This is a genomic window from Streptomyces sp. MMG1533, from assembly GCF_001279775.1.
Lineage (GTDB): Bacteria > Actinomycetota > Actinomycetes > Streptomycetales > Streptomycetaceae > Streptomyces.
In genome coordinates, this window is record NZ_LGDG01000237.1 from 1 (window position 1) to 173416 (window position 173416).

The 173416-nt window shown below is 69.8% G+C and carries 155 protein-coding genes, 1 tRNA gene, 3 pseudogenes and 1 riboswitch; of the genes and pseudogenes, 61 read left to right on the plus strand and 98 right to left on the minus strand.

Translation table 11 applies throughout. The features are described 5' to 3' along the window. Positions 1 to 327: 327 nt before the first annotated feature. Complete coding sequence (locus tag ADK57_RS30335; protein ID WP_053752812.1) at positions 328 to 1146, plus strand: YceI family protein; 819 nt, start codon at positions 328 to 330, stop codon at positions 1144 to 1146. Between the two features lie 147 nt (positions 1147 to 1293). On the opposite strand, the gene fxsT (ADK57_RS30340) is transcribed toward ADK57_RS30335, so the two are convergent. From fxsT (ADK57_RS30340) to ADK57_RS30350, 3 genes are all read right to left on the minus strand, one after another. Beyond that, the gene (gene fxsT / locus ADK57_RS30340) at positions 1294 to 4185 is read right to left on the minus strand and encodes an FxSxx-COOH system tetratricopeptide repeat protein (protein ID WP_053752813.1); all 2892 of its coding nucleotides are present in this window, start codon (positions 4183 to 4185) and stop codon (positions 1294 to 1296) included. 812 nt (positions 4186 to 4997) lie between these two features. Continuing rightward, complete coding sequence (gene fxsT / locus ADK57_RS30345; protein ID WP_159050175.1) at positions 4998 to 7787, minus strand: FxSxx-COOH system tetratricopeptide repeat protein; 2790 nt, start codon at positions 7785 to 7787, stop codon at positions 4998 to 5000. A 1124-nt stretch (positions 7788 to 8911) separates the two neighbouring features. Then, positions 8912 to 8993, minus strand: a tRNA-Tyr gene (locus tag ADK57_RS30350). A gap of 234 nt (positions 8994 to 9227) precedes the next feature. Between ADK57_RS30350 and ADK57_RS30355 the strand changes: the two genes are divergently transcribed. Further along, positions 9228 to 9716: a YajQ family cyclic di-GMP-binding protein gene (locus ADK57_RS30355; RefSeq protein WP_053752814.1), complete on the plus strand. Its 489-nt coding sequence runs from the start codon at positions 9228 to 9230 to the stop codon at positions 9714 to 9716. 103 nt (positions 9717 to 9819) lie between these two features. Here the strand turns inward: ADK57_RS30355 and ADK57_RS30360 are convergent, their stop codons facing one another. Continuing rightward, positions 9820 to 10086, minus strand: a complete 267-nt coding sequence (locus tag ADK57_RS30360; protein WP_053752815.1) for a GlsB/YeaQ/YmgE family stress response membrane protein — start codon at positions 10084 to 10086, stop codon at positions 9820 to 9822. A 177-nt stretch (positions 10087 to 10263) separates the two neighbouring features. Here ADK57_RS30360 and ADK57_RS30365 point away from each other — a divergent pair, with 177 nt between their 5' ends. Further along, positions 10264 to 11514, plus strand: a complete 1251-nt coding sequence (locus tag ADK57_RS30365) for an APC family permease (protein WP_053752816.1) — start codon at positions 10264 to 10266, stop codon at positions 11512 to 11514. Positions 11515 to 11680: 166 nt separating this feature from the next. Here ADK57_RS30365 and ADK57_RS30370 read toward each other — a convergent pair whose 3' ends face one another. From ADK57_RS30370 to ADK57_RS30430, 13 genes are all read right to left on the minus strand, one after another. Further along, positions 11681 to 12838: a barstar family protein gene (locus ADK57_RS30370; protein WP_053752817.1), complete on the minus strand. Its 1158-nt coding sequence runs from the start codon at positions 12836 to 12838 to the stop codon at positions 11681 to 11683. A 15-nt stretch (positions 12839 to 12853) separates the two neighbouring features. After that, positions 12854 to 13246, minus strand: coding sequence for a YccF domain-containing protein (locus ADK57_RS30375; RefSeq protein ID WP_053752818.1), 393 nt, complete (start codon positions 13244 to 13246; stop codon positions 12854 to 12856). Beyond that, complete coding sequence (gene htpX, locus ADK57_RS30380) at positions 13243 to 14106, minus strand: zinc metalloprotease HtpX (RefSeq protein ID WP_053752819.1); 864 nt, start codon at positions 14104 to 14106, stop codon at positions 13243 to 13245. The genes ADK57_RS30375 and htpX overlap by 4 nt, the downstream gene beginning before the upstream one ends. A 207-nt stretch (positions 14107 to 14313) precedes the next feature. Beyond that, a complete protein-coding gene (locus ADK57_RS30385) occupies positions 14314 to 15837 on the minus strand; it encodes an NADH-quinone oxidoreductase subunit N (RefSeq protein ID WP_053752820.1) in 1524 nt (507 codons plus the stop codon). Further along, positions 15834 to 17408: an NADH-quinone oxidoreductase subunit M gene (locus tag ADK57_RS30390; RefSeq protein WP_053752821.1), complete on the minus strand. Its 1575-nt coding sequence runs from the start codon at positions 17406 to 17408 to the stop codon at positions 15834 to 15836. Before ADK57_RS30390 ends, ADK57_RS30385 begins: the two co-directional genes overlap by 4 nt. Before the next feature lie 6 nt (positions 17409 to 17414). Next, entirely contained in the window at positions 17415 to 19409 is a 1995-nt protein-coding gene (locus tag ADK57_RS30395; protein ID WP_053752822.1) for an NADH-quinone oxidoreductase subunit L, read from the minus strand. Further along, positions 19406 to 19822 (minus strand): NADH-quinone oxidoreductase subunit NuoK, encoded by a 417-nt coding sequence (gene nuoK, locus ADK57_RS30400; RefSeq protein WP_053752823.1) that lies wholly within the window; start codon positions 19820 to 19822, stop codon positions 19406 to 19408. Before nuoK (ADK57_RS30400) ends, ADK57_RS30395 begins: the two co-directional genes overlap by 4 nt. Further along, positions 19822 to 20454, minus strand: a complete 633-nt coding sequence (locus tag ADK57_RS30405) for an NADH-quinone oxidoreductase subunit J (RefSeq protein WP_053752824.1) — start codon at positions 20452 to 20454, stop codon at positions 19822 to 19824. Before ADK57_RS30405 ends, nuoK (ADK57_RS30400) begins: the two co-directional genes overlap by 1 nt. Continuing rightward, positions 20451 to 21026, minus strand: coding sequence for a NuoI/complex I 23 kDa subunit family protein (locus tag ADK57_RS30410; protein WP_053752825.1), 576 nt, complete (start codon positions 21024 to 21026; stop codon positions 20451 to 20453). The genes ADK57_RS30405 and ADK57_RS30410 overlap by 4 nt, the downstream gene beginning before the upstream one ends. 2 nt (positions 21027 to 21028) lie before the next feature. After that, positions 21029 to 21997: a complex I subunit 1/NuoH family protein gene (locus tag ADK57_RS30415; protein ID WP_053752826.1), complete on the minus strand. Its 969-nt coding sequence runs from the start codon at positions 21995 to 21997 to the stop codon at positions 21029 to 21031. Continuing rightward, positions 21994 to 23595, minus strand: a complete 1602-nt coding sequence (locus ADK57_RS30420; RefSeq protein ID WP_053752827.1) for an NADH-quinone oxidoreductase subunit C — start codon at positions 23593 to 23595, stop codon at positions 21994 to 21996. Before ADK57_RS30420 ends, ADK57_RS30415 begins: the two co-directional genes overlap by 4 nt. Next, a complete protein-coding gene (locus ADK57_RS30425) occupies positions 23592 to 24218 on the minus strand; it encodes an NADH-quinone oxidoreductase subunit B (protein WP_053752828.1) in 627 nt (208 codons plus the stop codon). The genes ADK57_RS30420 and ADK57_RS30425 overlap by 4 nt, the downstream gene beginning before the upstream one ends. Then, a complete protein-coding gene (locus ADK57_RS30430) occupies positions 24209 to 24604 on the minus strand; it encodes an NADH-quinone oxidoreductase subunit A (protein ID WP_053752829.1) in 396 nt (131 codons plus the stop codon). The genes ADK57_RS30425 and ADK57_RS30430 overlap by 10 nt, the downstream gene beginning before the upstream one ends. Positions 24605 to 24800: 196 nt before the next feature. Here ADK57_RS30430 and ADK57_RS30435 point away from each other — a divergent pair, with 196 nt between their 5' ends. The 5 genes from ADK57_RS30435 (at position 24801) to ADK57_RS30455 (ending at position 31856) form a co-directional block, all read left to right on the plus strand. Continuing rightward, a complete protein-coding gene (locus ADK57_RS30435) occupies positions 24801 to 26039 on the plus strand; it encodes a sensor histidine kinase (RefSeq protein ID WP_053752830.1) in 1239 nt (412 codons plus the stop codon). Positions 26040 to 26177: 138 nt separating this feature from the next. After that, on the plus strand, positions 26178 to 27539 hold the full coding sequence (locus ADK57_RS30440) for a sensor histidine kinase (RefSeq protein ID WP_053752831.1): 1362 nt from the start codon (positions 26178 to 26180) through the stop codon (positions 27537 to 27539). 390 nt (positions 27540 to 27929) lie between these two features. Next, a complete protein-coding gene (locus ADK57_RS30445) occupies positions 27930 to 28589 on the plus strand; it encodes a response regulator transcription factor (protein ID WP_324612219.1) in 660 nt (219 codons plus the stop codon). Positions 28590 to 28858: 269 nt separating this feature from the next. Continuing rightward, a complete protein-coding gene (locus ADK57_RS30450) occupies positions 28859 to 30784 on the plus strand; it encodes a 2-oxoacid:acceptor oxidoreductase subunit alpha (protein WP_053752833.1) in 1926 nt (641 codons plus the stop codon). Next, complete coding sequence (locus ADK57_RS30455) at positions 30777 to 31856, plus strand: 2-oxoacid:ferredoxin oxidoreductase subunit beta (RefSeq protein WP_053752834.1); 1080 nt, start codon at positions 30777 to 30779, stop codon at positions 31854 to 31856. Before ADK57_RS30450 ends, ADK57_RS30455 begins: the two co-directional genes overlap by 8 nt. Positions 31857 to 31969: 113 nt before the next feature. On the opposite strand, the gene ADK57_RS30460 is transcribed toward ADK57_RS30455, so the two are convergent. The 4 genes from ADK57_RS30460 to ADK57_RS30475 form a co-directional block, all read right to left on the minus strand. After that, entirely contained in the window at positions 31970 to 32467 is a 498-nt protein-coding gene (locus tag ADK57_RS30460) for a DUF6082 family protein (RefSeq protein ID WP_053752835.1), read from the minus strand. A 185-nt stretch (positions 32468 to 32652) separates the two neighbouring features. Continuing rightward, the gene (locus tag ADK57_RS30465) at positions 32653 to 32910 is read right to left on the minus strand and encodes a hypothetical protein (protein WP_199830720.1); all 258 of its coding nucleotides are present in this window, start codon (positions 32908 to 32910) and stop codon (positions 32653 to 32655) included. Positions 32911 to 33059: 149 nt separating this feature from the next. Then, complete coding sequence (locus ADK57_RS30470) at positions 33060 to 33659, minus strand: DUF6082 family protein (RefSeq protein ID WP_053752836.1); 600 nt, start codon at positions 33657 to 33659, stop codon at positions 33060 to 33062. A 227-nt stretch (positions 33660 to 33886) separates the two neighbouring features. Further along, on the minus strand, positions 33887 to 34288 hold the full coding sequence (locus ADK57_RS30475; RefSeq protein ID WP_053752837.1) for a winged helix-turn-helix transcriptional regulator: 402 nt from the start codon (positions 34286 to 34288) through the stop codon (positions 33887 to 33889). Positions 34289 to 34382: 94 nt separating this feature from the next. Here ADK57_RS30475 and ADK57_RS30480 point away from each other — a divergent pair, with 94 nt between their 5' ends. Further along, positions 34383 to 35237: an SDR family oxidoreductase gene (locus ADK57_RS30480; RefSeq protein ID WP_053752838.1), complete on the plus strand. Its 855-nt coding sequence runs from the start codon at positions 34383 to 34385 to the stop codon at positions 35235 to 35237. A gap of 224 nt (positions 35238 to 35461) precedes the next feature. Further along, positions 35462 to 36412, plus strand: coding sequence for an EamA family transporter RarD (gene rarD, locus ADK57_RS47980; protein ID WP_420711922.1), 951 nt, complete (start codon positions 35462 to 35464; stop codon positions 36410 to 36412). 32 nt (positions 36413 to 36444) lie between these two features. Here rarD and ADK57_RS30485 read toward each other — a convergent pair. Next, positions 36445 to 37647 (minus strand): annotated as a pseudogene (locus ADK57_RS30485) (MFS transporter); the annotation flags it as partial. Between the two features lie 89 nt (positions 37648 to 37736). Here ADK57_RS30485 and ADK57_RS30490 point away from each other — a divergent pair. From ADK57_RS30490 to ADK57_RS30500, 3 genes are all read left to right on the plus strand, one after another. Next, positions 37737 to 38180: a winged helix-turn-helix transcriptional regulator gene (locus ADK57_RS30490; protein WP_053752840.1), complete on the plus strand. Its 444-nt coding sequence runs from the start codon at positions 37737 to 37739 to the stop codon at positions 38178 to 38180. Positions 38181 to 38218: 38 nt separating this feature from the next. Further along, on the plus strand, positions 38219 to 38683 hold the full coding sequence (locus ADK57_RS30495; protein WP_053752841.1) for a VOC family protein: 465 nt from the start codon (positions 38219 to 38221) through the stop codon (positions 38681 to 38683). A 150-nt stretch (positions 38684 to 38833) separates the two neighbouring features. Beyond that, entirely contained in the window at positions 38834 to 39784 is a 951-nt protein-coding gene (locus ADK57_RS30500; RefSeq protein ID WP_053752842.1) for a M28 family metallopeptidase, read from the plus strand. 18 nt (positions 39785 to 39802) lie between these two features. On the opposite strand, the gene ADK57_RS47985 is transcribed toward ADK57_RS30500, so the two are convergent. Continuing rightward, positions 39803 to 41692: a tetratricopeptide repeat protein gene (locus ADK57_RS47985; protein ID WP_078973428.1), complete on the minus strand. Its 1890-nt coding sequence runs from the start codon at positions 41690 to 41692 to the stop codon at positions 39803 to 39805. Between the two features lie 268 nt (positions 41693 to 41960). Here ADK57_RS47985 and ADK57_RS30520 point away from each other — a divergent pair, with 268 nt between their 5' ends. From ADK57_RS30520 to ADK57_RS30530, 3 genes are all read left to right on the plus strand, one after another. Continuing rightward, positions 41961 to 42503: a DUF6668 family protein gene (locus ADK57_RS30520; RefSeq protein WP_053752846.1), complete on the plus strand. Its 543-nt coding sequence runs from the start codon at positions 41961 to 41963 to the stop codon at positions 42501 to 42503. 50 nt (positions 42504 to 42553) lie between these two features. Beyond that, positions 42554 to 43969 carry an amidase gene (locus ADK57_RS30525; RefSeq protein ID WP_063786038.1) on the plus strand — a complete coding sequence of 472 codons (1416 nt, stop codon included), beginning with the start codon at positions 42554 to 42556 and terminating at the stop codon, positions 43967 to 43969. A gap of 97 nt (positions 43970 to 44066) precedes the next feature. Then, positions 44067 to 44651: a flavodoxin family protein gene (locus tag ADK57_RS30530; protein WP_053752956.1), complete on the plus strand. Its 585-nt coding sequence runs from the start codon at positions 44067 to 44069 to the stop codon at positions 44649 to 44651. 15 nt (positions 44652 to 44666) lie between these two features. On the opposite strand, the gene ADK57_RS30535 is transcribed toward ADK57_RS30530, so the two are convergent. The 5 genes from ADK57_RS30535 to ADK57_RS30555 form a co-directional block, all read right to left on the minus strand. Continuing rightward, a complete protein-coding gene (locus tag ADK57_RS30535; protein WP_053752847.1) occupies positions 44667 to 45539 on the minus strand; it encodes an ABC transporter permease in 873 nt (290 codons plus the stop codon). Next, positions 45526 to 46515: an ABC transporter ATP-binding protein gene (locus tag ADK57_RS30540; protein WP_053752848.1), complete on the minus strand. Its 990-nt coding sequence runs from the start codon at positions 46513 to 46515 to the stop codon at positions 45526 to 45528. Before ADK57_RS30540 ends, ADK57_RS30535 begins: the two co-directional genes overlap by 14 nt. A gap of 33 nt (positions 46516 to 46548) precedes the next feature. After that, positions 46549 to 47772, minus strand: coding sequence for a LolA family protein (locus ADK57_RS30545; RefSeq protein ID WP_053752849.1), 1224 nt, complete (start codon positions 47770 to 47772; stop codon positions 46549 to 46551). A gap of 247 nt (positions 47773 to 48019) precedes the next feature. Continuing rightward, on the minus strand, positions 48020 to 49024 hold the full coding sequence (locus tag ADK57_RS30550; RefSeq protein WP_053752850.1) for a CHRD domain-containing protein: 1005 nt from the start codon (positions 49022 to 49024) through the stop codon (positions 48020 to 48022). A 184-nt stretch (positions 49025 to 49208) separates the two neighbouring features. After that, positions 49209 to 50219, minus strand: coding sequence for a polyprenyl synthetase family protein (locus ADK57_RS30555; RefSeq protein WP_053752851.1), 1011 nt, complete (start codon positions 50217 to 50219; stop codon positions 49209 to 49211). Positions 50220 to 50425: 206 nt separating this feature from the next. On the opposite strand from ADK57_RS30555, the gene ADK57_RS30560 reads away from it, so the two are divergent. The 3 genes from ADK57_RS30560 (at position 50426) to ADK57_RS30570 (ending at position 55215) form a co-directional block, all read left to right on the plus strand. Then, the gene (locus ADK57_RS30560; protein WP_053752852.1) at positions 50426 to 51949 is read left to right on the plus strand and encodes a peptide MFS transporter; all 1524 of its coding nucleotides are present in this window, start codon (positions 50426 to 50428) and stop codon (positions 51947 to 51949) included. A gap of 18 nt (positions 51950 to 51967) precedes the next feature. Beyond that, positions 51968 to 54010, plus strand: coding sequence for a CocE/NonD family hydrolase (locus ADK57_RS30565; protein WP_053752853.1), 2043 nt, complete (start codon positions 51968 to 51970; stop codon positions 54008 to 54010). 280 nt (positions 54011 to 54290) lie between these two features. After that, positions 54291 to 54454, plus strand: a riboswitch (cyclic di-AMP (ydaO/yuaA leader). Between the two features lie 5 nt (positions 54455 to 54459). Then, positions 54460 to 55215 (plus strand): LysM peptidoglycan-binding domain-containing protein, encoded by a 756-nt coding sequence (locus tag ADK57_RS30570; RefSeq protein WP_053752854.1) that lies wholly within the window; start codon positions 54460 to 54462, stop codon positions 55213 to 55215. Here ADK57_RS30570 and ADK57_RS30575 read toward each other — a convergent pair. The 5 genes from ADK57_RS30575 to ADK57_RS30595 all read right to left on the minus strand — a co-directional run bounded on the left by ADK57_RS30575 (position 55179) and on the right by ADK57_RS30595 (position 60402). Continuing rightward, a complete protein-coding gene (locus tag ADK57_RS30575; RefSeq protein ID WP_053752855.1) occupies positions 55179 to 56027 on the minus strand; it encodes a Cof-type HAD-IIB family hydrolase in 849 nt (282 codons plus the stop codon). The two genes, ADK57_RS30570 and ADK57_RS30575, sit on opposite strands and share 37 nt — an antisense overlap. A 103-nt stretch (positions 56028 to 56130) precedes the next feature. After that, positions 56131 to 57159, minus strand: a complete 1029-nt coding sequence (locus ADK57_RS30580; RefSeq protein ID WP_053752856.1) for a LacI family DNA-binding transcriptional regulator — start codon at positions 57157 to 57159, stop codon at positions 56131 to 56133. A 32-nt stretch (positions 57160 to 57191) separates the two neighbouring features. After that, entirely contained in the window at positions 57192 to 58070 is an 879-nt protein-coding gene (locus ADK57_RS30585) for a carbohydrate ABC transporter permease (protein WP_053752857.1), read from the minus strand. Next, on the minus strand, positions 58067 to 59068 hold the full coding sequence (locus ADK57_RS30590) for a carbohydrate ABC transporter permease (protein WP_199830722.1): 1002 nt from the start codon (positions 59066 to 59068) through the stop codon (positions 58067 to 58069). Before ADK57_RS30590 ends, ADK57_RS30585 begins: the two co-directional genes overlap by 4 nt. Then, positions 59065 to 60402 carry an ABC transporter substrate-binding protein gene (locus tag ADK57_RS30595; protein ID WP_053752858.1) on the minus strand — a complete coding sequence of 446 codons (1338 nt, stop codon included), beginning with the start codon at positions 60400 to 60402 and terminating at the stop codon, positions 59065 to 59067. Before ADK57_RS30595 ends, ADK57_RS30590 begins: the two co-directional genes overlap by 4 nt. A 268-nt stretch (positions 60403 to 60670) precedes the next feature. Here ADK57_RS30595 and ADK57_RS30600 point away from each other — a divergent pair, with 268 nt between their 5' ends. The 3 genes from ADK57_RS30600 (at position 60671) to ADK57_RS30610 (ending at position 64510) form a co-directional block, all read left to right on the plus strand. Next, positions 60671 to 62671: a beta-galactosidase gene (locus ADK57_RS30600; protein WP_053752859.1), complete on the plus strand. Its 2001-nt coding sequence runs from the start codon at positions 60671 to 60673 to the stop codon at positions 62669 to 62671. Positions 62672 to 62736: 65 nt separating this feature from the next. After that, positions 62737 to 63873: a glycoside hydrolase family 53 protein gene (locus tag ADK57_RS30605; protein WP_053752860.1), complete on the plus strand. Its 1137-nt coding sequence runs from the start codon at positions 62737 to 62739 to the stop codon at positions 63871 to 63873. Between the two features lie 226 nt (positions 63874 to 64099). Continuing rightward, entirely contained in the window at positions 64100 to 64510 is a 411-nt protein-coding gene (locus tag ADK57_RS30610; protein WP_053752861.1) for a hypothetical protein, read from the plus strand. Positions 64511 to 64548: 38 nt separating this feature from the next. On the opposite strand, the gene ADK57_RS30615 is transcribed toward ADK57_RS30610, so the two are convergent. Next, a complete protein-coding gene (locus tag ADK57_RS30615) occupies positions 64549 to 65010 on the minus strand; it encodes a carboxymuconolactone decarboxylase family protein (RefSeq protein WP_053752862.1) in 462 nt (153 codons plus the stop codon). 126 nt (positions 65011 to 65136) lie between these two features. Here ADK57_RS30615 and ADK57_RS30620 point away from each other — a divergent pair, with 126 nt between their 5' ends. The 3 genes from ADK57_RS30620 to ADK57_RS30630 all read left to right on the plus strand — a co-directional run bounded on the left by ADK57_RS30620 (position 65137) and on the right by ADK57_RS30630 (position 68370). Beyond that, positions 65137 to 65754, plus strand: a complete 618-nt coding sequence (locus tag ADK57_RS30620; protein ID WP_199830723.1) for a hypothetical protein — start codon at positions 65137 to 65139, stop codon at positions 65752 to 65754. Positions 65755 to 65870: 116 nt separating this feature from the next. After that, positions 65871 to 67199 carry a fumarylacetoacetase gene (gene fahA, locus ADK57_RS30625; RefSeq protein ID WP_053752863.1) on the plus strand — a complete coding sequence of 443 codons (1329 nt, stop codon included), beginning with the start codon at positions 65871 to 65873 and terminating at the stop codon, positions 67197 to 67199. A 232-nt stretch (positions 67200 to 67431) separates the two neighbouring features. Next, the gene (locus ADK57_RS30630) at positions 67432 to 68370 is read left to right on the plus strand and encodes a M56 family metallopeptidase (protein WP_053752864.1); all 939 of its coding nucleotides are present in this window, start codon (positions 67432 to 67434) and stop codon (positions 68368 to 68370) included. Positions 68371 to 68749: 379 nt separating this feature from the next. On the opposite strand, the gene recQ is transcribed toward ADK57_RS30630, so the two are convergent. From recQ to ADK57_RS30705, 15 genes are all read right to left on the minus strand, one after another. Then, a complete protein-coding gene (gene recQ, locus ADK57_RS30635) occupies positions 68750 to 70741 on the minus strand; it encodes a DNA helicase RecQ (protein WP_053752865.1) in 1992 nt (663 codons plus the stop codon). A 302-nt stretch (positions 70742 to 71043) separates the two neighbouring features. Beyond that, on the minus strand, positions 71044 to 72693 hold the full coding sequence (nuoN, locus tag ADK57_RS30640) for an NADH-quinone oxidoreductase subunit NuoN (protein ID WP_053752866.1): 1650 nt from the start codon (positions 72691 to 72693) through the stop codon (positions 71044 to 71046). After that, positions 72690 to 74261: an NADH-quinone oxidoreductase subunit M gene (locus ADK57_RS30645; RefSeq protein WP_053752867.1), complete on the minus strand. Its 1572-nt coding sequence runs from the start codon at positions 74259 to 74261 to the stop codon at positions 72690 to 72692. The genes nuoN and ADK57_RS30645 overlap by 4 nt, the downstream gene beginning before the upstream one ends. Before the next feature lie 5 nt (positions 74262 to 74266). Continuing rightward, complete coding sequence (nuoL, locus tag ADK57_RS30650) at positions 74267 to 76240, minus strand: NADH-quinone oxidoreductase subunit L (RefSeq protein WP_053752868.1); 1974 nt, start codon at positions 76238 to 76240, stop codon at positions 74267 to 74269. Between the two features lie 14 nt (positions 76241 to 76254). After that, complete coding sequence (gene nuoK, locus ADK57_RS30655) at positions 76255 to 76554, minus strand: NADH-quinone oxidoreductase subunit NuoK (protein WP_003974374.1); 300 nt, start codon at positions 76552 to 76554, stop codon at positions 76255 to 76257. Continuing rightward, on the minus strand, positions 76551 to 77393 hold the full coding sequence (locus ADK57_RS30660; protein WP_053752869.1) for an NADH-quinone oxidoreductase subunit J: 843 nt from the start codon (positions 77391 to 77393) through the stop codon (positions 76551 to 76553). Before ADK57_RS30660 ends, nuoK (ADK57_RS30655) begins: the two co-directional genes overlap by 4 nt. Continuing rightward, positions 77390 to 77992 carry an NADH-quinone oxidoreductase subunit NuoI gene (gene nuoI / locus ADK57_RS30665; RefSeq protein ID WP_053752870.1) on the minus strand — a complete coding sequence of 201 codons (603 nt, stop codon included), beginning with the start codon at positions 77990 to 77992 and terminating at the stop codon, positions 77390 to 77392. Before nuoI ends, ADK57_RS30660 begins: the two co-directional genes overlap by 4 nt. After that, positions 77985 to 79349 carry an NADH-quinone oxidoreductase subunit NuoH gene (nuoH, locus tag ADK57_RS30670; RefSeq protein ID WP_053752871.1) on the minus strand — a complete coding sequence of 455 codons (1365 nt, stop codon included), beginning with the start codon at positions 79347 to 79349 and terminating at the stop codon, positions 77985 to 77987. Before nuoH ends, nuoI begins: the two co-directional genes overlap by 8 nt. Continuing rightward, complete coding sequence (locus tag ADK57_RS30675) at positions 79346 to 81850, minus strand: NADH-quinone oxidoreductase subunit G (RefSeq protein ID WP_053752872.1); 2505 nt, start codon at positions 81848 to 81850, stop codon at positions 79346 to 79348. The genes nuoH and ADK57_RS30675 overlap by 4 nt, the downstream gene beginning before the upstream one ends. Further along, the gene (gene nuoF / locus ADK57_RS30680) at positions 81847 to 83196 is read right to left on the minus strand and encodes an NADH-quinone oxidoreductase subunit NuoF (RefSeq protein WP_199830724.1); all 1350 of its coding nucleotides are present in this window, start codon (positions 83194 to 83196) and stop codon (positions 81847 to 81849) included. The genes ADK57_RS30675 and nuoF overlap by 4 nt, the downstream gene beginning before the upstream one ends. After that, positions 83193 to 84065, minus strand: coding sequence for an NADH-quinone oxidoreductase subunit NuoE (nuoE, locus tag ADK57_RS30685; RefSeq protein ID WP_053752874.1), 873 nt, complete (start codon positions 84063 to 84065; stop codon positions 83193 to 83195). Before nuoE ends, nuoF begins: the two co-directional genes overlap by 4 nt. After that, positions 84062 to 85384 (minus strand): NADH-quinone oxidoreductase subunit D, encoded by a 1323-nt coding sequence (locus ADK57_RS30690; RefSeq protein WP_053752875.1) that lies wholly within the window; start codon positions 85382 to 85384, stop codon positions 84062 to 84064. Before ADK57_RS30690 ends, nuoE begins: the two co-directional genes overlap by 4 nt. Next, the gene (locus ADK57_RS30695) at positions 85381 to 86136 is read right to left on the minus strand and encodes an NADH-quinone oxidoreductase subunit C (RefSeq protein WP_053752876.1); all 756 of its coding nucleotides are present in this window, start codon (positions 86134 to 86136) and stop codon (positions 85381 to 85383) included. Before ADK57_RS30695 ends, ADK57_RS30690 begins: the two co-directional genes overlap by 4 nt. Further along, entirely contained in the window at positions 86133 to 86687 is a 555-nt protein-coding gene (locus ADK57_RS30700) for a NuoB/complex I 20 kDa subunit family protein (protein WP_010041554.1), read from the minus strand. The genes ADK57_RS30695 and ADK57_RS30700 overlap by 4 nt, the downstream gene beginning before the upstream one ends. A 13-nt stretch (positions 86688 to 86700) precedes the next feature. Next, on the minus strand, positions 86701 to 87060 hold the full coding sequence (locus tag ADK57_RS30705; protein ID WP_007383963.1) for an NADH-quinone oxidoreductase subunit A: 360 nt from the start codon (positions 87058 to 87060) through the stop codon (positions 86701 to 86703). A 746-nt stretch (positions 87061 to 87806) separates the two neighbouring features. On the opposite strand from ADK57_RS30705, the gene ADK57_RS30710 reads away from it, so the two are divergent. Then, positions 87807 to 88616, plus strand: coding sequence for a C40 family peptidase (locus ADK57_RS30710; protein WP_053752877.1), 810 nt, complete (start codon positions 87807 to 87809; stop codon positions 88614 to 88616). Positions 88617 to 88692: 76 nt separating this feature from the next. Here ADK57_RS30710 and ADK57_RS30715 read toward each other — a convergent pair whose 3' ends face one another. Then, positions 88693 to 90504 (minus strand): hydroxysqualene dehydroxylase, encoded by a 1812-nt coding sequence (locus ADK57_RS30715; RefSeq protein ID WP_053752878.1) that lies wholly within the window; start codon positions 90502 to 90504, stop codon positions 88693 to 88695. A 133-nt stretch (positions 90505 to 90637) separates the two neighbouring features. On the opposite strand from ADK57_RS30715, the gene def reads away from it, so the two are divergent. Continuing rightward, a complete protein-coding gene (def, locus tag ADK57_RS30720; RefSeq protein ID WP_053752879.1) occupies positions 90638 to 91264 on the plus strand; it encodes a peptide deformylase in 627 nt (208 codons plus the stop codon). Between the two features lie 222 nt (positions 91265 to 91486). Here def and ADK57_RS30725 read toward each other — a convergent pair whose 3' ends face one another. Continuing rightward, a complete protein-coding gene (locus ADK57_RS30725; protein WP_053752880.1) occupies positions 91487 to 92827 on the minus strand; it encodes a geranylgeranyl reductase family protein in 1341 nt (446 codons plus the stop codon). Positions 92828 to 92874: 47 nt separating this feature from the next. Here ADK57_RS30725 and ADK57_RS30730 point away from each other — a divergent pair, with 47 nt between their 5' ends. Both ADK57_RS30730 and ADK57_RS30735 read left to right on the plus strand, forming a co-directional pair. Then, on the plus strand, positions 92875 to 93396 hold the full coding sequence (locus ADK57_RS30730) for a GNAT family N-acetyltransferase (RefSeq protein ID WP_053752881.1): 522 nt from the start codon (positions 92875 to 92877) through the stop codon (positions 93394 to 93396). A 144-nt stretch (positions 93397 to 93540) separates the two neighbouring features. Continuing rightward, positions 93541 to 93867 carry a PASTA domain-containing protein gene (locus ADK57_RS30735; RefSeq protein ID WP_078973430.1) on the plus strand — a complete coding sequence of 109 codons (327 nt, stop codon included), beginning with the start codon at positions 93541 to 93543 and terminating at the stop codon, positions 93865 to 93867. Positions 93868 to 94020: 153 nt separating this feature from the next. Here the strand turns inward: ADK57_RS30735 and ADK57_RS30740 are convergent, their stop codons facing one another. The 4 genes from ADK57_RS30740 to ADK57_RS30755 are packed head-to-tail and all read right to left on the minus strand — an operon-like array spanning position 94021 to position 99003. Beyond that, positions 94021 to 94722, minus strand: a complete 702-nt coding sequence (locus ADK57_RS30740; protein ID WP_053752882.1) for a demethylmenaquinone methyltransferase — start codon at positions 94720 to 94722, stop codon at positions 94021 to 94023. A gap of 44 nt (positions 94723 to 94766) precedes the next feature. Next, positions 94767 to 96218 (minus strand): acyltransferase family protein, encoded by a 1452-nt coding sequence (locus ADK57_RS30745; protein ID WP_053752883.1) that lies wholly within the window; start codon positions 96216 to 96218, stop codon positions 94767 to 94769. After that, positions 96218 to 98575, minus strand: coding sequence for a bifunctional polysaccharide deacetylase/glycosyltransferase family 2 protein (locus tag ADK57_RS30750; RefSeq protein WP_053752884.1), 2358 nt, complete (start codon positions 98573 to 98575; stop codon positions 96218 to 96220). The genes ADK57_RS30745 and ADK57_RS30750 overlap by 1 nt, the downstream gene beginning before the upstream one ends. Before the next feature lie 17 nt (positions 98576 to 98592). After that, a complete protein-coding gene (locus ADK57_RS30755) occupies positions 98593 to 99003 on the minus strand; it encodes a hypothetical protein (RefSeq protein WP_078973431.1) in 411 nt (136 codons plus the stop codon). 307 nt (positions 99004 to 99310) lie between these two features. On the opposite strand from ADK57_RS30755, the gene ADK57_RS30760 reads away from it, so the two are divergent. After that, a complete protein-coding gene (locus tag ADK57_RS30760) occupies positions 99311 to 100339 on the plus strand; it encodes a chitinase (protein WP_053752886.1) in 1029 nt (342 codons plus the stop codon). A 31-nt stretch (positions 100340 to 100370) separates the two neighbouring features. On the opposite strand, the gene ADK57_RS30765 is transcribed toward ADK57_RS30760, so the two are convergent. From ADK57_RS30765 to ADK57_RS30785, 5 genes are all read right to left on the minus strand, one after another. Next, positions 100371 to 101039: a hypothetical protein gene (locus tag ADK57_RS30765; RefSeq protein WP_053752887.1), complete on the minus strand. Its 669-nt coding sequence runs from the start codon at positions 101037 to 101039 to the stop codon at positions 100371 to 100373. Between the two features lie 7 nt (positions 101040 to 101046). After that, positions 101047 to 102246 (minus strand): cyclic dehypoxanthinyl futalosine synthase, encoded by a 1200-nt coding sequence (mqnC, locus tag ADK57_RS30770; protein ID WP_053752888.1) that lies wholly within the window; start codon positions 102244 to 102246, stop codon positions 101047 to 101049. Between the two features lie 73 nt (positions 102247 to 102319). Next, the gene (locus ADK57_RS30775; RefSeq protein ID WP_053752889.1) at positions 102320 to 103108 is read right to left on the minus strand and encodes a prepilin peptidase; all 789 of its coding nucleotides are present in this window, start codon (positions 103106 to 103108) and stop codon (positions 102320 to 102322) included. Then, positions 103105 to 104802, minus strand: coding sequence for a serine/threonine-protein kinase (locus tag ADK57_RS30780; protein WP_053752890.1), 1698 nt, complete (start codon positions 104800 to 104802; stop codon positions 103105 to 103107). Before ADK57_RS30780 ends, ADK57_RS30775 begins: the two co-directional genes overlap by 4 nt. A gap of 65 nt (positions 104803 to 104867) precedes the next feature. After that, positions 104868 to 105716 carry a menaquinone biosynthetic enzyme MqnA/MqnD family protein gene (locus ADK57_RS30785; RefSeq protein ID WP_053752891.1) on the minus strand — a complete coding sequence of 283 codons (849 nt, stop codon included), beginning with the start codon at positions 105714 to 105716 and terminating at the stop codon, positions 104868 to 104870. Between the two features lie 343 nt (positions 105717 to 106059). On the opposite strand from ADK57_RS30785, the gene ADK57_RS30790 reads away from it, so the two are divergent. Next, positions 106060 to 106263, plus strand: a complete 204-nt coding sequence (locus tag ADK57_RS30790) for a cold-shock protein (protein WP_003992177.1) — start codon at positions 106060 to 106062, stop codon at positions 106261 to 106263. A gap of 96 nt (positions 106264 to 106359) precedes the next feature. On the opposite strand, the gene ADK57_RS30795 is transcribed toward ADK57_RS30790, so the two are convergent. Continuing rightward, the gene (locus ADK57_RS30795; protein WP_053752892.1) at positions 106360 to 106971 is read right to left on the minus strand and encodes a helix-turn-helix domain-containing protein; all 612 of its coding nucleotides are present in this window, start codon (positions 106969 to 106971) and stop codon (positions 106360 to 106362) included. Positions 106972 to 106997: 26 nt separating this feature from the next. Between ADK57_RS30795 and ADK57_RS30800 the strand changes: the two genes are divergently transcribed. Genes ADK57_RS30800 through ADK57_RS30810 form a run of 3 tightly spaced genes read left to right on the plus strand, consistent with a single transcriptional unit; the run spans position 106998 to position 108732 of the window. Beyond that, positions 106998 to 107690: an AzlC family ABC transporter permease gene (locus tag ADK57_RS30800; protein ID WP_053752893.1), complete on the plus strand. Its 693-nt coding sequence runs from the start codon at positions 106998 to 107000 to the stop codon at positions 107688 to 107690. After that, the gene (locus tag ADK57_RS30805; protein WP_053752894.1) at positions 107687 to 108001 is read left to right on the plus strand and encodes an AzlD domain-containing protein; all 315 of its coding nucleotides are present in this window, start codon (positions 107687 to 107689) and stop codon (positions 107999 to 108001) included. The genes ADK57_RS30800 and ADK57_RS30805 overlap by 4 nt, the downstream gene beginning before the upstream one ends. A 53-nt stretch (positions 108002 to 108054) precedes the next feature. Then, positions 108055 to 108732 carry a class I SAM-dependent DNA methyltransferase gene (locus tag ADK57_RS30810; protein ID WP_053752895.1) on the plus strand — a complete coding sequence of 226 codons (678 nt, stop codon included), beginning with the start codon at positions 108055 to 108057 and terminating at the stop codon, positions 108730 to 108732. Here ADK57_RS30810 and kstD read toward each other — a convergent pair. After that, positions 108729 to 110519, minus strand: coding sequence for a 3-oxosteroid 1-dehydrogenase (gene kstD, locus ADK57_RS30815; protein WP_053752896.1), 1791 nt, complete (start codon positions 110517 to 110519; stop codon positions 108729 to 108731). The two genes, ADK57_RS30810 and kstD, sit on opposite strands and share 4 nt — an antisense overlap. A 139-nt stretch (positions 110520 to 110658) precedes the next feature. Between kstD and ADK57_RS30820 the strand changes: the two genes are divergently transcribed. Next, positions 110659 to 111075 carry an SgcJ/EcaC family oxidoreductase gene (locus tag ADK57_RS30820; RefSeq protein WP_053752897.1) on the plus strand — a complete coding sequence of 139 codons (417 nt, stop codon included), beginning with the start codon at positions 110659 to 110661 and terminating at the stop codon, positions 111073 to 111075. Between the two features lie 87 nt (positions 111076 to 111162). Here ADK57_RS30820 and ADK57_RS30825 read toward each other — a convergent pair whose 3' ends face one another. Then, the gene (locus ADK57_RS30825; RefSeq protein WP_053752898.1) at positions 111163 to 113079 is read right to left on the minus strand and encodes an AMP-dependent synthetase/ligase; all 1917 of its coding nucleotides are present in this window, start codon (positions 113077 to 113079) and stop codon (positions 111163 to 111165) included. 231 nt (positions 113080 to 113310) lie between these two features. Next, positions 113311 to 114606: an acetyl-CoA C-acetyltransferase gene (locus tag ADK57_RS30830; protein ID WP_053752899.1), complete on the minus strand. Its 1296-nt coding sequence runs from the start codon at positions 114604 to 114606 to the stop codon at positions 113311 to 113313. Between the two features lie 85 nt (positions 114607 to 114691). Between ADK57_RS30830 and ADK57_RS30835 the strand changes: the two genes are divergently transcribed. Both ADK57_RS30835 and ADK57_RS30840 read left to right on the plus strand, forming a co-directional pair. Further along, complete coding sequence (locus ADK57_RS30835; RefSeq protein ID WP_053752900.1) at positions 114692 to 115987, plus strand: 3-oxoacyl-ACP reductase; 1296 nt, start codon at positions 114692 to 114694, stop codon at positions 115985 to 115987. Continuing rightward, complete coding sequence (locus tag ADK57_RS30840) at positions 115987 to 116826, plus strand: MaoC family dehydratase (RefSeq protein ID WP_053752901.1); 840 nt, start codon at positions 115987 to 115989, stop codon at positions 116824 to 116826. Before ADK57_RS30835 ends, ADK57_RS30840 begins: the two co-directional genes overlap by 1 nt. Here ADK57_RS30840 and ADK57_RS30845 read toward each other — a convergent pair. The 7 genes from ADK57_RS30845 to ADK57_RS30875 form a co-directional block, all read right to left on the minus strand. Further along, positions 116808 to 117470, minus strand: a complete 663-nt coding sequence (locus tag ADK57_RS30845; RefSeq protein WP_053752902.1) for a TetR/AcrR family transcriptional regulator — start codon at positions 117468 to 117470, stop codon at positions 116808 to 116810. The genes ADK57_RS30840 and ADK57_RS30845 overlap by 19 nt on opposite strands. Positions 117471 to 117509: 39 nt before the next feature. Next, a complete protein-coding gene (locus ADK57_RS30850) occupies positions 117510 to 117818 on the minus strand; it encodes a DUF4229 domain-containing protein (protein ID WP_053752903.1) in 309 nt (102 codons plus the stop codon). Positions 117819 to 118009: 191 nt separating this feature from the next. Further along, positions 118010 to 118531, minus strand: a complete 522-nt coding sequence (locus ADK57_RS30855) for a GNAT family N-acetyltransferase (RefSeq protein ID WP_053752904.1) — start codon at positions 118529 to 118531, stop codon at positions 118010 to 118012. A gap of 54 nt (positions 118532 to 118585) precedes the next feature. Continuing rightward, positions 118586 to 119239 (minus strand): UdgX family uracil-DNA binding protein, encoded by a 654-nt coding sequence (locus tag ADK57_RS30860; protein ID WP_053752905.1) that lies wholly within the window; start codon positions 119237 to 119239, stop codon positions 118586 to 118588. Between the two features lie 28 nt (positions 119240 to 119267). Beyond that, complete coding sequence (mqnE, locus tag ADK57_RS30865; RefSeq protein ID WP_053752906.1) at positions 119268 to 120431, minus strand: aminofutalosine synthase MqnE; 1164 nt, start codon at positions 120429 to 120431, stop codon at positions 119268 to 119270. Between the two features lie 94 nt (positions 120432 to 120525). Beyond that, positions 120526 to 120981 carry an Lrp/AsnC family transcriptional regulator gene (locus ADK57_RS30870; RefSeq protein ID WP_053752907.1) on the minus strand — a complete coding sequence of 152 codons (456 nt, stop codon included), beginning with the start codon at positions 120979 to 120981 and terminating at the stop codon, positions 120526 to 120528. A 77-nt stretch (positions 120982 to 121058) separates the two neighbouring features. Beyond that, positions 121059 to 121745: a UbiX family flavin prenyltransferase gene (locus ADK57_RS30875; protein WP_078973432.1), complete on the minus strand. Its 687-nt coding sequence runs from the start codon at positions 121743 to 121745 to the stop codon at positions 121059 to 121061. Between the two features lie 91 nt (positions 121746 to 121836). Between ADK57_RS30875 and ADK57_RS30880 the strand changes: the two genes are divergently transcribed. Next, positions 121837 to 122439: a rhomboid family intramembrane serine protease gene (locus ADK57_RS30880; RefSeq protein WP_053752909.1), complete on the plus strand. Its 603-nt coding sequence runs from the start codon at positions 121837 to 121839 to the stop codon at positions 122437 to 122439. Positions 122440 to 122451: 12 nt separating this feature from the next. Here the strand turns inward: ADK57_RS30880 and mqnP are convergent, their stop codons facing one another. Then, entirely contained in the window at positions 122452 to 123354 is a 903-nt protein-coding gene (gene mqnP, locus ADK57_RS30885; RefSeq protein ID WP_053752910.1) for a menaquinone biosynthesis prenyltransferase MqnP, read from the minus strand. Beyond that, on the minus strand, positions 123351 to 124802 hold the full coding sequence (locus ADK57_RS30890) for a menaquinone biosynthesis decarboxylase (protein ID WP_053752911.1): 1452 nt from the start codon (positions 124800 to 124802) through the stop codon (positions 123351 to 123353). Before ADK57_RS30890 ends, mqnP begins: the two co-directional genes overlap by 4 nt. A gap of 89 nt (positions 124803 to 124891) precedes the next feature. Between ADK57_RS30890 and ADK57_RS30895 the strand changes: the two genes are divergently transcribed. After that, on the plus strand, positions 124892 to 125239 hold the full coding sequence (locus ADK57_RS30895) for a PLD nuclease N-terminal domain-containing protein (protein WP_053752912.1): 348 nt from the start codon (positions 124892 to 124894) through the stop codon (positions 125237 to 125239). After that, entirely contained in the window at positions 125239 to 126147 is a 909-nt protein-coding gene (locus ADK57_RS30900; protein WP_053752913.1) for a LysR family transcriptional regulator, read from the plus strand. Before ADK57_RS30895 ends, ADK57_RS30900 begins: the two co-directional genes overlap by 1 nt. On the opposite strand, the gene ADK57_RS30905 is transcribed toward ADK57_RS30900, so the two are convergent. Continuing rightward, positions 126092 to 127033, minus strand: a complete 942-nt coding sequence (locus tag ADK57_RS30905) for a DMT family transporter (RefSeq protein ID WP_053752914.1) — start codon at positions 127031 to 127033, stop codon at positions 126092 to 126094. The two genes, ADK57_RS30900 and ADK57_RS30905, sit on opposite strands and share 56 nt — an antisense overlap. A gap of 169 nt (positions 127034 to 127202) precedes the next feature. On the opposite strand from ADK57_RS30905, the gene ADK57_RS30910 reads away from it, so the two are divergent. Beyond that, entirely contained in the window at positions 127203 to 128600 is a 1398-nt protein-coding gene (locus tag ADK57_RS30910) for a purine-cytosine permease family protein (RefSeq protein ID WP_053752915.1), read from the plus strand. Positions 128601 to 128656: 56 nt separating this feature from the next. Here the strand turns inward: ADK57_RS30910 and ADK57_RS30915 are convergent, their stop codons facing one another. Next, positions 128657 to 128977, minus strand: coding sequence for an ArsR/SmtB family transcription factor (locus tag ADK57_RS30915; RefSeq protein ID WP_053752916.1), 321 nt, complete (start codon positions 128975 to 128977; stop codon positions 128657 to 128659). A gap of 120 nt (positions 128978 to 129097) precedes the next feature. Here ADK57_RS30915 and ADK57_RS30920 point away from each other — a divergent pair, with 120 nt between their 5' ends. Beyond that, positions 129098 to 130072: a quinone oxidoreductase family protein gene (locus ADK57_RS30920; RefSeq protein WP_053752917.1), complete on the plus strand. Its 975-nt coding sequence runs from the start codon at positions 129098 to 129100 to the stop codon at positions 130070 to 130072. A 304-nt stretch (positions 130073 to 130376) separates the two neighbouring features. On the opposite strand, the gene ADK57_RS30925 is transcribed toward ADK57_RS30920, so the two are convergent. From ADK57_RS30925 to ADK57_RS30950, 7 genes are all read right to left on the minus strand, one after another. Beyond that, the gene (locus ADK57_RS30925; protein WP_053752918.1) at positions 130377 to 131741 is read right to left on the minus strand and encodes a DUF6177 family protein; all 1365 of its coding nucleotides are present in this window, start codon (positions 131739 to 131741) and stop codon (positions 130377 to 130379) included. A gap of 57 nt (positions 131742 to 131798) precedes the next feature. Then, positions 131799 to 132308: a pentapeptide repeat-containing protein gene (locus ADK57_RS30930; RefSeq protein WP_234390465.1), complete on the minus strand. Its 510-nt coding sequence runs from the start codon at positions 132306 to 132308 to the stop codon at positions 131799 to 131801. 97 nt (positions 132309 to 132405) lie between these two features. Further along, positions 132406 to 134472, minus strand: coding sequence for a hypothetical protein (locus ADK57_RS30935; RefSeq protein ID WP_053752920.1), 2067 nt, complete (start codon positions 134470 to 134472; stop codon positions 132406 to 132408). 5 nt (positions 134473 to 134477) lie between these two features. Then, complete coding sequence (locus tag ADK57_RS30940) at positions 134478 to 134867, minus strand: DUF6507 family protein (protein WP_053752921.1); 390 nt, start codon at positions 134865 to 134867, stop codon at positions 134478 to 134480. Between the two features lie 188 nt (positions 134868 to 135055). Further along, complete coding sequence (locus ADK57_RS50125) at positions 135056 to 135193, minus strand: hypothetical protein (RefSeq protein WP_159050176.1); 138 nt, start codon at positions 135191 to 135193, stop codon at positions 135056 to 135058. 154 nt (positions 135194 to 135347) lie between these two features. Continuing rightward, positions 135348 to 135461 carry a DUF397 domain-containing protein gene (locus tag ADK57_RS51520; RefSeq protein WP_234390466.1) on the minus strand — a complete coding sequence of 38 codons (114 nt, stop codon included), beginning with the start codon at positions 135459 to 135461 and terminating at the stop codon, positions 135348 to 135350. Continuing rightward, on the minus strand, positions 135409 to 136374 hold the full coding sequence (locus ADK57_RS30950) for a helix-turn-helix domain-containing protein (protein ID WP_053752923.1): 966 nt from the start codon (positions 136372 to 136374) through the stop codon (positions 135409 to 135411). The genes ADK57_RS51520 and ADK57_RS30950 overlap by 53 nt, the downstream gene beginning before the upstream one ends. 117 nt (positions 136375 to 136491) lie before the next feature. On the opposite strand from ADK57_RS30950, the gene ADK57_RS52615 reads away from it, so the two are divergent. The 3 genes from ADK57_RS52615 to ADK57_RS30965 all read left to right on the plus strand — a co-directional run bounded on the left by ADK57_RS52615 (position 136492) and on the right by ADK57_RS30965 (position 137855). Next, positions 136492 to 137124, plus strand: a complete 633-nt coding sequence (locus ADK57_RS52615) for a hypothetical protein (RefSeq protein WP_063786039.1) — start codon at positions 136492 to 136494, stop codon at positions 137122 to 137124. Positions 137125 to 137229: 105 nt separating this feature from the next. Beyond that, positions 137230 to 137448, plus strand: a complete 219-nt coding sequence (locus tag ADK57_RS30960) for a type II toxin-antitoxin system VapB family antitoxin (protein WP_053752925.1) — start codon at positions 137230 to 137232, stop codon at positions 137446 to 137448. Beyond that, complete coding sequence (locus tag ADK57_RS30965; protein ID WP_053752926.1) at positions 137445 to 137855, plus strand: PIN domain nuclease; 411 nt, start codon at positions 137445 to 137447, stop codon at positions 137853 to 137855. The genes ADK57_RS30960 and ADK57_RS30965 overlap by 4 nt, the downstream gene beginning before the upstream one ends. Positions 137856 to 137861: 6 nt before the next feature. Here the strand turns inward: ADK57_RS30965 and ADK57_RS30970 are convergent, their stop codons facing one another. After that, the gene (locus tag ADK57_RS30970; protein ID WP_053752927.1) at positions 137862 to 138629 is read right to left on the minus strand and encodes a CDP-alcohol phosphatidyltransferase family protein; all 768 of its coding nucleotides are present in this window, start codon (positions 138627 to 138629) and stop codon (positions 137862 to 137864) included. Positions 138630 to 138796: 167 nt separating this feature from the next. Here ADK57_RS30970 and ADK57_RS30975 point away from each other — a divergent pair, with 167 nt between their 5' ends. Continuing rightward, a complete protein-coding gene (locus ADK57_RS30975) occupies positions 138797 to 139696 on the plus strand; it encodes a transglutaminase-like domain-containing protein (protein WP_053752928.1) in 900 nt (299 codons plus the stop codon). A gap of 8 nt (positions 139697 to 139704) precedes the next feature. On the opposite strand, the gene ADK57_RS30980 is transcribed toward ADK57_RS30975, so the two are convergent. Then, complete coding sequence (locus ADK57_RS30980) at positions 139705 to 140964, minus strand: PucR family transcriptional regulator (RefSeq protein ID WP_053752929.1); 1260 nt, start codon at positions 140962 to 140964, stop codon at positions 139705 to 139707. Positions 140965 to 141063: 99 nt separating this feature from the next. Between ADK57_RS30980 and ADK57_RS30985 the strand changes: the two genes are divergently transcribed. The 4 genes from ADK57_RS30985 (at position 141064) to ADK57_RS31000 (ending at position 146338) form a co-directional block, all read left to right on the plus strand. Continuing rightward, positions 141064 to 141522, plus strand: a complete 459-nt coding sequence (locus tag ADK57_RS30985) for a nucleoside deaminase (RefSeq protein ID WP_053752930.1) — start codon at positions 141064 to 141066, stop codon at positions 141520 to 141522. Next, positions 141515 to 142501, plus strand: coding sequence for an isopenicillin N synthase family dioxygenase (locus ADK57_RS30990; RefSeq protein WP_053752931.1), 987 nt, complete (start codon positions 141515 to 141517; stop codon positions 142499 to 142501). Before ADK57_RS30985 ends, ADK57_RS30990 begins: the two co-directional genes overlap by 8 nt. Before the next feature lie 122 nt (positions 142502 to 142623). Beyond that, positions 142624 to 144729: a hypothetical protein gene (locus ADK57_RS30995; RefSeq protein ID WP_053752932.1), complete on the plus strand. Its 2106-nt coding sequence runs from the start codon at positions 142624 to 142626 to the stop codon at positions 144727 to 144729. 37 nt (positions 144730 to 144766) lie between these two features. After that, a complete protein-coding gene (locus ADK57_RS31000; protein ID WP_053752933.1) occupies positions 144767 to 146338 on the plus strand; it encodes a hypothetical protein in 1572 nt (523 codons plus the stop codon). Positions 146339 to 146440: 102 nt separating this feature from the next. Here the strand turns inward: ADK57_RS31000 and ADK57_RS31005 are convergent, their stop codons facing one another. The 9 genes and pseudogenes from ADK57_RS31005 to hemL all read right to left on the minus strand — a co-directional run bounded on the left by ADK57_RS31005 (position 146441) and on the right by hemL (position 155043). Further along, the gene (locus ADK57_RS31005; RefSeq protein ID WP_053752934.1) at positions 146441 to 146839 is read right to left on the minus strand and encodes an SRPBCC domain-containing protein; all 399 of its coding nucleotides are present in this window, start codon (positions 146837 to 146839) and stop codon (positions 146441 to 146443) included. An 82-nt stretch (positions 146840 to 146921) separates the two neighbouring features. Further along, positions 146922 to 147266 (minus strand): annotated as a pseudogene (locus ADK57_RS47995) (RNA polymerase sigma factor); the annotation flags it as partial. A 93-nt stretch (positions 147267 to 147359) separates the two neighbouring features. Further along, positions 147360 to 148472: a c-type cytochrome biogenesis protein CcsB gene (gene ccsB, locus ADK57_RS31015; protein ID WP_199830725.1), complete on the minus strand. Its 1113-nt coding sequence runs from the start codon at positions 148470 to 148472 to the stop codon at positions 147360 to 147362. Then, on the minus strand, positions 148469 to 150193 hold the full coding sequence (gene resB / locus ADK57_RS31020) for a cytochrome c biogenesis protein ResB (protein ID WP_053752936.1): 1725 nt from the start codon (positions 150191 to 150193) through the stop codon (positions 148469 to 148471). The genes ccsB and resB overlap by 4 nt, the downstream gene beginning before the upstream one ends. Positions 150194 to 150196: 3 nt before the next feature. Continuing rightward, positions 150197 to 150970 (minus strand): cytochrome c biogenesis CcdA family protein, encoded by a 774-nt coding sequence (locus ADK57_RS31025; protein ID WP_053752937.1) that lies wholly within the window; start codon positions 150968 to 150970, stop codon positions 150197 to 150199. 1 nt (position 150971) lies between these two features. Next, on the minus strand, positions 150972 to 151580 hold the full coding sequence (locus tag ADK57_RS31030) for a TlpA family protein disulfide reductase (protein WP_053752938.1): 609 nt from the start codon (positions 151578 to 151580) through the stop codon (positions 150972 to 150974). Between the two features lie 66 nt (positions 151581 to 151646). Beyond that, positions 151647 to 152933, minus strand: a complete 1287-nt coding sequence (locus ADK57_RS31035) for a hypothetical protein (protein ID WP_053752939.1) — start codon at positions 152931 to 152933, stop codon at positions 151647 to 151649. Between the two features lie 110 nt (positions 152934 to 153043). Continuing rightward, complete coding sequence (locus tag ADK57_RS31040) at positions 153044 to 153727, minus strand: histidine phosphatase family protein (protein ID WP_053752940.1); 684 nt, start codon at positions 153725 to 153727, stop codon at positions 153044 to 153046. Then, positions 153724 to 155043, minus strand: a complete 1320-nt coding sequence (hemL, locus tag ADK57_RS31045) for a glutamate-1-semialdehyde 2,1-aminomutase (protein ID WP_053752941.1) — start codon at positions 155041 to 155043, stop codon at positions 153724 to 153726. Before hemL ends, ADK57_RS31040 begins: the two co-directional genes overlap by 4 nt. Before the next feature lie 551 nt (positions 155044 to 155594). Between hemL and ADK57_RS31050 the strand changes: the two genes are divergently transcribed. Then, positions 155595 to 156032 carry a hypothetical protein gene (locus ADK57_RS31050; RefSeq protein WP_003974483.1) on the plus strand — a complete coding sequence of 146 codons (438 nt, stop codon included), beginning with the start codon at positions 155595 to 155597 and terminating at the stop codon, positions 156030 to 156032. Positions 156033 to 156174: 142 nt separating this feature from the next. On the opposite strand, the gene ADK57_RS51530 is transcribed toward ADK57_RS31050, so the two are convergent. From ADK57_RS51530 to ADK57_RS31065, 3 genes are all read right to left on the minus strand, one after another. Further along, on the minus strand, positions 156175 to 156411 hold the full coding sequence (locus ADK57_RS51530) for a hypothetical protein (protein ID WP_053752942.1): 237 nt from the start codon (positions 156409 to 156411) through the stop codon (positions 156175 to 156177). A 170-nt stretch (positions 156412 to 156581) separates the two neighbouring features. Then, positions 156582 to 160370, minus strand: coding sequence for a hypothetical protein (locus tag ADK57_RS31060; RefSeq protein ID WP_053752943.1), 3789 nt, complete (start codon positions 160368 to 160370; stop codon positions 156582 to 156584). A gap of 234 nt (positions 160371 to 160604) precedes the next feature. Further along, positions 160605 to 161918 (minus strand): tyrosine-type recombinase/integrase, encoded by a 1314-nt coding sequence (locus ADK57_RS31065; protein ID WP_053752944.1) that lies wholly within the window; start codon positions 161916 to 161918, stop codon positions 160605 to 160607. Positions 161919 to 162599: 681 nt separating this feature from the next. On the opposite strand from ADK57_RS31065, the gene ADK57_RS31070 reads away from it, so the two are divergent. The 4 genes from ADK57_RS31070 (at position 162600) to ADK57_RS31085 (ending at position 167163) form a co-directional block, all read left to right on the plus strand. After that, positions 162600 to 162821 carry a helix-turn-helix transcriptional regulator gene (locus ADK57_RS31070; protein WP_420711920.1) on the plus strand — a complete coding sequence of 74 codons (222 nt, stop codon included), beginning with the start codon at positions 162600 to 162602 and terminating at the stop codon, positions 162819 to 162821. 535 nt (positions 162822 to 163356) lie between these two features. Next, positions 163357 to 164664: a DUF3631 domain-containing protein gene (locus tag ADK57_RS31075; RefSeq protein ID WP_053752945.1), complete on the plus strand. Its 1308-nt coding sequence runs from the start codon at positions 163357 to 163359 to the stop codon at positions 164662 to 164664. Positions 164665 to 164879: 215 nt separating this feature from the next. Beyond that, positions 164880 to 165461, plus strand: coding sequence for a plasmid mobilization protein (locus ADK57_RS52620; RefSeq protein ID WP_420711921.1), 582 nt, complete (start codon positions 164880 to 164882; stop codon positions 165459 to 165461). Positions 165462 to 165465: 4 nt separating this feature from the next. Further along, entirely contained in the window at positions 165466 to 167163 is a 1698-nt protein-coding gene (locus ADK57_RS31085; RefSeq protein WP_053752947.1) for a relaxase/mobilization nuclease domain-containing protein, read from the plus strand. Here ADK57_RS31085 and ADK57_RS31090 read toward each other — a convergent pair whose 3' ends face one another. Then, positions 167164 to 167709 carry a flavoprotein gene (locus tag ADK57_RS31090; protein WP_053752948.1) on the minus strand — a complete coding sequence of 182 codons (546 nt, stop codon included), beginning with the start codon at positions 167707 to 167709 and terminating at the stop codon, positions 167164 to 167166. Beyond that, positions 167706 to 168977, minus strand: coding sequence for a helix-turn-helix domain-containing protein (locus ADK57_RS31095; RefSeq protein WP_199830726.1), 1272 nt, complete (start codon positions 168975 to 168977; stop codon positions 167706 to 167708). Before ADK57_RS31095 ends, ADK57_RS31090 begins: the two co-directional genes overlap by 4 nt. A gap of 175 nt (positions 168978 to 169152) precedes the next feature. Between ADK57_RS31095 and ADK57_RS31100 the strand changes: the two genes are divergently transcribed. The 6 genes and pseudogenes from ADK57_RS31100 to ADK57_RS31125 form a co-directional block, all read left to right on the plus strand. Beyond that, complete coding sequence (locus ADK57_RS31100) at positions 169153 to 169584, plus strand: ATP-binding protein (RefSeq protein WP_053752949.1); 432 nt, start codon at positions 169153 to 169155, stop codon at positions 169582 to 169584. A gap of 39 nt (positions 169585 to 169623) precedes the next feature. Next, positions 169624 to 170907 carry a hypothetical protein gene (locus tag ADK57_RS31105; RefSeq protein ID WP_053752950.1) on the plus strand — a complete coding sequence of 428 codons (1284 nt, stop codon included), beginning with the start codon at positions 169624 to 169626 and terminating at the stop codon, positions 170905 to 170907. Then, positions 170904 to 172139, plus strand: coding sequence for a metallophosphoesterase (locus tag ADK57_RS31110; RefSeq protein ID WP_053752951.1), 1236 nt, complete (start codon positions 170904 to 170906; stop codon positions 172137 to 172139). The genes ADK57_RS31105 and ADK57_RS31110 overlap by 4 nt, the downstream gene beginning before the upstream one ends. Next, positions 172136 to 172675, plus strand: a complete 540-nt coding sequence (gene dcd / locus ADK57_RS31115) for a dCTP deaminase (protein WP_053752952.1) — start codon at positions 172136 to 172138, stop codon at positions 172673 to 172675. Before ADK57_RS31110 ends, dcd begins: the two co-directional genes overlap by 4 nt. Further along, positions 172672 to 173208, plus strand: a complete 537-nt coding sequence (locus tag ADK57_RS31120) for a dCTP deaminase (protein ID WP_053752953.1) — start codon at positions 172672 to 172674, stop codon at positions 173206 to 173208. Before dcd ends, ADK57_RS31120 begins: the two co-directional genes overlap by 4 nt. Then, positions 173205 to 173416: pseudogene (locus tag ADK57_RS31125) on the plus strand (glycosyltransferase); the annotation flags it as partial. The gene ADK57_RS31120 and the pseudogene ADK57_RS31125, both read left to right, overlap by 4 nt.

The following is a 173416-nucleotide window of genomic DNA, read 5'->3' on the forward strand; positions in this document are numbered from 1 at the left end:
ACGCGACGCGGAGTTCACGCGACGCGGAGTTCACGCGACGCGGAGTTCACGCGACGCGGAGTTCACGCGACGCGGAGTTCACGCGACGCGGAGTTCACGACCGCCCACCTGAACCCGGCCCGCCTGGGCAGGCGCCTTGAGCGGAGGCACCTGCCCGGGCCGACGGAGAAACAGCGCCAGGGCGGCCGTACGCCATCGCATGGGGCCGAGGAAAGCAACCACCCCGCCCTCGACGAACACCTCACCCGGAACCCCCGCGCCCGAGGGCCGACCACCGGCCGAACGACCACCGGCCGAACGAGCCGCCCCGCATGGAAGAGAGACGCCATGGCACTCACCGCCCGTATCCGCACCCGTGACGGCTGGGCCGTCCCCCATGCGGTGGTCACGGTGACCGACATGACCGGTACACAGATCGCGCGCGCCGAGACCGACCCCGACGGCAACGTCACGGAGGACACGCACCTCACCCCGGGCCCGTACACCGTGATCGTCACCGCGGTCGGCTACGCCCCCACAGCATCCACCGCACTCGTCACGGCGAGCGGCCGCGCCGACGTCGGCCAGGTCGTCCTCGGCCGGCAGGCGGGCGTCGAGCTGCCGCCGCCGGGCCCCTGGACCATCGACCCGGCCCACTCCTCCGTCGCGGCGGTCGCCCAGCACCTGGGCATCTCCAGCGTGCACGGCCGTTTCACCGACTTCGGCGGACGCATCGAGATCGCCGCGGACGTGGAGAAGTCCCGTGTCAAGGCGGTGATCCGCGCGGCCTCGATCGACACGGGCAACGGCACGCGCGACGACCACCTCAGGTCTCCCGACTTCCTGGACGCCGAGCGTCACCCGGAGATCACCTACCGCTCCACCGGCCTCACCCCCGCCGGCACCGACCGCTGGACGGTTCACGGCGACCTGTCCCTGCACGGAGTCGTACGACCCGTCGACCTGACCCTCATCCACCTCGGCACCGGCCCCGACCCCTGGGGCGGGACCCGCGCGGCCTACCGCGCCACGGCCCAACTACGGCGCGAGGACTTCGCGATGAACTACAACCAGGTCCTGCAGGCCGGCATCGCGGCCATCGGCACCACGCTCAAGGTGGAGCTGGACATCCAGGCGGTGCAGGGCGAAAGCCTGCCTCTACCTTGACCCGAACAGGCTGTGCGGCCCGCCCTGTACGCGCCCGAAGGGGCCGTATGGTGTGGCGGCGCCAGGATTCAAACCTGGGAAGGCCGAGCAGGCAGATTTACAGCGAGGTGGGGATCACGGCTCTGATGCTTTGGGCACTTGCCGGATTCAGCTCTTCCTTCGCCGCTTGCGGACTTGCCGCGTTTTAAGAGAATTCAGCAGCCTTTGAGCTTCATGCGGCTTTCCCGAAGCAGTCAATTCCCGCGCAAGGTCACGAGTGACCTGCTCAGTAAGCGGGTGGTCGTTCCCGAGGCTGCGGCGGCTTCGCATACGGGTGTCTTTCAGCAGCTGCACTGCGGTCGGACGCTGGCGAAGACTGCCAAGAGTAATGGCGAGACTGTAGGCGGAGCGAAGCGTGTCGGGGTGATCCTCGCCGAGAACACGGCGCCGCCGATCGAGAGCTTCCTCATCCAACCGGCGGGCCTCACCCAACTCCCCAAGACCACGCAAGGTAACGGCAAGACTATGGGCGGAGTCCAGGGCGTCGGGGTGATCCGCTCCGAGAACACGGCGGCGCCGATCGAGAGTGTCCTCATCCAGCCGGCGAGCCTCACCCAACTCCCCAAGACTGTGCAAGGTGATGGCGAGACTGTGGGCGGAGTCGAGGGCGTCAGGGTGGTCTGCCCCACGTACACGGCGAGCACGCTCGAGCGTATCCTCGCCCATCCGGCGAGCCTCACCCAACTCCCCGACACTTCGCAAGGTATTGGCCAGGCTGTTGGCGGAGCGGAGGGTCTCCGGGTGGTCCTCGCCGAGAACACGGCGCCGCCGACCGAGAGTGTCTTCTTTCATCTTGCGTGCCTCGTCGTACTTCCCAAGGCCGTGCAAGGTAATGGCGAGACCGTAGGCACAGTGGAGGGTGTCAGGGTGGTCCGACCCACGGGCACGGCGAGCACGCTCCAGAGCGTCCTCGCCCATCCGGAGGGCCTCATCGAACTCTTCGAGGCTGTCCAAAGTCGCGGCAAGGTTGTGGGCGGAGCGGAGGGTCTCCGGGTGGTCCTCGCCGAGAACACCGCGCCGCCGATGGAATGTGTCCTCATCCATCTGGCGGGCCTCGTCGTACTTCCCAAGGCCGTGCAAGACGATGGCGAGGTCGTTGGCGGAGCGGAGGGTCTCCGGGTGGTCCTCGCCGAGAACACGGCGCCGCCGACCGAGAGTGTCCTCGATTATTCGGCGACCCTCGTCGTAATTCCCGAGCTCGATTGTGGCCTGCCCAAGATACTGGGCTGCGGTGAGGGTGTCTTGGTCATCGTCGCCAAGGCTGCTTCGCCAGGTTTGAAACAGAGCCGTGGCGAGTTCAATAGCCGCACGCAGCTGGCCACTCCTGATGAGATAATAGGCGGCCTGTATGAGCGTCTTACGCAATCTAGGGTGCCGGGCAGCGCTGTATTGGCGTGCCGTGAGGTGTGAGGTGAGAGCTGCCCATTGGGACCAGGTGGCCGGGATGTCAGGATCGGGTGGTGTGGCCATCGAAAGGATCACGGTAACGTCGTCTTCCGCAGCCGCAGCGTCAGCTTCGTTCGACCGGTCGCGGAGGATGGCCTGGGTAAGCCGGTGGATTTGAAGTGTTTCGTGGTCGACGCGAGCAAGCCCGTACCGCGCCAATGGCTGGAGAGCCGCCTGAGGCCACATGAAATCATCCGAGTCGACTGCAACAGTGGCCAGCTGGTCGCGGGCGACTTCCAGCCATGCAATGGGGATGAGGTCCGGGCCGAGAAAGGCGCCGAGACGCAGCAAGTCGGCAGCGGCCGGCCAGTCGGCGGCCATGCGGGTGGTGGCAATATCAACGGCAGCGGCCAGTGGCGCAGGATAGCCGTGCGGGCCGCCGTTGGCCATGAGGGTGGCGGTCTTTTCTGTGAGCAGTAGGCGATAACGGTCCACGGTCATGCCGTTGCTGATTACCCCAGCCGCTTGAGCCATGGCCAGGGGAAGGTCGCCGAGGTCGTCCGCGAGGCCGTCGGCCTGTTCCGGGGCGACGCCGGCAATACGTGCGGTGAGATAGGCCAGCGAGTCGCTTCGGGCGAATACCCCCAGGTTCAGGTCGTGGACGCGATCGCTCCAGCCCGGGTTGCGCGAGGTGATCAGAACGTGGCCGGGGCCGGAGGGGATCAACCCCTCAAAGGATTGCGGGTCATCGGCATTGTCCAGAACGATCAGCCAACGGTCCTGGGTGCGCAAATGTTCCAACAGCGTGCGGGCATTGTGTTCGGCGCCGCCGTCCGGCTTTGCGACGCCCAGCCGACCGGCCAGCTCGCTATACCGGACGAGAATCTGGTCGGCTTGCTCAGCATCGATCCACCAGACGGTGTCGTACTGGCTGGCAAAGCGGTGGGCGTACTCCAGGGCGATTTGTGTCTTCCCGATACCGCCCAGACCGTGAAGGGCCACCGTCCGTCGACCACCCAGCAGACCGTCACGCACCAGGGCGATCTGATTCTCACGTCCAGTGAAATGCGGATTGCGGTCTCGAACATTCCACACCTGCGGTATGAGGCCCGCACCGCTGGGCAGCCGAGGACGCTGACCTCCGAAGCCGTCGGGGGAGGTCCGTACGGGTGCGGATGGACCCGGAAAGCCCGGCTTCACCAGCGGGCCGGTGGGCCCGTCAACAGCATTGAGCAGCGCGGAAATGGCTGCCTGCTCATCCAGACCGTGCAGGTCTTTTCGGATTACAGCACTGAGTATGTCGGGGATATCGGCGACCGTGAGGGGTTCGATCGCCAAAGGGATGAGGCGCTCGCGACGCGCGACGATAGAGGTCCATTCTTCATGGGTCCACCGAGTGCGGTCGAAGTATTGATTGGAGAACAGCGCCACCACCGCGGTGGCGCGCCGCATGGCATCGCTCATGCGTTCGATGAAGTTGTCACCGGTCCGCCAATCCCAGACATCGATTTCTACACGATGACCGGCCTCTCGCAGGTGCCAGGCCACCCATTCCGCCCAGGCCCGGTCCGGCCCGGCGTAGCTGACGAAGACCGACTCTTCTGCTGGAATCACTACGCCCCCTCCGCTGGACGTCGCCCCTGCCGCGACGCCACATCCATGATCCCCCGTAAACGGTGACTACAGGGTGCGAATCATTGAGATCGCAGTGGTCCAGGCCGGCGAGTCTTGAGATGGCGCAGGACCGACAAGAGAATTGGCCGGTACAACTTCGGCTACCTCGCCGTCACCATGCCTCAACCACGGCCCTCGCCCGTCAGTTGGCACCCTGCCCTGGAGGACTGGGAAGCCCGCGGTCCCCGCGACTGCTCCCGCCACGATCACGAACGGGCCTGGAGCCGTGCCGCCGAGCTGCGACCGCGCTGAGCAACACCCGCAGCCTCCTCACCGGATGATCCCTCCGCCGGAGTTGGCGAAAGCTGTCACGATCTTGGCGACATTTTCCGGCCTCGTGCCCGGAACGCGGGCGCTGAGTGGCCTCGCGCTCGTCGGCCACCGCGGTCTCTGCCGCCGTGGACGTCGCCCTACCGGTCGCTGTCGCAATCGCCGGGGTGTCTGTCGAGTCACCAACTGCGGCGTAGCCGACCAGGATGCCGGCCCCGAGTCCAGCCACGGCAGCAATCACGTGCGTCAACACCCCTCTGCCCAGCCTCAACCGCCGTATCGGTTCTGGAAGAGACCCCCTCCATTCCGCGTTTCCACAGATCGGAGGGGGTCTTCCCCGATGTGGCGGCGCCAGGATTCGAACCTGGGAAGGCTGAGCCGGCAGTCTTACAACGGGCCGGATTCAGGCCGTCCGACCGGCAAATCGATTGTTGACGCGTGTCTCGGGGACGTCTGGGGAATTCCTCCGGCTTTTGAGAGTGTCAACCACCTTGCAGCTGCGTAAGGCCGTCGAGCAGCGCTTTGGTGCTCATGGTGCCGGGGTGGTCCTCACCCAGCACCCGCCGTCGTCGGTCCACGGTGTCCCCGCCCAGCTCCAGCGCCTCCTCCACCCGCCCCGACTCCACCAGACAGATCACCAGGTTGTTCGCGCTGAGCAGGGTGCCGGGGTGGTCCTCACCCAGCACCCGCCGTCGTCGGTTCAGGGTGTCCTCGGCCAGCTCCAGCGCCTCCTCCACCCGACCCAACTCCCCCAGATCAGTCGCCAGGTTGTTCGCGGTGCCGAGTGTGTCGGGGTGGTCCTCACCCAGCACCCGCCGCTGCCGGTCCAGGGTCTCCTCGCCCAGCTCCAGGCCCTCCTCCACCCGACCCGACTCCCCCAGCCGGACCGCCAGGTTGGAAGCGGTGCGCAGGGTGTCGGGGTGGTCCTCACCCAGTACCCGCCGTCGTCGGTCCAGGGTGTCCTCGGCCAGCTCCAGGCCCTCCTCCACCCGACCCGACTCCGCCAGTCGGATCGCCAGGTTGTTCGCGCTGAGCAGGGTGTCGGGGTGGTCCGCACCCAGCACCCGCCGCTGCCGGTCCAGGGTGTCCTCGCCCAGCTCCAACGCCTCCTCCACCCGGCCCACGCCACCAAGATCAGCCCCCAGGTTGTTGGCGGTGCTCAGGGTGGCCGGGTGGTCCTCACCCAGCACCCGCCGCTGACGGTCCAGGACGTCCTCGGCCAGCTCCAACGCCTCCTCCACCCGACCCAACTCCCCCAGTCGGACCGCCAGGTTGGCCGCGATGCGCAGGGTCTCGGGGTGGTCCTCACCCAGCACCCCCCGCAGCCGACCCAACGTGTCCTCCTCCAGCTCCAACGCCTCCTCCACCCGACCCAACTCCCCCAGCGCGATGCACAGATTGGACGCGGTCACCAAGGTGAATTCGGCGTCCGCCCCCAATACCCGCCGCTGCCGATCGAACAAGTCGCGGTGTAGTGCATAGGCGCGACCGTGATCACCGACGGCAGCGGAAGCCAGGGCCAGGTAGTTGGCACCCCACCAGGTGTGCATGTGGTCGGGGCCCAGCAGGTCGGTCCAGGCCCGGTGGAGGTCTTCAAGACGGGCGAGGACCGCGGGCGCGCTGCCGCGATCTTTGAGGTAGATGCACGCTTCGCATGCCGCATAGCGGGCTTGGGCGGTGACCAGATCGGTCGGATCGATCGCCAGCAGATGGGACAGCAAGTCGGGCCACCGAGGCCAGAAAGCAGGATCCCCCGCCCGACCAGGAAACGCCGCCGCCAGCAGGATGCTGGCGTTGCGCGCCGCGGCGGCGCGGTCCTCGGTGGAGAGCTGGTCTTTGAGGACGGTCTGGGTGAGGCGGTGCAGGTGCAGGCTGCCGCCCGCGACCCGGGCCAGCCCGTGCTGGTGAAGTGCCGACAGGACACGGCTTCTCGTGCGCCGGTCAGCCACCACCCGGCCCACGGATGAGGCCTCGTCAACCTCCTGCTCGGCACAGGCGTGCATGGCGAACGGTTCCGGGGCCAGCAGCGCGCAGGCGTTCATCACATCGGCCGCCTCCGGATCCTGGGCCCGCAGCCGCTGCATGCTCAGCCGGATCTGCGCGGCCAGCGACCACGGATAGTCCCGAGGCCGGCCCTCATCGGTCACCTCGCTGGCATTGCTGGCCATCAACTCCAGGTACTCGTCCACGGTCGTCGTCGTCAGCACCGCAGCCGCCTGGACCAGGGCCAGCGGCAGATCGTCCAGCGCCTCCGCCACCCTCCCTGCCTCTGCCTCCGACAGCCACGAATTCCGAGCCCTCAGCAGGTGTACCGACTCGCGCCGTGCCAGCACGTCGACATCCAACGGCGAGGCCACTCCGTGCCAGTCCGGGTTGCGGGACGTGATCAGCACATGCCCCGCCCCCGACGGCACCAACTCCGCCAGCGCAGCGGGATCCTCTGCGTTGTCGAAGACCACCAGCCAGCGCGACCGCGACCGCAACTCACGTCCCAGCGCCTGCACCGCCTCCTCGGGCGCCGTATCCGGCTGCGCAGCCCCGGTCTCGACCGCCAGCAAAGCCAGTTGGCCGGGAATCAGCGCCGGGTCTTCCGCCCGCACCCACCACGCCAGCTCGTACTCCCCGCAGAAACGGTGCGCGTACTCGGCAGCCAGCTGCGTCTTGCCCACCCCACCACGGCCGTCCAGCGCCACCACCGCCACCGCGCGCCCGCCCGCCAACCGGGAACGAACCTCCACCAGCAACTCATCCCGACCCACGAACCCGGCATTGCGGCTCGGCACGCTCCACACCCGCGGCAACGTCCCCGGCAACCGCGGCCCGGTCGCCCCCATGCTCCGCAACCGCCCCGCCGCGCCCCCGCCCGGAAATCCCGGCTGTCCCCTCGGAGGCCCCGCAGGTCCCTTCACAGCGGCCAGCAGCGCCTCCCGCGCCTCCTCCTCCCCCAGCCCGAAGAGCGCCGGTGCAATCAACGCCCGCAGCATCGGCGGCGCCACACAGTCCTCGACCCGCACCGGGATCACCTTCTCCCGGCCGGCCAGCTTCGCGGTCCACTCCTCAGTGGTCCACCGCTCAGAATCGAAATACGCGGCCGAGAACAACGCCACCATCGGCCCCGCAGCCAGCGCCCGGTCCATGTTGCGGACGAAGTTCTCCCCCGCCCCCCAGTGCCAGGCATCAAGCTCCACCTCATACCCGGCATCCTGCAGCTGCCAGGCCACCCACTCCGCCCACGCAAGATCCGCCCCCGCATGGCTGACGAACACCCGCACCCCGCCCGCCATATCCCGGCCACCCGCCACTCTGACCCCCGTACCAGCGCCGCGCCGTTCCACCCGTCGAGACTAGAACCCACCCACCGGACCGCACCCCCAATTGCCGCACATCCCCACGCAGAGAAAGAGATGAGGCGGCGACGGGACTCGCAAGACGGGGCTGGGCGCGTCGCCGCACCACGGCCCAGGCTCTGGCACGGCGGTCACGGATCGTGCTGGAGGGCACCGAAGGTGCACCACCGGTGCACCCGACGCCAGACTCGTCCGCCGCGCGCTCTACAACTGGGCCTTCAATAAGAACCGTTGGGATCAGGAGATTCCCAACGACGTGGCCAAGGTTCTGGACTGGTTCGACCGCAAGTCGCTCCCCACGTCTGCGCTCTCTGAACGCCTGCTCGTTCGGGGCGCCCTCAGCGCCCTCTCCAAGAACTGGACGGCATGACCACAGCACCCGGAACGATCAACCGATAGCGCGCGATCTTCTACAACTCCCTTAACTCCCTTGAGTTCGCGGTAGAAGCGGACCTGCTCGCCGAGGGTCGGGGTCGGGCCTCCTCCAACTCTGAAGCACCGCCCCCGGAAGGCGGTCCGGCACGTGCCGATCCCGCCCGAACTGGTCTCCCTGCTCCTGGCACTCCACCTCGTACGGCGCGGCCCCCGACGGTCGGCTGTTCCAGACCATGCGGGGCGGTCTGATCCAGGACACCGGCTATGGCGAGGTCTGGGCTGCGTCTCGCACGCGTGCTCCAACACCGGCGGAGTTCGACACGACGTTGTCCAAGCGTCCTTATGATCTTCGTCATGCTGCGGTGTCCACGTGGCTCAGCTCCGGTGTGGAGCCTCAGCTCGTGGCAGAGTGCGCCGGCCACAGCGTGGCAGTGCCGTTCCGCGTGTGCGCGGAGTTCCTGAAGGACGGGGATGAGGCCGCGAACGCCAAGATCTCCGCTCGTCTGGAACGGCACGCCTAACGGGACTGGAGTCCTGTCCACGTCTCGTCCACGGACTCCGAGACAGGGCGTTCGAACGCGAGACAGAGTGAGACAGTGCGTCGATCGCGAGGCACATGACCAAGGGCCCGTGACCTGCTTAAACAGCAGGTCACGGGCCCTTGGTTTCCCGTGTGGCGGCGCCAGGATTCGAACCTGGGAAGGCTGAGCCGGCAGATTTACAGTCTGCTCCCTTTGGCCGCTCGGGCACACCGCCGGGGTTTGCCGCCCTTCGAACCGCTTTTCGGCGGTGCTCCGTGGCAACGACGTAAACAATACCCGATACGGAGGGGTGCTTCGCCACCCGATTGATCTGCGCTCGGAGGTCGGTGGGTGGCTAGGCTTGTCCGGATGCGGCCCGGGACCACACCGGGCTCGGCGCCCGCCCCCACGTACGCCGATACGCACGTACGCACCCATATACGCACCCCGATACAAGGAGCCACAGGACATGGCCGACTCCAGTTTCGACATCGTCTCGAAGGTCGAGCGGCAGGAGGTCGACAACGCCCTCAACCAGGCCGCCAAGGAGATCTCGCAGCGCTACGACTTCAAGGGCGTGGGTGCCTCGATCTCGTGGTCCGGTGACAAGATCCTGATGGAGGCGAACTCCGAGGACCGGGTGAAGGCTGTCCTCGACGTCTTCCAGTCCAAGCTGATCAAGCGCGGGATCTCGCTGAAGGCGCTGGACGCGGGCGAGCCCCAGCTCTCCGGCAAGGAGTACAAGATCTTCGCGTCGATCGAGGAGGGCATCTCCCAGGAGAACGCGAAGAAGGTCGCAAAGATCATCCGCGACGAGGGCCCGAAGGGCGTGAAGGCCCAGGTGCAGGGCGACGAGCTGCGGGTCAGCTCGAAGAGCCGCGACGACCTGCAGGCCATCATCGCCCTCCTGAAGGGCAAGGACTTCGACTTCGCGCTGCAGTTCGTGAACTACCGGTAGCCACTGCCGACAGCGGCCACCGGTGGTACGAGAAAGGGTGGGCACCCGGCGGGTGCCCACCCTTCTCGCCTGCTGGCTGCGGTCCGAGGGGTGTTCGTCGCGCTCAGTCGCGCGAGTTGCCGAACAGGAGGCGGTAGGCGATCAGGAGGACGAGCGAGCCGCCGATCGCCGCCGCCCAGGTCGTACCGTCGTAGAACTCCTTGGTGATCGGGTGGTCCAGCCAGCGGGCCGATATCCAGCCGCCGATGAACGCGCCCGCGATGCCGATGAGTGTCGTGCCGATGAAGCCGCCCGGGTCGCGGCCAGGCAGCAGGAACTTGGCGATGGCTCCGGCCAACAGACCGAGGATGATCCAACTGATGATGCCCATGGCCTGAACCTGCCCTTCCGTTCTGTGCCCGCACTGTCTTCGGCCTGTGACTTCCGTCGCGCAGGCTGTGCTTGCGGGCCGTGCGCGTAACGCTCCGCGCGGGGTGTTCGTGCTGTGTTGATGAAGAGGACGTCACGGCTGCACCCGGCGGTTGCAGCGATCAGTAGGGTGCGGCACATGACGCATTCCGGAGCCGAACTACGGCGCACCCTGGGAGTGGGAGACGCGGTGGTCATCGGGCTGGGCTCGATGATCGGCGCCGGGATCTTCGCCGCCCTGGGGCCGGCGGCGCACGCTGCCGGGTCCGGGCTGCTGCTCGGGCTGGCGGTCGCCGCCGTGGTCGCCTACTGCAATGCCACCTCCTCGGCTCGGTTGGCGGCTCTGTATCCGGCCTCCGGCGGCACGTACGTGTACGGGCGCGAGCGGCTCGGGCCGTTCTGGGGTTATCTCGCGGGCTGGTCGTTCGTGGTCGGGAAGACGGCCTCCTGTGCGGCGATGGCGCTCACCGTCGGGACGTATGTCTGGCCGGGGCAGGCGCATGCCGTGGCGGTCGCCTCGGTGGTGGCGCTGACCGCGGTGAACTACGGCGGGGTCCAGAAGTCGGCCTGGCTGACCCGGGCGATCGTGGCGGTGGTCCTGGCTGTCCTCGCTTGCGTGGTGGTCGTGTGCCTGGGGTCCGGGTCGTCCGACGCCGGTCGCCTGGACATCGGGGCGTCGGGCGGGATGGACGGGGTGCTCCAGGCGGCCGGTCTGCTGTTCTTCGCGTTCGCGGGGTACGCGCGGATCGCGACCCTCGGCGAGGAGGTGCGGGATCCGGCGCGCACGATCCCCCGCGCGATCCCGTTGGCCCTGGGCATCACGCTGGTGGTGTACGCGTGTGTGGCGGTGGCTGTCCTCTCCGTGCTGGGGGCGGGCGGTCTCGGGCACGCGACCGCGCCTCTCGCCGACGCGGTGCGGGCGGCCGGGGCGCCGGGGCTGGTGCCGGTGGTACGGGCGGGTGCCGCCGTGGCCGCGCTGGGCTCGCTGCTCGCCTTGATCCTGGGCGTCTCACGGACCACCCTGGCCATGGCGCGGGACCGGCATCTGCCCGGTGCACTGGCGGTCGTGCATCCGCGATTCCAAGTGCCGCACCGGGCCGAACTGGCCGTGGGCGCCGTGGTTGCCGTCCTGGCCGCCACGGTGGACGTACGAGGCGCGATCGGGTTCTCCTCCTTCGGTGTGCTGGCGTACTACGCGGTGGCCAACGCGTCGGCCTGGACGCTGGGTTCGGCTCCGGCGGGCCGGGTGGTGCCTGCGGTGGGGCTGCTCGGATGCGTGGTGCTGGCGTTCGCGCTGCCAGGGGTCTCGGTGGTGGTGGGGGCGGGTGTCCTGGCGGCTGGTGCGGTCGCGTACGGGGTACGACGACGGGTGTCAGATGGCGGGCGGTAGCGGCCGAGGCGGGGTCGGGAGCGTGTGACGGCGCACCCGGTCGGCCGACCGTGTGGCAACCGGGCGCCGTCGGCCATGGATTCATCATGCAAGACCCCACCGGCAACCGGGCGGGCCTGTGGACAACTGCCGAGCTGTGGAAAACCTGGCTGTGGAAAACCCGCTGTCAGGCGAGGCGGACTTCAACGCCTCTCTCGGCCAGGAATATGAGCAACTCGTCGAAGGTCGGCGGACGGTGGCCGGCAAGCGGGGTGACACCGAGGCAGGCGCGGGCGACCTCGGCGTCGTGCCAGACAAGGGTGAGGGGCGGGGCGGCGCCCCAGCGGCCTCGTAGGCAGTCGTTCAGGGCGTCGAGGCCCCAGCCGAAGTAACCACCGGGTCCGTTCACCGCCTCGCCCATCGCGCAGAAGAAACCGGGGGCGTCGGTGATGTGGCTGCCGTCGAGGTGATGGACAGTGCCGGAGGGCTGGTCCGGGCGGCCGTGCACGTGGTTCTCCCTGGCCGTGTCGAGCCAGAACCGGCGCCCGTCGGCATCGCATCGTGCCCAGCGATTGGGCTCCGCAGGCCGCCCGTCTCCCCACAGCTCCCACACCTCACGGGCCGCGAGTGGAGGCCGCTCCGACCAAAGGTCGAGGGTGAGATCGACGAGTCCCGCACCGCGGGCGGAGGGGATCCAGGCCCGCAGTTCGCCCTCTGCGGCGGCCTGCACGGGTCGGCCGGAGGAGTCGATGCGCAGGACCTTCACCTGACCGAGGTCCTCCTCGCCGGCGTCGAGCGCGGTGCGGAGGGCTCCTCGTGGCGAACAGCCCAGCAGTCGCAGCGGGGGCTCCAGGGGTTCGTCCTCGGCCGGTCGCACCCGGGCCAGGTCACGGCAGCTGCCCCGTGGCTCGTGCTCCGCGTCGAGCAGGCGGTAGCCCGGGGACAGCGGCGGGCACTGCGGGTAGTCGTACGGGTTGTCGTCGGGTTCTCGCGCTTCGACCGTGACGTCCCGCAGGGTCAGGTCCCGGGCGCAGGGGCGGACGTCGAGAACGCGTACGTCTTCGAGAGACCACTCCCCGACCGCCGTGCCGGACTTGTCGAGAATCTCCAGGGTGAGGGTGCCGAGCGGTGCCGTTCCCTCGGCACGCGCGCGTACGAGGGCTGCGGAGAGCTCGCCCTCGGGGGCGCAGCCCAGCAGTTCGTATCTGTCCCGCGTGGGAGGAGGCGGGTCGGCGAAGAGATCGTCGACGTCCTGGCACAGGGCCCACGTCTCCTCGTAGGCCCCCTCGTCCTCGAAGTCGGCCTGGCCGTCGTACGACAACAGGAGGTACTTCGGCTCCCCCACCCCCGGGTCCGCCTGTCAGCGGGTCGCGAACGGCTGGTCGGTCGGCACGATTTCGCGGCCCAGCGGGAACAGCGAGACCGGGATCAGCTTGAAGTTGGCGATGCCGAAGGGGATGCCGATGATCGTGACGCACAGGGCGATGCCGGTGACGATGTGACCGATGGCCAGCCACCAGCCGGCGAGGACCAGCCAGAGCACGTTGCCGAGGCACGAGGGGGCGCCCGCGTCGCGGCGTTCGATCGTGGTGTAGCCGAAGGGCCACAGGGCGTAGACACCGATGCGGAAGGCCGCTACGCCGAACGGGATGCCGATGATCGTGATGCACAGGAGCAGGCCCGCGGCCAGGTAGGCGAGGAACAGCCAGAAGCCGCTCAGGACGAGCCAAATGACGTTCAGGATGGTTTTCACTGGGGGTGACCTGCCATCTTCTCGAGCCGGGCGATGCGCTCCGCCATCGGCGGGTGTGTCGAGAACATCTTGGAGAGTCCCTGGCCAGGACGGAAGGGGTTAGCGATCATCATGTGACTCGCGGTCTCGATGCGGGGCTCGGGCGGCAACGGGAGCTGCTTGGTGCCCAGTTCGAGCTTGCGCAGGGCGCCGGCGAGGGCGAGGGGGTCGCCGGTGAGCTGGGCACCGGACGCGTCGGCCTCGTACTCCCTGGAGCGGCTGATGGCCAGTTGGATGAGGGAGGCCGCGAGCGGGCCCAGGATCATGATCAGCAGCATGCCGAGGAGGCCGGGGCCGTCGTCGTCGTCGGACCGGCCGATCGGGATCAGCCAGGCGAAGTTGACCAGGAACATGATCACGGAGGCGAGGGCGCCGGCGACCGAGGAGATCAGGATGTCCCGGTTGTAGACATGACTGAGTTCGTGGCCGATGACGCCGCGCAGTTCGCGCTCGTCCAGGATGCGCAGGATGCCCTCCGTGCAGCAAACGGCGGCGTTGCGCGGGTTGCGGCCCGTCGCGAAGGCGTTCGGCGCCTCCGTCGGGGAGATGTACAGGCGGGGCATGGGTTGGCGGGCCTGGGTGGAGAGTTCACGGACCATGCGGTAGAGGCCGGGTGCCTCGAACTCGCTGACGGGGCGGGCGCGCATCGCGCGTAGAGCGAGATTGTCGCTGTTCCAGTACGCGTATGCGTTGGTCCCCAGGGCGATCACGACCGCTACGACGAGCCCCATGCGGCCGAAGAAGCTGCCGATGACGATGATGAGCGCGGACAGTCCCCCAAGGAGTACTGCGGTCCTTAGCCCGTTGTGCCGGCGGTGCACGGTACGCCCTCCAAGTCGCGCAGCAGGGGAACCCTTTGCTTGCTGATCTCGCTCAATGATCTTGCTTACTGACTCCGATGCCACTGGTGCCGTGGTGTCACGTCCAGTGGACCCTCCCGCTCTGGTCAACGCCAGGCGAGGGCCTCTAGTTCCCTTGTGCGTACGGCGGCGTGCGTGGGCCGTCCGGGTGAGGGCGGGGGGACGCGGTCAGAAGAGCCCGGTGTCGGTGAAGCGCAGGACCAGCTGGGGTGCTCCGGAGAGGGCGATGCCGAGGACGCCGGTCAGGGCGATCGCGGCGGTGAGGGGGGCCGGGACACGGTGCTCGGCGGGCTCGCCCTCGGGGGCGCGGAACAGGAGGGTCGTCCACCGGAGGTAGTAGAACAGCGCGATCACGACGTTGACGGCCATCACCACGGCGAGCCAGCCGAGGCCCGCGTCCACGGCTGCGGAGAACACGGTGACCTTCGCGAAGAGCCCGATGATGCCCGGCGGCAGTCCGGCCAGGCAGAGCAGGAAGAAGGCCAGGAGGAGCGCGGCGAGGGGGTTCGACGCGTAGAGGCCTCGGTAGTCGGAGACGCGGTTGAGGGACTTCGTACGGCCGACCAGTGCGGCCACCGCGAAGGCGCCCAGGTTCACGGCGGCGTACATGAGGGCGTACGCGACCGTGGAGCCGATCGACCGCTCGGCGTTCTCGGAGTACGCGGCGGCGGCGATCGGGACGAGGAGATAGCCGGCCTGGCCGACGGACGACCAGGCGAGCAGGCGTACCGCGCTGTACGCGCGCGTGGCCTGTTGGCGGAGGGCGCCGACGTTGCCGACGGTCATGGTGAGGGCGGCCAGCGCGGCGAGCGCCGGGCCCCAGACGTCGGCGTACGACGGGAGGGCGACGACCGTGATGAGGATGAGGCCGGAGAAGCCGACCGCCTTGCCGACGACCGACAGATAGGCGGCGATCGGGAGGGGCGCGCCCACGTAGGTGTCCGGCACCCAGAAGTGGAACGGGACGGCGGCTGTCTTGAAGGCGAAACCGATGAGGGTGAGGACGACGCCGGTCTGGGTGAGGGTGTGGAGCTGCCCGTCGACGTTCTGGATGCGGTCGGCGATCTGGGTGAGGTAGAGGGTGCCGGTGGAGGCGTACACGAAGCTGATGCCCATGAGGCTGACCGCGGTCGCGGTGACCGAGGACAGGAAGAACTTCAGGGCCGCTTCGGAGGACTTCTTGTCGCCGTGCCTGAGGCCGACGAGCGCGAAGGCGGGCAGGGAGGCGACCTCCAGGGCGACGATCAGGGTCGCGAGGTCGCGGGAGGCGGGCAGGAGGGCGGCGCCGGCGGCGGAGGACAGCAGCAGGAACCAGTACTCCCCTTCGGGGAGTCCCTTGTCGGCGTCCTTGAGGGCGGTGACCGACAGGAGGGCGGAGAGGAGGGCGCCGCCGAGGACCAGGAGCTGGAGGACGAGGGTGAAGCGGTCGGCCGTGTAGCTGCATGCGTCGGGGGCGCCGGTCAGGCAGAAGGTGCTGCGGTCGCCGTCCAGGAGGGGCAACAGCATGAGCGTCGAGGCGGCGAGTCCCGCGACCGACAGCCGGCCGAGCAGCGCCTTCTTCTTTTCGCCGACGAACAGGTCGGCGACCAGGACGACGAGTCCGACGACCGCCGCGATGGTGGGCGGTGCGATGGCGAGCCAGTCGACGGACTGGACGAGATTCGCCGCCAGCGGCTGGGCGAGGGCGCTCATCGGGTGCCTCCTGCGAGGAGCTGCTGCACGGCCGGGTCGGTCAGGCCGAGGAGGGCCTTCGGCCAGAGGCCGGCGACGACGGTGAGGACGACGAGCGGGGTCCAGGCCGCGAACTCGTAGATCTGGACGTCGGCGAGCTTCGGAGCTTCCTGCCGTACCGCGCCCATGCAGACGCGGCGGACCAGGATCAGCATGTACGCGGCCGTCAGCAGCGTGCCGAACGCGCCGATCGCCATGAAGGTGAGGAAGGCGGGGCGGCTGAGGTCGTCGGCGGGGTTGAACGCGCCGAACAGCGCCAGCATCTCCCCCCAGAATCCGGCGAGGCCGGGCAGGCCGAGCGAGGCGACGGCGGCGAAGGCGAGCAGGCCGCCGAGGCGGGGGGCCTTGCCGTAGAGCGCCGCGCCGGTTTCCTCCGCGAGGGTGTCGAGGTCGGTGGTGCCGGTGCGGTCCTTCAGGGCCCCGACCAGGAAGAAGAGGAGGCCGGTGATGAGGCCGTGGGCGATGTTGGCGAACAGCGCGCCGTTCACGCCGGTCGGGGTCATGGTCGAGATGCCGAGCAGGACGAAGCCCATGTGACCGACGGAGGAGTAGGCGATCAGCCGCTTGAGGTCGCCCTTGGCTCCCTGCTTGGCCAGGGCCAGGCAGGCCAGGGATCCGTAGATGATCCCGACGACGGCGAAGGCGGCGAGGTAGGGCGCGAAGGTGCGGAAGCCGTCCGGCGTGATCGGCAGCAGAATCCGGACGAATCCGTACGTACCCATTTTCAGCAGCACGCCGGCCAGCAGGACCGATCCGACGGTCGGCGCGGCGGTGTGGGCATCGGGCAGCCAGCTGTGCAGCGGCCACATCGGCGTCTTGACCGCGAGCCCGATCCCGATCGCCAAAACGGCGATGACCTGCACGGATGTGGTCATCGACCGGCCGTTGTCAGTGGCGAGTGCCACCATGTCGAATGTGCCCGCCTTGATTCCGATCAGGAGCAGGCCGAGCAGCATGACGACGGAGCCGAGCAGCGTGAAGAGGATGAACTTCCAAGCCGCCTGGGTCCGTTGCTCACCGCCCCAGCGGGCGATGAGGAAGTACATCGGGATGAGGACCATCTCGAAGGCGAGGAAGAAGAGGAGCAGGTCGAGGACGGCGAAGGTCGCGAGGGTGCCGGACTCCAGGACGAGCAGCAGTGCGACGAAGGCCTTCGGGGTCGGACCCGCGGGCATCTTGAAATAGGAGTAGAGCGCGCAGAGGAAGGTCAGCAGCGCGGTCAGGACCAGAAGGGGGAGGGAGATGCCGTCGATGCCGAGGTGGATCCGCACATCGAGTGCGGGGATCCAGCTGATGTCGGTCGTGGCCTGCATCTTCGAGGGGTGGTCGTGGTCGAAGCCGAGCGTGAGGACGACCGCGGCGAGGAGGATCGCGCCGGTGACCGTCACGCCGTGCCGCAGCACGGCCTGCTCGGGTGACTTCCCCTTCAGTCCGGGCGGGGCCGGCAGCAGAGCCATGGCGGCGCCGAGAAGCGGGCCGACCACGATGAACGCCAGAAGGACCTGCATCACGGACTCGTTGATATCGATCACGCCTGCTCACGCTCCCGTGGCGACGAGGACGGCGGCGACCACCAGGACGACGGTGCCGGCGAGCAGCGCGCTCACATAGGTCTGCAGATTGCCGGTCTGGGCCCGCCGTACGGCGGCTCCCAGCAGACGGGGCAGCGCACCCGCGCCGCGTACGTAGGTCTCGACGACCTCGCGGTCGAGGAACCGGACGAGGGTGGCTCCGGCCTGGACCGGTCGGACGAAGAGGGCCGTGTACACGGCGTCGAGGTGGAAGCCGACGGCCGCGTGGCGGTGCAGCGGGCCGAGCAGGAGACGGCCCGGGTCCGCCGGGTCGGGCGCATAGGCCACGTCTCCGTAGGCGGGCTTGTGGCTGGCAATGGCCTCGGCCTCCACCTGACCGGCGTCGCCCTCGGGGTGGGCCGCGACCGCACCCAGCGGGACGCGGGCCGCGAGAGCGTTGGTGTGCCGCCAGGCCGCGTAGGTGACGATGCCGCCGACCAGGGCCACACCCGTGCCGAGGACGGAGGTGGTCGGGGTCGGGGTCAGGTCACGGCCGTCGAACCAGTCGGGCAGCACGCGGTAGGCGAGTGCGCCGACGGCGAGGGACGGGACGGCAAGCACCCACAGCACCGCGGTCATGGTGAGGGGCTGTCTGCCGTGGTCGGGGGCCTCGGCGCCCCGGCCGCGGAAGGCCAGCAGCCACAGACGGATCGCGTACGCGGCGGTGAGGAGGGCGGTGACCAGGCCGGCGACGAGGACGGTCCAGCCCGCGGCACCGGGGGCGTGCTCCGTGTGCCCGGTGGCCACGTGCTCGGCGGCGCCGAGGACGGACTCCTTGGAGAAGAAGCCGCTGAAGGGCGGGATCGCGGCGAGCGCGAGGAGCGCCACGGTCATCGTCCAGTAGGCGTCGGGGACACGGTCGCGCAGGTGGCCCATGCGGGACATGGCGGCCAGCGAGTTGGTGCCGGCGGCGTGGATGATCACGCCCGCCGCGAGGAACAGCAACGCCTTGAAGGCGCCGTGCGAGAGGAGGTGGAAGACGGCGGCTCCGCGGTCGCCGACGGCGAGGGCGCCGGTCATGTAGCCGAGCTGACCGATCGTCGAGTAGGCGAGGACGCGCTTGATGTCGTCCTGGGCGAGCGCGGCGAGCGCCGAGCCGGTCATCGTGACGGCGGCCATGACGGCGAGGACCACCATCGCGGCCTGCGAGGCCTCGAAGACCGGGAGGAGACGGGCGATGAAGTAGACACCGGCGGCGACCATCGTCGCGGCGTGGATCAGCGCGGAGACGGGGGTCGGGCCCGCCATCGCGTCGGGGAGCCAGGTGTGCAGCGGGAACTGCGCCGACTTGCCCGCCACGCCGGCCAGGAGCAGCAGGGCGATGAGGGTCGGGTGGTCGAGTCCGCCGCTCGCGACGGCGCCGAGGACGCTGGTGATGCGGAAGGACCCGGCGTCGGTGGCCAGCGCGAACAGACCGATCAGGAAGGGGACGTCGCCCAGCTTGGTGACCAGGAAGGCCTTGAGGGAGGCGGCGCGGGCCTCCGGGGTCTCCCAGTAGTGGCCGACCAGGAAGTACGAGCAGATGCCCATGATCTCCCAGCCGACCAGCAGCACCATCAGGTCGCCGGAGTAGACGACGAGCAGCATCGCGGAGGTGAAGAGGGAGACGAGGGCGGCGTACGAGGGGTAGCGCGGGTCGTCGCGGAGGTAGCCCGTGGAGTAGATCTGCACGCAGGTGGCGACGAGGCCGACCAGGACTGCGACGAGGGCAGCGAAGCCGTCGATGTGCAGGGCCAGTTCGATCGGGACCGAGCCGGTGGGCGTGAGCTCGGTGGCGGCGTCGACGGCGTGGTCGCCGCCCTGGCGCACGGCGACCACCGCGGCGAGCGCGAGGGCGGCGAGCGTCGGCAGGACGGCGAGCGGGCGGACGAAGCCGGGGGCCGTGCGGCCCAGGAGCAGGCCGGCGGCTGCGCCCAGGAACGGAAGGAGGGGGACGAGGACGGCGAGGGTGGTCGTGGTCACGCGGTGGCCTCAGCCTTCCCGGCCCGGTCGGCCTGCTCGGCCGTGCGGGCGTCGCTGTCGGAGCCGTCGAGGCCGTCCGCCGGGTGGCTCTCGTGGCCCTCGGCGGTGTCGCGGAGCTTGTCGATGTCCGCGGTGCCGCGATTGCGGTGGACGGCGAGGACGATCGCCAGGCCGATACCGATCTCGGCGGCGGCGATGGCGATGGTGAAGAGGGTCAGGGCCTGCCCGGAGTGCAGGGTCTCCTCGGCGGCCCGGCTGAGCCAGACGTCGAAGGCGACGAGGTTGAGGTTGACGGCGTTGAGCATCAGCTCGACCGACATCAGGACCAGGATCGCGTTGCGCCGGGCGAGGACGCCGTACAGGCCGGTGCAGAAGAGGAGGGCGGAGAGGACGGCGGGATAGGCGAGGTGCATCAGCGGGCCCCTTCCGTGTCGCGCCGGGTGCCCCGGGCGCCGGGGACGCCCGGGCCGGTGCTCGCCGCGTCCGCCTTGGTCTTGCGGGAGAGGACGATCGCGCCGACCAGGGCGGCGAGGAGGAGGACGGAAAGGGCCTCGAAGGGGAGGACCCAGTTCTGGAAGAGGCTGGCGCCGGTGGCCTCGGTGGAGCCGGCTGCCGGGCCGCTCAGGTCGATCCAGGTGGTGCGGAAGGCGTCCACGACGACCCAGACCAGGGCGGCCGCGGCGGCGACGGCCACGGTGAGGGCGGCCCAGCGGTTGCCGGAGTCGGCGTCCGGGGAGCGGCCGATGGGGGCCCTGGTGAGCATCAGACCGAACAGGAGGAGGACGACGACGGAACCGACGTAGATGAGGACCTGCACCCAGGCGATGAACTCGGCGGTGAGCAGGAGGTACTCGACGGCGAGGCCGCCGAGGGCGACCACCAGCCACAGGGCGGCGTGCACCAGCTGCTTGGTGGTGACGGTGACCAGTGCGGCGCCGAAGGTGACCAGGCCGACGAGGAGGAAGGCGATCTCGACGCCGGTCGGGGAGAGGAAGCCGTGGGTCTCGGTGGCGGCCGTGAGGGTCACGGCGGAGGCCGGGGTCACGACTCTCCCTCCGTCGGCTCGGCCTGCGCCGCGGCGAGCTTCTCCGCCGTCTTGCGGGCGGCGGCGATCTCCTTCGGCTCCTCCGCGGCGGGGTCGAGGGCGGGCGGGGCCGGGACGGTCCACATCCACTCGCGGAGCTTGTCGCGCTCGTGGGTGAGGTCGCGGATGTCGGTCTCGGCGTACTCGAACTCCGGGGACCAGAACAGGGCGTCGAAAGGACAGACCTCGATGCAGATACCGCAGTACATGCACAGGGAGAAGTCGATGGCGAAGCGGTCGAGGACGTTGCGGCTGCGTTCGCGGCCGCCGGGGGTCGCCGCCGGGACGGTCTCCTTGTGGGAGTCGATGTAGATGCACCAGTCCGGGCACTCGCGGGCGCACAGCATGCAGACCGTGCAGTTCTCCTCGAAGAGGCCGATCACACCGCGGGTGCGGGGCGGGAGGTCGGGCTGGACGTCCGGGTACTGCTCGGTGACGGTCTTCCGCGTCATCGTGCGGAGGGTGACGGCCAGGCCCTTGGCGAGGCCACTGCCAGGAATGCGGGACCGGGTGGGCGGAAGAGGCTCAGCCATGGTTACTGGATCACCACCTTGACGATGCCGGTGAGGGCGATCTGAGCGAGGGAGAGGGGGACTAGGAGGGTCCAGGAGAGTTTCTGGAGCTGGTCCTCGCGCAGGCGGGGATAGGTGACGCGGAGCCAGATGACGACGAAGGCCAGCACGGCCGCCTTCAGGAGGGTCCAGACCCAGCCGAGGCCGTCGGCTCCCCAGGGGCCGTGCCAGCCGCCCAGGAAAAGGACGGTGGTCAGGCCGCAGAGGACGACGATCCCGGCGTACTCGGCGAGAAGGAACAGGGCGAAGCGCAGGCCGGTGTACTCGGTGTACGCGCCGAAGATGATCTCCGAGTCGGCGACGGGCATGTCGAAGGGCGGGCGCTGGAGTTCGGCGAGGCCGGCGACGAAGAAGACGATCGCGCCGACGATCTGCCAGGGCAGCCACCACCACTCGAAGGCGTCGAGGATGCCGGGGAGCGAGACCGTCCCGGCTGCCATGGCCACCGAGGCGGCGGTGAGCAGCATCGGGAGTTCGTAGGCGAGGAGTTGGGCGGCGGTGCGCAGGCCGCCGAGGAGGGAGAACTTGTTGGCGGAGGCCCATCCGGCCATGAGTGAGCCGAGGACGCCTACGCCCATCACGGCCAGCACGAAGAAGACGCCCGCGTCGATGACCTCGCCGACGGCGCCCTCGCCGGGGCCGATGGGGATGGCGAGGAGGACCAGGAGATACGGGAGGAGGGCGACAGCGGGGGCGAGTTGGAAGATACGGCGGTCCGCGCCCGCGGGTACGACGTCTTCCTTCTGCGCGAACTTCACGCCGTCCGCTACGAGTTGGGCCCAGCCGTGGAAGCCACCGGCGTACATCGGGCCGAGGCGGCCCTGCATGTGGGCCATGACCTTGTGCTCGGTCTGGCCGACGATCAGGGGGAAGGTGAGGAAGACGACGAAGATGATCAGGAGTCGCAGGGCGACGTCGAGTGCGTCATTCACTGCGGGCCTCCTGCGGGATCTTCGGGAGTGGGGGTGGGGGCAGGCTTGGGGCCGGGCTTGGGGCCGGGTGCCTGCTCGGCTTCGGCTTTGCGCTCGGCTTCGGGTACCTGATCGGGCTCGGCTACCTGATCGGGCTCGGCTACCGGTGCCTGCTCGGCGTTGGATGCCGGGGCGTTCCCGGCCTCGGTCCTCGGCTCGGGCTCGGCCTCGGTCCTCGGCTCGGGCTCGGCCTCGGTCCTCGGCTCGGGCTCGGGCTCGGGCTCGGTCCTCGGCTCAGGCTCGGCACTCGGCTCAGGCCTGGCGCTCGGCTCAGGCCTGGCGCTCGGCTCAGGCTCAGTGCCTCGCTCGGGTTCCGGTTCGGCGAAGGCCGGGCGGGCGTGGTGCCAGGGAGCGTCCGGGCTGCGCGGGGTGGTGGGGGCCTTCGGGGGCGTGCCCTCGGTCTGCGGAGGTGCGGCGGCCTCGTCGGTGTCGCCGGCCGACGCCGCCGCGCCCGGCGTGGGTCGCTGACTCGCCGACCCCTCCGAAGCGGTGCGCGCCCGACGCCGGGCGCCCGGCGCCTCGGTGGCCGTGGCATCAGTGGTCCGCGTATCCGGGGCGGACGCATCCGTGGATCGCGTATCCGAGGCCGTGGCATCCGTGGCCCGCGTATCCGAGGCCGCCGCATCCCTGGACTGGGACGTCGTCTCGGTCTGGCTCGCGGAACCCTCCGCCGCGGTGCGGGAACGCCTCGGCCCGGCGGGAGCGGCCGCAGCCGCCGCCCCCTCCACCGGAGACGCCTCCGCCTGACTCGCCGAACCCTCCGCCGCCGTACGAGACCGCCTCGGCCCGGCCGGCGCACCCGCAGTCGGCGACTCCTCCACCCGACCCGCCGCCCCCTCCACCGGAGCCGGCGACGCCTCCGTCTGGCTCGCCGAGCCCTCGGATGCCGTGCGGGCCCGGCGTACGGGCCGTTCGCCCGCCGCTCGTGCCGGCCGTTCGCCCGGCGCCGCGCGGCCCGCGCCGCGGGCAGGGCGGGTCGGGGCCGGGGGGAGCTGGCCCTTCAGGGGGCCCCATTCGTTGGGGTCGGGGACGCCTGGGGGGAGCATCTGGCGGCGTTTGGGGCCGCCGTGTTCGGACTCGCCGGGTTCTTTGGCGCCCGGCCAGGCCTTGGCGACCCGGGCCGCGAGGACGAAGTCCTTGCGGAGGGGGTGGCCTTCGAAGCCCTCCGGGAGCAGGAGGTGGTCCAGGGAGGGGTGGCCCTCGAAGGCGACGCCGAACATCTCGTGGGTCTCGCGTTCGTGCCAGGCGGCGCCCGCGTACACGTCGACGGCGGTCGGCAGGGCGGGGGCCTCGTGCGGGACGGTCGTACGGACGAGCAGGCGGCGTACCGGGGCGAGTGCCACGACGTGGGCCGAGACGCGGAAGCCCGTGCCCGGTTCGTCGACCGCGCTGAGCCAGTCGAAGTAGGTGCAGCCGAGACGGTCGCGGGCCGTTTGCAGCGCCGCGATCCAGGAGGCGGGCGGCACGTCCACCGTCAGGACCTCGTACGACTCCTCAGCCGTGGCCTCCGCGCCGAACAGTTCCTCGGCGGGGGCGGGCAGCCAGCCGACCACGGTCATCGCGCATCCCCCTCGGCGGCCGGCGGCCGCACCAGCCCGCTCTGCAGGGCCGCGGCCGAAGGCCGGGCAGCCGTCCCGTACCGCTCCCCCAGGGACTCCCGGGCGATCTTCTCCTGGAGTTTGAGGATCCCCTGGAGCAGCGCCTCGGGCCGGGGCGGGCAGCCGGGGACGTAGACGTCGACCGGGATGATCTGGTCGACGCCCTTGGTGACGGAGTACGAGTCCCAGTACGGGCCGCCGCAGTTGGAGCACGCGCCGAAGGAGATGACGTACTTCGGCTCGGGCATCTGCTCGTAGAGGCGCTTCACGGCCGGCGCCATCTTGTCCGTGACCGTGCCGGAGACGACCATCAGGTCGGCCTGGCGAGGGCCGGGCGCGAAGGGGATCACGCCGAGGCGGATGAAGTCGTGGCGGGCCATCGACGCGGCGATGAACTCGATCGCGCAGCAGGCGAGGCCGAAGTTGAAGACCCAGAGGGAGTAGCGGCGGCCCCAGTTGAGGACCACCTTCATCGGCTCGGGGGCGAGGCGCGCGAGGGCGCCCAGGCGCTTCGGCTCCGGGAGGTACACGGGCTCGGAAACGGTTTCGGAAGGAGTCTCGGAAGGAGTCGAGGTCACGTCCATGCCAGAACACCCTTCTTGTAGGCGTACAGCAGGCCCACGGCCAGGAAGCCGAGAAAGATGAACATCTCGACGAGCGTCGTCGCCCCGTACCCGTCCCCGGCAAACACCGTCGCCCAGGGGAACAGGAAGATCGAGTCGACGGCGAAGATGACGTACAGGAAGGCGTAGACGTAGTAGCGGACCTGGGTGTGGGCCCAACCCTCGCCGACGGGGTCGACGCCGCACTCGTACGTCAGGAGCTTCTCGGGGGTGGGGACCACAGGGCGCAGCAGCCGCCCTGCTCCGAAGGCGACGGCCACGAACAGCACGCCGACGACGGCGAGCAGCCCGACGACCGAGTACGACTGGAAGTAGTCCGCCGCAACGACGACGGTCGGTTCCGGCACGTCAGTCCCTCGCTCCCTGACCTTGGACTCTGTTCGACGATCTGTACGCACGGGAGTCTAGGCCCTGCTAAAGAGACCGTAAGCAGCCCGTCACGCCTTGGCAGAAGCCACAGGTCGCCGGGGTGGGGTTATCCCCAGGCGATCGCGGCGGTCCGCCTCATGGCGCGGGGGCCCGCCGCGCGGCACGCTAACCCATATGACCGAACGTCTCCCGACCTCGAGACCCATCGGGGAGGCGGACAGCGACCGCCTGCCGCCTGTCCGTTTCGCCTTCGACCGGCACACCTGGAAGGAGATCGCGCACCTCCTGGCGAACCTTCCCGTGGCGCTGCTCGGCTTCACCTACGTCGTGACGGTGCTGTTCACCGGCTTCTGGCTGACCGTGACGGTGATCGGCTTCCCGCTGCTGGCGGCCGGCCTGATGGGCGCCCGGCAACTGGGCAAGCTGGAGCGGGCGCGGGCCAGGGCGCTGCTCGGGGTGCGGATCGCCGAGCCGAGCCCCCTTCCCCTGCGCAGCAGCAGGAGCGGCTTCTTCGCGCAGCTGTGGATGGGGATCAAGGACCCGGTGGGCTGGCGCACGGTGCTGTACGACTTCATCCGGCTGCCCTGGGGTGTCCTCACCTTCGCCATCACTCTGACCTCGTTGTTCGTGCTGTGGCCGGTGCTGCCGTTCATCGCGCGGGGGCTGAGCAACGTGGACCGGGTGATGGTGCGCGGCCTGCTGTCGCCCTCCGACGAGCTGGAGCGGCGGATCGCCGAGCTGGAATCGGACCGGGGGGTCGTGGTCGACACGGCCGCGGCCGATCTGCGGCGCATCGAGCGCGATCTGCACGACGGGGCACAGGCCCGGCTGGTCAACCTGGCCATGGGTCTTGGCCTGGCCAAGGAGAAGCTGCTGGAGGATCCGGACACGGCGGCGGCGATGGTCGCGGAGGCGCACGGCGAGGTCAAGCTGGCGTTGCAGGAGCTGCGGGATCTGGCCCGGGGCATCCATCCCGCCGTACTGACGGACCGCGGCCTGGACGCCGCGCTGTCCTCCGTCGCCTCGCGCTGCACGGTGCCGGTGAAGGTGACGGCCGACCTGCCCGCCAGACCGGCCGCGGCCATCGAGGGCATCGCCTACTTCACCGTCTCGGAGCTGCTGCAGAACATCAGCAAGCACAGCGGGGCGAGGACCGCGTCGGTCGACGTGTGGCGGGCCGACGACCGGCTGCTCATCCAGGTGTGGGACGACGGCCGTGGCGGCGCACGCCTCGACGGCGGTACGGGCATGCGCGGCCTCGCCGACCGGCTGGGCGCGGTCGACGGCCTGTTCGTCATCGACTCGCCGCCGGGTGGGCCGACCGTGGTCACGGCGGAGCTGCCATGGCGGGACCGGTCGCTCGACGCGAGGGAGCCCAGGGGGGCAGAAGAGTCCAGGGAGTCCAGGAGGTAGGGAAAACCCCCCGTCCAAGACGCCGACGGACTCCATGGTCCGCGGACCTGCGGCCTAGCAGGGTGGAAGTACGACGGCACAGCCTCGGGACCAGCAGGGTCTGCGGAGCCTCAGGACGAGTAGAAACGGACGACGCCGATGGCCACGGACTACGGACAGGGCTACGGGCACGACAGCGGGCTCGGGTTCGCGGAGAGCACGCGGGGGCATCGGCTGCCCTCCGCGCTGCGGGCACCGTTCGAGGCGCGCAGCTGGAGCGAGCTGGCGTATGTGCTGCTGGGCCTGCCGATCAGCGTGCTGCTGTTCACGTACGCCGTCACGATGGTGTCCCTCGGCGCGGGCCTGCTCGTGACGTTCCTCGGGATTCCGGTGCTGGCGGCGGGGCTGGCGGGGTGCCGGGGGTTCGGCGCGCTGGAGCGGGGCCGGGCGCGCGGGCTGCTGGGTCTCGAGGTGGGCAACCCCGAGCCGCTGCGGATGAAGAAGCAGGGCGTGATGGCGTGGATGGGGGCCGTCCTCAAGAGCGGCACCTCCTGGCGGACCCTGCTGTACTCGCTGCTGTACCTGCCGTGGTCGGTGTTCTCGTTCACCGTCGCCGTCAACTTCTTCGCGATCGGCTGGACGCTGATGACGTACCCGCTGTGGTTCTGGCTCTTCCCGCTGTACGGCGGACAGGACGGGCTCCAGCTGTACGGCGACGAAGGCCACCACATCTATCTCGACAACCCCTTCGAGATCGCCGTCACGGCGCTGGTGGGGCTGTTGTTCACGCTGGCCACGCCGTGGATCGTGCGGGCGCTGACGATGGTGGACCGGGTGCTGGTGCACGGGCTGCTCGGGCCGACGCGGTTGTCGGCGCGGGTGGTGGAGCTGGAGTCGGACCGGGGGGTCGTCGTCGACACGGCCGCGGCGGACCTGCGGCGTATCGAGCGGGACCTGCACGACGGGGCGCAGGCCCGGCTGGTGGCGTTGGCCATGGATCTGGGGCTGGCGAAGGAGAAGCTCACGGAGGATCCGCAGGCCGCGGCGCGGATGGTGGACGACGCGCACGGTGAGGTGAAGACGGCGCTGCAGGAGCTGCGGGACCTGGCGCGCGGGATCCATCCGGCGGTGCTGACGGACCGGGGTCTGGATGCGGCGCTGTCCGCGGTGGCGTCCCGGTGCACCGTGCCGGTGCAGGTGGAGGTGGATCTGCCCGCGCGGCCGGCGGCGGCGATCGAGGGGATCGCGTACTTCTCGGTGTCGGAGCTGCTGCAGAACATCAGCAAGCATGCGCGGGCCACGTGGGCGTCGGTGGATGTGTGGCGGGTGGAGAACCGGCTGATGCTGCAGGTCGTGGACGACGGGGTGGGCGGAGCCGACACGTCCGGCGGGTCGGGGCTGGCCGGGCTGGCCGAGCGGCTGGACGCGGTGGACGGGATTCTGGTGGTGGACTCGCCGGCGGGCGGGCCCACCCGGATCACCGCGGAGTTGCCTTGGCGGACGGAGCCGGCAATGCGGTGAGGCAGTGATGCGGTGAGGCGGTAATGCAGTGATCCGCTCGGATGGCGGCGGGGTGGGCGGCGGGGTGGTGTTTCGCCCCCGCCGCCCTTACCCGTTCCCGTCCCCGTCCCCAGGGGCTCCGCCCCTTCGACCCCGCCAGGGGGCTCCGCCCTGGACCCCCGTTCGGCCTGAGCGGCCTCGTCCTCAAACGCCGGACGGGCTGGTTGCACCGGCCCGGCCGGTGATCGACAACCGGCCGTGCAGGGGCCGAAACACGCCGTGCCGTGCAGGTATTGCCGTTGATTCCCGTTGCCCCGGCCCGCCCGGGTCCGAATGCTGGAATGCTGGACCATGTCGTCCGGGCGGGCGTGGAGTCGGGGCTGTGGGGGGCCGAGGATCGTGGAGGACAGGGTGCGGGTGGTCATCGCCGAGGATTCGGTGCTGCTCAGGGAGGGCCTGACCCGGTTGCTGACCGACCGTGGGCACGACGTCGTCGCCGGGGTGGGCGACGGGGACGCGCTGATCAAGACCATCACCGAGCTGGACTCGGAGGGTGCGCTGCCGGACGTCGTCGTCGCCGACGTGCGGATGCCGCCCACGCACACCGACGAAGGTGTGCGGGCCGCCGTACAGCTGCGCAAGGCGCATCCCGGTCTCGGGGTGCTGGTGCTGTCGCAGTACGTGGAGGAGCGTTACGCCACCGAACTGCTGGCAGGTTCCAGTCACGGGGTCGGCTACCTGCTGAAGGACCGGGTAGCCGAGGTGCGTGAGTTCGTGGACGCGGTGGTGCGGGTGGCCCAGGGCGGTACGGCCCTGGACCCCGAGGTCGTCGCGCAGCTGCTGGGGCGCAGCCGCAAGCAGGACGTGCTCGCGGGACTCACCCCGAGGGAGCGTGAGGTCCTGGGGCTGATGGCCGAGGGCCGGACCAACTCCGCGATCGCCCGGCAGCTGGTTGTGAGCGACGGAGCCGTCGAGAAGCACGTCAGCAACATCTTTCTGAAGCTCGGGCTGTCCCCCAGTGACGGGGACCATCGGCGCGTACTCGCGGTCCTCACCTACTTGAACTCCTGAGGGCCTGACACCGTGTCAGAAACGGGGCGACCACTGAGCGGGATGCGCGGTCCCGTCGATCCCGAGAACCGAAGAATGAAGGGCAGCGTCTTCAAAAGGAAGCGCCGGGGCGGGTAAATCGTGACAAGTCGGTGCGCTGAACCGTCTCAAAAGCGTGTCCATCATGCGAATGACCCAAGGAAGGCGACCCTTACGGTCGTAGGGTTGATCCTGGGAGGGCCTGCGGGACGGCCGCTCCCAGACAGCCGCCTCGAGGGAGGTCCAGTTCAGTGACGCAGGTCAGTAGTCCAGCGGAGCAGGCCGACGGAACCGTCGTGGGAGAGCAGCGCAAAGCGGCAGGCGTGAAGGACGTCCGCCGCCTGGACCGGGTGATCATCCGTTTCGCGGGTGACTCGGGTGACGGTATGCAGCTCACCGGTGACCGTTTCACCTCGGAGACGGCGTCCTTCGGCAACGACCTGTCGACCTTGCCGAACTTCCCGGCCGAGATCCGCGCCCCCGCCGGCACCCTGCCCGGCGTCTCCTCCTTCCAGCTGCACTTCGCCGACCACGACATCCTCACGCCGGGTGATGCGCCGAATGTGCTGGTCGCCATGAATCCGGCGGCCCTCAAGGCGAACATCGCCGATCTGCCGCGCGGCGCGGAGATCATCGTCAACACGGACGAGTTCACCAAACGGGCGATGCAGAAGGTCGGGTACGCCACCTCGCCCCTGGAGGACGGTTCACTCGACGGCTACCACCTCCATCCGGTCCCTCTGACCACACTGACGGTGGAAGCCCTCAAGGAATTCGACCTCACCCGCAAGGAGGCCGAGCGCAGCAAGAACATGTTCGCGCTCGGTCTCTTGTCGTGGATGTACCACCGGCCGACCGAGGGCACCGAGAAGTTCCTCAAGTCGAAGTTCGCCAAGAAGCCGGACATCGCGGCCGCGAACATCGCCGCCTTCCGCGCGGGCTGGAACTTCGGCGAGACGACGGAGGACTTCGCGGTCTCGTACGAGATCGCCCCGGCGACGACGGCGTTCCCGACCGGCACCTACAGAAACATCTCCGGGAACCTTGCCCTGTCCTACGGACTGGTCGCCGCGTCCCGCCAGGCGGACCTGCCGCTGTTCCTGGGCTCGTACCCGATCACCCCGGCCTCGGACATCCTGCACGAGCTGAGCAAGCACAAGAACTTCGGCGTGCGCACCTTCCAGGCCGAGGACGAGATCGCCGGTATCGGTGCGGCGCTGGGTGCGGCCTTCGGCGGTTCGCTGGCGGTGACCACGACGTCCGGTCCGGGTGTGGCGCTCAAGAGCGAGACGATCGGGCTGGCGGTGTCCCTGGAGCTGCCGCTCCTGGTCATCGACATCCAGCGCGGCGGCCCGTCGACCGGTCTGCCGACCAAGACCGAGCAGGCGGACCTGCTCCAGGCCATGTACGGCCGCAACGGCGAGGCGCCGGTACCGATCGTCGCCCCGTGCACGCCTGCCGACTGCTTCGACGCGGCTCTGGAGGCGGCGCGGATCGCGCTGACGTATCGCACGCCGGTGATGCTCCTGTCGGACGGCTACCTGGCCAACGGCTCCGAACCCTGGCGCATCCCCGACCTCGACGAGCTGCCCGACCTGCAGGTGCAGTTCACCCAGGGCCCGAACCACACCCTGGACGACGGCACCGAGGTCTTCTGGCCCTACAAACGGGATCCGCAGACCCTCGCCCGCCCCTGGGCGATCCCCGGCACCCCCGGCCTGGAGCACCGCATCGGCGGCATCGAGAAGCAGGACGGCACCGGCAACATCTCCTACGACCCCGCCAACCACGACTTCATGGTCCGCATCCGCCAGGCCAAGATCGACGGCATCGACGTACCGGATGTGGAAGTCGACGACCCGCACGGAGCACGGACCCTGGTACTCGGCTGGGGCTCCACCTACGGACCCATCACCGCGGCCGTACGGCGGCTGCGCACGGCCGGCGAGTCCATCGCGCAGGCCCACCTGCGCCACCTCAACCCCTTCCCCACCAACCTCGGCACCGTCCTGAAGAGCTACGACAAGGTGGTGATCCCCGAGATGAACCTCGGCCAGCTCGCCGCCCTCGTCCGGGCGAAGTACCTCGTCGACGCCCACTCCTACAACCAGGTCAACGGCATGCCGTTCAAGGCCGAACAGCTCGCCACGGCTCTGAAGGAGGCCATCGATGACTGAGACGTCCACGGAAGGCACGGACACGATCGAGTCGCTCTCGCTCGTCCCCAAGGCCGAGGCCCGCCAGTCCATGAAGGACTTCAAGTCCGACCAGGAAGTGCGCTGGTGCCCCGGTTGCGGTGACTACGCGATCCTCGCCGCGGTCCAGGGCTTCATGCCCGAACTGGGCCTGGCCAAGGAGAACATCGTCTTCGTCTCGGGCATCGGCTGCTCCTCCCGCTTCCCGTACTACATGAACACGTACGGCATGCACTCCATTCACGGCCGCGCCCCCGCCATCGCCACCGGACTGGCCTCCAGCCGACGGGATTTGAGCGTGTGGGTGGTGACGGGTGACGGCGACGCGCTGTCGATCGGCGGCAACCACCTGATCCACGCCCTGCGCCGCAACGTGAACCTGAAGATCCTCCTCTTCAACAACCGGATCTACGGCCTCACCAAGGGCCAGTACAGCCCGACCTCCGAGGTCGGCAAGATCACCAAGTCGACGCCGATGGGGTCGCTGGACGCCCCCTTCAACCCGGTGTCCCTGGCGATCGGCGCGGAGGCGTCCTTCGTCGCCCGGACCATCGACTCCGACCGCAAGCACCTGACGGAGGTCCTGCGGCAGGCGGCCGCCCACCCGGGCACGGCGCTGATCGAGATCTACCAGAACTGCAACATCTTCAACGACGGCGCCTTCGATGCCCTCAAGGACAAGCAGAAGGCCGAGGAAGCGGTGATCCGCCTGGAGCACGGGCAGCCGATCCGCTTCGGCACGGACCGCTCGCGCGGCGTCGTACGCGACGCGGCGACCGGCGACCTGAAGGTGGTCACGGTGACCCCGGAGAACGAGGCGGACGTGCTGGTCCACGACGCCCACGCGACGTCCCCGACAACGGCGTTCGCCCTGTCGCGGCTGGCCGACCCCGACACCCTCCACCACACCCCGATCGGCGTGCTGCGGTCCGTGGAGCGACCGGTGTACGACACGCAGATGGCCGACCAACTGGACACGGCGATCGAACAGAACGGCAAGGGGGACCTGGCGGCGCTGCTGGCGGGCGGGGACACCTGGACGGTCGTGGGCTGAGCGAGGGTTGACGGTTGATGACGGTTGAGGGCCTGGGTGCGGTACCGCGCCCAGGCCCTCGGTGTCGTCGAGACGTCAGGCGCTGGGGGATGTCCTGAGGGCAGCCTTGTCCCTCAACAGTCGGACGGCGCCCCCGAGTCGGGCCCCACGACCCACCACCCCTCCAGATCATCGAGCCGCTCCTCCATGATGGCGTCGACAGCCCGGCCGGTCCTTGCCTCCAGCGAGTCCGGCGGCAGTTCCTGCCGGTGCTCGGACGTCAGCCGCCAGTACTCGGCGAAGAGAGAGTTCTTGCTCAGCACCTTCAGGTGCCCGAGGAGTTCGCTCCGATCTGCCACTCCGACCCGGTGGGCAAGCAGGAGCAGCCCGTACTCCCGGTTGGCGAAGAGCATCTGGCGCTGCTGGTCCACGGAGAGTCCGTCCAAGGTACTCAACGCTGCGGCGAGCACCGGGTCGCCGATCGCGTGGTCCAGTTGCCCGACGAAGAATCCGTGCATCCGGATCTCGTTCGCGAGCCGGAGCTCCTGCGCCACCGCGGCCATGCCCTCCCCGAGGAGGGTGAGCGCTTGGGTCAGGCCCCGTAAGAGTTCCTCTTGATCTGGTACGGCCATGTCGACACACCCCCGCGTCACGAGAAACCACCCCGCCCATCAGGGTGCACGGCCGCACAAGTGGGGGCGGGAGGCGGAAAGGGGGCGCACGGATGGACGCACCGCGCGAATCGCCCGCCTTGCCTTCCGCAGTCACGCAGAGGCGCAGGCGTCACGGGTCACGGGTCACAGGTGACGCGTCAACGTCAGGCGTCCGGGATATCCCTTTTGGCACGGATGAGGGTCTCGCGATCGATCACGACGATCCGCTCGTAGTCGGCTCGCGCCGCGTCCGGGGGAAGGAGAGGGTCCAAGTCGGCGGTGGCTTCCGTACCGATGACCGCGAACCTGCCGTCACTCAACTCAAAGACGTCCGGACAGGTTTCGACGGTTTGACTGCCCCGCAGCTTGGGTGGGTCTCCGATGCGGCGGACAACACTGAGAGCAGAGATTTCGCGGGGCACTCGGAGCCTTCTCTAGACAGGAAAGCCCCAGGTGGGCGGGGCACGCACAGGCTACGGCAAGATCCCTTTGCTCGCCTCGGTTTTCCCATGAATTACCTCCTTTGCAGGAGTCAGGGCCGTTCATTGACGCGGCGCGGCCGGCCCCCTCGTCAGGACGCCTGCCCGGGAGAGGGCGGCGGCCCGGGAGAAGGCGACGGCCCGGCAGACGGCCCGGGCCCCACGATCCACCACTCGTCAGGGTCGTCCGCGAGCTCCTCCAGCATGATGTCGACGGCAGCACCGACCCGCGCCTCCATCGAATCCGTCGGAAGGCTCCTGCGGTGCTCGACCGTGCGGTCCCAGTACTCGGCAAAGAGCGAATTTCTGCATAACACGCGTAAATGCCCCAGAAGTTCATCCCAGTCGCACACGCCGACGCGATGCGCCAACAACAAGTTGCCGTACTGCCGGTTGGCGAAGATCATCTGCCGTCGCCTGCCCTCGGAGAGCCCCGGCAGTGTGCTCGCGGTGTCCGCCAGGGACGGGTCGTCGACCATGCGGTCCATCTGGTCCACGGTGAGGCGGTACTGCTGGATCACATTCGCCCGGTGAATCTCGTCGGTCATCAGTGTGAGCTGCTGAAGCAGCTCGGCCAGGATCTCTTCCTGACGTCCACGGCGAGGGCCACGGGCGAACAACGCCCGCATCAGGCCGAGTCCCGCGGTGGCTGCAGAACCGATACTGCGCGCCGCCCGTTTCTGTGTGGCCATGTCAAGGCATCCCCCTGGGTTCGGTAACCGCGCACCGGAGGGTGGCATCGCGGGTGGCGCGCGGGTGGGTGCAGCACTCCGCATCCAGCGTGCCCGGCGACTCAAGTCGGCGCGGGAGGCGGAGAGGGGGCGCATGGAAGGACGTATCTCGCATGTCGGCCAACGCCCTGACATATGTGTGCCCCCTGGCGCCGTCCGCATTCCTTCAGAGGGCCCGGCCCCATGCGTCACCCCTGCTCAGAGTCCCTCTTCCGCGCGTCGTACACCTCCCGCGCCTTCTGCACCTCCCCCATCCGCGCCTCGGTCCACACCGCCAACCCCCGCACCTGCTCCGCCGCCTCGCGGCCCAGGTCGGTGAGGGAGTAGTCGACCCTCGGGGGGATGACCGGCTTGGCGTCGCGGTGGACGAGGCCGTCGCGTTCCAGGGTCTGGAGGGTCTGGGTGAGCATCTTCTCGCTGACGCGGCCGATGGCCCGGCGCAGTTCACTGAAGCGGTGGGGGCGGTCCAGGAGCTCGATCAGGACCAGGACGCCCCAACGGCTGGTGACGTGCTCCAGGACCAGGCGATACGGGCACATCGCCTCGCCCGCCACCACACGTACGCTTCCCACCTCGTCACTTACGGCCATACCAGTACCTTACTTCAAAGTGGGTACTTTCGAAGAGTTAGCGCACCCCCTATGGTTAGCGGCAGTCCCGCACCCCACAAGGAGTTCGCAGATCATGAGCATCGTCGTCACCGGAGCCACCGGAAACCTGGGCCGCCACGTCGTGGAGCAACTGCTGGAGAAGGTGCCGGCCGAGCAGATCACCGCCGTCGTCCGCAACGCGGACAAGGCCGCCGACTTCGCGGCCCGCGGGGTGAAGATCGCGCTCGCCGACTACAACACCCCCGCCTCCTTCGACGGCCTGTTCTCGGCCGGTGACAAGGTGCTGCTCGTCTCGGGCAACGAGTTCGACAAGGGCCGCGTCCAGCAGCACCAGGTCGTCATAGACGCCGCGAAGGCGGCGGGGGTGGCGCTGCTCGCCTACACCAGCGCCCCCGGCAGCCTGAGCGCCGCGCTCGCCGACGACCACCGGGGCACCGAGGAGGCGCTCACCACCTCCGGCGTGCCGTACACGCTGCTGCGCAACGGCTGGTACCACGAGAACTACACCGAGCAGCTCGCCCCGGTGCTGGAGCACGGCGCGGTCGTCGCCGCGGCCGGCGAGGGCAGGGTCTCCTCCGCCTCGCGCGCCGACTACGCGGCCGCCGCGGTGGCCGTGCTGACCGGCGAGGGGCACGAGAACAAGACGTACGAGCTGGGCGGCGACGAGGCGTGGAGCTTCGCCGAGTACGCGGCCGAGCTGAGCCGGCAGACCGGCAGGGAGATCGTCTACTCCCCCGTCTCCACCGACGCCTACGTCGGGATCCTGACCGGTGCCGGGCTGCCGGAGCCGTTCGCCGCGATCCTGGCCGACGTGGACGCGTCGATCGAGAAGGGCGAGCTGGTCGTCGCCGGCGGCGACCTGTCCCGCCTGGCCGGCCGCCCCACCACGCCGCTCGCCGAGGCCGTCGCCGCCGCACTCAAGGGCTGACCCGAAACCGGTGAAGCACCCCAGGGCCGAACTCCCCCGGTAGGGCCCTGGGGCCCGGGCAACCCCCGCCTGTCATGACCGTATGCCGATACGGGCATGACAGGCGGGGGTGCTCGGCGTTACCTTCTTGCAGGCGAGCTGGACGTGAGAAGGAGGGGCCCGTGGCCGGGACGTCGAAGGGCGAGCAGCACATAGGGCTGCTGAACGGCTTCGCGGCGTACGGGATGTGGGGGCTCGTTCCGCTCTTCTGGCCTCTGCTGAAGCCCGCCGGAGCGGTCGAGATCCTCGCCCACCGGATGGTGTGGTCCCTCGTCTTCGTGGCCGTCGCGCTCGCCGTCATCCGGCGTTGGGCCTGGGCCGGCGAGTTGCTGCGGCAGCCGCGCAGGCTCGCGCTGATCACTGTGGCCGCGGCCGTCATCACGGTGAACTGGGGCGTCTACATCTGGGCCGTGAACTCCGGTCACGTCGTCGAGGCCTCGCTCGGCTACTTCATCAACCCCCTGGTCACCATCGCCATGGGCGTCCTGCTCCTGAAGGAGCGGCTGCGGCCCGTGCAGTGGACGGCGGTCGGCGTCTGCCTCACCGCGGTCCTCGTGCTCACCCTCGGCTACGGCCGGCCCCCGTGGATCTCCCTCACCCTCGCCTTCTCCTTCGCCACGTACGGCCTGGTGAAGAAGAAGGTCAACCTCGGCGGCGTCGAGTCGCTGACGGCCGAGACCGCGATCCAGTTCCTGCCCGCGCTCGGCTATCTGCTGTGGCTCGGTGCGCAGGGCGACTCCACCTTCACCACCGAGGGTGCGGGCCACGCGGCCCTGCTCGCCGCGACCGGCGTCGTCACCGCGCTCCCCCTCGTCTGCTTCGGCGCGGCCGCGATCCGCGTGCCGCTGTCCACGCTGGGGCTGCTGCAGTACCTGGCCCCGGTCTTCCAGTTCCTGCTCGGCATCCTCTACTTCCACGAGGCCATGCCCCCCGAGCGCTGGGCCGGGTTCGCGCTGGTCTGGCTGGCGCTGACGCTGCTCACCTGGGACGCCCTGCGCACCGCCCGCCGGTCCGCCCGCACGCTCAGGGCCGAGATCAGCAGGCCAAGCGCCACCATCCCGACGGGCACGGTGAGCGCCACGCGGAAGGCGGACAGCGTGTCCTCGGATCCCGACCCCGTGGAAGCCAAGCCGTAGACGGCCGTCACGGCCGAGATCCCGATCGCGGAGCCGAACTGCGTGGCGGTGTGCAGCAGCCCGCTCGCCAGTCCCTGCTCGGACTCGGCGACCCCGTCCGTCGCCGCGATCGTCAGCGGCCCGTACGCCAGCGCGAAGGCCGTGCCCGCGATGATCAGCGTCGGGAACATCGCTGCGTAGGACCAGTCCATGCCGACCGGCAGGAACAGCCCGTACGCGACGACCGCCAGCACGAAACCGCCGACGATCACGCGGGTGTTGCCGAAGCGGGCGACCAGTTTCGGGGTGAGGGTGGGGGCCAGCACCGCGTCGCACCCCATGATCACCAGGGCGATCGCCGTCTGGAGCGACGACCAGCCACGCAGTTCCTGCAGGTACAGCGTCACCACGAACTGGAAGCCGAAGAAGGCCCCGACGAACAGCAGCGCTCCGAGGTCCGCGCGCACGACCGAGCCCGAGCGCAGGATGCCGAGCCGGACCAGCGGGGCGGCCGTGCGCCGCTCGACAGCGACGAACACGGTGGCCAGCAGCAGCGCCGCGAGGGCCGCTGCCGCGGTGAACGGCCAGCCGTCCACGCCGTGTTCCAGGCGTACGACGGCGTAGGCGGCCAGCAGCATGGCGCCTGCGGCGGTGACCGCGCCGGGGAGGTCGAAGCCGCGTCGGACTCGAGGAGGAGCGTCCTGCGCCGGAACCAGTCGTACGGCCGCCACCAGCAGCGCGCCCGCCAGCAGCACCGGCGCGAAGAACACCCAGCGCCAGCCGAGTTCGGTGAGCAGGCCGCCGACGACCAGGCCGAGCGAGAAGCCACCGGCCGCGGTGCCGGCGAACACCAGCAGGGCCTTGTCGCGCCGCGGGCCCTCCTCGTACGACGTGGTGATCAGGGACATGGCGGCCGGCGTCATGAACGCGGCGGACACCCCGGTCACGAAACGGGCGACGACCAGCATCCAGCCCTCGGTGGCGAAGCCGCCGAGGCCCGAGAAGAGCAGGAAGACGGTCAGCCAGGTCAGGAACATCCGGCGGCGGCCGAGCAGGTCCGCGGCCCGGCCGCCGAGCAGGGTGAAACCGGCGTACCCGAGGACGTAGGCGCTCATCACCCAGGCCGCGGTGCCGGTCGCGAGGCCGAGGTCGGATCTGATCGACGGGATCGCGACGGCCATCATCGCGACGTCGATGCCCTCCAGGAAGATCGTTCCGCAGAGGACGAGTAACAGCGCCCACGCGCGCGTGCCCATGGCAGTACTCCACAGCTAGGGGTCGGTTACCGGCCTGAGGGTCGGTTCCCTCTTGTAACCGACTTCAGCCTGCTGCAGCATCGACAGACATGGAAGAAGGCACTTCAAAGTCACCGAGTAACTGCGCGGGCACCGTGGACCACGGCGACGCCGACCCCTTCCAGTGGGACGTCCGGGAGGACTGCCAGGTGCGGCAGATCCTCGACCGGGTGGCCGACAAGTGGTCGCTGCTGGTCATCGCGCTGCTGGAGCACCGGCGGCTCAGGTTCACCGAGCTGCGCCGGGAGATCGACGGGATCAGCCAGCGGATGCTGACCGTGACGCTGCGCTCGCTGGAGCGGGACGGTCTGGTGAAGCGGACGGTGCATCCGGTGGTGCCGCCGCGGGTGGAGTACGAACTGACGCCGCTGGGCGGGACGCTGCACGCCACGATCCAGTCTCTGGTGAAGTGGACCGAGGCGCACCAGGAGGAGATCGCGGTGGCGCGGGCGGCGTACGACACGCGGGAGGCGGAGGCCGCTTCCCTTCGGTGACCCGGCATTGTCGGACCCGGCCGCTATAACTGGTGGGCATGACGCAGACACCCGCACCCGTGCACTGGAAGCTCGTCGTCGACGCCGGTGACCCGCACGCACAGGCCGACTTCTGGGCGGCCGCGCTGAACTACCAGGTCGAGGACAACAACGCGCTCATCGAGCGGTTGCTGGAGCTCGGCGCCCTGCCGCGCGAGGCCACCGTCGAGTACCACGCCCGCCTCGCCTTCCGGGACTTGGTGGCCGTACGGCATCCCGACGACCCGTACGACGAGGGCAGCGGGACCGGGCTGGGGCGGCGGGTGCTGTTCCAGCGGGTGCCGGAGGCGAAGACGGTCAAGAACCGGCTCCATCTCGACCTGCATCCCGGCGAGGGGCGGCGCGAGGCCGAGGTGGAGCGGCTGACGGGACTCGGGGCGAGTGTGCTGCGGGAGGTGAGGGAGCCCTCGGGCGCATGGGTGGTGATGGCGGATCCGGAGGGGAACGAGTTCTGCGTGCACTGAGCGTCACAGGGAAGTCGGTCCGGTATACGAACACCGCTGACCGGATTTTGCCCTTGACGGAGCGTCAGCCTCAGCTTCACGATCCAGGCACCCCATTCACTGTGGAATCCCTGTGGATTCAGGATTCCCACGGAATTCGGAGCCCCCCACATGAAGCTCTCGGTTCCCGGACGCGCCACGGCCACCGCCGTCGTCGCTGCCGTCTCGCTCCTGGCCGGCGGATCCCTGGCCGGCGCGGCCCCTGCGTCCGGACCCGCGGTGGCCGCCGCGCCCGACATCCCGGTGGCCAATGTCAAGGCGCACCTGACCCAGCTGCAGTCCATCGCCACCGCCAACGGCGGCAACCGGGCGCACGGCCGCGCCGGTTACAAGGCCTCGCTCGACTATGTGAAGGCCAAGCTGGACGCCGTCGGATACACCACGAGCATCCAGCAGTTCACCTCTTCCGGCCGCGTCGGCTACAACCTCATCGCCGACTGGCCGGGCGGCGACGCCGACCAGGTCGTGATGGCCGGCTCGCACCTCGACAGCGTCTCGTCCGGCGCGGGCATCAACGACAACGGGTCCGGTTCGGCGGCCGTACTGGAGACCGCGCTCGCCGTGGCCCAGGCGGACTACCTCCCCACCAAGCACCTGCGGTTCGCCTGGTGGGGCGCGGAGGAGCTGGGCCTGGTCGGCTCCCGCTACTACGTCAACAGCCTCTCCAGCGCCAACCGCGCCCGGATCAGCGGCTATCTGAACTTCGACATGATCGGCTCGCCGAACCCCGGCTACTTCGTCTACGACGACGACCCGGCCATCGAGAAGACCTTCAAGGAATACTTCGCCGGTCTCGGCGTCCCGACCGAGATCGAGACCGAGGGCGACGGCCGCTCCGACCACGCGCCCTTCAAGAGCGCGGGCATCCCGGTCGGCGGGCTCTTCACCGGCGCGAGCAACACCAAGTCGGCGGCGCAGGCGGCCAAGTGGGGCGGTACGGCGGGGCAGGCGTTCGACCGCTGCTACCACTCGTCGTGCGACACGACCGCCAACATCAACGACACGGCCCTGGACCGGAACAGCGACGCACTCGCGTACGCGGTGTGGGAGCTGTCGGCGTAGACCCGGACCATGCCGCGTTCAACGGGCGCTCTGGGCGCGTTCGGTGAGGCGGCCCATGCGGGCGCGGGCCTTGTCCAGCTGCTCGATGTCGTCGGCCGCGGGGCCGCCCTCGGTGGTCAGCTCGGTCCACAGGCCGATCAACGCGTGACCCAGTTCCAGGCCCAGGAGGGGGTCGCGTACGGCGCGCCAGGCGGTGAACGCGCTCTGGACGTTGCCGTACGCGGCCTCCGTGTCCCGGGTGTGGCGGCGGACGTGGGCGAGATCGAGGGAGAGCTGGAAGGAGCGGACCGGGTCGCCTGCCAAGTAGGCGATGTACGCGGCCAGTTCGCGCAGGTGCAGCACCTCGGGGTGCTCCGGTCCCAGCGTCCCGGACGCCTGCGTCAGGGTCCGGTCCGCCAACTCCGCCGCTGTGTCCGTCCGTCCCGCCTTCACTGCCTCGTTGATCCGCGCCAACGGCTCCGCGAGCAGCGGCGGCGCGGTGCCGTCGCCGGGGGCGGCGGTCAGCGGATCGTCCCCGAGCACGGCTTCGGCCACGGCGTCGAACCCGCGGGGCGGGGTGGGCTTGGGGTCGGGTTCGGGTTCGGGTTCGGCGGCGAGGTCGGGGAGCAAGGGGGAGGCGGGCGGAGCGGGGCGTACGGGCGGGGCGGGCTGCACGGGCGGGGCAGGTTCCACGGGCTGTACGGGCTGGACGGGCTTTGCGGGTTCCGGCCTCGCGTCCATCACGGGTGGCGGGCCGAACGCGCCGGTCGGCGGGACGACCGTGCCGGGGGCGTGGCCGGAGGGCGGCTCCGGGAGTGCGCGGAGGGGGAAGGTCTGCGGGGAGTACCCATTCGGCGGGGAGTATCCGGTCGACGGCCATTGACTGGCCGAGGACGAACCGCCGGCCGAGGACGACCCACCGGCCGGAGACGACTCTCCGGCCGGGGACAACCCACCAGCCGAGGACGACTCTCCGGCCGGGGACAGCCCACCAGCCGGGTCCAACTCTCCGGCCGGGGACAACCCATCAGCCGAGGACGCCTCTCCGGCCGAGGACGACTCCCCGGCCGGAGGCGGAAACGCAGGGGCCTCGTCCCCCGGCGGCTCGGGCTCGGCGTCCGCCCCCGGAGGGAAGCCGGGGCCTGCTTCGTCGGCCGGCTCCGCCTCCGGAACCGCCCGCATCCGGAACGTGGGAACGGCGTCCCGCACGGGCTCGCCGACCGGCCGTAGCAGGTGCGTGGGCAGATCGCGCCGGGACTGCTGTGGCTCTGCGGCGGCCGCGGGGCCGTCGGGGGAAGCTTGCATGCCGGGCGCCACGGGCGGCCCCGACACGCCGGACGGCACGAACGGACCGGCCGGCGGCGCGGGCACGCCGTACCCCCCGGGCGGCCCAGGCTCCCCCGGCGCGGGCGGCGACACAGATGCCCCGGGCCAACCCGGCTCCCCCGACCCGGACGACACAGACGACTCAGGCGACACAGACACGCCAGACCGACCCGGCTTCCCGGACGCAGCCGACGACGCGGGCGCCCCCGGCTCCGCCACCGGTGTCTGCGATGCCGGTCGCCCGGAGTCGGACGCCGTGACAGGCTCCCGCTCCCCCGGCGGAGCCATCGGTACCGGGTCCGCCGTGAAGCGGCTCGCGCCGTCCGGGTCGACCTGGAGAGGGACGACGTAGCCGATGCGCTCGTCGTGGATCGTGGCGTGGACGGCGTGGCCGGTGGTGAAGGCGAGGTGGTGGAGGTGAGTGAGGACGGCCTGCTGGACCTCCTCGCCGGGGGCCGCGACGACCCGTACGTCACCGACCCACGCGCCGCCCGCGCCCGGACCGGACGCCGGGACGTGGACGTCGATCGGGGCGGCCGCGGGGGCGGCCGGGTGCGCGGCGCCCTGCTGGTCCCGCTTCTTGTCGCGGCTGAGTCGAGCCATCTGTTCCCTCACTCGGATGCGTCGGGGAGTCGCCGGACGACGCGTTCGGATTCCATGGTGCTCCCTCCCGCGTCGGGCTTCCGCACCCTCGGCGCAAGATCCGGTCGTTGACGTACTGTCGAGTCTCTCCGCTCCCTCACGATTCTCACGTCACCGCGACGTCACAGCATCGTTCCAGGAACTGGTGCCTCGTCAGGACACGTCCGGATGCCGTGCGCGTCGCCGGGTAGCAGGGGGGGTGTCGAGGATGGCCAGGGAGGAGCGGGGGATGCGGACGGACGCGCCGGCGGGCATAGCGCGGGACATGCCGCGAGGGCCTGAGATCTGGCTCCGCGGGCCTGTGGCCACATGGGGCGACGGACCGCCGCAGCCACCCGCCCATGCCGATGCCACCCCCCGTGGCTGCTCCTTCGTCGGCACGCACGGCGGGGCCGGCACCTCCACCCTCGCCGCGGTCTACGGCGGCCACGACTGCGGACGCGACTGGCCGGGCCCCGCCGACCCACGCCCGGTCCTGCTCGTCGCCCGTACGCACGGGGCCGGACTGAGCGCCGTCCTGCACACCCTGGAGCTCTTCCGGCACGGCAAGGTTCCACCCGGCCTCGGCCTCGACGCGGTCGTCCTGGTCGCCGACGCGCCCGGCCGGCTGCCGCGCCCGCTCGCCCAGCGGGTCAGGGTGATCGAGTCGGCGACCGACGTGCACCGCGTGCCCTGGGTGCAGGCCTGGCGCCTGGGAGACCTGAGCGGAACCCCGCCCCGCGGGACCGAGGCGCTGGCCCGCCTCACGGGGGCGGCGGAGCGGTCGCGCTGAGCGGCCGTCCAAGTACCGTTCCCCTCACCGGTATTGCGGAGAATCCCTCTATGACAGCCGCCGGGTCCGCAAGCCGCTCCTTCCCCTCCGACTTCGCCGCGCTCTCGGCGGAGGAGACCGCCGCAGCCGTACGGTCGCGTGCACTGTGCGCGGTCGACGTGGTCGCCGCGGCGCTGGAGCGGATCGGGCGGGTGGACCCGGAGCTGTGCGCGTTCGTCGAGGTGTGGGGCGAGGAGGCGCTGCGGCGGGCGGGTGAGGTGGACAAGCGGGTCGCGGCCGGTGAGGGACTGCCGCTGGCCGGGGTGCCGATCGGGGTGAAGGGCCGGCACGGGCTGCGTACGGCGGCTCCGCTGCTGGCGGCCGGGTGTGTGCCGGTGGGTGCGACGGCCGTACCGGGTCCCGGAACTCCCTGGCAGACCTGGGGACTTGGGGCCCACGGCCGTACCGTCAATCCCTGGCGGGCGGACCGTACGCCGGGCGGCTCCTCGGCCGGGTCGGCAGCCGCGGTGGCCGCCGGGCTGGTGCCGCTCGCGACGGGGAGCGACGGGGCGGGGTCGGTACGGATTCCGGCGGCGTGGTGCGGTGTGGTGGGGCTGAAGGTCACGAACGGGCGGCTGCCGACGGCGGACCGTACGGGGCTCACGGCGCCCGGCGTGCTGACCCGGTGCGCGTCGGATGCGGCCGCTTACTGGCGCGTGGTGTCGGGAAGGGCGAGGGAGTCGGGAGTGCGGGAGTCGGGCGTGCCGGAGAGCCCGTGGGCTTCCGGCTCTCTGCCCAACGGCGTGGAGGACGCGCCGCCCCCGGACTCGCCGCCCGGCCGCCCTCGGCGCACCGGACCTCCCGCGACCGCCGTGTGGTCCCCCGACCTCGGCTTCGCCGCACCCGATGCGGACATCGTCGCGATCGCCCGCGCGGCGGCCGTACGCCTCGCGGAAGCCGGTGTCATACAGCTCGCGGAAGCCGCCGCCGACACCCCGCGGCCCACAGAAGCCGACGTCGTACGGCCCGAAGGCGACGTCGTACGGCCCGAAGACGGCGGCATACACCCCGAAGGCGGCGGCGTACGGAATGTGGTGGAGGCAGGCGCCGCACGCCTCGCGCCGCCGGGCGCCACCCTCCGCCTGGAGGACCCCGCCCCCGCCTGGCTCGCCCTGAGGTCCCCCGGCGCGGACCCCGCTTCCGCACACCGCACCCGCGCGGAGAACGACCGCCGCCTGGCCGCCCTGTTCACCGACGTGGAGCTGCTGTTGACCCCGACGACCCCCAACCCACCGCACGGCCACGAAGGTCCCGGCGACCGCTATTCCACCGCCCTGACCTGGGCGTTCAACCTGAGCGGGCACCCGGCGATCAGCATCCCGGCGGGGTTCGGTCCCGACGGGTGTCCGGTCGGGCTCCAGATCGTGGCGCCGCACGGGCGGGAGGAGTTGCTGCTCCGGACCGTCGGCATCATCGAGACGGCGTGAGGGCCGGTCGCGCCGGTGACCGATTGCCCACATTGATTGCGTGCGCATATAATGCAGACGCATGAAGTCGTCGCACGCCGACCACCTGGGGGATCCCATGACCCGCCGCTTCCTCTTCGTCCTGGGCAGCAGCCGCACCGAGAGCAACACCGAGATGCTGGCCCGCAGGGCCGCCGAGCAACTCCCCGCCGATGTCGAGCAGCAGTGGCTCAGTCTCGCCGAGCACCCGCTGCCCGACTTCGTGGACCTGCGGCACGACAGTGACCACACCCGTCCGACGGAGGGCAACGTGGCACTGCTGCTCGACGCGACACTCGCGGCGACGGACATCGTGATCGCGTCGCCGCTGTACTGGTACTCGGTCTCGGCGCCCGTCAAGCGCTACCTGGACCACTGGTCCGGCTGGCTGCGCACCCCGGGCCTGGACTTCAAGGCCACCCTGGCCGGGCGCACGCTGTGGGGCGTCACCGCGCTCGCGCACGAGGAAGAGGAGGTCGCCGACCCCCTGGTCGGCACGCTCGGCAACTCGGCCGCGTACATGGGGATGCGCTTCGGCGGGGTGCTGCTCGGCAACGGCAGCAAGCCCGGTGACGTACTGAAGGACACCGCGGCGCTGACCCGCGCCAAGACGTTCTTCGCACGACAGACGCCGCTCGCGCGCTTCCCGTACGAGACCGAGTGAGCACGCCTCAAGGTCTCAGGAGCCGATGTCCTTCGTCGTGAACCGCGCCCAGGCCGCCGAGCCGAACACCGCCGCGTACAGGGCCTGGAGGCCGAGGTTCTTCACCAGGTCGTCCCAGTAGACGGGCTCGCGCATGAGGTCGGCGAAGGACAGCCAGTAGTGGGAGAAGAAGTACGGCTGGATCGCGTGCAGTTGGGGGATCTGGTCGAGGATCTGGATGGTGATCAGCAGGCCGACCGTGGTCGCCATCGCCGCGATGCCGCTGTTGGTGAGGGTCGACACGAACAGGCCCAGGGCGGCCATGCCCACCAGTGACGCGGCGACGGCCAGGGCGATCAGCAGGGCTCTGCCCAGGCCCTCGGCGAAGCTGATCTGCGTGCCGGAGATGGTCGTCAGGTCGCCCAGGGGGAAGAGCAGCGCTCCGACCGTCAGGGCCGAGACCGCGACCACGAGGGTGGCCAGCAGGCAGAAGGCCAGCACGGTCGCGTACTTGGTGAGCAGCAGGCGGGTGCGGCCTGCAGGGGCGACCAGGAGGTAGCGGAGGGTGCCCGCACTGGCCTCGCCGGCGATCGCGTCGCCCGCGATGACGCCGATGGCCATCGGCAGGAAGAAGGGGAGCGTAGCGGCGAGCGCGGTGAAGACCAGGAACAGGCCGTTGTTGGTGATCTGCGAGATGAACGCCGGGCCCCCGCCGCCACCGCCGCCGCCGGGCCCCGATCCGTCGCCGGTCTCGATCTTCACGGCGATCCCGACCAGGATCGGCACGGCGGCCAGCACGCCGAGCAGGGCAAGGGTGCGCCAGCGGCGGAAGGTGGTCCACAGCTCGTTGCGGAGGAACCCGAAGGTCCACAGCACGCTCGGCGTACGTACGGCCTCAGCCTGCGACATCGAACCCCTCCCCCGTCAGCGCCACGAACGCGTCCTCCAGCGAGGCCCGTTCGACGCCGAAGCCGCGGACGCGGACACCCGCCGTCACCAACGCGGCGTTCACGTCCGCCAGGTCGCGGTCCGGCGGAGGCTCGGCGCTCACCCGGTCGTCGGCGATGACCACGTCGGCAGCGCCCTGCTCCTTCAGTACCCGGGCCGCGTCCGCCGGGTCCGGAGTCGTCACGACCAGCCGGCCGCGCGTGCCCGCCGCCAGGTCGGCCACCGGGCCCTGGGTGATCAGGCGGCCCTGGGCCATCACCGCCGCGTGCGTGCAGACCTGCTCGATCTCGTCGAGGAGGTGGGAGGAGAGGAAGACGGTCGTGCCGTCCGAGGCCAGCTCCCGGATCAGGGAACGGATCTCGCGCATGCCCTGCGGGTCGAGCCCGTTGGTCGGTTCGTCGAGGACGAGCAGTCTGCGCGGCTGGAGCAGCGCGGCGGCGAGGCCGAGCCGCTGCTTCATGCCGAGCGAGTACGCCTTCGCCTTCTTGCCCGCGGCCGCCGCGAGGCCGACCCGGTCCAGCGCCGCCGCGACGCGGGTGCGCCGGGTACGCGGGTCGGCGGTCGGGTCGGCGGCGTCGTAGCGCAGCAGGTTGTCGCGGCCGGAGAGGAAGCCGTACAGGGCGGGGCCCTCGATGAGCGCGCCCACGTGCGGGAGCACCGCGCGCGCCGAGCGCGGCATGGGCCGGCCCAGGACCCGGGCCGATCCCGACGTGGCCTCGATGAGGCCCATCAGCATGCGGATCGTGGTGGTCTTGCCCGAGCCGTTCGGACCGAGGAAGCCGAAGACGCTGCCCGCCGGGACGGTCAGGTCGAGACCGTCGACGGCGAGCTGCCCGCCGCGGTAGCGCTTGGTGAGCGCGCGGGTGTGGATGACGCTGTCCTCCACACCCTGCGGATCCGGCTCGGACTCCGGTTCCGTGGCGGACGGTTCGCCCATCGGCTCCCTCGATTCCTCGTGCACGTACGGTACTTACTTCGCCGCGTTGGCCGCCTTCACCAGGGCGTCCTTGTTGACGGCCCCGACGTAGACCTTGCCGTCGTCGGTGATCAGCGCGTTGACCAGGCGGGTCGAGAAGACCGTGCCGGAGCCGAACTTGCCGGTCACCTTGTCGCCGAGCGAGCCGAGGAAGCCGCCGAGGTCGCCGCCGACGTCGGAGCCGGTGGGCACGCCCTCGCCGCCGGTGTCGAAGGTGGCGACGGAGTTCCAGCCCTCGCCGATGACCTCGAGGCCGTCGAGGCCCTTGCCGAGGTCCTCCTCGGACTTCCGGCTCGCCGCCCCGTCGTGCGCGCCGTGCGCGTCGTCCTCGATGGCATCGCCCTCGGTGACCTTCGCGCCCTTGGGCGGCGTGAAGTCGAAGGTGGACGCGGCCGGTGCGGCGAAGCTGACCTGGGTGAAGCCGGCGTCGATCACGGCGGCGCCACCACTGGACGGGGTCAGCGTGAACTTCAGCGGCAGCCCGGTCTTCGAGTCGACGGCCACGGTGATCTGGCCGACCGTGGACCCGGAATCCTTGGGCTTGACGACGAGCCGGTAGGCGTCGCGGCCCGCGACCTGCGCGGTGCCTTCGACGGTCACGGACGTGGTGTCGTCTACCGCCTTCAGGGCCTCCTCGGTGAGGTCCTTGGGCGTGGCCGGGACGTCCTGCTCCTTCTCGGCCGCCGCGCTGTCGGAGGCGGTGGCGTGGTAGACCTCGTTGGACTTGCTGTCGTACCCCCAGACGTCCTTGCCGTCGTGGATCACGCTGTACTCGGAGCCGCTCTCCAGCAGCGACAGCTTCTGCCGGTCCGGGCCGTCGGCCGCGACCCGCAGGGTGTGCGTGCCGGACGCGAGCTCGGTGAGCTTGGCGGACGGGTCGGCGGAGGAACCTTGGCCGTTGCCCGAATCCATGGCGCCCGAGGTCAGGCTGCTCTCCAGACCGCCGAGGTCCGGCAGTCCGAGATCCGTGCTGATCTTCACCGTGCCGGACAGCTGCTGTACGTCCGACGCGGCGATCTTCTCGATGAGTTCCTGTGCACTGATCTTCGGCAGGTCGGGGTCGCCGGAGTCGGCGAGCGCGGGGACGAGCCCGATGGTCGCCGCCGCCACCCCCACCACCGCGACCGGGACGACGTACCGTGCGGCCTTGCGCCGCCCCGCGTGCCGGTCGTCGGCCTCCGCGGCGGTCGTGCTGTCGTCGGTTTCGAACGGTGCCATGTGTGCCTTACCTCCGTCGTCGGCGGCGGCTGTTCCAACTCCCGTATGTCCACCCCGTAGCCGCCATTCTCACCCGAATCGGTGAGGAGTGGTGTTTTCCGTGGTTCCCATCTGACCAAATCGGCCAGGAGGATTCGTCAACCCGCGGGCTCAACTCCGCGTACACCTGGGGTATGACACACGGAGGCGGTGCCTCCCCCGACCCGTAGGGGTTCGGGTGGAGACACCGCCTTCCGGGGGCAATGGCTCAGCCGCGGAGGAACACGTAGTCCGCCTGGTACGGCACGCCGACGATCGTGCCCGGCGTGCAGGATCCGGCCGGGGCGACGCCGCCGACAGTGTTGAGCCGCAGGATCTCCGTGGTGTCGGCGAGCAGGCCGTGGTGCTTGCCGGACCGGGTGGCCTTGAGGTCCAGCTCGGGGATGTTGCCGTCCCCGTTCGGGGTCCTGGAGATGACCGCCCCCGTGACCGCGCTGCGGTCGGGCGCGATCCACTGCGGCGTGCCCGAGTTGGGCTTCACGAAGGAGTGCGCGATGCCGGCGCCGAGCACCGCGCTGACGTCCCGCTGGGCGAAGGCGTACCCGCCGCCCTCGGCCGGCTTGCACTCGTAGATCTGCTTGCCCTTGAGGACGGACGCCTGGAAGTTGTGGAGGGCGTCGCGGAAGTCGAAGGCGGCGACGGTGACCTTGTGGAGCTGGCCACGGACGGCTCCGCCCGGGAACTCGGCGGTGTGCAGGTTGGCGTAGAAGGAGTCGGGGTCGGTCTTCAGGGCGTCGAGCAGCGCCGCGTCCTTGACCTTGACGGTTCCGGTGACGGTACGGCCCTTGCCGTTGCTGTCGAGCAGTTCGGTGAAGTCCACCTTGATGCCGCCGTTGGTGCCCTTGGCGCCCTGGTGGATGTGGAGGGCGGTCGGCTCGCCGGTGCCGCGCCACTTGACGGCGACGGAGACCTTGTCGCCACTGACCTTGACGAACTGGAGCGCGGCGCCGTCCTTGTCGCCGACGGCGGGACCGCCGTCGACCGGCACCTCGTTGGCGCCCCGGAGGCTCGCGGCGAGGACGGTGCCGCCGGTGCTTCCGCTCTGGCTCACGATCTCCTGCCCGCTTCCGGAGTGGCCCGTGTGGTCGGCACGGTCGCCTCCGGCGGCGAAGGCGGGAATCACCGTGGCGGCGACACCACCGGCGGCGGCCACCGCGACGGCGGTGACGAGCAGGCTCTTACGACGCACTGAGAAGGTCGCGTTCATGCCCATGATGTTGTTTTCTCCCCGTAGAGGAGCTGACACCCCCTGCGTCAGCTTCCGGGCTTGAATACGGGGTCGATCTTAGTTTGGACTCAGTCCAGGGATGTGACGTGCGTCACGCACACTTTCGGGTCTGCGCGAGCGCACTGGGGCGCACGGCCCTGGGGGGCCGCCCCCCAGGGCCGGGGCGGCATCAGCCCGCCCGGTGCACCACCGCGTCGCACAGCTCCATCAGCGCGGCCCTGGCGTCGCACTCCCGCAGGGGAGCCAATGCCGCCCGCGCGTCCTCCGCGTACCGCACCGTGTCCCGTCGCGCCTGCTCCAGTGCGGGATGCGCCCGCAGCCCCTTCAGCGCCTCCGCGTGGCGGGCGTCGTCGGTCAGGTCGGAGTCCAGGAGTTCGCACAGCGCGATGTCCTCGGCCAGCCCCAGCCGTTCCGCCCGCTCGCGCAGCCGCAGTACCGGAAGGGTCGGGATGCCCTCGCGCAGATCCGTCCCCGGGGTCTTCCCCGACTCGTGGGAGTCGGAGGCGATGTCCAGGACGTCGTCCGCGAGCTGGAAGGCGACGCCGAGGCGCTCGCCGTACTGGGTCAGCACGTCGACGACCGTCTCGTCGGCGCCCGACATCATCGCCCCGAAGCGGCACGCCACCGCCACCAGCGATCCCGTCTTGCCGCCGAGGACGTCGAGGTAGTGCTCGACCGGGTCACGGCCGTCCGTCGGGCCGGCGGTCTCCAGGATCTGACCGGTCACCAGCCGCTCGAACGCCTCCGACTGGACCCGGACCGCCTCGGGGCCGAGGTCGGCCAGGATGTGCGAGGCGCGCGCGAACAGGAAGTCACCGGTGAGGACCGCGACCGAGTTGCCCCAGCGGGCGTTCGCGCTGGCGACCCCGCGCCGCACCTCGGCCTCGTCCATCACGTCGTCGTGGTACAGCGTCGCCAGATGCGTCAGCTCCACCACCACCGCCGAGGGCACGATCCCCGGCGCATAAGGGTCCCCGAACTGGGCAGCAAGCATCACAAGCAGCGGCCGGAACCGCTTTCCACCCGCCCGCACCAGATGCTGGGCGGCCTCCGTGATGAAGGGGACCTCACTCTTGGTGGCTTCGAGCAGTCCCTCCTCGACAGCCGCCAATCCGGCCTGGACATCGGCTTCCAGAGCCTGGTCCCGCACGCTCAGCCCGAACGGCCCGACGACGGTCACGAGGGATCTCCTGTCTGCTGTGTCTACTGGCGATTACACGGTTTGTCGATAGGTCGCTGCCATCACTCAAGTCAGCGTATCCGGTCACGTTTCGATCACCGATAGCGCCTGCCCGTCCAGGCCGGGCGGTATCGGATCACGACGGGTATGTTTTTGATCACTTGAAAAGAACGGATATCTATCGACTTACATGGAAGTAGTGCAGTGTGTCCCGAACCACCGTCGCTACCGCGCCCGGAAGCCGGCCGCCTCCCGAGGACGACTCGGCCCTCTCCGGCCGGCCCAAGGGGCTGCTCACCCTCTCCGGTCTCGAGGTCTGGGAGCGCTTCTCGTTCCTCGGCATGCAGGCCATCCTCGTCCTCTGCCTCGCCGACACGGTCGCGCACGGCGGTCTGGGCATGTCGGCCGGAACCGCCGCCTCCGTATCCGCCGCCTACGGCACGCTCGGCTGCCTCGGCTACCTCGGCTCCGTAGCCGGCGGCCGGCTGGCCGACCGCATCCTCGGGTCGTACCGCGCGGTGCTGTGGGGCGGTGTCCTGATCGCCTGCGGCCACTGCTCCATGGCCGTCCCCACGGCCGCCACGACCTGGCTGGGGGTGGGGCTGGGGCTCATCAGCACCGGTACCGGGCTCTTCAAGCCCAACGTGGCCACGATGGTCGGCAAGCTCTACACCACCGACGACGACCGCCGCGACGCCGGTTTCGCCCTCCACTACACGGCGATCAGCACCGGTGCCTTCGCGGGCCCGCTGATCACCGGCCGGCTCGGCGAGCACCAGGGCCGGCACCAGGGCTTCTCGGCGGCGGCGATCGGCATGACGTTCGGTCTGATCCAGTACGTGATGGGCCGCCGTCACCTGGCCGGACGCAAGCACACGGCCGAATTCGCCCTCGCCCCGGACTCGATGCGCCGCGCGGTCCGGCTGCTCGTCGCGGGGATCGCCGCCACCGCGGTGACCGCGACGGGCTTCGCCGCCGCGGGCCGGCTCACCATGGACCGCTTCGTCGACCTGCTTACCCTCGTCTCGGTGACCGCCCCGGCCGTCTGCTTCGCGGTGATGTTCACGAGCCCCCGCATGACCGCCGGGGAACGCGGCCGACTGCGGCCGTACCTCGTCCTCTTCCTGGCCTCGACCGCCTTCAACTTCATCCTCTTCCAGGCGTACTCGACGATGATGCAGCCGGCCGCGTCGAACGCCGAGACGGCCCTTCTCGGCTTCGGCTTCGCCGCCGTCTGGTACGCCTCCGCGCTCGGCGCCTTCGAGGTCGGTCTCGCGCTCGTGGTCGCCGCGCTCCGGGTCCGGACGGGCCGCGGCCGGCCGCACGCCTCCGACAAGATCGCGATCGGGGTCGTCCTCGGCGGTCTGTCGTTCCTGCTGATGCTCCTGCCGACGTCCGGGCACGCCTTGGACGACCACCTGATGTCCGCCTGGTGGATCGTCGGCTCCTACCTCCTGCTCGGCCTCGGCGGCATCCTGCTGGAGACCTCCGGCAGGTCGGCCACCACCAAGCGCGCCCCGGCCGCCTTCTCCAGCCAGACCATGTCCCTCCGGTTCCTGTCCCTCCGGTTCCTGTCCCTCGCCCTGGCCGACGGCGTCCAGGCCCGGACGGTGAAGCTCTACGACGCCGTCTCCAGGCCCGCCCACTTCGGCGTCAACGGCGCGATCGCGGGGCCGGCGGTCATGGCCGCGGCGCCGTGGCTGCGGCGCACCATGCACCCGGTCCACTGAACTCACGGGGTCACGCTCATGCACATCCGTACGTCCTTCCCCTACGAGACGACCCACGAGGACATCCGCATCCCGCTCCCGGACGGGACCCTCCTCTACGCGCGCGTGTGGCGTCCCCTGACGGACGAACCAGTACCCGCGATCCTCGAATACCTGCCGTACCGCCTGACCGACTGGACCGCGCCCCGCGACTGGCAACGCCATCCCTGGTACGCGGGCCACGGTTACGCCTCCGTACGAGTGGACGTGCGCGGACACGGCAACAGCGAGGGCATCCCGGGCGACGAGTACTCGGCGACGGAGCTGGCCGACGGGGTCGCGGTGGTCGACTGGCTGGCGGCCCAGCCCTGGTGCGACGGCAAGGTCGGCATGTTCGGCATCTCCTGGGGCGGCTTCAACTCCCTCCAGATCGCGGCCCTCGCACCCGAGCCGCTCAAGGCGGTCGTCACCGTCTGCTCCACCGACGACCGCTATGACAACGACGTGCACTACATGGGAGGTTCCGTCCTGGCGGTGGACATGCACGCCTGGGCGGCCACCATGCTCGCGTTCGTGTCCCGCCCGCCGGACCCGCGGTACGTCGGCGACGCCTGGCGGGACATGTGGCTCAAGCGCCTGGAGGAGGTCACCCCCTTCATCCACACCTGGCTCGACCACCAGACCCGCGACCACTACTGGCGCCAGGGCAGCGTCTGCGAGGACTACGGCGCGATCGACGCCGCCGTCCTCGCGGTGGGCGGCTGGCACGACCCGTACCGCGACACGGTGCTCCGTCTCGTCGAACACCTGCCCGCCGACCGCGTCCGCGGCCTGATCGGCCCCTGGTCCCACCAGTACCCCGACCGCGGTCTCCCGCCCGGCCCGGCGATCGGCTTCCTCCAGGAGACCCTGCGCTGGTGGGACCACTGGCTGAAGGGGAAGACCGCATCCGACAGCGCCTCCGGCGCGGGGGGCGCCATGTCCGAGCCCCTCCTGCGCGCCTACGTCAGCGACTCCCACCCCCCGGCCACGGTCTACGACAGCCTGCCCGGCCGCTGGGTCGGCGAGCCGGCCTGGCCCTCCCCCAACGTCACGCCGACCTTGCACGCCCTTCAGGGCGCCCCCTTCCTCGTCCGCTCGCCGCAGCACACGGGCGTCGACGCCGGCCGCTTCTTCCCCTTCGGCAACGACGCCGACCTGCCGCCGGACCAGCGGGAGGAGGACGCACGGTCGGTGTCCTTCGAGTTCGAAGTCGACGAGGAGACCTGGGTGTTGGGACGGCCGAAGGTGCGGCTCAGGCTGACCTCCGAGGTACCGCGCGGCCAGGTGATCGCCCGGGTGTGCGACGTGGCCCCGGACGGTTCCTCGACCCTGGTCACCCGGGGCGTGCTGAACCTGTCGGCGCGGCAGGGGCGGGACAAGGCCGTGCCGTGGGAGCCGGGCACCACGGAGGACGTCGAGTTCGAGCTGAACGGCATCGGGCACGCCGTCCCGGCCGGCCACCGCATCCGGCTCGCCGTCTCCTCCGCGTACTGGCCGTGGATCTGGCCGCAGCCCGACTCGGCGGCGGGCTTCACGCTGGAGCCGGAGGGCAGCTTCCTCGAACTCCCGGTACGGACAAGGGAATCCGCATCCGGCATCGCTTTCGAGGAACCGGAGCAGTCCGAGCCCCTCGGCATGACCCACGGCGTAGCCGCTGACGGATGGAGCCCCGTCACGCTCGACGAGCCGCGCCCCGAGCGGCTGGTCGTACGCGATGTGGCCAAGGGCGAGTGGCGGCTGGAGGTGGACCCCCGCTACGGCGGCACGCGTGTGTACCCCGACGGTCTGGAGTTCACCGAGGACGCGCTGGAGACGTACACGATCAACGAGTCGGATCCCCTGTCGGCCCATGCCCGCTCGGACTGGACGGTCGGGCTGCACCGACCGGAGCTCGCCTGGCGGGCGACGGTCCGCACCCGGTCGGAGATCGGCTGTGACGGGACGGACTTTCTCACCTCCAACGAGGTGATCTGCACGGACGGCGACGAGGTGGTCTTCCACCGGACGTGGGAGAAGCGGATTCCACGGACAGCCGGTTGACTATGAGTTGGGCCCATTGCCCGATTTACCACTCTTGCGCCTGCCCGTGACTTGAGTCACTCGCCGCGGCACCCGACCCCGCCGCCACAGGCCCACTTTCCCCCTTGCCTCATGCGCCAGTTGAGTCTTGGCAACAGCAAAGGATCAAGCGCCTCAAACGCCTCAGACCAAGGTCAACAGTGCCATGTGTGAATCCGCCACTTGTTTCGGACATGTGCTCTCGCATACGTTCCGGGCCTGTCGGGCGGACGCCTAATCCTGCCGCCGCCCAACGGACACCCATCGACCAACACCGCACGGCAGGAGCGGGGGACCCAGGTAAGTCGCCGCACCGGAGATCACACCGGTACGGCTAGGGGTTGAGTCGTGCCGCCTCAGGGCGGCACGGCCGGGCATCTCCCGCCCGAACCCGACAGCTCACCTCGCAGGCGCCGGAGAGGAACAGCGCCATGGCCGCACGAGGCAAGCACCGCCGCACCCGAACCAGCCCGCTCACCCGAGGCGCCGTCGTCGCCGGAACAGGCGTCGCCGCCCTCGCACTCCCGCTCCTGGGCGCGACCACGGCGAGCGCCGCACAGCCGGCCAAGGCCCCCGCCACCGCGCAGACCACAGCGCAGGCCGCAGCGCAGGTCAGGTCCGTCACGCACACCACGGTCAAGGGCGACACGCTCTACGGCATTGCGGACAAGTACGACACTCCCGGCGGCTGGCGACAGCTCTACAAGGACAACCGCAAGGCCGTCGGCGACAACCCCAGGCTGATCCACCAGGGTGTCGAACTGAAGGTCAGGACGGCGAAGAAGGCGGGCACGGCGAGCACGACGGCCGCCAAGAAGACCACCCAGTCCGTCGCCCAGGCCACCCAGGCCTCCGTCAAGACGTACGCGAACAACCTCGACGGCTGGATCCGCGAAGCGCTGGACATCATGGCGCAGAAGGGGATCCCTGGCTCGTACGACGGCATCTACCGCAACGTCATGCGCGAGTCGTCCGGCAACCCCCAGGCCATCAACAACTGGGATTCCAACGCCGCCGCGGGCACCCCGTCCAAGGGCCTGCTCCAGACCATCGACCCGACCTTCCAGGCGTACCACGTGGACGGCACGTCGTGGGACCCGTACGACCCGGTCGCGAACATCACCGCCGCCTGCAACTACGCGGCCGCGCGCTACGGTTCGATCGACAACGTCTTCGGCGCGTACTGAGGGACGCCGGGAAACAGTCTCTCGAGGACGACGGCGATGCCGTCGTCCTCGTTCGACAGGGTGATCTCGTCGGCCACGGACCGGAGTTCGGGATGGGCGTTGGCCATGGCGACGCCGTGGGCGGCCCAGTCGAACATGGGGATGTCGTTGGGCATGTCCCCGAAGGCGATGGTGTGTTCGGGGCCGAGCCCGAGATGCTCCGCGGCCAGGGCGAGGCCCGTCGCCTTGGTGATGCCGCATGGCTGGAGTTCGACGGTCCCGGGACCCGACATGGTGACCGTGGCCAGAGAACCCACCACGGAACGCGCCGTCGCCGCCAACTCGTCGTCGGACAGGTCGGGATGGCGCAACAGCACCTTGCTGATCGGCTCGCACCACAGGTCGTCGCGCCGCCCGACCCGTACGGCGGGCAGGGTCGGGTGCGGCATCAGATAGCCCGGCTCGATGAGCGTCAGCCCGTCGACGCCGTCCTGGTCCACGGCCGCGTACAGCTGGCCGACCTCGGCCTCGATCTTGCCGAGCGCGGTCTCGGCCAGCTCCCGGTCCAGGGTGACCGACCACAGCAGCCGGTCCGCGCCGGCGTCGTACACCTGCGCGCCCTGCCCGCACACCGCGAGCCCCTCGCTGCCCAGGTCGTCGAGGAGCGGCCGCACTCTGGGCGCCGGGCGGCCGGTCACCACCAGATGCCGGGCCCCGGCGGCAGCCACCCGCGCGAGCGCGGCGAGCGACCGGTCGGAAAGCGTGTCGTCGCCTCGGAGCAGCGTTCCGTCCAGGTCGGTGGCGATGAGTGAATATGCGGTGGGTGCGGCCATGATCAGAGAATACGGATGGAACGGCGCATCGACTCGACGCGAACCGGACGGCTGCAGCCTTCACATGCGTTGACGTCTGCTCCGGTTACGGCAGTTGGCGCGGTCACGCGGAGTCGCGTACCACCAGTTCCGTGGGCAGTATCACGCCCGCCGTGTCCTCCCCCGCGATCTGCGCGAGCAGCATGCGGACCATCTCGGCGCTGATGCGGTCGTAGGGCTGGCGCATGGTGGTGAGGGCCGGGGTGACGGCGGTGGCCGCGGCCGAGTCGTCGAAGCCGCCGACGGCGATGTCGTCGGGGACCGAACGGCCGGACTGGTGCAGGGCGTTGACGACTCCCTGGGCCATGAGGTCGGAGGCGACGAACACCGCGTCCATGTCGGGAGCCTGGGACAGGAGCCGACGGGCGGCCTGCTCGCCGCCGGTGCGGCGGTAGTCGCCCTCCACCACCAGCGCGGGGTCGTAGGGCAGACCCGCCTCGGCGAGCACATCGCGGTAGCCGGCCAGACGATCCGTGCCGCCAGGGGTGTCCAGAGGGCCGGTGATCATGCCGATGCGGCGCCGGCCACCGGCGAGGAGGTGGCGGACCATCTCCTGGGCGCCGTCGCGGTCGGCGGCCGCCACATAGCTGACCTTGGAGCCCAGACCCAGCGGCTTGCCGCAGGCCACCAACGGGATGCCGGCGTCGCGCAGTTCGGCGGCGACCGGGTCTCCGCTGTGGCTGGAGACCAGCAGGACGCCGTCGACGTGGCCCGAGGTGATGTACCGGGTCAGCCGGCGCCGGTCGTCGTCGCTCGCCGCCAGCATGAGCAGCAGCGGGATGTCGTGCTGCGCGAGGCGCTCGGTGCAACCCCGCAGCAGCACGTTGAAGTTGGGGTCCTCGAAGAACTTCTCCTGCGGCTCGGTCAGCAGGAAGGCCACCGAGTCCGAACGTCCCGTACTGAGGCTGCGCGCATGCCGGTTGACCACGTATCCGGTCTTCCTGATGGCGGCCTCGACGGCCCGGCGGGCGGCCGGGGAGACGTAGTGGCCGCCGTTCAGGAAGCGGGAGACGGTACCCCGCGACACGCCCGCCTCCCGCGCCACGTCGTGGATGGTGGGCGGTTTGCGGCGTCCGTTGGCGCTGGTGGTCATGTTCCTCGTTCGTGAAAGGGAGTCCGGGTGCCTCAGGCCTTGACCGAACCGCTCAGCAGGTCCAGCGACCAGAACCGCTGGATCACCAGGAAGAGCCCGATCAGCGGCAGGATCGCCAGCAGACATCCGGTGATGACCAGGGTGTAGAGGGCGGGCTGCGAGGCGCCCTGGGCGAGCAGGGTGTAGAGCCCGAGCGTGATCGGGAACTTGGTGTCGTCGGCCAGCATCACGTACGGCAGCAGGAAGTTGTTCCAGATGCCGACGAACTGGAAGAGGAACACCGTGATCAGGCCCGGCATCATCATCGGCACCGCGATCCGGGAGAAGATCCGCCACTCGCTGGCACCGTCCATGCGGGCGGCCTCCATGAGCTCGGTGGGCACCGAGGCGGCCGCGTAGATGCGGACGAGGTAGACGCCGTACGGAGACAGGATCGACGGCAGCAGCATCGACCAGTACGAGTCGGCCAGGCCCATCTTCGACAGCAGCAGGTACTGCGGTACGGCCAGCACGATGCTCGGCACCAGGACGCCGGCCAGGATCATCTTGAAGATGGCCTCCCGCCCGCGGAAGGTGTAGCGGCCGAGCGCGTAGCCGCCGGCGGCGGAGACCGCGGCGGACAACAGGGCGCCGAAACCGGCGTAGAAGGCGGAGTTGGCCATCCACTGCCAGTAGATGCCGTCCCGGTAGTCCGTCAGGTCGCTCAGATTGCCGAAGAGGCCGGTGCCGGGGGCGAAGCTGAAGGTGGAGAAGAGTTCCGACCGGTCCTTGGTCGCCGCGATGATCACCCAGGCGATGGGGATCAGGCAGTACAGCGTGCCGAGCAGCAGCACGATCGTGGGGACCCAGGCCGTGCGCCGCGCCTTGGCGGTCTTGCCGGTGGCGTCGGCGGTGAGGGTGAGGGGGGTCATGCCCGGTCCTCCCGGGTGTAGCGGTCGGAGATGCGAAGCAGAGTGAAGGAGAGGACGAAGGTGGCCAGGGCCAGGACGACCGCGGTGGCGGAGGCTCCGTAGATGTCGGACTTCAGGAAGGCGCTGTCGTAGATGGCCATCAGCGGGCTCCAGGTGCTCTGGAGGTTGTTCGTCAGCGGCTTCAGGGCCATGGGCTCGGTGAAGACCTGGAGGGTGGCGATCACCGAGAAGAAGAAGGTGAGCACCAGCGAGGGCATCACGATCGGGATCTTGATACGCAGGGCGATCTTGAGGTTGGACGCACCGTCGATGCGGGCAGCCTCGTAGATCTCCTGCGGGATCGCCCTGAGCGCGGTGTAGATGACGATCATGTTGAAGCCCGTGCCGCCCCAGACCGCGATGTTCGCGAAGGACAGGTACAGGTTGCCGCCGTCGAACAGGTCCGGCTGCGGGAGGCCGAACTTGTCCAGCAGGTAGTAGAAGGGGCTCACGCTCGGCAGATAGAGGAAGCCCCACATGAGGGCGGCGATGATGCCGGGCACGGCGTACGGCAGGAAGATCATCAGCCGGGCGAAGGGCGCGCTGCGCGCCTTGGGGGTGTCCAGCATGAGTGCGAAGACCAGCGCGAGGCCCAGCATGGTCGGGATGACGATGAGGCCGTAGCCGAAGGCGCGCAGCACGCTGTGGCCGAACTCGGAGTTCTGGAACACGTCGGTGTAGTTGCCGAGGCCGTTCCAGACCTGCTCACGGGCGCCCTTGCCGAGCCCGATCCCCTTGACCTTGACCTTGTGGAGGCTGAGCCAGATCGCGTACCCGATGGGGATGACGGTGAAGGCGGCGAACAGGACCAGCGTCGGCACCAGGAACCAGTACGGTGCGCTGCGGCCGCGGCCGCGGCGGCGGGGGCTGCTGGGGCGGACGGACTTGGCGGTGCCGGTGCCGTCCGCCAAGGGCCCGACCGCGAGGCGGTCGGAGCCCTTGAGCGGAGCGCTGGTCATGCCTCGGTCACCTCGAAGCCCTGCTTCTTCATGTCGTCGAAGGTCTTCGACTGCACGGTGCCGAGGGCGGAGACGAACTGAGCCTCCTTCTTCGACTTGGTGGCCTGGCCGAACGCGTCCTGGAAGGTGGTGTAGGTCGTGTTGACGTTGGGGCCCCAGGCCGCGGCGGCCGTGGTCGCGGCGATCTCGCCGGCCGTCGTGTAGAAGTCCGTCTGGTTGGAGAAGAACTCGGGGGTGGTCAGGACGTCGCCGGACTGGCCCTTCGTGGCGGCCGGGTAGATCGCGACCTCCTTGACCAGGGCGGCCAGCGCCTCCGGGTCGGTGTTCAGCCACGTGGCGAACTTGGCGGCGGCCTCGGCGTGCTTGGAGTCGGTGGAGACGCCGGTGGAGGAGCCGCCCCAGCTGCCGGTGACGTTCTCGCCGGACTTCCACTGCGGCAGCGGGGCCATGCGCCACTTGCCCTTGGTGTCGGGGGCGGAGGCGACCAGCACACCGGGCGCCCAGACGGCGGAGACCCAGGCGAGGTGGGTGCCCTCGTTCAGGGCCTTGTTCCAGGCCGGGGTGTACATCGGCTGGTTGTCGATGACGCCCTCCTGCACCAGGCCGCCCCAGAACTCGGTGACCTGCTTCGTGCCGGCGTCGTCGATGCCGACGGTCCACTTGCCCGCGGAGTCGACGGTCCACCACTTGCCGCCGGCCTGCTGCGACAGGCCCGCGAACAGGCCCGGGTCGTTGGAGGAGAAGGTGGTCAGATAGGCGTCCGGGACGGCCTTCTTGGCGGCGCGGGCGACCTCGGCGAACTCCGTCCAGGTCTTCGGGACGCTGAGTCCGTGCTTCTTGAAGAGGTCCTCGCGGTAGTAGAACATCAGCGGCCCGGAGTCCTGCGGGATCGCGTAGAGCGCGTCCGTGCCGAGGGTGACCATGCCCCACAGGCCCTCGGCGAAGTCGGACTTGGTGTCGCCCGCGTACTTGGAGATGTCGGCCAGGACGTCGTTGGAGACCAGCGTGGGCAGCGACTGGTACTCGACCTGGATGAGGTCGGGGGCGTTGCCGGCCTTCTTCGCGGTGATCAGCTTGGAGAGGATCTCCTGGCCGCTGGCCTGCTTGGACACCGTGACCGTGATGTCCGGGTTCTTCTTGTTCCAGATCGCGGCGACCTTCTCCATGTTCGGCGCCCACGACCAGTAGGTCAGCTTGACCGGCCCGCTGCTCTCTCCGGAGTCTGCGTCGTCGGAACCGCCGCAGGCGGCGAGGGTGCTGGTAAGGCCGAGGGCTGCGGCCCCGGCGAGGATGTTGCGCCTGCTGATCCGGTGGCGGTTGATCGACATCTTCATCTCCCCTGACTTGGACGAGCCCACCTCGTCGACGTCTCGCGTACGCGGCAACCGCCGTGGGGGGAGGTTCTGCGGGACGTGACCGAGGGGCTGTGCGCGAGGGCCGCGCGGCTCTGTGATCGTGCACAGTAGAGAATTGTTTCGGGCCCTTGTCAATGGCGGATGCCTGGGGTTACCTACTTGTTGCTCACAGATGCCAGCCGTAATCGGTACTGTGCACGATCACAGAAACCTGGCGTCACCTCTGCCGATTCCCGGGAGCCACCGCATGCCCTCCGCCGCCCCGCACGACCGCCTGCCACTCGCCTTCGGGGGCGACTACAACCCCGAGCAGTGGCCGCAGGAGGTGTGGGAGGAGGACGTACGGCTGATGCGTGAGGCCGGGGTCACCATGGTCTCGCTCGGCATCTTCGCGTGGTCGAGGATCGAACCCCGGCCCGGCGAGTACGACTTCGAGTGGCTCGACCGGATCATCGGCATGCTTCACGAGGCCGGCATCGACGTCGACCTCGCGACCCCGACCGTCGTCCCGCCCGCGTGGTTCTACCGCGCCCACCCGGACGCCCTGCCGGTGACCCGGGAGGGCGTACGACTGGCGTTCGGCTCACGCGGTGCGATCTGCCACTCCAACCCCCACTACCGGGCCGCCGCGGCGAACATCACCTCGCGGATCGGCGAGCGCTACGGGCGGCATCCCGCCGTGGTCCTGTGGCACGTCCACAACGAGTACGGCGCACCCGTCCTGACCTGCTACTGCGACACCTGCGCCGCCGCCTTCCGGGCCTGGCTGCAGGACCGTTACGGCACCCTCGGCGCCCTCAACCAGGCCTGGGGCACCGCCTTCTGGGGCCAGCTCTACGGCGACTGGGAGGAGATCGGGGTGCCCCGGGCGACGCCGACGGTCGGCAACCCCGCCCAGCAGCTGGACTTCCAGCGGTTCGCGGACGGTCAGGCCCGCGCCAACTTCCGCGCCGAGCGGGACATCCTGCACCACCTGTCCCCCGGCGTGCCCGTGACCACCAACTTCATGGTCGCGCCGAGTCAGTGCCAGAGCATCGACTACTGGGAGTGGGGCAAGGAGGTCGACCTGGTCACCAACGACCACTACCTGATCACCGACGGCCGCCGCACCCACGTCAACCTGGCCCTCGCCGCCGATCTCACCCGCTCGGTCGCGGGCGGCGCTCCCTGGCTGCTGCTCGAACACTCCCCGTCCGGCATCAACTGGCAGGCGCACAACCCCGCCAAGGAGCCCGGCCAGATGGCCCGCAACTCCCTCGGCCATGTCGCCCGAGGCTCCGAGGGCGCGATGTTCTTCCAGTGGCGGCAGTCCCGCAGCGGCGCCGAGAAATTCCACTCGTCGATGCTGCCGCACGGAGGGACCGGGACCCGCGTATGGCGGGAGGTCACTGATCTGGGTCGCCGGGTCGCGGACCTGGCCGACCTGCGCGGCAGCCGCACCCGGGCCGACGTGGCCATGGTCTGGTCCTGGGACTCCTGGTGGGCGCAGAGCCTGGAGTGGCGGCCGAGCCAGGACCTGGACGCGCGGGAGCGCCTCGACGCGTTCTACGAAGCGCTGTACGACCGGCACCTGACGGTGGACTTCTTCGCGCCGGCCGGGCTGGGGGACGTCGATCCTTCTCGGTACCCGCTGCTGGTCGTCCCCCAGCTGTACGCGGCGCCCGCCTCCGTCGCCGCCGACCTGGAGCGGTACGTCTCACGCGGCGGCACGCTGCTCGTCTCCTGCTTCTCCGGCATCGTCGACGAGCACGACGCCGTGCACCCCGGGGCCTGTCCGGGAGCGCTGCGGGACGTGCTCGGGCTGACCGTCGAGGAGTTCGACCCGTTGCTGCCGGGCGAGCGGATCGCCGTACGGACGTCTCACGGGGATGCGTGGGAGGCCGATGTGTGGTCCGAGTACGTCGTCCCCGGCGACGGATGCGAGACCGTGGCCGTCTTCGCCGGCGGCCGCACGGCGGGACGCCCGGCGCTCACCCGGCGGGCGCTCGGCGACGGGGCCGCCTGGTATCTGGCCACGCGGCTGACCGGGGCCGATCTGGCGGCGGTCGTGGACCTCGCCCTCGCGGACGCGGGGGTCACGCCTGTGGACCTTCCCCGGGACGTCGAACTCGTCGTACGGGAGGGCGGGTCGGGGGCGTTTCGCTTCGCCGTCAACCACACCGACGCCGAGGTGAAGGTGGTGCTGGCGGACGGCAGCCGGGCGGCGGTGCCCGCGGGGGCGGTCGAGGTGTTCCGCGAACCACGCTGAGTTTCTTGCCCCTCTTTGTTCCTTTTGTTCTTCCTTTGTGACTTTCACCGTGAAGGGACCCTGACATGCGCAGACGCAGTGTTCTGACCGCCGCCGGAGCCGCGGCACTGGCGATTCCCGTGCTCGGCGCGGCACCCGCCGTCGCCGCGGCGGCCGGGGAACGCCGCCGCCTGGAGATCCGCGGGGTGGACATCTCCTCGCTCCCGAAGAACGAGGACAAGGGTGCCGTCTACCGGTGTGCCGACGGTCGCCGCCAGGACCCCGTCCGCATCCTCGCCGACTCGGGCGTCACCCACGCCCGCCTCAAGGTGTGGGTCAACCCGGCCGACGGCTACAACAACAAGGCCCACGTCCTTCCGCTGGCCCGTCGCCTGAAGCGGGCCGGCATCGGCATCTGGGTCGACTTCCACTACTCCGACACCTGGGCGGACCCGGCGCACCAGAACAAGCCGGCCGCGTGGGCCGACCTGGACGTGGCGGGCCTGACCAGGGCGGTCTACGACCACACCGCCGACGTCCTCGGCGCGCTGCGGCGGCAGGGCACCCCGGCCGACCTGGTGCAGATCGGCAACGAGCTGAACGGCGGCATGCTCTGGCCCGACGGCAACTGGGAGCACTGGGACAACCTCGCCGCCTTCCTCAAGGCCGGTCTCAGCGCCGCCCGCGACACCACCCCGCGCATCCGCACGATCCTCCACCTGGCCAACGGCGGCGACAACGGGCTGTACCGGTGGTGGTTCGACAACGCGGTCGCCTACGGCATCGACTTCGACATCATCGGGCTCTCCTACTACCCCTTCTGGCACGGGCCGGTGGAGCAGGCCGCCGCCAACATGGCCGACATCACGGCCCGTTACGGCAAGCCGTGCGTGATCGCCGAGACGGCGTACCCGTTCACGCTGGAGAGCGAGGACGACGTCAACGACATCATGAACGACCCCTCGCAGCTCACCGAGGGCTTCCCCGCCACACCCGAGGGCCAGGCGGCCTGGCTGCGCGCGGTGGCCGACCTCGCCGCCGCCGTCCCCGGCGGGCAGGGCCTCGGCTACTGCTACTGGGAAGGCGTGTGGACGTACCGCGCCGGCAGCGGCTGGAACCCGCAGGACCCGTCGTCCGGCAACGCGTGGGAGAACCTCGCGCTGTTCGACTTCGAGGACAAGGCGCTGCCGGGCCTCAAGACGCTGGGGCGCTACCGGTCGTAGGACCGTGGGGCCTGTTCACCGGCGGCGACGGTCCGGTCGCCGCCGGACGGTGAGGTCCGGTCGCCGCCGGACGGTGACGGCCCGGTCGCCGCCGGACGGTGACGGCCCGGTCGCCGCCGGACGGTGTAGTTGGCTACACCACGGATACGGGTGGCCGTTCCCTCGTGACGGCGGGCGGGCGACGGGATCGTAAGGGGCAGAGATCCTCTACGAAAGGACCGGCCCAATGTCCGCGAACCGCACGCGCCGCCGCCGTATCACCAGCATCGCCACCACGGTGGCCGCCGTCGCCCTGACCGCGGGGCTCGCCACCGCCTGCGACCCCGACGACTTCGACAACTCGCTGGACTGCGTGTCCAACGCCGACACGATCTCCGACAGCCTCAAGGCGATCCACGACGCGGGCCGGGACGCGGCGGAGGACCCCTCGCGCACGGACGAGTCGATCGACACGATCGAGAAGAACCTCGACAAGATCAACGACGACACGGACGACAGCAAGGTCGACAAGGCGGCCGACGACCTGAACCAGGCGATCAAGGACTACAACAAGGCCATCCTGAACGGCGACACCGACCCGGACACCAGCAAGATCGACGCGGCGGCCGACCAGTTGAAGGACGTCTGCACGTCGTGACGTCGGTCCGGGCCGAAGCCCGGACCGACGCTCTCCGGTCACCCCCAGGTCGTCCCCGCGGGCTCCTTGATGGTGGTGTTGATGCGGTTGAACAAGTTGGTGAGGGCGATGGTGAGGATGAGCGCCGACAGTTCCTTCTCGTCGAAGTGGTCGGCGACCTCGTCCCAGAGCTCGTCCGGCACCGAATCGTGGGAGCGGTCGGCGAGGCGGGTGACCGACTCGGTCAACTGGAGCGCGGCCCGCTCGGCGTCGGAGAAGTAGGGGGCCTCGCGCCAGACGGCGACGGCCGCGATGCGCTCCTCGCTCGCCCCGCCCTTGCGCAGGTTGTGCACATGGCCGTGGACGCAGGCGCTGCAGCCGTTGATCTGGCTGGCGCGCAGCGCGACGATCTCCGCCACCTCCTGCGACAGCCCGCTCTCGCCGATCGCCTGGAACATGGTGCCGATACCCTTCATGGCGCCGGGAAGGACGTACGCCGGGTTCGTCATCCGAGCCTGCATGGTGCTGCCTCCTGTGTCGGTGTTCTCGATCGTTTCGGTCGTTCTCGGTCGCCTCGGGCGTTCTCGTGCGTTCTCGGGCGTTCTCGTTGTCGGTCTCACTGCACTGACGGAGCGGAGGCACAGGTTGTGACAGGTCGGCCGGAAGAATTTCCGAGCGTTTTCCAGGCCCATCTGCGGGAGTCCGCCGCCGGCATCCTGGAACGCTTCCCCCCGCCCTTGCGGCCCGAGATCTACGCCCTCTCCTTCCGCATCTGGCGGATTGACTACGACGACCGCCACCCGTATGTGGCCATCGGCTACAACACCGAGAGCCAGTACGAGCGGGAGAAGCAACCGGAGGACCCCGGCGAGGCCCGCTGGAACTACGCCTGCTGGCTCCTCGACGGCTTCGAGATGCTGGGCAACGTCCCCGAGGACCCGGCCGGCAGCCCCTTGCACGAGGACGAGGTCAAGCGGCTCGGCATCTGGTACGACGGCGAGCACGACCTCATGAAGGTGGGTGAGGACGACGAGATCGACGCCAAGTGCGACCTCCTGCGCCTCCACTTCTACGACGCCTGCATCGACCTCGCCCGTCACCTCCACGCGAGCGGCCGTATCGAGAAACTCTTCGGCCGCCGCCTTCCCGTCGTCGTCTTCGACATGGACTGCCCCGGCTGGGAGATCGAGGCCACCGAGGCGGCCAACCCTCCCGAGCTGATCGAAGACTTCCTGGCCTGGCAGCGGGCGGCCGAGGGGGCGTGATCGGCGGAAGGCGTGCAGCCTGCCCAAGGCAGGCAACACAGCCGTAACGTGTGGCCCGACAGTGTGTGGCGCGACCACATCGAACGCACGGTACGCACGAGAGTGAGGCAGCACCCATGCCCCCCTTCGATGTCCCCGAGGGCGACCCCTTCGGCACGCACAACCTCCCGTACGGCGTGTTCTCGCTCACCGGATCCGATGGTTCTGCCGGTTCCGCCGGTTCTTCTGGTTCCGCCGGCTCCCGCTCGGGCGGTGCTTCCGGTCCTTCCGGCCCTTCTGGTCCTTCCGGTTCCGTCGACCGGCGGGTCGGTGTCCGACTCGGTGACCACGTCCTGGACGCGGGCGCGGCGGCAGCGGCCCTCGGCTCGCCGTACGTCTCCCTCCTCGCGCGGCCCTCCCTGCACCCGCTGCTCGCCGCCGGCCGCACCGCCTGGTCGGACGTACGGCGCGCGCTGACGGCATGGGTGACGGTGCCGTCGCACCGCGAGGCCATCGAGCCGCTGTTCCACCCCCTGTCCTCGGTGACCCTGCACCTCCCCTTCGAGGTGGCGGACTACGTCGACTTCTACGCCTCCGAGAACCACGCCCGGAACGTCGGCCAGATCTTCCGCCCGGACGCCGCCGACTCCCTGACCCCCAACTGGAAGCATCTGCCGATCGGTTACCACGGCCGCTCCGGCACGGTCGTGGTGTCCGGCACGGACGTCGTGCGCCCGGCGGGCCAGCGAAAGGCTGTCTCCGACCCGGCGCCCGTCTTCGGGCCCTCCGTCCGCCTGGACATCGAGGCCGAGGTCGGCTTCGTGGTCGGTGCGCCCTCGCGGATGGGCGAGCCGGTCACACTCGGCGACTTCCGCGAGCACGTCTTCGGGCTGTGCCTGTTGAACGACTGGTCCGCCCGCGACCTCCAGGCCTGGGAGTACGTCCCCCTCGGCCCGTTCCTCGGCAAGTCCTTCGCCACCTCGGTGTCGGCGTGGATCACCCCGCTGGACGCCCTGGAGTCGGCACGGGTGACACCCCCGGAGCGCACGCACCCGCTGCTGCCGTACCTGGACGACACGGACGACGAACCCGGCGGCTACGACCTGCGCATCTCGGTCGCCGTCAACGGCCACGTCATCTCCGAACCTCCCTTCTCCAGCATGTACTGGACGGCCGCCCAGCAGCTGGCCCACATGACCGTCAACGGCGCCTCCCTGCGCACCGGCGACCTGTACGGCTCCGGCACGGTGAGCGGCCCCTCCGAGCACGAACGGGGTTCGCTGCTGGAGCTGACCTGGAACGGCCGTGACTCCCTCGAACTGCCCGACGGCAAGCGGACGTTCCTGGAGGACGGCGACGTGGTGACTCTGTCGGCCTGGGCCCCCGGCCCGGACGGCGTCCGGGTGGGACTGGGGGAGGTCACCGGCCGGGTGGTGCCGTCCGCATCCCACCCCGCACCCCACTGAACGACTTCCGACACCTGCCGCACACCGCCCGCCGCCGTCATACTGGCGACGGGCGGCGTGGCTTGCGGGCACGACACCGTTGCCACCCGCACCGCCCGTGCGGTGCTTGCCCTATGCGCACTGTGCGCTCTGTGCACCGTGCACCCATAGCAGCCGTTTCTTCCGACTCTGCCGACTCCTCCGAGTCTGCCGAGTCTTCCGAGTCGTCCGACCAGGATCCGGAGCCCGTGGCATGACTGTCTGCCTGCTGCTGCTGAGCGCCGTCGCCCTGGCGGCCGCCGTGCCGGTTCCGCGCGCGCTGACCCGGGCCGCGTGGCCCGAGCGGGACCCCGTGGTCGCACTGTGGGTGTGGCAGTGCCTGGTCGCCACCGTCCTGCTGTGCTGTCTGGCGGCCCTGGTGCTGGGCACGGCGGCGGTGTTCCACACGGTCCGCGACCATGTCTTCGCTCCGGCGCCGCCCGCCGTGACCGCTGCGTACGACCTCTCCGCCGCCCCGCCCTGGGCCGCCGCCCTCACCCTGCTGCTGGCCTGCGGGGCCGCCTGGACGACCGCGATGCTCGTCCGCGAGTTCGTCGAGGCCCGCCGACGCCGAGGCCAGGCCCACGCCCAGCTGCGCGAACGCGCCCCCGACCTGCCGGCAGGGCTACCCGCCGCTCGCGGCCCTCTCCTCGTGCTGGAGGACGAGTACCCCGAGGCCTGGTGGATGCCCGGCAGCCCGCCCCAGCTGATCGTCACGACCGGCGCCCTGCACCGCCTCACCGACCACCAACTGGACGCGGTCCTCACCCACGAACGCGGCCACGCCCGCGCCCGCCACGACTGGCTGCTCCACCTCTCCACCGCCCTCGCCACCGGCTTCCCCCGTATCCCGCTCTTCGCCCACTTCTGCGACCAGACCCACCGCCTGGTCGAACTCTCCGCCGATGACACGGCCTCCCGCCGCTGCGGCCACCTGACCACGGCCCTGGCCCTCATCGAACTGAACCAACACCGAGGCGTCCTCTCCTGCGCCTCCACCCACCGCCTCCTCGGCGAACGAGTGGGCCGCCTCCTGGAACCCCAGCCCCGCCTGGGCCCCCGCCACCGAGCCCTTACGACGACGGTGGCGACCCTGGTCCCGCTACTCCCGCTCCTGATCACCTTCGCGCCAGGCCTGACGGCACTGTCGTAACCCGGGCCACCCCAACTGCGATCAGCCGACCCCATCTGACCGAGAGCGCCGACACCATCTGACCGAGAGCGGCCGACTCCGTCTGACTACGGGCAGTCGTGCCGTGTGGCTGCGCGCAGTCGTTGCCGTATGACTGCGGGCAGCCGTGTCGTCTGACTGCGGGCAGTCGCTGCCGTCCAGCTGCGGGCAGTCGTGCCGCTGGGGCGGCACGGGTGGGCGCAGGCGGCACCCCGACGTCCGCAAGGCGGCGGTGCTGGCACTGACCCGGCACGCGAGCACCGAGGACGCCCGCGCGGCCCTGGCCACAGCAACGGCCGACTCCGATGCGGATGTCAGGGCATACGCGGCACGAGCCCTGTGGCGGTGCCGGAGCCCGCTTCTATATCCAGTCCTCCGGCTCCGGCTCCGCATCCATCTCCGGCCAGTCGTCCGCGCCCGGGTCCGCGTCACGTTCCGGGCCCGGCGCAGCGCCCCCGGGAGACCCGTCCAGGCCGGCGAGCACCCCGATCACGCCCTCCCCATAGGTCACCAGCTTCTTCTCGCCGACCCCGCTGACCCCACCCAGCTGTGCCACGGACGTGGGCCATACCGTCACGATCTCCCGGAGTGTCGCGTCATGGAAGATCACATACGCCGGAACTCCGTGTTCCCGAGCCTGCTCGGCCCGCCATGCCCGCAACGCCTCGAACGCCGGCACCAGCGCCTCGGGCAGCTCGGCGACCGCGGCCTTGGCCTTGCGTTCTCCCCGCCCGGAACCCGACGACCCCGCCGCCGACCGCGAGGTGGCCACCTTCTTCGGTTCCTTCCGCAGCGGCACCTCCCGCTCCCGCCGCAGCACCGACCCGCTCGCCTCGGTGAGCACCAGCGTGCCGTAGTCCCCCTCGACCGCGAGGAGCCCCTGCGCGAGCAACTGCCGCACGACGCCGCGCCATTCCCCCTCGGAGAGTTCCTCGCCGATGCCGAACACGGACAGCTGGTCGTGGTCGAACTGGATGACCTTGGCCGTGCGCTTCCCCATCAGGATGTCGACGATCTGCACCGCGCCGAACTTCTGCCCGCGCTCGCGCTGCAGCCGCACCACCGTCGACAGCACCTTCTGGGCCGCGACCGTGCCGTCCCAGGTCTCCGGCGGCGTGAGGCACGTGTCGCAGTTGCCGCAGCCCACCGGGTCGGGGTCCTGGCCGAAGTAGGCGAGGAGCTGCCCGCGCCGGCACTGGGCCGTCTCGCACAGCGCCAGCATCGATTCCAGGTGAGCCGCGGCCCGGCGCCGGAACGCCTCGTCACCCTCGCTCGACTGGATCATCTTGCGCTGTTGTATGACGTCGTTGAGCCCGTACGCCATCCATGCCGTGGACGGCAGTCCGTCGCGGCCGGCGCGGCCTGTCTCCTGGTAGTAGCCCTCGACCGACTTGGGCAGGTCGAGGTGGGCGACGAAGCGGACGTCCGGCTTGTCGATGCCCATGCCGAAGGCGATGGTCGCGACCACGATCAGGCCGTCCTCCCGCAGGAAGCGGGACTGGTGGGCGGCGCGCGTGCCCGCGTCCAGTCCCGCGTGGTACGGCACCGCCTCGATGCCGTTGCGGGACAGGAACTCGGCCGTCGCCTCCACCGACTTGCGCGAGAGGCAGTAGACGATGCCCGCGTCGCCCGCGTGCTCCTCGCGCAGGAAGCCCAGCAGCTGCTTCTTGGGGTCGGCCTTGGGCACGATCCGGTACTGGATGTTGGGCCGGTCGAAGCTCGCCACGAAGTGGCGGGCCGTCGGCATGTTCAGCCGCTGGGTGATCTCCTGGTGTGTCGCGTCCGTGGCCGTCGCCGTGAGCGCGATCCGCGGGATGTCCGGCCAGCGCTCGCCGAGCAGTGAGAGGGACAGATAGTCCGGGCGGAAGTCGTGGCCCCACTGGGACACGCAGTGCGCCTCGTCGATGGCGAAGACCGCGATCTTCCCCCGCGACAGGAGGTCCAGCGTCGAGTCCAGCCGCAGCCGCTCCGGCGCCAGATACAGCAGGTCCAGCTCACCGGCCAGGTACTCGGCCTCCACCACCCGCCGCTCGCCGAAGTCCTGCGTGGAGTTCATGAACCCCGCGCGCACGCCGAGCGCCCGCAGCGCGTCCACCTGGTCCTGCATCAGCGCGATGAGCGGCGAGACCACAATGCCCGTACCGGGTCTGACCAGGGACGGGATCTGATAGCACAGCGACTTGCCGCCACCGGTCGGCATGAGGACCACGGCGTCACCGCCGGCCACCACATGCTCGATGACCGCTTCCTGCTCACCGCGGAAGGCCTCGTACCCGAAGATGCGGTGCAGCGCGGCCAGCGCCTCGCTCTCGATCATCCCTGGCATCTCGCTGATACCGCCCGTCCCGCCCATTGCCGTGTCCCCCGTACGTCGTCCCTCGACCACTGCCCCCACGATAGGGGTCCGGACTGACACCGCCGGAGTTATCCACAGGCTGGTCCGGCAACGCTCCGTACTCCGCCCAATGGCCTCCGTCACATGCCGCGCCCACGACGACCGGACATGCCGACCGGGGGTCCCAACCCGCCGATGAAATGCCCACCCCCCGGAGCACACACGCCCGCCCCGGACCACACACACCCGCCCCGGACCACACACGCACGGGCCCCGGCTCCCACGAGGGAAACCGGGGCCCACCGAACAAGCACCGCAGGTCAGCGCACGAACACTCCCGCCTGGTTGGCCAGGTCGAGGAAGTACTGCGGCGCCACACCGAGCACCAGCGTGACCGCCACGCCGACCCCGATCGCGGTCGTCGTCAGCAGCGACGGCACGGCCACGGTCGGTCCCTCGGGCCGCGGCTCGCTGAAGAACATCAGCACGATGACGCGGATGTAGAAGAAGGCCGCGATCGCGGACGAGATCACACCGACCACGACCAGCGGGGCCGCGCCGCCCTCCGCCGCCGCCTTGAACACGGCGAACTTCCCGGCGAAACCGGAGGTCAGCGGAATGCCCGCGAAGGCCAGCAGGAACACCGCGAACACGGCCGCCACCAGCGGTGAACGACGGCCGAGACCGGCCCACTTGGACAGATGCGTCGCCTCGCCGCCCGCGTCCCGCACCAGGGTCACCACCGCGAACGCGCCGATCGTCACGAACGAGTACGCGGCCAGGTAGAAGAGGACCGACGACACCCCGTCCGGCGTGGCCGCGATGACACCCGCGAGGATGAATCCCGCGTGGGCGATTGACGAGTAGGCCAGCAGCCGCTTGATGTCGGTCTGGGTGATCGCGACGATCGCACCGCCGAGCATGGTGACGATGGCGACGCCCCACATGACCGGCCGCCAGTCCCAGCGCAGGCCTGGCAGGACGACGTACAGGACCCGGAGCAGCGCGCCGAAGGCGGCCACCTTCGTCGCCGCCGCCATGAAGCCGGTCACCGGCGTGGGCGCGCCCTGGTAGACGTCAGGTGTCCACATGTGGAACGGCACCGCGCCGACCTTGAACAGCAGACCCATGACGAGCATCGCGGCGCCGACGAGCAGCAGCGCGTCGTTGCCCATGGTGTCCGCGAGCGCCGGGTTGACGGTCTGGACCTGGCCGTCGACGACCTGCGCGATCGTCGCGTACGACATCGAGCCCGCGTAGCCGTACAGCAGCGCGATGCCGAACAGCGTGAACGCGGAGGCGAACGCGCCGAGCAGGAAGTACTTGACCGCGGCCTCCTGCGACATGAGCCGCTTGCGGCGGGCCAGCGCGCACAGCAGGTACAGCGGGAGGGAGAAGACTTCCAGGGCCACGAAGAGCGTCAGCAGGTCGTTGGCCGACGGGAAGATCAGCATGCCGGAGACGGCGAACAGCAGGAGCGGGAACACCTCGGTGGTGGTGAACCCGGCCTTCACCGCGGCCTTCTCGCTGTCGCTGCCCGGCACGGAGGCGGCCTGCGCGGCGAAGGAGTCGACGCGGTTGCCGTGCGCCTCCGGGTCGAGCCGCCGCTCGGCGAAGGTGAACAGACCGACCAGGGCCACCAGCAGGATCGTGCCCTGCAGGAAGAGGGCCGGCCCGTCGACCGCGATCGCACCCATCGCCGCGATGCGCGCCTTGGTCGTGGCGTATCCGTCGGCGGCGAGCGCGACGACCGCGGCGAAGGCGGCGACGAGCGCGACGACGGACACGAACATCTGGACGTAGTAACGGGACTTTCGCGGGACGAACGCCTCGACCAGCACCCCGATGATCGCCGCGCCGACGACGATCAAGGTGGGCGACAATTGTCCGTATTCGAACTGCGGCGCGTCGATCTTCGCGATCGGTTCGGCCGCGGTTGTCCACAGGCTGTGGACGGCTACTGCGCTCACTTGGCCGCCTCCACCTCGGGCTGGGGGTCCTTCTTCTGTACGTCGGACATCGTCTGCTTGACCGCGGGGTCGATGATGTCCGTGACGGGCTTCGGGTAGACGCCCAGGAAGATCAGCAGTACGACCAGCGGGGCGACGACCACGAGTTCCCGCACCCTCAGGTCGGGCATCGTCGCGACCTCGGGCTTCACCGGCCCCGTCATCGTCCTCTGGTAGAGGACGAGGACGTACAGCGCGGCGAGCACGATGCCGAAGGTGGCGATGATCCCGATCACCGGGTAGCGCGCGAACGTGCCGACCAGGACCAGGAATTCGCTCACGAACGGCGCGAGCCCGGGCAGCGACAGGGTCGCCAGGCCGCCGATCAGGAAGGTGCCGGCAAGGACCGGAGCGACCTTCTGCACCCCGCCGTAGTCGGCGATGAGCCGAGAGCCGCGTCGCGAGATCAGGAAGCCGGCCACCAGCATCAACGCGGCGGTCGAGATGCCGTGGTTGACCATGTAGAGCGTCGCGCCGGACTGCCCCTGGCTGGTCATCGCGAAGATGCCCAGGATGATGAACCCGAAGTGCGAGATCGACGCGTACGCCACCAGCCGCTTGATGTCCCGCTGGCCGACCGCGAGCAGCGCCCCGTAGACGATGCTGATCAGCGCCAGTACGAGGATGACGGGCGTCGCCCACTTCGACGCCTCCGGGAACAGCTGGAGGCAGAAGCGGAGCATCGCGAACGTGCCCACCTTGTCGACGACCGCGGTGATGAGGACGGCGACCGGGGCGGTGGCCTCCCCCATCGCGTTGGGCAGCCAGGTATGCAGCGGCCACAGGGGCGCCTTCACCGCGAAGGCGAAGAAGAAGCCCAGGAACAGCCAGCGTTCGGTGTTGGTCGCCATGTCGAGCGAGCCGTTGGCCCGTGCCTCGGCGATCTCCTGGAGGCTGAAGTTCCCGGCGACCACATAGAGGCCGATCACCGCGGCCAGCATGATCAGGCCGCCGACCAGGTTGTAGAGGAGGAACTTCACCGCCGCGTACGACCGTTGCGTCGACGCCGCCTCCTCGCCGTGCTCGTGGGCACGGTCCCCGAAGCCGCCGATGAGGAAGTACATCGGGATCAGCATGGCTTCGAAGAAGATGTAGAAGAGGAAGACGTCGGTGGCCTCGAAGGAGATGATCACCATCGCCTCGACGGCCAGGATCAGGGCGAAGAAGCCCTGAGTGGGCCGCCACCGCTTGTTTCCGGTCTCCAGCGGGTCGGCGTCGTGCCAGCCCGCCAGGATGATGAACGGGATCAGCAGCGCGGTCAGCGCAAGAAGCGCCACCCCGATGCCGTCCACGCCCAGCTCGTACCTGACCCCGAAGTCCTTGATCCAGGAGTGGGATTCGGTGAGCTGGTAGCGGTCACCGTCGGGGTCGAAGCGGACCAGGACGACGATTGCGAGGGCGAGTGTGGCCAGCGAGACGAGCAGCGCCAGCCACTTGGCGGCGGTGCGCCGCGCCGCCGGTACGGCGGCCGTGGCGACCGCCCCGAGGGCCGGGAGCGCCGCCGTCGCTGTCAGCAGGGGAAAGGACATCGGTATCAGACCGCCCTCATCAGCAGGGTCGCGGCGACAAGGACCGCCGCGCCGCCGAACATCGAGACCGCGTACGACCGCGCGAAGCCGTTCTGCAGCTTGCGCATCCGCCCGGAGAGGCCGCCCATCGAGGCCGCCGTGCCGTTGACGACGCCGTCGACCAGGGTGTGGTCGACGTACACCAGGGAGCGCGTGAGGTGCTCTCCGCCGCGGACGAGGACCACGTGGTTGAAGTCGTCCTGGAGCAGGTCGCGCCGGGCGGCCCGGGTGAGCAGCGACCCGCGCGGGGCGACGACCGGGACCGGACGGCGCCCGTACTGGAGGTAGGCCGCGGCCACACCGATCACCAGGACCACCATGGTGGCGAGGGTGACCGTCAGGGCGCTGACCGGGGCGTGCCCGTGGTCGTGCCCGGTGACGGGCTCCAGCCAGTGCAGGAAGCGGTCGCCGACGCTGAACAGGCCGCCCGCGAAGACCGATCCGAAGGCCAGCACGATCATCGGGATCGTCATGGACTTGGGCGACTCGTGCGGGTGCGGCTCGGCGTGCTCGCCGTGGTGTGCGGCGGCGGGCTCCACACCCGGCTCGGCCGGAGACGCCGTCTTGGTGTGACGCCAGCGTTCCTCTCCGAAGAACGTCAGCAGCATCACGCGCGTCATGTAGTACGCCGTGATGGCCGCGCCCAGCAGGGCGCAACCGCCGAGGATCCAGCCCTCGGTGCCGCCCTTGGCGAAGGCCGCCTCGATGATCTTGTCCTTGGAGAAGAAGCCGGACAGACCGGGGAAGCCGATGATGGCGAGGTAGCCGAGGCCGAAGGTGATGAAGGTGACCGGCATGTACTTCCTGAGGCCGCCGTACTTGCGCATGTCGACCTCGTCGTTCATGCCGTGCATGACCGAGCCGGCACCGAGGAACAGCCCGGCCTTGAAGAAGCCGTGCGTCACCAGGTGCATGATCGCGAAGACGTAGCCGATGGGGCCGAGGCCCGCGGCGAGGACCATGTAGCCGATCTGCGACATGGTCGAGCCGGCCAGCGCCTTCTTGATGTCGTCCTTCGCGCAACCGACGATCGCACCGAACAGGAGCGTGACCGCACCGACGATGGTGACGACCAGTTGCGCATCGGGCGCCGCGTTGAAGATGGCGCCGGAACGGACGATCAGGTACACGCCCGCGGTCACCATCGTCGCGGCGTGGATGAGGGCCGAGACCGGGGTCGGGCCCTCCATCGCGTCCCCGAGCCAGGACTGCAGCGGCACCTGGGCGGACTTGCCGCAGGCGGCGAGCAGCAGCATCAGGGCGATGCCGGTGAGCGTGGCCTCGCTCGCGCCGCCGACGAGCCCCGGCTCCTCGAGGGTGCCGAGCACCGGGCCGAAGGCGAAGGTCCCGAAGGTCGTGAACATCAGCATGATGGCGATCGACAGGCCCATGTCGCCGACGCGGTTGACCAGGAAGGCCTTCTTCGCGGCGGTGGCGGCGCTGGGCTTGTGCTGCCAGAAGCCGATCAGCAGGTAGGAGGCGAGACCGACGCCCTCCCAGCCGACGTACAGCAGCAGGTAGTTGTCGGCGAGGACGAGCAGCAGCATCGCCGCGAGGAACAGGTTCAGATAGCCGAAGAAACGGCGACGCCGCTCGTCGTGCTCCATGTACCCGACGGAGTACAGGTGGATCAGCGAGCCGACGCCGGTGATGAGCAGCACGAACGTCATCGACAGCTGGTCGAGACGGAAGGCGACGTCGGCCTGGAAGCCCTCGACCGGCACCCAGCTGAACAGGTGCTGGGTGAGCGTCCGGTGCTCGGCGTCCTTGCCGAGCAGGTCGGCGAAGAGCACGACGCCGACCACGAAGGAGACGGCGGCGAGGGCCGTGCCGATCCAGTGGCCGACGGCGTCGAGACGCCGGCCGCCGCACAGCAGTACGGCCGCTCCGAGCAGAGGCGCCGCCACCAGCAGCGCAATCAGGTTCTCAGCGTTAGTCACGGTTCAGCGACCCCTTACAGCTTCATCAGGCTGGCGTCGTCGACCGAGGCCGAGTGGCGGGAACGGAACAGCGACACGATGATCGCGAGCCCGACCACGACCTCCGCGGCGGCGACGACCATCGTGAAGAAGGCGATGATCTGGCCGTCGAGATTGCCGTGCATCCGGGAGAAGGCGACGAACGCGAGGTTGCAGGCGTTGAGCATCAGCTCGATGCACATGAAGACGACGATCGCGTTGCGCCTGATCAGGACGCCGGTGGCGCCGATCGTGAACAACAGGGCGGCGAGATAGAGGTAGTTGACGGGGTTCACTTCGACGCCTCCTCGGCCCGCTTGAGGTTCGCCTGCTCGATCCCGGTCCGCTCCAGGCGCTCCTCGGCGCGCTGCTCCAGGGCCCGCAGGTCGTTGAGCGCGTCCTGGGACACGTCACGGATCTGACCGCGCTCCCGCAGCGTCTTGCTGACGGTGAGGTCGGACGGGGTGCCGTCCGGCAGCAGGCCCGCGATGTCCACGGCGTTGTGCCGGGCGTACACGCCGGGCGCGGGCAGCGGCGGTAGGTGCTTGCCCTCGCGGACGCGCTCCTCGGACAACTCGCGCTGCGTCTTGGCCCGCTCGGTGCGCTCGCGGTGGGTGAGCACCATCGCGCCTACGGCGGCCGTGATCAGGAGGGCGCCGGTGATCTCGAAGGCGAAGACGTACTTCGTGAAGATGAGGGCCGCGAGGCCCTCCACGTTGCCGTTCGCGTTGGCCTGCGCGAGGCCGCTGAACTCGTTGAGGGAGGCGTTGCCGATGCCCGCGAACAGCAGGACGCCGAAGCCGAGTCCGCACGTCAGGGCCAGCCAGCGCTGGCCCTTGATGGTCTCCTTCAGGGAGTCCGCCGCGGTGACGCCGACGAGCATCACCACGAACAGGAACAGCATCATGATCGCGCCGGTGTAGACGACGATCTGGACGACGCCCAGGAAGTAGGCGCCGTTGGCGAGGTAGAACACCGCCAGGATGATCATGGTGCCGGCGAGACAGAGCGCGCTGTGCACGGCCCTCTTCATGAAGACGGTGCACAGGGCGCCGATCACGGCGACGGTGCCGAGGACCCAGAACTGGAAGGCCTCTCCGGTGGAGGTGGAGTAGGCGGCGAGCTGCGCGCTCATGCCTGAACCTCCTCTTCTTCGGGCTTCTCGCCCTTGGAGACGGCGACCTGTTGCACCGTGCCCGGCGCAGCCTCCGTCACCAGACCGCGGTAGTAGTCCTGCTCGTCCGTCCCCGGGAAGATGGAATGCGGGCTGTCGACCATGCCCTCTTCGAGCCCGGCGAGCAGCTGCTCCTTGGTGTAGATCAGGTTGGCGCGGCTGGAGTCGGCCAGCTCGAACTCGTTGGTCATGGTCAACGCGCGCGTGGGGCACGCCTCGATGCACAGGCCGCACAGGATGCAGCGGGCGTAGTTGATCTGGTAGACGCGGCCGTACCGCTCGCCCGGCGAGTAGCGCTCCTCGTCCGTGTTGTCGGCGCCCTCCACATAGATGGCGTCGGCAGGGCAGGCCCAGGCGCACAGTTCGCAGCCGACGCACTTCTCCAGGCCGTCCGGATGGCGGTTGAGCTGGTGCCGTCCGTGGAAGCGGGGAGCGGTGGTCTTCTGCTGCTCCGGGTACTGCTCGGTCAGCCGCTTCTTGAACATGGCCTTGAAGGTCACGCCGAAGCCGGCCACCGGGTTCTGGAAACCGGGCTTGGTCTCCTTGGGCTCCTCAGCCATCGGACGCCTCCTTTCCATCCAGAGATCCGTCACTCTGAGTATCGGGCCCACCACTGACAATCAGCTCCCGCTCGCGGCGCGGGCTGCGCCGCGGCACCGGCGGAAGCTCCTGTCCCGGCAGCGGTGGCACGGGGAACCCGCCCGCCATCGGGTCGAAGCCGGCCGGCTCCTCGACGGGCCGCTCGGCCGCCTTCGTCTTCTCGCGGAAGATGTCGAAGACGAAGGAGAGCAGCAGCAGGACGAGGACGCCGCCGCCGATGTAGAGGGCGATGTCGGCGAAGTCGTAGTTCTCGTTCCGGAGGGTCCGCACGGTGGCCACGAGCATCAGCCAGACCAGGGAGACCGGGATGAGGACCTTCCACCCGAGCTTCATCAGCTGGTCGTAGCGGACACGCGGGAGCGTGCCGCGCAGCCAGATGAAGAAGAACAGCAGCAGCTGCACCTTGATCACGAACCAGAGCAGCGGCCACCAGCCGTGGTTCGCGCCCTCCCAGAAGGTGCTGACCGGCCACGGGGCCCGCCAGCCGCCCAGGAAGAGCGTCACGGACACGGCCGAGACCGTCACCATGTTCACGTACTCGGCGAGCATGAACATCGCGAACTTGATCGACGAGTACTCGGTGTTGAAGCCGCCCACCAGGTCGCCCTCGGACTCCGGCATGTCGAAGGGTGCGCGGTTGGTCTCGCCCACCATCGTCACGATGTAGATCACGAAGGAGACCGGCAGCAGGACGATGTACCAGCGGTCGTGCTGCTGCTCGACGATCGTCGACGTCGACATCGACCCCGAGTAGAGGAACACCGAGGCGAACGCGGCACCCATGGCGATCTCGTACGAGATCATCTGCGCGCAGGAGCGCAGGCCGCCGAGGAGCGGATAGGTGGATCCGGAGCTCCAGCCCGCGAGGACGATGCCGTAGATGCCGACCGAGGCGACCGCGAGGATGTAGAGCATCGCGATCGGCAGGTCGGTGAGCTGCATCGCGGTGCGGTGCCCGAAGATCGAGATCTCGTTGCCGGCCGGGCCGAAGGGGATCACCGCGATCGCCATGAAGGCCGGGATGGCCGCGACGACAGGCGCGAGGACGTACACCACCTTGTCCGCGCGTTTGACGATGAGGTCTTCCTTCAGCATCAGCTTGATGCCGTCGGCGAGCGACTGGAGCATGCCCCAGGGGCCGTGCCGGTTGGGGCCGATGCGCAGCTGCATCCAGGCGACGACCTTGCGCTCCCAGACGATGGAGAACAGCACGGTCACCATCAGGAAGGCGAAGCAGAACACCGCCTTGATGACGACCAGCCACCAGGGGTCGGTGCCGAACATCGAGAGGTCTTCAGCGGCGAGGGACGGGCTCATGCCTCCACCTCCTTGGGGGCTTCGGCGGCGAGTGTCGCCGGGCCGATGCGGACGAGTGCGCCGGGCAGCGCCCCGGTGTCGGAGGCGACGCCGCCGCCCAAGGAGTTCAGCGGGAGCCAGACCACCCGGTCGGGCATCTCGGTGATCTTGAGAGGGAGTTCAACCGTTCCGGTGGTTGCGGTCACAGCGAGCAGGTCGCCGTCCTTCACACCGGCTTCGGCGGCCGTGGCGGGCGACACGCGCGCGTGGGCCGCGTGCCGCGTCCCGGCGAGCGCCTCGTCGCCCTCCTGGAGGACGCCCTGGTCGAGGAGCAGCCGGTGCCCGGCCAGTACGGCCTCCCCGGCGGCCGGCCGCGGCAACTGGGCCGCCGTCTCCAGGGGTTCGGTGGCCCGCGGCCCGTCCCAGGCACCGAGCCGGTCCAGCTCCGCACGCGCGGTGCGCAGATCCGGCAGACCCAGGTGGACGTCCATGGCGTCGGCCACCATCTGCAGCACGCGCGCGTCGGTGGGCGCGAGGTGCCGGGTCATCTGGTCGGGCTTGAGCGCGGTCTCGAAGAAGCGCACCCGGCCCTCCCAGTTGAGGAAGGTGCCGGCCTTCTCGGCGACCGCGGCCACCGGCAGGACGACGTCCGCGAGTTCGGTGACCTCGCTGGGCCGCAGTTCCAGCGACACCAGGAAGCCGACCTCTCGCAGCGCTTCACGCGCGCGTGCCGGGTCGGGCAGATCGGCGACCTCGACGCCCGCGACCAGCAGTGCCTGGAGCTCACCGCCTGTGGCGGCCTCGATGATCTGGCCGGTGTCGCGCCCGTAGCGGTGCGGGAGTTCGGCCAGGCCCCAGACCGCGGCGACCTCGTCCCGCGCGCGCGGGTCGGTGGCCGGACGCCCGCCCGGCAGCAGAGTGGGCAGAGCGCCCGCTTCGAGGGCACCGCGCTCCCCGGACCGGCGCGGGATCCACACCAGTTGGGCGCCGGTCGCGGACGCGGCCCGTACGGCGGCGGTCAGCCCACCCGCCACGGCGGCCAGCCGTTCACCCACGACGATCACCGCGCCCTCGGTGCGCAGTGCCTCCGAGGCCTTCGCACCGTCGTCCTCCAGGCCGACTCCGCTCGCGAGCGCGTCCAGCCACTCGGTCTCGGTGCCGGGAGCGGCGGGCAGCAGCGTGCCGCCCGCCTTCTCCAGGCCGCGCGTGGCGTGTGTGGCGAGGGAGAACACCTTCTGCCCGTGCTTGCGCCAGGCCTTGCGCAGCCGAAGGAAGACGCCGGGCGCCTCCTCCTCGGCCTCGAACCCGACCATCAGAACGGCGGGCGCCTTCTCCAGAGCGGTGTACGTGACGCCCGTACCGTCGAGGTCCCGTCCGTGTCCGGCGACCCGGGCGGCCAGGAAGTCGGCCTCCTCGCCGCTGTGCACGCGCGCGCGGAAGTCGATGTCATTGGTGTCGAGCGCCACGCGCGCGAACTTGCTGTACGCGTAGGCGTCCTCGATGGTCAGCCGGCCTCCGGTCAGGACACCGGTCCGGCCCCGCGAGGCGAGCAGCCCCTGAGCGGCGATCTGCAACGCCTCCGGCCAGGAGGCCGGCACCAGGTCGCCCTCGGCGTTGCGCACCAGCGGGTTCTGGAGCCGGTCACGCTGCTGGGCGTACCGGAACGCGAACCGCCCCTTGTCGCAGATCCACTCCTCGTTGACCTCGGGGTCGTTGGCCGCGAGCCGCCGCATGACCTTGCCGCGCCGGTGGTCGGTGCGCGTCGCGCAGCCGCCGGAGCAGTGCTCGCACACGGAGGGCGAGGAGACCAGGTCGAAGGGGCGGGAGCGGAATCGGTACGCCGCCGAGGTCAGCGCGCCGACCGGGCAGATCTGGATGGTGTTGCCGGAGAAGTACGACTCGAAGGGGTCGCCCTCACCGGTGCCGACCTGCTGGAGCGCGCCCCGCTCGATCAGCTCGATCATCGGGTCGCCCGCGACCTGGTTGGAGAACCGGGTGCAGCGGGCGCACAGCACGCACCGCTCACGGTCGAGCAGCACCTGCGTGGAGATGGGGACCGGCTTCTCGTAGGTCCGCTTCCTTCCCTCGAAGCGGGACTCGGCCTGGCCGTGGGACATGGCCTGGTTCTGCAGGGGGCACTCGCCGCCCTTGTCGCAGACCGGGCAGTCCAGCGGGTGGTTGATGAGGAGCAGTTCCATCACACCGTGCTGGGCCTTTTCGGCGACCGGCGAGGTGAGGTGGGTCTTCACCACCATCCCGTCCGTGCAGGTGATGGTGCAGGACGCCATGGGCTTGCGCTGACCCTCGACCTCGACGATGCACTGGCGGCAGGCACCGGCCGGGTCGAGAAGGGGATGGTCGCAGAAGCGGGGGATCTCGATGCCGAGTTGCTCGGCGGCCCGGATGACCAGGGTGCCCTTGGGCACGCTGATCTCCACGCCGTCGATCGTCAGCGACACGAGATCTTCCGGCGGGACCGCGGCCTCTCCCCCTCCCGAGGGAGCGTTGGTGGTCACAGTCATGCGTTCACCTCCGTGCGGTCGGCCCAGGCCGTCGACTTGGCCGGGTCGAAGGGGCAGCCGCGGCCCGTGATGTGCTGCTCGTACTCCTCGCGGAAGTACTTGAGCGAGGAGAAGATCGGCGAGGCAGCACCGTCGCCGAGGGCGCAGAAGGACTTGCCGTTGATGTTGTCGGCGATGTCGTTCAGCTTGTCGAGGTCGGACATGACGCCCTTGCCGGCCTCGATGTCGCGCAGCAACTGCACGAGCCAGTAGGTCCCTTCGCGGCACGGCGTGCACTTGCCGCAGGACTCGTGGGCGTAGAACTCGGTCCAGCGGGTCACGGCACGCACGACGCAGGTCGTCTCGTCGAAGCACTGCAGAGCTTTGGTGCCGAGCATGGAACCCGCGGCACCCACTCCTTCGTAATCAAGAGGGACATCGAGGTGCTCGTCGGTGAACATCGGCGTCGAGGAGCCGCCGGGCGTCCAGAACTTGAGGCGATGTCCGGACCTCATCCCGCCGCTCATCTCCAGGAGTTGGCGGAGAGTGATGCCGAGCGGGGCCTCGTACTGGCCGGGGCTGGCGACATGGCCGCTGAGCGAGTAGAGCGTGAAGCCCGGGGACTTCTCGCTGCCCATCGACCTGAACCATTCCTTGCCCTTTTGCAGGATGGCGGGAACCGACGCGATCGACTCGACGTTATTCACAACAGTCGGGCACGCATAGAGGCCCGCGACAGCAGGGAAAGGGGGACGGAGCCGCGGTTGACCCCGGCGGCCTTCGAGCGAGTCGAGCAGTGCGGTCTCCTCACCGCAGATGTACGCACCGGCGCCCGCGTGCACGGTGAGCTGGAGGTCGAGTCCGCTGCCCAGGACGTTCTCGCCCAGGTAGCCCGCCGCGTAGGCCTCACGCACGGCCTCGTGCAACCGCCGCAATACAGGGACGACTTCACCACGCAGATAGATGAAGGCATGCGAAGACCTGATGGCATAACACGCGATGACAATGCCCTCGATGAGGCTATGCGGGTTCGCGAAGAGGAGCGGAATGTCCTTGCAGGTTCCGGGCTCCGACTCGTCGGCGTTGACAACTAGATAGTGCGGCTTTCCATCCCCCTGGGGAATGAACTGCCATTTCATTCCCGTGGGGAATCCCGCACCGCCGCGGCCGCGCAGACCGGAGTCCTTGACGTACGCGATCAGGTCGTCCGGCGACATGGCCAGCGCCTTGCGGAGCCCCTCGTACCCTTCGTGCCTTCGGTAGACGTCCAGCGTCCAGGACCTGTCCTCGTCCCAGAAGGCCGACAGCACGGGTGCGAGCAGCTTCTCGGGGCTGGTGTCTTTGATCTCGGGTGCCAAGGTCATCACTCCCCCTCCTCGGCGGTGGGCCCTGCCGGGTGGGCGGGGTCGGAGGCCGACGTGTCCTGCGGCGCGTCGTGCGAACTCAAGTGCTCCGTCGGTGGCGGCTGGTGCACCGCCTTGTCCTGCGGCTCGTGGTGCGGTCCGCCGTCGCGCGGATGGACCACGCGCGCGGGTGCGGCCTCTCCCCTTGCCAGGCGAAGGCCCACCAGCGAAGCGGGTCCCGCTCCGCCGCTTGCCTCGACGGCCCCGGGCCGCTCGTCGGGGAAGCCGGCCAGGATCCGGGAGGTCTCCTTGAACGTGCACAGCGGCGCCCCGCGTGTGGGCTCGACCGGTCGTCCCGCGCGCAGGTCGTCGACGAGGCGCGTGGCGCTCGCCGGGGTCTGGTTGTCGAAGAACTCCCAGTTGACCATCACGACCGGCGCGAAGTCGCAGGCCGCGTTGCACTCGATGTGCTCGAGGGTGACCTTGCCGTCTTCGGTGGTCCCGCCGTTGCCGACGCCCAGGTGCTCCTGGAGGGACTCGAAGATCGCGTCGCCGCCCATCACCGCGCACAGCGTGTTGGTGCAGACGCCGACCTGGTAGTCACCGCTCGGCCGGCGCCGGTACATGGTGTAGAAGGTGGCGACCGCGGTGACCTCGGCCGTGGTCAGGTCCAGCACGTCCGCGCAGAACTTCATCCCGGTGCGCGTGACATGGCCCTCTTCCGACTGCACGAGATGCAGCAACGGCAGCAGGGCCGAGCGGGAGTCCGGGTAGCGGGCGATGATCTCGCGCGCGTCCGTCTCCAGCCGGGTGCGGACGTCGTCCGGGTAGGCGGGCGCGGGCAGTTCGGGCATGCCCAGGCTGACGCCCTGCTCCGAAGATGAGGTGGTCACCGGTCGACGCCTCCCATCACGGGGTCGATGGACGCGACGGCGACGATGACGTCGGCGACCTGGCCGCCCTCGCACATCGCCGCCATGGCCTGCAGGTTGGTGAAGGACGGGTCCCGGAAGTGGACCCGGTAGGGGCGGGTGCCTCCGTCGGAGACGGCGTGCACCCCGAGCTCGCCCTTGGGCGACTCGACGGCCGCGTACGCCTGTCCCGGCGGGACGCGGAAGCCCTCGGTGACCAGCTTGAAGTGGTGGATCAGGGCCTCCATGGAGGTGCCCATGATCTTCTTGATGTGGTCGAGGGAGTTGCCGAGCCCGTCCGGGCCCAGGGCGAGCTGGGCGGGCCAGGCGATCTTCTTGTCGGCGACCATGACCGGACCGGGCTGCAGCCGGTCCAGGCACTGCTCGACGATCCTGAGGGACTGGCGCATCTCCTCCAGCCGGACCAGGAAGCGACCGTAGGAGTCGCAGGAGTCGGCGGTGGGGATGTCGAAGTCGAACGTCTCGTAGCCGCAGTACGGCTGCGCCTTGCGCAGGTCGTGCGGCAGGCCGGCGGAGCGCAGGATCGGGCCGGTGGCGCCGAGGGCCATGCAGCCGGACAGATCGAGATAGCCGACGTCCTGCATGCGGGCCTTGAAGATGGGGTTCCCGGTGGCGAGCTTGTCGTACTCCGGGAGGTTCTTCTTCATCTTCTTCACGAACTCGCGGATGTGATCCACCGCGCCGGGCGGCAGGTCCTGAGCGAGTCCGCCGGGGCGGATGTACGCGTGGTTCATCCGCAGGCCCGTGATGAGCTCGTAGATGTCGAGAATCATTTCACGATCACGGAATCCGTAGATCATGATCGTGGTGGCGCCGAGTTCCATGCCGCCGGTGGCGATGCACACCAGGTGCGAGGACAGCCGGTTCAGCTCCATCAGGAGCACCCGGATGAGGGTGGCGCGGTCGGGGACCTGGTCCTCGATGCCGAGGAGCTTCTCGACGGCGAGACAGTAGGCGGTCTCGTTGAAGAAGGACGTCAGGTAGTCCATGCGCGTCACGAACGTGGTGCCCTGCGTCCACGTGCGGAACTCGGTGTTCTTCTCGATGCCGGTGTGCAGGTAGCCGATGCCGCAGCGGGCCTCGGTGACCGTCTCGCCGTCGATCTCCAGGATGAGGCGGAGCACGCCGTGAGTGGAGGGGTGCTGGGGGCCCATGTTGACGACGATGCGCTCGTCGTCGGCGCGGGCCGCGGACTGGACGACCTCGTCCCAGTCGCCACCGGTGACCGTGTAGACGGTGCCCTCGGTGGTCTCCCGAGGGGAGGCATGCGAAGTGCTCACGAGTACGACCTCCGCTGGTCCGGAGCCGGGATCTGGGCGCCCTTGTACTCGACGGGGATGCCGCCGAGGGGGTAGTCCTTGCGCTGCGGGTGGCCCTGCCAGTCGTCCGGCATCATGATCCGCGTCAGAGCCGGGTGACCGTCGAAGACGATGCCGAAGAAGTCGTAGGTCTCGCGCTCGTGCCAGTCGTTGGTCGGATACACGGAGACCAGCGACGGGATGTGCCGGTCGGTGTCCGGAGCGCTGACCTCCAGGCGGATCAGCCGGTTGTGGGTGATCGAGCGCAGGTGGTAGACGGCGTGCAGCTCGCGGCCCTTGTCGTGCGGGTAGTGGACTCCGCTCACGCCGGTGCACAGCTCGAAGCGCAGGGCCGGGTCGTCGCGCAGGGTGCGGGCGACGCGCAGCAGGTGTTCGCGTTCGATGTGGAAGGTGAGCTCGTCGCGGTCGACGACCGTCTTCTCGATCGCGTTCTCGGGCAGGAGACCCTGCTCCTCCAGCGCGCCCTCGAGTTCGTCGGCGACCTCGTCGAACCAGCCGCCGTAGGGGCGGCTCGCGGCTCCCGGAAGCCGGATCGAGCGGACCAGGCCGCCGTAGCCGGAGGTGTCGCCGCCGTTGTTGGCGCCGAACATGCCGCGCTGGACGCGGATCTCCTCGCCGCCTTCGCCGCGCTGGCCGGGGAGGTTGGAGGCGCCGAGGTCCTTTTCGGGGTTCACCCCGTTCGACGCCCCGTTGGTGCCGTTCGCGTCGCTCACCGCAGCAGCCCCTTCATCTCGATCGTCGGCAGGGCCTTGAGCGCCGCTTCCTCCGCCTCACGGGCCGCCTCCTCGGCGTTCACGCCGAGCTTGGAGGTCTGGATCTTCTGGTGGAGCTTGAGGATGGCGTCCATCAGCATCTCGGGCCGTGGCGGGCAGCCGGGCAGATAGATGTCGACCGGGACGATGTGGTCGACGCCCTGGACGATGGCGTAGTTGTTGAACATGCCGCCCGAGGAGGCGCAGACCCCCATGGAGATCACCCACTTCGGGTTCGGCATCTGGTCGTAGACCTGCCGCAGCACCGGTGCCATCTTCTGGCTGACCCGGCCGGCGACGATCATCAGGTCCGCCTGTCGCGGCGAACCGCGGAAGACCTCCATGCCGAAGCGCGCCAGGTCGTAGCGCCCGGCGCCGGTGGTCATCATCTCGATGGCGCAGCAGGCGAGGCCGAAGGTGGCGGGGAAGACGGACGACTTGCGCACCCAGCCCGCGGCCTGCTCGACGGTGGTCAGCAGGAAACCGCTCGGCAGCTTTTCTTCGAGTCCCATGTCTAAAGGCCCCTCAGTCCCATTCCAGGCCGCCGCGCCGCCATACGTACGCGTACGCGACAAAGACGGTGAGCACGAAGAGCAGCATCTCCACGAGCCCGAAAACACCCAGGGCGTCGAAGGTGACGGCCCAGGGGTAGAGGAAGACGATCTCGATGTCGAAGACGATGAAGAGCATCGCCGTCAGGTAGTACTTGATGGGGAAGCGCCCGCCGCCGGCCGGCGTGGGGGTCGGCTCGATACCGCACTCGTAGGCCTCGAGCTTGGCCCGGTTGTACCGCTTCGGACCGATCAGCGTGGCCATGACCACGGAGAAGATCGCAAAGCCTGCCCCGAGGGCTCCCAGTACGAGGATGGGCGCATACGCGTTCACCGCTCCTCGCTCCTCTCAGTCGGCACTGACTGCTGGCGATGGCACATCGGACTCACATCCGCCCCACATGTCCCACGGACCCCGCCAGTCCCGACGAAGATCGCGAACATGTGAAGCAGGTCACAAGCCCAACTGCCTCGCATCCTATGCCTGCCACTCTGTGATCTGCGACACGGGGTATTACACAAGCTTTGTGATCTCCACCACCTGACGAAGGATCATGAAGTCGGATGAGTGTCGATCTTCGTACGAGAAGCGTCCGAGTGATCACCAGAGGTGACATTTTCGCTCGTCGGCGCAGGTCGAAGGGTGAGTCTCCATATCAAGAGACTTCCCTTGCATGCAAATTGGTGCTGGACGCGACCCCTTGATAGAGGGTCGCGTTCACACATCAGGGGGAGCGGCGATGCGCGATGTGGACACGTGCACACATTCACGAGCGCGACCCGACGGGTTCCGCACACCGGACGCACCCACGCTCGTAACCGTTGCGTGACCTCCACCACATCCATGAGAAGCGCCCGAGAAGCGGGGTTGGCCACCGGTCCCAACCAGTGGTAGGTGGCGGGCAATTCGGACGTAACAGTGAAAGGCCGTGATCACAGGCTTGATCGCCTGCGTCCGCAATGTCCGTTACGGCGTCAATAAAGAACGACACGCCAGGCGTTCGGGATGTCGATTGAACAACTGTGGCGCAGCACACGTTTCTTGAAGGTATGGAGGAGCCCCTGATACCGGTTGTTCTCATGTCCCACACCGCTCACATACGCAGCCACCGGAAACCCCGCCGCAGCGCGTCGAAAATCGCGATGCGGGCCGGAGTTGCCGGTGGCGTTCTCAGCACCCTGGCAGTGGCCGGGGCGTCGGGTTCGGCGAACGCTGCCGAACCGGTGACGCAGACGCTCGAACTGCCCACCCTGACGGCCGACCTGGCCGCGCAGGTCGCCGAGTCCGCCGACGCCACGCAGCAGGCGGCGGCGAACTACCAGCTGCAGGCCGAGCGTGACGCGGCCGCCACAAAGGCCGCGAAGCAGGCCAAGGCGGACCTCGCAGAGGCGAAGAAGAAGGCCGAGGCCAAGAAGAAGGCCGCCGAGGAGGCCGCTCGCAAGGCCGCCGCCGAGCGCGCGTCCCGCACCACCGAGCGGGCCACCCTGTCCGCCTCGGCGAGCGCCAGCACGTCCACCAGCACGTCCACGGCCACCGGTTCGGCCGCCGCGGTCATCGCCTTCGTCAAGGCGCAGGTCGGTGACGCCTACGTCTCCGGCGGCACCGGCCCGAACTCCTGGGACTGCTCCGGCCTCGTGCAGGCCGCCTTCAACGAGATCGGTGTCAGCCTGCCGCGCGTCTCGCAGGACCAGTCGACCGCCGGCACCCAGGTCTCGCTGAGCAATCTGCAGCCGGGCGACATCCTGTACTGGGGTAGCGCGGGCAGCGCGTACCACGTTGGGGTGTACGTCGGCGACGGCATGTTCGTCGGCGCGCAGAACCCGTCCACGGGCGTCGTCGAGAAGCCGCTGTCCTACGACCCGCCGACCGGCGCGGTGCGGGTGCTCTGACACACAGGCACGCACAGCCGTACGGAAGGGGCCGCAGCCGCTCGGGGGCAGCGGCCCCTTCCGGATCACCTCCGGCTCACCCGAGGTCGAAGGTGTTGGGCAGGCCCAACCGGTAGCGCACCTCGTCGACGCGTTTCAGCGGCTCCATCTCCGGGGGCCGGTACAGCTCCTGAATCCCGCACCGCTCGGCGCCCGAATTGTCCGCATCCAACAGTGCGTTGACGGCCCGTCGCGCCGACTCGTTGGCGCCTTCCATGGTCGCCAGGTCGACGTCCGTGCGGACGTAGTCGCCCGCGAGGAACAGGTTCGGGACCTTGGTGCGGGCGGAGGGCCGGCTGTAGAGGGTGCCCGTCGGGTGGATGAGGAGCTGTTCCCGGTTCTGCGGGTCGGGGCCGCCCAGACCCGTCACCGCCGGGTCCATGAACCAGCCGAGCCGGTCGGCGTCCGTGAGGGTCGTCTTGCCGGCGTCGTTCAGACCGTCCTTCAGCTGGGCCCAGAGCTCGGCGACGATCTCGTCCTTCGTGCACTCGCGGGCCGTCTTGCCGTACAGGATGCCGGGTTTGTCCCACTCCGAGATGATCGCGGAGAGACAGTCGTGGGCCCGACCGTCGCCGTAGTCCCGCGAAAAGTCCCGTACGTCCCAGAACTGGGCCTGCCCGACACCCGTCACCGACCAGGGTGAGTCGAGGCAGTTGATGTGGCCGTGCACGACGGGGGTGGGCGTGCGCAGGTAGAACATCACGCCCGTCATCCAGTCCGTCCGCAGGGCGTCGCACCGGGCGAGCTGCGGGTCCGCCGCGCGCAGGGCGGGGCCCCACGTCGCGCGCGCGTGCTCGACCGGCAGCGCGCAGACATAGTGGTCGGCGGTGACCGTGCGCTCCTGGCCGCCGTCGCGCGCCGAGACGCGTACGCCGGTGACGCGGCCGCTCTCGTACACCACTTCCCGGACCTGGGTACCGAGCGCGAAGTCGACGCCGAGCGAGCGCAGGTGGGTCTCCCAGGGGTCGATCCACGCCTCGTCGGTGGGGGCGTTCAGGACACGGTCGACGTCCGCGTCGCCGTCCATGCCCCGGCCGAGCAGGCCCCACAGGAGCAGGGCCTCGATGATGACGCGGCCGACGGTGCGGGTGGAGGCGACTTCGGCGCGGGTGGCGACGAGGTTGCGGGTCTGGCCGACGCCGAGGAGCGTCCGGTACTCCTCGCTCATCTCCTCCGCGCGGATGAAGTCCCACCAGGCGGTCTTCTCCCACTGGTCCTCGCGGCGGGCGTCACAGCTGGTGAGGTGGACAAGGACGCGGTCGGCGAAGTAGGCGGCCTCGTGGGCGGGGAGGTGGGTGCCGAGGTCCAGCACCGAAAGGAGCTGGTCGCGGATCCAGGACGGGGTGAGGTCGCCGGGGCGCGGAGGGGTGGTGACCCTGCGCAGCGGGAAGTGCAGGTCCGGGCGGCCGGAACCGCGCGCGAACAGTGCCTCGGTGCCGCCGCGGAGGTTGTCGTGGACGCCGTTCGCGTTGCCGGGGAAGGGGATGCGGCGCATGGTGTCCGGGAGGTTCCGGTAGAAGCCGGGGAAGAAGCGGAAGCCGTGTTCGGCGGGGAGGGGTCTGCGGCCGTCGGTGCCCGTTCCGGGGACGTCCATCGAACGGGCCTTGCCGCCGAGGGCGTCGTAGTACTCGTAGACAGTCACCGCGTATCCGCGCTCGGCGAGTTCGTGGGCGGCGCTGAGACCCGAGACGCCGCCGCCGAGAACGGCGACGCGCTTGCCGGATGCGGCGCTCGCGCCTCCGGCCGGCCATAACGCCAGGGCGGTCGCCGCTCCCCCGGCACCCGCCAGGAACCGTCTGCGGGTGTGGCCGGTCTGCTCCTGGGGCTGCCGTGTGTGTTCTGTTGTCATGAGTAACGGAGGGTAGGAAGGGGCTCCGGAAGGCGGAACCCCGATGCCCCACCACCCACAACATCCGCGCAAGACGCACAGAATGCGCAAGGCGTGCAAGGTGCGCAATGTGCGTAGGACAGGAGAAACAGCCATGCCAAGCGTGTTCGTACAGGGCAGGCCGGTCGATTCGTATCCCCCGCTCGCACCCGACGCCCGGCGCGGGTCGGTACGGCGTATCACCGAGGTGGGTGAGGGGGTCCTGCACAAGCCGTGCCGGGACGTGACCGAGTTCGGGCCCGATCTCGCCGCGCTCATCGACGACATGTTCCTGACGATGTACGTCGCAGACGGCGCGGGACTTGCCGCGAACCAAGTCGGCGTCGATCTGCGACTGTTCGTCTACGACTGCCCCGACGACGATGGCGTCCGACATGTCGGACACATCGTCAACCCGGTGCTGGAGCCCCTCGACCCGGCCGGGCGACGGCTGCTCGACGAGAACGAGGGGTGCCTGTCGGTGCCCGGCGCCGTGATGGACGTACCTCGTCCGGACCGGGCCGTCGTGCGCGGGCTCGACAAGGACGGCGAGCCGCTCGTCATCGAGGGCACGGGGTACTTCGCCCGCTGTCTGGCCCACGAGACCGACCATGTGAACGGGCACGTCTATCTGGACCGGCTCTCCAAGCGGGAGCGCAAGGACGCGCTGCGACAGGTGGCCGACCGGCGCGAAGAGGTCTTCGCCCGCCGGGCCGTGAAGGAGGCCGCGCTCGGCAAGTAGCCGGCCTCTGCGGTCCGGCCTCCGCGGTCCCGGCCCTGCGCGCCCGCCCCCTGCGGGCTCGGGACGGGCCGCCCGGCCGGGCTGCGGCGGACCGGTCGGCCGCAGCCCGGCCTGCGGCGGACCGGTTTGCCGGCAATCGGCGTTCCGGGCCCTGACGGAACGGGTCAGGCCCGGACCACAGATGGCCAGGGCCTGAAATCCGCCGCACTCACGCGGTCTTCGTCACGCCTTCGGCGCCACCTTGCTCAGGCCGTTGATGATGCGGTCCATCGCGTCGCCGCCCGTCGGGTCGGTGAGGTTCGCGAGCATCTTCAGCGTGAACTTCATCAGCAGGGGGTGCGACAGGCCGCGCTGGGTCGCGACCTTCATGACCTTCGGGTTGCCGATGAGCTTCACGAAGGCGCGGCCGAGCGTGTAGTAGCCGCCGTAGGTGTCCTTGAGGACGCGGGGGTAGCGCTGCAGGGCCAGTTCCCGCCCCGCGGGAGTCGAGCGTGCGTGGGCCTGGACGATGATGTCGGCGGCGATCTGGCCGGACTCCATGGCGTAGGCGATGCCCTCGCCGTTGAAGGGGTTCACCAGACCGCCGGCGTCGCCGACCAGCAACAGGCCCTTGGTGTAGTGGGGCTGGCGATTGAAGGCCATGGGGAGCGCTGCACCGCGGATGGGCCCGGTCATGTTGTCCGGGGTGTAGCCCCAGTCCTCCGGCATCGACGCGCACCAGGCCTTCAGTACCTCGCGCCAGTCGAGTTCCTTGAAGGAGTCGGAGGTGTTCAGGACGCCGAGGCCGACGTTCGAGGTGCCGTCGCCCATGCCGAAGATCCAGCCGTAGCCGGGCAGCAACCGGTCTTCGGCCCCCCGCCGGTCCCACAGCTCCAGCCAGGACTCCAGGTAGTCGTCCTCGTGGCGCGGGCTGGTGAAGTACGTACGGACCGCCACGCCCATCGGGCGGTCCTCGCGGCGGTGCAGGCCCATCGCCAAGGAGAGCCGGGTCGAGTTGCCGTCGGCGGCGACGACCAGCGGCGCGTGGAAGGTGACCTCGCGCTTCTCCCCGGTGTCACCGAGTTTGGCGTGCACGCCGGTGATGCGGCCCGTGCGGTCGTCGACGATCGGCGCCCCCACGTTGCAGCGCTCGTACAGCCGGGCGCCCGCCTTCTGCGCCTGGCGCGCGAGCTGCTCGTCGAAGTCGTCGCGCTTGCGGACGAGGCCGTAGTCCGGGAAGGAGGCGAGATCCGGCCAGTCGAGCTGGAGCCGGACGCCGCCGCCGATGATGCGCAGGCCCTTGTTGCGCAGCCAGCCGGCCTCCTCCGAGATGTCGATGCCCATCGCGACGAGCTGCTTGACGGCGCGCGGGGTGAGTCCGTCGCCGCAGACCTTCTCGCGCGGGAACTCGGTCTTCTCCAGCAGGAGTACGTCGAGCCCGGCCTTGGCGAGGTGGTAGGCGGTGGTGGAGCCGGCTGGCCCCGCGCCGACGACGATCACATCGGCGGTGTTTTCGGAGAGGGGCTCGGTCACGGCGGGATCTCCCCAAGTTCGGATTTCTGCGTGCCGACGGGCACTGGACATGGGCAGTCTATTCAGCAGAATTGATCACCCCGCTGAAGGGCTGCCCAGTGAACCGAGCTCTGCCCGTAGTACGACTGCGTGTCCCCACCGACGAGGACGCCGTGGCCTGGCACCGGACCTTCGCCCACCCGGACGTCATGGAGTTCCACGGCGGCAAGGCCGCGGAGCTGTCCGTCTACGAGGAGCTCACCGCCCGCCAGCGCCGGCACGACGCCGAACGCGGGTACTGCCTGTGGACCGTGCTCGACGAGTCCGGGCAGGTCATCGGCTTCACCGGCGCCCAGCCGTGGGAGCGGGACTGGGGGCCGACGGGTGAGATCGAGATCGGCTGGCGGCTCGGGCGCGAGCAGTGGGGCCGGGGATACGCCACCGCGGCCGCGCAGATGACGCTGGAACGGCTGCGTGCGGCGGGCGTGCCGAGCGTGGTCGCCATGGTCGACGCACGCAACACCCGGTCCGTCGCGATCACCCGGCGACTGGGCATGCGCCTGGCCGAGGTGTTCCGGACGCCGACGCCGGAGCGGGAAGGGCACTGCTACCGGCTCGACCTGACGACAGCCGAGGGATAAACCGAGAGACAAACCGAGAGATAACCGAGAGTAACCGACTGTCACAGAAAGACACTTGGCGCTTCCGGGTGATGTGCGACCGGGGTTACCCTGCCAGTACCACTGGGGGTGACATCTGTGCGAATAACACCCAAATCGCCCGAGGTGCGAGTGCCGAAGTTGGTCGGTCTGATGGCCGTGGACGCACGCGAGGCGGCCGAGTCGGGCGGCGTGCTGCTCGCCGCTCCCGACCGACCCGACTTCCGTCGCACGGTCGTGGAGTACGTCGTACGGCAGTACCCACCACCCGGCGTCGAGGTGCCTCGCGGGACCGTGGTGACCGTGTGGTTCGAGTTCGGTGAGGGGGAGGGCGGCGGAGGCTCGGGCGTGCACGAACCGCGCCTGCCGCGTCCGGGCGGAGGCGGCCTGCAGCGCGAGCTCGACGAACCGGGAGACCCCTACGCCGTGGCCGGGTTCAGCTCGCCTTACTGACCGCTCGGCTCACTGACCGCTCGCCTTACTGACCGCTCGCCTTACTGACCGCTCGCCTTACTGACCGCTCGCCTTACTGACCGCTCGGCTCACTGACCGCTCGGCTCACCGACCGCTCGGCTCACCGACCGCTCGGCTCACCGACCGCTCGCCCTACTGACCGCTCGCTTTGAAGCCCCGGTGCAGGGCCACGATCCCGCCGGTCAGGTTCCGCCAGGCCACCTTCGACCAGCCGGCCTTCTGGAGGCGCTCGGCCAGCGCGGGCTGGTCGGGCCAGGCGCGGATGGACTCGGCGAGGTAGACGTAGGCGTCGGGGTTGGACGACACCGCGCGGGCGACCGGCGGCAGGGCGCGCATCAGGTACTCGGTGTAGGCGGTCCGGAAGGGTGCCCAGGTCGGGTGCGAGAACTCGCAGATCACGACCCGGCCGCCGGGCTTGGTCACCCGGTACATCTCCCGCAGGGCCGTGTCGGTGTCCTGCACGTTGCGCAGCCCGAAGGAGATGGTGACGGCGTCGAAGGTGTCGTCCTTGAAGGGCAGCTTCGTCGCGTCGCCCGCGGTGAACGGCAGCCAGGTGTGCTTCCGCTTGCCGACCTGGAGCATGCCGAGGGAGAAGTCGCAGGGGACGACGTAGGCGCCGGTGCGGGCGAAGGGCAGCGAGGACGTGGCCGTACCGGCGGCCAGGTCCAGGACCTTCTGCGCGGGGCGGGCGTCGACGGCCCTGGCGACCTCCTTGCGCCACACCCGGTCCTGGCCGAGCGAGAGCACGTCGTTCGTCAGGTCGTACCGTTCCGCCACGTCGTCGAACATCGAGGCGACTTCGTGCGGCTGCTTGTTCAGGGAAGCGCGGGTCACGGGCCCATTCTTACGCACGGGCCCACCGGACTCGCCGCACGGGTTCACGGAAGAAGCCTCGGCTTCTTCTTCGCCGCCACGTCCTCCACCCATCCGCACACCAGGACGAACACCGCGATCAGGATCCAGCCGACGCCGAACATGAACCACTGGCTCTCCAGCGGCAGGTACGTCTCGAAGGCCGGCACCTTCCAGAACTGGTCGATCAGCGGGACGGCCAGGATCAGCGCGATCTCGTGCCAGAGGTAGATCGTCACCGCTCGCGCGTTGAAGACCGTCACCGCCCTGTCCAGCCGCCGGAACCGGGTCAGCCCGGCGAAGTCGATCCGGAAGCGGGCCTTGGCCCACATCAGGAGCATCACGAAACCGGCCGACCAGAAGGCCTGCGCGACGGGGATCTCGTCGAGGTCGTACGTGCCGAACTCGGCCTGGTGGCCGAAGGCGTACCAGCCGCCGTACCCCATCGCGGCGAGCGACAGCACTACCACCACGGCCGGCTGCATCCGCTGCAGCACTCCGTCACGGTGGGCGAAGCCGAGGATCCAGCAGAAGAGGTACGTCGACAGGTCCCACAGGGCGCTGCCGAACCGGTTGTCCGGGCCCGCCCACCCGAAGGTCAGGACCAGGATCGGCGCGAGGGACAGCAGCAGGATCGGGCCCGGGGCCCTGCGGAAGATCCACAGGAGAGCCGGGGAGAGCAGGACGAACCAGAGGTACGTCCGCAGGTACCAGAGGATCTCCCAGGCCTGTACGCCCCACTCGTTGCCCGGCGGGTCGCCGAGCGGGACGATCCAGTAGACGATCTGCCAGCCCGGCATCCAGTCGTGGATCAGCATCGCGAGAACCACGAAGGCTCCCCAGAACCAGAACGGGGGCAGGAGTCGGCGCAGCCGGCTCTTCACCACCTTGTACGCCGGGCGCTCCAGGGACTTCGCCATCAGCGTGCCGGCCAGGCCGAACATGATCCCCATGGAGGGGAAGACCATGCCGGCCCAGGCCCAGCCGAAGGTGTGGTACGCGACGACACGGATGAGGGCCAGGGCCCTGAGGGTGTCGAAGTAGCGGTCACGACCGGCGGGTCGGGGCCGAGGCGGAGGCTTCTCCTCCTCCGCCTCGACGCTTTCGGGCCCGACCCTCCCGGGCTCGCCGTTCTCGGGCCAGACGCTCTCCGGCCAGACGCTCTCCGGCCAGACGCTCTCGGACTCCACGACGGCGACAGACTCCGGTGCGACCGGCTCCGGCCCCACCACCGGCATCGTCGCTGTCGCTTCGGCCGCCTGCGCCTGGCCCTGCCCCTCCCCCTGCCCGTAATCCACGTACTGCTGTGGATACGGCTGCTGCGGATACGGCTGCTGCGGATAGGGCTGCTGTGGATACGGCTGCTGCCCGTACTGCTGCTGCCCGTACCCCTCGTAGCCGTACGAGGAGGACTGCTCCCCGTACCCGTGGCCGTAACCGCCCTCCGGGTACCCCTGCTGTTCCTGCCCCCAGCTCATCAGCTCGCCCCCGCCGGGGTGCCGACCTCGCCGGTCCGCTTCAGTTTCTGCCAGCGCAGGCGGCCGCCGGCGAGGGCGGTGATGCAGGAGTGGATGAGGACGAGGTACATCATCTGGCGGTAGGCCAGCTGCTGCAGCGGCATCATCAGCAGGTAGCGGTACTTCTCGCGGTCGAGGCGGAAGGCGTACGCCGCGCAGAACAGCTGGACGCCCAAGACCGCGAGCCATGCCAGCAGCGCCGCCTGGAAGTCGACGAAGATCATCGAGTAGACGGTGAACACGTCGATGAGCGGGGCGAAGACCGGCGTGACGATCTGGAAGATGACCACCAGCGGCATGCCGACCCGGCCGAAGCGGCCCGAGGGACCCGTGTCCGTAAGGGACTTGCGGTGCTTCCAGAGCGCCTGCATCGTGCCGTAGGACCAGCGGTAGCGCTGCGACCACAGCTGCTTCAGGGAACCCGGCGCCTCGGTCCAGGCGCGCGCGTGCTCCTGGTAGACGACCCGCCAGCCCTCGCGGTGCATGGCGATGGTGATGTCGGTGTCCTCGGCGAGGGTGTCCTCGCTCATGCCGCCCACCTGGAGGACCGCCTCGCGGCGGAACGCGCCGATCGCGCCGGGGATGGTCGGCATGCAGCGCAGCAGGTCGTACATACGGCGGTCGAGGTTGAAGCCCATCACGTACTCGATGTGCTGCCAGGCACCGATGATCGTGTTCCGGTTGCCGACCTTGGCGTTGCCGGCGACCGCGCCCACCTCGGGGTCGGCGAACGGCTGCACGAGCTGTCGTACGGTGTCCGCCTCGAAGACCGTGTCTCCGTCCATCATCACGACGATGTCGTAACTGGCGCTTCGCACACCGTTGTTGAGAGCGGCCGGCTTGCCCGCGTTCTCCTGGCGGATGACCCGGACGTTGGACATGCCGAGGGAGTCGGCCGCGGCGCGTGCGATCTCGGAGGTGCCGTCCGTCGAGCCGTCGTCGACCACGATGACCTCGATCGGATGGGTGCTCTGCGCCAGCGACTTGAGGGTGTTGGCGATGCACTCCTTCTCGTTGTACGCCGGGACGATCACGCTCACCGGGCGGGTGACCGGCGCCCCCCAGCTGAACCGGCGTTTGTTGCGCTGCCTGTAGTGGCTGCGGGCGAGGATCAGCATCATGCCGAACCGGCCGATGACCGCCACACCCACGACGACCAGTCCGACCGACAGCGTGGGCACGGCCCACTCGGCGACGGCGACGGCCCCGAGGAGGGCCTTGCCCTCGTAGAGGGTCGCGCCGGTGGCCTCGCGGTGGGCGGCCTGGAGCCGGTCCGCGGCCGAACCCTGGTTCCCCGCCTGCCCGTTCGGCACGCCACCGGGCTGCTCGGAACCGGTCGCCCCCGAAGCACTCGAAACACCCGACGCTTCGGGAGCTCCCGAAGCTCCCGAGGCGCCCGGCGTCCCGGCGGTCCCGGCCGCCTGCGCGGCGCCCCCGTTCTGCTGCTCCATGACACCGCTGATGGTGGTGAAGGTGTACCCCTTCGCCTGCATCTTCTCGATGTACGTGGGCAGTGCCTTGATCGTCTGCTCCCGCTCGCCGCCCGCATCGTGCATCAGCACCGAGGCGCCGTTGTTCCCCGACGGCGTGGCCCACTTGACGATCTTCGAGACGCCCGGCTTCTTCCAGTCGTCGCTGTCGGTGTCGACGAAGACGCTGGTGTAGCCGTCCGCGCCGAGCGCCTGGTAGACGGGCCAGCTGTAGTTGTCGATGGCGTCCGTCTTGGAGGAGTACGGCGCCCGGAACAGCGTGGTCGTGATGCCGGCCGCACCCGCGAGCGCCAGCTGCGTCTGCTCCATCTCGCGCCGGATGCGGGCGTCGCTCTGGTAGGAGAGGTCGACGTGGGTGAAGGTGTGGATGCCCACCTCGTTGCCCTGCTCGACCATGTCCTGCACGATGCCCGGGTAGCGCGAGACCATCGAGCCGACCACGAAGAACGTGGCGGGGATGTCGTACTCCTCCAGGATCTTCAGGACCTGGGGCGTGTACGTCGGGTTCGGGCCGTCGTCGAAGGTGAGCGCGATCGTCTTGTCCGGCACGTCCAGCGTGGTGGCCTGTCCGCCCCGGAAGCTGACGATCGGCCCGCCGTTGAGGATCTTGTCGGGCACCTTGCTGGCGCTGGCCCCGTCGCGCACGCGCTGGTCGCCGCCGACCTCGGCACGCAGATAGCCGTCGAGCAGCATGATGCTGGTCAGTGCGAGCAGGAGCAGCAGGGCGAGAATGACCCGCGGTTTCTGCAGTGCCGCGGCCTTGCCCGCCGCCCGTTCGATCCGGGAGGGGGCACGCCGGCGGCGGCGTGAGGGCGTCGGTGAAGTCATGGGTGGCTGCGTCCCCGTCAGTTCGTGGTCGTGGGGGTGGCCGTGGGGGTGGCCGTGCCCGTGGGCAGCGCGGACGGCGTACCGCCGGGCTGTACGGCCCCGTTGCCGAGGCCGCCCTGCGGGGCGTATCCGGCGGGGCCGTTGCCGCCCTGGCCGCCCGGCCCGGCGCCGTTGCCGCCGCCGGCGAACGGCATCAGCGAGGACGGGGTGATCGAGGTGCCGATGCCCATGAAGGCCATGCCCAGCACGACGGCGTACCCGAGGCAGACGACACCGACCAGGAGGCCGATCCGGCGCAGCGCCTTGGAGCGGCGTCCGGAGTTGTCAACGAACACAGGACCCTCGGCGGAGCCGTTGCCGCGTTTGCGGCGGCGACCGCGCACAACGGCGGCGGCAGCGCGGTTTTCGATGGCAGGTTCGGAATGCATTCCCCGGATATTAGGGAAGCTTTATGTGGCCTAAACTCAGGCTTCCTTGTGAGAGAACCATGAGAAACACGAAAACCTGTTCATTCCCTGAGAGATTCCCGGAAAGCCTGCGCAACTCCGAGCGGAGAGAAAGGAGTTGAATGCCCGAATCGCGCGCCCGTTGGGCGCCTTTTGACCACTTGTGCCCATGAAGCGCCTGTGCGGTCGCTGTCCACCCGAAGCTCAGCTCCGTGTGAGACATTTCCAATCCGGAAACGCGGTTTGTTTCCGTCCTGAGACAGAAATCACGAGAGCGGGAGCGTGCTCAATGCGGAGTTTCCTGAAGCCGGCGGCCGGGCTCACCTGCCTGTTTGCCCTGGCCACCGCGGGGTGCTCCGCGGAATCCGACGACACCTCGGACGCGGCGCCCACCGCGCCGCAACAGTCGAGCGCGTCCCCCGCGGAGGAGGCCGCGTCGACGACCGCGTACGCCCCTTACGTGAGTGGCACGACCGCGTCCGACAACGACTCGGCGGGCTCCCCCACGGCGTACAACCTGGCCTTCGTGATCTCCGACAAAAGCGCCTGCAAGCCGAAGTGGAACGAGGGGTATGCCATCGGCGACTCGTCGGTGAAATCCCGGATATCGCAGCTCAAGGAGGACGGCGCCACGGTCCGCGTCTCCTTCGGCGGCGCCTCCGGCGACGAGCTGGCGGCGACCTGCGACAGCGCGTCCGAACTGGCCGAGGCGTACGGCAAGGCCCTGGACGCGGCCGGCTCCACGCAGGCCGACTTCGACATCGAGGGCGACGAACTCACCGACTCCGACACGGTTGCCCTGCGCTCCGAGGCGATCGCGCTGCTGCAGAAGGAACGCAGCGACCTCAGTGTCTCCTTCACGCTCCCGGTCATGCCCTCCGGCCTCGACCTCGACAGCCTCGCCCTCCTGGACTCCGCCAACGAGCACGACGTACAGGTCTCCACCGTCAACCTCATGACGATGAACTACGGCGAGTCGTACGACGGCGACATGGGCGACTATGCGCTCACCTCCGCGAAGGCCGCCCATGGCCAGCTCAAGGACGTGTTCGGTCTTCCGGACGCGGCCGCCTGGCAGGGCATGGCACTGACCTCGATGATCGGTGTCAACGACGTGGCCAACGAGACGTTCACGCTCTCCGACGCGGCCCAGGTACGGACGTTCGCGGAGGAGAAGGAGATCGCGTGGGTGTCGATGTGGTCGGCCGCCCGCGACCAGAGTTGCGAGGAGGGCAGCTCCGGGGAGGACGACGCGGCGACCGACTGCAGTGGGGTGGAGCAGAGTTCGGGGGCGTTCGCGGAGGCGTTCACGGGCTGAGCCCGGCCGGCGGGGCCGGAACACCGACCGGCTAGCGGCGCCGATGCACCAGGCGTCCCTTGAGGACCGTCGCCACGCAGCTCACGGCTCCGCGTTTCACGAGCGTGGCCTCGTCGGGGACGTCGAACACGGCGAACGTCGCGTCGGCGCCGTCGGTGCGGCCGACGCCGTCCGCACCGGCCGGCGGAAGCGGCAGCAGGATCGCCTCCGCCAAACTCCGCCCGGCCAGCGGGTCGAACGTCGGCGGGCCCGGTGGATCTGCGAACCGCTCCTCGGCCGTCAGCCCCGCCCGGTACACGGCGTCGACGACGGCGGGCCGCCACAGACTCCCCGCCACGGCGACGGTCCCGTGGGCGAGCATCCGCTGCACTCCGCGCCGCGCGCTCGCACCCCACCGCGCGTCGGTCATGGGGAGCGCCGCGAGGGCCGCGCCGGTGAGCGGCTCGGTACCCAGTTCGCCGGCCTCGCGCGGATCCGGATGGTAGGCCCGCTCCAGGAGTTCGGGCCCGTGGACATTCACCAGGCCGGGCGTCAGCAGCCCCGGCCAGCGCCGCACGCGAGCTGTCGGACGCGCGGCGGCCAGCTCCTCGTACCGCCCGACGGCCGCGATCTCCCGACCGTCGACGAGCACCGCCCCACCGGGCACGGGCTGCCGCCGATCCCCCGGGATCAGGAGGTCGGCGGCGTGAATCGTCAGCACGGCAGGCTCAGTTGGAGGCCAGCAGCTTCAGTTCCGGATGAGCCGTGCCGCCCGCGATCGCCGTGGAGGAGATGTGGGACATCACGCGCTCGTCGACGGGGTCGTTCGCCGGGTCGTCGTGGACGACGAGGTGCTCGTACGTCGTCGCCCGCTGGGCCGGGACCCGCCCCGCCTTGCGGATGAGGTCGATGATCTCCATCCGGTTGGAGCGGTGCTTGGCACCGGCGGAGGAGACGACGTTCTCCTCCAGCATGATCGAGCCGAGGTCGTCCGCACCGTAGTGCAGCGACAGCTGCCCGACCTCCTTGCCGGTGGTCAGCCACGAGCCCTGGATGTGGGCGATGTTGTCCATGAACAGGCGCGCGATGGCGATCATCCGCAGGTACTCGAAGAGCGTGGCCTGCGTACGGCCCTTCAGGTGGTTGTTCTCGGGCTGGTAGGTGTACGGGATGAAGGCCCGGAAGCCACCCGTCCGGTCCTGTACGTCACGGATCATCCGCAGGTGCTCGATGCGCTCGGCGTTGGTCTCGCCGGTCCCCATGAGCATGGTGGACGTGGACTCGACGCCCAGCCCGTGAGCCGTCTCCATGATCTCCAGCCAGCGCTCGCCGCTCTCCTTCAGCGGCGCGATGGCCTTGCGAGGACGGGCGGGCAGCAGCTCGGCACCCGCGCCGGCGAAGGAGTCGAGACCGGCCGCGTGGATACGCGTGATGGCCTCCTCCACACTCACCTTGGAGATCCGGGCCATGTGCTCGACCTCGCTCGCCCCCAGGCTGTGGATGACCAGCTGCGGGAAGGCCTGCTTGATGGCGGAGAAGTGCTGCTCGTAGTACTCGACGCCGTAGTCCGGGTGGTGACCGCCCTGGAACATGATCTGCGTGCCGCCGAGCTCGACGGTCTCCGCACACCGGCGCAGGATGTCGTCCAGGTCGCGGGTCCAGCCCTTGTCCACGTCCTTGGGAGCCGCGTAGAAGGCGCAGAACTTGCACGCCGTCACGCACACGTTCGTGTAGTTGATGTTGCGCTCGATGATGTACGTCGCGATGTGCTCGGTCCCCGCGTACCTGCGGCGCCGTACGGCGTCGGCGGCGGCGCCCAGCGCGTGCAGCGGGGCGTCGCGGTAAAGGACGAGCGCTTCCTCCGGGGTGAGGCGTCCCCCCGCGGCGGCTCGGTCGAGGACGGACTGAAGGTCGGCCTTCTCGGTCACCGGGGGCGTCCCTTTCGTCAAGGGGTGAGGACGGACCGAACCAGCCTACGCCAGCCCTTTTCGGCTGCGGACTTCAGGCCGCGTACGCGCCGATCAGCAGTCCGAGGTACGCCCCCGCGATCAGAAACGGCCCGAACGGGATCGCCGTCCTGCGCCCGGCCCGCCGCGCCACGACTAGCGCACCGCCGTACAGCGCCCCCAGCAGGAACCCGGCGAACGTACCGAGCAGCAGCGTCCCCCAGCCGTACCAGCCGAGCACCGCCCCGATCCCGAGCGCCAGCTTCACATCGCCGAAGCCCATGCCACCGGGGTTGACCAGCCACAGCACGAGGTACCCGGCGCCGAGCGCGAGGGTTCCCAGCGCGGCGGACGACCACTTCCCGACATGCTCGGGCACCAGCGCGACCACCCCGAGCAGCACCAGCGCGGCGCCGGCGAGCGGCAGCGTCAGCACATCGGGCAGCCGCTTCACCCGGAAGTCGACGACGGCCAACAGCACCCCGACGGGCGCGAGCAGCAGCCAGACGACGGTCTCGGGCCGGGTGTCGGTGGCGGCGGCGAGTGCGGCGCAGAGGAGGGCGGTGACGAGAGCGAGGACGGGGGTGCGGGGGCCGTACGTACCGTGCGCGGACTCTTCCGTCACGACGGTCTCGGCGTCCGCCGCCACCACGACCCCGCCCGCGCACTCCCCGCACCGGGCCCACCCGAGCCACCCCCGGATCGGATGCCCGCCGGGACACCGCTCCCGCCAGGCCTCCTCCGGGGACACCGAGAACCGGTACGCGGCCCGCGGCACCAGCGCCCCCGCCACCGCACCCCACACCGCGGCGACGATGACCAAAAGAGGGGTCGGACCGGTCATCCTTGCCCGACCTTCGACAGCCGTGCCTTCGGCCGCCCCGATTCCTCGCTGTCCGAGTCGTATTGGAGGTCGTCGCCGACCGGCGTGATCCGGACCGTGTGGGCTGCCTGGCTGCACACGCCCCGGTTCGACCCGGCGCCGACGGCGGTCGCCACGACCTGCTTCTCCGTCACCTTCTTCAGGGTCAGTACGTCGTCGCAGACACCGCCGAGCACATCGGTGTGCCGGAGCGTCCCCAACTTCTCACCCACGTCGACCCGTTTGACGGTCAGCCGGAAGGTCCCCATGGGAAGCGTGCCGTCGAGGGCGGCGGCCTGCCCCTCCCACGTACCGACGTAACGGGCCGGCACCGCGCCCGTCCCACCGCCGACGCTCGGCGCCGGAGAGTGGGCGCTGCTGTCGGAGTCGCCCGCGGCGCCGGGGCTGCTGTTGTCCGGCCGCAGGTCGAACACGAGCACCGACCCGACGGTCACCGCGGCCAGCGCCCCGGCGACAGCGAGGGCCACCGTGCAACTGAGCCGGCGCCCTCGGCCGGTGGCGGCGGGGGCCGACGTGGCGGAGAGGGAGACGGAGAGCTTGCCGGGGCCGCGATCGGCGGGTGCCGTGTCGTGCGAGTGGGCTTCGCGCGAGTCGCGGGGCTCGGGGACGGCCACGGGTGGGACGGCCACGGGCGGCTCCACCGGAGCCGCAGCCGCAGCCGGAGCCGGAGACATGACCGGCGGCGGCCCGAACTCCCCGAGCACCGGCGCCGCCTGCGAGGTCCTGCTGAACTCCACCGGCCCGGACGTCACGTCCTGCGCCGTCTCCAGGTTCAGCAGCCGCACGGCCCCCCGGCTGACCTGCTCCACCAGCGCCCCCGGCAGCCACCCGCCCGCGACCAGCCGCGCCGCCCCCTCGGGAGCCAGTCGCCGGGCCACTTCCCCGGGCGTCGGCCGCTCGCCCGGCTCCTTGGCCAGGCAGGCCTCCACCAGCGACCGCAAGTCACCGTCCAGCGGGCCGAGTTCGGGCGCCTCATGGACCACCCGGTAGAGCAGTGCCGCGGAGGAGTCCCCACGGAAGGGCGCCTCCCCGGTCGCCGCGTACGCCAGCACCGCGCCGAGGGAGAAGACGTCGGCCGCGCCGGTCGCCCCCTTGCCCAGGATCTGCTCGGGCGACATGTAACCGGGCGAGCCGATCGAGACACCGCTGGACGTCAGGGACGCCGTACCGTCCATGGCCCGCGCGATACCGAAGTCGATGAGCAGGGGGCCGTCCAGGGTCAGCAGCACGTTCGACGGCTTCACGTCCCGGTGCACCAGCCCCAGTTCGTGCACCGCCGTCAGCGCTTCCGCGAGCCCCGCGCCCAGCGCCCGTACCGAATGCGCGGGCAGCGCACCCCCGTCCGCGACCGCGGCCGACAGCGAGGGCCCCGCCGCGTAGGCGGTCGCGACCCACGGCACCGGGGCCTGCGGGTCCGCGTCCAGGACCGGCGCGGTCCAGGCGCCGCCGACCCGTCGTGCCGCGTCCACCTCGCGGCGGAAGCGGGCACGGAACTCCTCGTCCAGCGCGAAGTGCGGGTGCACGATCTTCACCGCGACCGTGCGGCCCCCGGCGCTGCGGCCGAGGTAGACCCGGCCCATACCGCCGGAGCCGAGCCGGCCGAGCAGCCGGTAGGGGCCCACGACGGTGGGTTCGTCGACTCCGAGCGGCTGCATGGCGTCACTCCTCCCCCGTGCCACTGCCAAAGCACCAGCAGCGTAGTGCGCCGTACCCCGCACGGTTACGGCTGGAGCAGATCGACCTTCACATCGGCCGGGAACCCGGACGTCGGCCCCACCCGGCGGGCGAACTCCGCGACCGCCGCGAGCTGCGGACCGCCGAAGCGGAAGTCGAGCGTCGTGAAGTAGCGCTCCAGCACCTGCTCGTCGAAGGCCTCCCAGCGGGCCGCCTGCTCGGCGACCTTGCCGACCTCCTCCAGGGAGAGGTTGCGGGAGGCGAGGAAGGCCTCGTGGACCTTGCGGGTGATGGCCGGCTCGCGCTCCAGGTAGTCGCGGCGGGCCGCCCAGACCGCGAAGACGAACGGCAGCCCGGTCCACTCCTTCCACAGTGCGCCGAGGTCGTGCACCTCGAGCCCGAACCTGGGCCCGTCGAGCAGGTTCGCGCGCAGCGCCGCGTCCCCGATGAGTACGGCGGCCTCGGCCTCCTGCATCATCAGGCTCAGGTCGGGTGGGCACATGTAGTAGTCGGGCCGCACTCCGTAGCGGTCGGACAGGAGGAGCTGGGCCAGGCGTACGGACGTGCGCGAGGTCGAGCCGAGTGCGACCCGGGCGCCGTCCAGCTCGTCCAGCGGGACCTGCGAGACGATCACGCAGGACATCACCGGCCCGTCGCAGCCGACGGCGATGTCGGGGAAGGCGACCAGGTCGTCGGCGTTCTTGAGGAACTCGATCAGGGTGATGGGCCCGATGTCGAGGCTCCCCTGCACCAGCTGCTCGCTGAGCTTCTCCGGGGTGTCCTTGGTCAACTCGAAGTCGAGCAGCGTGCCGGTTCTCGCGAGCCCCCAGTACAGGGGCAGGCAGTTGAGGAACTGGATGTGGCCGACGCGCGGCCGGGTGCGAGAAATGTCCACATCGCGACACTAGACCCCATGGGGTAGCGTGCAGGGCCCAGGGTGCGGCTCAGGCGTGACCCATCTGTGGCTCACACGTCACCTCCGCTTCACTTCCGCCCCGTCCACCCCGAAACGGGCCGTTCAAACGTCTGGGTGACGTGATCTTGACCTCTATTGCTTTCGGCTGCCTGCGTGCTAGGCTCGCCGCAAGTTGCAGTTTGGTTTCCCTTGCAGTACAGAGCCTGCGGAGCATGTGACCGCGGGCTCTAGTCGTTTTCAGACGTATGCAGTTGTGCGGCATTTTGTTTTCACACTTGCAGGGTTCTGGAGCAGGGCAACCCTTTGGGCCCAAGGAGGGCTTATGGCTACCGGAACCGTGAAGTGGTTCAACGCCGAAAAGGGCTTTGGCTTCATCGCCCAAGAAGGCGGCGGCCCCGACGTCTTCGTCCACTACTCCGCGATCAACGCGAGCGGCTTCCGCTCGCTGGAGGAGAACCAGCAGGTTTCCTTCGACGTGACCCAGGGCCCGAAGGGCCCGCAGGCGGAGAACGTCACCCCTGTCTGAGTTCATGAGCCCAAAGCTCTGATCCGGAATCGACAGCAGTACCCAAGGAGCCCCGCGCCGCAAGGCGACGGGGCTCCTGCCTTTGCCCACCGACGCTCAGACGTGCTGCATGACCAGTACGAACGTCGTGCCCGCCGCCAGCGCCTCGTACGAGTGCGGCACGTCACCGCGGTACGCCATGTAGTCCCCGGGCCGCAGCTCCACCTCGTCCCCCCGCGGCCCCGCCTTCACCAGCCCCGTGCTCACGACCAGATGCTCCACCGTTCCCGGAATGTGCGGCTCCGATTCACGCACCGCTCCCGGCTCCGCCCGCAGGTGGTAGATGTCCCGCCGCGCCCCGGGCGGACTGGCGGACAGCAGCGTGGCCACATAGTTCGCCCGCTCGGACGCGACGGCCGGCCCCTCCCCCGCACGGATCACCTGCACGGCGGGCGTCGGCGGCTCCACCAGCGCGCTGAACGGCACCTGCAGTGCCACCCCCAGCGCCCACAGCGTCTCCACGCTCGGATTCCCGCTCCCCGCCTCCAGCTGCGACAACGTCGACTTCGCGATGCCGGCCCGCTTGGCCAGCTCGGACAGCGACAGCCCGGCGCGGGTGCGTTCGCGGCGCAGCGAGGCGGCGATCCAGTCGAGAGGGAGGCGGGACGGGGGCGGGGCGTCGGTCACGGTGTTCGCTCCATCGGTACGTTCGTTCGCCTTGACGAACATGCTCTCTTCTGTTCATTGTAGAAAACATGCGTACGGCAGAGCGAACACCCCGTCTCATGCGCTACCCGGAACTGGTCCGGGACGCGTCCCTCATCTGGCTCGCCAGCGGCATCGTCGGCGTCTCCTTCGGCGCGATCGCCGTCACCGGCGGGCTCCCGGTCTGGGTGCCGGTGGTGATGTCGCTCGTCGTGTACGCGGGCGCTTCCCAGTTCAGCGCGGTCGGCGTGCTGCTCGCCGGGGGCGGCCCGGTCGCCGCCGCGGCCACCGGTCTCCTCCTCAACACCCGCACGGCCGCCTTCGGCCTCGCCATCGCCGACACCATCGGCCGGGGCCGCCTCGCCCGCCTCTTCGGCGCCCACCTCGTCGCCGACGAGACGGTGGCCTTCGCCCTCGCCCAGCCCGACCCGGCCCGGCGCCGGGCCGCCTTCTGGATCTGTGGCGTCGGCCTGTTCGTGGTGTGGAACACCTCCGTCCTGGCCGGAGCCCTCGCGGGCAGCGCGCTGGGCGACACGGGCACGTACGGCCTGGACGCCGCCTTTCCCGCCGTACTGGTCGCGCTGGTCCTCCCCGCGCTCCGCAAGGATTCGGCCGTACGACGGTCCGCGCTGCTCGGCGCCGGGCTGGCCCTGGCGGTGACGCCGGCCGTCCCGGCGGGCGTGCCGGTACTGGTCGCGCTCGCGGGACTCGCCGTGTTCGGCCGTAAGGACGCGGCCGTATGAGTGCCACGGTCGCCATGGTGCTGGCGCTCGCGGTCGGGACGTACGCCTTCCGGCTGGTCGGGCCGGTGCTCCATGGGCGCGTGGAACTCCCGGCCCGGGCGCAGGAGCTGCTGTCGGCGGGGGCGGTCGTGCTGCTGGTGGCCCTGCTGGCCACGGGGGCGCTGACCGAGGGTGGCGGCTTCGCGGGGTGGGCCCGGCCGGCCGGGGTGCTGGCGGGCGGGGTGCTGGCGTGGCGGCGGGCACCGTTCGCGGTGGTGGTGCTGGGGGCGGCGGGGGTGACGGCGGGGTTGCGTGTGGTGGGGGTGGCCTGAAAGCGGCGGTGGCCGCCCAGGACTGTCAGTGGCCGGCGCTAACGTCCGCGCCCATGACCGACACCGACTTTCTGACCACCACCCGCACCTTCTACGACGCCGTGGCCGAGGACTACGCCACCCTCTTCCGGGACGGGCTCGCGAAGAGGCCGCTGGACCGGGCCGTGCTCGCCGCGTTCGCCGAACTCGTCGCAGCGAGCGGACTCGGCGGCGAGGTGGCGGACCTGGGATGCGGGCCGGGGCGGACGACCGCGCACCTCGCGTCCCTCGGGCTGCCCGTGTTCGGACTGGACCTGTCGGAGTCGATGCTGGCGATCGCCCGCCGCGAGAACCCGGGGCTGCGTTTCGAGCAGGGCTCGATGCTGGAGCTGGGGCTTTTCGACGGGGCGCTCGCGGGGGCCATGTCCTTCTACTCGTCCATCCACACCCCTGTGGACCGGCTGCCCGACCTCTTCGCCGAGTTCCACCGCGTCCTGGCACCCGGCGGCCATCTGCTCGTCGCCTTCCAGGTCGGCGACGAGCCCCGGCACCACGACCGCCCCTGGGGCCACCCGGTGTCGCTGGACTTCCAGCGCAGGCAGCCCGAAACCATCGCCGGGCTGCTGTCGGCGGCCGGCTTCGCCCTCGTCGCCCGGACGGTGCGCGAGCCTCAGGACGCGCTCGGGGAGACGACCCCTCATGCCTTCCTGATCGCGCAGAAGCCGCCGGAGACTGTCGGCGACGGCGCCTAGAGCGCCCCCGCGAGGTCCAGTGCCGCGATGTACCCGAAGGTCATCGCCGGACCGATCGTCGAGCCCGCGCCCGCGTAGCTGTGGCCCATCACGGCGGCGCTGGCGTTCCCGGCGGCGTACAGGCCGGGGATGACCGAGCCGTCGGGGCGCAGGACGCGGGCGCGGGCGTCGGTGCGCAGGCCGCCCTTGGTGCCGAGGTCGCCGGGGACGATGCGGAAGGCGTGGTACGGGGGCAGCCACAGCGGTGCGAGGCAGGAGTCGGGCAGGACGGCGGGGTCCGTGTAGTAGTGGTCGTACGCGCTGTCACCGCGCCCGAAGTCGGTGTCGTCGCCCTTGAGGGCAAGGGAGTTGAAGCGGTCGACGGTGGCGCGGAGGGCGGCCGCGGGGACGCCGATGGCGGTGGCCAGGGCGTCCAGGGTCCAGGCCTTGTGTGCCGCGCCGGAGGTGTACCAGTCGTCCGGGAACGGGAAGGTCGGCGCCACGTCCTTGAAGAGGTAGCGGTTGCGGTAGTTCTGGTCGGTGATCAGCCAGGCCGGGATGTCAGGGTCGGTCGGGTTCCGCTCGTACATGGTGTGGACGACGTCGCTGTAGGGGGCGGCCTCGTTGACGAACCGACGACCGGCGGCGTTGACCAGCAGGCCGCCGGGGAGGGTGCGTTCGGCGAGGCAGAAGTACGGCTGTCCGGGGAGCGGAATCGCCGGCCCCCACCAGGCGTCGTCCATCAGGGCGAGGTCGGCGCCCAGCCGCTGCCCCGCCCGGATTCCGTCCCCGGTGTTCTCCTTCGCTCCGACGGTCCACTCGGTGCCGATCGGCTGCTGCTGGTACTGCGCCCGCATCGCCGCGTTGTGCTCGAACCCGCCGGATCCGACGACGACCCCGCGCCGGGCGCGGACGAGCCCCGGGGTGCCGCCCCGGGTGACCACGGCACCGGCCACCGCCCCGCCCTCGACGTACAGCTCGGTGAGCGGGGTGCCGAGCCAGACCGGCACCCCGGCGGTCCGGAGCCCGACGCGCAGTCCCGCCGCGAGCGACTGCCCCATGGTGAGCGGCTTCTGCCCCAGGGCCGCTGCCCTCGTACCCCGCGCCAGGCACTCGGCGGCGACGGCGGCGCCCTTCGCGCTCACCGCGGTAAGGGCGAGCCACTTGTAGTCGGCGCTGAAGACCACCAATCCGGCGGGGACTTCGAGGTACGGCGGGTTGAGGCGGGCGAGTTCGGCGCCGAGGAGGTTGCCGTCGAGCTGGTCGGGTTCGATGGAGCGGCCGTTCGGGAGACCTCCGGGGAGCTCGGGGTAGTAGTCGCTGTACCCCTCCATCCAGCGGAAGCGCAGCGGGCTGTCGGCCATGACGAGGGAGATCATGGCGGGCCCGTGGGCGAGGAAGGCCCGCTGCCGGTCCAGGGGGACGTCCGCCCCGACGACGGCGGCGAGATAGGCCGCGGCCTTGGCCGGGGTGTCAGGCACCCCGGCGGCAAGGATCACCGGGTTGTTGGGGATCCAGATCCCGGCACCGGAGCGGGCGGCCGAGCCCCCGAAGGTGGCCGCCTTCTCGACGACAACACAGCTCAGCCCCTGCTTGGCGGCCGTGAGCGCGGCGGTCATCCCAGCCGCGCCGGAGCCGATGACGACGACGTCGTACGTACCGAGCAGGGGCAGGTCGGCGGCCCGGGCGCCTTGCTGCACCCCGGCCGCGACGGCGATTCCGGCCCCGGCGGCGCCGGCCAGCAGATGCCGCCGGGACGGGCCGGTGGTGCGTCTGATGTGTCGCGCAGGGTCCGCACTCGTGGTCATGGCCACTCCAGCCCGCCGGGAACGAAGGAAAAGGGGTGAGGGGACGGGAATGTCGCGCGGGGGTCTTGTGAAGTCAAGAGCCGTGCGCCGGACCCAACACGCTTGACCTCGACCGAACTTGAGGTATGAGGATCGGCACATGGCGACGACGGAGCAGACTCACGCAGCGGTGGAGATCGAGGCCATCACCCGGGTGGTGGCCAGGGTGGAGCACGCCCAGCGGAACGAACTCCCGGACGAGTTCGTCGCGTTGTTCCGCGCCGACGCGATCTGGACGACGGGACACGGGCGGCGACTGTTCGGACGCGAGGAGATCGCCGCCTTCACACGGCAGGTCCTGCCCGGCGCCATGCGCGAATCGACGGTGACGTACGAAGTGGAACACGTGCTGTTCATCCGGCCCGACGTCGCCGCCGTGAAGGTCCGCGCCCAGTACCGGACCCCCGACGGCCGGCCGATCGGCAACGCGGGCAGCCCGATGTACGTGATGTCCAAGGAGGACGGCGAGTGGCGACTGACCGCCTGCCAGAACACGGAGGTGTTCGAGGCTGCGTGAGGCGGCTCGGTGCGGTCCCGGGCCGAGACGCCCTCGACCTGCCTCAGCCTCGCCCGCTGGTGGGCGAGGGGCGAGCCCGTTCCTCGCTCACCGCTCGTACAGCCCGTCCACGTCCTGTGCGAAGTCCTTCATGACCGCCTCCCGCCGCAGTTTCATCGACGGGGTCAGATGGCCCGCCGCCTCCGAGAAGTCCACCGGGAGGATCGTGAAGCGGCGGATCGACTCCGGACGGGAGACCAGCTTGTTGGCCTCGTCGACCGCCCGCTGGAGGATCGCTCTCAACTCCTCGTCGTTCACGAGGAGTTCCGCCGGGACCGGGTGCTTGCCGCGCATCTGGCGCCAGTGCGTGACGCCGTCCATGTCGAGGGTGATGAGGGCGGAGATGTAGGGGCGGGTGTCGCCCACGACCATGCACTGGGAGATCAGGGGGTGGGAGCGGAGCCAGTTCTCCAGGGGCGCCGGGGCTACGTTCTTGCCTCCCGCCGTGATGAGGATCTCCTTCTTTCTGCCCGTGATGGTCAGGTAGCCCTCGTTGTCGAGGCGGCCGATGTCGCCCGTGGGGAACCAGCCGTCGGGGGAGGACGGGATCAGGCCGCTGCCGTGCGGGTCCCAGTAGCCGCGGAAGACCTGGCCGCCGTTGAGGAGGATCTCGCCGTCCGCGGCGATGCGGATCCTGGTGCCGGGCAGGGGCCAGCCGACCGTGCCCAGGCGGGGTTTGAGGGGCGGGGTGCACGTGGCGGCGCCGGTGGATTCCGTCAGGCCGTAGCCCTCGTAGATCTCCATGCCCGCGCCCGCGTAGAAGGCGGCGAGGTGGCGGCCGAGGGGGGAGCCGCCGGAGATGATGTGGCGGATCCGGCCGCCCATGGCGTTGCGGATGCGGCGGTAGACGAGGGGGTCGTAGAAGGCGCGGGCCGCCTTGAGGGCGGGGCCGGGGCCGGAGCCCGTGCCGGCCTGGCGGGCCTCGACCGCCTCGGCGTAGCGGCAGGCCACCCCGGTCGCACGGTCGAAGACCTTGACCCGGCCGCCGCTCTCCGCCTTGGCGCGCGCGTTGTTGAAGACCTTCTCCAGCATGTACGGGATGACGAGCAGGAACGTCGGCTTGAAGCTGCCGAGGTCGGCCAGCAGGTCCTCGGCCTGCAGGCTCGGTGCGTGGCCGAGGCGGACCCGGGCGCGGATGCAGGCGACGGCCACCATGCGGCCGAAGACGTGTGACATGGGGAGGAAGAGCAGGGTGGCGAGGTCCTCGGACGCCGTCTTCGACTTGAAGACGGGGTGCAGGAGTTCGACCGCGTTGTCGACCTCCGCGAGGAAGTTCCCGTGCGTGAGCGCACAGCCCTTGGGCCGGCCGGTGGTGCCCGAGGTGTAGACGACGGTGGCGAGCGTGTCCGGGACCAACATCCCGCGCCGTACGGCGATTTCCTGGTCGGTGACGCCCTGGCCCAACTCGGCCACGCGCTCCAGGTGGCCCTTCTCCAGGATCCACAGGTGGCGCAGGTCGGGGAGGCGGCTGAGTTCCGGGCCGAGCGCCGACGCCTGGGCGACGGTCTCCGTCACCAGGGCCACCGCGCCCGAGTCCTGGAGGATCCACCGGGTCTGGAAGACGGAGGAGGTCGGGTAGATCGGGACGGTGACCAGACCGGCGGCCCACGCGGCGAAGTCGAGGAGCGTCCACTCGTACGTCGTACGCGCCATGATCGCGATCCGGTCGCCCGGCACCAGCCCTTCCGCGATCATCCCCTTCGCCAGGGCTTGCACCTGGCCGGCGAACTCGGCCGCCGTCACGTCCGCCCAACCGCCGTCCTCCGTACGGCGGCTGAGCACCCGGTCCGCCGGCGCCTCGTCCGCGTTGTCGAAGGGCAGGTCGGCGAGCGAGCCGTGGGTGACCGGCGGGACCATCGGGGGCACGGAGACCTCCCGGACCTCTCCGTCCAGCCGCCGTATTTCCGGTTCCACGAGCACGGGCGCACCGTCGTAGTCGTGACCGGACGTGTAGGAGAGGGACATGGGCAGCTCCAGGGGCGTGCAGCAGCGTTCCGCTCTGCTACATGTGGTACGCGCGGTGCATACCGGGGCGTTCACCCGCGGGTGCGACTTTGGGGTTACCGCGGGTTAGGACGGTGATCGTACGGGGCCCGCGTGGAAGGTTCGTGCGGGTTCGGGGGTGGTCCGGAGCCGGGCGTGTGCAACCTCGGAGGTCACCTGAGAGGGATTCACTTTCCCTCCCCTGTACTGCGCCTACGTCCGCTCCAGGACCGCCGTCACCCCTTGTCCGCCCGCCGCGCACACCGAGATCAGCCCCCGCCCCGAACCACCGGCCCCGCCCCGCTCGGCCAGCAGTTTCGCCAGCGTCGCCACGATCCGCGCGCCCGTCGCCGCGAAGGGGTGCCCGGTCGCGAGCGAGGACCCCGCGACGTTCAGCCGGGCGTGGTCCACCGGGGCCAGGCCCCGCTTCTCCCAGGCGGCCAGCGTCGCCAGCACCTGCGATGCGAAAGCCTCGTGGATCTCGAGCAGTTCGAAGTCGTCCAGTCCCAGTCCGGCCCGCTCCAGCATGCGCGGGATGGCGTGTGCGGGGGCCATCAGCAGGCCGTCCTCGCCGCCGGCCACGTCCCCCGCCACGAAGTCCACGGCCGCCGTCTCGTACGCGGTGAGATACGCCAGCGGTTCCAGGCCGTGCGCCTCGGCCCAGTCCTCGCTCGCCAGGAGGACGACCGCCGCGCCGTCCGTCAGCGGCGTCGAGTTGCCCGCCGTCATCGTCGGGTCGGGGGCGTCGAGGCCGAACACCGGCTTCAGGGAGGCCAGTTTCCGCGGCGTCGAGCCGGGGCGCAGGTTCTGGTCGCGGGCCAGGCCCCGGAAGGGGACCACGAGGTCCTCGAAGAAGCCGCGTTCGTACGCCGCCGCCAGCCGCTGGTGGCTCGTCGCCGCCAGTTCGTCCTGGGCCTCGCGGGTGATGCCCCAGGCCCGGGCGGTGACGGCCGCGTGCTCGCCCATCGACAGGCCGGTACGCGGCTCGGCGTTGCGCGGGATGTCGGGAACCAGGTGGCCGGGACGCAGCCGCGCGAGTGCCTTGGCCCGGCCCCCGAGGGACTTCGCCCGCCGCGCCTCCAGCAGCAGGCGCCGCAGGTCGTCGTTGACGCCCAGGGGCGCGTCGCTGGCCGTGTCCGCTCCGCCCGCGATCGCCGACTCCGTCTGGCCGAGGGCGATCTTGTTGGCGGCGGCGATGACGGCCTGCAGGCCGGTGCCGCAGGCCTGCTGGATGTCGTACGCCGGTGTCCGCGCGTCCAGTTTCGAGCCGAGGACCGTCTCGCGGGCGAGGTTGAAGTCGCGGCTGTGCTTGAGGACGGCCCCGGCGACGAACTCGCCCACCGCGCCCGGCGCTTCGAGCCCGTGCCGCTCGACCAGGGCGTCGAGCACCGCCGTCAGCATCTCCTGGTTGGAGGCGGTGGCGTACGGCCCGTCGGAGCGGGCGAAGGGGACGCGGGCGCCGGCGACGATCGCGACACGGCGGACCGCCTGCGGTTTCAGGGGACTCATCTCGACCAGCTCCTCACCCGTGACGTAGGCTTACCTACGGTAACCTTACTCCAGAGTAAGAAGAGAACCGAGTGGGGAGACGGCCATGGCCGACCGCTACCTGAGCTTCACCGGCACCGCGCCCGGCCGTTTCCTGACCCGTCGGCTGGGGCTGCCGCAACCGGCCGCACTCCGGCGCTGGGCGCCCGAGCACCCCTTGCCCGAAGGTGACCTGCTCCACCTCAGAGCCGGCAAGTCGGACCTCGAACTCGCCGGTACGGGGCTCCCGCCGGCCCGCTCCACCGACCGGCCCGCCGCCGTCCTCCTCGACGCCACCGGCATCACGGACATCAAGGGCCTGGACGAGGTGCACGCCGCCCTGCACCCCGTCGTACGGTCGGTCGCCGCGAGCGGCCGCGTCGTCGTGCTCGGTGCCCCGCTCGATCCCGCCGACCATCACCAGGCCGCCGCCCAGCAGGCCCTGGAGGGCCTCACGCGCTCGCTCGGCAAGGAGATCGGCCGCGGAAGGACCGTGAACCTCGTACGCCTGACCGACGCGATCGCCGCCGAGTCGACCCTGCGCTTCCTGCTCTCCCCCAAGTCGGCGTACGTCAGCGGCCAGGTGATCGAGGTCGGCGCCGGGCAGATCACCGCCCCCGACGACTGGGACCGTCCCCTCGCCGGCCGTACCGCCCTGGTCACCGGCGCCGCGCGCGGCATCGGCGAGGCGGTCGCCGAGACGCTGGCGAGAGACGGGGCGCGGGTCGTCGTCCTGGACGTACCGCAGGCCGAGGAGGACGCCCGGAGGGTCGCCGAACGGCTCGGCGGCACCGCCCTCGCCCTCGACATCACGGCCGCCGACGCGGGCGAGCGGATCGTCGGCGCCCTGCCCGACGGCCTTGACGTGCTCATCCACAACGCGGGCATCACGCGCGACCGGCGGCTGGTCAACATGCCTGCGGACAGGTGGAGTTCGGTGCTGGAGGTGAATCTGGCGAGCGTGCTGCGGACGACGGACGCGCTGCTCGCGACGGGAGCCCTGACGCCGGGCGGCCGGATCGTGGCGACGGCCTCGATCGCCGGTATCGCGGGCAACGCGGGCCAGACGAACTACGGGGCGAGCAAGGCGGGAATCGTCGGGCTCGTCCGTTCCCTCGCGCCGCGGGCGCTCGCCGAGCACGGGGTGACGGTCAACGCGGTCGCGCCCGGGTTCATCGAGACCGGGATGACCGCGGCGATCCCGCTGTTCATCCGCGAGGCGGGCCGCCGTATGAACTCCCTGGCCCAGGGCGGTCTGCCCGCCGACGTCGCCGAGACCACCGCCTGGCTCGCCCACCCGGCCTCCGGCGCGGTCAACGGGCAGGTCGTGCGGGTCTGCGGCCAGAGCCTGCTGGGGGCGTAGTGTCCGTCGTCCTCACGCAGCTGCCCGCGCTGACGCCGCTGCTCGCCCGCGGCGCCCTGCTGTCCCCCTTCAAACGGCCCCGCCCGGCCGCCGACTTCCCCCGCACCCGGCTCGTACTGCCCGGTCTGCGCGTCGACCTCGCGCGGCTGGCGGCGTACGAGCGGGTGTGCGGCTTCGCGGCCGGGGACGACGCGCTGCCGGTGACGTATCCGCACGTGCTGGGCTTTCCGCTCGCGATGCGTCTGATGAGCGGGCGGCACTTCCCGCTGCCGCTGCTCGGGCTCGTCCACACGTCGATCGAGATCACGCAGAACACGGCGCTCGCGGCCACCGGAGCATACGAACTCACCGTGTACGTCGACGGGTTGGTGCCCCACCGGCGCGGCACGGAGGCCGCCGTCGTCACCGAGGTGCGGGCGGGCGGGGACGTCGTATGGGAGTCGAGGAGCACGTATCTCGCACGGCACCGCACCGACGGACGGGCGGCGGAGAGCGCCTCTCAGCCGCAGCGGCCGCTTCCCGCGGTGGCCGAGTGGCGGCTGGCCGGGGACATCGGACGCCGGTACGGTGCCGCGTCCGGCGACCGCAACCCCATCCACCTGTATCCGCTCACCGCCCGTCTCTTCGGCTTCCCCCGCGCCATCGCGCACGGCATGTGGACCGTGGCCCGCTGCCTGGCCGCGCACGGCGCACCGCAGGCCGCCCTGGTTCGGGCGGAGTTCAGGGCACCCGTGCTGCTGCCGGGCACGGTGACGTACGCCGCTGACGGCGAGCGGTTCGAGCTGCGCGGCGGAAGCCGGGTGCATGTGAGCGGCGGGGTCTACCCGATCGCCTCGTGAACCGGCTCCGGCGGCGACCACGGATGGCCGTCCATCAGATTCCCCAGCCCCGCCCACGCGAAGTTCATCAGGGTCGCCGCCGCCTGTCTGGCGCTGATGCCCGGCGTGGCGTTGGCCCAGGCGGCGAGGGACTCGGCGGCGCCGACCAGGGCCTCGGCGAGGCCGGCGACCTCGCGCTCGGGGAGGTCGGGGTCGCGGTGGGCCTCGCGGGCGGCGACGACGATCAGGCCGGTCACGAAGGCGACGATCTCCTCGCGCATCGCGGTGACCTCGGCGGCGAACGGCTCGCCGTGGGTGCGGGCCTGGAGGTGCAGGACCGACCAGGCGTCCGGGTGTTGCGCGGTGTGCGTGAAGAACGCCCGCAGACCGTCCCAGAGTTGGCGGTCGGCGGGCAGCTCGCGGCGGACGCCGGCCCGGACGGCCTCGGTGAGGGCCTTCGCCTCGCGGCGGATGCAGGCGGTGAAGAGGTCTTCCTTCGAGTTCAGGTACAGGTAGACCAGCGGCTTGGACACGCCCGCGAGTTCGGCGATCTCGTCCATCGACGCGGCCATGTACCCGCGCTGCCCGAAGGTCCGCACGGCGGCGTCCAGCATCTGCTGCTCACGGACGGCACGCGGCATCCGCTTGCTCTTCACGGCACCCATATGGAAGAGCCTAATTGGGTGCGGCCGTGAGCAACGCCCCTACGACGCCTGGGGAGCCTGGCCCTGCGTCCGCGCGGTGTCGTCTTCCACGTCCTCCTGGCTGCGGTTCGCCTCCAGGTTGGACTTCATGCGGTCGACCTTCTGCACGACCTGGACCGAGGCGCGGTCCCGCTCCTTGCGCAGCACGACGAAGCTGATCGGGGCGGAGAGCACGAGGGAGAGCAGGACGACCCACATACCGTTGGAGTCGCCGAGGCCACGCGGGACGACACCGGAGTAGACGAGGCCCCAGACGACCACGAGGCAGCCCACGAAGATCCCGAGGCGCATCAGTGTGTAGCGGAGCATCTCAATCCACTCTTCCGTTCCGGCTGGGGGTCCCCCCTGAGGGCGTTCCCGAAGGCACCATCCAGTGAAGCACGCCCGGCACGCGATCTTGCAAGGGGTGTCGCCGTGCTGGGAGAGCCTCGGTGCGGGTCTCGGATCAGGGGACGGTCTCGGTGCGGGACTCAGATCAGGGGACGGTCTCGGTGCGGGACTCAGTTCAGAGGAAGCCACATCATGATGTCGTCCCGGTAGTCGTCCGCCGAGACCCGCAGCCCTCCCGGCACCCGGCCCACCTCCTTGTAGCCGACGGAGGCGTAGAAGTTCTCCAGGCCCAGTCCGCCCCGGCAGGTCAGCTTGAGCGCCTCGAGCCCGAGGGCGCGGGCGTGCTCCTCGGCCGCCGCGAGCAGGGCCCGGCCGTGACCGCCGCCCTGGAGGGAGGGGTCGACCATGACGGTGGTCAGCCGGCCGTAGTGGCTCTGGAGGCGGTGCGTGTTGAAGCCGAGGAAGGCGGTGGCGCGCAGCCGTCCGTCGGGGTCGAGCCCGGCGAGCAGGCGGTGGCGTCCGGCCGCGACCGACTCCGCGTACCGGTCGATCTCGGGACGTACCTCCTCGTACGTCGTCTGGCCGGTGAAGCCGACCGCTCCGCCCGTGTTGTTGACGTCCGTCCACAGCCGGGTCAGCTCGTCGAGCAGCGCGGGCGTGAGATCGGGGTCAAGCCGGAATTTGAGCTCCATGGTCGGCAAGCTTAGGTTCGGCCGGCCGCACGCCCGTCTTTGGGGCGAAGGCCCTCACCCGAGGGCGCGGGCCGCGACCCGCAGATCGGAGACCAGCCCGCGATAGGCGGCCTCCCGGTCGTCGGCCCGCAGCACCGACGAGGGGTGCACGGTGGGCACCAGCCGCTCCGCGTGCCCGTGGATCTCCTCCTCCAGCACCGTCCCGCGCACCTGCGTGACCCGGAACGACGACCCCAGCAGCGCCTTGCCCGCCGTGGCCCCGAGCACCACGATCAGCTCGGGTTCCACCACCGCCAGCTCGGCGGCGAGCCACGGCCCGCACGCGGTCGTCTCCCGCAGGGTGGGCGCCTTGTGGATGCGGCGTTTGCGCGGCTCGGCCTGCGTGAACTTGAAGTGCTTGACGGCGTTGGTGACATACGCCTCGCCGGGATCGATCCCCGCCTCCGCGAGCGCCCGGTCCAGCAGCTTCCCGGCCGGCCCGACGAAGGGCTTGCCCTGCCGGTCCTCCTGGTCCCCGGGCTGCTCTCCCACGAGCATCACGCGGGCGTCGGCCGCCCCCGCCCCGAACACGGTCTGCGTGGCGTCCCGGTGCAGCGGGCAGCCACGGCACTCGGCGGCGGCGCGGCGCAGGGCGGGCAGGCCGCCGCGTTCCGGTACGAAGGGTCCGGCCGTGTACGCGTCTTCGGGCGCGGCCGTGCGGGAACTCACGCCCGCCGAGTACCGCGCCCGGAACGCCTCACACCCGCATCGGCTGCGGCGACTCCCGACGCGCCGGGTCGGGACCGTCGTACTCCCGGATGGTCTCGTACCGCGTGTTCCGCTCCACCGGCCGGAAACCGGCGTCACGGATGAGATCCAGCAGATCCTCGCGGGTCAGCTTGTTCGGCGTGCCGTAGTTGTCGGCGTCGTGCGTGATCTTGTACTCGACGACCGAGCCGTCCATGTCGTCGGCGCCGTGCTGGAGCGCGAGCTGGGCGGTCTGGACGCCGTGCATGACCCAGAAGACCTTGACGTGCGGGACGTTGTCGAAGAGGAGACGCGAGACCGCGAAGGTCTTGAGGGCCTCCGCGCCGGTCGCCATCTGGGTCCTGGCCTGGAGGCGGTTGCGGACCTTGCCGTCCTGCACGTCCACGAAGTCGTGCTGGTAGCGCAGCGGGATGAAGACCTGGAAGCCGCCGGTCTCGTCCTGGAGTTCACGCAGCCGCAGTACGTGGTCCACCCGGTGGCGCGGCTCCTCGATGTGGCCGTACAGCATGGTGCACGGGGTCTTGAGCCCCTTCTCGTGCGCCAGGCGGTGGATGCGCGACCAGTCCTCCCAGTGGGTGCGGTGGTCGACGATGTGCTGCCGGACCTCCCAGTCGAAGATCTCGGCGCCGCCGCCGGTGAGGGACTCCAGACCGGCGTCGATGAGCTCGTCGAGGATCTCGGAGGCGGACAGTCCCGAGATGGTCTCGAAGTGGTGGATCTCGGTGGCGGTGAACGCCTTGAGCGAGACGTGCGGCAGGGCGGCCTTCAGCTCGCGCAGGGAGCGCGGGTAGTAGCGCCAAGGGAGGTTCGGGTGCAGCCCGTTGACGATGTGCAGCTCGGTGAGGTTGTCGCCCTCCATCGCCTTGGCGAGCTTGACCGCCTCCTCGATGCGCATCGTGTACGCGTCCTTCTCACCCGGCTTGCGCTGGAAGGAGCAGTAGGCGCAGGACGCGGTGCACACGTTGGTCATGTTGAGGTGGCGGTTGACGTTGAAGTGGACGACGTCGCCGTTCTTCCGCGTCCGCACCTCGTGCGCGAGGCCGCCCAGCCAGGCCAGGTCGTCCGACTCGTAGAGCGCGATGCCGTCCTCGCGGGTCAGCCGCTCACCGGCCCGGACCTTGTCCTCCAGCTCGCGCTTGAGCCCGACATCCATGCTTCTGCCTCTCCTCAGTGACGAACCCTGCCAACCGTACTCCCCCGCCCTTCGGGCGGGAGGGGCCCCCATCAGGCGCTTCGCGCCTGCGCGCCTACTCCTCCTCGGGCAGTTCACCCACCCGGTTCTCCCACTTCGTGGAGAGCACGATCGTGGTACGGGTCCGGGAGACGCCCTTGGTTCCGCTGAGCCGCCGGATGATCTTCTCCAGTCCGTCGACGTCGGTCGCCCGCACCTTGAGCATGAACGAGTCGTCGCCCGCGATGAACCAGCAGTCCTCGATCTCGGTGAGGTCCTTCAGCCGGGCGGCCACGTCCTCGTGGTCGGCGGCGTCGGAGAGCGAGATGCCGATCAGGGCGATGACGCCGAGGCCGAGCGAGGCGGCGTCGACCGTGGCGCGGTAGCCGGTGATGACGCCGGCCGCCTCCAGCCGGTTGATGCGGTCGGTGACGCTGGGTCCCGACAGACCGACGAGGCGTCCCAGCTCCGCGTAGGAGGCCCTGCCGTTCTCCCTCAGGGCCTGGATGAGCTGCCTGTCCACCGCGTCCATGCGATCGAAGCCTTCCGATGAAGAGACTGAAGAGGTCTGGGATGTTCCCGAGGTTGGTGGTGCGTGATGCGTGATGGTCAGGCAGGAGGGCGGGAGCCCCCGCCGATTTCGCCCTGCCAGCGGCGGTACAGCCCGTGCTCCACGCCTGCCGCGTCGAGGACCCGGCCGGCCACGAAGTCCACCAGGTCCTGGATGTGCGTGGCGCCCGCGTAGAAGGCGGGCGAGGCGGGCACGACGCTCGCGCCCGCGTCGTCGAGGGCGACCAGGTGCCGCAGGGTCTGGCCGTTCAGCGGGGTCTCCCGCACGGCCACGACCAGCGGGCGCCGCTCCTTGAGCGTGACGCTCGCGGCCCGTTGGAGCAGGTCCTTCGACAGACCCAGCGCGACTCCGGCGACACACGCGGTGGAGGCCGGCACGATCAGCATCCCCTTCGAGGGGTACGACCCCGAGGACGGCCCCGCCGCCAGGTCCCCCGCGCTCCAGTGCCGTACGCCCTCGAGGTCCACCTCGAAGGTCCCCGGCTTGCCGTCCGCCCCCCGGGACAGCCATTCCCGCAGGTCGTCCTGCCAGTGGGCGTCCCGGAAGGAGATCTGGGTCTCGTCGAGCAGGGTCAGCCGGGAGGCCCGGGACACGACCAGGTCGACGCTCTCGCCGACAGAGAGCAGCGCGCGCAGCACGGCAGCGGCATAAGGAGTGCCGGAAGCGCCGGACACCCCTACGATCCAAGGCGTACGCGGCGTCTCTCCTGGCTTGACTGGGTTCACAACCCCGAGCCTATCCGGCGTCGCAGGGTGGGAACCGGCCAAGGGGTCCGGGCCGTTCCCCGAAGGGGACGAGCGAGCGGTGGGGGTTGCCATGTCCGGTGCCGAACTCGAGTGGTCGCGGGGTGGCCGTGCGAAGGCCGCGGCCAAGCTGATGGCGGGCTGGGTCGCGCTGCTGTGGCTGCTCGAAGTGGTGGACGTGGCCTTCGGCCACGCGCTGGACGACTTCGGCATCGTCCCGCGTGTCCCCGCCGAGCTGATCGACATCGTCCCGGCCGCCTTCCTGCACTTCGGCTTCGCCCATGTGGCCGCGAACAGCGTGCCGTTGCTGGTCCTCGGCTTCCTGGCGGCCCTCGGCGGTCTGCGCCGGTTCGCCGCGGTGTGCGCGCTGATCATCGTGGCGGACGGCCTGGGGGTCTGGCTGATATCCCCGGCGAACAGCAACACGGCCGGCGCCTCCGGGCTGATCTTCGGCCTCTTCGGCTTCCTGGTGGTCAGCGGCTTCGTCGAGCGCCGGCCCCTGGGCGTCCTGGTCGGTGTGCTGGTCGGCGCGGTCTGGGGCGGCGCGATCCTCGCGGGCCTCGCGCCCACGCAGTCCGGGGTCAGCTGGCAGGGCCATCTGATCGGCCTGGTGTCGGGCATGGCGGCGGCGTTCGTGTTCCGCCGCCGGACCCCCCTGCCGGCGCCGACGCGCTGACCCGCGCGCCGCTCACACCGTGAGCCCGCGCACCAGCAGGTCCAGCAGCGCACACACGAACAGGGCAATCCCGATGAACCCGTTGACGCTGAAGAACGCCCTGTTCAGGCGGGACAGGTCATGGGGTCGCACGATCGAGTGCTCGTAGACGAACGCGCCCGCCACGATCATCAGGCCGAACCAGAAGAAGGCACCCGCGTCGGTGGCGACGGCGTACCAGATGAACAACCCCGTCGTCACCGCGTGGCAGATTCGCGCGCCCCGGATGGCCGCCGGGATGCCGAAGCGGGCCGGGACCGACATGACGCCGACCTCGCGGTCGGTGTCGACGTCCTGGCAGGCGTAGATCAGGTCGAAGCCGCCGATCCAGATGCCGACGGCGAGACCGAGGATCACCGCGTCCCAGGACCACTCGCCGGAGATCGCCAGCCAGCCGCCGACCGGACCCATCGCCTGGGCGAGGCCGAGGATGGCCTGGGGGAAGTTCGTGAACCGTTTGCCGTACGGGTAGACCACCATCGGGATCACCGCGATGGGAGCCAGCGCCAGGCACAGGGGGTTCAGCAGGGCCGCCGAGCCCAGGAAGATCACCAGGGCGATCAGCGCGCCCGTCCAGGCGTGCTTCACCGACATCGCGCCGGTGACCAGCTCGCGGTGGGCCGTACGCGGGTTACGGGCGTCGATCTCCCGGTCGATGATCCGGTTGACCGCCATCGCGAAGGTCCGCAGGCCCACCATGCAGATGGTGACCAGGAGGAGGCGCCCCCAGTGGATGTTCTTGTCCCACTGGAACATCGCGGTGAGGGCGGCGATGTAGGCGAAGGGCAGGGCGAAGACCGAGTGCTCGATCATCACCAGGCGCAGGAAGGCCTTGGTGCGTCCCGGTTGCGGGAGAGCGGCGGACGCTGAACTCACAGCCCGTACTCCTTCCAGCGGCGGTCGACCTTCGCCGCCGTCTCCGGGTCGGACAGCACCATGTCGGGCCAGCCGCCGTCCCGCGTGTAGCCCTCCTCGGGCCACTTCTTCGTCGCGTCGATGCCCGCCTTGCCGCCCCAGAACTGCTGGTAGGAGGCATGGTCGAGATGGTCGACGGGACCTTCCACGACCGAGAGGTCACGGGCGTAGTCGGTGTTGCCGAGGGCCCGCCACGCGACCTCGTGCAGATCGTGGACGTCACAGTCGGAGTCGACGACCACGATCAGCTTGGTCAGGGACATCATGTGCGCCCCCCAGATCGCGTGCATCACCTTCTGCGCGTGCTTGGGGTACTTCTTGTCGATCGAGACGATCGCGCAGTTGTGGAAGCCGCCGGCCTCGGGCAGGTGGTAGTCCACGATGTCCGGCACGATGATCTTCAGCAGCGGGAGGAAGAACCGCTCCGTCGCACGGCCCAGGGGTCCGTCCTCCGTCGGAGGGCGGCCTACGACGATCGACTGCAGCAGCGGCCGCTTCCGCATCGTCACGCAGTCGATCTTCAGCGCGGGGAAGGGCTCCTGCGGGGTGTAGAAGCCGGTGTGGTCGCCGAAGGGACCCTCCGGAAGCATCTCCCCGGGCTCCAGCCAGCCCTCGATGACGACCTCGGCCTGCGCCGGCACCTGGAGCGGGACGGTCTTGCAGTCGACCATCTCGATCCGCTTGCCCGCGATGAACCCGGCGAAGAGGTACTCGTCGATGTCACCGGGCAGGGGCGCGGTGGAGGCGTAGGTCACGGCCGGCGGGCAGCCGAAGGCGATCGCCACCGGCAGCCGCTCGCCCCTGCGCGCCGCCACCTGGTAGTGGTTGCGGCTGTCCTTGTGGATCTGCCAGTGCATACCGATGGTGCGCTTGTCGTGGCGCTGCAGGCGGTACAGGCCCAGGTTCCGGATCCCGCTCTCCGGGTCCTTGGTGTGGGTGAGCCCCAGGTTGAAGAAGGACCCGCCGTCCTGCGGCCAGGTGAAGAGGGCGGGCAGCCGGTCGAGGTCGACGTCGTCGCCGTGCAGCACGACCTCATGGACCGGAGCTTCTTTCACCTTCTTCGGCGGTACGTGCGTCATCGCGCCGAGCTTCCCGAAGGCCTCCCGCACGCCCACGAACCCGTGCGGCAGTTCGGGCCGCAGCAGGCCGCCGATCTTCTCGGAGATCTCGCCGTACGACTTCAGCCCCAGGGCCTTCAGCAGCCGCCGGTCGGTCCCGAAGACGTTCATCGCGAGGGGCATCGCGGAGCCCTTCACGTTCTCGAAGAGCAGCGCCGGGCCCCCGGACTTCTGCACCCGGTCGACGATCTCCCCGACCTCCAGATACGGGTCCACCTCGGCCTTGACGCGTTTGAGGTCGCCCTCGCGCTCCAGGGCCCTGAGCAGGGAACGAAGATCGTCATAAGCCATGAGGTCAAGTATCCCCGAGCGGCTACCCTGGCCCGGTACCTGGGGTCCCGTGCTCGTGGCCCCGACGACCGTTCCCTTGGAAGGCCCCCATGCTCCGGGTACTGATGTTCCTCGTGCCACTGGCGCTCAGCGTCTACGCCTTCATCGACTGCATCAGCACGAAGGACGAGGACGTCCGCCACATGCCCAAGCCGCTGTGGGCCATCCTCGTCCTCGTCTTCCCGCTCGCCGGCTCGCTCTCCTGGCTCATCGCGGGCAAGAAGCGGCACCCGGCCGGCACGCCCGGCTCCGGCGGCTCCGCCGGCTCTCCGTGGAGCCGGGGCGGCGGGCAGCAGTGGGTGGCGCCCGACGACAATCCCGAGTTCCTCAAGTCCCTCAGGGACGAGGACGGCGACGAGGACAAGAAGGGGCGCGGCGAGGACCCCAAGGGCGACTGATGGAGCTGCGACTGCTCGTCACCTTCGAAAAGGTCGCCACCGTGCTGAGCTTCACGCGGGCGGCGGCCGAACTGCGGTACGCGCAGTCCAGTGTCACCGGTCAGATCCGTGCTCTGGAGTCCTCGCTCGGCACGGAGTTGTTCGACCGGCTCGGCAGCCGCATCCGCCTCACGGAGGCCGGTGAGCGGCTGCTGCCGTACGCCCGGCAGATCATCGAGCTGAACGAGGAGGCGCGGGCGACGGTCGTGGGCGCCGAGGAGCCCTCCGGTTCGCTCACGGTGGGCACGATGGAGTCGCTGACGTCGTACCGTCTGCCGCCGCTCCTGGAGTTCTTCCACCACCGGTACCCGAAGGTCCGCCTCTCCCTGCGCACCACCCTCGGCGACGAGACCCGGCAGGCCCTGCTGAGGGGGACGTACGACGTGGGGTTCCTGATGGAGCCCGAGACCGACCACGCCGGGTTGGAGAGCAGGGTGCTGGCGCCCGAGCCGCTGGTTCTGGTGGCCGCCCCCGGGCACCCGCTGGCCGCCGGTGCGGCCGGGCTGAAGACCGAGGACCTGGCCGAGGTCCAGCTGGTCGGGACCGAACCGGGCTGCCCGTACCGGGACTTGTTCGAGTCCGAGCTCGCCCACCGGACCGGGGCGCCGCCGCCCTTCATGGAGTTCGGCACGATCGAGGCGACCAAGCGGGGGGTGGCCGGCGGTCTCGGGGTGGCGCTGCTGCCCCGGATGGCGGTGGGCGGGGAGCTGGCGTCCGGGGCGCTCGCGGAGCTGGCGTGGGAGCCGCCGTTCCAGCTGTACACACAGCTGGCGTGGCGGGCCGGCAAGCGGCTGCCACGCCATCTGCGGCTGTTCATCGAGGCTGCGGAGCGGCTGGTGCGGGAGCAGACGGCGTCACCTGGGCCGTGACCTCGCGGGATGGCTTCGCCAGCGTGACCTTGAGGCTGGCCGCGACGATCAGCGGGACGCCGAGGGCCTGCACGAGGCCGATGTGGTGGCCGTAGACCAGCCAGTCCATGACCATGGCGACCGCCGGGTAGACGAAGGCGAGTACGGCGATCTTGGCGGTCGGGAGCTGGGCGTACGCGGCGTACATGAGGACGTACATCAGGCCGGTGTGGATGACGCCGAGTCCGACCAGCCAGCCCCAGTCGGCGCCGGTGCCGCGCATCGCGGCGAAGTCGGTGAAGGGGAGCAGCAGCGGGATCCCGACGAGCACCTGGACGAGGGCGACGAGGTGCGGGCGGACGCCGGTGACGCGCTTGGTGACCAGCGTGGACAGGCCGTAGAGGAGCGCGGCGAGCAACGCCTGCCCCACGCCCGTCAGATACGTCCCGCCGCTCGCGAAGTCGCCGGGGGTGACGCCCGAGACGAGGATCAGGCCCGCGAAGGCGACGGCGATCCAGCCGACCTTGGCGAGGGTGAGCCGCTCGCGGAACAGCAGGGCGCCCAGCAGGACCACGTAGAACGGCTGCGTGTGGTAGACCACCGTGGCGACGGAGATCGAGGTGTTCTCGTACGACTGGAAGAGCAGGACCCAGTTGAAGACGATGAACACGCCGCCCAGGACGGCGAGTCCGAGGGTGCGCGGGGTGAAGCCGTGGTCGCGGAGCCAGCCGCGGGCGACGACGTAGCCGCCGAGGGCGAGTGCGCCGAACAGGACGCGGAAGAAGACGACGTTGAAGGGTGAGGCGCCCGACTCGACGACGAAGACGCCGAGGGTGCCGGAGAGCACCATCGCCGCCGTCAGCTGGGCCGTGCCCTTGTTCTCCGAACCCTTGCTCTGTGTGGTCATGTCCAGGAAGCTACGAGCGGGCGGTCTGCCTGGTCCACGCGCCAGTGGGGCGTCCTGCCGATGCCCCCATCGGTGGGACCGATGCCTACAGGTTGTACGCCGGTGAGCCGCCCGAAGCGGACAACGCGCCCCTGGGCGGGGCCGGGCGGGGGCCGGACACTTACGTCGTATGACGACAGCTCCCGCCGACTCCACCGGCACCACGCTCACCCCCGAATACGGTGACAGGGTCATCGCCGTCGAGACGGCGGGCTCGGAACCGATCCCCGACGCCGAACGGCACGGCGGCCCGCTCCAGTTGCTGTGGACCTGGGCGTCCCCGAACATCGAGTTCGCGACGGTGTACATCGGCGTGATCTCGGTGCTGTTCTTCGGGCTCGGCTTCTGGCAGGCGACGGCGGCGCTTCTGCTGGGGACGGCGCTGGGCTCGCTGACCCACGGGATCCTCTCGCTGGACGGCCCGCGGTTCGGCGTACCGCAGATGGCGGTCGGCCGCTTCTCCTTCGGTTTCCGGGGCAATCTGCTGCCGTCGGGTGTGAACGCACTGGTCGCGGGTGTCGGCTGGTTCGCGGTGAACAGTGTGAGCGCCGCTTTCGCGCTGAACACGCTGACCGGGCTGCGTCCGCTGCCCTCCCTGTTGCTGGTGGTGGTCGCCGAGATCGTGATCGGCTTCATCGGCCACAACTTCGTCCACGCCTTCGAGAAGTACGCCTTCCCGGCGCTGGCGGTGATCTTCCTGCTGGCCGGTGTCTGGACCTTCAAGGAGGCCGACCTGGGCGGGGCGGGCGCCGGCGGCGGCATCGGCGGCTTCCTGCTCGCCTTCAGCGCGGCCTGGGGCTACGCGGCCGGCTGGAACCCGGGCGCCTCGGACTACTCCCGCTATCTCCCGCGTACGGCGAACCGCTTCAAGACCGCCCTGTACCCGGCCGTCGGCCTGTTCGTGTCGATCGCGGTGGTCGCCGTGATCGGCGCGGCGTCCGCGACGATCGTCGCCCCCGAGGGCGCCACCCCCACGGCCGCCTTCACGGGCCATCTCCCGGGCTGGCTCGGCAATCTCGTCCTGCTCGCCATCATCCTCGGCGCGGTCTCCGCGAACGCCCTGAACGTGTACTCGTCGGCCATGTCCATCACCTCCCTCGGCCTCTCGCTCCCGCCGTGGCTCGGCCGCGGCGCCATCGTCGTCCTGTGCGGTGTCGCCGGTACGTCGGCGGCGTGGGCGTCACTGGCGGACGCGGGGCACGCGTACGAGGCGTTCCTGCTGGTGATCGCGTACTGGGTGGGGCCGTGGCTCGGGGTCGTGCTGGTGGAGCGGTGGATGCAGGCGCGGACGCCGGCCGAGGTACTGGCGGGGCGGCTCGGTGACCGGACCTTCACCAACTGGCCCGGGATCGCGGCCCTGTTGATCGGTGTGGCGGTGTCCGTGCCGCTCTTCTCCAACCAGGAGAAGTACGTGGGGTGGGTGCCGGAGCAGTGGCCGTCCTTCGGCGACATCACGTGCCTGGTCGGGTTCGTGGTCAGTGCGGGGCTGTACGCGGGGCTGCGGGGACGGCTGGGGTCGCGGGTCTGAACGGACGGGGGTCCGCGAGTCCGCGAGGCCGGGGGTCCGCGGGTCAGCCCCTGAGTTCAGCCCTTGAGCACGAGTTCCAGCAGCCCCGGAAAGCGGGCCTCGAACTCCGCCCGGCGCAGGCGGTTGACGCGCCGGGGCCCCTCGTCGCGCTGTTCGACGAGACCGGCCCCTCGGAGCACGGCGAAGTGATGACTCAGGGCGGCCTTCCCGACCGGCACGTCGAAGCTGCCGCAGGCGCGCGTCCACTCGGGCGAGCCCGCCAACTCCCGGACGAGGGTGAGGCGTACGGGATCGGCGAGCGCGGCCAGCGCGGTGAGGACCGGGACGTCGTCGGGGTGGGTGTGGTCGGGGGCGGCCCGATGGCTGGTGGTGGCCACGCTGTCCTGCCTCCTGCTCCTGGACTCCCGCTTGCCGAGTGTTCGATGAAAACCATACACTCACGAGTGTTCGCTTTTCATTGAACAGTTCTCACTGACCACCGACCCGGGGAGTCCGGCATGCGCGCGATCGAGATCCAGGAGCACGGCGGCCCCGAGGTCCTCAGGCCGGTGGAGGCGGAGGTTCCCGAGCCGGGCCCCGGCCAGGTGAGCATCGACGTGGCGTACGCGGGCGTGAACTTCGCGGACCTGAAGGCCCGTTCGGACGGCTACCGGGTGCCCGCCCTCCCCTTCCGCCCCGGCCTGGAGGCCTCCGGTCGGGTGCGGGCGCTCGGCGAGGGGGTCACCGGGCTCTCCGTGGGCCAGGAGGTGACCGCGCTGACGGACGGCGGCGCCTACGCGGAGGTGGCCGTGGCGGAGGCGGCGACGGTCTTCCCGCTGCCGGAGAACGTGGACCTGCGCACGGCCGCGACCCTCCCCACGGTGCTGCCGACGGCCTACGCACTCGTCCACACGGTGGGCCGGCTCCAGCCGGGCGAGAGTGTCCTGGTGCAGGGCGCGGCGGGCGGAATCGGCACGGTGGTGGGGCAGTTGGCGAAGGCGGCGGGCGCCGGGGCGGTGTACGGGGTGGTCTCGGGAGAGGCGAAGGCGGCGTATGCCCGCGAGCACGGCTACGACGAGGTCTTCGTCGGCGAGTTCGAGAAGGCGGTACGGGAGGCGACCGGCGGTCGGGGTGTCGACCTGGCCCTCGACCCGGTGGGCGGCGAGACGTTCCGCGGCAGCCTGGCCTCCCTCGCGGTCTTCGGGCGACTCGTCTCCTTCGGCAACGCGAGTTCGGCCGAGCCGTGGAAGGTGGGCCAGCCGGAGCTGTTTCCGTACGGCGTCACGGTGGGCGGCTTCTCCATCCTGACCCTGGCGAAGACGGCCCCGGCACAGCTGCGGGCGCTGGCCGAGCGGGCGTTCACCACGGTGGCCGACGGCACGGTGTCCCTGCCGGTGACGGCGGAGTTCGCGCTGACGGAGGCGGCGGAGGCCCACCGGTTGATGGGAGCGAGGGCCAGCACGGGGAAGCTGCTGCTGAAGGTCGGAGCCTAGGAGAAAGCCGCTTGTCGGCTCCCGTGCCCATCCCCGGCGTACTGCCTGGCTTGGAACGAGTTCGAGGTGTCGAATCACCGGCTTGGATACGTCGCCACCGACCCGCTGCGACTGACCTCAGACGGCGGAGGAATCTGTCCGAGGTTCGCATCAGCAGCGCCGTGGCGCTTGCCCGTCTCCGCACTGACGCCGCCGGCGAGATCACAGTTGGTGTAGGCGGTGTTGAGGTGCTTCTCCACTTAGCGGGCGACGTCGGTAAGTGGCCACTTGCTCGTGGAGTTCACCAAGTACCTTGTGCCAGCCTCTACTTCGTCTTGAAGCGGGTGTAGATCTGTCGAAGCTGGTCCAGCGCGGCGGGATCGGTGCCGTCTCCGAAGGTGTAGTGAAGCGCGGGGTGCGCACGCGGCCCGAGTCGGGCAGGGGGAGGGCCCGTCTGAGCGGCACGCAGGCGGTTCGCGCCCAGGTCCCGGACCGCGCTGGGGCCGAGCGTCAGGGTGAGTGGAATCGGTATGGGCTCGAAGTGGGCGGGGGTGGTGAGGTCGGCGCGGGCGGTGCGTGTCTGGGTGAGCATGGTGGCGAGGTCGTGCCGGGTGACGAGGGTCTCGGCCAGGTCGGACAGTACGTCCGAGGTGGGCTGTTCTTGGTCTTCGTGGTAGCCCAGGGCCATCGTGATGTGTTCTTCGATGCCGGCAGGGGTGTGGGTGATGCTCATCGTGGCGAGCGCGGGACGGTCGGGGGCGCCGATGGCGATCAGCCAGGTGGGGGCGGAGTTCTGAGCGCGGGTGCGTGCCAGGTCGGTCAACTGCCTGCGTGACCATGGCACATTGACGGGTTCTGCCGTGGACCAGCCTGCGGGCGGGTTTCCGGTGAGCGCCTGCCAGGCGGTTTCCAGGGCGCCGCCGAGGAGGAGGTGTTCGCCTGCGGAGTGGATGGTGCGGATGGCCAGGATCAGTTGCCGTTGGCCTGCGGTGCCGGGTTGGGGTTTGAAGGCGTCCGCGGTTTGCGGGTTCTCTGCGGGAGGGGCGAAGTGTCCGTCTTTCCAGTGCAGTGCGGCGCCGGTGAGGCCGTCGTGATAGCCGCGCTCCGAGTCGCGTACCACCCAGCGGGACCGGAGGCGCCCCAGCAGGGTGCGGGTTGGGAGGGTGAGCCGGGTGGCGGGTGGGGTGACGATCTGCAGTTCCCGCTCGGCCTCGGCGGCGGTGCGCATGATCTCGGTGAGTGAGGCGGTGGCCGCCACGACGGGGCGGTCCTGGATCACGACGACGGCGCGGTCGGTGAGTATGTCCACCCCTGCCGGGGTGTGGGGAGCGGTTTCCCCGGGAGGGGTCTCTACGACGTCGGTCTCGCCGGATACAGCGGGCGGCCAGACGGCGCCTCCGAGAACCGCGGTCAGCCGCGCACCGATGGAACCGGCCAACTGCCCTGCCGTCTCATAGGCCGTGTTCGAGTGGATCTCTGTCCACCACACCGGGGCATCGACTCCCACGCCCGGCCCGAGCAGGCGCTCGACCTCTCCCTGCACTTGGACGAAGAGCGGCGCTTCGAACGACACCAGCGTCTGCCCGGCCTCGCCCTGCAGCTGAATCCTCGATTCGTCGGCACTTCTTGCTACCCGTACCTCGGGGCCGCCTGCATACAGACCGGCAAGTACGGTCCGCACGTCGGGCATTTTGGGAGTGAGTGCCAGTACGTCCTGGGTCACGTGTCTTTCCCGTCGGCGTGCTGGTCAGCGGACATTGACCTGGGCCCCGCGGCGGTTGAGCCAATCCTGCAATTCCGGACCGTCCAGTTCTCGGACTCCGTCTTCGTCGACCACCTTCGCCGGGCCAAAAACCACCCCGTTGAAACCAGTGACGACGGTTCCTTCATCCATCGTGACTTCAAATGCGGTGTCCTGCGCGGATGCGCCGGACAGATCGGCCCCCTGGAGTTGGCAGTCGAAGAACGAGGCGCCGTCCAGCTGGGCACTTCGGAAACTGGCCCCCCGGGCATCCACCAACGACACTTCCGCGCTGCCAAGATTCACGCGGTTCAGATTCGCTCCACGCAGAACGGCGTGATCGAGTACCGATTTCACCAAGGTGCTCCCGGAGAGATCGGCACCGGTGAAGTCTGCTCCCTCGAGATGGGAACGGTACAAGTCCACTTTGATCAGCTTGGCCTCGTGCAGGATCGCTTGTGACAGGAGGCTGTTGGCGAGCTCGCTGCCGGAGAGGTCGACGCGAGAGAGGTTCATGCCAGCCACGTCCAAGAGCGGATCTACGCCTGCTGCCCAACGGTCAAGAGCCTCGGCTGCCTCTTGACTGTCAGGCATACGCGTGATCCGGCGCGACTCACGGGTACCAGATGACACTATTGCCCCATCCTCTTCGCTCGACCATGGCCTTGATGTCGTCGATAGCGGCCTGATTTGCATTCCGCGTATCAATGATGACGGTGCGGTCGAGTTTCTCGATCTGCTTTGTCATCTTCTTTTCCCAGCTGCCATTGTTCTGCGGGTCGTAAGCTCCCCTGAAGGGCATCGACTTGTCCCGCTGAGTATTCAGCGGCGGCCAGTCGGAATGCACTCCCTTGAGGTCGTAGTACTGCCCGGTGCTGGGCGAATAGTAGTCACCCTGGTTGGCCTTCAAGGGGCGCTGGATGTCTGCAGGAAGTTTACCTTGCTCTCTCAGGTCGATACCCACCCGCGCTTCGTCCATCTCTGACGGCTCGACTTTCCCCTCATGGTCAGGATCATGCTTGAGGACGTCGAAGTCGCTGCGGTATTGGTCTTCCAGATCCGCAAGGCGTTGATCGACCGCTGTCTTTTCCTCTGCGGTCAACTCCTGCTTGGGCCCATCTGCCGGATCAGGCGCGTCCCCACCAAGACCGGGGGAATCGCCGCCCGCTCCTCCACTGCCTGATCCACCGTCACCAGCAGGGTGATGGGGTATCCCGTCGCCGCCTGCTCCGCCGCCGTCCGCGCCGCCGGCCGCATGTCCGGTTTCCCCATGGACAGGGGGAGCTTCCCCGCCGCTTGACGCCTCCGGGCCGGTGCTTCGCTCGGATACGTGGGCGCCGCCTTCGGGAGAGCGTCCCCCGACGGTGGCGAGTTCCCGGTCGTGACTTGGGGCATTGCCGGTGAGATCGGTGCCCGCGGGTTCGGTCTTGGGCTTGGCGGTGATGGGGTTGTTGTCGGAGTCGAGGATGGTGAACTTGCCGTCCTCGACGTGTACCGCATAGCCGTTGTCAAGTTCCCAGACGGTGTGCGGGTTGTTCGGGCCTGGGATGCCGTCGAGGCGGGCGCCGGCCTTGGCGATGATCTCGGACATCTTGGGAAGTGAGGTCACGGCCTGACCGGCCTTGAGGCCGGCGCCGACCGGGTCGAGGAATTCGAGGACGCGTGCCGCCTTGGCGGCCGTTGCGCTGCCCCTGAGGCCGCTGCCCGCCAAGCCTCCCAGGCCGAACGTGCCCACAGTGACGATCACTGTGCCGGAGGCGCGGGCCGGATTCTCGCCCCATGTGTCCCAGGCGACCGTGCCTTTGAAGAAGTCCTTGGCCGCCTGTTTGGCACGCTTCTCGTCGGCGCTTTCCTCATCCGGGCCGATGGTGTGGTCCATGACCCAGTCGTAGGGCGTAGCGGTGTACAGGCCGATTCCTGTGACGGCGTCCTTGAGGCTGCCCCAGGCGTCCCCGGCGGCGTCGCTGCCGTCCCAGCCGAAGAGGGTGGCGCCGCCGCGGATGCCGCCCCAGACGTTGTCCTTGATAATGCCGTCCCAGACCACGCTCTTGGCGCCGTGCCCCCACCAGTCCAGGCTCCACGTCTCGTACGTGCGCTGCTCCGGGGTGCCCCAGGGAAGTTCCTTGGCCTGCTTGATCATGTCGGCGGTGTAGCCGTACATGCCCGGCTTGTGCGTACCGTCGTCGACCTTCCACTCGGGGCGGCACATGGCCGGACTGATCGCGTTGATCTTGTTGGCGGCCGCACGTTCGGCGGCCTCGAACCCGGCCCGTGCCGCGGCCACATCGTCCATCAGCGCCTGGTGCTTGTCGGACTTGGCCTCGTCATCGGTCCAGTCGTCATCGCCCGCAACGCTCTCGACGAACGTGAAGGCATCGGCTCTGAGTTGCTTGAGCCGGTCCGCGTACGGCTTCGCGTCCTTGACGAACGTTTCCAGGGCACCGGCCAGCGCCTCCACGTTGTCCGCGAAATCGTCGGCGGTGGCCTTCACCGGCCCCGTGGTACCCAGGAGTTGGTGCGCTTCCGGCGCTTTGTAGTGCGCGGCGATCCCCTGGAAGCGGGAGTGGACGTCCCCGCCGCCGCTGCGGATGCCGCCCGCGCGGGTGCGCAGACTGGAGGCGGCCTTCTCTAATTCGCCGAAGTCACCGGTGTACTGCGGGATCATCCCCGGTTCGATCATGCCGACTATTTCCCGTCCCGCTTGCCGGCAACAGCATTGAGCTCCTGGGGGGTGGGGGCTTTGGATGCCTCACGCTGCGCGTCGGCGGCCATCTTCAGATCACCCTCGACGTACTCGGTGGTCGCCGCGATGGTCCCCTCCATGGTCTTCCTGGTGCGGGCGCCCATGAACCTGACCTTGTGCTCGGTGTCGGTGACGAAGTTCGCCACCGCCGCACCCACCGGTCCCACAGGAGCGTTCCCGCAGTACGGACCGCTGATCGTCCCCGCGGACACGGCGGCACTCTGCGCGCTCTTGCCATAGCCCTGTACATCTTTGCTCAGCTCGTCGGCGGCCTGACCCACCAACGACAGGATCGACTGCACCCCGCTGGGTGAAATGTCCCACCCGGTCACGCCAACCCCACCCTCGGTTAGTCCACCCTCGCCTCAGCGGCCGACCGCCGCCCGCGGACGAGCTGCGGCTTGCAACAGATTGTCGATCAACCTTCCCCAGGGCTCCTGGGATATGCAAGCCCTGCCGATCCCCAAGCTCAGTGATCCCGTTCATAGAGTGACGCCGCGCCGGTTGCTGTCGACGGCGCTCAGACGCCGGGCCGACGGCTGCGAGGAGATTCCGGCGCCGAGCCGTCCAAGAAGAGATCGGTGAGGGCCCACACCGCGGAGTCAAGCAAGTCCGGCAACTTCTCCTCGTGGTCGCTCGCGCACACGTACGTCGTCATCTGCTCCTCCAACGCCGTATGCGACCGGCGGCACAGGAAAGAGGTGTTCCGCTTCGATCCCGCGGAGATGAGGGACCCCCCTGCGAACGCGGTCCTCGGTGCCGGATGGAGCTGGCGCGGCATGAATTTCCGGCTCTGACGACCGGCCCGCCGGTCAGCGCAGGGCGGAGGTGAACGCGGACCAGGCGGCGTGACTGACGAGCAGGACGGGGCCGTCAGGGGTTTTGCTGTCGCGGACGGGGACGAGGGTGGGGAACTCGGGGGCTATTTCGATACAGTTGCCGCCGTTGGCGTCGCTGTGACTGCTCTTGATCCAGGTCGCGGCGCTGAGATCGTGGCTGTTCATGATGCTCGTACCTCTCCATCGCGTCGCTGATCAAAGCGGCGGACTCGGGGGCTGACGGAGAGTCCGCCCTGAGCACATCATAGGTCTGGCTGTGCCGCGCATAGACGGCTGGATCGTCGCTGAAATGGCCGCGGTCCAGCGATTCCGAGTAGACCCACTCGTGCCCCTCGGGCAGCCTGATCAGTGACATGGAGCCACTGGGCCGGAAGAGCCCGATGCGGTCGGCCGGAGCAACCTGGATGTGGATGTTGGGGTGCCGCCCGGCGTCGAGCAGGTGCGCGCACTGGTCCCGCATGATGGCCGGGCCGCCCACCATGTTGCGCAGGCAACTCTCGTCGAGGACGGCGGCGTAGAACGGCCCGCCGTCGGCCAGGAAGCGCCGCTGGCGGCTCAGTCGGGCCCTCACGCGTTCCTCCAACTCCTCGCCGCTCACGAGGCGTGAGAACAAGGCCCGCGCGTAGTCGTCCGTCTGCAACAGGCCGGGGACGACGCGCTCTTGATATTCCCTCAGCCCGGTGGTGACAGCATCCATCTCGGCCCTGCGCCGGAACCAGTCCGGATGCTCCACCTGCGGATACCAGTCGATCCGCCCCCACAACCGCAGCAACACCCCACCCGTGCCCAGCAGTTCGTCGCACTTCTTCGCGAACGTGTCCTGCGGGACCCGCGCCCCCGCCTCGACCCGCGCCACCTGCGACCGGTCGCAGGGGATCTCCCGGGCCAGCCCCTCCTGCGTGAGCAGCGCGGCCTCGCGGAAGTGCTTGAGGACCTCGCCGAACACGGCGGCCGTACTCGTGCTGAGCCCGGATCCCGCGTCGGCGTTGCGTCGGCTCACGACTGCCTCCCCCCTCCGTGACAGTGGACCACTGGCACGCGCCAGGCGTTGATGCGGACCGTTCCCCTGGGCGACGCTCGATACACCCAGAGTTACGAAAGGTGGCGGGAGTTGCACATGCCTGAGCGGATGGAACCGGGAACGCTCGTCTACGACCCGCAGACGCGCAAGGTCGGCGAGTACCAGGACAGGGCGGGCCCGTACGTGATGCTGCGCCCCGTCGGCGGCGGGCGGGAGTGGCAGGCGGACCCGGCGCGTATCCGTGCGGCGACCCGGGAGGAACGGCTGAGCGCGGGCGTACGGGCGGCCAACGACCGTTCCAGAGAAGGGTTCGTGACCCCGCCCCTAACGGAGGCCGACGCGGATCGGCCGCCCGTCCCGGTCCCCGGTTGCGCGACGTGCGAGGAGCTGGCGACCCGGCGGGAGGAGGCACGGGCCGCGTTCGACCCCAGCGCGGAGACGGACGCGAACGTACTGCTGAGACAGCACCGACGCCGGGAACACGGCGGGGCCCCGACCGGGCACCGGATCTTCCGGTACGTGCCGTACACGATCGTGCAGGACGCCTCCGCGCAGCCGGAGTACCAGGCGTACTGCGTGTCGGGCGACGAGGCCGACTGCGGCGCGAGTTCCGGCCCGTGCCAGGCCCCCGGCGAGGTCGAGGAGTGGCAACGCCGGCACACCCAGGAGACCTGGCACACCCGGTATCGCCGCAGCTTCGCCGACTACGCGGTGTTCGAGCGCCCGTGAGCCGGGACCTGCGCCGGGAGCGCGACAGCGAGACCTTCCGGCCGCGCGATACTGTGCTTGATATACTGGCATGAACCTGTATATCAAGCACGCTCGGGAGGTCACATGTCCAGGACCCTGGTCGACATCGACGACGACATGCTGGCTTTCGCCCAGCAGCAGCTCGGTACCAAAACGAAGCGGGACACCATCAACCGCGCCTTGACGATAGCGGCCGCGGTCAGCGCGGACGACCGGGCACGGGCGCTGCGCTGGTTGCAGGAGAACGCGGACGACTTCCTCGACTTCGAGGCCCTTGAGGAACTGGAGCGATCAGGGCAGTGACCTACCTGGCCGACACCTCGGCGGTCTGGCGACTCCTGCGAGGGCAGATCGAAGCTCCCTGGCCCGAACATGTCGCGCGTGGCCTGGTGGCCATCTCCCCTCCTGTCGAGGCCGAATTGATGCGCGGGGTGCGCGCGGACCGCGACTACAAACCCTTCTTCACCATGCTCGGGCAGACCTTCGGTTGGGTACCGGCGCTCGACGACGCCTGGCCGAGGATCGTCGCCGTACAGCGTGAACTGCTGAAGATCGGCCACCACCGAGGCCCATCACCGATCGACATCCTCATCGCCCTCACCGCCGAACATCACCGTCTGACCGTCCTCCACATCGACGACGACTTCGGGGCCATCGCCAAAGTCCGCCCAGACATCCCGATGATCCGCCTGCAACCGAATGTCCGGTGAGCGCACTCAGCGCAGCCGCGACGACGACAGGATCGACAGCAGGTGGGCCGGGACCATCACCCATGTGATGACGGCCAGCGCGCCAAGTGCCCAGCGGGTCGGGTCGATGCCGCCGGTCACCTCGTCGGCGACCGCCGCGACCAGCAGGACCAGCGACGCCTCGATGCCGTTCGTCACGCGGTGGATCTTGAAGGCGGCGGCGAGGCGGCGGACCGTCGCCACGCCCTGCGAGCGCGGGCGGGTCGACTCGTCGTCGACGACGCCCAGTCCGCGCCGGGCGCGGGCCACGTCGACGAGGTCGGTCGACGCCTTCAGCAGGACGACGCCGAGGGCGGTGGCGATGCCGATCGACAGCCAGCCGCCGACGCCCGACTCGGCGGCCCGGTAGCCCGCCCCCGCGAGCAGGGCCGCGTCGGCCAGATAGGCGCCGAGCCGGTCGACGTATATGCCGGACGCGCTGTTCTGGCCCTTCCAGCGGGCGACCTCACCGTCCACGCAGTCGAAGAGGAGGAACAACTGCATGAGGACGACGGCCAGTACGGCACCCGTCAGGCCCGGGATCATCAGCGCGGCCCCGGAGGCCATCCCGCACACGACCATCGTCCAGGTCAGCTGGTCGGGGGTGACCGGCGTGCGCACCAGCTGCCGGGTGAACCGCAGCGAGATGCGCCGCATGTACAGCCGGCCCGCCCAGTGTTCCCCGTTGCGGCTCGCCAGCTTGGCCTGCGGCTGGCAGACCTCCCGCAGCTCCTCCAGAACCGGAGCAGCAACCATGACCGTTCCTCCCACGCCAGGGGCTCAACTCCCGCCGACGCGGCGGTGATCGGCACAGGTTACCTGCCCGCCTGCTGGACAGATGACGGCGGATTTTGACACGGTGAAGCACACCGGCCCGTATTCGAACACGTGGTCGATGAAACCGGACATCCGGGAGGCCAGCCGTGTCCCTCGCCTTCTACGCCACGCACGCCCCGTTCTCCGACCCCGGCGATCTCGCCCACGTCTATGCCGACTTGCCGCGCGACCCCGCCCAACTCGCCCGCATCGCCCGGGACTTGCTGATCCACCGCGTGGAGGGCGACCTGTTCGGCCACACCCACCCGGTCGACCGTCTGCACAACGACGCCGAGACCCGCTACATCGACGACATCCTGCGCATCCTCGTGGAGCGGAACGACGCCCCGCTGCACCGGCGGCGCGAGCCCCAGGACCGCTTCGTCGGGACCTGCCGGGACTTCTCGCTGCTGCACTGCTCGTTCCTGCGCCACTTCGGCGTCCCGGCCCGCATCCGGATCGGCTTCGCCGACTACTGGGGGTCCAACGGCTTCCATGGCGACCACGTCGTCACCGAGTACTGGGACGAGGAACGCGGCTGGTTGTTCGCCGACGCCCAGCTCGCCGACCCCTTCGTCACCGCCCACTGGAAGGTGGACTTCGACCCGATGGACGTCCCGCGCGACCGTTTCGTCGTCGCGGGCGAGGCCTGGCAGGCGATCCGTGAACGCGGGGCCGACGAGAAGACCTTCGGGCTGCACCCGCCGTCGGAAGGGCCGTTCTGGGGCGAGCGGTACGTGGCCGGCAGCATCCGGCTCGACCTCGCCGCGCTCAACAGGGTGGAGACGCTGCTGTGGGACGTATGGGGCGAGGACGAGGGCAAGCCCGGGCAGCCGCTGCCGGAGTCGTCCCGTGACTTCTACGACCGTGTCGCCCCCGTCGTCTGCGGCGAGGTGTCCTTCGAGGCGGCGCAGCAACTGTTCGCGGAGGACGACGTCCTGCGCACCCCGCGGACGGTGACGTGCTACGCACCCTTCAACGGACCGAGCCGGGTCACCCTCCGCTGACGCCGAGGTCAGGCCACCGTCCGCAACCGCACCCCCGCCGACTGCCCCATCCCCCGCACCAACCGGTGCGCACACGCCGCCGTCAACAGCTCCCCCAGCAGGTCCGGGTCGCCGATCTCCAGGCCGAGGAGGGACTCGATCCGCTCCAGCCGCTGGTAGAGCGACTGCCGGCCGATGTGGAGCAGCGCGGCCGTGCGCGTCGGGGAGCAGCCGTGCCGCAGGTGGACCTCCAGGGTGCGGACGAGGTCGCTGGGGTGGGCCGCCTCCCAGGCCAGCAGCGGGCCCAAGGCGTGCTGGACCAGCCCGGCGAGCCGCTCCCGGTTGGCGTCCACGCCGCCCCGGGTCAGCTCCCGTTCCAGGGCCAGCGCGCGCGAGGACGTCACCAGCGGGCCGTCCGGCACGCCCGGTTCGGCGGCCGGCACGGTCAGCGCGAGCTCCAGCGTCGTACGGGCCGCACGCAGCGTGTCGCTCCAGCGCAGCCAGCCTCCGCCGACGGCGACGGCGTGCCCGACGGCGACCGTGAGGCCGGGCTCGGCGGCCGTACGGAAGGCGTCCTGGACGGCGCGCACCGGGTCACCGATGCGTGAGCCGGGCAGCGACAGCAGCGCCAGCACGTCCCCCGGGAACGCCGCCCGCAGCACCCCCGCCCCGCCGAGCAGCCGTACCGCACGGTCCACCGTGCTCACGTCCCGCGTGCCGTGCAGGGACACCCCGAGCAGGCGGGCCCCGGGGCCCGGGTGGAACCCCGCCAGCGCCGCCCGCGCCTCCACCTCCGGCTGGTTCAGCGCCGCCCGGTCCGCCAGATCCGCCAGCAGGGCCGCCGTGTGGTCGTCGCCCCACGGCCGTACGACGGACCGCCCCGACAGGCCCCGGGCCACGATCGCCCGGTTGGCGGCCTCCGTGATCCGCACGAAGGGCACGACCCGGTGCAGGGCCACCAGCGGCAGCCCCAGCCGGCGGGCCTCGTCGGTCACCTCGTCCGGCATCGACGGCAGCGACCGCCCGACCTCCACCGCCAGCCCGGCCGCGTCCCGTGCCGCCAGCTCCCGCACGTACCGCCGCCGGACCTCCTCGTCGGCGTCCGTCAGCCCGAAGCCGTTCGTCAGCAGCAGCTCCCCGCCGTCCAGGAAGTTCGCGCCCTCGTACACCTCGCTGGAGTGCACCCAGCGGACGGGACGGTCCAAGGAACCCTCGCCCGCCAGGAGCCGGGGTTCGGCGGCCCGCACCGGGTCCAGCTCCAGGACTTCACGGAGGGTGAGTGCGGGCACGGGAACCTCCAGGGCGCTGACAGTTCGTCCGGCTGCGGGATGCCCGGAGAGTACTTTCCGCACGTTGCCCTCGTGTTTCCGCCACAGGAGAGTGAAGTCATGGACCTTATGGATCAGGCGACGGCACGTATCTGGCTCGCCACCGCCGTCGAGGAGGCCCGCGCCGGGCTCGCCGAGGGCGGCATCCCGATCGGCGCCGCCCTCTACGGCGCCGACGGCACCCTCCTCGGCCGCGGCCACAACCTCCGCGTCCAGGACGACGACCCCTCCATGCACGCGGAGACGGCCGCCTTCCGGGCGGCGGGACGGCAGCGGACGTACCGCGGTACGACGATGGTGACCACCCTCTCCCCGTGCTGGTACTGCTCCGGCCTGGTCCGCCAGTTCGGCATCTCACGGGTCGTCGTCGGCGAGGCGGCCACCTTCCACGGCGGCCACGACTGGCTGGCGGAGCACGGCGTTCAGATCGTGCTCCTCGACGACCCCGAGTGCGTCGAGATGATGCGCGACTTCATCGAGAACAACCCGGCACTGTGGAACGAGGACATTGGTGAGTGACAGCCCCGCCCCCCGTATCCCGACCATCGACCTGAGGCCCTGGATCGACGGCGACCCCGACACCCGCGCCGAGATCGCCCGCACCGTCGACGACGCCCTCCAGACCGCCGGATTCCTGCTGGTCACCGGGCACGGGGTCGACCCGGCCCTGCGCTCGGGCATCAGGGAGGCCGCGCGGACGTTCTTCAGGCTCCCCGTCGACGTCAAGCAGCCGTACACGGCGAAGGTCGGCGGACGCGGCTGGCTCGGGCCGGGCGCGGAGGCCAACGGCTATTCGGAGGGTACGCAGACCCCGCCGGACCTGAAGGAGTCGCTGACGTTCGCGACGCACGAGCACTTCGAGGATCCCGTGGTCGACGCGGAGTGGGCGGCACCGAACGTCTGGCCCGCCCAGGTGCCGGAACTCCGGGAACTCTGCGAGGAGTACCTGGCGCGGATGGCCGACCTGGAGAAGGAGCTGCTGTCCCTGCTCGGCGAGGCGCTCGGGCTCGACGCCGACTTCTTCTCGAAGCACATGGACCATCCGACGTACGGCTTCAACATCAACTGGTACCCGGGGACGGAGGTCGTCGGGGAGCCTCAGCCGGGCCAGTTCCGGATCGGCCCGCACACCGACTTCGGGACGGTGACCATCCTCGACCGGCAGGCCGGCAAGGGCGGGCTGCAGGTGTACACGGACCCTGCGGACGGGGGTGTCGGCTGGGAGGACGCGCCCTTCGACCCGGACGCCTTCACCATCAACATCGGTGACCTGATGGCACGTTGGACGGGCGACCGCTGGCGTTCGGGACGGCACCGCGTGCTGCCGCCGCCGGCCGACGCGCCCGCCGAGGAGCTGATGTCCCTCGTCTACTTCGGCGAGTGCACGCCGGGCACGCTGGTGGAGTCGCTGCCGGCGCCGGTGGGGCGGGTCGCGTACGAGCCCGTCGACTCGCACACGTACCTGCGGGCGAAGCTGGACTCGATCACCGTGGCCTGAACCGTGGACCGCATCGGAAAAGCGCGTCGAGAGTTTCGTAACGCAACGGACACCACGGGGTCTGGCCCGCACCAACTCCCCCTCCTTACTCTGATGTTGGAGTCTCTGGGGGGAGAGATGCGGTGGGCAGACCGTTGCACGGGCGCGGGGCGCTGTTCGACACCGATCCGGCCGGTCTTGCTTCGCGGCTCGTGGGCCTGCGTCCGCACCAGCACCGGGCCACCGCCGTCGAGCATCCCAACGAGCTGCCCTTCGTGCTGCTCACCGGCGGGCGGGGGCTCGGCAAGAGTGCGGTGCTCGGCGAGTTGCGGGACGCCTACAAGGGGCACACGCCGGTCGCGTTGATCGACTGCGAGGACGTCCAGTTCGCGAGGCCGACCGGCGGGCGGCCGCTTGAGGCCTGGTCGCCGGTGTCGCAGGCGCTGCTGGGGGTCGCCGAGCAGCTGGCCGAGCCGGTGACCGGTGCCGGGCGGATCACTTTCCCGCGGCTGATGTCGGGCCTCGTCGCGGTCGCGGCGGGCGGCTGGGACGACGCGGACTCCGAGCGGATCCGGCGCGAGGTGGAGCGGATCCTGCTGCTGAACGAGGGCGGGTCGTGGATCGCCGGGTTCGCGGGGCGGATGGCGGGCCGGGTCACCGCCAACGTCGTCGCGGCGGTGAGCGGCACCGGCCCGCTCGTCGCGTCGGCGATCGAGGCGACCCTGGAGTCCTTCTCCGACAGTTTCGTGAACCGGCGCCAGCAGCGGGCCTCCGCCTGGTGGCGCGCCTACCCGAACGCGGGCGCCGACGCCCGCCGCGGTCTGATGCTGCTGTCCGGGCACTTCCGGGCCGGCGGCACATCACGGGAGCACGCCGAGCGCCATCTCGTACGGGCGCTGCTCGCCGACCTGACCGACGCGTACGCGGGCGTGCTGCCGCGGATGCAGCGGCTGGGGCGGCCCGTCGTACTCATCGACAACGCGCAGCAGGCTCCCGGGCCCGGACTGGCGGACGCCATACTGCGCGACCGCGCCGACGGGATCGCCGACCAGGTCGTGTTCGTCGGCGGCCTGCGCGGCGCAGACCGTCCCGCCCTGCGCAACGCCGTACGGCGGACCCTGGCGGAGGTCGCGCGGCGCAGCGACTGGGCGCCGGACCCGGCGGCCCCGTCCTCCCGTGCGCTGCTGGTGGCGCTGGCGCCGCTCAGCCCCGACGACACCCTGCACCTGGTGGGCGCCGCCTGCGCTCAGACCCCGGCGCCACCCCAACTGCCTTACGCCACCCACCGGTTGACCGGCGGCAACCCGCTGGGGATCGTCCGGCTCGCCGACTCCGCCGCGCAGAACCTGCCGGGTGCCGCCTCCCTCGGGGAGCTGCTGACCGCGGACGTACGGCTGCACGACGACCATGACGGGCGGCCCACCTACCTCGAACTCCTCGACCGGCTGGTGCCCGCCGACCGCCTGGACGAACTGACCGTGCTGGCCGCCGCCCACGACCACGACTCGGCCTGCGCGCTCGCCGAGGCACTCCTCCCGGACGACTTCGGTCCGGCGGACGTGCGGGCGCTGGAGACCCGGCTCGTGGCGGAGGGGCTGCCGCAGGTGCCGGGCCGGTTCGTCGGGGACTCCTTCGTACGGACCCTGCTGTTGCTGCGGCTGCACCACCGGGACGCGGACCACGGTCAGTGGCGGCTGGCGCACGAGACGCTCATCCGCCACTACGCGCACTCGGCCGACGACGAGGATCCGGCCCGCGCCCGCTACCGGCTGCACCACGAACTCGCCCTGGGCGGCGCGGAGTCGGCGGTGGAGTACCTGCGCGACGCCTTCCCCGCCCTGGACATCCGCATCTGGCTGCGGTCGCTGCGGTTCATCGCGTCGGCGCCCTACTTCCACGCGCACGACGCCGAGGGCCACGACTTCGCGGGGCGGGACGACCGGCGGGCGGCCATCGCGCTCGGGCGCACGGACGCCGTGCAAGTCGTGCCGGAGGGCGCGGACGCCGTACTGCACCTGCGCATACGGCGACTGCTGCACGCCGTGTGGCAGCTGACCGACCCGCTCGCGCTGCCCGACCCGAAGGTGTGCGACCGGCTGCGGTTCGAACTGGAGCAGCTGTCCAACCTGCGGCCCGCGGGCAACGCGCTGCTGTGGCGGGCCTCGCGGGACTGGCCCGAGGACGCGCTCGCCGGGCGGGCGTTGCGCGTCCCGGACGACGACGAGGACGAACCGGACGGGGATGCCTGATGGGTCGCAGAGGCCGCACAGGCCACGGGGAGGCGTGATGGCGGGGAGCGGTTCCGGCAGCGGTTCGGGCAGCGGCTTCGGCACTCGGTTGCGCGAGGGCGTCTGGGAGATCCCCCTGCGCCGCTACCTCGCCCTGCTGGTCGCCGCCGCGGTGGTGACCGGGCTGGTCTTCGGCGTGCGGGCGCTCGCGCACGACGACCGCTCCTGCGCCCCCGGGGTCCTACGGCCCGAGGGCAGCGACGAGTGCGTGGGCGTGTCGGCGACGGACTACTACTTCGGCCGGTCCCGACTCCGGGACACGGTCAGGGCGATCGACCGGGAGAACAGGTCGCTCAAGGCGGACAGCTATGTCACCGTCGCCCTCCTCGAACCCTTCACCGCGACCGACTCCGACAACCTCGGGGACGTGCTGCACGAGTTGCAGGGCGCGTATCTGGCGCAGTACCAGGCCAACCACAAGTCGGCCGGGCAGACCCCGGCGATCCGGCTGGTGCTGGCCAACCCCGGGGCGACCGGCGCCCATTGGGAGCACACGGTCGACCAGCTGGAGGGGATGACCAAGGGCCCGGACCGGCTGCGAGCGGTGACCGGGGTCGGACTGAGCACCGAGAACAACAAGAAGGCCGTCGCCGAGCTGACCCGGCGCGGGATTCCGGTGATCGGCACATCCATCACCGCCGACGACCTCGCCAACGGCCAGGACGGCACCGACCCCTTCCCGGGGCTGGCCCGGGTCTCCCCCACCAACACGGACGAGGCCCGCGCACTCGCGTCCTTCGCCAAGGTCACGGCGGGCAACGCGCTGCTGGTGTACGACAAGCCGGGCGACCCGTACACGACGACGCTGCAGAAGTCGTTCGCGGACCTCATCGAGGGCTCGCCGTACGAGCCGCAGCCCTTCACTCCGCCCGCCGACCGCAGCCAGGAGGGCACGACCGCCAACACGTTCCGGCAGATCACCCACCTCGTGTGCGACACCGCGCCGGACACCGACACCATCCTGTTCGCCGGACGGCACACCCAGCTGCGGCAGTTCATCAACGCGCTGGGCGGACGCGGCTGCCAGGACCGCAGGTTCACCCTGCTGACCGGCGACGAGGCCTCCTACCTCACCGGCGACAAGGAACTCGACCGCAGCGCCCTCACCCACAACCTCTCCGTGCGCTACACCGCCCTGGCCCACCCGGACGCCTGGACGAAGGACCCGGTGAAGACGGGCGGCTCGGCGAAGGACGCGGACGTCCTCAACGGGCTGCTGGCGAGCAGCAAGCGCGAGCCGGTCGGCCCGATCGGTCCGATCACCCTGTCGGACGGCCAGCTGATCATCGCGTACGACGCCATGCAGCTGGCCGTCAAGGGCATCCGCGAGGCCACCCCCGACGGCGAGGTGGTCCCGCCGCCGGCCGACGTCGGTCTGCAGTGGCCGCAGGTCAAGGGCTCGCTGAAGGTGAGCGGGGCGAGCGGCTGGATCTGTCTGGACGTGCACGGCAACCCGTACGACAAGGCCGTCCCGGTGGTGGAGGTGACCCCGCAGGGCACCAACCGGTTCGTGAAGATCGCCTGGCCGGAGGGGAAGCCGCCGGCGAAGGAGTGCCTGCCGCCGTCCTAGGACTCCGGCTGGTCCCCTCAGGTCTACAGGTGATCCCCTCAGGTCTCCGGCTGGTCCCCTCAGGTCTACAGGTGATCCCCTCAGGTCTACAGGTGGGTCCCCTCAGGTCTCCAGCTGATCGATCAGCCGCTCGAACCGGGCCCGCCAGCGCGCCTCCGACTCCCGGTCCCCCCGGAACTCGTGGGTGAAGCGCAGGGCGGATCCGTCGTCCCCGTCCCGCTCCAGGTGGAACCTGATCCGCCCGCCGCCCTCCACCGTGTACTCGGCGACCCGCTCCACGTCCCACGCGGTCACCTGCCCGGACCCCAGGTCACGCAGGGTGACCGCGCCGCCGAGGCGGGGTTCGAGGACATCGACGGCCGTCCACCAGGCCGCGATCCCCTCCGGGGTGGCCAACGCCGGCCAGACCGCCTCCATGGGCCTCGGGAACCGCACCAGGAAGTGCAGGATGCGCATGTCCCCGTGGGTCTGGCTGGTGCCCTGTTCGACGGAACCGCTCATGACACCAGCCTGCCCCCGGCTTGCGGAACGCGCATCCCTCAGGGCCGCTGACCTGCGCGGTCGACGACGGCCCGGCGGAGCACAGCGACGCGGCGTCGTCGAGGCGCCCGGCGACCTCGTCGGCGAAGTCGCGCACCGTCTGGTCACGGGGCAGGCGGGCGACGGCGGCGGCGTGTCTTCGGGCGGCGCGGCGGGTGTTGCGCGTGACGTTGGTGGCGACGCCCAGCAGCCAGGGGCGCAGGGAGCCGCCGTCCTCGGCGACCTTCGCCCGCAGCCGCCAGGCGTCGAGGAAGGTCAGCGAGACGACGTCCTCGGCGAGTGCCCAGTCCCCCGTGAGCCGGTAGGCATGGTTGTAGACGGAGCGTGCGTACGCGTCGAAGAGATCACCGAAGGCGTCATGGTCCCCCGCGCGAATCCGTTTCCGCAGATTCGTATCCACGCCCTCTACCTGTCCGTACGACGAAGGCCGGTTCCCGTGACTCAGGTCACAGGGAACCGGCCTCCACCGTAAGGGAGTCGGCTACACGCCCGCGTAGGAGTGCTTGCCGCTCACGAAGATGTTGACGCCGTAGTAGTTGAACAGCCAGCAGCCGAACGCGATCAGCGCCAGATAGGCGGCCTTGCGGCCCTTCCAGCCGGCGGTGGCGCGGGCGTGCAGGTAGCAGGCGTAGGCGACCCAGGTGATGAACGCCCAGGTCTCCTTGGGGTCCCAGCCCCAGTAGCGGCCCCAGGCGTCGCCCGCCCAGATCGCGCCGGCGATGATCGTGAACGTCCAGAGCGGGAAGACGGCCGCGTTGACGCGGTAGGAGAACTTGTCGAGGGACGCCGAGGCGGGCAGCCGCTCCAGGAACGAGGTGGCGAACCGGCCGGGCTCGCCGCCGCTCGCCAGCTTGTTCTCGTACGAGTCCTTGAACAGGTAGAGGATCGTGCTGACGGCGCCGACGTAGAAGACCGCACCGCACAGGATCGCGGTCGAGACGTGGATGTACAGCCAGTACGAGTGGAGGGCGGGAACCAACTGGTCGCTGGCGGTGTACAAGACTGTGACGGCGATGCCGAGATCGAGGAGGACCGTCGTGATCAGGAACAGGCCGAGCCAGCGCACGTTCTTCCTCAGCGCGAGCAGCGTGAGGTACACGCCGACGGCGACCGTGGAGAAGGTGATGTTGAACTCGTACATGTTGCCCCAGGGCGCCCGCTCCACCGAGGCCGCGCGGGCAACGACCCCGCCCAGCTCGATGAGGAACGCGAGCACCGTGAGGGACACCGCGATACGCCCGTAGAGGTCGCCCTGCGCGTCGCCGCCATGGGCGCCGGGCCCGTCGGGCACGTCACGCGCCCCGGCCGCCGCCCGCACCACGACCTTCGGCCGCTCCATCACGGCGGTCCCACCGGCCTTGTTCACGGTGACGGCGGGGCCGGCCGCCTCCTTGCTCGCGGTCAGCGCGGCTGCCGTACGGCCGATCTTGCTGCGGCCACCGAAGATCCATTCGGTGATGTACGCGAAGAAGGCCAGGGTGTAGACGGCCATGGCGGAGTAGATCAGCGTGTTGCTGAGGTTCGCGAGGTTTTCGTTGGTGGCGGCGGCCAGGTTTGTCGCGGCGGCCAGATCGGTTGCGGCGGCGAGAGTCACTGCTCAGCCCCTTCGGCAGGTACGACTTGGGGGTCGGGGGAAACGGAAGGATCTGCGGGGGCGTCATCCGCGTCGGGCACGCCCGGTGCCTGGTCGTAGAGGATCCCGGCGAGGTCGCCGAGTTCCTCGGGCACCTTGGCGGACTCGCTCCGCCCGAGGCCGGCCATCTCGACGACGGTGACGCCGTCGTCGCCCTTGACGGCCCGCACCCACACGCGGCGGCGCTGGATGAACAGGGAGCCGGCCAGACCGAAGATCGCGGTGACCGCGCCGCCGAGCGCCCAGCCGCTGCCGGGCTGCCGGGTGATCTGGAAGTTGGCCCACTCCTTGGTGCCCTCGTAGGTGACCGAGCCGGCGCCGTTCGGGAGCTTCATGGTCTCGCCGGGCTTCAGGTTCTCCCGCAGCTGCTCGCCCTTGGAGTTCTTGAACTCCTTCAGGTGGCTCTTGTCGAGCTGGTACACGCTCTGCGGGATGCCCGCGTCGACACCGAGGTCGCCGTGGTAGGCCTCCAGGTTCAGCACCGGGTTGGTCAGCGCCGGGAACTGCGAGGCCACCTCGTTGCCCGGCACGTAGGACGGCAGGAAGAAGGCCTGGAAGCCGAGCTGTTCCTTCACGCCCTTGGCGTTGCGGTAGCCGTCCATGACCTTGATCGCACCGGAGGAGGTGACGTTGGAGTCGAGCGGCAGGAGGGGCACGGCCTGGCTGTAGACGACGTTGCCCTTGCCGTCTCGGACCGTGATGACGGGCGCGTAGCCGTGGGCGGTGAGGTAGACCTTCGAGTCGCCGATCTCCAGCGGCTCGTTGACCTTGACGGTGGTCTTCTTGTCCTTGCCGTAGGCGCCGATGCTGTAGTCGAGGGCGGCCTGATAGGTGCGTGGGGTGCCCTTGTTCGGGCCGCTCGGCTCGTAGGTGCCCGTGAAGTCGTCCAGGGTGAAACTGAACGGGTCCAGGTCGTCCTGGCTGAAGAGGTTGCCGGACTTGAAGTCGTCGTACTGCGTGATGGTGTTGGAGAAGCCGTCGCCCTCCACGATCAGCTTGTTGCCCTCCATCTTGAAGAGCTGGCCCCAGGCGAAGGCGGTGAGCAGCACGATCAGGGCGATGTGGAAGGCGAGGTTGCCCACCTCGCGCAGATAGCCCTTCTCGGCGGCGACCGCGTCCCCGGTGAGGTGGGCGCGGAAGCGGCGCTTCTTCAGAAGGGCGAGCGCGGCCTCACGTACCTGCTCGGGCTCGGCCCCGGTGCGCCAGGTGGTGTAGGCGGGCAGCCGGGTCATGCGCCTGGGGGCACCGGGCGGGCGGCCGCGCAGCTGGCCCACGAACTGCCAGGTGCGCGGGACGATGCAGCCGATGAGGGAGACGAACAGCAGGATGTAGATCGCCGAGAACCACACCGAGCTGTAGACGTGGAAGAGACCGAGCTTGTCGTAGACGTCACCGAGGGCGGGGTGCGCGTCGCGGAAGTCGGCGACCTTCGTCTCGTCGGTTCCGGTCTGCGGGATCAGCGAGCCGGGGATCGCGCCGAGCGACAGCAACAGGAGCAGCAGCAGCGCGACCCGCATGGAGGTCAGCTGCCGCCAGAACCAGCGGGCCCAGCCGATGACGCCCAGGGAGGGGAGGCTGGGCAGCTCCTCCTTGGGCGCCGTGGAGAGCTGGGATCCGGCGGCGCCGAGGTCCTGTTCGTCCGGGGTCGGGTCGGCGGGCGCGCCGGTGGTCGTCTTGCTCATCGATCAGATCCCCACAGTGAAGCCGTTGGACCAGTTCTGCATCTCGGAGACGATCTGGTCCCACGCGCCGGTAAGCAGCAGCAGCCCGGTCACGATCATCATGGTGCCGCCCAGGCGCATCACCCAGACGTAGTGGCGCTTGACCCAGCCGAAGGCGCCGAGCGCCTTGCGGAAGGCGACCGCGGCGAGCACGAACGGTACGCCGAGGCCCAGGCAGTACGCGACCGTCAGTATGGCCCCGCGGCCGGCGCTCGCCTGGCTGAAGGAGAGCGCCTGCACGGAGGCGAGGGTGGGTCCGATGCACGGCGCCCAGCCGATGCCGAAGAGGGCGCCGAGGACGGGGGCGCCGATCAGTCCGGCGGCCGGCTTCCTGTGGAAGCGGAACTCGCGCTGGGTGAGCCAGGGCATCAGGCCCATGAAGAAGACACCCATGAGGATCATGAGCACGCCGAGCACCTTGGACAGGATGCCCTTCTGCTCCTGCAGCGTCTCGCCGAAGTACCCGAAGAGGGCCCCGCCGGAGACGAACACGGCGGTGAACCCGAGCACGAACAGCGAGGCTCCGGCCACCATCCGCCCGCGGCGGGCGTCGGCCAGGTCGGTGCCGGTGACTCCGGTGACGTAGGAGAGGTAACCGGGGACGAGGGGCAGGACGCACGGCGAGAAGAAGGAGACGAGTCCGCCGAGCAGGGCGATGGGCAGGGCGACCAGCAGGGCACCGCTGAACACCGTCTCGTTGCGGCCCGTCGCCTCGGCGAGGGTCAGGAGCGCGCTCACGTCACTTCTCCGCGAGGACGGGCTTGAGCATGCCCAGCAGGCTCTCCTCGCCGAGGGCCTGCAGGGCCCGCGCGGCGATCTTGCCGTTCTTGTCGAGGACGAGCGTGGAGGGGACCAGCTGCGGGTTGAGCGTGCCCTTCTTGAAGCGGAGCATCAGCTTGCCCGTCGGGTCGTACAGGCTCGGGTAGGTGATCCCGAAGTCCTTCTCGAAGGCGACCGCGAGACCCGTGCTCGCGTCCCGGGTGTTGATGCCGACGAACTGGACGCCCTTGCCCTCGTACTCCTTGGAGACCTTGGAGAAGTACTTGGCCTCGGCCCGGCACGGGCCGCACCAGGAGCCCCAGATGTTCAGGACGACGACCTTGCCCTTGTAGTCGGCGACGTCGAGCTGCTTGCCGTCGATGGTGGCGCCGGAGAGGTCGGGGGCCGCGGTCCGCTTGCCCTGCGCGACGGTGTCGATGCCGTTGTTGCCGGTGACGAAGTTGGTGTCGCCGCCTCCGCCGGACACACCGCCCGAGCTGCACGCGGACAGGGTCAGCGCGGCTGCCGCGGCAACGGCGGTGAGCAGGACGGCACGACTACGGGTGCGACTACGGCTGGCGGCACTCATGTGAAAAGTTTCGCATGCCCGTTCCGGGGATCTTGCGCACCCCCCTTGCGGGCGGAAACCCGCATTTCAGGCAGCGTTCGAGGAGGTCGCCGAGGCGGACGGGGCGGTGTCCTGCAGAAACTCGCTCCAGCCGCCGACTGGCTGCTGCCCGACATCGAGCGTGCGCAGCTTGGCGAGCACCTCGGGCTTCTGCACGTCCAGCCAGTCGACGAACTGCCGGAAGGAGACCAGACGTACGTCCTCGCCCTTCTCCTTCTCCCGCGCGATGTGCTTCAGGGCCTCCTCGACGGCGTCCATGTAGATGCCGCCGTTCCACTGCTCGAAGTGGTTGCCGACGAAGAAGGGGGCGCGGTTTGTCTCGTATGCCCGCTTGAATCCCGCGATGTAGGCGCCGGCGGACTGCTCGCGCCAGGCCGGGTAGTTGTAGGCGGGCGCGTTGGTGGAGTTGACGGACTGGTTGGCGAGCATGTTGTAGTCCATCGAGAGGACCTCGAACTGGCGGCCGGGGAAAGGTATCGCCTGCAACGGCAGGTCCCACATGCCCTGCTGCTTCTGCGGCCAGACCTGGCGGCCGCCGGGCGAGGAGGCGTCGTAGCGCCAGCCGAGTTCGCGGGCGGTGGGCAGCAGGTTGCCCTGGCCGAGGAGGCAGGGCGTGCGGCCGCCGACGAGTTCCTTGTCGTAGTCGAAGGGCAGCGCGGGCAGATCGGTCCACCCCGTGTTGGTCCGCCACTCCTTGACGAAGGACTTGGCCTGGTCGATCTCGCTGCGCCACTGCTGGGGCGTCCAGTTGCCGACGGTGCCGGTGCCGGCACAGAAGTGGCCGTTGAAGTGGGTGCCTATCTCGTGCCCTTCGAGCCAGGCACGCCGCACATTCACCAGCGTCGCCTTGACGTGCTCGTCGGTGAGGTAGCCGATGTCGGAGGCGCCGCGCGGGTTGTTCGGCGGGTCGTAGAGGCGCTTCTTCGACTCGGGCAGCAGATACAGCCCGGAGAGGAAGAAGGTCATGCTCGCGCCGTGCTCCTTGGCGAGGTCCAGGAAGCGCGGGAAGAGACCGTTGCCGACCTCGGCGGCCCCGTCCCAGGAGAAGACCACGAACTGTGGCGGGGTCTGCCCAGGCTCCAACGGCTCGGGCTTCGCGGGCTGGTGGGGCTGCTTGCCGGTGAAGGAGGTGGAGCCGTCACCGAGGGGGCGGGCGCTGGGCTTCGGACTGCCGGGGCGACCGCCCCCGGAACCGGAACCACCGGCATGGCTCGACCCGTCTGACGACGTGAGGGTGCCGCACCCCGCCAGTCCTGCGGCGGCCGCGGCGCCCGCGCCGAGTCCGAGTGCTCCCCTGCGGGTGAGAGTGCGCATTGCATCCCCGTTCGTCACGTTCTCTGGTGGTCACCCAGTCAGAGGAGGCGACGAACGGGGAGGTTCCTTCGATACTTCCGGATTCCGTAACAGAGGCACACGGAAAGGGCTTACGCCCCGAAGGCCTTGCCCTTCCCCTTCACCGGCTTGGCGCCGGCGAGGAGATGAGCGGGCACCAGGTCGCGGGCCGGCTCGGTGTAGCCGACGGACACGATCTTGTCGCCCTGGTACGTGAAGGTCGTCAGGGACGCGAGGGTGCACTGCCGCTTGCGCGGGTCGTGCCACAGCCGCCGCTTCTCGACGTACGACCGCACGATCCAGATCGGCAGCTGGTGACTGACGAGGACGGCCTCGTGCCCGCGCGCCTGGTCCTTCGCCGCGTTCAGCGCACCCATCATGCGGATGACCTGGTCGACGTACGGCTCACCCCAGGACGGCTTGAACGGGTTGACGAGGTGCTTCCAGTTCTCGGGCCGGCGCAGCGCCCCGTCCCCGACCCCGAAGGTCTTCCCCTGGAACACGTTGCCGGCCTCGATGAGCCGGTCGTCGGTGGCGAGGTCCACGCCGTGCGCCTTGGCGATGGGCGTCGCCGTCTCCTGCGCCCGCTCCAGCGGGGAGGCGACGACGTGCGTCACATCACGGGTGGCGAGGTGCTCGGCGACCCGGTCGGCCATCTGCCGGCCAAGCTCGGAGAGGTGGTAGCCGCCGAGACGGCCGTAGAGGACGCCGTCCGGGTTGGCGACCTCACCGTGCCGCATGAGGTGGACGACGGTGATGTCGTGGTTGTCGCTCATGCTTCCGTGGCCTCCGCAGCCGCTCGGGCCGCCGCCGGAAGGGCGTCGGCGATCCGCTGGACGGCCCGCTCGTCATGGGCCGTGGACACGAACCAGGACTCGAAGGACGACGGCGGCAGATAGACGCCGCCTGCCAGCAGGGAGTGGAAGAAGGCGGTGAAGCGGTAGGACTCCTGCGCCTTCGCGTCCTCGTAGGTGCGGACCGGGCGGTCCGTGAAGAAGACGGAGAACATGTTGGAGGCGTTCTGCACGGTGTGCGCGACGCCCTCCTTGGTGAGGGCCCCGGAGACCAGCGCCTGAATCTGCGCCGACACGTCGTTGATCCGGGCGTAGGCCGCGTCGTCGAGGAGCCGCAGCTGGGCGAGACCGGCGGCGGTGGCGATCGGGTTACCGGAGAGGGTGCCGGCCTGGTAGACCGGCCCGGCGGGCGCGAGGTGCCCCATGACATCGGCGCGCCCCCCGAAGGCGGCGGCCGGGAACCCACCCCCCATCACCTTGCCGAAGGTCATCAGGTCGGGCCGGACGCCGTCGATGCCGTACCAGCCTGCCCGGCTGGTACGGAAGCCGGTCATGACCTCGTCGGAGATGTAGAGCGCGCCGTTCTGCGCGCACGCGTCCTTCAGCCCCTGGTTGAAGCCGGGCAGCGGCGGTACGACGCCCATGTTGCCCGGGGACGCCTCGGTGATCACGCAGGCGATCTCGCCGGGGTGGGCGCCAAAGGCGGCGTGCACGGCGTCGAGGTCGTTGTAGGGCAGGACGATGGTGTCGCCGGCCTGGGCGCCGGTGACGCCGGGGGTGTCGGGGAGGGCGAAGGTGGCGACGCCGGACCCGGCGGCGGCGAGCAGCGAGTCGACGTGACCGTGGTAACACCCGGCGAACTTGATCACCTTGGTGCGCCGGGTGAACCCGCGGGCGAGCCGGATGGCCGACATCGTGGCCTCGGTCCCGCTGGACACCAGCCGCACCTGCTCCAGCGGCTCGATCCGGTCGACCATCTCCTCGGCGAGCGCGACCTCGCCCTCACCGGGCGTACCGAAGGAGGTGCCGCGGGAGACGGCGTCCTGCACGGCGGCGATGACCTCGGGGTGGGAGTGCCCGAGGATCATGGGCCCCCAGGAACAGACCAGGTCGACGTACTCGCGCCCGTCGGCGTCCTTGAGGTACGGGCCGCTGCCGGACACCATGAACCGGGGTGTTCCGCCCACGGCGCGGAAGGCGCGCACCGGGGAGTTCACGCCGCCGGGGGTGACGGCGGACGCGCGGTCGAACAGGGCCTGCGAGACAGGCGCATCGTATGAATAGGGCAATTCGCTCATGTCCTGCGACTTCTCCGACCTTCTCCGACTGCTCGGACTCCGGTTTTGCCAGTGACCTCCTCAGGGTAGGCCAGGGGCACCGGGGACAGCGGGCCGCTGCGGACGCGCTGCAGGGGAGGCTACTGACCCGGCAACCAGTCCCCCGCCCTCCGGCATCTGCGAGACTGGCACCTGATACACACAGCTCACAGGGACGATGTTGTGGTGCGTCCTGTTCAGGGGCTGCAAAGATCCTGCGGGCAGGTGTTTCAACGCACGTTTCGGCGGGCGGCCGTGGGGGAGGTCACTGACACGATGATCGGGTTGCGCGGCGGGGGCCACGGGTCCTAGAAAAGCAGTCGGGTGGAGATATGCATCGCGGTGGTGGACTGGGCGAGGGGACTGACGACCGGGGTCCTCGACGTGCCCGGCGGGGAAAGCACCGGCGCGAGGCGGAAGAATCGAACGAAGCGCGTCAGGGACACGTTGTACCTGGTGTACCCAGTGAGGAGCCGGAGCGGGCCGACCGAAGGGTCGACCGGCTGAGGGCGGGGAGCAGGAATGGTGGTCGGGTGGGGGTGACGTACAAGTACTTCGGCGCGCCCGACGGCGCGACCGCAGCCCGCGTCCCGATCTCGATGCGCCCCGAGGAACTCGGCGGCGACGAGCTCGGCATGAACGGCATGTTCACGAAGATCAAGCCGGAGACCATGGCAGCGATGGTCCTCACCGGCATCGAGGGCGTCCCCCTCCACAAGGTCCCGCCCCTGGAGCTCGTCGTCCTGCACCCCGACTACGCGGTGGTCAAGCTCCCCATGACGGTCGTCGACCCCCTGCGCGGCATCGGCGAGGAGGCGGTGGGCGCGGCGGCGTTCATCTGGTCCACGGTGCCGGACCGGGGTGGGCCGCGGGATGCGTTCAACGTGTACCAACTGCTGCACGAGTGGCAGGACTTCTCGCACCGGTTGCATGAGGCGGGGCATCAGCCGTACTGCCTGGTGTGGCCCTGAGCTGGGGTTTCGTAGGGGTCGGGCGGGGTCTTCGGGCCTCGCCCTTCTGCTTGCCGGAGAGGGGGCGTCAGGCGGCCAGGGCACATTGAGGGCACATTGGTTTAGCCGAGGGCACTGATGCGCCCTGGGCTTCTGGTGCTGGCTACTGTCTGAAGGCGTCGTCGATCGTCTTGCGGGTCCGCGTCTCGCTGGACGACAGCGGGTGCGTGTACGTCCGCAGCGTGAAGTCCGGCTCCGAGTGGCCGGCGTACTCAGGTTGCCGCCGGTCAGTCGCTCGGCCCAGGTCAGCCCCCGTCGCCCGCTGCCATTCGAGCGGGGCGCACTTGCTGAGTTTCGCGAGCGCCTCAAGAGCCTTGGGCTCCTGACGGGCGATCCTCATCCAGTGAACCGTGAGGTCGGCAATGGTGTCAGGGTGCAGCCAGCCGCCTCGCGCGCGGCCAGGGGCGCATCGGTGTCGGCGTCGCTCACGTCAATAAGGCGACCGTGCTGTTATTGAGCTCACTGAGCGGCGTCGGCCTGCACTTTCGCAACGGGCCTTGGCGGCATGGCCTACTCCAGGCCCTGATGGCGTCGCTCTGCCTCTTGGTCTTCCCGCCGGGCGTCTGCTTCGTACGACTCCGCAAGCCCTTTGAGCAACTTCCGGGTTCGCGGCCACGCGCGTACGCGTTCGGCCTGCTCCCGGAAGGACCGGGCCAGCTCCGTCTCCTGCCCTCCACCGTCTAGGAGCCCCCGGCTAGTCACACCTCGTTTGTTGTAGATACCAATACTGAGACCGCTTTCGAGATCGCTGCTATTGATCTCTTCAAGTAGGTCTCGGACAACTTCCGGAACTTGCAGGTCGTCCTGGTCGCGCGGGGCGAAAGCAAGGACCTGACCGATCTGCACGTCACCCACCCTGGCGCGATCCCTGGAGGCCAGTTCTACCCGTGCCGTCATGACCCACGTGCGCAGTGCAACCGGGTCGAGGGTTCCGTCGGCCTTAAGTCCTGGACACGTTCGCAGCGTGCGAAGGGCTTGGTAGGAATGGTTCGCAATATTGCGCCTATTCTCCTTTTCTACGACATCTACCGTATCTTCGCCGGAAGCGGTGCTGGGACGAAAGGACCACGTCACCAAATCCGCGAACGCCTCAGGGTCCTCGACCAGCGTCTTGTGGAGGATTGGAGCCTTAGCGTCGAATCCGAGCGCAGGCAAGAGTTGCCACTCCAGACTGAGGATGCGCTGACGCCCGACCTGCTCGCAGTGCCGCGCCAGCAGCGCAAACAGGTCCTTGAAATGTGAACTGAGTCGCCCGATCTCAGGATCGCTCAATCTAGCCGCAATGAGGTCCTCAGGCCCGGTGACGACAATCTCAGCGACCTCTGGAGTGTCCCCTTCCTTGTCGTAAAGGAGGATCAGGTCCAGCGCTGCTGCAGGTCGGCCTGCACCCAGCAGCGACCGGGCCGCATCAAGCGCTCGTGGGAAGTCGGGGCCGAGCCCAAAGTAGGAGAACTCACGCCAGTAATGTCCTGCTACTTCCGGACGGAGTTCAGAGAGTTTCGACCACGCGGCGGCTGGTTCTGGGGAGAGTCGCAGGAGCACTGCCTGAACATGCGGAACCTCTGTGAGAGAAAGAAGTCTGTCGCGGAGATCATTCCCTCGAGCCCACATGCGCCGACGCAGGTACCCAACCGCGACCTCCTTGGCTGGTGAGGCGTCCTCCTCAAGCCAGGACAGCAGCTCTTGGTCATGGTCCTCGGAGTGCTCGGCGAGAGCGATGCCCACCAGGTCGGCGAACTCGGCTACGGAAGCCAGCTCGGCAAGAACCGTCAGCCCTCCATTCGCGACTGTCTCCCCGACTGCGGCGGCCCGCCGGGCGAGGAGTTCCGCGTCGTAGGCAGCGAAGTCGTCACGCCGCCTGATGTCGCCGAGCGTGATCCAACCGGACTGGAACAACCATGCGTACCGCCTCACCGGATTCCGAGGCTCAAGCGCTTCGCATGCGGCTTGGAGGGGGCGAAGCTCGTCTGCGGGAAGGGCCCACGCGGTGTCCGCATACTCTTGGTGCCGGGCGACCTGATCGCGCAGTGCGCGGTGGAGAACCGCGCGCTGATCGTCATCTTCCAGGTCGCCGGCCAGCTCAGTCAGCCCTCGCGCGACCTCAGCGCGGTGTTGGGGAGGGAGAACGTCGATTTTACCGATCAGTTCGGCATACAGCTCGGGGGCAGCGTTGACTTCGTCCAGGAGTAGGTCGACCACGGCGGTGGTCACACTCCATCGATCATGCGGGGTGACGACGGTGTCCCTTTTCCAGTCACGGAAACGCGGACCAGGATGGCTCATCTGTATAGCGTGACTGTCAGGAATGAGCTGGAGGAGCAACTTGCGGCCGAGTGCCGGCTGCCTCCGTACCAGACGTCGGATTACTCTTATGCGGTCCTCGGCATGGGCGGTCGTGTTAGGAGCCCACGCGCTGAGAACCCCCACCAGACTCGCAAGGGGACGATTCGAGAGCCGGCCGCCCGGGTCCACGACAGCCAGCGCAGCCAGTACGTCGACTGCGTCATCGAGGTGCTCGGGAGACCACGCCAGGATCTCCAAGGACCACAGAAACTTTGTGTGAGGGGAGCTGGATCCAAGGCCCATGTTGTCAGGCTGGTTGTCGGCGAACATGGCAACGTGGAGAGGCCCGGTGCCACTGAGGCCGTCGTGCATCGCCTCTACGAACTCCTCCGGAGCGGCCTCAGCCAGCAAGGCGAGCACATCGCCCAGGGAACGCCACAGGATGTACGTGTCATCAGCGTTCGCCTGCTTGAGCAGATCACGAACCAGCAGTCGCGCCCATCGGTCTCCCGTGACGCCTCCGGGTCCCCGTAGGTCCGCGCCCAGAGTGCCCAGGAGGGCGAGCGACTGGGCGAGCCCTGTGCGAAGGGTGTGTGAGAAGCACCGTCTCACGCCCATCACCCCAGCCCTCCACCGCTCGCCCGGGTCCAGACCGAGGGTGGGGTCCGTTTCGGTCAGTACCTCCGAGACTGCCGTTCGAAAGAATTGGAGATCGTCGCTGGTGAGGGATCTACCGAGCAAGGTCCAGGCATCCTCGGCAGCGAGCACGTGCCAGATCTCTTCCTGGTGGCCGAGGAAAGGGATGTCGGTCCCGGCGGCGAGCTCCCGAGCCCGTTCCTGCAACTCTTCGTATTCAAGTCCCGTGCACTGCCCAACCACACGGCGGTCTTCCTGGTTGTCCCCGTTCCAGGAATTCAGCAGGAGCAGCCGCCGGCGGACCACATCGAGCGTCGAGGCCCGTTCCGATGTGAGTGGCTCCGGGTGGTGGGCCAGGGCTCGCCGCAGCGCAAGCAGGCTGCGGCGACCGAGCGCGCCGAGTCGGGCCGCACGCTCACGCGGCATGTCGTTGGAGAGCAGCAGGGACTCGATGACTTGGCTGTAGAGCCTGGGCACCTTCACGTCGCACCGGGCGCCGGGCATCGCCGCCCACACCAACTGGTGAGGCTGCTGCTGCGGAATGTCCCGGGCGAGGGCCGGGTCTGCGAGGACCAAGATCAACGGCTGGCGCTGCGTGACCAGTTGCTCGATACCGCTCTTGTCGGAAACGAACAGGACCCGCGCCCCCACCTGAGTGGCCCCCAGGATGCCTTCCTGTTCTAGGGCAGCGGCTACGAAAGCGCAGACTTCATCGGGACGCAGATCACCACCTAGCGTGGTCACCGACCGGCCGGTGGCGAGTAGGGCACCAAAGTCGGCGGCTGCCTTCTCTCTTCCTGCCAGCACCACCGTTCGGTCCAGCGGGATGCGCGTCGACCGGAGCCAACTGTCAGTCCACCACGAATCCAGAGACCGCACGCCCGGCAGTGCCTTCCCCAGTCGGGCAGCAAGCCATGCCGTGGTGGCGGGCGCTTGTTCCAGCCAGAGGTCGATCCCGTCGAGGTTGTACCCACGTACCTCCCGCCACCGACCGTCTTCGGTGTGGCGCTCGGCCCAGGTTCGAGCATCTCTCCACGTGTCGAGGACGACTTCTACGTAGGTGACGTCTTGGGTCGCGAGCCCCTTCGGGCCTTTGATCCTCTTCTCGTAGTCATCCTCGGCCTTGCTGTTGCCGCCGCCAACAGACAACTCCCACACCGAAGTTCCCTCGGGCACGAACGCCGACGGTCGCGACGCTGTGACGATGCCGTCGTAACCGCCGACGGCGGTGCCGGAGCCGCCGGGCATGTCCAGCGATTCCAAGCCGCTTGCGGTCTCGGCTATCAAGCGCCGGATCAGCAGCGGGAGGACGGTATCGAAACCCGCGTCACCACGTGCCTTGCGAAGATCGTCACGATCAATTGGCGGCCACACAGTCATGCTCCGACGGTACTGCTACCCACTGACACTCCTTTCGGTTTCAACTCCGTCGACGCCATCGTCGTCCGCCTCATACTCATCCACAGACCGGGGTTCAACATCATTCGGCGGCCTGGAGGCCGAGGTCCGGGGCCTGATGCGTGTGGTCAGGCTGAGGCCGCCAGCTATCTCAGACCATGGTTCGCCAACTGAGATCCTCGATCGCACCCGCCCTCGCCAGGTGCGGACGACCCGTCAGGCAGCCAGAGCGCCTCGCGGGCACTTGGTATTCGGTGGAGGCCCTGCTGCACTCCAAGCTTCGGACTCCCTGTATTCGGTGAAGGCATCGTCGATCGCCTTGCGGGTGCGGGTCTCGCTGGACGGCAGCAGGTGCGTGTACGTCCGTAGCGTGAAGCCGGGGTCCGAGTGGCCGAGGTACTCGGAGAGCGCCTTGATGCTCTCCCCCGCGTCCAGGAGCACGGAGGCGTACGCGTGCCGGAGGGCGTGCATACCGTGCTCCGGGGCCGCCTGGAGGTACCTCGCCCCGCGCTCGCGGGGAGGGATCACACTGGCGGCGACCAGGGCTCGCTTCCAGGCGCCCATGTTGAAGACGCTGCGGTTATACGCCCGGCCCTTCTCGTCGACGAAAAGCAGACGGAAGGTCTTGGGCTCGCCGTCAGGCTTCGCCCAGGGGAGCGTGATCGCCTTCGGCGGGAACTGCCTCATATGGGCCTTGAGGGTTGCGGCCAGCTGAGCCGACAGCGGCACCGACCTGATCTTGTTTCCCTTAGGCAAGGCGAAAACGGGCTTCGTGCCGACGAGCCGCACCTGGCGGTTGACGTGGATCCAGCCACCCCTGAAGTCGATGTCCTCGACGGCGAAGCCGAAGACCTCCCCCTGGCGCAGACCGCACCCGAAGGCGAGCTTGCCGCCTGCCTGGAAGCGCTCGGGCAGCCCGGCGATGACGGCACGCACACGCTCCAGGGACCAGGGGACGATCTTCTTCTTAGTCGCGGTCGGCAGCTTGACCGACTTCGACTTGCACGGGTTCTTCGGCAGCAGCCCGTCCTCCACGGCCATGCCGAGGATGCTGGAGAGGATGTCGAAGATGCCCTCGATCGTCGACACCTCGAAGCCGCCGTCCTGCAGCGTGCGAATCCAGCCCTGAATGACCGAGGGCTTGTTCAAGGACCGCAGCTCGCGCCGGCCGAGGTGGGCGACGATGTGGTTGCGGACGGTGGCCTCGTAGCGGAGGGCCGTGGTCGGGCCTACCGAGTTGGCGTCGAGCCACCTCTGGGCGTAGGCGCCGAGCGTCTGCTTCGTCTCGGCGGGAACGACGTAGCTGCCGCTCCGGATCTCGACGTCGACCTCGGCCGCCCGCTTGTCGGCTTCGGCCCTCGTGTGGAAGTTCTCCTTGCGCTGGTGGCTGTCCAGGTCCCGGTACCGGACCTGCCAGCGCTTACCGATCCCGTGGTCAGAGGTCGGGACCATCCGCCGGGTGCGGCTCTTGTGCTCGCTGCACTGGGTCTCGTCCGGCTTGGGATGGGACTTGTGCCAGCGGTCGTACACGTCAGCCAAGAAGGGCCTCCTGGACGGGGTTTGGGGACTGGGGGGTGGCGTGGGTCGCGGCGGTGTGCGTCAGCCACGGGAGCAGCAGGGCTGCGGGAGGAGCGGCGAGCTGGTGCTGGGGCCGGCTGGCACGAGGCGTGGGTGCTCGATGGCGCGGGCGGCGTGGAGGCCGGCGGGGCCTATTTCGACAGGTCGGTTGGGCATGACAAATAGCTGTAACTTGCAGTCGGCCGTCATGGCAAGAGTTAGTTCTTAAACTCTCCAAAAGTCGCCCGGAGGCGAAGTGGTGTTCGTCTCGTCGAATTCCGGCACATCACGAGCCGTTTCGGCGGGGAGGTTGTGCTACCTTCCCTCCGCGTCAAAGAAGTGGGCGATTTGAGCGGCTATCGGATGCGATGCCCGCTGGGCGAGCCGCGCCACTTCTCAGCGCTGGGCGCCACCTCTGAGCTGCCGAGGTACCGGATTCCGGCACTTCAGCCGGTTGCTTCTCCGCAGAAAATTTCGACTTCCGTGGGAGCGATTTCGGCAACCGGGGATCCGCCCTTACTGTTTTGGTCTTCCCCGGCGACGCTGAGGGAAGTAGCCGGGAGTTTCAGAATTCACTCTGGACGCTTCCCAGGTGGTGTGGCTGTGTTGCCCACGCCTGCCATCCAAAACCCTGATTCCGATATGGAGACCTCATTGCCGAACCACTCCCCGCGCCTTGCCGGCGCCGAGCGTGACCAGCTCGCCACTCCCACCGACGTGGCCGCGTACCTCGGAGTGCCGGTGAAGACCCTCTACCAGTGGAAGTACCGGGGCATCGGCCCCAGCGTCCACAAGGTCGGCCGTCATCTGCGCTACCGGTGGCGGGAGGTGGACGCGTGGCTGGATGCCCAGACGTCGTACGACCTGACGGCCTGACCCCGCGTCTGGCGCGGACAACGAAGCGGCCCCCGGCGCGCCAACGCCGAGGGCCGAAGACTTCCCAACTGATCGCCCATCCCTGAACGAATGAGCTGGTGAGGGGCGGGACCTTGCCCGTCCTGCCTCTCACCGGAGAGGAACGCCTATGGAGGACTCTACGTCCCCCAGCTCCACGAACACCTCCCCGACCGGCTGGCCCACTCCCGCGATCCCCGGCGAGGGCGTCCCCTGGCGCCGCAGGGATCAGGCGGACACACGGTCCCCGGCGTCGGGGACCGTCGAGCACTCGGCGGATGTGGAAGCACACGGGGACCGTCCCCAGCCATCTGCTGATGCCACTCTTGGGGATCCCCGCGACGTGCCCGCTGCTCGGTCCCCGCACGTCCCGGTCCCCGTATCGACATCCGGCGCAAACCCGCAGGTCAGCGGTGACAAAATGGGGACCGGTCCCCAAGAGGCTGCAGTTGCACCAGGGGACGGCAGTGGGGACCGTGATCACGGTCCCCACCAGTCGCTGGGGACTGACAACCCCGTGGCGGGAACCGCCCAGCAGGAGGGGACCGGTCCCGTCGACGCACGGGGACCGGATCACGGGACCGGCTCCCGGCCTCCTCGGGGACCGGCAGCCCCTGGGGAACGGGGTTCCGGTGAGGGTGCGGAACTGCTGGATGAGCTACGGGCGGCGATCGGCAAGTACGTCGTGCTGCCCAGTGACGAGGCGCTGACAGCAGTCACCCTGTGGGTGGCGGCCACGCACATCCAGACCGTTCTGCAGCACGCGCCGCGTCTAGCGGTCGTCGGCCCGACGAAGGGCTGCGGCAAGTCCCGGGTGCTGGACGTGCTCCACGAGACCGTCCACCAGCCGATCATGACGGTGAACATGTCCACGGCGGTGCTCTTCCGCGTCATCGGCAAGAACCCGCGCACGATCCTGGTGGACGAGGCCGACACCATCTTCAGCAAGGCCGGCGACAACGAGGAACTGCGCGGCCTGCTGAACGCCGGACACCAGCGCAACCGGCCCGCCTGGCGCATCTCCGGTCCGGAGCACAAGCCGACCCCGTATCCGACCTTCGCCATGGCTGCACTGGCCTCGATCGGCGACCTCCCCGACACGATCACGGACCGGGCGGTCGTGCTCCGCATGCAAAAGCGCAAGCCGGGCGAGAAGGTGACCCCGTTCCGCTCGCGCTACGCCACACCGGAGCTGAACACACTGCGGGACAAGCTGGCCGCCTGGCTGGGACCGCTGCGCGGCACGGCCGGCCGCATGGCGCCGACCATGCCGGTGGAGGACCGGGCGGCGGACACCTGGGAGCCGCTGGTCATCATCGCCGACCTGGCCGGCGGCCACTGGCCCGCCCGTGTCCGTGCGGCCTGCGTGGCGATGACCCGGTTCGAGGCCGTACAGGACGAGCAGACCAACCTGAAGACGCGGCTGCTGCGCGATATCCACCGCATCTTCGAGGCACACGGCAACCCCGAAGCTCTGTCCTCCCTGGATCTGGTCACCGCCCTGCTCCAGGACCCCGACGCACCCTGGGCAGAGCACGGCGCCAACGGGCTCAACGCCTACCACCTGGGCAGAATGCTGCGGGACTTCGGCATCCGCCCGGCCAACTACCGGTTCGACAAGGGCAGGCAGGCCAAGGGGTACTCCCGTAACCGGTTCCTCGACAGCTGGGCCCGCCACTGCCCCGACCTCGCCGAGACGGCACCCGCCCCCGCGCACGACGCCACGCCCGCGCGCCCGGCCCAGGGCAAGCCGCCCACCGCACCGGCGGCCCAGCTGCCCATCGGCCCGCCCGGCGGCCCCGCCGGCCCCAAACGCGCCCACTGACCCGCCTCCCCCTGGGTCCGTATCACTGCGTCGCATCCGTCCCCGCGCAGGTCAGCGCGGGGACGGATGTCCTCACCGGGACGGACATCTCCGTACCTGCCCACATGTCCGTACCTGTGCTGACCAGGCATGGGACGCATGCGACGCACGTGACACATCTCCTGCCCCCTCAGCACCGGAGCACCCCCATGCACGAACAGCACCACAAACGCCCCATGGCTCAACAGCAGACGCACACCACCCCAGCCCCAGACAGCGCAGCAAGTTGTCGGGTAAGGAGTCCTTGCCCGGCCCCCGCCCCAGGGGAGGCGGAGGCATCCTGCGCCGAGGCGGCGCCGGAGTCGGCCGGCCCAGGGGAGCCGACCGAGGGAGGGGCCGTCGAGCCGTCGTCGAACGCGCCGCAAAACTCCGCGCCGCGTCGTCGTCTGCGTGACAAGCAGCAGCGTGAGCGCCGCGTTCATCCCCGCTACAACGACGACGAGTTCGAGCTCGTCCAGAAGGCTGCTGCCCTGAGCCGCATGGCAGCAGGCGGCTACGTCGCCGAGTGCTCGCTCGCCGCCGCCCGCGCCGACGACCCCACTGCGGCGGTGGCCGACTACCGCGCCACGGTGAAGGCGCTCATGGCCGCCAACGGACAGCTCGGCAAGGTCGGCAGCAACCTCAACCAGCTCACCTGGCACCTCCACCAGGACGGCGCCTGGCCCCACCCCGAGACCGTCCAGCGACTCCTGGACCGCGTCGAGGTATCCGTCGCCGAGCTGGACGCCGCTATCGCCCAGGTCATGGAGGGGCGGTGAGCCATTGATACCCAAGATCATCCTCGGTCGGGGCACCACGCGTGGCCTGATCCACTACCTGTACGGCAAGGGTGACGCGAACGAGCACGTCGATCCGCACCTGGTGGCGTCCTGGAACGGCTTCGCCCCCGACCCCGGCCGCAGCCCCCACCGCGACCCCCGAGAGGTGGAGAAGCAGCTCGCCGCACAACTCGACCAGCCTGTCCGGATGCTCGGTGACCGCGCGCCGGAGACCACCTTCTGGCACTGCCCGGTCCGCGCCGCGCCCGAGGACCCGATCTTGACCGACGCCCAGTGGGCCGAGATCGCCCGCCGGATCCTGGGCGCCGCTGGCATCGCCCCCGACGGGGACGAGGAAGCCTGCCGCTGGGTAGCCGTCCGCCACGCCGACGACCACATCCACATCGCCGCCACCCTCGTGCGCCAGGACGGCCGCCGCCCCCAGCGCGACCACGACATGCGCGCCGTACAAAAGGAGGCCCGCCAGATTGAAATCGACTACGGGCTCCGGCGGTTGAAGGATGGCGACGGCACCGCTGCCAAGCGTCCCACCAGCAAGGAGCACTTCAAGGCCAAGCGTCTGGGCCAGGACGCCACCGCTCGTGAGGTACTGCGCTTGCGGGTGCGCCGTGCGGTCGCCGCGGCGGCCGACGAGGTCGAGTTCTTCTCTCTGCTGGAGGCGACCGGCGTGGACGTGCGCCTCAAACTCGCTCCCTCCGGCGACGCGCTCGGCTGCAACTTCGCCCTGCCCGGCAACGTGAACGAGGAAGGCGACCCGGTGTGGTTCGCGGGCTCCACCCTCGCCCCTGACCTCTCCCTGCCCAAGATCCGCGAACGCCTCGCCACCACCAGCCCCGAGCCGGCCACCATCCAGCCTGGCAACCCGTGGCACCAGGCCACCGCCGCCACCGCACGCATCCCCCACCACCTCACGAAAGGCGACGAGCAGACGGCCCAGGGCCAACTCGTCGCGCTCGGCGCGACGCTGGACCTGCTGCCCGTCATGGCACCGACCGCGGCGCGGGCCGAAGTCGAACAAGCCGCCGCTGCCTTCGAGCGCGCCACCCGCTCCCGCATCGCCGCCGACCTCGACAGCACCCGCGCCCTGCGCCGCAGCATCCAGACCATCTGGCGCGAGAGGCCACAGGACAGTGACGGCACCGGGCTCATCATGCTCCTGGACGCCGCACTCACCGCGGTCGCCGTCGCGCTGCACTGGCACCGCACCCGCCAGCACGCCCAGCAGGAGGCGGCAGCCGAACAGGCGCTCCTCCACCTGCAGACCGCGTACGCGCAGACCGCCGAGCCCGTCCTGGTCGGCCTCGCCAGCCGGGCACCCGGCCCGCAGACCAAGCGCCGCTTCGCCCACCACCTTCAGGATGTGGTTCCGGAGCACGCCGAGCGCATCCTCAACGACCCCGCTTGGGACGCACTCGCCACCGTGCTCGCCGAGGCAGAGGCAGCAGGACACAACGCAGCCACCGTCCTCGGCCAAGCGCTGCACCAACGTGCCCTGGACGACGCCCGCAGTCCCGCCCGCGCGCTGACCTGGCGTGTCCGCCGCCTCGGCGAGCGCCACGTTCCCGGTCCTTGGGCCCAGGCAGCCAGGGCCCACAGTGCCATGCAACGGCCCAGCGTGCCGGTCCACCCCGCTGCTGCCATTGCTCGGCCACCGCAGGGGTCACCGAAACGGCTGCGCTGATCAGGCGGGGGCGGACAGCTTGGGCGCAAGGAGCTCCAGGGCTTCCTCCCAGCGGTAGCGGTCGGCCCCGCCGCCGGCCTTTGGCCGGTGCGGTTCGTACGAGCCGATCAGGACGCCCATCTCGCGTAGCCGTTCCAGACTCTGGCGGTACGCGGGGTGGGCGGCCTGGGCTGAGTTCAGGTACGGCAGCACGGCGACCGGGATGTCCATGGCGGGTGCTTCGCACAGGACGCCCAGGGCGAGATTGTCGGAAATCCCGGCGGCCCACTTGTTGATGGTGTTGAAGCTGGCCGGGGCGACCGCCATCGCGTCCGCGGGCCGGGTCGGGCGCGGTTCGCCCGGTGATCGCCAGGCCGAGCGGATGGGGCGGCCGGTCTGGGTCTCGACCACCTCCGCGTCGAGGAAGCCGAGTCCTTGTGGGGTGGCAATGACGCCGACGTCCCAGTGCCGTTCCTGTGCTGCGGTGATCAGCTTGCCGACGTCGGCGGCGACCCCGGCCGCGCAGACCACGATCTGTAGGAACGGCTTGTCGGGCTGATCACTCACGCGGGCACTCCCAGTTGACGGCTGAAGTGGTGCAGTTCGGGCAGTGCCCGGCGGCGGTCGCGGGCTGCCATGTCGGCGACCAGTTCGCGTACGGCCGGGCGGCGGATGTCCTGTGCCGCGCAGCTCTCGGCGATGCGCAGGGCCTGGTAGCCCTCGGCGAGCCTGCCCTGCTGACTGTAGGCGCGGGCGGTCTCCACCCACAGCGCGGCCCGGCGCTCGGGGACAGGAATGTGCCGCCGCATGAGCGGCCGTGCGGTTTCCAGGGCGATGCCGGCGTCACCGAAGGAGACTGCTGCGCTGATCTCGTGGAGTGCGACGTTGGTGGGGCTGAAGTTCGCCCAGGCGTCCGGCCGGTCGAAGGAGACGTAGCGAGCGACTTCCTTGGCTTCGGCGAGGAAGTCCTGGGTGGTGTCGCGGTCGCCGTTTCTGCTGGCGGCGGTCGCCCCGCGGAGCAACAGCAGACCAACCGCTGCCAGGTACCGGGGCGAGCGCCGGTCGTAGGAGCCGGTGAGCTGGTCGGCAGTGTGGCGGACCATGTTCACGGCCTGGGCCGTGTGCTTCTCCCGCACGAGGACGTGAGCGTGAACGCGGACACTGGCGGCGAGTACGACAGGATCCTCGGACCGTTCCGCCTCGGCCATGGCCCGACCGGCCGCGAGCCAGGCGTTGCCCTGATCGGCCCGCTTCAGCAACAGGCTCACCGACGTCTGGTAGGCGGTCGCGAGCAGCCCGGACACCTCCGCCGAGCCGGATGAGCCTCCGACGGCCTGACGCAGGTCGGCGATCAGACCCGGCAAGGTCTGCTCCAGTTCCGCGTAGTCGCACGTGCAGAACATCCGGCGTACGGCCCGTGCCCGGTCCCGCAGCTCGTCGAGGCCCAGGGCTCGCCCGGTAGCCGCGGGGCTCGTGCCTGGCAACAGGACTTGGATCAGGTCGTGATGTGCCGCGCTCGACGACGGCGGAGCCGCGAGCGCGGCGACGCTCGCGGCAAGGAAGGTACGGCGGTGCATGTCCTCTGTTCCGGGCTCGGCGGGGCTGGCATCAGAAGCGGCGGCGAGGCCGAGACGTTGCGGCGGAATCTCCAGCACCTGCGCGATCTCGCGCAGCACTCGCACGTCCTCGGTACCCCTGCCGCTCTCCAGGCGGCTCACCTTCGACTGGTGATACCCAAGCGCGGCGGCAACGTCCCTCTGCGAGCGCCGCTGTAACACGCGTGCCTGACGGATCACTTCGCCGATCCGTCTCGCTTCACTCTGTGCCTCGGCCATCTGTGCCACGGCCCCTTCTGCCGTCGCCGATCCTGCCTGCTCAACCGAGAGTAACCGAACGGCATTTGGCAGTGATGCAGCTCCTGCATAAGTGATGCAGCCCCGGCACACCGACTGGTTCCGCTTACCTCCGGAGCGGTTGCGTGGAGTGGCCGAACCGACCAGGAGGCCGCTCATGGAAGCGCATCACATCCGGATTCCCGTCTCCGGCACGCCAGCTGCCGCAGCGTCCGCGCGCCAGCAGCTCGCGGACGGGATACGAACTTTCGGCGCCTTCCTCGGCCCCGAACTCCAGGACGCGGCAGAGCTGGTGGCCGCAGAGCTCATCGCGAACGCGGTCCGGCACGCAAACGGCGGCCCGATCACGGCCGGCGCCTGCCTGAGCGACAAGGGACTGCGGATCGAGGTGAACGACGCCAACCCCGCTGTCCCACAGGTCCGACTGTCGGATGTGGACGAGGAAGGCGGACGCGGGCTGTTCCTCGTCGCAGCACTCGCGGACCGCCACGGCTTCGATCCGCTGCCGCCCGGCAAACGCTGCTGGGCCGAGTTCAAGGTCAGCACCCCACTACCCACTGCATCACACCTGCCCCTGCAGAGGAGTTGACCGTTGACAGCCGTACGAATTCCCCCCGTCGCCGCAGAAGTGGTCGCCGTGCGACCCGGCAGCCCACTCGCCGGCTCCATCACCGTCGACGGCTCCAAGAACGCGGCCCTGCCCCTGCTGGCCGCCGCCGCGGCCCTGCACCGCCCGGTGCATCTGAGCAACGTCCCGTCGAACACGGACGTCGAGACCATGCTCGCCCTGCTCCAACAGGCCGGCTGGCACACGGCCCGTCCGGTCAGCGATCCGCACACCATCGTGATCCTGCCGAGCGACAAGCCCCAGCCAGGCCCCGATCCCGAGGTCGCCGCCCGCATCCGGGCCTCGTACTACCTCGTACCGGCCCTGCTCGGCGCGTCCGGGCGAGCCCGGCTGCCCTGGCCGGGAGGCTGCCGGATCGGGGAACGCGGGATGGAGCAGCACTTCAACGTCTACGAGCGCTTCGGTGACCGCACAACGGTCGATGGACGCGGCTACCTCGTGGAAGCAGCCACTGGTGGGACCGGAACCGTGTCCGTGGTGCTGCCATTCCGCTCTCGTGGGGCGAGCGTCGCTGCGCTCCTGCGCGCGGTCGTAGCCGGCCGGCCCCTGCGCCTTGGCCACCCCAATCTCTCGCCTGAAGTGATCAGCGTCGTAGAGGCGTTGCAGGTGGCGGGATGGGAGTGCCAGGTCAGTGAGTCCGTCCTGACGCTGTCACCACCCACTGCCGTCCCGACGGAGACCACCGTCTGGTCGGTGCCCGGCGACAAGGTCGAAGCCGGGACCCTGGCCTGTGCGGTCGCGGCGACCGGCGGGGACGCACGCATCTGTGGCGTACGCGGCGACGACGTCGCTCCCCTGGTCTCCGCCTTGAACTGGCTCGGAGTCCCCGCCGACGCCGAGGGCGATGCTCTCACCATCCGGGCCCACGACGCCGAGCCGACCGGGCGATCGCTGCGCGCCATCGCCTCCCTCTCCCCCGACGGCTTGGACGCCGATTTCGAACCACCGCTGATGGCCCTCGCCCTCGGTCTGCCTGGCACTCACCGGTTCGCCGACACCATCAACCCCGGCCGTCACGGCAACCTGCTCCCCCAGCTCGCCCGCCTCGGCGCCGAGATCCACGAGCTCTCGCCCACCGAATGCCGCCTCACCGGACCGCAGCAGCTGACCGGCGCCGGCGTGGAGGCCACCGACATCCGCACGGGCTCGGCCCTGCTCATCGCCGGCCTCACAGCGAGCGGCGTCACCACCCTCGGCGGCCTCGAACAGCTCCGGCGCGGCCACGCCGACCTGCCCACCAAACTGCACGCCCTGGGCGCCGACATCTGCGAGGTCACTCCATGACCCGGCAGCTCCAGCGAATCACCGCCACGACCGACGTCCACTCCTCCTTCGACCGAGCCACGTCGATGCTCGCCTACCTCCAAGCCGCCAGGGCCGAGAGCCTGATGGTGGACTGCGGCGACTTCTTCGAAGGCACCGGCTTCTACCGCTTCGGCCAGGGGCAGATCGAGCGCGAGGTCCTCACCAGCCTGTACGACCTGCTCGCCCCCGGAAACCATGGCTGGCCGCACTACTTCGAACCGCAGTTGCACGAAATGACCGTGTGCGCGAACGCAGCCGACGAAAGCGGCAAGCCGCTCTTCGACCGCGTACGCATCGAGCAGATCGGCGGCCGGCGAGTCGCCGTCACCGCAGTGATCAGCCCGCAAGCCTTCAGCGCGATCCCCGCCGACCAGCGCACCGGCCACCACGTCACCGACCCGGCCCAGGCCCTGCGCGAGGTGATGCTGGAGCACCATCACCGTGCCGACGCCTGGATGGTGCTGTCCCACTCGGGCTTCAACGAGGACCTGAAGCTGGCCGCTGCCTGCCCGTTCGCGGACGTCATCTTCGCCGGGCACTGCCACAGCGACGCCTACGGTCCGGTGCCCGTCGGTGACACTCTCGTCGTCAAGGGCCACGAACTCGGCGTCGGGTACGCCACTGCCGAGCCGGTTGGGGCCGGCTGGGCCGTCCGCGTAGGCACCTTCCCCAACACGTCCCTGATCCCCGAGGACCTCGCCGTACTGCAGGAGAAGATCGCCCTCGTCAGCAGCACCCTGGGGAGCCAGCTCGGCATCGTGAACGAGCCATATCGCAATGCCCTGTTGGACCGGCGCCTCCTCTTGGACGAGATCGCCACCCGCCTGCACACCGGCCTCGGAGCGGACGCGGTCATCCTCAACGAGACCGCTCTGCGCCCCGTACCGCTCGGCGATGTCCTCACCCTCGGCGACCTGCTCGCCATCGAGCCCTTCGGCAACCAGCTCGTCCACGCCTTCCTCTCCGACGATCAGTCCGAGGAGCACGCCAAGCTGCTCGCTCATCTCGTCGAACACATCGGACCCTTGGCAGTCGCGCCCACGCCCCTTCCGCCCACAGCGCGCATCGTGCTGACCACCGACTACATCGCCGACACCTATCTCGGCGGCCGCGCTCATCAAGCCGGCCTGCGTCTGGGCCAGGCGGTGCGCAGCGTCCTGGCGGCCCCGTTCGCTGACTCTGCCGACGCTCTTCAAGGGGGCGCTCAATGATCCTCACCGGGCCCGAGATCAACACGGCCGTTGCCGACGGACGCCTTCGCATCACCCCGTTCGACCCGAAGCAGACGAACCCCAACAGCTACAACGTCCGCCTGGGCGCCACCCTGCTGACGTACGCCACCAAGGTCATCGACGCCCACCACGCCAACCCCACGCACACGATCCGAATCGACACGGACGGATTCGTCCTCCAGCCCGGCGAGCTGTACCTCGGCCACACCGTCGAGGAGGTCGGCTCGGACCTCTTCATCCCACTGCTCTTCGGCCGCTCCTCGGTCGGACGACTGGGGTTATTCGTCGAGATCACCGCCCCTATCGGTGACATCGGCTTCCACGGCCAGTGGACTTTGATGCTGTCCCCCATCCGCCCTCTGCGGGTGTACGCGGGCATGAAGATCGGGCAGATCATGTTCTTCGTCTCCACTGGGGACGTCGACCTGTACCGAGGCAAGTACCAGGGCGCCGCCGGCCCCCAGCCTTCCCGCTACTGGCGGGATGCGGCACACGTGCAGGCGGGCGCCTCGTGATCCTCACCGGCTCCGCCATTGCCGCCGCCGTCAGCGCAGGCGAGATCACCATCGCGCCCTACGACCCGGCACGCCTGTCCCCCAATGCCTACGACTGGCGACTGGGCGACACGATCCGCATCTGCGACGGCGACCTGGACGCCGCCGCCCCCACCGCCTTCACCGAACTGGCCATCCCTGCCTCCGGATTGGTCCTGCAGCCCGGCGTGCTCTACCTCGGCGTCACGCTGGAGAGGACCGGCTCGGAAACGTATGCCCAACTCCTCAACGGCAACCGCACCATCGGCGCCCTCGGCATATGGGTCCACGTCTCCGCGCCACTCGGCCACCAGGGCCACGCGATCCACTGGACCTTGGAGATCCGCGCTGCCAAGCCCGCCCGCGTCTATCCGGGAATGACCTTCGGCAAGCTCGTCTTCCTCACCACCCTCGGCACCCCGGCCAGCTACCAGCAACAGCGCGCCAAGTACGCCGCCACGCACGGCATCGACATCTCCCGCCTGTACGAAGAGATCCCCCAAGGAGCGCTGTGAGCCCCCTCGTCCGCCCTGCCGCGGGGCCGCTGGCCGCCACCTTCCTCGACCTCCCAGCCGGAAGCCCCGGCGGCAGCGTCGAACTCTTCCTCGACCTGTACACCGGCGACAAGCCCCTCATCCCCGCACGGGCCTTCATGCTGGCCCCCCCCCCCCCCAAACCCCACCTCCCCCCCCAGATCGACCTCCCCACCGTCGTCGGCAAGTG

Excerpts from the sequence above, each read along its gene's own strand:
- ADK57_RS30335 (WP_053752812.1), top strand. The coding sequence starts at position 328 with ATGGCACTCACCGCCCGTATCCGCACCCGTGACGGCTGGGCCGTCCCC.
- ADK57_RS30355 (WP_053752814.1), top strand. The coding sequence starts at position 9,228 with ATGGCCGACTCCAGTTTCGACATCGTCTCGAAGGTCGAGCGGCAGGAG.
- ADK57_RS30360 (WP_053752815.1), bottom strand. The coding sequence starts at position 10,086 with ATGGGCATCATCAGTTGGATCATCCTCGGTCTGTTGGCCGGAGCCATC.
- ADK57_RS30365 (WP_053752816.1), top strand. The coding sequence starts at position 10,264 with ATGACGCATTCCGGAGCCGAACTACGGCGCACCCTGGGAGTGGGAGAC.
- ADK57_RS30385 (WP_053752820.1), bottom strand. The coding sequence starts at position 15,837 with ATGAGCGCCCTCGCCCAGCCGCTGGCGGCGAATCTCGTCCAGTCCGTC.
- nuoK (WP_053752823.1), bottom strand. The coding sequence starts at position 19,822 with ATGCACCTCGCCTATCCCGCCGTCCTCTCCGCCCTCCTCTTCTGCACC.
- ADK57_RS30410 (WP_053752825.1), bottom strand. The coding sequence starts at position 21,026 with ATGGCTGAGCCTCTTCCGCCCACCCGGTCCCGCATTCCTGGCAGTGGC.
- ADK57_RS30420 (WP_053752827.1), bottom strand. The coding sequence starts at position 23,595 with ATGACCGTGGTCGGCTGGCTGCCCGCCCCCGCCGAGGAACTGTTCGGC.
- ADK57_RS30425 (WP_053752828.1), bottom strand. The coding sequence starts at position 24,218 with ATGGACGTGACCTCGACTCCTTCCGAGACTCCTTCCGAAACCGTTTCC.
- ADK57_RS30435 (WP_053752830.1), top strand. The coding sequence starts at position 24,801 with ATGACCGAACGTCTCCCGACCTCGAGACCCATCGGGGAGGCGGACAGC.
- ADK57_RS30440 (WP_053752831.1), top strand. The coding sequence starts at position 26,178 with ATGGCCACGGACTACGGACAGGGCTACGGGCACGACAGCGGGCTCGGG.
- ADK57_RS30455 (WP_053752834.1), top strand. The coding sequence starts at position 30,777 with ATGACTGAGACGTCCACGGAAGGCACGGACACGATCGAGTCGCTCTCG.
- ADK57_RS30460 (WP_053752835.1), bottom strand. The coding sequence starts at position 32,467 with ATGGCCGTACCAGATCAAGAGGAACTCTTACGGGGCCTGACCCAAGCG.
- ADK57_RS30470 (WP_053752836.1), bottom strand. The coding sequence starts at position 33,659 with ATGGCCACACAGAAACGGGCGGCGCGCAGTATCGGTTCTGCAGCCACC.
- ADK57_RS30475 (WP_053752837.1), bottom strand. The coding sequence starts at position 34,288 with ATGGCCGTAAGTGACGAGGTGGGAAGCGTACGTGTGGTGGCGGGCGAG.
- ADK57_RS30480 (WP_053752838.1), top strand. The coding sequence starts at position 34,383 with ATGAGCATCGTCGTCACCGGAGCCACCGGAAACCTGGGCCGCCACGTC.
- rarD (WP_420711922.1), top strand. The coding sequence starts at position 35,462 with ATGTGGGGGCTCGTTCCGCTCTTCTGGCCTCTGCTGAAGCCCGCCGGA.
- ADK57_RS30490 (WP_053752840.1), top strand. The coding sequence starts at position 37,737 with ATGGAAGAAGGCACTTCAAAGTCACCGAGTAACTGCGCGGGCACCGTG.
- ADK57_RS30495 (WP_053752841.1), top strand. The coding sequence starts at position 38,219 with ATGACGCAGACACCCGCACCCGTGCACTGGAAGCTCGTCGTCGACGCC.
- ADK57_RS30500 (WP_053752842.1), top strand. The coding sequence starts at position 38,834 with ATGAAGCTCTCGGTTCCCGGACGCGCCACGGCCACCGCCGTCGTCGCT.
- ADK57_RS47985 (WP_078973428.1), bottom strand. The coding sequence starts at position 41,692 with ATGGCTCGACTCAGCCGCGACAAGAAGCGGGACCAGCAGGGCGCCGCG.
- ADK57_RS30520 (WP_053752846.1), top strand. The coding sequence starts at position 41,961 with ATGCGGACGGACGCGCCGGCGGGCATAGCGCGGGACATGCCGCGAGGG.
- ADK57_RS30525 (WP_063786038.1), top strand. The coding sequence starts at position 42,554 with ATGACAGCCGCCGGGTCCGCAAGCCGCTCCTTCCCCTCCGACTTCGCC.
- ADK57_RS30530 (WP_053752956.1), top strand. The coding sequence starts at position 44,067 with ATGACCCGCCGCTTCCTCTTCGTCCTGGGCAGCAGCCGCACCGAGAGC.
- ADK57_RS30535 (WP_053752847.1), bottom strand. The coding sequence starts at position 45,539 with ATGTCGCAGGCTGAGGCCGTACGTACGCCGAGCGTGCTGTGGACCTTC.
- ADK57_RS30540 (WP_053752848.1), bottom strand. The coding sequence starts at position 46,515 with ATGGGCGAACCGTCCGCCACGGAACCGGAGTCCGAGCCGGATCCGCAG.
- ADK57_RS30545 (WP_053752849.1), bottom strand. The coding sequence starts at position 47,772 with ATGGCACCGTTCGAAACCGACGACAGCACGACCGCCGCGGAGGCCGAC.
- ADK57_RS30550 (WP_053752850.1), bottom strand. The coding sequence starts at position 49,024 with ATGGGCATGAACGCGACCTTCTCAGTGCGTCGTAAGAGCCTGCTCGTC.
- ADK57_RS30565 (WP_053752853.1), top strand. The coding sequence starts at position 51,968 with ATGCACATCCGTACGTCCTTCCCCTACGAGACGACCCACGAGGACATC.
- ADK57_RS30570 (WP_053752854.1), top strand. The coding sequence starts at position 54,460 with ATGGCCGCACGAGGCAAGCACCGCCGCACCCGAACCAGCCCGCTCACC.
- ADK57_RS30575 (WP_053752855.1), bottom strand. The coding sequence starts at position 56,027 with ATGGCCGCACCCACCGCATATTCACTCATCGCCACCGACCTGGACGGA.
- ADK57_RS30580 (WP_053752856.1), bottom strand. The coding sequence starts at position 57,159 with ATGACCACCAGCGCCAACGGACGCCGCAAACCGCCCACCATCCACGAC.
- ADK57_RS30585 (WP_053752857.1), bottom strand. The coding sequence starts at position 58,070 with ATGACCCCCCTCACCCTCACCGCCGACGCCACCGGCAAGACCGCCAAG.
- ADK57_RS30590 (WP_199830722.1), bottom strand. The coding sequence starts at position 59,068 with ATGACCAGCGCTCCGCTCAAGGGCTCCGACCGCCTCGCGGTCGGGCCC.
- ADK57_RS30595 (WP_053752858.1), bottom strand. The coding sequence starts at position 60,402 with ATGAAGATGTCGATCAACCGCCACCGGATCAGCAGGCGCAACATCCTC.
- ADK57_RS30600 (WP_053752859.1), top strand. The coding sequence starts at position 60,671 with ATGCCCTCCGCCGCCCCGCACGACCGCCTGCCACTCGCCTTCGGGGGC.
- ADK57_RS30605 (WP_053752860.1), top strand. The coding sequence starts at position 62,737 with ATGCGCAGACGCAGTGTTCTGACCGCCGCCGGAGCCGCGGCACTGGCG.
- ADK57_RS30610 (WP_053752861.1), top strand. The coding sequence starts at position 64,100 with ATGTCCGCGAACCGCACGCGCCGCCGCCGTATCACCAGCATCGCCACC.
- ADK57_RS30615 (WP_053752862.1), bottom strand. The coding sequence starts at position 65,010 with ATGCAGGCTCGGATGACGAACCCGGCGTACGTCCTTCCCGGCGCCATG.
- fahA (WP_053752863.1), top strand. The coding sequence starts at position 65,871 with ATGCCCCCCTTCGATGTCCCCGAGGGCGACCCCTTCGGCACGCACAAC.
- ADK57_RS30630 (WP_053752864.1), top strand. The coding sequence starts at position 67,432 with ATGACTGTCTGCCTGCTGCTGCTGAGCGCCGTCGCCCTGGCGGCCGCC.
- recQ (WP_053752865.1), bottom strand. The coding sequence starts at position 70,741 with ATGGGCGGGACGGGCGGTATCAGCGAGATGCCAGGGATGATCGAGAGC.
- ADK57_RS30645 (WP_053752867.1), bottom strand. The coding sequence starts at position 74,261 with ATGTCCTTTCCCCTGCTGACAGCGACGGCGGCGCTCCCGGCCCTCGGG.
- ADK57_RS30660 (WP_053752869.1), bottom strand. The coding sequence starts at position 77,393 with ATGAGCGCGCAGCTCGCCGCCTACTCCACCTCCACCGGAGAGGCCTTC.
- nuoI (WP_053752870.1), bottom strand. The coding sequence starts at position 77,992 with ATGGCTGAGGAGCCCAAGGAGACCAAGCCCGGTTTCCAGAACCCGGTG.
- nuoH (WP_053752871.1), bottom strand. The coding sequence starts at position 79,349 with ATGAGCCCGTCCCTCGCCGCTGAAGACCTCTCGATGTTCGGCACCGAC.
- ADK57_RS30675 (WP_053752872.1), bottom strand. The coding sequence starts at position 81,850 with ATGACTGTGACCACCAACGCTCCCTCGGGAGGGGGAGAGGCCGCGGTC.
- ADK57_RS30700 (WP_010041554.1), bottom strand. The coding sequence starts at position 86,687 with ATGGGACTCGAAGAAAAGCTGCCGAGCGGTTTCCTGCTGACCACCGTC.
- ADK57_RS30710 (WP_053752877.1), top strand. The coding sequence starts at position 87,807 with ATGTCCCACACCGCTCACATACGCAGCCACCGGAAACCCCGCCGCAGC.
- ADK57_RS30715 (WP_053752878.1), bottom strand. The coding sequence starts at position 90,504 with ATGACAACAGAACACACACGGCAGCCCCAGGAGCAGACCGGCCACACC.
- def (WP_053752879.1), top strand. The coding sequence starts at position 90,638 with ATGCCAAGCGTGTTCGTACAGGGCAGGCCGGTCGATTCGTATCCCCCG.
- ADK57_RS30725 (WP_053752880.1), bottom strand. The coding sequence starts at position 92,827 with ATGTCCAGTGCCCGTCGGCACGCAGAAATCCGAACTTGGGGAGATCCC.
- ADK57_RS30745 (WP_053752883.1), bottom strand. The coding sequence starts at position 96,218 with ATGAGCTGGGGGCAGGAACAGCAGGGGTACCCGGAGGGCGGTTACGGC.
- ADK57_RS30750 (WP_053752884.1), bottom strand. The coding sequence starts at position 98,575 with ATGACTTCACCGACGCCCTCACGCCGCCGCCGGCGTGCCCCCTCCCGG.
- ADK57_RS30755 (WP_078973431.1), bottom strand. The coding sequence starts at position 99,003 with ATGCATTCCGAACCTGCCATCGAAAACCGCGCTGCCGCCGCCGTTGTG.
- ADK57_RS30760 (WP_053752886.1), top strand. The coding sequence starts at position 99,311 with ATGCGGAGTTTCCTGAAGCCGGCGGCCGGGCTCACCTGCCTGTTTGCC.
- ADK57_RS30775 (WP_053752889.1), bottom strand. The coding sequence starts at position 103,108 with ATGACCGGTCCGACCCCTCTTTTGGTCATCGTCGCCGCGGTGTGGGGT.
- ADK57_RS30780 (WP_053752890.1), bottom strand. The coding sequence starts at position 104,802 with ATGCAGCCGCTCGGAGTCGACGAACCCACCGTCGTGGGCCCCTACCGG.
- ADK57_RS30790 (WP_003992177.1), top strand. The coding sequence starts at position 106,060 with ATGGCTACCGGAACCGTGAAGTGGTTCAACGCCGAAAAGGGCTTTGGC.
- ADK57_RS30795 (WP_053752892.1), bottom strand. The coding sequence starts at position 106,971 with ATGTTCGTCAAGGCGAACGAACGTACCGATGGAGCGAACACCGTGACC.
- ADK57_RS30800 (WP_053752893.1), top strand. The coding sequence starts at position 106,998 with ATGCGTACGGCAGAGCGAACACCCCGTCTCATGCGCTACCCGGAACTG.
- ADK57_RS30805 (WP_053752894.1), top strand. The coding sequence starts at position 107,687 with ATGAGTGCCACGGTCGCCATGGTGCTGGCGCTCGCGGTCGGGACGTAC.
- ADK57_RS30810 (WP_053752895.1), top strand. The coding sequence starts at position 108,055 with ATGACCGACACCGACTTTCTGACCACCACCCGCACCTTCTACGACGCC.
- kstD (WP_053752896.1), bottom strand. The coding sequence starts at position 110,519 with ATGACCACGAGTGCGGACCCTGCGCGACACATCAGACGCACCACCGGC.
- ADK57_RS30820 (WP_053752897.1), top strand. The coding sequence starts at position 110,659 with ATGGCGACGACGGAGCAGACTCACGCAGCGGTGGAGATCGAGGCCATC.
- ADK57_RS30825 (WP_053752898.1), bottom strand. The coding sequence starts at position 113,079 with ATGTCCCTCTCCTACACGTCCGGTCACGACTACGACGGTGCGCCCGTG.
- ADK57_RS30830 (WP_053752899.1), bottom strand. The coding sequence starts at position 114,606 with ATGAGTCCCCTGAAACCGCAGGCGGTCCGCCGTGTCGCGATCGTCGCC.
- ADK57_RS30835 (WP_053752900.1), top strand. The coding sequence starts at position 114,692 with ATGGCCGACCGCTACCTGAGCTTCACCGGCACCGCGCCCGGCCGTTTC.
- ADK57_RS30845 (WP_053752902.1), bottom strand. The coding sequence starts at position 117,470 with ATGGGTGCCGTGAAGAGCAAGCGGATGCCGCGTGCCGTCCGTGAGCAG.
- ADK57_RS30850 (WP_053752903.1), bottom strand. The coding sequence starts at position 117,818 with ATGCTCCGCTACACACTGATGCGCCTCGGGATCTTCGTGGGCTGCCTC.
- ADK57_RS30855 (WP_053752904.1), bottom strand. The coding sequence starts at position 118,531 with ATGGAGCTCAAATTCCGGCTTGACCCCGATCTCACGCCCGCGCTGCTC.
- mqnE (WP_053752906.1), bottom strand. The coding sequence starts at position 120,431 with ATGGATGTCGGGCTCAAGCGCGAGCTGGAGGACAAGGTCCGGGCCGGT.
- ADK57_RS30870 (WP_053752907.1), bottom strand. The coding sequence starts at position 120,981 with ATGGACGCGGTGGACAGGCAGCTCATCCAGGCCCTGAGGGAGAACGGC.
- ADK57_RS30880 (WP_053752909.1), top strand. The coding sequence starts at position 121,837 with ATGTCCGGTGCCGAACTCGAGTGGTCGCGGGGTGGCCGTGCGAAGGCC.
- ADK57_RS30890 (WP_053752911.1), bottom strand. The coding sequence starts at position 124,802 with ATGGCTTATGACGATCTTCGTTCCCTGCTCAGGGCCCTGGAGCGCGAG.
- ADK57_RS30895 (WP_053752912.1), top strand. The coding sequence starts at position 124,892 with ATGCTCCGGGTACTGATGTTCCTCGTGCCACTGGCGCTCAGCGTCTAC.
- ADK57_RS30900 (WP_053752913.1), top strand. The coding sequence starts at position 125,239 with ATGGAGCTGCGACTGCTCGTCACCTTCGAAAAGGTCGCCACCGTGCTG.
- ADK57_RS30905 (WP_053752914.1), bottom strand. The coding sequence starts at position 127,033 with ATGACCACACAGAGCAAGGGTTCGGAGAACAAGGGCACGGCCCAGCTG.
- ADK57_RS30910 (WP_053752915.1), top strand. The coding sequence starts at position 127,203 with ATGACGACAGCTCCCGCCGACTCCACCGGCACCACGCTCACCCCCGAA.
- ADK57_RS30920 (WP_053752917.1), top strand. The coding sequence starts at position 129,098 with ATGCGCGCGATCGAGATCCAGGAGCACGGCGGCCCCGAGGTCCTCAGG.
- ADK57_RS30925 (WP_053752918.1), bottom strand. The coding sequence starts at position 131,741 with ATGCCCGACGTGCGGACCGTACTTGCCGGTCTGTATGCAGGCGGCCCC.
- ADK57_RS30930 (WP_234390465.1), bottom strand. The coding sequence starts at position 132,308 with ATGAACCTCTCTCGCGTCGACCTCTCCGGCAGCGAGCTCGCCAACAGC.
- ADK57_RS30935 (WP_053752920.1), bottom strand. The coding sequence starts at position 134,472 with ATGATCGAACCGGGGATGATCCCGCAGTACACCGGTGACTTCGGCGAA.
- ADK57_RS50125 (WP_159050176.1), bottom strand. The coding sequence starts at position 135,193 with ATGACGACGTACGTGTGCGCGAGCGACCACGAGGAGAAGTTGCCGGAC.
- ADK57_RS52615 (WP_063786039.1), top strand. The coding sequence starts at position 136,492 with ATGCCTGAGCGGATGGAACCGGGAACGCTCGTCTACGACCCGCAGACG.
- ADK57_RS30960 (WP_053752925.1), top strand. The coding sequence starts at position 137,230 with ATGTCCAGGACCCTGGTCGACATCGACGACGACATGCTGGCTTTCGCC.
- ADK57_RS30970 (WP_053752927.1), bottom strand. The coding sequence starts at position 138,629 with ATGGTTGCTGCTCCGGTTCTGGAGGAGCTGCGGGAGGTCTGCCAGCCG.
- ADK57_RS30985 (WP_053752930.1), top strand. The coding sequence starts at position 141,064 with ATGGACCTTATGGATCAGGCGACGGCACGTATCTGGCTCGCCACCGCC.
- ADK57_RS31000 (WP_053752933.1), top strand. The coding sequence starts at position 144,767 with ATGGCGGGGAGCGGTTCCGGCAGCGGTTCGGGCAGCGGCTTCGGCACT.
- ADK57_RS31005 (WP_053752934.1), bottom strand. The coding sequence starts at position 146,839 with ATGAGCGGTTCCGTCGAACAGGGCACCAGCCAGACCCACGGGGACATG.
- resB (WP_053752936.1), bottom strand. The coding sequence starts at position 150,193 with ATGAGCAAGACGACCACCGGCGCGCCCGCCGACCCGACCCCGGACGAA.
- ADK57_RS31030 (WP_053752938.1), bottom strand. The coding sequence starts at position 151,580 with ATGAGTGCCGCCAGCCGTAGTCGCACCCGTAGTCGTGCCGTCCTGCTC.
- ADK57_RS31035 (WP_053752939.1), bottom strand. The coding sequence starts at position 152,933 with ATGCGCACTCTCACCCGCAGGGGAGCACTCGGACTCGGCGCGGGCGCC.
- ADK57_RS31040 (WP_053752940.1), bottom strand. The coding sequence starts at position 153,727 with ATGAGCGACAACCACGACATCACCGTCGTCCACCTCATGCGGCACGGT.
- hemL (WP_053752941.1), bottom strand. The coding sequence starts at position 155,043 with ATGAGCGAATTGCCCTATTCATACGATGCGCCTGTCTCGCAGGCCCTG.
- ADK57_RS51530 (WP_053752942.1), bottom strand. The coding sequence starts at position 156,411 with ATGAGGATCGCCCGTCAGGAGCCCAAGGCTCTTGAGGCGCTCGCGAAA.
- ADK57_RS31060 (WP_053752943.1), bottom strand. The coding sequence starts at position 160,370 with ATGACTGTGTGGCCGCCAATTGATCGTGACGATCTTCGCAAGGCACGT.
- ADK57_RS52620 (WP_420711921.1), top strand. The coding sequence starts at position 164,880 with ATGGCTCAACAGCAGACGCACACCACCCCAGCCCCAGACAGCGCAGCA.
- ADK57_RS31095 (WP_199830726.1), bottom strand. The coding sequence starts at position 168,977 with ATGGCCGAGGCACAGAGTGAAGCGAGACGGATCGGCGAAGTGATCCGT.
- ADK57_RS31100 (WP_053752949.1), top strand. The coding sequence starts at position 169,153 with ATGGAAGCGCATCACATCCGGATTCCCGTCTCCGGCACGCCAGCTGCC.
- ADK57_RS31110 (WP_053752951.1), top strand. The coding sequence starts at position 170,904 with ATGACCCGGCAGCTCCAGCGAATCACCGCCACGACCGACGTCCACTCC.
- dcd (WP_053752952.1), top strand. The coding sequence starts at position 172,136 with ATGATCCTCACCGGGCCCGAGATCAACACGGCCGTTGCCGACGGACGC.